Source organism: Enterobacter cloacae complex sp. Mu1197 (assembly GCF_040059225.1).
GTDB lineage: Bacteria > Pseudomonadota > Gammaproteobacteria > Enterobacterales > Enterobacteriaceae > Enterobacter > Enterobacter quasiroggenkampii.
Map to the genome: position 1 here is coordinate 514575 of NZ_CP157375.1, position 230686 is coordinate 745260.

The following is a 230686-nucleotide window of genomic DNA, read 5'->3' on the forward strand; positions in this document are numbered from 1 at the left end:
GTCGTTCAGGTCGCTGATGATTTTATCTTCCATCTCCGCGGTGAACGGCTTGCCGGAATTCAGGCGCCAGGTGCTTTTGTTGTAGCAGCCGGGGCATTCGTGGACGCAGCCTGAGACGAACAGGGTGCAGCGGGTGCCGGGGCCGTTGACGATGTCGACGGGGTAGTACTGGTGATAGTTCATCGCGAATAACCACGCCGGGTGGCGCTGCGCTTACCCGGCCTACAAAAGAGATCGGTCCGTAGGCCCGGTAAGCGCAGCGCCACCGGGCATTAACGTGGCAGCGGATTAACCGATCTGCCCATTCCCCAGATGCTTCACGCGGCGCTTCACCTCTTCCTGCTTGCCGGCGTTAAACGGACGGGCGTCCGGGCTACCGAGGTAGCCGCACACGCGACGAGTCACGGAGACGCGGGCCGCATCGTGGTTGCCGCATTTCGGGCAGGTAAAGCCTTTACTCGTACATTCAAACTCGCCGGTAAAGCCGCATTCGTAGCACTCGTCGATAGGCGTGTTGGTCCCGTAATACGGCACGTGCTGGTAGCTGTAATCCCACACGTCCTCCAGCGCCTTCAGGTTGTGCTGAATGTTCGGGTACTCGCCGTAGCAGATAAAGCCGCCGCTGGCGATTGGCGGATACGCCGCTTCGAAGTCGATCTTGTCGTACGGGTTCACCTTCTTCTCCACGTCGAGGTGGAAGCTGTTGGTGTAGTACCCTTTGTCGGTCACGCCTTCCACAATCCCGAACTCGGCGGTGTCCAGACGGCAGAAGCGGTCGCACAGGTTCTCGCTTGGGGTGCTGTACAGGCTGAACCCGTAGCCGGTTTCCTCTTTCCACTGGTCTACCGCGTCGCGCAGGCGCTGAACGATGGCGATGCCTTTCTCACGCAGGGCTTCGCTGTCGTACATGTGCGTATCGCCAAACAGCGCGTTGATGGTTTCGTGAATGCCGATATAGCCCAGCGAAATCGACGCGCGACCGTTTTTGAAGATCTCAGACACGTCATCGTCCGCCTTCAGGCGCACGCCACAGGCCCCTTCCATATAGAGGATCGGCGCGACGCGGGCTTTGACCCCTTCCAGACGGGCAATACGGGTCATCAGCGCCTTACGCGCCAGCTGCAGGCGCTCGTCCAGCAGCGCCCAGAAGGCGTCTTCATTGCCTTTCGCTTCCAGCGCGATGCGCGGCAGGTTCAGGCTGATCACGCCGAGGTTGTTGCGCCCGTCGTGGATCTGCTCGCCGTTTTCATCCTCGTACACGCCGAGGAAGCTGCGGCAGCCCATTGGCGTTTTAAACGAACCGGTGACCTTCACCACCTGATCGTAGTTCAGGATGTCCGGATACATGCGCTTGCTCGCGCACTCCAGCGCCAGCTGTTTGATGTCGTAGTTTGGATCGCCAAACTTGTGGTTCAGGCCGTCGCGAATCGCGAAAACCAGTTTCGGGAACACCGCAGTTTTACGGTTTTTGCCAAGGCCGGAAATACGGTTGCGCAGAATGGACTGCTGGATCAGACGCGATTCCCAGCTGGTGCCCAGGCCAAAGCCGAAGGTCACAAACGGCGTCTGGCCGTTGGCGGTGTGTAGCGTGTTTACCTCATATTCCAGCGACTGGAACGCGTCGTAGCACTCTTTTTCGGTGCGGGAGTGCGCGTAGCCGTCAGCGTCCGGAATGTGCCACTCGTCAGCCGTTTTACGGTGCTTGTTGAAGCTTGCCGTGACGAACGGAGCCAGCACTTCATCAATACGGTTAATGGTGGTGCCGCCGTAAATATGGCTGGCGACCTGGGCGATAATCTGCGCCGTGACCGCGGTGGCCGTGGAGATTGACTTAGGCGGTTCAATCTCGGCGTTGCCCATTTTAAAACCGTGGGTCAGCATGCCTTTCAGGTCGATCAGCATGCAGTTGAACATCGGGAAGAACGGCGAATAGTCGAGATCGTGGTAGTGAATTTCGCCGCGCTCGTGCGCCGAAACCACGTCGCGCGGCAGCAGATGCTGGCGGGCATAGTGTTTGGCGACGATACCGGCCAGTAGATCGCGCTGGGTGGGGATCACTTTACTGTCTTTGTTGGCGTTTTCATTGAGCAGGGCGGAGTTGGTCTGCTCCACCAGGCCACGGATCTCCTGGTTCAGACGACCGCGCTTCTCGCGCTGCACGTCACGATCGTGGCGGTACTCAATGTAGGCGCGCGCCAGCTGCTTGTAGGGCCCTGCCATCAGTTGGTTCTCAACCGCGGTCTGGATCTCGTTGATATCGACCTGGCTGCGTTCATTCATCTGGCTGCTAACGACTTCTGCGACGGTGGCGCAGTAATCTGCGTCATCGACTCCCGCTGCTTTAGCTGCACGCAGAATGGCTTCCTGGATGCGCTCTGATTTAAACGGCACTTTACAGCCATCACGTTTCATCACATGCGGTGTCATGATCACTCCATTTTTGAAAACAGGTTATCCACAGAGGTGGAGAAGTATTCACCGGACGCATTTCCCGCCAGGCCAAAGACTTCCCGCGTTCCCAGCTCGTGTTATCCACAATTCCGGCCAGCGTAAGCGCCGTCTTGTTGTTGGAATAGTAGACGATAAATACAAGATGTTGGGTCGGCGTGCATTTTAAGTGCTACATATAGTGATTTGCATCAAACATGTTTGCGATTTATTTGATTCAGAACAAAGTAAAAAGACGAGAGTACAAACGACGGGCGCTTCAGAGATTGTAAAGGTGGAAGAGAAAAATCTGATTAATTATTCAACAAAAACAGTAAAGTAAGCCGGGTGCAGGGCTGCACCCGGCAGGACGGTTACTGCTGCAACCACCAGACGGCTTCAAACGGACGCAGCGACGTCGTTTGCGGTGTCGGGTAGTTACTCATCAACACCTGCAACTTACCGCTGAGAAGGTCTGTCTGCCATTCCTGAGGCGTATTACTCAGGTTCGCCGCAACGATCAGGGTCTGTCCCTGCCACTGGCGACGGTAGCACCACAAAGAAGGGTGTTCCGGCAGGAGATCCTCATAATCCCCCCACGTCAGCACTGGCAGGGTTTTGCGCAGGCTAATCAGCGACTGATAGGTATAGAAGACGGAATCCGCATCGTCGAGCGCCGCGCGGGCGTTCACGGTTTCGTAGTTATCGCAGACGCCAATCCACGGTTCGCCCTCGCTAAAGCCCGCATTGTGTGACGCGTCCCACTGCATTGGCGTGCGGCCATTATCCCGGGATTTACTCGCCAGAATCGCCAGTAATTCATCCGGATCGCGGCCGTTGGCGCGCAGTTCGGCGAACATGTTCAGGCTTTCCACGTCGCGGTAATCGGTGATGCGGCTGAAGTGCGGGTTCGTCATCCCCAGCTCTTCGCCCTGATAGATATACGGCGTGCCCTGCATACCGTGCAGCACCATGCCGAGCATTTTCGCGGCGTGAACCCGGTATTCTCCTTCGTCACCGAAGCGCGACACGATGCGCGGCTGGTCGTGGTTACACCAGAACAGGGCGTTCCAGGCTTTGTTATGCATCCCCTGCTGCCAGTGGCGGAAGAGGGTTTTCAGCGCCACGAAGTCTGGCTTCGCCTTCGTCCACTTTTCGCCGCCGGGATAGTCCACCTTCAGGTGGTGGAAGTTAAAGGTCATCGACAGCTCGCGGCCATCGAGAGAAGCATACTGCTGGCAGTTCTCCAGCGAGGTCGAGGACATCTCGCCTACCGTTATCAGGTTGCGCGGGGTAAAGACGTCGCGACTCATCTCCTGCAGATATTCATGGATGCGCGGTCCGTCAGTGTAGAAGCGGCGACCGTCGCCCGTCTCGTCATTCGGGAAATCCTGATCTTTCGAAATCAGGTTAATGACATCGAGGCGCAAGCCGTCGACGCCGCGGTCGGCCCAGAACTCGCACACCTTTTTCAGCTCGGCGCGCACCGCCGGATTTTCCCAGTTGAGGTCCGCCTGCTCCGGCGCGAACAGGTGCAGGTAATACTGCTCGCTCTCCGCGTGCCAGCGCCAGGCGTTGCCGCCAAACTTGGAGCGCCAGTTGTTGGGCAACTGCTCAGGCGTGCCGTCGCGCCAGATGTAGAACTGGCGGTACGGGCTCGCTTTGTTCAGCGATTCCCGGAACCAGGGGTGCTGGGTTGAGGTGTGGTTGAACACCATATCCAGCACGATGCGAATACCGCGCTGGTGCGCCTCGGCGACCAGTTCGTCGAAATCATCCAGCGTGCCGTACGCCGGGTCGATGGCGGTGTAATTCGCCACGTCGTAGCCATTATCCACCTGCGGGGAGATATAAAACGGCGTCAGCCAGATGGCGTCGATGCCGAGGGTTTTCAGGTAGTCCAGACGCTGCGTCACGCCGCGTAAATCGCCGGTGCCGCTGCCGGTGGTGTCCTGGAAACTCTTGGGGTAAATCTGGTAGATAACGCCGTTTTGCCACCAGTGAGGAAGGGTATTCATAGTGTGTTCCTGCAAATGCGAAGGGGCGCAACTGCGCCCCGAAAGAGAGAGATTAAACAATCTGCAGCGAGCCCTGACGGAACTTACGCTGATAAACCACGGTAGTCAGCGCCATTGGGACGATAATCGCGATGGCCATTGCCAGGGCGAACACCTGCCAGTAAGCGGGCTGGATGGAGAGGATGCCCGGCAGGCCGCCGACGCCAATCCCGTTTGCCATTACGCCGTTCAGTCCGCACACCAGGCCCGCCAGACCGGAACCGATCATCGCGCAGAGCATCGGGAAGCGGTATTTCAGGTTGATACCGTACATCGCCGGTTCGGTGACGCCGAGGTAGGCGGAGATAGCCGCCGGAACGGAGATCTCGCGTTCATTGTGCTTGCGGCTGACGATGATGATGCCGGTCACCGCGGACGCCTGAGCAATGTTAGACAGGGCGATAATCGGCCAGACCGGTGTGCCGCCGAGGCTCTGGATCATCTGCATATCAATGGCCAGCGTGGTCTGGTGCACGCCGGTGATCACCAGCGGGGCGTACAGGAAGCCAAACAGCGCGGCGCCAATCGGGGCGAAGCTGCCGGTCATCAGGTGACGCACCGCGAAGGCCACGCCGTCGCCAATCATGCGGCCAAACGGACCGATAAAGGCATGCGCCAGGAAGACCGCCAGAATTAGCGAGCACACCGGCACCACCACCAGATAAAGGTAATCCGGCACGATGCGCTTCAGTCGGGTTTCAATAAAGCCCAGCGCCAGCCCCGCCAGCAGGGCCGGAATGACCTGCGCCTGATAGCCCACTTTGGCGATGGTAAACAGGCCGAAGTTCCACACCTCAGGCACCTGCTGACCAAGTAAGTAAGCGTTCATTAACTGCGGAGAGACCAGCGTGACGCCGAGTACGATACCGAGGATCGGCGTACCGCCCATCTTGCGCACCGCGGACCAGCAGATCCCGACCGGCAGATAGAAGAAGATCGCCTCGCCAATCAGCCACAGGAAGTCGTACACGGTTTTCAGCGCCGGGTACATCTGCGCCAGGGTTTTGCCGTCGCTCATCGGCACGTCGCCGATGACGTTACGGAAGCCTAAGATCAAGCCTCCGCTGATCAGCGCTGGCAGCAGCGGGAAGAAGATCTCCGCAAAGTGGGAAATCAACTGCTCGTGCCACTTCATGTTCTGGCGCGCGGCCTTCTTCGCCTGCTCTTTATCGGCGGAGGAGTGCCCTGTCGTTGCCAGCAGAGCCTGATAGTAATCGCCCACTTCGGTACCAATCACGACCTGGAACTGACCGGCGTTGGTAAAGCAGCCTTTAACCATGGAGAGTTCTTCAATGGCCTTCGGGTTGGCTTTGGCCGGATCGTTCAGCACGAAGCGCAGGCGGGTAATGCAATGGCTGACGGTAGCGATGTTTTCGCGGCCGCCGACCAGGACGATCAACTGATCGATATCTGCTTGTTTGACTTTACTCATCATGAAACCTCATGACAGATGGTGAGGGGGGTAATGACCTGAGCGCAAGCCTACTCCTTCAGCGTGACGGCGAAAATGGGAACGTTCCCGAAATCAGGCGAAGATCACAATAAACCGTTGAGCGGGGGTTAAGAAAGGTGGGCAGGAATAACGATCTGACGCGGCTCAGCGCGCCCGTTGATCTGCTCGATCAGCTGCGCGGCGGCCTGTCTGCCGGACTCGGCATAACCCGGGTCGACGGTAATAATTTCCGGGTGCAAAAACTTCATCAGCGGCGTGCTGCCGACGCTCGCCACCTGCAGGTTATCGATACGCTGCTCCTGAAGATATTTACTCGCGCCCAGCGCCAGCGTATCCGTGGCGCACACCAGCGCGGTGGTTTGCGGCGTCAGGACGCTGGCAACCTGCTCGTAGCCCTGCTTCATGCCAAGCCCCGGCAGGGAGGCCACGGCGGAGAGGTTGTGCTTTTTGCAAAAGGCCAGATAGGCCTCATGGCGGCGCTTGCCGGTGGTGACGTCCGCGTGCGGTACGCCGAGGAAGCTGATGTGGCGATGGCCTTCGTCAAACAGGCGCTGCATCAGGGTGATAATCGCACCCTCGTCGTCATAGCAGACGGAGGCAAAACCGTGGGCATCGCGCGCCAGCAGCACCAGCGACGGCTGCCAGGGTTTTAGCATCTCGTCTTTGATGCCGGTAAAGCCGAACAGCACCACGCCGTCAATGTTGCGCCGCTGGAGCATACCCAGATGCTCTTCCACCAGCTGTGGCGAGAACTGGCTCTCCATCATGATCGGGTCATATCCCTGCTCATAGAAGGCGGGCAGCATGGTCTGCACGGCAAGGTTTTCAGACAGAGAATCCAGGCGCGAGACAATGATGGCGACCACTTTGTCACTCTGTCCGCGCATGGCGCGCGCGGAGCGGGAAGGGGAAAAGCCGTGCTGATTCATGACCGCCTCAACGCGCTCGCGGGTGCGTTCGCTGACGCCGCTTTCGTTGTTCAGCACGCGTGAGACGGTCGATTTCCCCACGCCGCTTAAACGCGCGATGTCTTTAATCGTAAGGCGGTTCTGCATGCTGTATTCCCTGTAACAACGACAATGTAATGAATTGAGCCTAATGCTATAGCGCGATTTCGCTATGGGCTAAATCTGGTTTACGTTCGGTTTATTTGCAGGGGGGTATAATACCGCCCGAATCATCAAAAAGGGTACGCTTAAATCCTTATACTGCGCGGCGACACCCTACTTTTTACTTACCGGAGGCTTCATGGATCCCGATCCCACACCTCTCCTGAACGGGAGAATGCGTTCTTTCCGGTAAGCCAGCCTGTTGCTGACTCACCGGTGATGTGAGGCAGCAACGTCCCAAACGTTCCTGCTTGAAAAATTGAGTGCCTCTCAGGTACGGCCTTGCCACGCCTGAAGGAAATGCTGCGTCCGCGTTTGCGGATGCGGAGGAATGACTATGTTTAAAAATATCACCCGGCAGCTGCAGGCCCTGCTGAGCCGCCACCTGCCACACCGTCTTGTTCAGCGCGACCCGCTGCCCAATGCCAAAAACATGGCGGGGGCGGCGATCCCCGCGTCCCTGACTGAACGCTGCCTGAACGTGGCGGCGATGGATGAAAACGAAGTCTGGCGCGCTTTTGGTGGGCACCCGGAAGGGCTGAACGCGACAGAAGTGGAGAAAATCCGCGCCGTGCATGGCGATAACCTCATTCCGGCGCAAAAGCCGTCTCCGTGGTGGGTGCATCTGTGGCTCTGCTACCGCAACCCGTTCAACCTGCTGCTGACCGTGCTCGGCCTCATCTCCTATGCGACGGAAGATCTGTTTGCCGCAGGGGTGATTGCCCTGATGGTGGGCATTTCCACGCTGCTGAACTTTATTCAGGAGGCCCGCTCCACCAAAGCGGCGGACGCCCTGAAGGCGATGGTCAGCAACACCGCGACCGTCTCGCGCGTGATCAACGATCTCGGCGAAAACGCCTGGGTGGAATTGCCTATCGACCAGCTGGTGCCGGGGGATCTGGTGAAGCTGGCCGCGGGGGACATGATCCCGGCGGATTTACGCATCATCCAGGCGCGCGATCTGTTTGTGGCGCAGGCTTCCCTGACCGGCGAATCCCTGCCCGTTGAAAAGGTGGCGCGCAGCCGCGACCCGCAGCAGATGAACCCGCTCGAGTGCGACACCCTGTGCTTTATGGGCACCACGGTCGTCAGCGGCACCGCGCAGGCGATTGTCACCGCCACCGGGGGCAACACCTGGTTTGGTCAGCTTGCCGGGCGCGTCAGCGAGCAGGAGAGCGAGCCGAATGCCTTCCAGAAGGGAATTGGCCGCGTCAGCATGCTGCTGATCCGCTTTATGATGGTGATGACGCCTATCGTGCTGCTGATCAACGGCTACACCAAAGGCGACTGGTGGGAAGCGGCGCTGTTTGCGCTCTCCGTGGCCGTCGGCTTAACGCCGGAAATGCTGCCGATGATTGTCACCTCTACACTGGCGCGCGGGGCGGTGAAGCTCTCTAAACAGAAGGTGATCGTCAAACACCTCGACGCCATTCAGAACTTTGGCGCGATGGACATTCTCTGCACCGATAAAACCGGCACCCTGACGCAGGACAAAATCGTGCTGGAGAACCACACTGATATCTCCGGCAAAACCAGCGAGCGCGTGCTGCACAGCGCGTGGCTGAACAGCCATTACCAGACCGGGCTGAAAAACCTGCTCGACGTCGCGGTGCTGGAAGGGGTAGATGAAGAGTCAGCCCGCACGCTCTCCGGCCGCTGGCAGAAGGTGGATGAGATCCCGTTCGACTTCGAGCGCCGCCGCATGTCGGTGGTGGTGAGCGAGCAGACGGATGTGCATCAGTTGATCTGCAAAGGCGCGCTGCAGGAGATCCTCAACGTGTCGACGCAGGTACGCTATAACGGCGACATCGTGCCGCTGGACGATACCATGCTGCGCCGCATTAAGCGCGTCACCGACAACCTGAACCGTCAGGGGCTGCGCGTGGTGGCGGTGGCGAGCAAGTTCCTGCCGGCGCGCGAGGGGGACTATCAGCGTATCGACGAATCCGATCTGATCCTCGAGGGTTACATCGCCTTCCTCGATCCACCGAAAGAGACCACCGCACCGGCGCTCAAAGCGCTGAAGGCGAGCGGTATTACCGTGAAAATCCTCACCGGCGACAGCGAACTGGTTGCGGCGAAAGTGTGCCACGAGGTGGGGCTGGACGCGGGTGATGTGGTGGTCGGGAGCGAGATTGAACATCTCTCCGATGACGAACTGGCGAAGCTTGCCCAGCGCACCACGCTGTTTGCCCGCCTGACGCCGATGCACAAAGAGCGCATTGTCACCCTGCTTAAGCGCGAAGGGCACGTGGTGGGCTTTATGGGCGACGGCATCAACGATGCGCCCGCTCTGCGTGCGGCGGATATCGGTATCTCCGTAGACGGAGCGGTCGATATTGCCCGTGAAGCGGCGGACATCATTCTGCTGGAAAAAAGCCTGATGGTGCTGGAGGAGGGCGTCATCGAAGGGCGCCGTACCTTTGCCAATATGCTCAAGTACATCAAGATGACCGCCAGCTCCAACTTCGGTAACGTCTTCAGCGTGCTGGTGGCGAGCGCGTTTCTGCCGTTCCTGCCGATGCTGCCGCTGCACCTGCTGATCCAGAACCTGATGTACGATGTCTCTCAGGTGGCGATTCCGTTTGATAACGTGGACGACGAGCAGATCCAGAAGCCGCAGCACTGGAACCCGGCAGATCTCGGGCGTTTCATGCTGTTCTTTGGCCCGATCAGCTCCATCTTCGACATTCTGACCTTCTGCCTGATGTGGTTTGTGTTCCACGCCAACACCCCGGAACACCAGACGCTGTTCCAGTCCGGCTGGTTCGTGGTCGGGCTGCTGTCGCAGACGCTGATTGTGCACATGATCCGCACGCGCCGCATTCCGTTCATCCAGAGCCGTGCCGCGTGGCCGCTGATTGTGATGACGGGCATTGTGATGGCGCTCGGCATCGCGCTGCCGTTCTCACCGCTGGCGAGCTACCTGCAGCTGCAGGCGCTGCCGCTGAGCTACTTCCCGTGGCTGGTGGCGATCCTCGCGGGTTACATGGTGCTGACGCAGATGGTGAAAGGGTTCTATGCGCGTCGGTATGGCTGGCAGTAAGTTATGTTTGCCGGGTGGCGGCTTCGCCTTACCCGGCCTACTCCCGAAACGTAGGCCCGGTAAGCGCAGCGCCACCGGGCAATAGCTTTCCTCCCAAATTCAACAACCTGTGATCTCCGTCGGCGCATTCGCTTGACGACAAATTGAGCGCATGTTAACAGAATGTTTTGCCTTTATTTGGCCCGTCATATAAGGAACATTCATGTTACGGTACAGTCTCTTAACCGCCGGGCTGATGCTCGGCGCCTCTGCCTTTGCCGCCCCGGCAGGGGATCTCCCTTTAATGCCCTGGCCTGCGAAGGTCGAACGCCCGACGACACAGGGCGCGCTGGTGCTCAGCAACAACGTATCCATTAGCGTCAGCGGGGACGATCTCGGTGACGCCGTCAACCGCCTGCGCCAGCGCATCGCCCTGCAAACTGGCTGGACGCTGCAGCCGCAGGCTGAAAAGCCAGACAAACCGACCATCCGCATCGCGATTGCCAAAAAGGTGAAGCCGCAGCCTCTGCCGGACAGCGACGAAAGCTATAAGCTCACGGTGGATGCCAACGGCGTGAACATCTCTGCCAACACCCGTTTCGGTGCCTTGCGCGCCATGGAAACCCTGCTCCAGCTGATGCAGAACGGGGCGGAAAATACCTCTATGCCGTGGGTTACCATTGAAGATTCGCCGCGTTTCCCGTGGCGCGGGCTGCTGCTCGATTCGGCACGCCACTTTATCCCGCTGCCGGATATCAAACGCCAGATCGACGGCATGGCTGCGGCGAAGCTCAACGTGCTGCACTGGCATTTGACCGACGACCAGGGCTGGCGCTTCAGCTCGAAGCGCTACCCTAAGCTGACGCAGCTTGCCAGCGACGGGCTGTTCTACACGCCTGAACAGATGCGTGAGGTGGTGCGTTACGCCGCCGAGCGCGGCATTCGCGTGGTGCCGGAGATCGACATGCCGGGCCACGCCTCGGCGATTGCCGTGGCCTACCCGGAGCTGATGAGCGCCCCGGGGCCGTACGCCATGGAACGCCACTGGGGCGTGCTGAAGCCGGTTCTCGATCCCACCAAAGAGGCGACTTACGCCTTTGCTGACGCGATGGTCAGCGAACTGGTGGCGATCTTCCCCGATCCGTATCTGCACATCGGCGGCGACGAGGTGGACGACAGCCAGTGGAAAGCGAACCCGGCCATCCAGCAGTTTATGCGCGATAACAGGCTGGCGGACAGCCACGCGCTGCAGGCGTATTTCAACCGCAAGCTGGAAACGATCCTTGAGAAGCATCACCGCCAGATGGTCGGCTGGGATGAGATCTACCATCCTGACTTACCGAAAAGCATTCTGATCCAGTCCTGGCAGGGGCAGGACGCGCTGGGGCAGGTGGCGCAGAACGGCTACAAGGGCATTCTGTCGACCGGCTTTTATCTCGACCAGCCCCAGTCCACCGCCTATCACTACCGCAACGAGATCGTCCCGCAGGGGTTAAACGGCGTGGACGTGATAGCGGATACCGATAGCGCCCAGAGTTGGGCCTTCTCCATGCCGCGCCTGAAGGGCAAGCCGGTGGAGGGGAGCTTCACCCTGGTGAAAGGGGATGCCGGCTGGCGCGGGTTTATTGATTTTGCCGGGAAATCGCGCCGTGCGGTGCAGAACATCGAGTGGCGCGATGACAGCCAGGTCACGTTTACCGTCGATACGTGGATGGGCGAAACGCGCCCGGTCGTCACCGTCGATAACGACAAACTCTCCGGTTATTTCCTTGTCGGAAATACGCGCTACCCGATTAGCGGCACGCGTCTGGACGACGTGCCGAAAGGCGTTCCGCCCGTCGTGCCGGACGTGGCGAACCAGGCCAACCTGCTCGGCGGCGAAGCGGCGCTGTGGGCGGAAAACGTGGTGGCGCCGGTGCTGGATATCCGCCTGTGGCCGCGTACGTTTGCGGTGGCAGAGCGGCTGTGGTCCGCGCAGGACGTCAACGATGTCGACAACATGTACACCCGCCTGCAGGCGATGGACAGCTGGTCGACGGTGTCGGTCGGGCTGCAGCAGCATACCCAGCAGCAGGTGCAGTTCACGCGCCTCGCCGGTAATGCCGACACCCTGCCGCTGCAGATCCTCGCTCAGGCCATTGAACCGGCGCAGTATTACACCCGTCAGCACCTGAAGTTCCAGGCCGGAAACTATCATCAGTTCGAGCCCCTCAACCGCTTTGCGGATGCACTGAACGCTGAAAGCGCCACCGTGCGCCAGATGCACAAATGGGCGGACCGTCTGGTGAGCGATGCGGAAGACACGGAAAGCGCTGACGCCCTGCGCCACGTCTTTAACCGCTGGCAGAGCAACACCAGCGACGCGCTGGCCTTAAGCGAAAACAGCTATCAGCTGAAGGCAATGAAGCCGGTGATCCAGGAGGTGGATAAGCTGGCCTCCATTGGCCTGCGCCTGACGGATCTGGTGGCGCGCCAGGGCACGCTGGATGACAAAGAGATCGCCTCGATTCAGAGCGAGCTGGATAACGCGGCGAAGGTTCAGGACGAAGTGGTGATTGCGGCGGTTTATCCGCTGGAGACGCTACTTCGCGCCACGCGGAATCAGTAGCAAAACGCCCGGTGGCGCTACGTTTACCAGGCCTACGTGACGTGTAGGCCCGGCAAACGCAGTGCCGCCGGGCGTAAAGGCAACTCAGTTCTTCAACACCCACGCCTCTTTCCAGTGTGTGCCGACGCCCGGCTCATACTGGTTGGCATACGGGCTGTACTGCACGCAGTAGCCGCTGTACGGGAATGGCTTACATTCGTAGGTCTTACCGTCTTTAGGCTGCAGCACCACGGTACCGGCCTGGTAAGAGGCGATATTGTCCGGGAAGATAAAGTCGTGTTGCCCGGTGCTATCCGCAGCGGCATCGCTCTCCAGCATCAGGTTCAGGACGTCCTGGGCGAACAGCGTGCCGTCTTTATTGGTCGCGTAGTATTTCAGCATATGGTGGCCCGCGGTCACGTCATTCAGCGTCATGGTCACGTCCTGGCTGGCGTTGTTCATGTCCTGCTTCAGATACCCTTTTTCCGCACCGCTGTGGTTCATCACGTGCGCTTCAAAATTCACGTTACCGTGGGTATTCACGTGGAAGGTCACGGTCGCATTACCGTGTTCAATTTTGCTGTATTGCAGACCGGAAACGGCGATGGCCTCGCTCACCTGTGCCTTCTGTTCTTCATAAGAGATGGCAACTGACTGCAGCGTGCTGCCGTCTTTCACGAAGACGCTGTTCGCGCCGTGAACCGGACTGATTTCACCCGCTTCGTCTTTCACGCCGACGCGCACGTCGTGCTGCGCGGTGTTGATCTTCTGCGCCAGATCGTAAGACCACTGGTTAGCATCGCCTTGTTCAGCAGAGCTGATGGTCATCTCGGTACGCATGGAAGTCACTTCACCGTGGGCGTCGAAGAAGCGAGCAATCACCTTGTCGCCCGCGTTCAGATTGTTACCGGCTATCTGGCCGCTCAGGGTTTTGCTCCACTCAGAAACGACGGCAGGTGTTTCGTCCGGCGTGACGTTGCCGCCATTTCCGAAATCAACGTCAATTGCCTGATAGAAGCTATTTGAGGTATCCGCAATTTCCCACACGCCGTAAATAACCTGATAGCCCGTACGCTCGGGGACATTACAGGTCATGGATTTTGTCATGGCCGGTGCCTGACCATTTCCGTTAATGGTACAGAACGGCGTTAATTCAAACTGGTCGCGGGTCAGGGGTTTATTGGGATCCCAGTTTTGTTTGGTGATGTAATAGCGCCAGTTGGTTGTTTTATGCGGGGCGGTATGGTGCCAGACGAAGTCGTGTGGACCTGCCGTCATGGGATTTTTGGTCCATGCGTTGAGACTCTGCTTATCAAGCTGGGAGTAGCTGGCAATGCCTGCGCTGGCGAGCTGGCCGTCAGGAGGCATGGCGCCGGTCGGGAAACCGGAGGTTTTTTCTACGCTTTGTGGTTCGTACTGAACGGAGCCGCAGTCAATATTTTGACCCAGCTTACACATATAAGCGCGACTGGCGGGGGATTCTATATATCCGTGTGCAAGTGCTGAAGACGCAACCGTTAATGTGGCAACGGCCAGCGCAATTTTAGAGAGCTTCATTTTTCGTCCATTAATTAGAATATAACAAGGCAGCGTCAGTCTATTAATGGACAGCACAGGACGTCATTCAGTACCGGGAGTAAAAATGGTCGAAATAAAAAAGGCAGCCTCAGCTGCCCTCTAAATATTGAAATGCATTAACGACGAACGGCAATCGCTTCGATTTCAATTTTCACGTCTTTTGGCAGACGTGCCACTTCCACGCAGGAGCGCGCCGGGAAGGTGGCGTTATGCTCGGTGAAGAACGCTTCGTAAGTGGCGTTAACGGTCGCGAAATCGTTCAGATCTTTCACGAACACGGTGGTTTTCACGATATCACCCACTTTCAGGCCGGCAGATTCAACGATAGCCTGCACGTTTTCCAGCGACTGACGCGCCTGCGCCGCGACATCTTCCGGCACCGCACCGGTTTTTGGGTTTACGGGGATCTGACCTGAAGTGATGATCATGCTGCCCAGATCAACGCCCTGAACGTAAGGGCCGATAGCGGCTGGTGCATTTTCCGTCGCGAGTACTTTGCTCATGTTTTCTCCAGAATTACAGCGTTAAGAATGTTCCCGGCCATTATAACAGCCGGGATTTCATTACCAACCTCAATTAGTTGGCCAGCACCACATAATGAGAAAACTCTTTTTCGCAGTATTTGCATTTGAGCGCGATGTCATCGGCGCGTTTTTTCACTGCAAAGCTGGAGGAAACCGGCTCAGCATGACTGATGCAGTTGCTGTTCGGGCAGACCAGCACGTTTTCGATGCGATCCGGCAGGCTCGGGCGGGATTTGCCGACCACTTCATACTCGTCGATGCGGTTGACGGTGGCGTCTGGCGCGTACAGCGACAGCTGGTTAACCTGCTCGTCGGTCAGGAAGGTGTTCTCGATTTTAATCAGATCCTTGCGGCCCATCTCGCCCGACGGCAGGTTCAGGCCGATGGTGATGCGCTGGTCGGTTTCGGTCAGTTTGAACAGCGTCAGCAGCTTAAAGCCCACCTGCGCAGGGATGTGGTCAATCACGGTGCCACGCTTGATGGCTTCAACCTGGAGTTTGTTATCGTGTGTCATGGTCGTCTCCCCTTACAGAGCTAATTCGCGATTCAGAACCAGTGCCAGTAACGCCTGGCGGGCGAAGATGCCGTTTCCGGCCTGCTGGAAGTACCAGGCGTGCGGCGTTTTATCGACGTCTGTGGTGATCTCATCGATGCGCGGCAGCGGGTGCAGGACCTTCATGTTGTCGCGTGCGCCTTCCAGGTCGCTGGCGCGCAGCACGAACTGCGCCTTCACGTTGGCATATTCGGACGGATCCAGACGCTCTTTCTGCACGCGGGTCATGTACAGAATATCCACATGGCTCATCACCTCTTCGATGCTGGCATGCAGGCTCCACGCAATGCCTTTCTCGTCCAGCATGTCGAGGATGTACTGCGGCATCGCCAGCGCGTCCGGGGCGATGAAGTAGAAGCGGTTGCCGTTAAATTTTGCCAGCGCCTGGGTCAGGGAGTGTACGGTGCGGCCGTATTTCAGGTCGCCAACCATGGCGATGTTCAGGTTCTCAAGCTTGCCCTGGGTCTCCTGAATGGTGAACAGGTCCAGCAGCGTCTGTGTTGGGTGCTGGTTGGCACCGTCACCGGCGTTCAGTACCGGAATGCCGCCGGAAAACTCGGTCGCCAGGCGCGCCGCGCCCTCCTGCGGATGACGCATCACAATCGCGTCGACGTAGGTGCCGATCACTGAAATGGTATCCGCCAGGGTCTCGCCTTTTTTACCCAGCGACGTGTTGCTGCTGTCCGAGAAGCCCACCACGCTCGCGCCCAGGCGGTGCATGGAGGTCTCAAAGGAGAGGCGGGTGCGGGTTGAGGCTTCAAAGAAGCAGCTCGCAATCACCTTGTGCTTCAGCAGCTCCGGTTGCGGATTGGCCTTCAGTTTTGCCGCGGTATCCAGAACCAGTTCCAGCTCTTCGCGGCTGAGGTCGTTTATGGAAATGATGTGTTTTTGATAAAGCGGATTCATGTTTATCTCCTGACGCCGGGCAAAAAAAAGCCCCTCAAATGAGGGGCTCTGGGAATAGGTTTAGCAACGGGAAGAAAAACGGCAGGCCAGCGTCTGATTTCAGACGCGGTAAGACGTTATGTCGTACACGCTTGACCATGCTTCCTCCCGGCAAATTGTCGGGCATTATACGCAGCTCGCTTTTCGGATCAAGCGATTTAATGCACGCTTTACTCAATGCAAACGGTTCTTTATGAATATTAATTCGTTCTGAGTAAATAATTAATTTGCTTATGCACCAGCGCGGTGCGCTTCACCACCCGGGGGGCGACCCAGACAATACTGCTGCCGGCCACCACGCCTAATATTTCCGGAAGCTGGTGATAATCCAGAATACGCGCCACCGCGCGGCCATATCCGGCGACGGTATGGACAAGGATAAACTCGCTATTATGCTCGACGCTCACCACCATTTCCGAAACGGTACGTGCGGCGTCAGGGGCAGGGCGCAGTTGGGGATTCAACGAATAAATCTTTAGCCCTTTGGCATTTCGAATTTTTATGACTCCGAGCAACTTCAGCAATCGCGAAACGGTCGACTGGCTGATGCTGTCAAACCCTCTCTCCTGCAGGTCGCGGCGAATCTCTTCCTGCGAAAGATAACTCTTTTCGGCGATCAAACGCTGACACACCGTGAGCTGCAGTTGTTCTTTGGGAGAGTACTCTTCGTAATCCATCATGTTTCCCATATCAGTTCCCGAAATAACCGGTGACACCGCACCGATCCGTAGGCCGGATAAGCGCAGCGCCATCCGGCAAATTACAACAATGCCCCCAGACTTAACGCCACCATAATCACCACCGTCAGGATCGCCAGCAGCGGCGCCACCCATTTCAGATAGCGCACGTAGGGCACCCGGGCGATAGCCAGCCCGCCCATGACCACCGCTGAGGTCGGCGTGACGAGGTTTACGATGCCGGAGGCCGACTGGTAAGCCGTGACCACCAGGTCGCGGTTGACGTTAGCGAAATCGGCAAGCGGTGCCATGATCGGCATCGTCAGAACGGCCAGGCCGGATGAAGAAGGCACAAGAAACGACAGCACGACCTCCAGCCAGTACATCACGTTGATGAACGCCACCGTGGACAACCCGCTGACCAGCCCTTCCGCGCTGTGCAAAATGGTGTGGGTAATCATGCCCTTATCCATGATGACTACGATACCGCGCGCGATGCCGATAATCAGCGCGACGCCCAGCAAATCTCGCGCGCCGTTGATAAACGTCGACGTCAGCTCCTCTTCGCTCATGCGGGCAATCAGGCCGACGAGAATCGCGCTGGCGAGAAACACTGCGGAGATCTCCGCCATCCACCAGCCCAGCACCGCCACGCCGTAAATCATCACCGCGAAGGCGAGGGCAAAAATCACCAGGATGATTTTGCGCACCGGGGTGAATTCCAGCGACTGTTCGCCCTTGTTGCCGAGGAAATGGGCGAGGTTCTCTTCCTGCTTGTCTGCAACGATCGACTGCGAGGGATCCTTGCGCACCTTGCGGGCGTAGCGCATCACCCACGCCACGCAGATGATCCAGCCGATGACCAGCAGCGCCACGCGCAGGGCGATGCCGTTGGTAAAAGGGATCCCGGCGGCGTTGGCGGCGATCACCGTGGCAAACGGGTTAATGGTGGAACCCAGCGTGCCGATCCCCGCGCCGAGCAGCACGGTGGAGGCGGCGACAACCGGATCGAACCGGGCAGCCAGCATCACCGGCACCAGCAGGGTGTAGAACGGCAGCGACTCCTCGGCCATGCCGTAAATGGTGCCGCCCGCGGCAAACAGCGCCATCAGGATCGGGATCATCCACTCCTCGCGTCCGCGCAGCCGGGTGGTGACGCGCTCGATCCCGGCGTCAATCGCCCCGGTTTTGGTGACGATCCCGAGAAATCCCCCGATGATCAGGATAAACAGCGCCACGTCGATCGCCCCGGCCTGGCCGGAAACCGGATCGTACAGCCCGGCGATGGGCGCCATCAGGACGGAAACCAGCCCTTGCGGATGCGCCGCCACGTGCGCGTAGGTTCCGGCAATCGGGACTTCTTTACCGAGGGTCTCGTTCATCGCCATCTGGTACTGACCGGCGGGAACGACCCAGCTCAGCGCCGCCACAACGGCAATCAGAAAAAAGAGAATGGTGTAAGCGGAGGGAAACTTAAACTTGCCCATGATGTTCTCCTTAAACCCGGCGCACCCCGCGGCGCGCCGGGCGGTGATTAGTCGCCGAGTGTCGCCACCATGACCGCTTTAATGGTGTGCATGCGGTTCTCTGCCTCGTCGAAGACGATGGAGTTTGGTGATTCGAAGACCTCTTCCGTCACCTCCAGCCCCTTCAGCCCGTACGCCATCTCGATCTCGCGGCCCACTTTGGTGTGCTCGTTGTGGAACGCCGGCAGGCAGTGCATGAACTTGACGTTCGGGTTGCCGGTGGCCTTCATCACCTGGGCGTTAATCTGATACGGCTTCATCAGGCTGACGCGCTCGGCCCAGGCTTCCTTCGGCTCGCCCATGGAGACCCACACGTCGGTGTAGAGGAAGTCGGTCCCCTGCACGCCTTCTTCCACGTCGTCGGTGAGGGTGATGCGCGCGCCCGTCTCTTTGGCGATGGCGCGGCACTGCTCAACCAGCCCCGCTTCCGGCCAGAAGGATTTCGGCGCGACGAGGCGGATATCCATCCCCATCTTGGCCGCGCCCACCATCAGGGAGTTGCCCATGTTGTTGCGCGCGTCGCCGAGATAGGCAAAGCTCAGCTCCGGCAGGGTTTTGCCCGGGGAGTGCTCCAGCATGGTCATCAGGTCGGCAAGGATTTGCGTTGGGTGGAACTCGTCGGTCAGGCCGTTCCACACCGGCACGCCCGCATACTCGCCCAGCTCTTCGACGATGGCCTGACCATAGCCGCGGTATTCGATGCCGTCGTACATCCGGCCCAGCACGCGGGCGGTGTCTTTCATCGACTCTTTATGGCCAATCTGCGATCCGCTTGGGCCGAGATAGGTGACCTGCGCGCCCTGATCGAACGCGCCCACTTCGAAGGCGCAGCGGGTGCGGGTGGAGGTTTTTTCAAAGATCAGGGCGATGTTTTTCCCGACCAGGGTTTGCTTCTCGCGCCCGGCTTTTTTGGCGGCCTTGAGCTCAATGGCGAGGTCGATCAGGTACTGGATCTCCGCCGGGGTGTAGTCCAGCAGTTTCAGGAAGTTGCGGTTTTTCAGGTTGATGGTCATGGCTAAATCCTTTTTAAAATGAGTGTTCAGTTACGAATCAACGTGCCTTTCTCGCCCGCGAGGATCTCCGCGCCGTCGGCCAGCGCGCCGATCCCGGCAATGCCGTTGCAGGCTTCAACGAACTCGCGGCAGGCGGCCACTTTCGGCCCCATCGATCCGGCGTCGAACTGCATGCCCCTGAGCAGTTCCGGCGTCACCTGCGCCAGCGGACGCTGAGTCGGTTTGCCCCAATCGAGGTATACCGCGTCGGCATCGGTCAGGATCAGCAGGGCATCGGCCTCGATCTGCCTCGCCAGCAGGGCGGCGGAGAGGTCTTTGTCGATCACCGCCTCGATCCCGCGATAGCCGTTGGCGTGTTCCACCACCGGTACGCCGCCGCCGCCGTTGCAGATCACCAGGTGGTCGCGCTGGATCAGCGCCGTGATGGCGTCGCTCTCGACGATGCGCTTCGGCTGCGGTGACGGCACCACGCGGCGGACGTAGCTGCCGTCGGCCTTAAACACCCAGCCTTTCTCCGCCGCCAGCGTTTTTGCCTGGGCTTCGCTGTAGACCGGGCCGATGTACTTGGTCGGGTTGCTGAAGGCTGGGTCGGCGGCGTCCACTTCCACCTGGGTGAGCAGAACGCTCACCTCGCGCTGCGGCAGGCTGTTTTTCAGCGCCTGCTGGAGCATGTAGCCGATCATTCCCTGGCTTTCGGCGCCGAGAACGTCCAGCGGGTAGGGTGTGACTTTGTCGTAGGCGCTGTTCTGCAGCGCCAGCAGCCCGACCTGCGGCCCGTTGCCGTGTACCAGCACCACGCGCCACTGAGCCGTCAGCCCGGCGATGGTGCGGGCGGCCTGCTCGATGTTCTGGCGCTGGATCTCCGCTTCCAGCGGCTCGCCGCGCTTGAGCAGCGCGTTGCCGCCCAGGGCCACAACCAGAGTGGGTTTTCGTTCCATGATGGCTCCTTTAAATTCCGTCGCGTTCCAGCGGGCAGCTCATGCAGCGCGCGCCGCCGCGGCCGCGTCCGAGTTCGTCGCCCGGGATGGGCAGCACGGTGATACCCGCTTTGTCGTACTTCTCGTTGGTCCAGACGTTGCGCTCGTAGCCGATCACCACGCCGGGGCGGATGGTCAGCACGTTATTGGCGTCGTTCCACTGCTCGCGTTCGGCCTCAAAGGCGTCGCCGCCGGTGGTGATCAGACGTACCTGGTTAATGCCGAGCGCTTTCTCGATGGCGTGCAGCAGGTCGGTTTCCTGCGTGCGCAGCAGGCCGCCGCGTCCGTCCGGTGTGAGCGTCCAGCACTGGGCGTCTTTGCGCACCACTTCCGGGTAGACGGAGAAGGTATCCACGTCGATGTGGGTCATGACGGTGTCGAGGTGCATGCAGGAGCGGTGTTTTGGCAGCTCAACGGCAATCACGCGCTCGGCCTGACGGTGTTTGAACAGACTGTTGGCGAGGAACTCCACGCCCTGCGGCGTTGTGCGTTCGGACATGCCGATCAATACCGCGCCGCGGCCAATCACTAATACGTCACCGCCTTCTAAAGTGGCGTGGTCGTAATTAATATTCTCGTCGCCGAAATACTTAATAAAATCGCCGTCGGCGAACGCCGGGTGCCAGCGATATATTGCCCGCAGGTTATTGGTTTCACGCTGACGCGCCGGTTTGGCCATTGGGTTAATAGAGACGCCGTTATAGATCCAGCAGGAGGTATCGCGGGTAAATAAATGGTTTGGCAGCGGCTTCATAATAAAATCATTCGCCGTGTGGGTATCCACCACCATATTTTTAATGGCCGCCGGAATTTCACCGTAGGTTAATCCGCCGCTCAGCCTGCGCGCCAGTTCGCGGTGCGGCATATCCGCCAGCCAGCCGCGGACGTCGCCAGCAAAGGTAGGGCCGAGGCGATAGTCAGAGATTTGCGTCTCCAGCAGCCAGGCTTTCGCCTCTGCAATATCAAGGGTTTGTGTCAGAAGGTCGGTCAACAGCAGGACTTCCACACCCTGCTCGCGCAGCGTGTTTGCGAAGATGTCATGCTCCTCACCCGCCCGCTCAACCGAGAGCACGTCATCGAAAAGCAGCTCCTGGCAATTCGATGGCGTTAAGCGTTTCAGACTTAAATTTGGGCGGTGCAGCATAACGCTACGCAATTGACCAATTTCAGAACCGACGTAATGCTTTTCCATAATTATTCCTTTAACTGTTTTTCAGAATAAAAAGGGCATGCGCCATGTCATGTATTTAATTTCATGGCGGCTAAGCTCAATTGATTTCGTGATTCATACTAGGCAGTTAAATAATCCGTATTGTGATATTGCTCACGCGAAAATGGATATTATGCGGTTTGTTTTCATTAGCATGATTCGCATCAGATAATGATTAATTGTCTATTCTGGCGAGGTGAATAGCTAAGCATTATCCGTTGTCATTATTTGCAGTTGTTAGTGTTTTGTAGAATTTCATGCTTTGAAATATTTTGTTAAGCCATTGATTTTAGTTGTGTTTAAAGGTGGCGGGGAATGGCTATGCAATATTGCTAATTAACTATTTTTGGCTTAAGGAAAATCAATAAATATTTATTGAATTTAATAGCAAATTATCAAAGTGATAAAATGTGAAGCTGTAGCGAGTTTTGTTGTTAAGGCATGACGATCAGTAAGTTAGCGCAAGGCCGTGATAACGAAGAACTGAAGATATGCATAATGGCTGCATAAATGCCTGCGAGGGCTTAACAGCAAATTAACACCATTCCCGATAAACATGCGTTCGCGCAAAACCCGTCTAAAAAGCGCTGGTATGGCAGCCAGGATTCTCGTATAAAAGATAAAAATGAAACGTTGTTTTATATCGAGGGTTTTCTGATGATTATCGGCAACATCCACCATCTGCACTCCTGGCTACCTGACGAACTGCGACAGGCCATTGAGCACGTTAAAGCCCACGTCACCGACGCCACGCCGCTCGGCAAGCACGACATCAACGGCAACAGCCTGTTTTATCTGGTCTCTGAAGATACAACCCAGCCGTTCGCCGAGCGTCGCGCCGAGTACCACGCGCGCTATCTGGATATTCAGATTGTGATGAAGGGACAGGAAGGGATGACCTTCAGCACCCTGCCGCCCGGCACGCCGGACACTGACTGGCTGGCGGACAAAGACATCGCCTTCCTGCCGGAAGGCGGGCAGGAGAAAACCGTGGTGCTGAGCGAAGGGGATTTTGTGGTGTTCTGGCCGGGTGAGGTGCACAAGCCGCTGTGCGCGGTGGGTGCGCCTGCTAAGGTCAGGAAAGTTGTGGTGAAGATGCTTGTAGAGTAACCCTTACCCCTCACCCTAACCCTCTCCCCACAGGGGAGAGGGCCGGGGTGAGGGGGGGACAATATGTGATCCAGCTTAAATTTCCCGCACTCCCTCTGCATCTCTCATTTACCTGCGCTTTTCCTGCGTCATAGTATGATCGTTAATTTAACGAACGCTGTTCTATAATATAGAACAAAATGATTCAACAAGGAGATCTTATGCCGCAGTCCGCGTTGTTCACGGGAATCATTCCCCCTGTCTCCACCATCTTTACCGCCGATGGCCAGCTCGATAAGCAGGGCACCGCCGCGCTGATCGACGATCTGATCGCGGCAGGCGTTGACGGCCTGTTCTTCCTGGGCAGCGGCGGCGAGTTTTCCCAGCTTAGCGCCGAAGAGCGTAAAACCATTGCCCAATTTGCTATCGATCATGTCGATCGTCGCGTACCGGTCTTGATCGGCACCGGCGGCACCAACGCCCGGGAAACCATTGCGCTCAGCCAACACGCGCAGCAGGCGGGGGCAGACGGCATCGTGGTGATCAACCCTTACTACTGGAAAGTGTCGGAAGCGAACCTGATCCGCTATTTCGAGCAGGTGGCTGACAGCGTCACGCTACCGGTGATGCTTTATAACTTCCCGGCGCTGACCGGGCAGGATCTGACCCCGGCGCTGGTGAAAACCCTGGCCGATTCGCGCAGCAACATTATCGGCATCAAAGACACCATCGACTCCGTCGCCCACCTGCGCAGCATGATCCATACCGTCAAAGCCGCTCACCCGCACTTCACCGTGCTCTGCGGCTACGACGATCATCTGTTCAATACCCTGCTGCTCGGCGGCGACGGGGCGATTTCGGCGAGCGTCAACTTTGCTCCGCAGGTGTCGGTGAATCTTCTGAAAGCCTGGCGAGATAAAGACGTGGCGAAAGCGGCTGAGTATCATCAGACCCTGCTGCAAATCCCGCAGATGTATCAGCTGGATACGCCGTTTGTGAACGTGATTAAAGAGGCGATTGTGCTCTGCGGCCGCCCGATCTCCACGCACGTGCTGCCGCCCGCGTCACCCCTGGACGCGCCGCGCAAGGCGCAGCTGAAAACCCTGCTGCAACAGCTCAAGCTCTGCTGAGCCGGACGATAACCATGACCATCGAGAAGATTTTCACCCCGCAGGACGATGCGTTTTATGCGGTGATCACCCACGCGGCGGGGCCGCAGGGCGCGCTGCCGCTGACCCCGCAGATGCTGATGGAATCCCCCAGCGGCAACCTGTTCGGCATGACGCAGAACGCCGGGATGGGCTGGGATGCTAACAAGCTGACCGGCAAAGAGGTGCTGATTATCGGCACCCAGGGCGGCATTCGCGCCGGGGACGGACGCCCGGTCGCGCTGGGCTACCACACTGGGCACTGGGAGATCGGCATGCAGATGCAGGCGGCGGCGAAGGAGATCACCCGCAACGGCGGGATCCCGTTTGCGGCCTTCGTCAGCGATCCCTGCGACGGCCGTTCTCAGGGCACGCACGGCATGTTCGACTCCCTGCCGTACCGCAACGACGCGGCAATCGTGTTTCGCCGCCTGATCCGTTCTCTCCCGACGCGCCGGGCGGTGATTGGCGTCGCCACCTGTGATAAAGGGCTGCCCGCCACCATGATTGCCCTGGCCTCGATGCACGACCTGCCGACCATTCTGGTGCCGGGCGGGGCGACGCTGCCGCCAACCGTGGGGGAAGACGCGGGTAAGGTGCAGACTATCGGCGCGCGCTTTGCCAACCACGAACTCTCCCTGCAGGAGGCCGCTGAGCTGGGCTGTCGCGCCTGCGCCTCGCCGGGCGGCGGATGTCAGTTCCTCGGCACGGCGGGCACCTCGCAGGTGGTCGCGGAGGCGCTGGGTCTGGCGCTGCCGCACTCCGCGCTGGCCCCGTCCGGACAGGCGGTGTGGCTGGAGATCGCCCGCCAGTCGGCGCGGGCGGTCAGCGAGCTGGATAACCGGGGCATCACCACGCACGATATCCTCACCGACAAAGCCATCGAAAACGCCATGGTGATCCACGCGGCATTCGGCGGCTCCACCAATTTACTGCTGCACATTCCGGCCATCGCCCACGCGGCGGGGTGCACAATCCCGGACGTAGAGCACTGGACGCGCGTCAACCGTAAGGTGCCGCGCCTGGTCAGCGTGCTGCCCAACGGCCCGGACTATCACCCAACCGTGCGCGCCTTCCTCGCGGGCGGCGTGCCGGAGGTGATGCTTCACCTGCGCGATCTTGGCCTGCTGCATCTGGACGCCATGACCGTGACCGGCCAGACAGTCGGCGAAAACCTCGACTGGTGGCAGGCGTCCGAGCGCCGTGCGCGCTTCCGCCAGTGCCTGCGCGAGCAGGATGGCGTGGATCCGGATGACGTGATCCTGCCGCCGGAGAAGGCGAAAGCGAAAGGGCTGACCTCGACGGTTTGCTTCCCGACGGGCAACATCGCGCCGGAAGGATCGGTGATCAAGGCCACGGCGATCGACCCGTCGGTCGTCGGTGAAGATGGCGTTTACCGCCACACCGGCCGGACGCGGGTGTTTGTCTCGGAAGCGCAGGCGATCAAGGCCATCAAGCGGGAAGAAATTGCGCAGGGCGATATCATGGTGGTGATCGGCGGCGGGCCGTCCGGCACCGGCATGGAAGAGACCTACCAGCTCACCTCCGCGCTGAAGCATATCTCGTGGGGCAAGACGGTGTCGTTAATCACCGATGCGCGCTTCTCGGGCGTGTCGACAGGCGCCTGCTTCGGCCACGTGTCGCCGGAGGCGCTGGCGGGCGGGCCGATTGGCAAGCTGCGCGATAACGACATTATCGAGATAGCCGTCGACCGACTGACATTAACAGGCAGCGTGAATTTTATCGGCACCGCGGACATCCCACTGACGCCGGAGGAGGGCGCACGCGAGCTGGCTCGGCGGCAGACGCACCCGGACCTGCACGCCCACGACTTTTTGCCGGACGACACCCGCCTGTGGGCAGCATTACAGTCGGTCAGCGGCGGCACCTGGAAAGGCTGTATTTATGACACCGATAAAATTATCGAGGTAATTAACGCCGGTAAAAAAGCACTCGGACTTTAATTATTTTTCACGCGATTGTCGTCTACGGAATATATTCCGTGGACGGCTTTTGCTTGTCTTTATTTTATCAATTTAAACAATAAGTTGTGATATATCGTTGGCGTCACAAAAGCAAAATTACGTAATTCAGAAATAAGATATGACCATTGCTGGTTAATTGAACAGCTCATTACACTCCATTAACACGATGTTGTAATTCAGCACACTACATAAGGGTGTAATTCTGATGACGCAATTAACCATGAAAGACAAAATTGGCTACGGGCTGGGTGACACCGCCTGCGGCTTCGTCTGGCAGGCTACCATGTTCCTGCTGGCCTACTTCTACACCGACGTCTTTGGCCTGTCGGCGGGCATTATGGGAACGCTGTTTTTAATCTCCCGCGTGCTCGACGCCGTGACCGACCCGCTGATGGGGCTGCTGGTAGACCGCACCCGCACGCGGCACGGCCAGTTCCGCCCGTTCCTGCTGTGGGGCGCCATCCCGTTTGGCATTGTCTGCGTGCTGACCTTCTACACGCCGGACTTCTCCGCGCAGGGCAAAATCATCTACGCCTGCGTGACCTACATTCTTCTGACCCTGGTCTACACCTTCGTTAACGTGCCCTACTGCGCCATGCCCGGCGTCATCACCGCCGACCCGAAAGAGCGTCACGCCCTGCAGTCCTGGCGCTTCTTCCTGGCGGCGGCGGGATCGCTCGCCATCAGCGGCATTGCCCTGCCGCTGGTGAGCATCATCGGCAAGGGGGACGAGCAGGTGGGCTATTTCGGCGCCATGTGCGTGCTGGGCCTGACCGGCGTGGTGCTGCTCTACGTCTGCTTCTTCACCACCAAAGAGCGCTACACCTTTGAGGTGCAGCCGGGCTCGTCGGTGGCGAAAGATCTCAAGCTGCTGCTCGGCAACGGCCAGTGGCGGATCATGTGCGCGTTCAAGATGATGGCGACCTGTTCCAACGTGGTGCGCGGCGGGGCGACGCTCTACTTCGTCAAATACGTGATGGATCACCCGGAGATGGCGACCCAGTTCTTACTCTACGGCAGCCTCGCCACCATGTTTGGCTCGCTCTGCTCCTCCCGACTGCTGGGGCGCTTCGACCGCGTCACCGCCTTCAAGTGGATCATCGTCGCCTACTCGCTGATCAGCCTGCTGATTTTCGTCACTCCGGCGGAACATATCGCGCTGATTTTCGCCCTCAACATCCTGTTCCTGTTCGTCTTTAACACCACCACGCCGCTGCAGTGGCTGATGGCCTCTGACGTGGTGGATTACGAAGAGAGCCGCAGCGGGCGCCGCCTCGACGGCCTGGTGTTCTCCACCTACCTGTTCAGCCTGAAGATTGGCCTGGCGATTGGCGGGGCGGTGGTGGGCTGGATCCTGGCGTACGTGAACTACTCCGCCAGCAGCAGCGTGCAGCCGGTCGAGGTGCTGACCACCATCAAAATTCTGTTCTGCGTGGTGCCGGTCGTGCTCTACGCGGGCATGTTCATCATGCTGTCGTTCTACAAGCTCACCGACGCCCGCGTGGAGGCCATCAGCCAGCAGCTGATCAAGCACCGCGCAGCGCAGGGTGAAGCCGTTCCCGACGCCGCGACAGCCGCATCCCATTAACCGGAGGCAATATGGAAATCACTAACCCGATACTCACCGGCTTCAACCCGGACCCGTCCCTGTGCCGCCAGGGCGAGGACTACTACATCGCCACCTCGACCTTCGAGTGGTTCCCGGGCGTGCGCATCTACCACTCCCGCGATCTGAAAAACTGGTCGCTGGTCAGCACCCCGCTGGACCGCGTGTCGATGCTGGACATGAAGGGCAACCCGGACTCCGGCGGCATCTGGGCGCCGTGCCTGAGCTACGCCGACGGTAAATTCTGGCTGCTCTACACCGACGTGAAGATTGTTGACTCGCCGTGGAAAAACGGCCGCAACTTCCTCGTCACCGCGCCGTCCATCGAGGGGCCGTGGAGCGAGCCGATCCCGATGGGCAACGGCGGGTTTGACCCGTCTCTGTTCCACGACGACGATGGCCGCAAATACTACCTCTACCGACCGTGGGGGCCGCGCCATCACAGCAACCCGTACAACACCATCGTGATGCAGGAGTTTGACCCGCAGACCGGGACGCTCTCGCCCGAACGCAAAACGCTGTTTACCGGCACGCCGCTCTGCTACACCGAAGGGGCGCATCTTTATCGCCACGCGGGATGGTACTACCTGATGGTGGCCGAAGGCGGCACCAGCTACGAGCACGCCGTCGTGGTGCTGCGTTCCAAAAATATCGACGGGCCGTACGAGCTGCACCCGGACGTGACGATGATGACCAGCTGGCACCTGCCGGAGAACCCGCTGCAGAAGAGCGGCCACGGCTCGCTGCTGCAGACCCACACGGGGGAGTGGTACATGGCCTACCTCACCAGCCGCCCGCTGCGCCTGCCCGGCGTGCCGCTGCTGGCCTCCGGCGGGCGCGGCTACTGCCCGCTGGGGCGCGAGACCGGTATCGCCCGCATTGAATGGCGCGACGGCTGGCCGTACGTGGAAGGCGGCAAGCACGCGCAGCTGACCGTGAAAGGCCCGCAGGTGGCGGAGCAGCCTGCAGCCGTTCAGGGCATCTGGCGGGAGGATTTCGACGCCAGTTCGCTCGACCCGGAGCTGCAGACCCTGCGCATCCCGTTCGACGACACCCTCGGCTCGCTCACCTCGCGCCCGGGCTACTTACGGCTCTACGGCAACGACTCGCTCAACTCGACCTTTATCCAGTCGACCGTGGCGCGCCGCTGGCAGCACTTCGCCTTCCGGGCGGAGACGCGGATGCAGTTCTCGCCGGTCCACTTCCAGCAGAGCGCGGGGCTGACCTGCTACTACAACAGCAAAAACTGGAGCTACTGCTTTGTGGACTACGAGGAGGGGCAGGGCAGAACGATTAAGGTGATCCAGCTCGACCACAACGTGCCGTCGTGGCCGCTGCACGAGCAGCCCATTCCGGTGCCGGAACATGCGGAGAGCGTCTGGCTGCGCGTGGACGTGGATACGCTGGTCTACCGCTACAGTTACTCGTTCGACGGCGAGACGTGGCACACCGTGCCGGTAACGTATGAGGCGTGGAAACTGTCGGATGACTACATCGGCGGGCGCGGCTTCTTCACCGGCGCGTTTGTGGGGCTGCACTGCGAGGACATCAGCGGCGACGGCTGCCACGCGGACTTCGACTACTTCACCTACGAGCCGGTTTAACGGCTCAGGCCGGGTAGCCCAGCGCGCGTGACAGCGCGAGCCCGGCCTGCTGAAGCTGCTCGCGGAAATCAGCCAGCTCTGCGTCGTCCACGCGCGAGGTCAACGTCGACAGGCTCAGGGCGGCAATCACGCGGGACTCGTGGTTCCACACCGGCACCGCCACGCAGCGCACGCCCTGCTCGTTCTCTTCGCTGTCCAGGGCGTAGCCCTGCTCGCGGGTCTGCGCCAGGGCGCTCATTAAGGCTTCACGAGAGGCGAGGGTGGAAGGGGTATAGGTGGTGTACTGATAGCCCTCAAGCAGGGCGTTCAGCTCGGCCTCGCCCAGCCAGGCAATCAACACCTTGCCGATGGCGGTGGCGTGAACCGGCAGGCGGCGGCCGATGCGTGAATAGGCGATGGCGGCCAGCTTGCCTTCAATCTTCTCGATATAGACCCCTTCACGCCCGTCCAGGATACCCAGATGGGTGGTCTGCCCGGTCCGCTGAGACAGCTCCGTCAGCCAGCCTTTCGCCTTCTGACGAATATCGATGGAGCCCACGACAAAATGGCCGCGCTCGACCAGCTTCATGCCGAGGCGATATTTGCCGTTCTCCGGGTTCTGATCGATATAGCCATGAAGCTGCAGGGTTTTAAGCAGCGAGTGGAGGGTACTCTTGCTCAGCCCCATCAGTTTGCTGATGTCGGTGATCTTAAGCTCGGTGGCCTGCTCGTTGAACAGGTCGAGGATCTGCAACGCACGTTCAACAGACTGAATAATCGGCATAATGCTGGTATGTCCACGCTGGAATTGAGGCGAAAACGTACCTTTTTCGGGGTGAAAAATCAATGAAATGGAGCTGGCCTGATCCGCCCGGCGGCGCTACGCTTGCACGGGCCTACGGGTTTTGTAGGCCGGGTAAGCGCAGCGCCACCCGGCAAGAAGAGCGCACCGAATCAATAAAGTGGGAGAAAGGATCACTCCCCAAGCGTCGCCACCATCACCGCCTTAATCGTATGCATCCGGTTTTCAGCCTGGTCGAACACGATGCTCGCCGCCGATTCAAACACCTCGTCCGTCACTTCCATCCCGCCGTGCAGGTCGAACTCCTTCGCCATCTGCTTGCCGAGTGTGGTCTGGTCGTCATGGAACGCCGGCAGACAGTGCAGGAACTTCACGTCCGGGTTGCCGGTCAGTGCCATCATCTGCGCGTTCACCTGATACCCGCGCAGCAGCGCGATACGCTCCGCCCACTTCTCTTTGGCTTCGCCCATCGACACCCACACGTCGGTATAGATAAAGTCTGCGCCCTTCACGCCCGCCGCCACGTCTTCCGTCAGGGTGATTTTCCCGCCGTGCTTCTCCGCCAGCGCGCTGCACTCCGCCACCAGGCTCTCTTCCGGCCAGCAGGCTTTCGGGGCCACCAGGCGCAGATCCAGCCCGGTCAGCGCCGCCGCTTCCAGCATCGAGTTGCCCATGTTGTTGCGCGCGTCGCCCGCGTAGACCAGCGTCATCTCGTTAAACGCCTTGCCCGGCAGGTGCTCCTGCATGGTCAGCAGGTCCGCCAGCAGCTGGGTCGGGTGGAACTCGTTGGTCAGCCCGTTCCACACTGGCACGCCCGCATACTGCGCCAGCGTTTCGACGACTTCCTGGCCGTGCCCGCGATACTGAATGCCGTCGTACATCCGCCCGAGAACGCGCGCGGTGTCTTTAATTGACTCTTTATGCCCAATCTGGCTGCCGCTCGGCCCTAAATAGGTAACGCGCGCGCCCTGGTCAAATGCGGCAACTTCGAAAGAGCAACGGGTACGGGTCGAGTCTTTTTCGAAGATGAGCGCGATGTTTTTGCCAGTAAGCTTCTGTACTTCCTTGCCATTTTTTTTATCGGCTTTGAGCTGTGCGGCAAGGGTCAGCAGAGAAGTGAACTGTGCAGGGGTAAAGTCGAGCAATTTCAGAAAGTGTTTCTTGTACAGATCAGACATTTTATCCTCACATGGCGAACGCCACTTATTGAATTAAAATTCACTTTATATGTCTAATTATTCATTTGCAACCCCGTTTCACAAATCTTTCCAACAAAGGTGGAGGCAAACCCGTCCGTGTGTGAAAATAGAAGTATCTGCCGCACTTTAAAGAGGATTGAGCCATGGCAAACCCGGAATTACTGGAAGAGCAACGCGAAGAGACGCGTCTGATTATTGAAGAGCTGCTGGAAGACGGTAGCGATCCGGACGCGCTGTACACCATCGAGCACCATTTCTCTGCGGATGATTTCGACGCGCTGGAAAAAATGGCCGTGGAAGCCTTCAAGCTGGGTTACGAAGTGACCGAGCCGGAAGAGCTGGAAGTGGAAGAGGGCGACACCGTCATCTGCTGCGACATCCTGAGCGAAGGCGCGCTGAAGGCGGAGCTGATCGACGCGCAGGTCGAACAGCTGATGAACCTGGCCGAGAAGTTTGACGTGGAATACGACGGCTGGGGAACCTACTTCGAAGATCCGAACGGTGAAGACGGCGAAGAAGGTGACGACGAAGATTACATCGACGAAGACGACGACGGCGTGCGTCACTAAGTGATTCAGGCGGTGGCGCGCGCCACCGCTTTTTCAAGGCAGAACCATGGATTACCCGCAGATACTCGCCCCCGTACTCAACTTCCTCCAGTGCCCGACCCCGCAAGCATGGATTGATAAAGCCCGCGACCCGGCGAACCTGCCGCTGCTGCTCACCGACCACATGGTGTGCGAGCTCAAGGCCGCCCAGACCGCGCTGCTGCTGGTGCGTAAATACGTCGCCGATGAAAGCGGTGCCGACGCGCTGCTCGACTGGCTCAAACCCTACGAACAGTTCACCTTCCGCGACGGCCCGGAGCCGGACTTCATCGCCCTGCACAGGCAGATTGGCAAAAGCGTAATGCCCAAAACCGACGACCCGTGGGGCCAGGCGCTGATCGACAGCATGGTGCTGCTGATCAAAGAGGAGCTGCACCACTTCTGGCAGGTGCGCGAGGCGATGGTGGCCCGCGATATTCCGTACGTCAAAATCACCGCCAGCCGGTACGCCAAAGGGATGCTAAAAGAAGTGCGCACCCACGAACCGCTGACGCTGATCGACAAGCTCATCTGCGGCGCCTACATCGAAGCCCGCTCCTGCGAACGCTTCGCCGCGCTGGCACCGTTCCTCGACGACGACCTGCAGAAGTTCTATCTCTCGCTGCTGCGCTCGGAAGCGCGCCACTATCAGGACTACCTGACGCTTGCCCGGCAGGTGAGCGACGACGATATCTCACCGCGTATAAAGCTTTTTGGCGAAATTGAAGCCACACTTATCTCGACACCGGACAACGAGTTTCGCTTCCACAGCGGCGTGCCGGTGTAAACCGGCATAGCGAAAGGATAAGGATGCGAGATGAATAAAACGTGGACCCGTATTGTGATTGTCGTCGTCGCGGCCGCCGCCGTGGCGTTCTGGGTATTCTTCGATAAGCAGCGTGCCCCCGAACACCAGATTGATACCACCCTCAACGCGATGCCCGCCTGGCAGGTGATTAAGGAGCAGGAGCCCGCGCTGCATCAGCGCATCCTCGACCAGATGGCCGCCCTGCAAAAAGCGGGCGAGCCGGAGCAGCACATCATCGACACCATCCAGCCGCAGATCCTGCATTTGCAGATGTCGCGCCTGCAAAACGCCCCGGACGCCAACGTGGTGAACTACATGACCATCAATATGGAGCAGACCGCCGCCATCCAGAAGGTGAGCGACGACGCCTGCTTCCGCTTCCTCTACCCGATGGTAAAGGGCGGCGTGAACCCGATGCGCATGCTGGATAAAGACCTGATGACGCGGCGCATGCAGGCCGACGCCGACATGATGCGCGCGGCCTACGGCAAAAATCGCCACACCGTGACCCCCGCCGAACGCGAGGCGGCCGTCGAAGACGTGCGACCGATTATGAAGCAACTAGCCGATAAGTACGGCGAGGACATCCAGCTGCTGCAGATGCCGGAGAAGGCGGCGGGCAAAGAGAAGCTCTCCTGCGATATGGTGCAGGAGATGTGGGCGAAGGTGCTTGCGCTGCCGGAGCAGAAGGCGGCGAGGGTGATTCGGCTGGCGGTGTCTGAGCTGGAGTGACAAAGGGCGCTGGTTTTTTGGGCACTTAGCGCGGGTTTAGCGCGTCGTCGCTTGCATGGCGGCGCGCGACAGGTATAATCCACAACGTTTACGCATCCCCTTCAGTGCCGAAGTGGCGAAATCGGTAGACGCAGTTGATTCAAAATCAACCGTAGAAATACGTGCCGGTTCGAGTCCGGCCTTCGGCACCAAGTGATGCAATAATTAGCTGCCTAAGGGTGGCTTTTTTTGTATCTGAAATCCGCGCCATACAAGGCTTTACTCATTTTTTCACTCGACTAAAGTCAACCTGATTCAATCTACATCAACTTACTGAGGTGTGTACATCTGAGAGTATATCCCGGTTCGATAAAGTTTGTACCCACAAAGAACCCTAGAAAGGATACTCATCATGCTCTGAGGTGTCTGTTAAACCCGTGGCGATTCAATTGTAGAGGAGAATCAGCAGAAACGACATTAAAGATGGGGAGGAATTGCAATAAACTCAGTGTATTAGTGTGTCCGTTGTAAACGAAAGCGAGATGAGTATCAAGCCTGAAACAGATAAGCTAACGAGGTATAGGTAGACGAAGTTGGTTGAGTTATGGTGCCTAGTTGATCTAACTGGTAGTATTCACCAGTCCACAGATTGTTAGGCAATGATAATGCAAAGTACTTCAGAGAGTAATCGTAGAGTTCCTGCTCATTTCTCCGGACATGAGACCTTTCCCCTACGTCAAATGTGGTTAAAAAAGGTTGTAGATCAATCAACTAAAGATGGTCTATTGCCTAAATCGGTCTTTACTAATAAAGATGCCATAGCAACTTTTGGTGTAGGTAAAAATATGGTGAGCTCAATCCGTCATTGGGCTCTGGCTTGTGGGATCATTGAAGATGCAACAACAAAAGAATTTGTTATAACAAAGCTAGCATCATCGATCCTCAGCGATAACGGATTTGACCCTTATGCTGAACATTCATCAACAGCATGGTTAATCCATTGGCATCTTGCCGGTAAATGTTTACGTTCAACCACTTGGTATTGGCTCTTCAATCATGTGACGATGCCTGCTTTTACGCGTAAGGATTTAGAGGGTGTATTAGCTAATTATGCTCAAGAGATTGTTCCTGAACACCGTCTTTCTCCTGCAACATTAGAGCGTGATTTGGAAGTATGTCTCCGTAGCTATGCCCCACGCTCTTCGGGTGGTTCCCCTGAAGATTATGCTGAGCCCTTACTCGGTGAAATAGGTCTTTTACAGGAAATACACAAAGGGCAGTATGCTTTTCGCCGTGGGCCAAAAGCATCGTTACACAAAGGGATATTCGCTTTTGCATTAATGGACTTTTGGCAACAGAAGGCCGATGGTTTGAGTGCCTTAGCCTTTGAAAATATTATTTATACCGAGGGTTCTCCAGGGAGAGTATTTAAACTCGATGAAGAATCGGTTGCGCAATATTTGATCGAATTGTCTGAGTTTACAGAGGGCGTGTTGGCTTGGACTGACTCGGCAGGGTTAAGGCAAATACACAAAAAAGTGTTGACAGAAACAGAGCAAGAGAATTTTAAAGAAAAGATGATTAGGTGGGCATATGACGAATAATATATCACAAAAACTACTATCTGATGTGGTAAGCATATCCCCGCAATATCAAAGATCGATTCGGATCGATTCGGATATGGGGCTATCTGATGCCTTAAATGGCTACTTTTGCCATAATACTGCATCATCTGTTATCGAAAATATATGTAATCATATATTGAGTACAAATCAGCGTGGTTTTACCTTAACGGGACCATTTGGCGGAGGGAAATCTTCTCTTGCCGTTGTCCTGGGGAGCGCTGTGCATTCAAATGAAATAGTAAGAAATAAGGCTCGCAGCGTATTAAATACCGAGTCAATTAATGGTTTTGAACAGGCGTTTCCGGTAAAAAATGGTTGGAGTATTCTTCCTCTGGTTGGGAGGCGTGGGAGTGTTGTTTTAGATCTTTATGCAGCACTAAATAAATCTTTAGGAAGGAAAAGCAGTAAAAAAATTTCTCCTTCTGAACTAATAGATGAATTACTTCATCTTGCGTTACAACAAGTCGATGATGGTGTTATCATCTTAATTGATGAAATGGGTAAGTATCTCGAAGCGGCAGCGCTAAATATCGGTGATGATGTATTCTTTTTCCAAGAGTTGGCAGAAGCAGCTGCTCGTTCCGAGGGACGGTTAGTCATTATTGGAATACTACATCAGTCATTTTCTCAGTATGCTATGAGATTGGGAGTAAATACGAGAGATGATTGGTCTAAAGTACAAGGCCGATATATTGATCTGCCATTTATTGCAGCTAGTGATGAAATTGTTGAATTACTTAGTAAGGCAATACAAACTGAGGTATATCCAACATGGATATCTGATGCGGCAAATATCATAACAGATGTTGTTAGACATAAAAGAACAAATATTAGAGAGCAATTCTCTGCTTCATTAGAAAAATGTTGGCCATTGCATCCGGTTATGGCAATGTTGCTGGGACCAATTTCGAAAAGGCAGTTTGGGCAGAATGAACGAAGCATTTTTGGCTTTATCTCTTCAGTAGAACCATCTGGTTTTTCGCATTATCTGAAAACTACTAATTTTGATAATTATTCAAACTATGGGCCGAGTAATTATTGGGACTACATGCGAGCAAATCTTGAACCAAGCATTTTAGCATCCTCGGATGGACACCGCTGGGTACAAGCCATTGATGCAGTTGAAAGAACAGAATCCAAAACTTCCAATGTGTTTTTGGTAAATCTGATTAAATCAATTGCCATAATCGACCTGTTTAGAAATGGTTCTGGTTTAGTAGCAAATGCTAAATCTCTTGGTACATTATTCCCAGAAAAAAAGAACGATGAATTAACTGAAGCATTAGATGAGTTAGCTTCGTATAAGGTTATTTTATTCAAAAGTTATTTGGACACATGGTCTGTATTTGAAGGTAGTGACTTTGATATTGACAGTGCCATTTCTCAAGAAATGGCAAAGTTTCCTGGTATTAACTATCAAAAATTATCAAAGCTTATGGGATTACACCCTGTTGTTGCTAAGAGACACTATCATAAAACAGGTACTATGAGATGGATGGATGTTATTCTTTGCGATTTTGAACAAGTTGAAAAATACGCTAATAACTATTATCCGTTAAGAGGTGAATTTGGTTGTTTTATCCTTGCGATACCAAATCGTGGTGTTGGGGAAAATAAGGCAAGAGAAAAAGCAAAAGAGTTTTCTCGCTTCTCTCCTTTCCCTATCATTATTGGAATACCAGAAAACTCTAACAGCATTAATTCGTTAGCTGAAAAGCTTGTAGTTCTTGAAAACATTAAAAATTATACTTCATTAGAAGGTGACCGTATTGCTCGTCGAGAAGTTCATGCTTTATTGTCTGCAACAAGTGCAGATCTTGAACATCAACTTCAGTCTGCGTTGTTGCAAACCTATTGGTATGATGGATTAGATGATAAACCACTTGAAGTTAAAAAAATTGCGATACTAGCTTCTGATTTTGCAGATAGGCTGTATTACTCTTCACCTCGTATTTATAGTGAACTGGTTAATAGAGATAATCTGTCTAGCAGCAGTGTTAAGGCTCGACGTTTATTACTACATGCAATGATTCAGCATGAGAAAGAAGAATTCGTTGGATTCTCTGGATACCCTGCTGAGAGAGGGCTTTATGATACTCTCATAAACCAAACTGGCTTACACCGTAAAAATAAAGATGGAGAATTATCGTTTCTTTCTCCGGAAAAAGGCTCGGCTAGTAATTTGAATGATTTGTGGGATGCAACACAAGCATTATTCACCGATGTTGATAGTAAAATTTCGATAGATAAAATCTATGAGTTTTGGTCATTACCCCCTTTCGGCATTAAACAAGGACTATTACCAGTCATTTTAATTGCATTTGTATTAGCTCATAAATCTACGATTGCAATATATAAAGATAGTATGTTTATGCCATATCTTGAAGATGTTGATGTTGATGAGTGTTTACAAGCACCAGCTCGGTTCTCATTGCGATGGGTTGCTCTCGATAAGAACAAGAACGAGATTTTAGAAGGTATATCAAACCTATTGAGCGAAGTATGTGAAAATAGGACTAGCATCGACCCTCTTGATGCAGCAAGAGGCTTGGTTGGCATGGTTTATAACTTACCTGATTGGACTAGAAAAACTCAGAAAATTAGCTCTGTTGCAAAATCTGTTCGCGATATGCTTTTGAAAGCTAATGATCCACACAAGGTACTTTTTGTTGATTTGGTCACCTTACTCAAGGTTTCGGATGGAAAAAGTTATATAGAAGTTTTAAGACCAATAATTAAAGAATTATTGTATGCCTATGAAAAACAATTATCAAAAGTAAAAGAGAAGCTTTTCCTTGCATTAGATGTTAACCCTAATGATATCCAGTCTCTGAAGATTAGGGCTAGTGCTGTATCTGGTATTTTAGGGGATATAAGACTAGATGCCTTTGCTGGACGTTTAGCCAATTTTGAGAATGATATAGTATCTATCGAAGGTTTGGTAAGTTTTGCTGTTGAGACTCCACCAAAAGGGTGGGTTGATCGTCATATTGATGCTGCAATATTAGAGCTAAGTAAATTAGCTCGACGTTTTCGAGAGGCAGAAGCATTTGCATCTGTCCAAGGGAGAGAATCACATAGTGAAGCAATTGCATTGGTTTTGGGAACCGGCTCAGAAACTGTAACTGTTTCTCGTTCCTTCGCAATTTCGGAACACCATCAGGACACTATACAATCAAAATTTAAAGAGATTGTTTCAATATTACAAAACCAGAATCTAAACACTGAGGTAGCTTTGGCTATTATTGCCAAGGTAGGAATGGAGCTTGTTGTCAGTGAAAAGGGGGAGTAGATGGCTGAACGACATGTGTTAGGATTGTCAGGAGGTAAGGATAGCGCTGCGCTGGCTGTGTATATGCGTGATGCCTATCCCCATCTCGATATAGATTATTTTTTCACTGACACAGGTGAAGAGCTACCTGAGGTGTATGAATTCCTCGGGCGACTTGAGGGGTACTTAGGCAAGCCAATTATTCGTCTAAATCCGCGTCGAGATTTTAGATTCTGGCTAAAGCAATACAACCATTTTCTACCTAGTCCCCAAACTCGGTGGTGTACTAGGCAACTAAAACTATTGCCATTTGAAGAATGGATCAGGCCTTGGCTAGCTGCAGGGGATGATGTTACATCATATGTTGCGATACGAGCGGATGAAGATTACCGAGAAGGCTATACCTCTAAATCTTCTAACCTCCATGTAAAATTACCTTTCCGTGAGGTGGGTATAGATAAACCAGGGGTTATTGATATTTTGGAATCATCAGGACTCGGTTATCCAAAATATTATGAATGGCGTTCGCGAAGTGGATGTACTTTTTGCTTTTTCCAGCAAAAAATAGAATGGGTGAGGTTGAAGGAAAGACATCCAGAAGCATTTGAAGCAGCTAAGGATCTTGAAAAAGACTCTCTTGAGCATGGTTCACCTTTTACATGGTCTAAAGGTGAATCCTTAGCACAATTGGAGCAACCAGATAGAATGCAACAAATAAAAAAGGAATATGAAGTTCGTAGAGAGAGAATCAGGAGAAGTATTCCTGTCAACGTGCTAAGACCTATGAGTAAGGCTCCAGAGGATATTGATGATATCTATGGAGAGGATGAAGGTGGTAGTGCATGTTTAATTTGCCATAAATAATTTAAAATCATAATGATTGCCCTTGAACCATCATATCAATACTATTTGATAGTTCAAGGGCAGGATATCACACGGTTTCGATCATAAGTATATTAAGAATCTCTTGTTTTTCATTGTATAACTTTTTGGCTTTTTGAAGATTTGCAGCTAGAATTTTTGCAAATTTATTATTTATAACTAGGGTTATGTTATCATAGTCTTTTTCAAAAGAGCCTTCCTCATATTGTAGACCATAAATAAGGTCCAAACAAAGATCTCTCAATTTATCTTGTGGTTTTGCTATATTTCCCACCAACTCCGAGACTATCCTATTTTCAATCATCACAATATGATGTTCTTTTTTATGTGATTTCGCGCTTAGATCTTTATATCGTTTAACAGGAAAAGCTAAAGCATCTTTATCAAAAAGGGTTGTTGGATCTATTTTCCTATCGACATTAATACATTTTAAATTAAAGCAGTTATCTTGTGGATTGAAATAACAGTGGTATAAATTTAAATCTTCAAATCTTGGAACTCTAACTTCGGCTCCCCGACTTATTGCAGATGCGAATTTATTACTTATTATTTGAGCAATGTCGGACTTGAGTTGTCCAGCGATGGAATATTCTTTTATAGATTCGAAAAGTTCGTAAACGGTAAATGTCTTAGGATTTCGTAAGTTCCATTTTATTCCTTGGATATTTTTTCCTATTGTAACAAATGGAGTGATGTGTTTTTTATTTCCAAGTTGTTCTTCTTTATAAGAGTTAAATTGAACGCCAGGAATAAATAATAGACTCTCTTCTTTTGAACGTTCCTCTTTTAAATGGATATAATCGCAGGGTGGTGTTATATTTACAAAGTATTCATTATCTTTAAGTAATATTGTGCCAAATTTAATTACCCTTAAGAAGGAAGAAAATGAGATAATGGAATCAACATTATCATACCATTCAGAACGGTGCGAGTTAATATCAGCAAGCATTATTTTCAAATCTTCATATGGATCTTTTACTTCTAAAGATGAGTTAAGAATGAATGCTTTATTATCCACCTTAGCCATCTTTGATGACAATAAATCCATTTCATCCTTAGAGGCTCTGGAACTTTCAAAAACTGAAACTATATGCTTTGCCATGATCTCAGAAAAATAATCTGAAAAAGATAAATGATCGGCTTCAGCAGAAAGCCTCAATCTGTTTATATGTCTACTGTCCCATTCCCAGATTTTTTCTTTTAGATTTTTTGCTGCATCATCAACGCAAACACTCCATGAGTTTTGAAAGTTATCCTGCTCTCTCATAAACTCTTTTTCAATATCAAGCTGGATAAAAACATGTTTCCACTGAATCTCTGAACTTAAATCATTTACTATAGGCTTGTTTATTACTTTAAAACGTGAACTGCTAACTTTAAGTGATTTATGTAGAGTCCTAAAATTATCTAATATCTTATCTTTGTGATAGGACATTAGGATAAATTGACTATTTTTTCTGATCTTATCATTGTTGAATAATTCCTTAATTAATCCAGTGGATTCAGTTGAGTCATCAAGCATCAAATCTACAATGAATAAATCTGGATGATTGTTGTTAGAGTATTCTAGCGCATCGACATCATTATTGAAAAATTTAATGCAGTCATTATTTGATCCTAAATCTATTAACCATTTTTTAATAGAATCTAATTTTGGTTTTTGCTCATTGATCCTACAGTTGACAACTTCAATAAGATTTTTTTTATAATATTCAGGTGCTTTATCAGCAATGTCTCCCATTGAAAAGGCTATAAGTCTTTGTTCTAAATTCTCCGATGGCAAGCCTTTTTCCGTAAGTATTTTTAACCATGCCTTGGTATTTCGATCCGATTTATCCATTAATTTTCTGCTAACCTGATCGCTAACGCCATATTGAAGCAATCTCTCCGGTTTGTATATTGGAGAATAATCATCATCAATGATTATAATATTGGTGAAATTAATTTTTGATTTGTTCATAATGTTTTAGTCTTTATCTTTTGGTAATTCAAGAATGAAGTGTCTAAGTCTGCTATCTTCTTGGCTTTGCACATCAGATAAATATAAGTTCCCGCCGTGATACATTGTGACTTCTCTGGCTATAAATAATCCAAAGCCACGTCCATCCTTTTCGCTGTTTTTAGTGCTAAAGCCTGCTTCAAAAATGCGTTCACGATCGTTTGGGTCGATTCCAGGTCCTGTGTCGGAGAAGTGAATTACACGTGTATCTGACTCTACATCAATATAAATAGCTCGTTCTGTTGATTTTGACAAAGATGAGAATATCTTATCTTTCAAAAGCCAATAATATGAATTAGATATTAGATTTTCTAGTGCAATAGATAAAAATCCTCTAACCATTTTTATCTTAAAATCGTTTATTTCTGGTGAGTTATCTAAAGTAACATATACACGGATATCATTATCAGCAAATTTTTGGGCATAACCGCCTAGAATGACATTTATATCTTCAAATATGTTAAATTCAGTTGCTCTATTGCGAACTGCTTTTCCGATAGGATGAAACTGTCTTAGTCTAATATCAATTGTTTTTATCTCTGACTCAAGTTTCATCAATAGAGATGATATTTTTTCATTACTTGTTTCATTGGATAAATTAATCAGCAACTCTCTCGTTTGATTTGTTGAACGCATTAATTCATGAAGTACGCTATGTACCATAGTGCCCGCACCAGCTAGTTCTAGAATGTCCTCCCTTTGATCTTTTAATGATTTTGTTATTGATTCGAACTCACGTACTGTTGTGGAAACAAAGTGAAGATTTTCTTGTATATGTTTTAAGTGATCTTTTTGTTCTTTTGTAGCATTTTTATTAAGTGATGTAATAGTTTCTTTTACTTTATTGAGTTTGTCTATAGCATTTCCTACATCATTATCAATAATGTTCTGAGCTCTGTCACTGGCCTTAATATATTTATCTTTATTAATTGATTCCTTAAATGTTTGTATTGCTATCTCTTGAATAATCCTCTTAACTAAAGACACTTGCGTATTGTCGATTAAACCTTCTCTATTCGACTTATCTTGTAATTTATTATTGTATCTTTTTGTGATTTGAAGAGAACCAATTAATTGTATCCTATTTACAGTGTAACCTTGCCCCTTAAGTGCTAAACTATCTATCTCAAACCAATCCTTGTCTGATTGGGAACCAGAGTAGCCAATACGATATCCATCTCGATATATTGCAATACCACCACTCCAAAGATCTAGTTCTGTATGCAAATCTTTGCTCTTAGAACTTAGCGACTGGTTTAATATATCATTTTTTAATGCCTTCCGATTGTACCAACGGAGTTTAAAGGAAAATGGTCCAATTTCAGATAACTCTTTTTCAGTACAGTTGAATTTATGTGCTAAGGTCTTTAAATTCGTACTATATGGTGAAATACTATCTTTATTTTTAGGATCCAAAATGTTTAATATTATTTGTTTATCTTCATTAGGATTAAATATCAGTTCGACGACTTTTTGTGCTAAGTTCCATAACTCTGGGGACATAGCATCGATAGGTAACCTGTCATCATAATCTAATGAGTTAAAATAAACATTAATTGGAAACTCATCCTCATTTTCTGAAAAAGGATCCCGTAAACGGCGTAAGAAATTATTTATGATCTCTGTAACTATAAAGCTTTTTGTCCAATTATGAGTTAGATCATAAATGATTATTTCCGTTCCATGTTCATAGTTCTCACATGGGACATTTGTTTGTTCTAACTTAATTTCAATATCGGATAGAAGTACTTCTGGATCTTCAAATTTTCTCCAATTAAAATAGACTTTATTGCAGTTATCCTTGGAACGCCAGCTTGTTACCTCAGAATTTTTTCCTAATCGCATCATTGCGAGACGACCAATACCTTTATTACCGAGATAAACTTCATCAGAGTTATCATTTACTTCTTTAAAATTAGTTCCAACTTTTAAAAATACTTCGCTTAAAATTTCTTCAGACATGCCGATGCCTGAGTCTAAAAATCTAATATAGTTTATCTTCCTTAACTCAGAGATAACTTTTTCTTTGTCTTTTAGTTTAGATATTCTTTTAACTTTATTATGGAATTCTAAGCATACATCATCGCTCAGTTCTATTCTTTTTCTTTCTATTAATGATTCGGCTAGTGAATTATAATCAACTATTTGATTAGTCGAAACTAAATCAATAAAATTAGTTATGTCTTCTTGGGATATTGGCGATATGAAAAAAATATCAATCTCCTCAGATTTTGCGTCGATTGAGTTTTTTATCAATTCATTTACTGCAATAGCATCTGAAGTTATTAACTCTGAACCTAAATGAAGTAATGTTCTTGCTGCTACTTGGAAAATTGCCATGTCCACTCTCTATGTAATCATTTGATTGAGGTGATTAAAAATCACGGATTGTCATCGAATCTTTATTGCTGTGATAAAAAACAAATGCCACGCTACCGCCCCGAGGTTTATGGCTATCCCCAGACCTTTGGGAGGAATTATGAACAACACTTAGTCAATGTTCAATGATGTTTATCCATACAGATCACTAGCTTAGTGAATCATATGGTTGTAAATCAACCTACTTTAATTGAAACTAAAGAAAAATCACCAGATAGCCAAGCATGACTGTTTTTGGACGGTTTTGTGCTTTTAGGTATTGAATGTTGCCTATCCAATAAGGTGACATTTTATTTCATTTTTATGCCGCACAGTGCCGAGGCAGTAATCGCTCATCTCCCAATCATCCCCCTAGCTTTCCACACACTATCCTGTGCCACTTAACCCCACCCGCCAACGCGCCATTCACCGCCACACTGACCCTCACTCCAACCCATGTCATCACCCCCAGCCAGAATGTCGGCAGCGCTAGAAACATAGACCCAATCACCAGATTAATAATCACATTATTATGCGAGTTCTGGATCCCGGCCAGATTCCAGCTACTGTTAGTATCACTGCTGTAAAGCACTCCCAGCAGCCAGCTATCTAGCCACCGCGCCAGCTCCCACCAGAATGTTAGAAAAATCATCGCGAACTGCACAAACGTCAGTGTTATCACCGCCTTCACGTCCCACTCCGAACACAACGTTATCAGCGGAATACAAATTAACAACGCCATTTGCAGAAACGCCTGAACCATTGGCAGAGCCTGATGCACGCTGTTAAACGCTGGGAAGGCCACCGCACTACCAATGATGTTCCCAGCAGTGGAGGCTAACCGCGTGGCGGCGTTGGTGAGCGTACCATCGGCATTACCGCCGTAGCCGGGGTAAACACGTCCATCCTGTGATACCTGCATATTGCGTTCACTGACCAGCGAGCGCAGCACGATCTCTCTATATTGCCTGCGATTGGCCGATCTTTTTAAGCGCCGTCCAGATATCCGGGGCCGGGAGTAGCAGGAGTCAGGCCTTCAGCCCAACGGTGTCGTCGGCCCACCACTGTTTGCAGGTGAGGTAGCCGCCCGCGACTGTATTGGCCAGCCCGGCGTCTCGTGATGGAGTGTACGGCCAGGCACTGTGTTGAGAAAGTACGATGTCCCACCCAGGCCGCATCGTCACTTGTATCGTCGTCCAACTCTCCGGCGCGGAATATCTGACGTGCGCGGGAAGGGGCATAACATTCCTCAACGAAATCCCGCAATTCCTGAGCCAGAGATGGATCCTTAATCCGGGTGTGCTGCACCTCAAAGCGGGCCTGAAGCAGGTCATACTGGCAGGGTAGGGTGGCCCGTTGCGCTAGTGATGCCTTTGCTGATCATATGAATAAAGTACCACAAGACCGGGACGGCGGCGGTTTTACCGCCCAGCGAGTTTATAATCGGTTGATAGCCAGTATCGGCGGGCTGAGGTACCGACAAAAACATGACCTTACCCCCACAGAACTCTATTTCCTGAATCCCCCTCGCAAATTCCAAATTTACCCCACACCAAACAGCTGTATTTATATTCAGCCCTGTATAATGAGCATCAGAAATTACGCCGAACGGCAAAGGAAGTATCAAAGAAAATTTAACGAGCAATTCGCGATATGAAGGTGCTGCAACACCCCCATACCGCTAACCACAACCAACTTATAGGGAGTTGAAAATGGCTGCGACGAATTTTAAGCCAGAGTTTACTGTTTGCAAAACAGAATCAGACGCTTTCACCGGCATGATTGAAAACCGCGAGCTGGTACGCAAAAACAGCGCCCGCCGTTTACACGGCAACCAGACCAACGCGGCCCCCGTCCATCCCCGCGCGGAAACGCCGCAGGACTGTGCAGCCTGCTGTGAACTCTATGCGCGCATAGACATGAAATATCTTCTCCTGGGCGGCGACTGGTTAACTCGTGCAGGCTTTATCAACGGTATGCCGGTAAAAATCCGCGCCATGAAAGACTGCATTGTGATTACGCCACAGCATACAAGAGAATTATGGGGATGCCTGGAAGGGATGAGCGTGGTGAATATCAATAAACAGAAAGTCGCGCAGTGGTTAAAAACATTTCCAGGAGCGTTGAACGACACCGGCGATATTCCGGTGATTAAGCGCAACGCCTGATAATAATCCCGGCCCTGCGCCGGGATTATTCTTTATATCGCTCTCAAAACACCGGCACCCCCAACCCCACCTTCACCTCCCTCAACGTCCCTTGCGTCACCCCCTGCGCCCGTTCCGTCCCGCGCTTCAGCATCGCCATCAGTTCCCCCTTATCCCGCATATACATCGCCCTCCGCTCCCGCATCGGCGCAATCAGCTCCTGCAAACACCCCTCCAGCTCGTTCTTGCAAACCCGGTCACCCAGCCCACCCGCCTGATAGTGCGCCTTCATCGCCGCCACTTTGCCCTTGTCCGGATGAAACGCGTCGAGATACGTAAACACCACGTTTCCCTCAATCTGCCCCGGGTCGCTCACCTTCAGGTGGTTCGGGTCGGTGTACATGGCGCTGACCGCACGGTGAATGGTCTCTTCGCTGGCAGAAAGGTGCAGCGTGTTGCCGAGCGATTTCGACATCTTGGCGCTGCCGTCGATGCCGGGCAGGCGGCTGGTGTCGCTCAGCATCGCCTTGCAGTGGCGCAGCACCGGCGCGTGCAGCAGGCTGTTCATCTTGTGCACAATCTCGTTGGTCTGCTCAATCATCGGCAGCTGGTCGTCGCCGACGGGCACGCACTCGGCCTTAAACGCGGTGATGTCCGCCGCCTGGCTGATGGGGTAGGCCATAAACCCGACCGGCAGCGAGCGGGCGAAGCCCTTCTGCGCAATCTCGTTTTTCACCGTCGGGTTACGCTCCACGCGGGCGACGGTGACGATGTTCATGTACAGCATCGTCAGCTCGGCGAGGGCGGGCAGGGCGGACTGCAGGCAGATGGTGGTCAGGTTCGGGTCGATGCCCGCGGCGAGGTAGTCGGCCAGCACTTCGGGGATGTTGTCGCGGATCTTCTGCGGGTTGCTACCGTTGTCGGTCAACCCCTGCAGATCGGCAATCAGCACAAACTGGTTGTGCGTCTGCTGGAGCGCCACGCGCTGGCGCAGCGATCCGACGAAGTGGCCAAGGTGCAGCGGGCCGGTTGGGCGATCGCCGGTGAGGATAGTTGGTGCGTTCATAAAGACTCCTTAATGGGCAGTTGCCGAAAGGGGTCTTAGATGTGAGAAAGCCGCCTTTCGGCGGCTATCTGAAAATGGGGAAAACTACTCCGTGCCGCCTTTAAGAAGGCAGCCACCAGCGGTTTACGGTGAGGACGGCGTGGTTTATGTTCATGCTTTTACCGTACCACGTCCGGCGCGAAAAACAAAAGGGCACGTCATGCTGCAATCTCTCAACCATCTGACCCTCGCGGTCAGCGACCTGCAAAAAAGCGTCACCTTCTGGCACGAGCTGCTGGGGCTGACCCTGCACGCCCGCTGGAATACCGGGGCCTATCTCACCTGCGGCGATCTGTGGGTTTGCCTGTCGTACGACGAGGCGCGCCAGTACGTGCCGCCGCAGGAGAGCGACTATACCCACTACGCGTTTACCGTGGCGGAAGAAGATTTTGAACCGTTCTCGCACAGGCTGGAGCAGGTGGGCGTCACCGTCTGGAAGCAGAACAAAAGCGCGGGGGCGTCGTTCTATTTTCTCGACCCGGACGGGCACAAGCTGGAGCTGCACATGGGCAGCCTCGCCGCGCGCCTGGCGGCGTGCCGCGAGAAGCCCTACGCGGGGATGGTGTTTACCTCAGACGGGGCTTGAGGCGCGTACCTTCAGCCTGCCCGCCAGCGTCACGTGCGTGGCGGCATCTTCCTGATTGCACAGGTACTCCACCGCCAGCCGTCCCAGTTCGCTGTAGGGCAGCTGAATACTGGTCAGCGGCGGGGTGAGCTGCTCGGAGATCTTCTGGTCGTCGTAGCCCGCCAGCAGCATATCCTGCGGGATGCGCACGCCGTTCACCGCCAGCGCCTGATAGCAGCCGATCGCCAGCCAGTCGCTGGCGCAGAAGATGGCGTCCGGGCGCTCGGCCAGTTCCAGCAGAGAGCTCGTCGCGGTAAAGGACTCGCTGAACTGCCAGTTGGTCTGGCGCACCAGACTGTCGTCGCACGCGAGTCCGGCTTGCTGCAGCGCGGCCTGGTAGCCCGCCAGACGCTGGCGGGAGGCCTCCATCCAGCTCTCCCCGGTGATGTGGGCGATGCGCGTCGCCCCGCAGGCGATGAGGTGTTTAGTCACCTGGAAGGCGTTGGCGTAGTCGTCCGGGATAAACGACGGCAGCAGCGGCGAGCCGGGGTCGCGCTGGTTGAGCAGCACCAGCGGGATGCGGGTGCAGTCCTGGAACGCCGTCATGTCGACCAGCGTGGTGACCGGAGACGCGAGAATAATCCCGATGCAGTTGCGCTTCTCCAGCTGGCGGATGATGTTCAGCGCCAGCTCGATGTCGTCGCCGTAGTCGTAGACGGTGAGCAGGGTCTCGTTGCGCCACGCCGCTTCCCGTGCCTGGCTGATGGCGTCGATAAACGGGTCGAAGCTCTGCATGGAGCTGACCAGCAGGGCGATCTCTTCCTGGTTGCGCGGGGCGTGAACGGCGGGGAGGCGGTCGTAGCCGAGCTCGGTAGCCACGTTAATCACCCGCTGGCGGGTGTCGTCGCTGAGCTTGATGTTGCGGGACTGGTTAAGCACCAGCGATACCGTCGCCTGCGACACCCCGGCCGCCCGCGCAATATCGTTCATCGTCACTTTCGTTTTTCGCTTCATCCGTCCTCTCCCTCTCGCGACTTCGCATCATACCCTAACCGCACGCTTACGCGCCGTCGATCACGTTTCTCATTCATCGAAGCGTGAACTTTGTGAGGGGCATCGCTTTTCTTCGTGCGGGAAATTGCGCATTTATCCTGCAACTAATATTTATTAGCTAAATATTATCAGTAAGAGGACGCGTAATGAAAGATCAGTGGAGCAGGGAGCAGGCACAGGCGTGGTATCAGCAGAAGGGCTGGCTGTGCGGGTTTAACTATCTGCCGTCGACGGCGGTGAACTGGACCGATATCTGGCAGGCAGAGACCTTCGACGCCGTGACGATTGACCGCGAGCTGGGCTGGGCGGCGGAGGCGGGCTACAACACCCTGCGCATCAACCTGCCGTTTATCGTCTGGGAGCACGACCGCGACGGGCTGATGGCGCGCATCGACCGCTTTTTGACGATTGCCGACGGCCACGGGTTCAGCACCATGCTGACCCTGATGGATGACTGCGGCTTCTCTGGCGACGAGCCGTATCTCGGCCCGCAAAAGCCGCCGGTGCCGGGCAAGCACAACAGCCAGGCGGCGGCGAGCCCGGGGCGTGACAAGGTGTGCGATCCCGACTGCTGGGCAGACATTGAGCGCTATATCCGCGACGTTGTCCGCCAGTTCCGCGACGATAAGCGCGTGCTGCTGTGGGATCTCTATAACGAGCCGGGCAACCGCGGCATTTTCGCGACAGGCACGCAGGAGGTGCAGTACGACGCGAAGCTGGAGACCTGCGCCCACGCGCTGATGAAGCTGGCATTCCAGTGGGTGCGAGAAGAAGAACCAACCCAGCCGCTCACTGTCTGCGCGTGGCGCCTGCCGCCGGAAGAGGAGGGCGAGACGTTCTTCCAGCACCCGCTGGACCAGACCGCGCTGGCGCTCTCGGACGTGGTGAGCTTCCACGCCTACATCCACACCGGGCGCATGACGGCGATTATCCAGCAGCTGCAACAGCTCGGACGACCGATGTTCTGTACCGAATGGCTGGCGCGCCACGTGGGCAGCACCATCGAAGAGCAGCTCCCGCTGATGTACGCGGCGAAGGTCGCGCCATACCAGTGGGGGCTGGTGCGTGGCAAAACCCAGACGTGGCTGCCGTGGCCGGTGGTGATGAAGGAGTCCACGGACTACTGCCGCCTCTGGTTCCACGACGTGTTTGAGGAGAACGGTATTCCGTTCTCGCGCCGTGAAATCGCCCTGATGCAGCAGTTGCGCAAGATCGCCCCGCAGGCGCAGGACTAATAATATCGACCCGGCGGTCCACCGCCGGGCAACCAGGCAGGCATATAACAATGGCAACAACAATGAAAATACCGTCTCGCGAGCTGTGGTCTTATTTTGGTTATGGTTTAGGTCAGTGTTTTAGCTTTGGTTTAGTGGGTTCGTTTATTAACTATTTTTACACCGACGTGCTGGGGATCTCGGCGCTGGCGGCGAGCACCATCTTCCTGATTGCCCGCGCGTGGGACGCGGTTCACGATCCGCTGTTTGCCAGCATTATGGACACCATTAACAGCCGGTTCGGCAAGTTCCGCCACTTTTTGCTGATCGCCCCGCTGCTGATCACCGGCGTCACGCTGCTGTCGTTCTATAAAATCGAAGCGGACATGACCACCAAAATCCTCTACGCCGGGGTGACCTACATCCTGTGGGGGACGCTGTACGCCATCTCCGATATCCCGTTCTGGTCGATGTCGTCGGTGATGACCAACGACTCCGGGCAGCGCACCCGCGCGGTGACGGCGGCGATGCTCGGGGTGAACGCCGGGATTGCCTGCGCCAACATCTTCTTCCCGAAGCTGGCGGCCTATTTCGCCCAGTACAGCAATGACAAAGGCTACTTTATGGCGGCGCTGGTGATGATGCTGGTGGGCCTGCCGCTGATGCTTAACGGCTTCATGCAGATCAAAGAGCGCGTGCCGCCGAGCCCGGAAAAGGTGACCATCCGCGACACCTTCCACAACCTGCGCCAGAACAAGCCGCTGTTTATCGTCCTGCTGTCGTTCTTCTTCTGCGTGTTCCACAACGTGGCGGGCGGTCTCTATATCTACTTCTTTATCAACAACCTGGGCGACGGCAGCCTGCAGATGGCGATTGGTGTGATGGGAATAGTCGCGGCGGTGTTGTGCCTGGTCGCCCCGATGCTGACGCGCCGGATGCAGAAGCGGAAGCTGTTTATGATCCTCTGCGGGCTGGACGTGGCGGTGCGCGTGGTGATGTGGTTTGTGGGCTATCAGCAGGTGACGATGCTGTTTATTCTGCTCGGCCTGAGCACGCTGTTCGTGATGATGACCAACATCCTTACCTCGTCAATGATTGCCGACACCATTGAGTACGCGGAGTACCACACTCACAAGCGCTGCGCGGCGATCACCTTCTCGGGGCAGACCTTTACCGGCAAGATGTCGGTGGCAGTGGGCGGCGGGTTAATCGGCGTGTTTCTGACGATGATCGGCTACGTGCCGCAGGCGCAACTTCAGAGCGAAGGCGTGCTGTCGGGGCTGTTCTTCGGGATTTGTTTGTTACCGGCGATTGGCTCGTTGATCCGCATGGGCTTTATGTCGCGCTTTACCTTTACCGAGGAGAAGCATGCGGAGATTTGTCGGCTGCTGGCGGAGCGGAACGCGTCTGCGAAAGCGCCGGGTGGCAGCTGCGCCTTACCCGGCCTACAGGACCAGCCCTTGTAGGCCTGATAAGCGAAGCGCCATCAGGCTTCGCATTTAAAGCATTACAGCGACTTCACAAACGCCAGCAGATCTTCATTGAATAGGTCTCGATGAGATAAATTGCTATAAATTCCGTTAAGAGCGAAAGCATGATCTTGCCCAGTGAGCATGAATCTTCAACACATCATCTCAAATTCAATTTCTTGACTTTTCTTCACCTTTGACGCATAGATACGTCAATAACGCAATATTTTAAAAATGAGTTTAAAAATGGCGAGAACATTGGTTGAGAAAGCACCTCTCTTTGATATCAGTAAGTTAGACTTTGCTCAGATTTCCCCTTATCTGAGTTCATACAACATAACTGATGAAAAAGACAGATATTTGCACTGGGATCAGCTTAAGCGCAGAGTTCCACGAGACAAGGCTGTAAGTATATGGTATGCCATCAAATTTAAAAGAATGGTCCAACAGAAGTACATACCGCTTCAGGATCCTGCAGGGGGGCGGTTCTCATATTGTGTACCTCACTCTATGGAGGCTAAGTTACATCAAATTGTGAAACTAGCTGGCGCAACTGTAGGTAGTATTGCAGGCAGTGAGGCCTCAGAAACGATACAAAAAAAATATCTTGTTTCATCATTGATAATGGAAGAAGCAATAACGAGTGCTCAACTTGAAGGTGCATCAACCACTCGTGCAGTTGCAAAAAAGATGCTTGAAGATGAACGTGAGCCTATCGATGAAGATGAAAGGATGATTCTGAATAACTTCCTTCTTCTGAGGCATGCAGAAAAAATGTGTAAAGAAGAATTATCAATAGACATGATTCTTGAATTTCATGCTATTGCTATTTCTGGTACTGGTGAAAATAATGTTGTTCCTGGTGAATTTAGATCTAATGACGACATCTATGTTGATGATGGTCATGGCGATATTGCATATAAGCCGCCATCTCATGAACTTATTTTTGATAGAATAAATAAGTTATGCGAGTTTGCAAACATGGACCATTCCGGTACGAATGGTTGTGAGTTCATTCCTCCGGTCATTAAGGCAATAATACTTCATTTTATGATTGGTTATGAACATCCATTTAGAGATGGTAATGGAAGAACAGCAAGAGCGCTTTTTTACTGGTATATGTTAAAGCACGAGTATAACCTTTTTAGATATGTCTCAATAAGTAAGCATATCAAAGATAATGCAAAAGGTTATGGGTTGTCATATTTGTACAGTGAAAAGGATCAGAACGATCTGACTTATTTCATCGACTTTCAACTCGATATAATACTTGAGTCATTTGATGCTTTACAGCGGTACTTGAAAGATAAGACAAATGAATTTTATGAAGTGATTGAATTGCTTGAAAATAGCAAATTCAATTCAAGTTTGAATTTTGTTCAAAAGGATTTAATAAAAAAAGGAACGAAAGAACCCGGTCGTCTATTTACTGTGAAAGAAGTTTCGAATTCATATTCAATTTCGGCAAATACAGCACGTAATCACTTGAATGACTTAGTGGACAAAAAAATATTTATTTCTTCAAGAGATGGTAAGACATTATTATATTTAGTTCCCTCAGATATACGGAAGAGATTAAAGATTTAGATTTGTGTGTGTTTTTCACTCCCTCAAGTTCAAATGGGGGGGTTACACCCCCCGGAAAATTTACTTACAGCGACTTCACAAACGCCAGCAGGTCTTCGTTAAGCTGGTCCTGGTGGGTCAGCGCGAAGCCGTGCGGTGCGTTGTCGTACACCTTCAGCGTGGCGTTTTTGATCATCTCTGCCGCCAGCTTGCCGGTGCTTTCAAACGGCACGATCTGGTCGTTGCTGCCGTGGATCACCAGCGTCGGAACATCGATTTTCGCCATATCCGGGCGGAAGTCGGTTTCGCCGAAGGCGGTCACGCAGTCGATGGTACCCTTCAGGGAGGCCAGCAGGGCGATGTTCAGCGTCTGCGTCAGGGCACCGGCAGAAACGGTCTGTCCGGCGTTGGTGCCGTAGAACGGGGTGGCGAAGTCGCTGATGAACTGGGCGCGATCTTTACGCAGTCCGTCGCGAATGCCGTCGAACACGCTCTGATCCACACCCTGCGGGAAGGAGTCGGATTTGCCGAAGATCGGCGTCACCGCGCCCAGCAGCGCCAGACCGGCCACGCGCGCGCTGCCGTAGTTGTTGATATAGCGAGTCACGTCGCCGCCGCCCATGGAGAAGCCCACCAGCGTCACGTCCTGCAGGTCCAGGGTGGTGATCAGGTCGTTGATGTCGGACGCAAAGGTGTCGTAGTCGTAACCGTTCCACGGCTGATCCGAGCGGCCAAAGCCGCGACGGTCAAAGGCGATGGCGCGGAAGCCGCGCTCGGCCAGGTAGTTCAGCTGGCTGTCCCACATGTCGCCGTCCAGCGGCCAGCCGTGGCTGAAGAGAACCGGTTTGCCCGCGCCGCCTTCTTTGTAGTAAATCTGCGTGCCGTCTTTTGCCTTAAACGTTGCCATAGTGTGTTCCTGTGCAGGTGATGGTTATGGTTATACCGGCGCGACCAGATAACGAATTGCCGGTGATGTTGTGCCCTGATGAAAAGCCAGAACGCGGCTCTGCAGCAGGAGGTCATTCATGGTGTGGCGCTCCTGCTGGCGCAGATGCTCAATCCACGAGCCCATCAGGAAGGTCTCGATAAACAGGCCGGGGCGCTCAATATCCTCGTACACCGCCCAGCTCATCGCCCCGGCGCGGCGTCGCACCCGGCGCAGCTCGTGGACCGCCTCCAGGAAGGCTTTTGCGTTGTGCGGGTCGATGATGTACTCGTGCGAGACCAGCACCGGGCCGCGCTCGTTCGGCAGGTCGATCTCCACGCCGTCCAGCGGCTGGCCGCTCAGGTCGAGGTTTAATTCCGGGTCTTTCTCCAGCTTCCAGCGGAACACGGTGGCGCTTGCCAGCACCATCCCCAGCGTGGCGACAACCAGCGCGGTCGGGGTGCCGAACCGGGAGGCTATCTGCCCCCAGATGGCGCTGCCCGTGGTCATTGAGCCGAAGAACACCGTCAGGTAGACCGCCAGCGCCCGGGCCTTCACCCAGCGGGCAGCGCTGCGCTGGGCGCCGAGGTTCAGCGTCGAGAGCACCGCAATCCACGCGAAGCCGGTGAAGAACTCAAACAGGTTGAGCAGCCAGACGTGGCGCACAAACGCCAGAGCCAGCATGGTGAGGGCAAAGACCAGGCTCGCGGCCACCATCAGGCGGTCGGCGTTCAGCCGCTGGCGCAGGCGCGGCAGCAGGATGGCCCCGGCAATCGCCCCCAGGCCAATGCACGCCAGCATCACGCCGTAGCCCGCGGGGCCTAAGCCCAGCTCGCGGCGCGCCACCAGCGGCAGCAGGGCCCAGCCCGCGCTGCCGAAAACGAAGAACGCCACGGTACGCACCAGCACGTTGCGCAGCACCGGGGCGGCGTGCACGTAGCGGATGCCGGTGCGCACCGCAGAGAAGAAGTGCTCCGGCGGCAGACGCTGAATGGACGGTGCCGGACGCCAGCGCCACAGTACCCACGCCACGCCCACCACGGACAGCGCGTTCAGGGCAAACACCATCCACGGCCCGGCGAGCGAAAGCAGGAAACCGCCCAGCGCGGGGCCAATCGCCCGGCTGATGTTCACCCCGAGCGAGTTCAGCGCCACGGCGGCGCCCAGCTCCGGCTTGCTCACCAGATCGGGCACCACGGCCTGGAACGGCGGCGAGCTCATCGCCGCCCCCACGCTCAGCAGAAACGTCGCCACCAGCAGCACGGTGGGGGTGACGTGTCCGGTGAAGGAGAGCACCGTCAGCCCGGCGGCGGCGATGAACACCCACAGCTGGGAGAAAAGCAGGTATTTACGTCGGTCAACGATGTCCGCCATCACCCCGGACGGCAGGGCAAAGAGGAACATCGGCAGGCTGCTGGCCGCCTGCACCAGCGCGATATCCAGCGGGTCGGCGCTCAGGGTCAGCATGCTCCAGTTGATGCCGACGTCGCTCATCCATGAGCCGACGTTAGAGACCACCGTGGCGATCCACAGCATGCGGAACACCGGCTGGCTCAGCGGCTGCCAGGGTGAAACTGTCGGTGTGGGCGTCGTCTCGACGTGTGCGTCGCGAACGTCGTTAACCTGGGTCATGCGAATCTCTCCGTTGCCTTACGCTGCAGCCGCCACTGGCCCGGCCCGGTGAGAGCGAGAGTGGTGAAGATAATCAGCAGCAGCCAGCCAAACTGCCCTTCGGCAATCGACCAGTTCGGGTGGACCGCCAGCATCGCCACCAGCAGCACGGCGATAATCGGCAGGCACGCCAGGCGGGTGTAGACGCCCGCAACGATCAACAGCGGGCAGATCACCTCGGCGACAATCGCCGGGATCAGGCTGGCGTAAGGCCCGAAGCCGAACGGATCTTCAATGCGCGTCAGCTCTTCGCTGAAGTGCAGCACCTTCGGCAGGCCGTGCACGTAGAGCAGCAGCAGGCTGCCGGTCAGGCGCAGGAAGAACAGCCCCAGGTCGATCCGGGGCGGCATAGTGGTGTTTTTCATCAGAATGCAAAGCAGCTGCAGCCCAGCGCCCCCCAGAAAGCGTTATCGTCGGACACCGGCATCGCTGACGTGCGGGCGAAATCATGCTGGTGGCTGTGAACCCCGCACGGGCCGCTGCAGTGGTGGACGGCGCTCATACCCACGCGTGCGGCCTGCGGCGGCGCGCTGCGGTAGTGGCCCGGCACCTTGACCACCGGGGACCACTCGGGCAGAACCGGGATGGCCGGCGGCGCGAGCGGGCCAAAGCTGCCCGCGGCGTAGACGATATCGCCGTTGACCACCGTGAGAACGGACTCGATGCCCTTGATCTCCTCTTCCGGCACGCGGAAATAGTCTTTGCTCAGCACTGCCAGGTCGGCGAGCTGGCCGACTTTAATCTGCCCCTTCTGGTTCTGCTCGCTGGAGAACCACGCGCTGCCCTGGGTCCAGAGCATCAGGGCGGTATCGCGGTCCAGACGGGCGCTGTGATCGTACATCTGCATCCCGCCGACGGTGCGGCCGGAGACCAGCCAGTAGAGCGCGGTCCACGGGTTGTAGCTCGCCACGCGGGTAGCGTCCGTTCCCAGGCCCACCGGCACGCCGGTCTCGAGCATTTTCGCCACCGGCGGCGTGTGGCGGGTGGCTTCGATGCCGTAACGCTCGGCAAAGTATTCCCCCTGGAAGGCCATGCGGTGCTGCACGGCAATGCCGCCGCCGAGCGCTTTGATGCGGTCGATGTTGGCCTGTGACACGGTTTCCGCATGGTCGAAGAACCAGTGCAGGCCGTTGAACGGAATGTCGCGGTTTACCTTCTCGAACACGTCCAGCATGCGGCTGATGGATTCGTTATAGGTGGCGTGCAGGCGGAACGGCCAGCGGTGCTCCACCAGATGGCGTACCACGCGCTCCAGCTCGTCCTCCATGCCCGGCGCGAGATCCGGGCGCGGTTCGAGGAAATCTTCAAAATCGGCGGCAGAGAAGACCAGCATCTCGCCCGCGCCGTTGTGGCGGAAGAAGTCGCTGCCCTGGCCCGGCGTGAGCATGTCGGTCCATTTTTCAAAGTCTTCCAGCTCGTGGCCCGGACGCTGGGTAAAGAGGTTGTAGGCGATGCGGATGGTCATCTGCTTTTTCGCGTGCAGCTCGGCGATCACCTCGTAATCTTCCGGGTAGTTCTGGAAGCCGCCGCCCGCGTCGATGGCGCTGGTCAGCCCCAGACGGTTCAGCTCGCGCATGAACTGGCGCGTGGAGTTGACCTGCTGCTCCAGCGGCAGCTTCGGCCCTTTGGCCAGCGTGGCGTAGAGGATCATGGCGTTCGGACGGGCGATCAGCATCCCGGTCGGGTTGCCGTTGGCGTCGCGCTGGATCTCCCCGCCCGGCGGGTTTGGCGTGTCTTTGGTGTAGCCGACCACCTTCAGCGCGGCGCGGTTGAGCAGGGCGCGGTCGTACAGGTGCAGGATGAAGACCGGGGTATCCGGCGCGGCGTCGTTAATTTCGTCGAGGGTCGGCATGCGGCGCTCGGCAAACTGGAACTCGGTCCAGCCGCCGACTACGCGCACCCACTGCGGCGACGGGGTGCGCAGCGCCTGTTCTTTCAGCATCCGCAGGGCGTCGGCCAGGGAGGGCACGCCTTCCCAGCGCAGCTCGAGGTTGTAGTTCAGCCCGCCGCGGATCAGGTGCAGGTGCGAGTCGTTGAGGCCGGGGATGGCGGTGTGGCCTTTTAAGTCGACCACTTTGGTGGCGTCGCCGTGGTGCTGCATCACCTCGGCGACGGTACCCACTTCCAGAAATTTTCCGTCGCGCACGGCAACGGCTTCCGCGACAGGATTCTCGCGATCGACGGTGTGAAACTGGCCGTTAACCAGAATGAGATCGGCTTTACCTGGGGTAACCATAAACTGCTCCTGACTGAGAGGGGAATGGTCAGGATTATGGGAACCGGTTTCGGCAAAGATCCAGTTATACAATAGGATAGGTATACCAAAGTATAACTATACCTAAGGTTAACTATACGAAGAGATAATTACGCGCGAAGAAGGAAAACCGCAGGATGAGGGTGACTTTATCGTCGCGGCGCTCGCGGCGATTTCTACCCTTAACCACTGGAAAATGCTATGACCTCTTCAAAGCTCGAAGTGTTAACCCCTGCGAACTGTCAGATCATCTTTATCGATCATCAGCCACAGATGGCGTTTGGCGTGCAGTCGATTGACCGCCAGGTGCTGAAAAACAACACCGTGGCGCTGGCGAAAGCGGCTAAGGTGTTCAACATCCCGACCATCATCACCACCGTAGAGACCGAAAGCTTCTCCGGTAACACCTATCCGGAACTGCTGGACGTGTTCCCGGGCCAGGACATTCTGGAGCGTACCTCCATGAACTCCTGGGACGACCAGAAGGTGCGCGATGCGCTGAAGGCCAACGGCAAGAAGAAGGTCGTGGTGGCCGGTCTGTGGACCGAAGTGTGCAACAACAGCTTTGCCCTGTGCGCAATGCTGGAAGGCGACTACGAAATTTATATGGTGGCGGACGCGTCCGGCGGCACCTCCAAAGAAGCCCACGACTACGCGATGCAGCGCATGATCCAGGCGGGCGTGATCCCGGTGACCTGGCAGCAGGTAATGCTGGAGTGGCAGCGCGACTGGGCGCGTAAAGAGACCTACACCGCGGTGATGGACATCGTGCGCGAGCATTCCGGCGCGTACGGCATGGGCGTGGATTACGCCTACACCATGGTGCACAAAGCGCCGTCTCGCCAGAAGAGCGAGCACCGCACCTTAGCGCCGGTCCCGGCTCGCTAAGTCCCGTCGGCGGGCTGGTCCCTCATCCGGCTCGCCGCTGCCTCTTTCTCTGGAGTTCACGATGAGTACTGGGCTGATATCCCTTGCGGCAGGCGTGTTGATTGGCCTGATGTATGCCGTGCTGAAGGTGCGCTCCCCCGCGCCGCCCGCGCTGGCGCTGATTGGCCTGCTGGGGATGCTGGCGGGTGAACAGGCGACGCGCCATCTGTTATCCCGCGACGGCGCCCCACCTCCTCAGGTGACCGTTCCGCAGGCAGCATCGCAGACGGGAGCGTCATCATGAAAGCATGGATAATTTCGCTGGTGTGCGGCGTGGTTGCTGGGGTAATTTACGCTCTGCTCGACGTCCATTCCCCGGCACCGCCGGTTGTCGCCCTGCTTGGCCTGTTCGGCATGCTGGTGGGCGAACAGCTTATCCCGGTGGGACGACGTTTACTGAGTCGCGAACCGCTCACCCTCGCCTGGTTTCGTCACGAATGCGTACCGAAAATCAGCGGCACGGCGCCCCCTGCGCCCGCGAAGGACCCTCGCGACGTAAAATGACTGGTTAGAGGAATAACAGCATGACGCTGCCGTGGCGCATTGCCATCATTGATGACGAACGTTCCGTCCGCAGCGGGTTGAGTAATCTCCTGGAGTCGGAAGGCTATTCAACCGACACGTTTGATTCGGCAGAGGTATTTCTGAGCCATCCGCTTGCCCTGTCCGGCGCGGCGCTGGTGATCACCGATATCAAGCTCCGGGGCATGAGCGGCCTTGAGCTGTTTGACAAGCTGCGGCTGCTGGCCGTACCGCCTCCGCCCGTGCTTTTTATCTCCGGCCATGCTGATGAAAATATGCAGCGGTACGCTCTCGGTCTGGGCGCCGCTGCTTTTTTGCGTAAGCCGATTAACATCGATATTCTGCTGGATCATATTCAGCGGGAGCTGGCCCGCCGACAATAAGGATCGCGGATGAACGAACACGAGCAGCCTGCATTCTGGCCCGCCCAGGGAAATCTTCACCAGGGGCGGGTTTTTGTCCTTAAAGAGGATGTGATTTTTACCGTGCTGGCGCAGGAGGGCGGAATCGCCTGGATGCACGCGCGACATCCTCATTCCGGCGGCTCGTTCATTATCGCCACCGCGGTCAGCGACGAAGAGGAAGAGCGGGCCACCCGGCTGCTGAAAAACGAGTTTGCGCTGCGTGACGCGCTGCAGGACAGCTGGGCCATTCGCGCCGTCGCGTCCACCCAGTACCGGGGACGCTTCGCGCTGGTGTACGCCCCGTTTTCGTTTGAGCTGCTGGCGCGGCGCGCGGGCAGGGCGATCTCGGGGATCGCGCGCTTTATCGAGCTGGCGATCCAGATCTGCGTTCCTCTGCGCCAGATGCATCTGCAAAACCTGATCCACGGCGATATCAAGCCCGGCAATATTTTTGTTCATCACGATGCCACCTGCCGTCTGGGCAGCTTTGGCCTTTCATGCAGCCTCTCCGGCGCCTTCGCGCAGACCCGGCTTGCCGTTTCAGGCGGCACGCCAGCGTATATGTCCCCGGAGCATACCACCCGCACCCAGCGCCCCGTCGATGGCCGCAGCGATCTCTACAGCCTCGGCGTGGTGCTGTATGAACTCCTGACCGGACGCCTGCCGTTTGAACGGGGGGAGGACGATCGGACCAACTGGGCGCATTACCATATTGCCTCGGCGCCGCTGGCCCCGGATGCGATACGCCCGGACGTGCCGGGAATGCTGTCGACCATCATCCTGAAGCTACTGGAGAAGCACCCCGATAACCGCTACCAGACGGTTGACGGGCTGATTGCCGACCTCCGCCGCTGCCAGGCGACGTTGACCGGTGAGGGCGAGATCGTTGCCTTTACCCCCGGCCAGCAGGACCGCACCCCGGCTTTTCTTCTGGCGGACTCGCTGTTCGCGACGCATCCGCAGGCGAATGACGTCATTGCCGCGTTTGAGCGGGTGGGGCAGAACCGCGTGCCGGAGCTGGTGACCATCGGCGGGCCGTCGGGGATCGGCAAATCCTCCATCATTGCGACGGCGTTAAAAACGCTCCAGCAGCGCACGGTGCTGCTGGCGGTGGGCAAAGTGGATCAGTTTTCACCGTCATTGCCCTACGGCGTATTAAGCTCCGCGTTCCGCCCCCTGACCCTGCACCTGCTGGGCCTGCCGGCAGACGAGGTGGCGAAGTGGAAAATCCGTCTTTCTCGCGCCCTGGAAGGACACGAGGCGCTGGCCGTCAGCCTCGTGCCCGAGCTGGGCCTGCTGCTTGAGCGCAAACCGCGCTTCCCGGCGGATACGTTTTCCATTGATGCCCGGGCGCGCTTCAGCCATATGGTGCTGGCGCTGGTGAAAACCTTTGCCTCGCAGGGCTGCCCGCTGGTGCTGGTGCTCGACGATCTCCAGTGGAGCGACGCCGCCAGCCTGCATACGCTCAACTATCTGCTGGTGAACTGCGGCGCGATCCCGCTGCTGGTGGTTGTGGCTCACCGCGACATCGGTTCGTTGTCCGAACCCGCACTGCAACAGCAGCTGGCGAGCCTGCCGGAGGCGGCGCAGCACGCGAGCGAAATTGTCCCGCAGGCGCTGTCTGTCAAAGCCGTGTCCCGCTGGTTGGGGACGGTATTTCGCACCCGCAGCACGGCGACGACCGACCTCGCCACGCTGATCCATGAAAAGACCGGGGGCAACCCGCTCTTTGTACACGAATTTTTCCGCCGCATCGTCGATGACGGGCTGGTGGTGCACAATAAATATCAGGATAAGTGGCACTACGATCTGCAGGCGATCCGCGCCCGGCATTACACCGAAAACGTCGTCACCCTGGTGCTGGAGAAGCTGGAAGAGTTGCCCGACGAGACGCGTCGCCTGCTGGGCAGCCTTGCCTGCCTCGGCGGCACGGGCGAAATGGAGATGATCTGCCGCGTGGTTGGTATATCGATGGCGGAAATGCGCTACGCGCTGCATCCGGCGGTCATGGCGCAGCTGATCGTGCTGACGGAGAAAGCGTACTCCTTCACCCACGACCGGGTGCAGGAGGCCGCCTTTGCGCTGCTGGATCGGCATGAGAAAAGCCATCTTCATCTGACCACCGCCAGCCTGCTGGCCGACGCCGCGCGGCAGGCGGCGGGGAATGAGCTGCTGTTTCGCGCCGTACATCACGTCACGGCCGCGCTGGACAGCATCCAGCCCGCCCCGCAGCGCCAGATGTTCCGCGAGCTGAGCCTGCTGGCCGCGCGACGTGCGAAACGCTCGGGGGATTATCTTTCAGCGCTGAGCTATATCCAGACTGCCCGAGCGCTGGGCAACGCCGGGACGGTGTCAGACTTTATGCTCGATATCGAAGAGGCGGGCTGCGAGTTTGCGCTGGGGCACCTGGCGCGCACCCGCGAGCTGTGTGACGCCATTCTAGGCTGCCCCGGTGGGCTGACCGAAAAGGCGCTGGCGGCCAATCTGCTGGTGGAAGTGTACATTCGCCAGTCGGACAGCCGTCTGGCGCTGGAAGCGGCGCTCTGCTGGCTGGGGGTCTTTGGTATTCAGATCGGCCGCTATCCGGAAGATGCCGACTGCGACGAGGCCTGGGAACACTTCTGTAACCGCGCGGGCGACGCGCCGCAAACCCTGTTTGCCCCGCTCTCGCGGATGGATAACCCGGAAACCGAAGCGGTGATGAACCTGCTCTACAGCGCCAGCATTTGCGCCAGCTTCATCTGTCCGCGCCTGCACTTTTTACTGCTTTGCCGCATGATGCACCTGACGCTCGACCACGGTATTACCGGCGCCTCCACCACGGCGATGGCCTGGTTTGGCGTGCTGATGGGCCACCGCTACGCCGAGTATCGCCTCGGCTTTCAGTACGGCACCCTGGCCCGCGAACTGGTCAATCGCCACGGCTACGACGCATTCGAAGCTAAAACCCTGCTGCCGCTCGACCAGCTCAGCGTCTGGACCCAGCCTTTATCGTTTACCATCGAGTGCGCGAAAGCCTGCTTTACCTCGGCGGTGACCCACGGCGATATGACGATGGCCTGCTTTGCGGCCTGCCACCAGGTCATTAATTTCCTCTCCCGGGGCGATCACCTGGACGGGGTGCTGACCAGCATCGATCGCGGCCTGGCGTTCGTGCGTAAAACCCACTTCCAGGACGTGGAGACCATTTTGATGGTCCAGCGCGGCTACGTTGAGTTCCTGCGCACGCCGGTTATCGGCACCTGGACCGCATCGCAGGTGCTGCCGGAGGCGTTGCTGCCCGCGTCGCCGGAGCAGGCACCGGAGCAGACCTCCACCATGCTGTTCTGGTACTGGCTCTACCGCGGCATGGCGCACTTTACCTGCGGCGAGTATGCCGACGCGCAGGCGGATCTGGAGATGGCGGGGTGGTACGCGTGGTCTGCGCCGGGGCACATCCATCTGCTGGATTACCATCTTTACAGCGCGCTGGCGCTTTCGCGTCAGTTAACGCCGGAGACCTTCTCGGCGAACCAACGCCGCAGCATTCACGCTCACTATGACAAAATCGCCCTCTGGGCGCGCATTTATCCCGGCACGTTCGCGGATAAAGAGGCGCTGATCTACGCCGAAATCGTGCGTCTGGACGGGATGAACAGCATCGCGCTTGAGCAGTATGAGAAGGCGGTCCGGCTCTCCCGCGAGGGCGGGTTTAATCCGATTAATGCCCTGGCTCACGAGCTGGCGGGCCGCTTTGCGCTGGCCTGCGGCTATCCAACCGCCTCGGATGCACACTTCCGTGGCGCAATTGCCGCCTGGGGCCGGGCGGGCGCGCAGGCCAAGGTGCGCCAGCTGGAGCAGGATTTCCCGCATCTGCTGGCCTCCGGGCAGGCGAGCGCCTATGACACGGTGGCGTTCGCCCAGAACGAGACCATCCGCGATCTGCAGAGCGTCATCAAAGCCTCCCGCGCGCTGTCGGAAGAGATCAACCTCGAGCGCTTAATTGAAAACCTGATGACGATCCTCCTCGAACGCGCCGGGGCGCAGCGCGGCCTGCTGCTTCGCGTGAGCGATAACCTGATCCCGGAGATCGAGGCCAGCGCCTGGACCAGCACCGACGGCGTGCGGGTGCGGATCCTGAAAGACGTGCCGACGGCGACCGACATGCCCCTGTCGGTGCTGGCGGCGGTGATCCGCACCGGGCAGGAGATCCGCACCGGTAAGCCGGAGGAGTTTCACCCCTTCAGTCAGGATCCCTATCTGGTGACCTCGGGGGCGGCCGTCATGTGCGTCCCGATGTTCAAACAGGCGCGGCTGGTGGGCGTGCTCTACCTGGAAAACCGCCTGATGCCGGAAGTTTTCACCGCCGAGCATTCTCGCGTGGTGAGCCTGCTGGGGGCGCAGGCCGCAGTCTCCCTGGAAACGGCGCGGCTGTACGCCGAGCTGCTGGGGGAGAACATCCAGCGCCGTCGGGTGGAAAAAGAGCTGCGCGCCAGCCAGACCTCGCTGATGCTGGGCGAGCAGATCAGCCACACCGGCAGCTGGCGCTGGGAGCTGGAGCAGGATCTGATGTTTGTCTCGGAGGAGTACGCCCGCATCCTCGGCCTGCCCGAGCAGCAAAAGATGATCTCCATGGCGGAGTTTTTGACCTTCGTCCATGAAGACGACTATGCCCGCATCAGCACCATCGTCACGCAGAGCGTGCGCGAAGGGCTCTCCATGCGCGCGGAGTTTCGGGTGAAGCGTACCGACGGTTCAACGCGCTATATCCTCGGCATTGGCGATCCGGTGGGCGTGGGCAGCGAGGTGAACGAGTATTACGGCATCATCACCGATATCACCAGCCAGCGCGCCGCGGAGGATGCCATGCGGGTGGCGCAGGCGGATCTGGCGAGGGTGTCCCGCGCCACCACCGTCGGGCAGCTGACCTCCTCCATCGCCCATGAGATCAACCAGCCGCTGATGTCGATCGTCTCTAACGCCGGAGCGAGCCTGCGCTGGCTCAGCCGGGAGCCGGCCCGGCTGGATAAAGTGCGGGAAGGGCTGGAAGAGATCGCCGCGGAAGGCGCGCGGGCAGGGGAGATCATTCGCAGCATCCAGTCCCTGACGCGCAAGCAGGATCCCACCTTCTCGCGCATCGATCTGCACTATCTGATCCACCATATCATCGCGCTCTCCCGCAGCGAGCTGGAGCAGCGACACATTAGCGTTGATTACCTGTTGAAGGCGCAGGACAGCTTTATCACCGGCGATAGCGTGCAGATCCAGCAGGTGCTGCTTAACCTGGTGATGAACGCCGTTGAGGCGATGGCCGAGGTGAAGGATCGCGCCTGCACCATCACCTTCAGCACCAGCAACGCGGACGGGAAAGCGATCGTTGAGATCGCCGATACCGGGAGCGGCATTGAGCCCGAGCGGCTGGAGCAGATTTTTGACTCGTTCTACTCCACCAAGCCACAGGGGATGGGGATGGGGCTGACCATCAGCGCCAGCATCATTGAGCGCCACTGCGGGAAGCTGAGCGCGCGCCGCCGGGAGCCTTACGGCACGGTGTTTGCCTTTGCGCTGCCGCTGGCGGTACAGGAAGGGTAAACGTTACTCCGCAGGCTGGCTTTTGGTCAGGCGCTCAACGGCCCTGACCAGCTCTGCCACGGAGCGCACCTGCATTTTCTCCATTACGCGGCGGCGATGCACTTTCACCGTGATCTCGCTGACGCCCAGCTCGGCGGCAATTTGCTTATTCAGCATGCCGCTTATCGCCAGCGTGAGCACCTCGTGTTCGCGCGGCGTGAGGGAGAGATGGCGCTGCTTCAGGGCGTAGTGCTCTTTATTGCGCTCGGCGTTGTTTTCCGCCAGCTGCAGCGCGGACTCAATGGCGTCGATAAGCGCGGTGGATTCGACGGGCTTGGTGAGAAATTCGTAAGCGCCGCCTTTTATGGCGCGCACCGACATCGGAATGGTGCCGTGGCCGGTGAGAAAGATAATCGGGATTTCACGCCCGCTGTCCTTGAGGGCACCTGCCACCTCAAAACCCGAGATGGTGGGCATCTGCATATCGAGGACCACGCACGAGGGGAGCTCTTCAAAGCGGTGCTGAAGAAACGCTTCTGCCGATGAAAAGCCGATGGCGTTTAAGTCTGCGGATTCCAGCAGCCCAATTACGGACTGTCTGACTGCGTCATCGTCATCAACCACATACACAATGTGTTCCATTCACCGCCCCGGTGCTGATTTACATGTCGAGGATGCAAACAGCCCCCAGGAGTGACGTAAGGGACTGTTTATGCTGACTTTCATCTTAACACATTAATTATAATTATCATTTAACAATATGATAATCATATGAAGTATAGCGATCCGTGACCGGGCGAGTTCAGGAACGAAACGCTGATGTTATGCACCGACAAGCTCAATCCGGTTGCCGTCCGGGTCCGCGATCACCGCTTCATAGAAGCCGTCTCCGGTCATGCGCGGGGCGCTGAGCAACGTGCCGCTGGCCTGCGCCCGTTCGGCCATGTCGTCCACCTGCGCCTTGCTGCCGACGTTGATGGCAATATGCGCCCAGCCGATAAACTCCGGATGTGACGGGGCTGCGGGCAGGTCCGGCAGCGTCATCAGCTCGATGGTCGGTCCGTCATTCAGCGTAATAAAGTGTGATTCAAACCCGGGACGATTTTTACTGACGTAGCGTTCGTTGCTGCGGCCATTAAAAACCGTTTCCCAGAACTGAACCTGGGCGTTCAGGTTTCGGGTCCACAGTGCAACATGGGCAATATGCATAAGCTCCCTCGTTATTTGTCTGTGAGGACTTTGATCGGTAAAACAGGCTACACTCTGGTTTTGAGCGCGACAAGCTGAGGAAATAACAATGCACTACACACTGAAAGAAAGCGACAAGGAAAAAGCGGAAGGGTCAAACGGCGCGGGCGCTCTGCAGCAAAAACTGCTGGAGTCTCGTTCGATTGTGATCTCCGGTGAGATCAACCAGGAGCTGGCGCAGAAAGTGATCACCCAGATGATCCTGCTGCAAAGCGTCAGCAACGATCCGATCAAGCTGTACATCAACAGCCAGGGCGGCCACGTGGAAGCGGGCGACACCATCCACGACTTCATCAAATTCATTCGCCCGGAAGTGCACGTGATCGGCACCGGCTGGGTCGCGAGCGCCGGGATCACCATCTTCCTGGCTGCGAAAAAAGAGCACCGCTACTCGCTGCCAAATACCCGCTTCATGATCCACCAGCCGCTGGGCGGCGTGCGCGGTCAGGCGACGGATATTGAGATCGAAGCGCGCGAGATCATCCGCATGCTGGATCGCGTGAACAAGCTGATCGCCGACGCTACCGGCCAGCCGCTGGAAAAAGTGAAAAAAGACACCGACCGCAACTTCTGGATGTCCCCGGCGGAAGCGCTGGACTACGGCATCGTGGGTAAACTGATTACCCACTATGACGAGCTGAAGCTGGATTAAGTTTTCGCGGCGTGTTTGTGTCGGGTGGCGGCTTCGCCTTACCCGACCTACACGTGCTGGTTTGACCCATGACAAGTTCCCCCTCTGCCTTCTTGCCTATAATCGCGCCTGTTTCCCTTCTCACTGGTGCTACCCATGGCGTATCAACTGAACCTGAACTGGCCGGAATTTCTTGAGAAATACTGGCAAAAGCAACCCGTTGTGCTAAAAAATGCCTTCCCGAATTTTGTCGACCCGATTACTCCGGACGAGCTGGCGGGTCTGGCGATGGAGCCAGAAGTCGATAGCCGTCTGGTGAGCCATTTCAACGGTAAATGGCAGGCCAGCAATGGTCCGTTCGAGCACTTTGACGATCTGGGCGAAACCGGCTGGTCGCTGCTGGCGCAGGCGGTGAACCACTGGCATATGCCCGCGGCGGAGCTGGTGCGTCCGTTCCGCGTTCTGCCGGACTGGCGTCTGGACGATCTGATGATCTCTTTCTCCGTGCCAGGCGGCGGCGTGGGTCCGCATATCGATCAGTACGATGTGTTTATCATTCAGGGGATGGGCAGCCGCCGCTGGCGCGTGGGTGACAAGCTGCCGATGCGTCAGTTCTGCCCGCATCCGGCGCTGCTGCATGTGGATCCGTTCGAGCCGATCATCGACGAAGATCTGGCGCCGGGCGATATTCTCTATATTCCGCCTGGCTTCCCGCACGACGGTTTTACCCATGAAACGGCGCTTAACTACTCCGTCGGCTTCCGTGGGCCAAACGGCCGCGATCTGATCAGCAGCTTCGCCGATTATGCGCTGGAAAACGATCTGGGCGGCGAGCACTACAGCGATCCGGATCTGACCTGCCGCGAACACCCGGGCCGCGTGGAGCAGTACGAGCTCGATCGCATTCGTCAGATGATGATCGACATGATCGGCAAGCCCGATGATTTCACAAAATGGTTCGGCAGCTTTGTCTCCACGCCGCGCCACGAGCTGGATATTGCCGCCGCCGAGCCGCCGTACGCGCCGGAAGAGGTGCTGGACGCGCTGCAGGGCGGCGAAACGCTGTCTCGCCTGAGCGGCCTGCGCGTGTTGAACATCAACGGCAGCTTCTTCATCAACAGCGAACAGCTGGAGACGGTAGACGCGAAGGCGGCGGATGCGCTGTGCCGCTACACCGAACTCGGTCAGGCCGAGCTGGGCGATGCGCTGAAAAACCCGGCGTTTGTCGAAGAGCTCACCGGGCTGATTAACCAGGGATACTGGTACTTCGACGAGTAGTGACGTTTACCGCCAATACGGCCTTAGCTTTCGGGTTAAGGCCGTTTTTTTCTGCTTTCCGCTGACATGTTCTGTCATTACCTGCGGTTATTCTTGTACTACCTAAAAAGAGAAGGGTTTTCATTGCAGTTTTTTCTGCAAATGCCGTTAACACCTATCAGGCACCCTTAAAAATTACGTAATTTAAAATGAAAATAGCCTTCGGCTGGTAAGAGATAATGGGAAAATACAGAACAGATCAAGACCTTGAGCTACTTCGCTACTCAGACAACGAGATGCTGGAAGTATTGGTTAACTATCTCACCACGGATAAAGACGGGTCGACGCGTTACACTGAGTCCTTAACGGGTGAGAAAGCATTTCAGGATGCAGGTAAAAACTATAAGCAGGTCTGGCAACTCATCGGGGCGGAGCTACAACATTTCGGTGGCGATACCTTTGTTAACCTCTTCCGTGGTAACGGCGTGCTTTATAAAGAAATCCTGACGGACGTATGCAAGAAACTCTCCGTTAAAGCCGATTTCTCTGCGGATACTGTCGATATTGAGCAGGCCCTTCTCGCAAAATTATTCACTGACTCCTGGGATAAAATGAATGAGGAAGAGCGCCGCAACATCCGCCGCGAACTCAAAATTGACGGGAATCTTGCTAGTGGTGCGGCACTGACGGCAATCATCACCGCAATCCGTATGGGCGGATTTATGTCCTACCAGGTGGCGATGATCGTAGCGAATGCCGTTGCGAAAGCGGTGCTGGGCAGGGGACTGGCGCTGGCCGCCAATGCGGGACTGGTACGCGCGATTGGGATTTTTGCCGGTCCGATCGGCATGGCCATTACCGCGTTACTAACTATCCCGGCCATCAGCGGCCCGGCGTTTCGCGTTACGCTGCCTGCCGTGGTGCAAATTGCTGCCATGCGCCAGCAAATGCTAAACAAAGTTGGAGATTTCTTTTGATAAAGGAAACGTTGCTTACTATCGACTGGGTGAATGTGTACAAAGATGTTAAAAGCGCGCTGGAAACCGGGCACGTCATTATTCGTGATGGCGTAGCGTACTGGCACGCCATGTCCGGTAAAAGCGGGATCGCTCAACACCTTCCGCTAAAAGAGGTGGTGCTGGAAACGGCCTCCATTGGCGACATCAAACAACTTACACAAATGGCACAGACCGTTCAGCTGGCTGCAGTCGGCGTCTCCACGGGGATCATCGTGGGGGCAATGGTGGTACAAACCATGTATTTGTCGAAAAAAATTGATCAACTGCAGCAGAGCATGGATCTGATCTCCGAAGATGTGCACGCGCAGAATGTTATTTTCTACATGGATAAACTGTCTCGCTACTTTGGCGTCGTGGAGTCTGCTCGCGTTATGTTGCTGGATCGCACGCTGGTGGATGAGACGCATGACGTTGCGGCACACCTCATTGTCCGAATGGGCAATGAACGCAACGAGGTTCTCTCGTTTATTGATAACTTGCTCTCCTTTGCCGATAAACTCAGCGACAGGCATTTAGAACAGGTTCTGGATTTCATTACTCTCATGCTCGATCTGGTGCCAAAAGCGATCTACATCGAGAGTCAACTTTGCGATCGCTACGGGAAATTCAGGCTGGCAGAGCACCTGATGCGCGAAAACTCACGCCGCTATGCTGCCACGCTGGAACATTACCGCCAGTGGTGTAATAGCAAAGTTAAGGAGAGCATCAGCGGTCGCGTTGAGCCACAGTCACTTGCCTTTACCCGTAAGCAGGAAGATTTGCGTCTGTTATTTAAATCGGAAGATAACGCGCTACTGCTCCAGGAGCTGGTTTCCATCGCCCCCCTTCCTCTTAAAGCGTAATCATGGTGATGCCTGGAACCTTTTCCAGGTATTCTTCATATTTCTTGAACCATATTTTTTTCTGACACATTTTGTCAGTCCCATCCTCTATTTTCTTTTCACTGACCAATATTGGTAGGTCTGCTCGAAACGGTAGGAAATATCATTGGAGTTTTCGACGCTCTTGCCGTTAACCAATATTGCACCAGCAACTTAATTCAAATTTCCCACAGCCCATAATGAGGTAATACATGTCTCTGGGACGAATTCGACCGCAATTTACGCAGGGCTTGGAGAAAGCAGCCGGTGAAGAAAATAAGGCGTTTGCATCAGCGGTTATTCCCCGTTTTACGCTAGAAAACGATGTGGCGCTGACGACGCAGGTCATTGCCCAGCTTGATGAAGCCAGAGCCAAAATTGACCACTTCCATAAAATTTACGTGGAATGGGAATTCGCAGCGGTCGACCCTACGGGGAACGGGATCGTGCTGAATTTTTTTGGCCCACCAGGAACCGGCAAAACCCTGACGGCAGAGGCGCTGGCGGGTTCGCTTAAGCGCAAGATTATGGTTGTCAGTATTGCCGATCTCGAAAGCAAATTTATGGGGGAAACCGCGAAAAATATCGCTGCTCTTTTCCGTCAGGCCACGGAGGAAGAGGCCGTGTTGTTCTTTGATGAAGCAGACACCCTTTTGGGTAAACGTCTCTCATCTGTTACTCAGGGCATTGATAATGAAGTAAACGCGATGCGTTCCACCTTATTGATTGAGCTGGAAAAGCATACCGGTATCGTCATCTTTGCTACCAACTTCGTCAAAAACTACGACAGCGCATTCCTCAGCCGTATCTCTCACCATGTTGGTTTTACGTTACCCGGCAGCCAAGAGCGTTTTCGCATCTGGGAAAAATTGCTCGTGCGCGCTATTCCGCTTGCCGATGCACGGGAAACGATGCTGGAAAGCGCCGTGTCTCTCTCCGAAGGGCTCTCTGGCCGAGATATCCGGAATGCCATGCGCCTGGCTCTACCTAAAGCCGTATTGGAATCAGAACAAAAACTTACGCTTAAGCATCTTGAAAGTGCACTTGCGCAAATTCGTGATGCTTACGGCGCGATATCGAACGCGGCATCTTTCGTTCCACCACACATTAACACAGCAAAAAAAATGCTCGGTTTGAGCTAAGGGTTGAATCATGGGTTTATGGAGTCGTATTTGCTCTGCAGTCTCGTACGTACGTGATGTCGCTTCATCCGTCGTCAGCAAAGCAAAAGAAATGGCCGGAAAAGCGATCGGTTTCATGGCAGAAAAAGCGGAAGGTTTTGTTGGCAAAGTCAGCCAGATGTGGCAACGCATTAAGCCGCATATCGGCACGGGACGTAAAATTCTTCAGATGCTAGGCGGTTTTATCACATTGCCATGGGTAAAGAGCGCGCTGGCAGGGCTGGATCGCGCGCTGGCATGGCTGGAAAAACTTGATAAACAACCGCTGGTAAAAAAGCTGCAGAAAGCCCTGGAGTGGGTCATTAACTGGTGTAAAAACGCCCACCAGAAACAAATGGAGGAGCAGGAGCTTGAAGAGGCTCGCCATCATGCTCAGGCTATGGCTGAAGCGGAAGGTGAGTTGAGTGGTGAGGAGAAAGAGGCTGTGTCGGCTTTCGCACTGGTGAACAGCTATCTTATCGCAAAAGCAGAAGTGGATTTCGCCGTGAAGCGAGATACGCTGCAGGACTTCGAGTATTTCCTGCGCCTGCGTGCAGTGCAAAAGCTGCTCGCCTTCTATGAAACCCGTATGCAGGCCGTGAAGTCCATCAGCGATGTCGATGCGGATATGCACTTTATGGTTTATGCCGCGAACGCGCTGATCCAGCAGGAGGCAGAGTTTAGTGATGCCGATACTCTGCGTCTGGATAACCTCACTCAGAGACTATTCGGCAAGCCGATTATCCCGTTTGTCTTCGAAGAGATGATTATTGCATGGGAGAAAAGCCGTCAGCTTCTGGAAGAAGAGTGGGAGAAGAAAAACAGCGCGCTTTCGAAAGATCGTTTGCTGCATAACCGTCTGGTGCGCGCGCTAAAATACGAAGAACTTGAACCGGCTGAAGTGGGCGTGCTGAACGATCTTAAAATCACCCTGCCGCGTGATACGGCCGATCTCGAACAATTAGGCGACGATCTACTGGCGCGCCATAGCTACGTCAACGCGGCGGAAGGCTTTCTACAGATGCTCGAAAAAGAAGAACAGCAGCTGATTGCGGAAGGCAAAGCATATCTGCTCGATCAGGGGGCGATTGTGGGTGCACTGCTGATCGACTGCTCGCAAAACGATCGCGCCTGGTCTTCTCTTTCCAGGCAGGAACAGAGCTTAATTACCGATTTCGCCAACATATTTGCTGCCGATTGCCAGAAACGTACTGAAGCGGGTCTGCTCGTCGAGGTGGTTGCATGAATCTGCTAACTGAAATTGGCCACTTTTTGATCCCAGGCTTTGATGCGCTGCAGATGGGCTTTTTCGGCGTAATGCTGCTGGCAGTAATCTACACCTGGCTCTCCGTCAGGCGCAATGCACAGGAAGCGCGCTGGCAGCAGGCCTGGGAGCAAAGTGGATTACAGGCTGCTCAGCCGGGGGTGAGTGCAGAAATGGGATCGGCCGCTGAGCTGAGCCAATCACTGGCGACCAAAGCTGAGAAAATAGCCGCCATTATGCCGGGTATGCTGTTGATCCTTGGTCTGTTGGGAACCTTTCTTGGGCTGGGGCTGGCGCTCGATAAAGCTTCCGGCATTTTGCATAACGCGGGAAACAGCATTGGTGCAATGGACTCCTCCATGCGCGACCTGATGGAGATGATGCAGGGGCTGGGCACGAAATTCAAAACCTCAACCTGGGGGATTATTGCCTTTATCGCCCTCAAAATCTGGGAGTCGAAAAATGGCTATGAAGAGCGCCGTCTCAACTGGTGTATGGCCAAACTGCAGCACTCCCTGACCGAAGAATATACTCTGCAGGCGGAGGAAAACGCTTCCCGGCAGCAGCAGCGTGAAGCTGGACGTAACGCGGCTACCGAGCGTCTGGTGGAGGCGATGGCGCTGCAAACTGTCGCGTTGCGCGAGGAGTTCAGTCAGCAGGCAAAACGTAGTGAAGAGCAGGAAGCGCAGCGTCATCAATACCATCTGGCGGCGTTAAAAGAGATCGCAGATATTAATAATCAGTCGCGCAATCTGCTGGAAACTTACACCCGTAAAAGTGAAGAGAACCTGGTGGCACTGCAGCAGGCGGCGACTACTATGAGTGATGCTTCGCAGCAAGTCTCTGGCTCGGCGATGAGCCTGGAAAAAGTGGTTACCGCGCTGGGTGCCGAACTTAGTGAGCTCATGACCGGCATTAAGCAAGAGCTGTCGCAAGTAGTGAATGAGATGAATGCCGACTTCACTCGCAACGTGCAGCAGATGAGCGATAAGCTGGCGGAGTCTACTCATCAGCTCAGTACGACAATGGGCCAGATAGAAACCTCCCTTAACGGTGCTATCGCCAGCATGGATGCGTCTTTCCGCGGCAACATGACGCAGATGGCCAACCAGCTGGAATCCGCCACTTCGCAGATCAGCGAGTCGGTTAACAACATGTCTTCGAAGATCGATTCAACCATGACCACGGTGAAAGAGAGAACCGAAGCCGCGGCGAAAATTCAACGTCAGGCGATGGATGAATTCTCCGAAACCAGCATGACGCTGAATGAACAAGTCACCTCTATGACAAACTATATTCAGCGCGTCACGAAGGAGATCGCTCTCGGTCTGGCCGCCGTTTCCGAAGGCAACCGTAAGATGGAGCACTACATCACGCGCTTTAACGAGGCCTTCGATCTGCTGGGTACATTGCCGGAAACCGTTAAACAGATCACTACTCAGGTGTCTGTATTGTGCACCCGCATCGATAAGTTGCTCCCGGCTCAACAGCTTGTCGCCGAACGTGTTGAGGTTTGATATTGCCGATGAAAGATAAACCGAATGAGTGGATTTCTATTTCCGATCTAATGGCAGGGGTCATGGCCGTGGTGATGCTGATGCTGGTGTTATCGGTACTGCAAAACAAAGTGGCTGACGTAAAACGCGAACAGGAGAAAAACAGCGGCCAGGCAGCCGCGCAACAGAAACTGAATGCCATGATGCACAGCATGCAGCAGGAGATGGTGGATCAGGGGGATGCTGCGCTGGTGGGGTTTGATATAGCCAGCGGAAAAATTACGCTGCGCGATAAAATCTTCGCCCGCGGTAGTGCCTGTATCACCGTTCAGGCAAGAGATGCACTTGCTCGTCTGGCACCACGGATTCAGGCGTTCGTGAGCGGTTCGACGAACACTCAGGTTTTTGTTGAGGGGCACACGGATAACATCAGCGTGAATAACCCTGTGGTCGATTACACCAGGTTCTGTACCGTGTATGACGATAACTACACGCTCTCGGCTGCCAGAGCCCGTGAAGCACGTAAATTGTTAATTGCGAACCTCAACGATCAGCAATCGCATCGTGTGATTGTGGCCGGTTTTGGCGACTCTCAGCCGCTAAAAGGGATTTCACCCAGCGATGAGCGTAATCGCCGCGTTGAGGTGCAGTTCCTGACGCACGCGCCGTCACGTCAGGAGCAGGGCAGCGCTCTGTAACTCAGCGGCTGGTTGAGTAATGGCATTTAAACCAGCCCGCTATAGGGGCTTACTGAACCGTTGGAGAGGGCGGGGTGAGGGCATCAGGCCGCACTAGCCCTCCTCCATCGCAATCACAATCGCTTCACCCAGCTTCTTCAGCGCCTCGCGATGTTTCTCCGTCGGCGGCAGCGCCACGTTGATCCGCAGGCAGTTACGGTACTTCCCTGATGCGGAAAACAGCGACCCGGCCGCGGCCTGGATCTTCAGCCGGCACAGCTGCTTGCTGACGCACACCATATCGACCTTCTCCGGAAGCTCAATCCACAGCAGGAAGCTGCCCTGCGGGCGCGTGACGCAAATCTCTGCCGGAAAATACTGCCGCACCCAGCAGGTGTAGGTTTCCATATTCTGCTGATAAATCTGGCGCATACGGCGCACGTGGCGATGGTAATGACCGTCGCGAATAAACGCCGCCACCGCCATCTGCGTGCCCGGCACGTTAAATCCGCCGGCGGCGTATTTCATGTGCATTACCCGGTCGTAGTAGCGTCCCGGCACAATCCAGCCGACGCGCAGGCCCGGCGCCACAGTTTTGGTAAACGAGCTGCAGAGGATCACGCGGCCGTCGATATCCATCGAATGAATGGTCCGCGGGCGCGGGTACTCCGCCGCCAGCTCGCCGTAAATATCATCCTCGACAATCACGATATCGTGCCGCTGGGCGAGGGCCAGCACCTGCTTTTTCCGCGCCTCCGGCATGATAAACCCGAGCGGGTTATTGCAGTTGGGCACCAGGATCACCGCCTTGATTGGCCACTGCTCCATTGCCAGCTCTAGCGCTTCGATGCTGATCCCGGTTTCAGAGTCGGTGGGAATTTCAATCGCCTTGATGTCAAACCCGCGCAGCATCTGCATGGTGCCGTGAAACGACGGCGATTCCACCGCCACGATATCCCCCGGTTTGCATACCGACAGCAGGGCGATCGACAGCGCGCCGTGGCAGCCGTTGGTGATCACAATGTCGCTTGCCGAAACGGTGGAGCCGCCGTCCAGCATCAGGCGGGCGATCTGCTCGCGCAGCTCCAGACGCCCGTCAAGCACGTCATAGCTCAGCATCTCGCCAGGGTTATGCTGCGCGATGCGGCTCATCTCGCGCCACAGGGGCTTCAGGCTCGGCTGGTTAATGTCCGGCGAACCGCCGCCGAAGGAGATCATCTCTTTGTCGGCGCGGGCGTCCAGCAGCATCATCACCTCATCCCACTGGGTAACGTCCACCGGGCGCTGCACCGGGCGCGTCATCGCCGGGACGGGCGGCTGGGCTTTGCGCGGTGAGACAAAATAGCCGGAGCGCGGTTGAGGCGTGATCAGCTGGAGGTTTTCGAGGATCTGGTAGGCCTGCTGTATGGTGCTGATGCTCACGCCGTGCTCCTGACTCAGCGTGCGCACCGACGGCAGACGTTCGCCGCTGCGATACAGCCCTTGCTCAATGCGTTCAGCCAGAAGATTGGCCAGATGTTGGTAGCGTGTCATGCTGTATCCTTTGTTTTCACCATACAGATTATAAAACCAGTACAGATTGCTGCGAAAATTGCCATGCAGATACTGTTTTAGCGGATCTGTATGTTAAACAAAAGTTGTTTTTGCATCTGTATTGCACGGGTGGATTTCCGGGATGATAACCCCACTGACACAGTGAGGAGAGCATCATGGAATTCTACGAGAATCGTTCAAAACGTCCGTTTATTGTGTTTGTCTGGATCGCAAAAACGCTGCGTAACTGGTATCGCATCAACCGCACCCGCCGCATCCTGAGCCAGATGAGCGACGAGCAGCTCAAGGATGTTGGGTTATCGCGATATGATGTGTGATCCACGTCGTCGCCGGGTGGCGGCTGCGCCTTACCCGGCCTACTCGATCCCGTAGGCCCGGTAAGCGTAGCGCCACCGGGCGATTCTCAGCGCAACAGCGCAAACGTCTGCCGCTTCGGCTTTTCCAGTAAATCCAGCGCCTCCTGATACGACCGCACGTTGTTATAGCCCATCACCAGCCCGTAGCGTTTGCCCGACCCGCGATACCACTCTGAGAGCGCATTGACCTGCAGCTGCTGTTCCTGCCAGCAGCGCGCCACTTCCCGGTCACGGCTTCCTTTGGTCAGGAACGCCACGATATGCATCCCACCGTCGTTTTGCTCGGTGAAAAACAGATCGCCATACACCTCCTGCAGGGCGGCAATCATCCAGTCGCGGCGGGTCTGATACAGCGCGCGCATCTTTTTCAGATGACGGAAAAAATGCCCTTCGTTGAGAAATGCGGTGAGGATCTTTTGCGTCAGCACCGGCTGGCCGCTGGTGGTGATGTCCGCGCAGTCGGTAAAGGCTCCGACGGTGCTGGCGGGCATCACCACGTAGCCCATGCGCAGCGACGGCATGATGGTTTTACTGAAGGTGCCCATAAAAATCACCCGGTCGTGCTGGTCGAGGCTTTTCAGCGACGGTAGCACCTTGCGGGTGTAGTGAAACTCCCCGTCGTAATCGTCTTCGATAATCCACGCCTCGTTCTGGCTGGCCCAGTCGAGCAACTGCTGCTTACGCGGCAGGGAGAGCGTGACCGCCAGTGGGCTCTGGTGCGACGGGGTGACGATGGCAAATCGGGCGTCGCGATGGTGGTGCAGCAGGTAGTCCGTGTCGATGCCGCAGCGATCGACCGGCACGGTGTGCAGGCGCGGCACGATCCGCTTGAGCAACTGCTGGCCCATAAAATAGCCCGGATCTTCAAACACCACCTTGTCGCTGCGGCTGGCGAGGGTGTCGAGGATCAGCCGCAGGCTGCCGCTGTAGCCACTGGTGATCAGCACCTGTTCAGCGGTGCAGGATAAACCGCGTGAAATATTGAGGTATCTGGCGATGGCCTGGCGCAGCGGATACCAGCCCAGAACGGGCGGGTTGAGCATCTCCTCCTGACGCATGGCGCGCGTCGCCTGGCCTGCCAGCAGCAGCCATTTTTTATACGGAAAACTGTCGAGGGCAGGGATGCCGGGGCGCAGAAACCCCGCCCGCTCGCGCTGGCTGATGAGCGAGGCCGGAAGCGCTCCGGTAGGCTGCTCCGCAGGGGCAGTCTTATCCGGCAGCAGTAAGTCCGGGTTAACCCGCGTGCCGCGCGCGCCCTGGCTCACCAGATACCCTTCACCCGTCAGAATGGCGTACGCCGTTTCGACGGTTTTACGCGCCACCTTCAGCTCTTCCGCCAGCACGCGGATGGCAGGCACCCTGTCGCCCGGCTTCAGCACGCCGCGCATGATGTTGTCGCGGTAGCGGGAATAAATCTCGTGATAGCCCGGCTTCATGTCCTACCTCATTTCACGCTTTTTGTATCTTTTTACTATGTCATGAACGGCGTAGATTTGCCTCATCGCACGGCACATGCCGCACAAAAAGAGGAAAGACCATGAGCACTCGCGTTAACCACCATAAAGTTACACCTGCCCTCGCCAACGCGCTGTCTGCCCTGAGCATGGAGGTAGCAAAAACCTCCATCGACCCGGCGCTGAAGCACCTTATCGACATTCGCGTGTCGCAGCTGAACGGCTGTACGTTCTGTCTGGATATGCACTCAAAAGAGGCGAAAATCGCCGGCGAGCGCGAACTGCGCCTGTACCATCTGGCGGCCTGGCGCGAGTCCCCGCTGTTCAGCGCCCGTGAGAAAGCCGCGCTGGCGTTCACCGAAGCGCTGACCCAGATTGGCGTTCACGGGGTGAGTGACGCGCTGTACCGCAGCGTGGCGGAGCACTTCTCGGACGTGGAGATTTCAGAGCTGAACTTCGCTATCGTGGCGATCAACGCCTGGAACCGTCTGGGGATAACCTCCCGCATGGCGCCCGGTTCGCTGGATGCGGCGTACGGGCTGAATAAAGCTAACCTGGAATAATTCCGCGCTCGCGGATCATCGCCACCAGCGCCCGCAGCCCTGGCGGGACGTGGCGATGGCCGGGATAGTACAGGCGCAGCCCGGCAAACGGCTGCGTCCAGTCGTTTAAGACGCTCACCAGCTCCCCACTTTTCAGCTCGTCCTGAATATAGAGTTCCGGTAAAAATCCCACCCCTAACCCCGCTTTCACGGCGCGGATCGAGGCAAAAAGATCGGACGTCGCAAAGCGCGGCGGCACGGCAAGCGCGTACGTTTCCCCTCGACGGGCCAGCTCCCAGCGGTAGATCCCACCGTGCGCCATACGCATGCCGATCCCCTGATGTGAAAGCAGATCGTCCGGCGTCTCGGGTATGCCGTGACGGGCGAAATAGTCCGGCGTGGCGGTGACGAGCTGGCGGATCTCTCCGGTCAGCGGCACGGCGATCATGTCCTGCGGAACGGACTCTTCGAGGCGGATCCCTGCGTCATAGCCTTCGGCAACGATGTCGATCATCCTTGCTTCACTCACCGTTTCCACGCGCATTTTCGGGTAGCGGATCATGTAGTCGATCAGCAGCTGGTCCAGAAACAGGGGGCCGATATTATTCGGCACGTTCAGCCGTAGCGTACCGGCGGGTTCCCCGGTTTCGCTGTGGATTGCCTCCCCGGCGAGACGGATCTCCTGCAGGGCGGGGCCGATACGCGCCACGTAGCGCTGTCCGGCGTCGGTGAGCGCCACGCTGCGGGTGGTGCGGTTGAAAAGTCGCGTCTCAAGGCGGCTCTCCAGCCCGGCGATGGCGTTGCTGACCGCCGTGGCGGACATCCCCAGCTCCTGCGCTGCGCCGCGAAAGCTGCCGCGTCGCACCACCGCCATCACCACTTCCAGCTCTGTCAGACCTGAACGATGCATAGATTATCCTGAAAATCGAAACAACCCTTGCAGCATAGCGTGGATTATCGCAACGGAGAAGCCGTGACAGACTGGTCTCATACAGCCTGAGGAGGGTGATATGCACACTATCGAACAGATCTTTATTAACGGCGAGTTTGTTACCCCGCACGGGACCGAACGTTTTGATTTGTACAATCCGGCGACGGCGCAGGTCATCGGCCAGGTTCGTCTGGCGGATGAGGTTGACGCTGAACGCGCTATCGCGGCGGCGAAAGCGGCGTTTCCGGCGTGGTCGCAGACCACAAAGCAGGAACGCATCGCCGCGCTGAAGCGCATGCACGCCGCCGTGGCCGCCCGTCACGATGCGCTGCTGGACGCCATTGTCGAGGAGTACGGCGCGCCCGCCTCGCGCTCGGCATGGATGGCAAGCTATCCGGCAGAGGTGATTGCTCAGGCCATCGAGGCGCTGGAGGCGTTTGAGTTTGTCACCCCCGCAGGTGCCGCAACGGTGCAGATGACGCCGCTTGGCGTGGCCGGGCTGATTACGCCGTGGAACAGCGATGCCGGGTTTATCTGCGGCAAACTGGCGGCCGCGCTCGCCGCGGGCTGCACGGCGGTGATCAAGCCGAGCGAAATGAGCGCCCTGCAAACGCAGATTGTCACCGAAGCGCTGCGCGACGCCGCGCTGCCGCCGGGCGTGTTTAACATCGTCACCGGACGCGGCGAGACGGTGGGCGAGACCATCAGCCGTCATCCGGACGTGGCAAAAATCTCGTTCACCGGTTCCACGAATACCGGCAAGGCGATCCTTCGCAACGCGGCGGAAAGCTTTAAGCGCGTAACACTGGAGTTGGGCGGTAAATCACCGACGATCCTGTTGGATGATGTGGATCTGGCGCAGGCGATCCCGCTGGTGATTCAGGCCGGGTTTATGAACAGCGGGCAGGCGTGTGTGGCCGGGACGCGCATTCTTGTGCCTTACTCGCGTAAGGCGGAGATCGAAACCGCGCTGGCGCAAGCCGTGGCGGCGGTGAAATCCGGCGACCCGCGCAACAGCACGACAGAAGTCGGCCCGATGGTCAGCGAGAAGCAGTGGCTGCGGGTGCAGGGCTATATCCGTAAAGGCCTCGAAGAGGGGGCACGCCTGCTGGCGGGCGGTGAAGGACGACCGGACGGCACGCAGGACGGCTGGTTTGTGCGTCCGACGCTGTTTGCCGACGTGAACAACCGGATGACGATTGCCCGTGACGAGATTTTCGGTCCGGTGCTGTGCGTGATCCCCTATCGTGACGAGGCGGAGGCGATCGCCATTGCCAACGACACCGACTACGGCCTGAGCGCGATGGTGCTGGGCGGCGATGTGGACCGCGCACGACGCGTGGCGCAGCAGATTGTTTCCGGTCGCGTGCTGGTGAACACCCTGGCCCATGAACCGAAAGCGCCGTTCGGCGGGTTTAAGCACTCCGGTTTGGGGCGCGAGATGGGCGAGTGGGGAATTCGGGCGTTTATGGAGCCGAGGTCGATTGTGGGATAAAACCCGCCCGGTGGCGCTGCGCTTACCGGGCCTACATGAGCCCGTAGGCCGGATAAGCGCAGCGCCATCCGGCGCAACACTTCGCTCCTTGCCGAAGCATTGTGCTTTTCCCTCCTGCATTCTCTCCTCAACATCACAACGGAGAGAAAACCATGATCGCAGTCCTTTTCGAAGCCAAAGCCGCGCCTGCCCATCAGGCGCGCTATCTTCAGCTTGCCGCAGAGCTTAAGCCGCTGCTGGCGGACATCGACGGCTTTATTGATATCGAACGGTTCCAGAGCCTGACGACCGACGGCAAAATCCTCTCCCTTTCCTGGTGGCGGGATGAAGAAGCTGTCCGCCGCTGGAAGCAGAACGTCTTCCATCAGGCGGCGCAGGCCGAAGGACGGGAGTCAATTTTTGCGTACTACCGCATTCGGGTGGCGCAGGTCGTGCGGGAATATACCTCTGAAACCGGAGGGCATGCCGATGTATGACGTTCATGTCATTTTTCGCGATATCCCGGGTGAACTGGCGCGCTTTGGGCAGCTGCTGGGCCGCAACGGCGTGGGGCTGGAGGGCGGTGGCGTATTTGGTACACATGCCCATTTCCTGGTGGAAGACGGGGAAAAAGCGCGACGCGTGCTGCTCGACGACGGGTTTACCGTGCAGGCGGTGCGAAAGCCGGTGATCAGAAAGCTTAAGCAGGAACGCCCTGGCGAGCTGGGCGAGATCGCGGCGGCGCTGGCGGCACGCGGTGTGTCTATCCTGACCCAGTACAGCGACCATGCGAATCACCTTATTCTGCTGACGGATAATGATAAGCTGGCCGCTGAGATCACCGAACCCTGGGCGGCCCATGCTTAAGACGAGTTTACCCCCTGATAACAGCGCGATACTGGAAAAGGCGATTGCCGCGGTGGCGGCAGCAATGGCCGATCCGTCGCGCGTGAAGATGCTTTGTGCGCTAATGGACGGGCGGGCGTGGACGGCCACCGAACTGAGCGCGGCGGCAGATGTCGCACCGTCGACCGCCAGCGGGCATCTCGCCCGACTGCTTGAAGGGCAACTGATAACCTGCCTGTCGCAAGGGCGGCATCGCTATTATCGTCTTGCCGGGCACGACGTGGCGGCGCTGGTGGAGCAGATGATGGGGCTTTCGTGGAGCCGCATTACCCCGCCGGAAACCACCGCGCCGAAAGCCATGCGTGAAGCCCGGACCTGCTATGACCATCTCGCAGGCGCGGTGGCGGTGCAGATCTATGATTTCATGCAGACGGAAGGCTGGCTGGAGGCTGACGGTTCAGCGTTGACACTCTATGGCCGGGAGCAGTTCCTGACGCTCGGCATTTCGTTAAGTGCGCATCCGCGCCGGAAGGCCTGCTGCGCCTGCCTGGACTGGAGCGAGCGGCGGTTTCACCTGGGCGGAGAAGCCGGCGCGTTGCTGCTCGATCATCTGGAAAATAAAGGCTGGATCCTGCGGGTGGCGGGGTATCGGGAGGTGGTTGTGACGGCGTCGGGGAAGGCCGCTGTAAAGAGGCTTTTTAGCCGCTAAAAACGCCCGGTGGCGCTGCGCTTACCGGGCCTACGCGTACATCGCCTCCAGTACCACCTTTCGCAATTCCTGCGCTTTCGCCTCTCGTTTCTTGATAGTTACCCTGATAACTATTATCTTGGCCGTGTGTGACGAGAGGTTTCCCCATGAGTGAAGAAGAACTGTTCTGCCGTAGACCGATGGGCATGCGGATGGCGATGATCGTGCGCCAGTGGCGTGCCGTCATCGACGAGGCCATTCTCGATACCGGGTTAACCCAGTCGAGCTGGACGGTGATGATGCAGCTTCATCAGCTCGGGGATAACGTCTCAATGAGTGAGCTGGCGGAGGTGCAGGGCATTGAACTGCCGCCGCTGATGCGCACCCTGACACAGCTGGAAAAGCAGGGATACCTGCTGCGCGCCGTATCGCCTTATGACAAGCGCATCCGGCTTCTGACGCTGACGCCTGAGGGAAAAGCCCTGTTACAAAGGCTCACTCAGGTGATTGAGACGTATCAGGCGCGCGTATCGCAAAACATCGCGCCGGAACATCTCGACATTTTCAGCGCCACGTTGAATCAAATCGCCTGCAATTTGCGGACAATCCGCGAAGAAGATAACAAGACCGAAAAATAATGACCCCTGAACAAAAGTTTGCCCGCTGGGTAAGGGTGAGTATTGCCTCTTTCCTGCTGATGTTTGTCTACTTTATCGTCGCGGATATCTGGATCCCGCTGACGCCGGACTCCACCGTGATGCGCGTGGTGACGCCGGTGTCTCCGCGCGTCTCCGGTTACGTGGCGGCGGTACACGTCCACAACAACAGCCAGGTGAAGAGAGGCGATCTGCTGTTTGAGCTCGATGACACGCCGTTTCGCAATAAGGTGGAAGCGGCGCAAATTGCGCTCGAGCAGGCACGCCTGTCCAACGAACAGCTGGATGCGCAGATCGCCGCCGCGCAGGCCAGCCTGAAAACCGCCGTGCTGACCGCGCGTAACGACAAAGTGACCTTTGATCGCTACCAGAAGCTGAGCACGCTGCAGAACGTCTCGCAGGCGGATCTGGATAAAGTCCGCACGACCTGGCAGAGCAGCGAACAGTCCGTCAGCTCAATTCAGGCCAACATTCAGAACCTGCGTATCCAGCGAGGCGAGCGGGACGAGCACCGCAACGTGACGCTGCAAAAATACCGTAACGCGCTGGATGAAGCAGAGCTGAACCTCGGCTGGACGAAGGTCTACGCCCAGGCGGACGGCACGGTCAGTAACCTGCAGTTGAGCCCCGGCTTCTACGCTTCATCCGGTTCCGCCGCGCTGGCGCTGGTGAACAACCAGACCGATATCGTGGCCGATTTCCGTGAGAAGAGCCTGCGCCATACCCATCAGGGCACCGATGCGGCCGTGGTGTTTGACGCCTTCCCGGGACACGTTTTCCGCGCCCACGTCACCAGCAGCGACGCGGGGATCCTGGCAGGGCAGGAGGCCGTTAACGGCCAACTCTCCGAGCCGGAAACCTCTAACCGCTGGGTGCGCGACGCTCAGCGCATGCGCATTCACGTGACGCTGGACGAGGCGCTGCCGAAGCATCTGCCGACCGGCGCCCGCGCGACCGTGCAGCTTTACAACAGCGAGGGGCCGTTTGCGCGCTTCTTCTCCGGGATGCAGATCCACCTGGTAAGCCTGCTTCACTATGTCTATTAGTACCCTGGCGCGGGTTTTTACCCCGCACGGCAACATCGTCTACACGGCAAACGACTTTCGCCAGACCCTGCGCATCGTCTTTGCCGGGATGATTGCGCTGAGCATCTCCAGTTTCTACAACACCAGCTACGGCGTCTTTTTCGTGGTCTATCCGATCATGCTGCTCTCGCTGGTGCCAGTGTTTAACCGCCACGTGGCGAAGCAGTTTATCTTCAGCGCATCGCTCAACTGCGTTGAAATGGTGATTATCATCGGCTATCTGTCGCAATGGCCGATCATCATGACGCTGGTGGTGTTTGCCCTGTACGTGATGCGCTTTCGCTTTATGAGTAAAGGCCCGCTGTTTCTGTTCGGTTCGATGGGTGTGGTGTGCCAGAGCGTGATGCTCAACTTTATGAGCTACCCCACCACCAACTGGCACACGCTGCTGTTTTCCAACATCGAAGCGAGCGTGATGGCGGTGTGCCTGAGCGCGCTGATGAACTATCTCCTGCCGGACGTGGAGCCCCGCAAGCCGCCGCCGCTGATTGAGAAAGACGACGCCCGCGTGCGCCACGAGTCGCTGCTCTCCGGTACCGTCGCGACGCTGATATTCGTCGTTTTTCAGATCAGCGATTTAAGCGATTCGCTTTCGGCGCTGATGGCAGGGATTTTGATCCTGTTCCCGATGCACTATCGCGGCGCGGTGATGAGCTCCATCTGGCGCGTGGTCGGCGTGGTGCTGGGCTGTCTCTATATTCTGGTGGTGCAGCTGATCCTCTACGATCACAGCAGCCATATGCTGCTGATGATGCCGCTGATCGGCCTTGGGCTGGCGTTTGGTGCCCGACTCCACGTGATGGAGAAGGTGGGGGCGGGCGTGGGCTTCTCCAGCATCACCACCATCGGGATAATGTTCGGGCAGAACATGCACCCGGACACTGACCTGGTGTTCAGCGATCTGTACCGCATCACCTCCGTTACCTTTTCGCTGGTGGCGACGCTGACGATGGTCTTTCTGGTGCACCTGATCCTGAACCGCTTCGAGGCGACGCGCTACGTCATCGCGCCGCCCAAAGCGGATTAATGTCCCAGCACGGCAGGCAGCTGCGAGAGTAAAAACAGGATCAGGCCAATCGTCCCGCCCACCAGGGTGCCGTTGACGCGGATAAACTGCAGATCCTTGCCAATGTTCAGCTCAATCTGGCGGGACATGTCTTTGGCATCCCAGCTTTTCACCGTGTCGCTGATATGGCGTGTCAGGAACGCAGCAAAATCCGGCGCGAGGCGGTGCGCGGCCTGCTCCAGATGCTCGTTCAGCGAGGCCTGCAGGTTCGCGTCGTTCGTCAGCGTTTCACCGAACCACAGCCCGGCGTTGGCGATGCGCTGCTTCACGCGCGAGTCCTCACTCTGCATATCCGCCTTTAGCCACTGGCGCAGATCGGCCCACATCTCCCCCAGATAGCGGTTAAACGCCTCATCGTTTTTCAGGTAATGCTTGATGTTGTCGGCTTTGGCCGCCATGTCCGGATCGTTTTTCAGGTTGTCGATAAGCTTCAGCGTGGCGCGGTCAAACGCCTGGCGGATCTGGTGCGTGCGGTCGTGGCTGATATCGTCCAGCAGCGTGTTGACCGCGTTCGATACCATCTCCGCACTCTGATCGCCCAGCCACTCCGTGGGCAGCACCATCGCCTTGCGGGGATGCTCGGTTTTGAGCCAGTGGACGATCTGGTCGGCGATAAAGTCCCGCGTGCTTTCCCGCTGAATCAGGGTAATCAGTCGGTTGATGATGGTGTCCAGCAGCACCTGATGACGGTTGTTTTTGGTCATGCTCTCCAGCATCACGGCGCTGGTTTCGGTGAAATCGACCTTGTCGATGGCCTTATGCACCGCGCGTTTGAGCAGGCGCTGAATGCGCCCGTCGTCGGTCAGCTCGAGAAAGCCGCTCATCACCTGCATCAGATGCAGCCCGACGCGCTGGGCGTTGTCGGGCTTGCTGAACCAGGCGCCAATCATCTGTGCGGGCTCATAGCGGCGGATCAACGCCACCAGCGACTGGGTATCCAGAAACTTCTCCTGCACGAACTGGCCGAGATTGTCGCCGATCCGGTCTTTATTGCGCGGGATGATCGCCGTATGGCGGGAGATAAAGGGAATCGGCACCCGGCGGAACAGCGCGACGACCGCAAACCAGTCAGCCAGCGCGCCGACCATTGCCGCCTCGGCAATGGCCTTGACGCCGCGCACCCAGAAGGTCTGCGGCAGGAACAGGGTGGTGATAAAGGCCGCGGCGGCAACCAGCAGCAGCGACAGCGCCAGCAGCTTGGCGCGTTTGAGTTCAGCTATTTTTTCCATGGGTTAAGGATAGAGGGATACGGGGGGAATGTGCAAAGCAGGGAACGTTATGTCATTCCCGCTTCTGGAATCTACCTTCCGGAATTAAACACCTTTTTACATATTTGGTTTAATCATTGTGCAATTTGTATATGCTTTTTTGTATATACAATCAGGGAAGGGTACACTATGCCAATGGAGTATGAGTGGGATAGCAATAAGGCGAAAAGTAACCTGCAAAAACATGGCATACGTTTTGAGGATGCGGTTATGGTTTTCGACGATCCTTATCATTTGTCTGTTCAGGATCGCTATGAAAACGGTGAATTTCGCTGGCAAACCATCGGCCTTGTGCAAGGCCTTCTTGTTATTTTGGTCGCACATACGGTACGTTTTGAAAGCGGAGGAGAAATCATCCGTATCATTAGCGCACGAAAGGCGGACCGTAAAGAGAGGAGCCGTTATGAGCATCGTTAAACATAAACGAGGTAGTGCGCCTGAGGTAAGCGCTCGTCGTGTGGCTGAGCTCAAAGCATTAGCTGAAAAACCAGATGCGGAGATTGATTACAGCGATATTCCTGCCACGGACGATGAACAGTGGTCAGGGGCGGTGCGAGGGAAGTTCTATCGACCACTCAAAACTCAGGCATCTGTACGCATTGACGCCGATGTCATGGAGTGGCTTAAACGGCCTGGGAAAGGTTATCAGACGCGGCTCAATGCCATTTTGCGTGAAGCAATGCTGCGCGATCAAAACAAAAAATAAATAGCGGGCAGCGTTTGGCTGCCCGCTATCTCAGCGTATATTTTCCAGCAGCCGCCACAGCACCCACCCGCCAAACCCCATCAGCACCACCCCTGCCGTGCGCTCTATCAGCCACAGCGCATGGCTGAGCTTCTGTTGCACCGCCGATAGCCCCATCAGCGATACCAGTGCCAGATCCCACGCCAGCACCACCGTCACCATCCAGACGCCGCACGTTGCCTGCTGAAGCAGCGTCACGTCCGGCCCCAGTAGCGCCGTCATCAGCGCCAGATAGAACAACGCGTTCTTCGGATTAAGCAGCGCCGAGCCGAGCCCCAGCAGGATCTGCTTGCGCAGCGAAGGGCAGCCCTGATGGGTTTCATTCAGCCTCATCGCCTGCGGTTGGCTGCGCACCAGATGCGAGCCGATCCACAGCAGGTACAGTGCGCCGGATAACTCGATGAGCGTAAACAGCCACGCAAACTGGCGCAGCGCACTCCAGCCGATAATCACCAGTAAGATATACAGCCCGTTGCCCGCAGCGATGCCGACGCACAATCCAGCGCTGCCGCGCAGTCGGTAGCGCGCCGCGTAGCCCAGCAGCAGGAAAAAGTCCGGACCCGGGCTTAACAGGGCGACAAAATGCGCCAGCGCCAGGGCGAGAAAAGCAGAAGGGAAGAACAGTTCCATAGCGACCTCGGTTAACAATCTGAGGTCAGGCTACGGTGATGCCAACGTTATTTATTGTCAGATATTGATCGGCCCGTGGCGTACTGGCGAGGCGTGGCGGCGGTATAGCTGACGAAGGTCTTATGAAAATGGCTCTGGTCGGCAAACCCGCTCTGGTAGCCAACGTCGGCGATGTCGTCCCCGGCATGTAGCCGCGCTTTGGCGAACTCCACGCGGGAGATGTTGAGGAAGCTGCCCGGCGTCAGGCCGGTATCCTGCCGGAAGGTGCGGATCAGCGTCTCCTTGCGCAGCGAGAATCGTTGGGCAAGTTCGTCAAGCGAAGGCGGTGCGGCCAGGTCGGCAAGAAACGCCTGCCGCACGTGCTGACTGGTTGAGCGAAGCGCATCTGCGTTTTCCACGCAGCGGGGCAGGGCTGAAAGCAGCGTGTCCACGGATACAGGCGACATCATCTCAACAATATCCAGGTAGCGCTTAAACAGTGTAGGGTCGCGAATCACCTGTAACGCCAGAGGAATATCGGTGTCGATATAGAGCATATGGTAGCTGCGCGGTTGCCCGGCGACGGGGTTGCAGCTGTGCGGCGCAGAAGCCGGGATCACAATGAGGTCCCCGGGGTTAAGAATGTATTCTTTGTCATGACAAATGCAGCAGGTCTGGCCTTCCATAATCGCGCCGATAGAGAGCTGAGGGTGAGTGTGGCGTTTGTACGCCTGCGTGCTCTGCCACGTGCTGCGCAGTTCAAGGCCTGAGGCGCGGTGAAAAGTCTGCCGGATGTGTCGGGTGTCGGTCATAAGCCCTCCTTCTGGACGTTTTTTATACCACGTCAGCGAACCGTCTGGCAGCGCTTCATTAAGAACCTTCCGGATATACCCAACTTTACGTCCACGGCCAGTCATGTTGACTACCCTTAATACCCTAAGCGGTAAAACAAGGAGATTCGACATGGCTTATCAGACAGTAAATCCTGCCACTAACCAGCTCATCAAAGAATACCCCTCACATACCGACGCGGATATCGAAGCGGCACTGAAGGCGGCCGATGCGCTTTACCATTCGGACTGGGCGAAAGGCGATATCAGCCAGCGCCTGCCGGTGCTGCATAAGCTTGCCGATCTGATCGACGAGCGCACCGAGGATCTGGCGAAAATCGCCAGCCAGGAGATGGGCAAGCTCATCGAACAGAGCCGCGGCGAGGTGAAGCTGTGCGCGCAGATCGCCCGCTATTATGCCGACAACGCGAAGCAGTTCCTGGCTCCGGTGAAGTATCAATCCGAACTCGGGGAAGCGTGGGTGGAGCATCATCCCATCGGCGTGCTGATGGCCGTTGAGCCGTGGAACTTCCCGTATTACCAGCTGATGCGCGTCCTGGCGCCAAACCTGGCGGCGGGCAACCCGGTGATCGCCAAGCATGCCAGCATCGTGCCGCACTGCGCCGAGACCTTTGCCCACCTGGTGCGCGAGGCGGGGGCGCCGGAAGGCGCATGGACTAACCTGTTTATCTCGTCCGAGCAGGTGGCGAACATCATTGCCGACGATCGCGTGCAGGGTGCCGCATTAACCGGCTCTGAAAAAGCCGGCAGCGTGGTGGCCGCGCAGGCGGCGAAGCACATTAAGAAATCCACGCTGGAGCTGGGCGGTAACGACGTCTTCGTAGTGCTGGACGACGCGGACCTGGACAAAGCCGTCAAGACTGGCGTGAATGCGCGCCTCAACAACGCCGGGCAGGTCTGCACCGCGGCGAAGCGCTTTATCCTGCATGAAAAGATCGCCGACGCCTTCCTGAGCAAATTCACCGAGGCGTTTAAGCAGGTGAAGATTGGCGATCCGCTGGACGAAAGCACCACGCTGGGGCCGCTGTCGTCGAAAGATGCGCTTGAAACGTTGACCAAACAGGTTAACGAGGCGGTGAAAAACGGCGCGACGCTGCACCATGGCGGCAAGCCGGTGCAGCGCGACGGGAGCTTTTTTGAACCGACGATCCTGACGAACATCTCGCGCGACAACCCGGCGTACTTTGAAGAGTTCTTCGGCCCGGTAGCACAGATGTACGTGGTGAAAAACGACGACGAGGCGGTCGCGCTGGCGAACGACTCCCACTACGGCCTGGGCGGCGCGGTATTCAGCCAGGATATCGAGCGCGCGAAGAAAATGGCGTCGCGGATCGAGACCGGGATGGTGTACATCAACTGGCTTACCGATACCGCGCCAGAGCTGCCGTTCGGCGGCGTGAAGCGCTCCGGTTACGGACGCGAGCTGTCGGATCTGGGGGTCAAAGAGTTTGTGAACCAGAAGCTGGTGGTGGTGCGTCAGTAAGAGGTCATAAAAAAACCTGCCAGCCGGCAGGTTTACTATGAACAATATCATCGCCTTTCTTGCCGGGTGGCGCTGCGCTTACCCGGCCTACAATGTGCAACAATTTTAATATATTGCCCCTTTGATTGTAGGCCCGCGCAAGCGTAGCGCCGCCGGGCGAAACGCACACACAGGCTTAGAAGGACACTCCACCGCCTACATATGCGCCGTCAATCAGCGTGTGGTTCGGACGACCGTCTTTACCATCAACGCTCACGTGGCGGTAGCCCACTTTCAGGGTCACCGGCGCGATCGGCGTCCAGCTTACGCCACCGTTGGCTTCCACGTAGTTTTTCACGCTGTTGTTCAGCCCTTCTGGCGCAACGTAGCCTTCACCGTACACGTGGATGCTGTCGGTCAGGGCAACGTTTACGCCGCCGCCGATCGGGAACGCCACGCCGTTATCGCCTTTTTTCGGGCCGATGTAGATGGCTTTGGCACCCGCATTCAGCATTACCGGGCCTACTTCCAGGTTGTAGCCTGCGCCCACGCCGCCGGTCTGGGTACCGTCATCGGTGTTTTTAAGCCAGTTGCTTTCGGCATACAGGCCGGATGAGGATTTCCCCATTTCGAGGTTGAGGTTGGTAAAGTTTTTACCCTGCTCAATGCTGCCGCCCATTGCCAGAGCGGAACCCGAGAGGGCGGTCAGAGCAGAAAGAAGAAGGATATTCAGTTTTTTCATGTTTTATGCCTCGTCATTAAATTCATCTGGAGGCACCTTAACAAGCGATGTTTATGACTGCAAATGTGATGAAGGTCGCTGTTTTATACTGATATTGTTAACTTTTTTATTTGAAATGTTGCATCGATGTTTGATTGTCGAGGTGTCAATGCGTGATGTTTGGACGTTTAGGCACCGTTTAATTTTTTGACTAAACATAAACTGAACGAGGAAGGGATAGTGATTAGAGGCGAATTAATTGAGTTTCTAATAATTTCCAAAAGTATTTCAGATGACACACAATACAACATAACATTACATTTCCGGGCAATGAATATACGTTCACTCGCCCATGCCGATTGCCTTTCCATGTCATTTTTCTGACACGTTTATTCTTTACGTTGTTGGCTTCACTTACTGGATGCTAACAATATGAAAAGAAAAATTATTCCTGTGCTTATCGGTTGTGCGCTCTCTTTCTCTGGCCTGGCGGCACAGCCTACCGCTGAGCGCTATGTCGTCAGCTTCCCCGAGGGCTCCCATGTGAAATACAGCGGCGCGTTTGCCGATGCGTTTCCGAACGGGCTCCCGGTGGGGATTGGCTCTGGCCTGCTGTTTACAGGCAAACAGGGCGATGCCCTGACGTTTGCGACCGTGACCGATCGCGGTCCCAACGCCGATGCGCCAAAAATGGGTAAAAACGAAGCCAAAATATTTGTCACGCCAGATTTCGCGCCGCTGCTGATGACCATCCGCGTCCAGAACGGCAAAGCGGAGGCGGTTGATGCCCGCCCGCTGCATGACGATAAAGGCGAGATTAACGGTCTGCCGCTGCAAAGCGGCGTGATTGGTTCCACCAATGAAGTGGCGTTCAGCGATACCTTAAAGACGCTCAAGGGTGACAACCGCGGACTGGATACGGAAGGCATCACGCCGGACGGCAAAGGCGGTTACTGGCTGTGCGACGAGTACGGCCCGTTCCTGATTAACGTCGACAGCAAAGGCAAGATCCTCGCGATCCATGGGCCGCAGGCCGCGGAAGGGGAAAAATCCATCGCGGGCGGTCTGCCAAACATCATCAAATGGCGCCAGCCCAACCGGGGCTTTGAAGGCCTGACCCGGATGCCGGACGGACGGATTATCGCCGCGGTGCAAAGCACGCTGGACATCGACGGTAAGAGCAAAAAGCAGGCGCTGTTCACCCGTCTGGTGAGCTTTGACCCGGCGACCGGCAAAACCGCGATGTACGGTTACCCTATTGACAGCGCTGCCTACGACAAAAACAGCGACGCCAAAATCGGCGACATCGTGGCGCTCGATAATCAGCACATCCTGCTGATTGAGCAGGGAAGCGATAAAAACGACGGAATGCGTAACCTGATTTACAAGGTGGATCTCAGCAAGGCGAGCGATCTTTCCGCCTTTGACAAGCCGGGCGAGTACCCGGAATTTGATGATGAGAAAACCCTGGCGCAGCGCGGCATTACGCTTGCAGCAAAAACGCAGGTGGTCGACCTCCGCGCGCTGGGCTGGCAGCAGGAGAAGGCTGAAGGACTGGCGCTGATCGACAGCAAAACGCTTGCGGTGGCGAACGATAACGATTTTGGCGTGAAGGTCGCGATGCAAAACCCGGTCGAGGGCAAGAAGCTCAAGGATTACCGGGTAAACGCGGAAGGCAAGCTGACGCTGGATGATAAACCGGTGGAAACCACGCTCAGCGTGAAGCCGCTGAAGAAGCCGGAGTCCGACAGCGAGCTGTGGATTGTGACGCTACCGGAGGCGGTGAAATAAGTTTACCGCTCACCCCTCTCCCCACAGGGGAGAGGGGATTGTTCGGAGCGCATAGTTAAGCGGGGAGGCTATTTCTTCAGACCCGCAAACGCCGCCCGAATCTCCTCTTCCGGCAGTTGGATGCCAATAAACACCATCACGCTGTGCGGCGGTTCATCGCCCCACGGTCGGTCCCAGTCGGCGCTGTACAGGCGCTGCACGCCCTGGAACAGCAGGCGGTTGGGCTCGCCGTCAATCCACAGCATCCCTTTGTAGCGCAGCAGCTTGTCGGCAAACGACAGCAGCAGGTTCTCCATTACGCGGGAGACTTCGCTGATATCCACCGGATAATCCAGCTCCACCACAATTGACGCCACGTCGTTTTGCTTGTCTCCCATAAAGTGGAAGCGCGGTTTCGCGGTGACATTCTCCTCCAGCATAAAGCCGTTGGTATTGAACAGCTGGGACAGGTCGATATCGCCGTGCGTCACCGTGTAAATTGGCGCGCGGGAGTTGATGCGCGTCAGGCGCTCGCGAAGCTTTACGCTTTCGCCCGCCACGTCGGTTTTGGTCAGCAGGATGCGGTCGGCGTAGCCCACCTGAGACTGGGCGATGGTGAACTGGTTCATCTGCTCGTCCGCGTGGACCGCATCGACCAGGGCAATGACGCCGTCCAGCAGGTAGCGCTGGCAGAGGATTTCGTGAGAGAAAAAGGTCTGAATAATCGGGCCGGGGTCGGCCATGCCGGTGCACTCGATCACCAGACGGTCAAAGTCGATTTCACCGCGATCGCGGCTGTCGAGCAGGTCCAGCAGGGCGTCTTCCAGCTCGTTAGAGCGGGTGCAGCAGATGCAGCCGTTGGTCAGGGTTTTGATCTGCGTGGCGCGATCGCCAATCAGCTGGTCGTCTACGGAGACTTCGCCAAATTCGTTTTCGATGACGGCGATTTTGAAGCCGTGCTGCTCGTTGAGAATGTGGCGCAGCAGGGTGGTTTTACCGGCGCCGAGGAAACCGGTCAGCAGGGTAACGGCAATCGGGGTCATGGTCTCTCCTTTAGCAGCAGCGGACGCCGCCTTCTCCACTTCCGCCGTAGCGCGCTTCCTGACGCTCGCGGAAGAATTCGGTGTAGGTCATGTATGGCTTATCCGGATGGTTGGTCTTCATATGCTCAACGTAGTTGTCATAGTCCGGAATGCCAATCAGCATTTTCGCCGCCTGACCGAGGTATTTTTTTGCTTCGCCTAAGTTACCAAACATAACGTGTCCTGATAAGAAAAAGCCCGGTGGCGCGCAGCGATCCGGGCCTACAGTACCGTTGTAGGGCGGGTCAGCGCAGCGCCACCCGCCATTGTTTTAGTGGTGTGAAGAGGTCTTCACGCCGCCTTCCGGCACCGGTACGTACGGGGTTTCTTTATCCGTACGGCCTTCAGCGTTACGCACTTTCAACCAGGTTTTGATGCCGTAGAAGATAATGCTGTACACCACCACCAGGAACAGAATGCTCAGACCCGCGTTGGTGTAGTTGTTCACCACGATATGGTTCATGTTGGCAATCTGCTGGGCAGTCAGGTCTGCGCCGCCTGCGGCAATCTTCTCTTTGTACTGGTTAGCCATGAAGAAGAAGCCTTCCAGCTGCGGGTTGGCGCTGAACAGCTTCAGGCCAAGCGCCCAGGTGGTGCAGAGCAGCAGCCACAGCGCAGGCACCACGGTGACCCAGATGTATTTGGTGCGCTTCATCTTCACCAGTACCACGGTGCCGAGCACCAGCGCCACGGCAGCCAGCATCTGGTTAGAGATACCGAACAGCGGCCACAGGCTCTTCACGCCGCCGAGCGGGTCGACAACGCCCTGATACAGCAGGTAGCCCCACAGGCCGACGCAGCCCGCCGTACCCAGAATGCCCGCCACCAGAGAGTCGGTTTTCTTCAGGAACGGCACGAAGTTACCGAGCAGGTCCTGCAGCATGAAGCGGCCCGCACGGGTACCGGCGTCCAGCGCGGTCAGGATGAACAGCGCTTCGAACAGAATACCGAAGTGGTACCAGAAGCCCATGTCCGCCCACGGCAGCACTTTGTGGAACACGTGGGCGATACCGACAGCCAGCGTCGGTGCGCCACCGGCGCGGTTCAGCACGGACGGTTCGCCGATGTCTTTCGCGGTCTGCATGATCTGCTCAGGCGAAATCACGAAGCCCCAGGAGCTGACGGTCGCTGCCGCGTGTGCGCTGGCGTCTTTCAACTGCGCCATAATCAGCGCCGCGTTGTCGCCGCCCATCTCGTGCAGGTTAGGCATAGTAATGCCAAGACCCGCCGGTGGGGTGTTCATCGCAAAGTACAGACCCGGTTCGATGATGGACGCGGCAACCAGTGCCATGATCGCCACGAAGGACTCCATCAGCATCGCGCCGTAGCCGATCAAGCGTGCGTCTTTCTCGTTCGCCAGCAGCTTAGGCGTGGTACCGGAGGAGATCAGGGCGTGGAAGCCGGAGACCGCACCGCAGGCAATGGTGATGAACAGGAACGGGAACAGGGCGCCTTTCCACAGCGGACCGGTACCGTCAATGTACTGGGTTACCGCCGGCATTTTCAGCTCAGGGTTGATGATCACAATCCCGATTGCCAGACCGACGATAACGCCGATTTTAAGGAAGGTCGCCAGGTAGTCGCGCGGGGCCAGAATCAGCCACACCGGCAGCAGGGCAGAAACGAATGCGTAACCGATCAGCGCGAAGGTGATGGTGGTGTCTTTAAAGGTCAGCGCCGGGCCCCAGTACGGGTCGTGCGCAATCACGCCGCCGAAGTAGATGGAGGCGACCAGCAGCACGATACCAATCACCGACACTTCGCCCACGCGTCCCGGACGCAGGAATCGCATGTAGATCCCCATGAACAGCGCAATCGGTACGGTAGAGCAGACGGTGAAGACCCCCCACGGGCTTTCGGCCAGCGCTTTCACCACGATCAGGGCCAACACCGCAAGGATGATGATCATGATCAGGAAGCAGCCGAACAGGGCGATAGTCCCTGGCACGCGGCCCATCTCCTCTTTGACCATCTCACCCAGAGAGGCGCCGTTACGGCGAGAAGAGATAAACAGCACCATAAAGTCCTGCACCGCACCCGCCAGCACCACGCCCGCCAGCAGCCAGAGCGTACCCGGCAGGTAGCCCATCTGCGCGGCCAGTACCGGGCCGACCAGCGGGCCTGCACCGGCGATGGCGGCAAAGTGGTGACCAAACAGCACGTAGCGGTTGGTTGGCACGTAGTTCAGGCCGTCATTGTTAATGACCGCCGGGGTGGCACGCGTCGGGTCGAGCTTCATAACCTTCTGCGCGATGTATAAGCTGTAGTAGCGATAAGCCACAAGATAGACGGAAACCGACGCGACCACGATCCACAGGGCGCTTACGTGTTCGCCCCGGCGTAATGCGACAACCGCCAGACAAAAAGCGCCGAGGATCCCGAGTAAGGCCCAGGGCACGTGCTTCAGTAGTTTTTTAGTATCCATAGTAAGACCTGGTTTTTTATGTAAAGAAAAAAGGGTCAGGGTTCGTTGTGAGGAGGTATTGATTAATGCTGGAGCGATCGTGCCAGATCAACGCGCGCGTAAAGGACGGTAAATGAATGAGTGGTTGAAAGTGCCGGGTGAGCGGTCAAAGGCGGCGACGAGCGGTTTCGGCTCGCCGCCAGTGGGCGAAATTATGTGATTGAGATCACTTGATTATTCGGGGTACGCTCCACGGCCAGATAGCTTTCCAGCGTCCTGATGAGCTTCTCCTTCAGCCAGCTTGGTTCCAGTATCTGAATATGGGGGAGCCAGTAGAACAGCAGCGGCAGGATCTGGTTCTCGTGGGCCGCCTGGCAGCGCAGCGTGACGCCGCCCTGTTGCTCCTCCAGCAGCTCCTGTTCCGGCAGAAGATCGCGGCGCAGGAAGTAATGTGAAATATTATCTTTAATGAATATTTTCACCGCGAAAGTATCTTCGGACACCCAAGGATCAAGGCTTTTTTCCAGCAGCTCAAGGACATTTTCTTCGGGAGTGAAGGTCGTTTTCTGAATATCAAACCAGCTAATCTGGCTCAATGAGAAGGATTTCAGCCGCCTATTTTCGGTGGCTTGTAAATACCATATATTTTTTTTGTTAATGAGTTTATAGGGATTAATCAGGCGGGTTTTGCCCTTATAAACGATCTGGCAAACATTATGGTTTTTAATCGATTTCTCGACTTTCGTTAAATGACGGCGAATATCGCGTTCTAATGTGTGTTCCGCTTCATTACCAAGAATAAGAATATGGTTTTCATCTACGCGCGTTTCAAGCTTTTGCCAGAATTCCGTATTTCTTTCAGGGAAAAAGCTGTCGGCATTCAGAAAGTTAGCCAGAGTGTGGTGCAATCCTTGTCCGCCGGGCGATTGTGCAGAATGAATCAGACGATATAGCCCGTTACCGGTATGTTCAACAATGGGAGAGAGTGCATTTAAATCCCGATAGACGGTGCGCTCGGTAATTTTAAATTTCTCCATTAGCGCACTGCGGTTTACCACACCGTTTAAATGTAGCTCAAGGAGAATATCGACCAGACGTTCAGCCGAGCGGCTCCGCGTCGTTTTAGCCATAAGGTCATCCTGTATATATAGGCATGCGCTGAATGATGCGGGTGCACTGACACAACCTGTCAGTATTCAGGCACAGAAAATTTCTCTTATGGGTATATAACGGCGTGATTTAGCGGAAACCTTAGGAGTTTTTGCAGAAAGCGGCGCTGGCCGGAAAAAAGGCCAGCGCGAGGGAGATCACACGGCGACTTCCGTCTCCAGCATGACCGGGTGGAAACGGCGCCTGAAGTAGATCAGGCCGTGGCCCGCATCACTCAGGATGATGTTTTTAATTTCAACAAGATAAACCAGATGCGTGCCGATGGTTTGCACCTGGCTTATTTCGCCTTCAAGGCTGGCCAGCGCGCCCTTGAGCACCGGCTGCGCCAGCGGGCCTTTCTGCCAGCAGGAGAGGGCAAAGCGATCCTCCATCGTCATACCGGTCATCCCGGCGAAATGGCGCGCCATGATCTCCTGCTCGTGGTTCAGCACGTTAACGCACAGCCTGCCGTTGCCCTGGAATACCGGGTTCATGGCGCTGTTGGCGTTGATGCATACCATCACCGACGGCGGGGTGTCCGTGACCGAGCAGACGGCGGTGGCGGTGATGCCGCAGCGTCCGGCCTCACCCTCGGTGGTGACAACATTGACCGCGGCCGACAGGCTGGCCATCGCGTCGCGAAAACGCAGGCGTTGTTCTGATTGCATGAAAACCTCCCGCTGCGCTATTTCAGCAGCTTATCCAGCATGTTGATATCGCTGTTATTGTGCAGATGCGGCACCGTCCAGCCGTGTTGGTCGTATTCGGACATGCAGCGGTCGACCATCGCCATCATCTTGTCCATATTGCCGGAGCTCTGCGCCTGGCGCAGACACTGCAGGCGAATCTCATCCTGGCTGCCGGAGTAGTTAATTTCGTACAGCTCGTGACGGCCGCCAAACTCGCTGCCGATGGCATCCCACATCAGTTTCAAAATCTTGATGCGTTCGACGTGATCCATGCCGTTGGAGCCGCGCACGTATTTCGCCAGATACTGGTCGATCTGCGGGTTGTTCAGGTCCCGGGCGCTGGACGGCAGGTAGATCAGCCCGGAGGTGACGTTACGCTCGATGATGTTCTTGATCTTCGCGTAGGCCATTGGGGCCATCACGCGGTAGGTCTGCAGCGCGGCATGATCCGGCAGATACGCGCCGTTGACCCATGGCGTGGCTTCGGAACACATGGAGTCGCTCAGCGCCCAGAACATGTTGCGCCAGGCCACCACTTCGCCGAGATCCGCCTGCACGCCGCGGAACTCCAGGGTGCCGGTGCACTCCAGGGATTTCTTCAGCAGGGCGGTGATGAAGTCGAGCTTCACCGCCAGGCGCACACAGGCCTGTAGCGGGTACATGCGGGCGAAACCGCCTTCCATCGTCCAGCGACGGCAGCGGTCGAAATCGCGGTAGATCAGCACGTTTTCCCACGGGATCAGCACGTGATCCATCACCAGGATGGCATCGTTCTCGTCAAAGCGGCTGGAGAGCGGATAGTCGTACGGGGATCCGGTTGCGCCTGCCACCATCTCGTAGGAGGCGCGGGAGATCAGCTTCACGCCCTCGGCATCCATCGGCGCGACGAACATCAGCGCGAAGTCCGGGTTTTCGCCCATCACCTGCGCGGATCCAAAGCCGATCATGTTGTAGTGGGTCAGGGCAGAGTTGGTCGCCACCACTTTCGCGCCGCTGACGATAATCCCGGCGTCGGTCTCTTTCTCCAGCTTGATGTAGACGTCTTTTACCTCGTCCGCTGGCTTGTGGCGGTCGATCGGCGGGTTAACGATGGCGTGGTTGAAGTACAGGCCGGTTTCCTGAATGCGGGTGTACCAGTTCCGGGCGTTCTGCTCGAACTGGCCGTAGAAGGCCGGGTTGGCGCCCAGCGCACAACCGAACGCGGCTTTATAGTCCGGCGTGCGGCCCATCCAGCCGTAGCTCAGGCGCGACCACTCGGCGATGGCATCGCGCTGCTGGCGCAGGTCGTCGGCGCTTTTCGCCACGCGGAAGAACTTGTGGGTGTAGCCGCCGCTGCCGGTGTCGGTGCCCCAGCACAGCGTGTCCTGCATGTCCGGCTTGTGCAGCGCGTCGTACATCTGCGCGATGGAGGCCGCCGCATTGCGAAATGCCGGATGGGTGGTGACGTCTTTGACGCGCTCGCCGTAGATATAAATCTCACGACCGTCCTGCAGGCTTTTTAAATACTCTTCACCGGTTAACGGACGTTTGGCATCAGCGCGGAAATCTTCAGGCTTCATAGGGACCTCGTATCGGAATAGTGTTGTTAAATTTATGTTTTGTTTTTGTTGTTTAATTGAAGCCTGAGAGGGACGTAACGTGAAGGGACGTTTGGGACAACGACGGGTACTTTTCGGGTGGGATGTGGTTTTGTGATCTGTGCGGCTTTTCGGCGGGTGGCGCTGCGCTTACCCGCCCTACGAACCGTGATGCGTTCAGGAAACCGGTACTTTCTGCGCCCGATACGCGCTGGGCGAGCACCCCACTAAGCGGTTAAAAAAGCGGGCGAAATAGGCCGGATCTTTGAACCCCAGCTGCCAGGCGATCTCGCTGACGGTGCTGTCGGAGAAGAGCAGCAGGCGCCTGGCCTCCCGCAGCTGGCGGTCGAAGATCAGGCGTTTTGGCGGGCGGTTGGCGAAGCGGCGGCAGATATCGGTCAGGCGGGATTCGGTCAGGTGTAGCTCGCTGGCGTATTCCGGCACCGTCCAGTGCTGGTGGTAGTGGGTGTCGATCAGCTGGGTAAACCGCTGGAACAGCTTCAGCTCGCCGCGCATGCCGCCTGAGGCGTGGTCGTCGAGCTTCGCGTTGCGCAGCAGCAGGGTAAACACCGCCTGCGCCAGCAGGACCAGGGTATGCTCGCGCCCGGGCAGCTGCTCCGTGGATTCCCGGGCAATCAGCTGCCAGTAGTGCTTCAGCGCCGCCAGCTCGTCCGGCCTGTCGGCAAGCGAGAGGCAGATCCCCGGCAGGCCAAACGCCTCCCGCGTGCCGGGGTAGAGCACCTCCAGCAGCGGCCAGATCAGATCCTCGCGCACCGTCAGCACGTGGCCGTCGCTGTCGGATTCGGTGATAAACGCGTGCGGCACCGACGGCGGGGTAAGGACAAACAGCGGCGCCTGCACCGAATAGCGGTGATCGTCGAGCTGGAGCTCAATTTGCCCGGTATCGAGAAAGTGCATCTGAAAGTACTGGTCGTGACGATGCGCCTGCATGTCGCGGCCAAAAAAGGCCGCCATGCGGGCGAACGACTGGTAGTGCACATCGTCGGTGCCCAGACTTTCGTCGTACTCCTTGCTGATATCAATGTTGGCGATAGGGTTCTGGCACATGATCGTTCCTCTGTTGATCCCGCTGCGTCATCGGGATACGCGTCAGCACCAGCGCGCCGACCACCAGCAGCCCGGCCACAAACCACAGCCCCGAGCTGAAGCTGCCGGTCGCGTCGCGCAGGATCCCAATCAGCAGCGGGCTGACGGCGGAGCCGACGTTGCCGATGGCGTTGATCACCGCCAGCGCCACCGCGCGGGACTGCAGGCTAATAACCCGATCCGGCGTGGTCCAGAATATCGCCATGGCGGTAAACGATCCGGTTGAGGCCATGATGATGCCAAGCAGCTGGATCAGGCTGTGATCCGTCGCGGAGGCCAGCATCCATCCCGCCGCGGCGAACAGGTACGGCAGGATGGTGTGCTTTTTTCGCTCTTTCAGCCTGTCGGAACGGCGGCTCCACCAGATCATCCCGAGGATAGTGCAGAACTGCGGGATCGCCGCCAGCAGGCCGATGACGATGTTGCTGCTGCCCGTGTTGAAGCTTTGTAGGATCTGCGGCGTCCAGATGTTGATCGCACTCAGCGTATTGGTCAGGCAGAAGTAGGCCAGCGTGTAGAGCAGCACCGCCGGGGTCAGCACCTCGCGCAGCGTGGAACGCGGCGTGACGGATTGGGCAATCGCGACCTCCTGCTCGCGGGCGATCATCGTTTTGAGCGCCTGCTTTTCGTCCTCATCCAGCCAGGTGGCCTGGTCCGGCGTGTCGTTGAGGTAAAACCAGGTCACCACGCCGAGCACCACTGACGGCAGCCCTTCCAGCAGGAACAGCCACTGCCAACCCTTGAGGTTCCACAGTCCGTCCATCGCCAGAATGTAGCCGGAGAGGATCGAGCCGAGCATCATGGTGACCGGCATAGCAATCATAAACAGCGCGTTGGCGCGGGCGCGGTGATAGGCCGGGAACCACCAGGTGAGATAGACCAGAATACCCGGCAGAAAACCGGCTTCGGCAATGCCCACCAGCATGCGCAGGACGTAGAGAGTCTCGGGGCTGGTGGCGAACATGGTGCAGGTAGAGGCAATACCCCATACCACCATGATCCCGGCGATCCAGCGGCGTGCGCCGATCTTCGCCAGCATGATGTTGCTCGGGATGCCGCACAGTACGTAGGTGACGTAAAACAGCGTCGCGGCCAGGCCAAACATGGTTGACGTGAGGCCCAGATCTTTACCCATTGTCAGCCCGGCGAAGCCGATGTTGATGCGATCGAGGAACGAGAAGACAAACAGGATAAAGAGAAAGACGATCAGGCGTCGGAACAGCTTGTGAATGACGCGGTGTTCAACAGCTTTATTATCATGGGTTTGCAGGGTAGAGGTCGTCATGGTGCGCTCCAGATCTTACGTTTAGTAGACGGATTTATTGTTATGAACTGACGTAACCGGTGTTTCGATAAAGCGTGCCGCCAGCGCTTCCGCGCCGCGGGCAAGCAGGGTAGTGTCGACCCCGACGGCAACAAACAGCGCGCCGAGCTCAAGATAGCGTTTTGCCAGCGGTTCATTCGCCATCAGGATGCCGGGAGCTTTACCGGCAGCGCGTATCTGCGCGATCGCCTGCTCAATGGCGGCCTGCACCTCCGGGTGCTGAGGATTGCCGGCAAAGCCCATGTCGGCGCTCAGATCCGCCGGGCCGATAAACACGCCGTCGACGCCTTCCACGTCCAGGATCTGCGGCAGGTTTTTCAGCGCCTCGCGGGTTTCAATCTGCACCAGCACGCACATGGCGTCGTTGGCCTGCTGCAGGTAATCGGGAATGCGGTTCCAGCGCGACGCGCGCGCCAGGGCGCTGCCCACCCCGCGAATGCCCGCAGGCGGGTAGCGGGTGGCTCGTACCGCCAGCCGCGCTTCGTCGGCGTTTTGCACCATCGGCACCAGCAGGGTTTGCGCACCCACGTCCAGCAGCTGTTTGATCTGCACAGGGTCGTTCCACGACGGGCGGACCACCGGCTGGCTCGGATAAGGGGCGATAGCCTGCAGCTGGGTTAAAACGGTCTGGACGCTGTTCGGCGCGTGCTCGCCGTCGATCAGCAGCCAGTCGAAGCCTGCTCCGGCCAGCAGCTCGGCGCTGTAGCTGCTGGTCAGCCCCAGCCATAATCCAATTTGCGGACGGCCTGCTTTTAGCGCCGCTTTAAATGCGTTTTGCATCGTGCTCTCCTAGACAAAGCGGCAGCTGATGGAGCCCATGTTGCCGTAATCGACGTGGAAGGTGTCGCCTCTGCTGGCGGGCACCGGGCGGGTAAACGAGCCGCCGAGAATGATTTGGCCAGGCTCAAGCTGCACGTCGTACGGCGCAAGCTTGTTGGCCAGCCACGCCACGCCGTTGGCCGGGTGGTTCAGGACGCCTGCGGCCACGCCGGTCTCTTCGATCACGCCGTTGCGGTAGAGCAGGGCGGAGATCCAGCGCAGGTCCAGCTCGTCGGGCTTAATCGGACGGCCGCCGAGGATCACGCCCGCGTTGGCGGCGTTATCGGAGATGGTGTCGAAGACCTTGCGCGGACGCTGGGTCTCCGGGTCGACGTTGTGGCAGCGGGCGTCGATCAGCTCCAGCGCGGGGATGACGTAATCCGTGGCGTTATAGACGTCGAAGATCGTGCAGTTCGGGCCGCGCAGCGGTTTTGCCAGCACGAACGCCAGCTCCACTTCAATGCGCGGGACGATAAAGCGATCGACGGGAATGTCGCTGCCGTCATGGAAGAACATGTCGTCCAGCAGCGCGCCGTAGTCCGGCTCGCTGATCTGCGAGCTGGCCTGCATCGCTTTGGAGGTGAGGCCGATCTTGTGGCCCTTCAGCACGCGGCCTTCGGCGATCTTCAGGCTCACCCATTCGCGCTGGACGGCGTAGGCATCTTCAATCGTAATCTCCGGATAGTCCAGCGAGATCGCGCGGATCTGCTCCCGGGACTGTTCCGCCTGATGCAGACGATGGGCGATCAGGGCATGGGTGTGTTTATCGAGCATGGCGTATCCTTTATGCGGCTGTTGCCGGGTGGCGCTGCGCTTACCCGGCCTACGTTCGAGCCGTTGTAGGCCCGGTAAGCGAAGCGTCACCGGGCGGAAAAGATGTCTACTTAAACAACGCGTGCACGTTGTTCTGTTTGTAATTAAGCGTCGGGTGCAGCTCGTCGAGCTCAAACGACAGCGCCAGGTAGCGGCTCGCCATCAGCTCCGCGAAGTGCGCTTTGATAAGCCCAAACAGCATCTCCCCCACGGCTTCCCGGCTCTCCAGACTGCGCCCCGCGCCAATCTTCAGCGTCATATGGACAAAGGCGTAATCGTGCTTGCCGTCGGCCATCTGCCAGGTGTCCAGCCAGTGGGCGCGGCTGCGGATACCGCCGATAGGGAAGATGCCCGTGGCGGCGAGCGCCTCGTTCACTTTGGCGAACAGCCCCGGCAGGTCGGCCTGCTCGCGGATGCTGTCGGTACATTCAGCAATAAAGTGCGGCATGGTGGCTCCTTAGGCGGGCAGGGGGAAAACGGCGTTGACCTGGCCGGTGCCGGAGCTGGCGAACAGCTCGGTGAGAAACTCCACCTTGCCGTCGTATTTGTCCCAGCCGAGCATGCCCAGCAGCATCACCGTGTCGTGCATATTGCCTTCGCCGTAGCAGTAGTCGGCGTACTCCGGCAGCATGCTGCAGAATTCTTTGAACTGACCCTCTCGCCACAGCTTCACCACGCGCTCGTCCATCTGGCGGTCGAACTCGCGGGTGTAGCTGTTCATCCCTTCTTCCGCGCGCTGGTCGTCGATAAAGCGGTGCGACAGCGAGCCGCTGGCGAGCACCGCCACGGTGCCGTCGTATTTTTCAATGGCGCTGACGATGGCCTCGCCCAGCCTGCGGCTGTCGGCGAAGTCGTGAACCGTGCAGAACGCCGAGATGGAGACCACTTTGAAGTGCTTATCCGCGTTCATGTAGCGCATTGGCACCAGCGTGCCGTACTCGAGCTTCAGGCTCGGAATGTTGTGCGCTTTGGCGCGCACGCCAAGCTTCACCGCCTCGTCGGCAATCAACTGGCCGAGTTCCGGGTTGCCGTCGTAGTCGTAAGTCATGTCGCGGATAAAGTGCGGCAGCTCGTTGCTGGTGTAGACGCCCGAAAAATGGTCCGCACAGTTGATGTGGTAGGCGCTATTCACCAGCCAGTGGGTGTCGAAGACGATAATGGTATCGACGCCCAGCTCCCGGCAGCGCTTGCTGATCTCTTTATGTCCGTCGATAGCGCCCTGGCGGCAGCCGTGGTTTTTACCCGGCAGCTCGGAGAGATACATCGACGGCACGTGGGTGATTTTTGCCGCTAACGCTAATTTACCCATTTTCAGATCCCCCACTTTGGAATCGGATGGTCGCCCATGGAGATGCAGACGTTCTTCATCTCCGCGAACACCTCGAAGCTGTACTCGCCGCCCTCGCGGCCGGTGCCGGAGGCCTTCACGCCGCCAAACGGCTGGCGCAGGTCGCGCACGTTCTGGGTGTTGACGAACACCATGCCCGCTTCGATATTGCGTGCCAGACGGAGTACCTTGCTGACGTCCTGGGTCCAGATGTACGACGCCAGGCCGTACTCCACGTCGTTGGCCAGGCGCAGCCCTTCCGCTTCGTCCTTGAACGGCAGCAGGCAGGCTACCGGCCCGAAGATCTCCTCCTGCGCCACGCGCATGCGGTTATCAACATCCGCCAGCACGGTCGGGCGCAGGAAGTTGCCGCCTTTCAGGTGTGCAGGCAGATCGACCGGTTTGTCCGGGCCGCCCGCCAGCAGGGTTGCGCCTTCCTCGATGCCGAGGCGGATATAGCCGGAGACTTTTTCCCAGTGCTGCTGGCTAATCAGCGCGCCAATCTGGGTATTCGGATCGGTCGGGTCGCCCACGCGCAGGCGGTTGGCGCGCTCGGCAAAGCGCTTGACGAATTCCGGGTAGATGCTCTGCTGGATGAAGATGCGCGAGCCCGCGGTGCAGCGCTCGCCGTTGATGGAGAAGATGGTGAACAGGGCGGCGTCCAGCGCGCGCTCGATATCCGCGTCTTCAAAAATCAGTACCGGGGATTTGCCGCCCAGCTCCATGGAGTACTTCTTCAGCCCGGCGTTTTTCATGATGTTGCGCCCGGTGGCGGTGCCGCCGGTGAAAGAGACGGCGCGCACGTCGTGATGCCGCACCAGCGCATCGCCTGCCGTCGCGCCGTAGCCCTGAACGACGTTCAGCACGCCCGCCGGAATACCCGCTTCGAGGGCCAGTTCGCCCAGACGGTCGGCGGTCAGCGGGGAGAGCTCGGACATCTTCAGCACCGCTGTATTACCTAAGGCCAGACAGGGCGCGACCTTCCAGGTGGCGGTCATAAACGGCACGTTCCACGGCGACACCAGCGCGCAGACGCCCACCGGCTGCACCAGGGTGTAGTTGAGCATCTTGTCGTCAACCGGGTAGGTCTTGCCGTTCATTTGCTGGCACACCTCGGCGAAAAATTCGAAGTTGTGCGAGGCACGCGGGATCAGCACGTTTTTGGTCTGGTGGATCGGCAGCCCGGTATCGGCGGTTTCCATGGCGGCGATCTCCGGGACGTTCTGGTCGATCAGATCGCCCAGACGACGCATCAGGCGCGCGCGCTCCTTCATCGGCAGGTTGGCCCACTTCGGAAACGCCTCTTTGGCGGCGGCAACGGCCTGATGGATTTCGGCTTCACCGCCGGAGGCCACTTCAGCCAGGACCTCGCCGGAGGCCGGGTTAGTGGTGTGGAAGTAGTCGCTGCCCGCGACGTTTTTACCGTTGATCCAATGGTTAATCTTTTTCATTTTGCCGTCTCCTCACTCACAATTCGGTTCACCAGGCGTCCCACGCCTTCCACTTCCACCACCACCTCATCGCCCGGCACCACGTCGGAGAGCCCCTTCGGCGTGCCGGTGGCAATCATGTCGCCCGGCTGCAGGGTCATAAAGTCGCTCAGGTACGCAATCAGGTACGGGATGCTGAAGATCAGATCCGCCGTGGTGCCTTCCTGACGCAGCTCGCCGTTCACGAAGGTGCGCAGGGCTAGGTTGTGCGGGTCGGGAATGGCCTCTTTTGGCACGATGTTTGGGGAGATGGGGGTCAGCCCGTCGCGGCTTTTCACCCGCAGGTTCGGGCGGTAGTAGTTTTCGAGATAGTCACGAATGGCGTAGTCGTTGCAGACCGTATAGCCCGCAACATAGTCCATCGCCTCGGCTTCGCTCACCTTACGCGCCGTTTTGCCGATGACCACCACCAGCTCCGCTTCATAGTGCATGTACTCGACGTTGTTCGGGCGCACCGAGGTCTGGTTGTCGCCGTTGAAGGTGTTCGGCGCTTTGATAAAGACCAGCGGCTCGGTGGGCGGCTTGAAGTCCAGCTCGCTGGCGTGATCGGCATAGTTCAGACCGAGGGCAAACAGCGTGGCGTGCGGCGGCGTGCGGTGTGTGTTAGCGACGTCGCGTTCATCCACCACCGGGTTTTCCAGCGGCGGAAACCCCTCCGCCAGAATACGCACGCGATCGCCCGGGCGGATCTCAACGCGGCTGTGCGGGGTACCGAGCAGGATCGCATCGCCGGGATTAAGGGTGGCGAACTCGCTCAGGGCGCTCAGCAGTTCGGCAGCGTTACGCTGCAGATCGGCGGTGTTCCAGTGGTCCGCTTCGCGGCCGTTGATCTCGGTGATGATGGTCAGGTTGTCCACGTGATCAACGGCGACCGGTTCGCCAAGCGGGCAGAATCCGTCCCGGCATTTGGCCTTGATGGCCGGGCGGTAGAAGCTCTCTTCCGGCAGGCTCACCTCGTTGGCGAGCGCGTATCCCGCAATATATTCCGCGGCGTCCTCCACGCGCACCTTGCTGGCGGTTTTGCCCACGACCAGCGCCACCGTGGCGCCGCTCAGCACCGTTTCCCCCTGCGGGAACGGAATGGGCTCGCCCGCGCGAATCACGGTGTTATGCGGTTTGATAAACCACACCGCCGTTTTCGGCGGCGTGTTGTAGGGGGCTTTTTCAAACGCCTCACGCCAGGCTTCGCGCTGGCTTTGATGGTTGAGGGCGACAGCAAAAACGGTACCTTTCATTCACATACTCCTCAGGCCGGAGGTCCGGTTTGGATTTCATTAATATGTTAATGATCTGGTTTTATGCTTTTGCTGTTTATTTCGCAATCAGAAGTGAAAAATTTGTGATATGAATAACAATAAATTTACATATCCTTTTTTATGTATAGTAAAATCAGGTGGTTAATAAAATTAATGGGTTTCTGTTAGACTTTTTGGCAGAAAACGTGTTGTTTATAAAAACATCTTTTAGTGTTTGTTTACTTGTTAATGATGTGAAGGGAACAGGCTATGCATGATTCATTAACCATCGCGCTGCTGCAGGCGCGGGAAGCGGCGATGTCCTACTTCCGCCCGATTGTGAAGCGCCATAATCTGACCGAGCAGCAGTGGCGTATTGTGCGCGTGCTGGCTGAACATCCGTCGATGGATTTTCACGATCTGGCGTTTCGCACCTGCATTTTGCGCCCGAGCCTGACCGGCATTCTGACGCGCATGGAGCGCGACGGCCTGGTGCTGCGCTTAAAGCCGGTGAACGACCAGCGCAAGCTGTACGTCTCGCTGACCAAAGAGGGCAATGCGCTGTATGAGCACGCCCAGGCGCAGGTGGAAGAGGCGTATCAGCAGATTGAGGCGGAATATACGCCGGAGAAGATGAAGCAGCTGACGGCGCTGCTGGAAGAGTTTATTGAACTCGGAAACCGTCATAACGCAGCGCGGGATGAAGAGTAAAAACCACAAATTCCAGGATGAATTTCGTAAAGTTTTCCCTTTCCAGGCCGAAAATTCTGTATCTGTCTGAGGAAAGAGAAAACATGTTAAACCGTATCAAGATTGTCACCAGCTTAATGCTGGTTTTAGCGATATTTGGCCTTTTACAACTCACATCCGGTGGTCTTTTCTTTAATGCTCTGAAGAATGACAAAGAGAATTTCACCGTCCTGCAAACCATTCGCCAGCAACAGTCCACGCTGAATGCCAGCTGGGTAGCGTTGCTGCAAACCCGTAATACCCTGAACCGCGCGGGCATCCGCTACATGATGGATCAGAGCAATATCGGCAGCGGCGCGACCGTGAACGATTTGATGCAAATCGCGTCTGCGTCTCTGAAACAGGCGGAAAAAAACTGGGCTGCCTACGAAGCCCTGCCGCGCGATCCGCGTCAAAGCGATGCGGATGCCATGGAGATCAAGCGTAACTATGATATTTACCACGGCGCGCTGGCGGAGCTGATCCAGCTGCTGGGCGCGGGCAAAATCAACGCCTTCTTCGACCAGCCGACCCAGAGTTACCAGGACGGTTTTGAGAAGCAGTACGTGAGCTACCTGCAGCAGAACGACAAGCTGTACCAGATGGCGGTCGAAGACAGCAACAGCTCCTACAGCCAGGCTATCTGGGTGCTGATCAGCGTCCTGATTGCCGTGCTGGTGGTGATCGTGGCCGTCTGGCTGAACATCAAGCAGACGCTGATCTCCCCGCTGAATCGTCTGATCGACAACATTCGCCATATCGCCAGCGGCGACCTGGTGAAGCGTATTGAAGTTCAGGGCACCAACGAGATGGGTGAACTGGCCGACTCGCTGCGCCATATGCAGGGCGAGCTGGTGCGTACCGTTGGCGACGTGCGTAACGGCGCGAATGCGATCTACAGCGGCGCGAGTGAAATCGCGATGGGCAACAACGACCTCTCCTCCCGTACTGAACAGCAGGCCGCTTCCCTGGAAGAGACCGCTGCCAGCATGGAGCAACTGACGGCGACCGTTAAGCAGAACGCCGAGAACGCCCGTCAGGCGAGCCATCTTGCCCTGAGCGCCTCCGAAACCGCGCAGAAAGGCGGCAAAGTGGTGGATAACGTGGTGCAGACCATGCGCGATATCGCGGGCAGTTCGCAGAAAATTGCCGACATTATCAGCGTGATCGACGGCATTGCTTTCCAGACCAACATCCTGGCACTGAACGCGGCGGTAGAAGCGGCGCGTGCGGGCGAGCAGGGCCGCGGTTTTGCGGTGGTAGCAGGTGAAGTGCGTAACCTGGCCCAGCGCAGCGCCCAGGCGGCACGCGAGATCAAGAGCCTGATTGAAGACTCTGTGGGTCGTGTGGAAGTGGGGTCAACGCTGGTCGAAAGCGCCGGTGAAACCATGGGTGAGATCGTGAATGCGGTCACCCGCGTCACGGACATCATGGGCGAAATCGCCTCTGCGTCTGACGAGCAGAGCCGCGGTATCGACCAGGTCGGTCTGGCGGTGGCAGAGATGGATCGCGTGACCCAGCAGAACGCCTCGCTGGTGGAAGAGTCTGCCGCAGCGGCAGCCGCACTGGAAGAGCAGGCAAGCCGTCTGACGCAGGCCGTGGCGGTGTTCCGCATTCAGCAGGAGCAGATGAAAGCGCGCGAATTCGCTGCTGCGAAATCCGTTGCAGCACCGGCGATGGCGCGTAAAACGGTTACCGCTGATGCAGGTGATAACTGGGAAACGTTCTAACGCCGTATGTTGTGCCGGGTGGCGGCTGCGCCTTACCCGGCCTACGGTTCGTGGTTTTGCCGGGTGGCGGCTGCGCCTTACCCGGCCTGCGGTTCGTGGTTTTGCCGGGTGGCGGCTACGCCTTACCCGGCCTACGGTTCAGGGTTTTGTAGGCCCGCTAAGCGCAGCGCCGCCGGGCGATATTACAGAGGCAGGCGCATGGCGCAGCGCGTTTCATACGCGAAACCGTGCGCTGTCTCTTCTTCCCTTTTCTGACGCAGTTCAGGCGTCAGGGTCGTCATTTTTTCAAACCCCAGCCGCGCATAGAACGGCGCATTCCACGGGACGTCCCTGAACGTCGTCAGCGTCAGCGCTGTCAGCCCCCTGTTACGGGCATGGTCTGCCACGCAGGCGATGAGCTGCCTGCCGATCCCTTTTCCCTGCCAGTCCAGATCAACCGAGAGTTCGACAATAAACAGTGATGACGGATGGGCTTCGGCAAGGATAAATCCGACGGGGTAGTCGTTTGCCAGCGCCAGCCAGCTTAGCCCGCGTTCGACATAGCCGAGGTGTTGCTCAGCGGAAATGACCTCGCCGTCGGCAAGCCAGGCGAGTGCCGGGAAGTCACGGAAGCGCCCGGCCGCCGCGCGTTCAATGGCGGACAGGGCAGCAACGTCGTTGCGGGTGGTGGGGCGAATGCGAATAGTCATGGCGGCAAGTATAACCTGACCCGTCGACATTATTCCGAGCAGATCAGCACCGGCGAATAGAAATTGCTGATCACCAGCGCGTCTTCCGGCGTGCGCTCGATCGTCAGAAGCCTTTTATTGCCCAGCGTCAGGCCGGCAACGTATTTTTCAAAGACCCCGGGCGGCATGGCGTCATGGCTAAAACGCTCCACTTTTTGAATAGCGATCTCATACAGTTCGCCCTCCACGTGACGCCATTTAAACATCTCCTGGCGGGAAACCTCCCAGCTGCGCGGGGCATTCACCACGCTGCCGTTAACCGTGATGTACCCCGTTTTGTCGGGATGAAAACGCATAATGATCTCACCGTCAAAGGTGAAATCGTGACTGTCGCGCCGGTCGGAGAAGGTCAGGTTTCCGTCACAGGCCACCGACAGCGGGGGCGTGTGAAAGTACCACGCCAGCACGGTGCCCAGCAGCAGCAGGTTGAGGATCAGGATTAGCCAAACTTTTTTGTGTCTCATATCACCACTCGTAATAGTAAAGCGTACGACAGGCGCTGGCTTTACCCTGCGTGAGGGAACATTGGGAGAGCACCAGCCGCCCTTCGTGGCCGTAGAAAAGCGTTCTCTGAATGTGCATGTAGAAAATTGAATTTTTCAGGCACGGAAGATGGCCGTCCTTCTGTAGCGTTTGCGCCAGCGCAATCGCCTTCCCGTGAAACACGTCCGCCAGCGGCGTAAAGGTGTAGACCGGACAGGTGCCAATGTGCGTCAGCAGATGGATCTCCCGCTGTGAATTTTCCGGCTTGATGAGCGCGATCCAGAGGCATAGCGCAACGACGACCAGCGTGAGCGCGCCGCAGAACAGCCCTTCCGGGCGAACGCGCCATGCAGGTTTCGCCGTTTCGGCGGTCGGCGGAGCCTCCTCCAGCGGAGTGACCGTGACGTCTGCGTTGAGCATAAAGCCCGTTTTCGGTACGGTAACGATAAACAGCGCGTCGGGAAGCAGGGTCGCCAGCATCTTGCGAAGAATGCTGATGTACTGGTTTAAGGAGTTGTTAGACCCCTGGAGCCCTCGCCGATCCCAGACTTCCTGGAGAAAGGTTTCCCGTTCAACCACGTTCCCATGATGCTGAACCAGCAGCTTCATGATGGTATTGGCCGTACAGGTGAGGAACTGCGCATCATCGTCCGGCGCATTGATAAGAGAAACAGAACCGTCCTCGTCGTTGTAGACGATGGCGTCAGCAAGCAGGTATTTCATAAGTTCTTGTAATAAAAACAGAGATAAAAAATAAAAAGAGAAGGCCTACGCCTTCCGGGCTGCATTGCTGGCTATTTTAACGCCACTGTTACCGATAACATTGATCCAGGCAGGATTTTGGGTGGTTTAATAAGTCAGCGTGATAATCACGTCATCAATAAATTCCCCGGTGCCGGTTAGCGGCTGCGCCGGGACCTCGCCGTAAACGGTGTAGTTCTGGGTGCCGCCTGCGGGATTGGTGACCTGCAGCGCATCGCCGCTGCTTTGATCTCCCCAGCGTTGCGTGGCCGCCTCATCCTGCCAGAGCCCGTAGCGCAGGCACTGGCCCTCGCTGTTGCAGAGCTGCCGCTGGTTACCGCTGGCATGGTTGCCTTTGCCCATGGCAAGGGTGAACGCGGTTCCGGCCGGACAGCGCGTGGTGAGGGTGGCGGTGGAACGCGTCGGACGCAGGGTCGCGGTGCTGGTCAGGGTGCCGAAGTTAAGGGGCGTCACGCGCTCGATGTAGCATCCCTGGCTGATTTCGGCCTGCGCGCTGGTGCCGCCCTGCACCTGCTCCCCCTCTGCGGAACCGTCCGAGCAGTTTTGCAGGGCATCCTGACGCAGAGCGCTGTGCCAGGCGATACGCAGATTCATGTTGTAGTTGTAATAGTGGTAGGCCGGAAGCTGGCTTTGCCCTGCCGGAATGGTAGCGATAAGCGGAAAGGTACCGCTAACATTGGCATTGCTCTCCGCGGCCAGAGTCTGCTGAATCAGGTTCCCGCTGCTGGCAGGCCCCAGCTCCTGAGAGCGCGCTGCACCGTTCAGCAGGCGGAAGAGGAGGGTGTACTGTTTCCCCTCCTGATCCCCCGGCGAGATCATCTCAAAGGGCGGGGCGTCTACGCTGCTCAGGCAGACGTTGAGATATTCCGTCCTGCCCTCGTTGTCGGCCTGGCAGCTAAACTTGACCTCGGTGTTGACGGAGGTGGTATTGCCCGCCACGACGTTGCCAAAGTTAATGGCGGGCATGGACGTAATCCAGCAGGCTGCCGCCATCGCCTTCACGGACAGGGCGAGCAGCAATAATAACGGCGCTCTTAGTGACACAGTTGTTCTCCGATATTCTGTATAGATGATCCGGAACGCGGCGCCGGAAGCGTGACCCGGCACTCCCCCTCACCGGTCTTCACCACCAGCTCACCCGGCAGGGGCGGATCTTCAAGCCAGATAAAGCCGTCGCGTCCCACGATGGTGGCACCCTGCGGCGTTGACACGACGCTGCCCAGCGGGAGCGGCCTGCGGCGGCCGTCGACCAGCCGGGCCTGAACCGTGACGGCGTGATGGACATTGAAATCGACTTTCACCGCGCTGCTGTTGCCCGGTCTGGCATGCATGTCGGTGACGGGGGCGATCACATCGGCGGGCAGATCGAGCGGGTTAATGCTGACTTTGCTGTTGTGGTAGCGCGGCAGGTCGGTCAGCAGGAGATAACCGTCCTCATCCGTTACACCGGCCGGGCGGTTTTCCAGCATCACCGGTACGTGCCCAATACCGTGCGTGGACACCAGCGCCATGCCCTGCTGGATGTAGCGCAGCGCGTGCAGGCTGCCGTCCAGCAGCGTCAGGCTACCTTCGGCGGAGGCGTACTGGTTGCCCTGGCTGGCACCTTGCTGCAGCCCAACGTGCCATTCGCCCGCGCGGCCCAGATAGCCTACGTCCGCATATCTTTCACGTCGTTCGCCAAAGCCCTGGCCCAACTCCCATGACCAGCCGCCGGCCTCATCGTCCGGCTGGTGGCGGTAATCCATGCGCGGCGTATCCCGGCTGGCCTGAGCGGAGAGCGTGTCCTCGCGACCCAATGGGACGGAAAACAGCAGCTGAACGTGACTCGACGCATCCGTAAACGAGCGGGTATAGCTCAGCGTGGTGGAGATGTGTGCCGGCAGCGACACCGACCAGGAGGCGTTGAGGTAGCGCTCTGTGCTGCCCTGAATGTTCTGCTGTACCCAGCCCGCGCCCACGGTACCGAAGTGGGGGATGGACTGGCTTACCCACACGCTGTCGCTGCGCCTGACGGGCGCGGCACCGCTCATGCGGGCGTTGTCGGCGAAATCCGCCTCGGTACGGACGGTGCTGGCAGAAATGCCCGTTCCTCTGCCGTTCCACTGCCAGCCGAGGCCCCACTGAACGCCTTGACCGTAAGGGCTGTCGCTCACGGCAACGTGCTGGCTGACCACCCCTACGGCGGGAGAGACCAGCCAGTCAGCGCCCGTGCCCACGTTGTGCAGCCTGCGCTGCTGCTCCGTATGCAGCGCCAGCGTCAGGTGATTATTCACCCCATAGCGCCAGCCTGCGTCCAGCAGCGGCGAGGCGGCATAGTCGTCGGAGTGCAGGGCGTAGTTTTCGCGCATCCAGCCGATGTCCAGCGAACCGCTGCTGAGCCCTTCCGCCAGCATGCCCGGCGCGCCGTAGAGATCGAGCTGTACGGCGCGACGCTGGCCGTTGATATCGGTAATGACCACCTCCGCCTGCCCGCTTCCGGTGAAGGAGGGCAGGGTATCCAGCAGAAAGTCTCCCGGCGTGACGCGCTGGCTGCTCTGCTTAAGGCCGTCGATATACAAATCGACCGTGGAAGGCAGTACGGCCGTGTCGCTGTAGCGGCTGCGCGGTTCGGTATTGAGCTGGGGATTGAGCTCAAAGTTACGTGCCCAGTGCAGCCCGCCAAAGCGCACCTGTCGGCTCCAGCGGGTACCGGTGGTGACGCTGTCGCCCAGCGCCAGCGTGGTCAGCGAGTCGGTGTTATCCCACTGCCAGCGGGTTTCGAGACGCGTGTGGGTCGGTCGACCGGCGCTGTTTTCCTCCCCGGCATGGCTTGAAAAACTGCTGCTGAACGTTCCGGGCAGCCCGCCGGACGCGGTCAGCATGGTCTGGGCGTTGAGCTGGCGCTTCCCCTGCACGTCGCTGGCGTAGAGCGCGTATCCGAGCGTATAGGCGCTGACGGGCTGCGCATCAGGATAGCGGTACATCGGCGTGGGCTTCGAGACGGTCAGATGCTGTTGGCCCTCGAGCGCGTCGGCCTCTGCGGTAATTGACACCTGCTGGGACAGCACGTCGAGATTGACCTTCAGGCCCGGCAGGGAGGTCAGCTCAACCCACCCGGCGCGATCCTCCGGGGCGTGAAGCCCCAGCTTTTTCATGTCGCTGCGGCTTATCCATAGCGCATTATCCACCACCCGGCAGGCCCAAAGTTCGCCTCGCGGGGCGTGGTTCACGGTAATGGCCAGCCATTGCACGGTGTCGGCGGGGTCAGTCCGGGCTGACAGCATGAGCGGTAGCCAAAACAGGAGCGCGAGAAGCGAGCGGGCGCAGAGGTATCTGGCTGGCATGATGGTCATCATTGAGATAGACGCGCAGCGTGCTGAGCGCGTGACGTGTGGGCTGCTTGAGCGATAAAAGGGCGGTTTGTCCCGGAAGCACATAGCCCGCCAGGCCTTTAATCGACCCTACAACTTTCCCATCGGCCGTCAGGGCCTCAAGGTGGCTCAGGCGGATGTGGCGGTTTCCGGCATTAAAGCAGCGGAGAGTGGCCGGTATGTCTGCCTGCTCACAGCTCAGGGCATCGTGGCTGACGGGCGCGCTCTGGCTCCCGGCAATAAACACCGGAATCGAGTAGCGCAGCAGGAAGTGTACCGCGGAGGGGTTGGCGGCACGGGACGCGGCGTCCGGCAGTTCGTCGATGACCAGCCGGTAACTTTGCTCCTGCGCACGGTTGCCGGGCTGCATGACGATAATGCGCACCAGCTGCTGCTGGCCCGGCGCCAGTGATGTCATCGCCGGGCTGCTGACCACCTCCCCGGTGGCCACCAGCACATCTTTACCGTTTTTTTGCGTCCATTCGTATACCCGAATCTGCGCATGGATAGCCGCTTTCCCACTGTTAGTGAGATAGACCGCCGCTGCCCGCTGGTCGCTCTGCAGATCGAGCGTTACCGGGGCCACCTGAAGCGTGGCGGCCAGCGCGTAGCGCGACAGCAGCGCCAGCATCATGAGCCACAAAATGAAGCAGGGAAGGTAGCGACGCACGATCAGTACTCCAGTTTTAACGTGATATCGTCGCTGTAGTTCCCTGCCTGGGCGGTTGTCAGCGCCCCGGCGTCAATGACGCCATACAGCGTTTCCTCCTGTTCCGCACCGTTGCCGGTATCGTCCAGGCCATTCGTACCGGTGATTTGCGTCTGTTTGCCTTCGTCAGCAAAGAGCTTCCACGCAATCTTCTGCGCGCCCGTTTCGCCATTTTCCGGCTTCAGCCAGAAGGTACCGTTTTCGCCGTCGTTGCTGGTGGCGGTGAGGGTGAACGGCGTGCCGTTGGTACAGACGATATCGACCTGCGTTTTGGTCTGGATTTCACTCGACTCATCGGAGCCGTGACGCGAGAAGTTGAGGTCGTTGGCTTTGAGGGTGCACGACTTCACAACCTCAAGTGAGACGTGCATCGTCGCGCTTGCGGTACTGTCTGCGGCGATCGCAGCAGCAGGAAGCAGGAGAGCGGAACAACATACAACGGTGGGAATAATTTTCATGATCTTATTTCCTGACGTGAGTAACAGTGCAATTACAAAGCGAATGACTGAGCGTCCAGCAGGCAGCGTTTTTGATGGCATTCCGCCAGGTTGTGGCAGCAAAAAGTGGGGCAAGGCCATAAGCAGGCGTTGCCGCGCAGAACGATGACCCGATCGCCAGCATTCGGAATGAAAGGGGTCATTTTCTCCCCCACAGATAGCCCTGGCCGTAATCGGCCTCGCTGGCGCGGGCCAGCGCGAAATCACCCGCGGTTTCGATGCCTTCGATCAGTACCTTGCTGGCGACGCGCTTGCACTCGCGGGTGAGATGCAGAAACTTCGCCTGCTCGGTCCGTCCGTTCCAGAAGGTATGTTTGTCAATTTTGATGCCGCAGAAGCGGATCTGGCTGGTCAGCAGGTCGGGAAGAAGGTCTTCGCAGACATCGTCTGCCCACACTTCTGTCCCCCACTGATGGAGCGTCGCTATGCATTTTTGCAGCCCCCGGCTTTGCGTATCGTCGAGTTGGACCATCGTATGGAGATCGGTGATCTCTATAGCAAGTCTCTCCGGGCACGGGGTTTCTTCTTTTAGCCTGTCGAGGAAGTCCGTTTCCAGCAGTAAATCCGATGTCGCATTGAGATAATACTTGTCGCCATCCTTGCAAAACATGGCGTGACGAAGCTGCGCAAAGAAGTGCGCTTTACGCTGCGTCGCCGACATCGAGCCAAAGTAATCTTCAAGATTGACGTTGGGCTTTGCCGTGGACAATACCTCCCAGGCAATCACATTTTCACTGCGCAGTGCCCGGATGGATTCGAACTTATAGCCGGTTAGCATGATAAACGTGCGTAACGCTCCGTGGTGATTTCAGGAGCTGCACATTTTATGGATTTGGTTTTTGGCGGGATATTTATAGATAAAAATGGCTTATATAAAGTGTTTTTATCTAATTTATAAGAATTATATAGGATTATTTATTTTCATAAGCGCCCGGCAGAACGCCGGGCGCGACGCGCATTAACCCGCTTTGCTGATGATTTTGATTTCGACCATGCCGATCCCGAGCTCACGCGGTGAGTGACCAAGGATATTCCCCTCGTTCGTGGACTGCGGGTCCGGCGGCACGATGACCAGGGTATTGCTGCGTGAAGGATTCTCAAAATGCAGCGTGTGCGTGCTCACGTCGTTTCCAAGCGTTAACGTCTGCTCCCGATCGCCCACGCGCACGGGGACGGGCTTGTTAGCATTCGGCCCATAGGCCCTGGCGGTGATCACCAGGTCGAACTGTTCCGGCAGGGGATGGGTGTACTCAATTTTCACCTCATTGCCCAGCTGCGCGTTGGACCAGCGTCCCCAGGACTCCGGCCGCGATATGCCGCTAAACTGCTTCACTTCTTCCGGCGCGCCGGCCACGTTAAAGATAAAGCTGTCCGCTTTGTAGCGAATATCGTTGTCGACGATTTTCAGCATGTCGACGTTACGCTGATAGCGCGCGGTATCAATCACCGTATCGTTGAAGGCGGTTTTGCCTTTCCAGTTTGCCTTATCCACGTGCTGCACGGTTTGCTCGCCGCCGAGCTGGCCCTGAGAAACGCACCAGTCGGTAGAGAGCGCCAGCGGCTGCGACCAGAGCTGGCCCATTTTGTAGCACCGGTCGACCCAGACGAAGTTATCGCGTGGCGCAAAATCGGCCAGCTGATAGCGCAGCGGCGCGGAATACTCGCTTTCTGGCAGCGGCTCAACGCGACCCTCCGACACGCGTACCAGCAGCGGCAGGCGGAAGTTGCTGGCCGAGAAGGCAATGGTGTTTTTATCCCGATCGACGGTGAAGTCCTTCATCTCTTTCGGGAAGTTCCACAGGCGGATGATGTCTGGCTTCCAGGCGAGGATTTTTTCCTTCATGTTGAGGAACACTTCCGACAGGGATTGCCCCGACAGCGTGCTGCGGCCCAGGCCAATAAAGTTGTCGCCGCCCAGGATGTCCAGCACGGTGGCGCCGTTATCCATAGAGTTGCGTTTGGTGGCGATCTCCTCCTGCTGCGGCTGGTCGCCGCGCAGGACGAAGAACAGATTGCTGCGATCCTGCTTGTTGAGCTGGTCCCACGCGCTGTTTTTCATCGCCAGGTGATCGGACGAGACGACGATGACGGTGTTTTTAAACCAGGGCGAGGCTTTGATTTTCTCGACCAGCGCGGCAATGTGCTCCTGACTGCAGGTGACGGCGCTGAACGATTTGTTGTTTTTACCATCAATGTCATAGCTTTTGCGCTTGCAGGTGCGCGAGACAAACCCGTCCGGATGGTGAGTGTCCACCGTCAGCGCAAAGATAGAGAAACGCTTGCCCGCGCGGGACAGCTCCTCGAATTTCTTCCAGGTTTCGTCGAGTACCGTATCGTCATAGAAGCCCCAGTCGTTGCGGTAGCTCGGATCGGCAACCGTCGTTTTTAACTCTTCTGAGCCGTACAGGTGGTCAAAACCGTGGGATTTCAGGAACACATCTTTTCCGGCGAAGCGCAGGTTTGCTCCCTGCACAAAATAGTTTTCGTAGCCGGAGTTTTTCAGGATATCGCCGAGGCAAATATTCTGCGGGAAGAAGGTCGACATGGAGGCTGAGGCGTTACCTTCAAAAGGCGCGAACAGCGGGATACCACACTGGGAGGCAACCATACCGGCAATCGTGTAATCCGTACCGGGCAGCTGCATGGTGTGGCTGAAATCGAGACCTTCATTTTTCAGCGCACCCAGATCTGGCGTCAGGTCCGGGAAGGCATCGTTATCAAAGTACGTACGCTCCAGACTTTCACCGTAGATATAGACCAGATTGAGCGTCGGGTTAGCGATCGTTTTCGACGGCTCTTTGTAGTAAGCCGCGAAATCCGGATCGCCGTCGCGTGACTGGGATTTCACCAGTTCGGTGATCTGATGGAACGCCGGGCTGGCGTCGACGGAGGCCAGCGCCAGGAATAACGCCAGCAGGCTGTAGCCATGATGGTGCGGATGATGGCGACGTCGACGCAGCACCCAGGCCAGCGCGCCAAAAATGGTGACCAGCGCAACGACAAGGCCGAGCCCCGGCAGAATGTACTTGCTTACACCCGCGCCCGTCAGGCTGTTTGTCAGCGTGTAGAGCACCGCATCGTTAATGCCGTCACCGGTAAAGTAATCGCTGGCGTATAAGGTAATGTTTAAAATAATAAAAATGCCGAGCACCACCAGCGTGGCGATAAACCACCAGGTGTGACGGCCGGCTTTCCAGGCGTAAACGCCGACAGAAGCCAGAAAAAGGATAAGAGACATGAATTCAGACAACAGCATATCCTCGTGACGCCAGATGCTTCGCTGGCTAACTGTTTATTTTTTGGGTCATACAATGTAATTGCGATGTCGTTAAGCTGCAATTTTAGTGTCACGAAAGTGTGCTGTTGTTAGGATTTGGTTTAGAAAATCGTTTTTATGAAGACGTGCACATCCTGACAAACGGACGCTGAGACGGTGGCAGGCAGGAAAAACGCTCATTTAGCGCCGCGTTGCAAGACTATCGCATTAAACGCGGCGTGTTGTGGCAGAAAATGGGGTGGATCAGGAGATGAAATTAACGCCTTGTTTCAGCACCAGATCGCAGGCTTTGGTTTTCACCTGTTTGGCCAGAGAAGAGTTGCCGAGGGTGCTCAGGTTAAGCTGCTGACCGTTCTGCGCGTTAAGCAGGCCCTGAATGCCGTCCATATAGTTGGTGTCCGCTTTTTGCTCCTGGGTATCCAGACCCAGTTTACCCAGCACCTGGTTTTTCACGTTTTGCGCGTCGGTCACGGAGGCCAGCTTTTGCTTGGCGCAATATTCCAGAATCCCCGCCGCGTTGTTCATCGTGCCCGCGCTCAGGCTCTGACCGCTGTTGCCCAGCAGGCTGGTGAGGGAAGAGGCGGAGAGTCCGCCCTGCGTGCTGCTGCTCTCTTTGGTCAGCTCGTTTGCTGCGCTTGACAGGGACTCCTGCCAGGTCGCCGCCTGCGCTGCACCGGTTACCAGCAGCGCGCCTAAAAAGGTGCTGATTAGAATCTGTTTTTTCATCATGGCTCTCTCAAAAAGGTCCGTTTTGGGCCGAAGGGGTTCCAGTATATACCTGCGACCTGTCGGCGATTCCTGGAACTGTCTTAATACTCTTTCCCGGTGACGCGGCTGCGGTAACTGTCCCAGTCGAAGATGACATACAGGCTGTTACCCAGCTTCATGCGGTCCATGACGCGTTCCCCCAGCAAGCGGGTCATCTCGTCGATGTTGTGGTTTGTCAGCATGCCGGTGGGGCGTTTGGATGAGGAGCGGCGATCGACAATCTGGTTAATGATCACCTTTTCATAGCGGGATTCCGTCTGAACGCCAATCTCGTCGATGACCAGCAGGTCGACATTACTCAGATCGTTAAGCAGCTGTTCTTCGCTGGTTTCGCGGTTGCTGAAGGTGTCTTTCATCGCGGACATGATATCGGCCACGGTGATGATCAGGACCGATTTACCGCGCAGAAGCAGCTCGTTGCAGATGGCGGCCGCCAGGTGGTTTTTGCCGGTGCCCGGCTTGCCGCTAAAGATGAAGCTGGCGATATTGCCGTCGAATTCATCCACGTACTGCCGCGCGGCGGCCAGCGCGTTCATCTGCCCGGTGGTTTCAATTTTATAGTTATCGAACGAGCAGTTCTGGTGCAGGGGACGAATACCGGAACGGTTAAAGGTGCGCTGCATTTTCATCGCCCGATTTTCGCGGGCGAGCGCGGCGGCGCGGATCTTACCTTGCTCTTTTTGCCACGCCAGCAGCTCTTCACCGGTGGTGAAAGCAGGCTTCACGTTGGCAGGCATCATTTTTTGCAGACGTTTCATCAGGTCGCCGACGTTCTTCATTTCGCACCTCGGAATCCGCTGGGGATCTGTTTATCCGGTTCTGAAAACGCATTGATATCGCGTTTTGGCTGGCCGTTGTTGCCGGCGCGGGTAATCTGGAGATGACGCGCGAGCTTTTGCTGCCACTGAATGTGGGTGAACACTTTCCCTTCTGCCTGCCACCAGGCGGTAAACGCGGCAAGCTCTTCCGCGGTGGCTGGTTGGGTTAACGCAATGCCCCACAGCGCGGCCTGCCGCTGAAAATCCGCATCCGGTTGCCAGCCCGCATAGAGGGCAAATTTGCCCATCGGAACGGTAACGGGAACGTTAACCGGTTCATCAAAGAACTGATTATCCAGCGTGACATCGCTTGCCGGGCGTGACAATTGCGCTTCGATCTCCAGAAGCTGTGCCAGACGTTCCGGTGTGATTGCGTAAAACGCCGGCGCGTTGTCGGCAAAAACCGCAACCGTGCCGCCTTCGGCGTGGGTCAACACACCGCGAGGGTCGCGCATAAAGGCATCAATACCAGCAATGCTGGTGGTCAGAATTCTGGAGGACATAACGCTTACTCTACTGATGACTACGGGCGTGATATGGGCTTATGGTAGCACAGAGAGGGGAAAGGGAAGGAGGGGATTTCCCCGGCGGCGCTGCGCTTCCCGGGGCTACAGTTGTAGGCCTGATAAGCGCAGCGCCGTCAGGCCGTTATCACGCGATGATGTTCAGCGTGACGTCGATGTTGCCGCGGGTTGCATTAGAGTACGGGCAAACAATGTGCGCCGCATCGACCAGCTTTTTAGCTTCCGCAGGATCCATACCTTCAACATGGATGTTCAGTTTTGCTTCAATACCAAAACCGGTAGGCAGCGGGCCAATACCCACTTCGCCTTCAATAAAAGCATCTTTAGGCAGGGTAAATTTGTCGCGAGCGGCCACGAATTTCATCGCGCCCAGGAAGCAGGCAGAGTAGCCCGCGGCAAACAGCTGCTCAGGGTTGGTCACGTCTCCCCCCATGCCGCCCATCTCTTTTGGCACACCCAGTTTGACGTCCAGTACGCCATCGGAGGAGGTGGCTCGGCCGTCACGGCCACCGGTGGCTTTTGCTTTGGCGGTATAAACAACTTTTTCTAAAGACATGGCAGGTTCCTCATCTTGTTTTAACGTGTGCTATTAAATAGCGTGCGATATATATGGGTAAATAATAACGCGTAAAGTATAGCGTTACGCGCGGTGTAGCTGTTGTCGCAAAAGTTCGAGCTGCTGTTTGAGCGCCAGCAGGGTGTCAGTATCACACTGCGCTGCGCACCCCACCGCATGGGGGATACCCAAAGCCTGCTGCTGGAGCTCACGTCCCGCTTCACTCAGGGTGACGGCGACCTGACGTTCGTCTTTGCGTGAACGGTGGCGGTTGATGAGCCCGGCGCTTTCCAGACGCTTCAACAGCGGCGTCAGGGTCGCAGAGTCAAGGAACAACCGTTCACCGATGTCCGACACCGTCATATCATCCTGCTCCCACAGCACCAGCATCACCAGATATTGTGGATAGGTCAGGTTCAGCGGTGCCAGCAACTGCCGGTACAGCTTGTTTAGCGCCAGATTTGCCGAATAGAGGGCAAAGCAGAGCTGGTTATCCAGCTTGAGCGCAGCGGTTGCATCGTTCGTTTTCGCGTTCATGAGATGAATATAGATAGTGCGCGATTTAATTGCAAGCAATTTTATGGGCAGGTGTAACGGAGCGCCACCTGAACGGCCATTTTGCGGTAGTGCTGGCGCTGCACCTGCTCGTCTGCGCCTTCTTCAAACAGCAGCGTAAAGGTGTAGCTGTTGGCAACGTAGTGAAAGCTGAAGCTGCTTATCAGACGATGAAGATCGCGGGGGTCAACCGTCTCACTGAAGAGCTGTTTTTCTTTCCCCCGGCGCAGGATCTCCTCCAGCAGGTCGAGCGCGCTGCGATTGACCTGGCGGAGATAGCTCGACTGCTGCATAAAGCGGCCGCGCTGCATGTTTTCCATGCAGATAATCCGGATGTAGTCAGGGTGGTCGGCATGATAGTCAAAAGTGGCTTCAACCAGATTGACCAGCGCTTCGACCGGGGGCATTCCCGTCAGGCTTAGCGCTTTTTCACTGGCGCGAATCTGGGTGTAAACATGTTCCAATACCAGGAGATAGAGGTTCTCTTTATTCTTGAAATGGTAAACCACCATGCGTTTGGTGGTGCCCGCTTTCTCTGCGATCTGCTCCATCCGTGCACCGTTCAATCCGTACTCGGCAAAAAGCGCGATGGCGCTCTGAAAGATTTTCTCTTTCAGGCTGGATTCTTCACTGTGATCGGGGTGTTCGCTGCCAGGGTTAGCCACATCCTTTCCTTATTTTCACCAAACGGACCAGACGGATTATCTCCACGGCAGCGAAATAACACAAATATCAAACGCGTGGGCGTTTGCGGTACAGCCACAGGCCGGGGATCGACAGCCCGATGGAGAGCGCGCCGACGATGGAGGACGCCTTAAGAAAGTTGCTCAGGAGGAGGATCATCTGAGGCTCGGTATAGCCGAAATGGCTGATTTTCACCGCGGAAATCATTGCGGTATAGGCCGATATGCCCGGGAACATCGGGATCACCGCGGCAACGGTGAACACTTTGGGATGTGCCAGGTACCAGCGCGACCACTGAATGCCGATACTGCCGACCAGCATGGAGGCCATAAATGTCGACCATTCGATGTTAAAACCCGCCGTCATCATCACCATGCGTGAACCATGGCCAATCGCGCCCAGCAGGGCACACCACGGCAGAGCGCGTTGCGGGACGTTAAATACCATCGCGAAGCCGATGGCCGGAATCGCGGCCAGAAGCATGTCCTGCGCCAGTGCCAGCAGAAAATCGATCACGCCCATCCGCGTAACCCCCAGAGTGTCATGGCCATGACCACGCCGATGCAGGTCGCCAGCGTCAGCAGGCTGGCGATCGCCCAGCGTGCCAGACCGGTATTGATGTGCCCTTTAAACATGTCGGCGACGGCGTTGATCAACGGAAAGCCTGGAACCAGCAGAAGCACGCTGGCGGCCATGGCAACGGTCGGGGTGTTGGCAAACTGCGGCAGACGCAGCAGCAGGCCAGAAACCGTGGTGGCGACAAATGCGGTAATGCAAAAGTTAATTTGCGGGTGCAGCTGCCGATGCGTCAGCAGCTGGCGAACATACATGGCGATACTGCTGGCGAAAAAGGTGATGATTGCTCCGTCCCATCCGCCTTTGTTGAGCTTACAAAAGCAGGCGCACGAGAGCCCTACCATCAACACGACGAGCCAGCGCGGATAACGTAATGGCTTGATCTGGTTGAACCGTTTTTCAATCTCCCTGAGATCGAGAAGCTTATGTTCAGCGAGGATGACAATGTGCTGCACTTCGGTCACGACGTGCATGTTTATGCCGCGGTCATGGTTTTTGCGCGTGGAGGTCAGGCACTGACCGTCTTTGATCGTGGTCAGCACGATGGCATTGGATGAGATGGCACTTTCGACGCTGTCCATCCCTAGCGCCAGCCCCAGCCGGGTGGAAAGCTCCTCAACCAGCGCGCTTTCCGCGCCGTGCTGGAGCAGAAAAAGACCGCACTGAATACATAGCCGCGTGATAGCACGCTGCGTTGACCGCTCTGCCTGCATGTCGTGTCCTGAAAAAGATGGAGAGGTTGCCGGTTAGCCCATAATGAGTACTTTTAGCACAAAGTGCAGTCCCTCTTGCTGTGGGCCAGATCAAGGTTTGTGCAAACAGTGGCAGCCGGTGTCGTGAAAGGGGGCGGGATTAATTTATTAATGCCGTGAATTATTAATATCAAAATATAAAATATTTGTATTTAGTTATTCTAATTTTAAATTGTCGTTATTTTAATGACTCCACAATTAAATTTTATTTCGCTTTGTGAGATATTACTGCTGTTTAGGCATTTCTTAAACTAAGCATACATCTCATCTTCTGCTTGTATTAACCAGTCTTACACTCAGGGACGAAATAGTCATACGTTGATGTGTTTTAACGTTACTCATCAAATGAAAAATGGACACGGAGGGTCTATGTTGTCATTGCATGGTAAGCATGGCGTTGTCATTAGCCGGATGCCCGTGATGCAAAACGGGTTAGGGGGCGTGATGGCACGTCATTTCCCCGATTTTGAATTGAGCTATTGCCGCTCATTGCAGGAATTAACGCTGCTCCAGTTACGCCGCGCGGACGTCATTATTGCCGATATTTCAGGCGAATACAGGAATCCTCGGGGTGCGCTTGAAGAATATTACAGTTTATTGAATCAATACCGGGACATTCACTGGATCTTTTTAGTCTCGCGTCCGCTTTACCCTATTGCGGTTGAGTTACTTATGCGCCCGGAAAGTACGTTGCTTTCTGATATGGAACCCATTGAAGGCGTGGTTAACGCGATTCGGGCAGGGAGTGAGCGGGCAGAGCGGATAAGCCAGACGTTATTAACCCCGGAGCCTCAGGGCACGGAGGATGAAAACGAACATGTTATCGCGCTCACGCACTCCGAACGTAAGGTCCTGCGTCTGTTAGGGAAAGGATGGGGGATTAACCAAATCGCCACATTGCTTAAGAAGAGCAATAAAACCATCAGTGCGCAGAAAAACAGTGCGATGCGACGGCTTTCATTACGCAGCAATGCGGATATGTACGCCTGGATCAACAGTACACAGGGAATGAGAGAGCTGAGTTTGTTGTCAGCCTATGGAGAGTTCGAGGAATGGAAAAAACCGATTCAACAAGACATATCGCCATCATCGAAAGTTGCACGATGACGGCTGTCGGGCTACAGCATCTTTTTGCGATGCCCGGCCTGAGCCATTATCAGCTACACCTGTTTAGTGAATTTGACAGCTTTAAGAATGCACTTCGTCACGTTAATTTTTTCTCGCTGCTCTATTCCCTTTCCGATGCGCGAGAGGAGCGCCGTAACTGCCTGGCGCACCTGCGGGACCTTGCGTTTACGCACGGCCATATCCAGCGCATCATTTTGGTTTCTGACGAGATGGAAGCACGGCTAATTAGTCATCTTTCACCATCACGCCTGCACGGTGTCGTCAGTAAATCGGTGACGCTTGAGCATCTGCAGAAGGAACTCGTGGAGTTGCTGAGCGAAACGCTGCGTATCAATGACAATATGCTGAATCACTGGTACCGGAGCCAAAACAGGATGCTGAGCCCCACAGAACGGGCAATATTGCGTTATATGTCCTGCGGGTATTCCATCCCTGAAATCGCGGCACATCTTGAACGGAATATTAAGACCATCCGGGCACATAAGTTTAATGCGATGGTGAAACTGGGCGTGAATTCAGACGTAGGGTTACTCGATGCGGCAGATATTATTACGCATCTTCCTGCAAGAGAGCCGCAATGTTTGACTCTCCTCACGCCCACCTTTTTATAAACCGTTTTTTGCGCGCCAGATACGCTCTGGCGCGTCAATCAGATACAGACATCCACCCATTTTGCGGAAGTCAGCTCTGCCATTCTGTCAGGTGAAATGCGCACAGCGCTGTGAATTGCACCTGCGGCAGGCAGCACTTCGGCGTACTGCTTTAAAGAGATATCGCAATATACCGCGAGCGGGTTTTCCAGCCCGAACGGGCACACGCCGCCAACGGGATGACCGGTGATGGTCACCACTTCATCACTGCTGAGCATGCGCGCTTTCGCACCAAACGTGTCTTTCAGCTTTTTGTTATCCAGACGCGCATCGCCTTTCGCCACGACCAGAATCACCTCATTTTTAACCTTGAGTGACAGGGTTTTGGCGATTTGTCCCGGCTCGACACGATGGGCGGCAGCAGCCAACGCAACGGTAGCAGTACTTTGACTAAGCTCAATAACGTCTATATCCGGCGCGTTGTCGGCAAAAAACTGCTGTACAGACTGCAAACTCATTGTTTCCTCCTGACAAATATCCTGCGTAATCTGTCATAAGAAATTATGCTCTGTAAATATCTCTTAAGTAACAAATATCCCAAACGGCTGATTTCTGGATCCTCTTCACAATCACAGAAACCGGTTACAGTAACCGGTTGCAGAGCGGGAAGCGTAGATTAATACTGAGTACGTAACGTCCCCTGTATCCAATAATAAGAGCCAAATATGAAACCATATCGTCTGAGCAGTACCGCTGGTTGGCAAGCCAGCAAGGTTGTGAAGCTGATGTATGGAACAACGTGCGGCGCGTATGTGCCCGTAACAAACGTCTGACAGGAGATCTGCCATGTCTGCCAACCATGCTGCGTTTAACCTGATATTCCGTTTCGTCGAAAATTACGTCAGCCCGATAGCCGGGCGGATCTCGTCCCAGCGTCATGTTATGGCTATTCGTGACGGGTTCATCTCCGCGATGCCATTTATGATTGTGGGTTCGTTTTTGTTAGTGTTCGCTTACCCACCTTTTTCGCCTGATACCACCTGGGGTTTCGCCCGCGCCTGGCTGGATATGGCGAAGCAGTTTGAGGGCCAAATCCTGACGCCGTTTGATATGACAATGGGCATTATGTCCATTTATATCTGTGCGGCGATTGCCTATAACCTTGGCAAACACTACGTCAAATCTCATCAGCTGGACCCGTTTATGTGCGCCATGCTGTCGCTGATGGCGTTTCTGCTGGTCGCAGCACCCAAAACCAAAGGCACGCTCCCTGTCGACAGTCTGGGGGGAACGGGCATTTTTACCGCGATTCTGGTGGCGATTTACTGCGTTGAAATGATGCGTTTCCTCAAAGCGCATAACATCGGCATTCGCCTGCCGGACCAGGTCCCGCCGATGATCAAAAACTCTTTTGATCTGCTGATCCCGGTGCTGGTGGTGGTGGTGACCCTCTATCCTCTGAGCCTGGTGATTCAGTCTCAGTTCGGCATGCTGATCCCGCAGGCCATTATGTCGGTCTTTAAACCTCTGGTTTCCGCGGCGGATTCTTTGCCTGCGATCCTGCTGGCCGTGTTGATTGGTCATCTGCTGTGGTTCGCCGGGATCCACGGCGCCGCCATCGTCTCCGGAATGTTGCAGATGTTCTGGCTGACTAACCTGGGCGCTAACCAGACCGCACTGGCCGCCAGCCAGCCTCTGCCGCATATCTTCATGGAGGCGTTCTGGACGTTCTTTATCGTGATTGGCGGGTCGGGCGCCACGATGGGGCTGGTGATTTGCTATCTGCGTAGTCGTTCAGCGCATTTACGCTCTATTGGCCGTTTGAGCGTGGTTCCCAGCTTCTTTAACATCAACGAGCCGGTCATTTTCGGTACGCCAATCGTGATGAACCCGGTGTTCTTTATTCCGTTCCTGCTGGCACCGATGGTCAACGCCGTGCTGGCGTGGGCGGCGATGACGTTTGATTTGATTGGGCGCGTCATCTCGGTCGTTCCCTGGACGGCACCGGCGCCGATAGGCGCAGCGTGGGCCCTGGGCTGGGACTTCCGCGCGGCTATTCTGGTTGTGGTTCTGGCCTGCGTATCGGCGATCATCTACTTCCCGTTCTTCAAAGTGTATGAGAAGCAGCTGCTGGAGCAGGAAGCGGAAGAAGCGCAGCGTAGCGCGGAAGAGGACAATCAACAGGTGGCATAGGTAAAAACAAAACGGCAACGCAGGTTGCCGTTTTTTGTTTTTGTAGGCCAGGTAAGCGAAGCGCCACCGGGCAATTCACTGCTCTACTTCAGCGTGCAATCCCCACACTGCTTAACGTCCGGCAGGCGATAACGCTGGCAGCAGGTGCGGCGAACCAGAAGCCCGTCACGGAGTACAACGGTGCGGAATAGCGGGTTGTCACGGCCATCGGAAAGCTGCCTGGCAAAGAAACAGGACTGACGCAGGGCCTCAACGTTCTCATCACCGAGCAGCGGCTTCATTTCTGTTAAATACCAGTGGATTAAATAGCCCGTATTGCTCCAGATAAGCTTCCCGTTAATCTCTCCCGTCGCTTCCAGCGCTTCCACCACCGGGATCAGAGTCTGGGTGATGAGCTGCTCCATACGTTCCTGAGCCGTCAGGGGTTCAGCGCTGTGGTTTTCGTGGAGATCAATCCAGAAGCAGGCAGCACGTCCGGTTTCGTGAAACTCAACATGGAAATTATCCGGCGAGAGTTCCAGCATGCTCTTCTGTGTTAACAGCGCCAGCATGAGCGGCGGCACCATCAACCCGATATACCACTGCGCCCAGAGAGAGAGCAGGGGTTTATTTTCCCGCGTAAGGGTGGGTTGATTGCGATAGATATGGTCGGAATAGGTGGCCAGCAGCGATTGCAGCTTTGACGGCTGTCGCCACTCTGAGAGCGTCATCGCGTGGGACGGGGGCGCTTCGTCAAGCCGGATAAAATCCAGCAGGTGGGCGCGCGTTTCCGCAATTTTGTCCCGTATCGCATCTGCAAGCGAAGCATTCCCGCTGGTGAGCGGCGCTCGCCAGAGGAGAGGTTCGACGATGTGTGCAGTATGCGTGGCCATAGTATAGATAGAAATCTAAATGATAATGATTGCCAATCCTAACTATTGCTCATACCAATGGCAAGACTTTTGTCCGGGTGACATCGTCGTTATGTCTACACCGTCTGAATCTCTTCACTTAACAGAATGTTATTGCGTCCCATATGCTTTGCTTCATAGAGGGCTTTGTCCGCTTTTTCCAGCGCGCCTTCCACGTCTTCATCCTCGAAAATGGCGATACCAATGCTGATGGTGACGTTTGTCGCGACGCTTTCGTTAAACAGATGCGGGATTTTCAAATCATAGACTTTCTGACGGATCCGCTCGGCCGTCTGGCGGGCGTGTTCGAGTGAAATGTTGGTCAGCAGCACCATAAACTCTTCCCCACCAAAACGCGCCACAATATCGCGAGAACGCACGGCATCGCGGATTGCTGCAGAGACGCGCTTCAGCGCCTGGTCGCCCATCATATGGCCGTAATGGTCGTTATAGGCTTTGAAGTGGTCGATATCCATCAGCAGAACAAAGTGCTCGCCATTTTCTACCGTGGGCAGATTCTCCAGACGGCTTTGCAGACCGCGACGATTATAGAGCCCGGTAAGCGGGTCCATCATGCTGAGATCGGTAAGGGTTTCTCGTTCTTCCAGAAGGCGAGAGAGCAGCTCCTGAGCGAAACGGTCGTTGCGTCTTTGCAAAATGTTATGAATAGCAATTGCCACCACAGGAAGTGCGAAAGAATAGGTCATTCTCAGCCATATATCGTGATCGCTTAACCACAGGCAGACAATAAAGGTGGGCAGTGAATGCAGCGTAAAGGCTTTGATATTACTGGCGAACGCCAGCGTGCCGATAAAAAGCACCGTTAAAAGGGCGATTAACAAATACGTCGCATGATCGTGGGTAATTAAGGCGAATTTGGAGACAATTTGCCATGCCCACAAAATACCGAAGATCCCTGAAACGACAGGAATATTTATCTTCCGCGCGCGCTTTCTCCAGTGCCAGATGAACAGGCCGGTACTGATGGAGAAAATAGCAATCAGAGGGGCGGAAAACAGTCGTACAGAATTGAGCGGGTTTGTTACCGAGAACACTGCCGAGGTTGCGTTCAGAAATAAAAATAAACGTAACGATAATTGATATTTTCTGTGAACCAAAGACCGCCAGGATTGTGATGTCATAGTCGTGTGTTTTTATTAAAATTTAATTAAAACAAATAAATAGATGTCGTTTCGCAATAAAATATGCAAAAAGCGCAAAGAGTAATTATCAGAAAATCTTTAGACGTTGTTAACAGGTGCGCAATTTATCACCTTAGGCAATTCCTGTCATTACGGGAAAGGTAAAGGTCGATGGATTTTGATTCATTCAGCTGACAAATGATAATCTCTGTCATATGATATTGGTTATCATTATCGTTGAAGGAGGGCAAATCATGTTGAACAGGGCGCTGGGCAGCGGTTGGGGGGTATTGCTACCGGGAGCCATTCTCGGCGGTTTGACGTTTGCCGATCTCTCTCTTGATACCTGGAAAGCCATCATTGTGTCAGGACTGTTAGTCACGTCAGGCATGATCTGGCATAAGCAACTGCGTCACTTTGTTTTACTGCCATCGTGTGTCGCGCTGGTCAGCGGAATTCTGGTGATACTGATGAGTTTGAAATAACAGGGAAAAGAAGATATTCAGAGGGGTTGTAAGATAATTGGTGCGAGGGGGGGGACTCGAACCCCCACATCCTAAGGACACTAACACCTGAAGCTAGCGCGTCTACCAATTCCGCCACCTTCGCACAGTCATCTTACTTTTTATTGCTATGTTGATATCGCCTCGTTGGTGCGAGGGGGGGGACTCGAACCCCCACATCCGTAAGGACACTAACACCTGAAGCTAGCGCGTCTACCAATTCCGCCACCTTCGCCCAGTGCGAGCAATATCATCGTGATTTATGGTGCGAGGGGGGGGACTCGAACCCCCACATCCGTAAGGACACTAACACCTGAAGCTAGCGCGTCTACCAATTCCGCCACCTTCGCATACCATCGATACTGTAAAAGTATCGTAACCACGGAGGCGCATTCTAGATGTTTTCAGCTTTACGTCAACAGAAAAGTGCGCGTGATGCCTTGATTGATGGAAAAATGGCCGATGGACGCGCCCTGTATAGCCGGATGGCGCTGTCGCGTATCCGGCCTACAAGGGAGGCGATTACTTTTTGGCCTGACGCGTCATTACGGTGCGGTAGACCTTAAAGCGGCCGGTCTGGGCGATAACTTCGTGGAAGCCAAAGGTTTCATCCAGCACTTTCGGGTACGCCAGGAAGGCGTTCGCGACGATACGCAGCTCACCGCCGCTGTTGAGGTGACGGGTTGCGCCACGGATCAGCGTTTGTGCCGCTTCCAGGCTGGTCTCCATACCGTCGTGGAACGGCGGGTTAGAGATGATCATGTCGAAGCGACCGGTGATATCGGAGAAGACGTTGCTGGCAATCACCTCGCCTTCAATGCCGTTTGCGGCAAGCGTTGCGCGGCTGGCTTCAACCGCCGGGGCGCTCACGTCACACAGGGTTAAACGCACCTTTGGCGAATGGCTGGCGAGCACGGTAGAAAGCACGCCCGCGCCGCAGCCCACGTCCAGCACTTTGCCTTTGGTGTGCGGCGTCAGAGTGGAAAGCAGCAGCTTGCTGCCCGTATCCAGCGCATCACGGCTGAACACGCCCGGCAGCGTTTTGATGGTCAGGCCGTCAAGCTGGTACTCATCCCAGTATGCCTGCGCATCAAACGTTGTCTGTTTTTCCAGACGGCCATGGTACAGACCACAGCGGCGAGCGCTGTCGACTTTGTTCAGCGGCGCATAGCCTTCCAGCAGCTGTTCCGCGCTACGCACGCCGCTGCGGTTTTCACCGACCACGAAAATATCGCAGCCGACCGGCAGCAGGGAGAGCAGGTTCATCAGCTGGAACTGGGCTTCCGGTTTATTCTTCGGCCAGTAGTAGATCAGCGTATCGCAGTCGGCGATGTCGCTCTGCTCTGCCACCAGGCTAAAGCGCGCGCGCTCGCCCATCTGGCGGCTCAGCACCTGCCAGTGGTGGTAGTATTGGGTGTGGGCACGGCTTTCAGCACAGTCGAAACGCGCGGGCAGGTCATCCTGCATATCTCCGGCAAACAGAATACGGCTTTCTTCGAAATCATCACTGTGACGCAGCAAGACTTCACTTGCCGGGGTAAATGCAGACATGAATTGTTCCTCAATAAACTCAGGCGGGGATTATAGTAGGTAGATGGCGCACTTTCGACACATTTGCTATATTTGCGCGCCTGAGAGACAGGAGTTTTCCCTATGACATCCCGACGAGACTGGCAGTTGCAGCAGCTGGGCATCACCCAGTGGGCTTTGCGTCGCCCGACGGCGTTGCAGGGCGAAATCGCCATCTCCATCCCGGCGCACGTTCGTCTGGTGATGGTGGCGGAAGAACTGCCTGCCCTGAATGACCCCCTGATCGATGATGTCCTTCGCAGCCTGAAGCTGACGGTCGACCAGGTTTTACCGCTGACGCCAGAGCGTGTCGCGATGCTGCCTCCTGATAGCCGCTGTAACAGCTGGCGTATCGGAGAGGCGAATGAGATCTCTCTTCAGGGGAGCCAGATCTGCTCGCCAGCGCTGGACGAACTGAAAGCCAACCCAAAAGCGCGCAGCGCGCTATGGCAACAAATCTGCGAATATGAACACGATTTCTTCCCTCACGACGCCTGACCTGTCCACAGCGTTCGCGATTGAAACACGCGCCCACGCGTTTCCGTGGAGCGAAAAAACCTTCGCCAGCAATCAGGGCGAACGGTATCTGAACTACCGCCTGGACGTTGACGGCACCATGGCCGCTTTCGCGATCACGCAGGTTGTTCTTGATGAGGCGACGCTGTTTAATATCGCGGTTGATCCCGCGTTTCAGCGCCGTGGGCTGGGAAGAGAACTGCTTGAGCATCTCATCCGTGAGCTCGAAACCCGTGACGTTTTCACCCTGTGGCTGGAGGTGCGCGCGTCGAATGTCGCCGCCATCGCGCTCTATGAAAGCTTAGGCTTTAACGAGGCGACAATCCGCCGTAACTACTACCCCACCGCAGAGGGACGTGAAGACGCCATCATAATGGCTCTGCCGATTGGATAATAAAAAATAAGGTTGTAACGATGAAATGGGACTGGATTTTCTTTGATGCCGACGAAACGCTGTTTACGTTCGACTCGTTCGGCGGCCTGCAGCGGATGTTTCTCGACTATAGCGTAACCTTCACCGCTGAAGATTTTCAGGACTATCAGGCGGTCAACAAACCGCTGTGGGTGGATTACCAGAACGGTGCCATCACCGCGTTACAGCTTCAGCACCAGCGCTTTGACGTCTGGGCGGAACGCTTAAAGGTCAGTCCGGGGACGCTGAACGAGGCTTTCCTTAACGCCATGGCCGATATCTGTGCGCCGCTGCCGGGCGCGGTTTCCCTGCTGAATGCGTTGAAAGGTAAGGTGAAACTGGGGATCATCACCAACGGTTTTACCGCCCTGCAGCAGATCCGCCTTGAGCGCACCGGCCTGCGCGATCATTTTGACGCGCTGGTGATCTCGGAAGAGGTTGGCGTGCCGAAGCCAGATCCGCGAATTTTCGACTACGCGCTGGCGCAGGCCGGCAATCCCGACCGCGATCGTGTCCTGATGGTGGGGGATACGGCAGAGTCAGATATTCTGGGCGGCATGAAGGCCGGTCTGTCGACTGTGTGGCTCAATGCGCATGGCCGTGAGAAGCCTGACGGCATCGAGCCGACCTGGACCGTGACGTCGTTGAACGAACTGGAGCAACTCCTGTGTAAACAATGATTGCCTGCCCCCCGTTGATGGGTAAAATAGCCGCAATTTTGTATTCCATGATGCGTGGCGTGCTGCCGCGCTTATAAAAGAAGATTTAATTATGACGTTGTCTCCTTATCTGCAAGAGGTGGCCAAGCGCCGCACTTTTGCCATTATCTCGCACCCCGATGCCGGTAAAACGACCATCACTGAGAAGGTATTGCTGTTCGGACAGGCGATCCAGACTGCGGGTACCGTTAAAGGCCGTGGCTCCAGCCAGCATGCAAAATCCGACTGGATGGAGATGGAAAAACAGCGTGGTATTTCGATTACCACCTCCGTGATGCAGTTCCCGTATCACGACTGCCTGGTGAACCTGCTGGACACCCCGGGCCACGAAGACTTCTCCGAAGATACCTACCGTACCCTGACGGCGGTGGACTGCTGTCTGATGGTGATCGACGCCGCGAAAGGTGTAGAAGATCGTACCCGTAAGCTGATGGAAGTGACCCGTCTGCGCGATACGCCGATCCTCACCTTTATGAACAAACTCGACCGTGACATCCGCGATCCGATGGAGCTGATGGATGAAGTGGAAAACGAGCTGAAGATCGCCTGTGCGCCAATCACCTGGCCGATTGGCTGCGGTAAGCTGTTCAAAGGCGTTTATCACCTCTATAAAGACGAAACCTACCTGTATCAGACCGGTAAAGGCCACACCATTCAGGAAGTGCGCATTGTTAAAGGTCTGGACAACCCGGATCTGGACGCGGCGGTCGGGGAAGAGCTGGCCGCGCAGCTGCGCGACGAGCTGGAGCTGGTCAAGGGCGCGTCTCACGAATTCGACAAAGAGCTGTTCCTGAGCGGCGAAATTACCCCGGTCTTCTTCGGTACCGCACTGGGTAACTTCGGCGTTGACCACATGCTCGACGGTCTGGTGGAGTGGGCGCCGCAGCCGATGCCGCGCAAAACCGACACCCGTGAAGTGGAAGCAAAAGAAGAGAAGTTCACCGGCTTCGTATTTAAGATTCAGGCCAACATGGATCCGAAACACCGTGACCGCGTGGCCTTTATGCGCGTGGTGTCCGGTAAATATGAAAAGGGCATGAAGCTGCGCCAGGTGCGTATCGGGAAAGACGTTGTCATCTCTGACGCGCTGACCTTTATGGCGGGTGACCGTTCGCACGTTGAAGAAGCCTATCCGGGCGACATCATCGGTCTGCACAACCACGGCACCATCCAGATCGGCGACACCTTCACGCAGGGTGAAATGATGAAGTTCACCGGTATTCCGAACTTCGCGCCGGAACTGTTCCGTCGCATTCGTCTGCGCGATCCGCTTAAGCAGAAACAGCTGCTGAAAGGCCTGGTTCAGCTCTCCGAAGAGGGCGCCGTGCAGGTCTTCCGCCCGATTGCGAACAACGATCTGATCGTTGGTGCGGTCGGCGTGCTGCAGTTTGACGTGGTCGTTGCGCGCCTGAAGAGCGAATACAACGTAGAAGCGATTTACGAATCGGTGAACGTCGCGACCGCGCGCTGGGTTGAGTGTTCTGACGTGAAGAAATTCGAAGAATTTAAGCGTAAGAATGAAGTTCAGCTGGCGCTGGATGGCGGCGATAACCTGACCTATATCGCGCCAACGATGGTCAACCTGAATCTGACGCAGGAACGTTATCCGGACGTTCAGTTCCGTAAAACCCGCGAGCACTAATCCCCTCTCAGAGCACGGCAGCAGCCGTGCTCTTCTTTTATTCCTGTCTTATTAATCCCTTGCGGAATGTTCTTAATTCAACGCAATTTCACGCTATTCGCGCGTTTTTTACCCAATTCTGAAAGCGGCTCTGTGAGAGTGATCTATATTTAACTCAGTGTTTAACACCGGGCGTGGATAAATTAACTGTTCAATGCATGGCTTTAGGTTATCCATTTTGCCCGCGTGTTTATTCGCAATATATATCACTACTAAGGAAGTACGTAGCCCGAATAACGGGTCAACACAGGAATAGATCGATGAATATGACAAGACTGAAGATTTCTAAAACTCTGCTGGCTGTAACACTGGGTAGCGTTCTGGTGAGCGGCTCCGCCCTGGCGGAAAGCAGCACCATGGATAAAGCACAATCCACGGCTGACAGCGCAGGGCAAAAAATCGATAGCTCTATGAATAAAGTCGGCAATTTCATGGATGACAGCTCTATCACAGCAAAAGTGAAAGCCGCACTGGTGGATGATGAAGCCATCAAGAGCACCGATATTTCCGTTAAGACCGACAAAAAAGTGGTCACGCTGAGCGGCTTTGTTGAAAGCCAGGCTCAGGCAGAACAGGCGGTGAAAGTGGCGAAAGGCGTCGAAGGCGTTGCCTCCGTCAGCGATAAGCTGCACGTCCGTGACGGCAAAAACGCGTCGGTGAAAGGTTATGCCGGTGATGCAGCCACCACCAGCGAAATCAAAGCTAAACTTTTAGCAGATGACATCGTGCCGTCCCGTAAGGTGAAAGTGGAAACCACCGATGGTGTGGTTCAGCTTTCCGGTACGGTAGATTCGCAGGCGCAAAGTGAACGTGCCGAGTCCATTGCGAAAGCGATTGATGGTGTGAAAAGCGTTAAAAACGATCTGAAAACGAAGTAAATCTGGACCATTCGCCCGTCTGGCTAAAACCTGCGGGCGATATAAGAACGAATCTGGAAAAACGCCGGTGAGTGACCTGAGCGCTCACGTTTAGCGGCCGACATTAACTATGGTAAAGGAGAAGCTTATGTTTCGTTGGGGCATTATATTTCTGGTTATCGCGTTAATTGCCGCCGCATTGGGCTTTGGTGGACTGGCAGGTACAGCGGCATGGGCAGCTAAAATTGTCTTCGTTGTCGGTATTATTCTGTTCCTGGTCAGCCTGTTTACGGGGCGTCGACGTCCGTAGCAAACGCAATATTCCGTCAACAAAATAAAGCCAGTCACTGCGACTGGCTTTTTCTTATTTGCGTAACAGGTCGGGTGCGTTACTGTGGTGTTATAAAATAATCAAAACAGGAAAGCAGAGGTGGGGCAACGAATTCCCGTTACGCTCGGCAATATTGCGCCGCTGACGTTAAAACCGTTTCGCGCAGGTCAACTCGCGCTGGTCTGCGAGGGTGGCGGACAGCGCGGCATTTTTACCGCTGGCGTGCTGGACGAATTTATGCGCGCGCAGTTCAACCCGTTTGACCTGTACTTCGGCACGTCTGCCGGGGCGCAGAACCTCTCTGCCTATGTCTGTAACCAGCCCGGCTACGCGCGAAAGGTCATCATGCGCTACACCACGGCGAAAGAATTTTTTAATCCGGTGCGGTTTGTGCGCGGCGGTAACCTGATCGACCTCGACTGGCTGCTGGAATCAACCTCCAGCCAGATGCCGCTGGCCATGGATACCGCGGCCCGCCTGTTTGATAGCGGTAAAGAATTCTGGATGTGCGCCAGCCGAGGGGATGACTATTCGCCGGGCTATTTTTCTCCGCAGAAGGAGAACTGGCTGGACATCATCCGCGCCTCCAGCGCCATTCCCGGTTTTTATCGTACCGGTGCGCTGCTGGACGGCATTAGCTATCTGGACGGCGGGATCAGTGACGCCGTGCCGGTGCAGGAAGCCGCCCGTCGCGGGGCGAAAACCATTGTGGTGATCCGTACCGTACCGTCGCAAATGTATTACACCCCGCAGTGGTTTAAGCGGATGGAGCGCTGGCTGGGCGACAGCAGCCTGCAGCCGCTGGTGAACATCGCGAAGCAGCATGAAACCACCTACGGCGCGATGCAGCGTTTCATTGAAAAGCCGCCGGGTAAGCTGCGTATTTTTGAAATTTATCCGCCTAAGCCGCTGCTGAGCATGGCGCTGGGCAGCCGCGTCCCTGCGCTGCGCATGGATTACAAAACGGGGCGGCTGTGTGGACGCTACTTCCTGGCGACGGTGGGGAAAATGCTGGCGGAGCAACCGCCGCTTCATCGCCATAAATGCATTATTACGCCGCCTGCGATTGTCGCCAACGACGCTCTGACGGTGCCCCTGGTGGACATTCCGCAGGCGAATGACGCTTTACTGGATAACGAGGATCTGGCGTGATGCACCGCTTTGTCGATACCCATTGCCACTTTGATTTCCCACCGTTTACGGGAGATGAAGAACACAGTATTGCGAAAGCGGCTGACGTAGGCGTTCAGGCCATTATTGTGCCTTCAGTGGAAGCGGCTTACTTTTCCCGCGTGCTGAATCTTTCCACGCGTCACCCTGCGCTCTATGCGGCGCTCGGCCTGCATCCGATCGTGATTGAGCGGCATCGTGATGAGCACATTGATGGACTTGATGAGATCCTGCGGACCGCAGGCGACAAGCTTGTCGCCATCGGTGAGATCGGCCTCGATCTTTATCGCGAGGACCCGCAGTTTGAGCGCCAGCAGACGATCCTCGACGCGCAGCTCAGGCTGGCGAAGCGTCACGATCTGCCGGTGATCCTTCATTCAAGACGCACGCACGATAAGCTGGCAATGCACCTGAAGCGTCACGATCTGCCGCGCAGGGGCGTCGTACACGGTTTCTCCGGCAGCCTGCAGCAGGCGCAGCGTTTCATTGAACTGGGCTACAAAATTGGTGTGGGTGGCACCATCACCTATCCGCGCGCCAGTAAAACCCGTGACGTGATGGCACAGCTGCCGCTGTCGGCGCTTCTGCTGGAAACTGACGCGCCGGATATGCCGCTGAATGGTTTTCAGGGACAGCCGAATCGCCCGGAACAGGCGGCGCGCGTGTTCACCGCCCTGTGTGAACTGCGACAGGAGCCAGAAGAGGTAATTGCCGATGCGCTGCTGGAAAATACGCGTTCGGTATTTGGCATCACGCTATAGATAAAGCGCCGGGCGGATCACCGTTATTTTCTGTTTTTCCAGCGCCCGCGCCAGCGGTTCAACGTCTTCCGGCGTGGCGCTGCGCCATGACGCTGCCTCACCGTATACGCCGTGCGCATGAAACGCGTTAAGGCGGACCGGCACGTTTCCCAGCCCGTGGATAAACGCCGTCAACGGCTTGAGGTGTTCCAGATAATCACACTGCCCCGGAATCACCAGCAGGCGGAGCTCCGTCAAACGGTGGCGTTCTGCCAGCCAGCGGATACTCTGCTTGATCTGCTGATTGTCGCGTCCGGTCAGGAAGCGGTGGTGTTCGTTCCCCCATGCTTTCAGGTCCAGCATCGCGCCATCCAGTACCGGCAGCAGCTTTTGCCAGCCGGTTTCGCTTAACAAACCGTTGCTGTCGACCAGGCAGGTCAGATGATTCAGGGCGGGATCGGCTTTGATCGCGGCGAACAGCGTCACTAAAAACGGCAATTGCGTTGTGGCTTCACCGCCGCTTACGGTGATCCCCTCGATAAACGGTGCGGATTTGCGGACCTGGGTGAGGATCTCCTCCACGCTCAGGCGGTGCGCCATGGGCGTCGCCTGTTGCTGGCACAGGTGCAGGCAGGTGTCGCACTGCTGGCAGTCGCTCTCCTGCCACCAGACGCGCCCGGCCTGAATGGTCAGCGCGTCGTGCGGGCAGTGGGGCACGCAGTCCCCGCAGTCGTTGCAGCGGCCGATCGTCCACGGGTTGTGGCAGGTTTTACAGCGCAGGTTGCAGCCCTGCAGAAACAGGGCCAGGCGGCTGCCCGGCCCGTCCACGCAGGAAAAAGGAATGACCTGACTAACTAAAGCGCATCTGCTGTTCATGGCTAATCACGCGCGGCTGACGTTCCAGAATGCGGGTATTGCGTGCGGCTTCTTCCCCCAGCCACGTGGTGTTCGTTCTCGACCCTGCTTCCCGGTATTTCTCCAGATCCGATAGCCGCACCATATACCCGGTGACGCGCACCAGATCGTTACCCGCTACGTTGGCGGTAAACTCGCGCATACCCGCCCTGAACGCGCCCAGGCACAGCTGGACCACCGCCTGCGGGTTGCGTTTTACCGTTTCATCCAGCGTCAGGATATCGCTTATCCCGGAAGAGTAGTGCTTGTGATGGGGAGCCACCGCCAGCAGGTGGCTGATGGGATCCGGCTCGTCACCGTAGGGCAGGCGCGCGCCCGGCGTGGTGCCCGAATCGGAGCTGATCCCCGACTGCGCATGAAGCATCGCGCGCTGCTTCCAGCCGTATTTCACCGGCGTGTTTTCGACAAACGCTGCAAGCTGTTCGCTGATGCGATAGCCCAGCGCGTTGGCCTGTTCATCCTTTCCGTAACGTCCCGCGATGCCTGCTTTCTCACAGAGCACGTTTACCGCTTCTGCCAGACCGTACATGCCAAACATCGGTACAAACCGATCGGCATCAATCAGCCCCTCTTTCACCAGGAAGCTATTCTCAAAGAAGCCGGATTGTTGATACAGGAAATCGCAGCGGGCATTAATGATGGCCATTTGCTGCTGGCAGTAGTGCGGAAGGGCGCGCCTGAAGAAGTCTTCACTTGACGTGCTGTGTTCGGCGATGGCCTTGAGGTTGAGACGCACCAGGGTGCTGCCACCGCCAGCCAGAGGCAGGGAGTTGTAACAGCTCACCACGCCATAACGGCCTTTTGTGAAAATTTTATCATTCACCGGGCCATTAGAAATATGCGGTTTGCTGCATTCACATATGTTTTTCGCCACCTCAAGCAGTAAATCATCCGGGGTGATCTCTGGATCATAAATAAAGGTCAGGTTCGGCGCGACCTGCTTCAGCTCTGCATCGGCACGCAGAATGGCACGGGTGATGGGCGTATCTTCCGGCCCGATATTGGCATGCATAAAGGCATCCGGCAGCGTACGGTCAAGATAGCGCCAGAAACGTTTTATTCGGCTATTGATTTCTTCTTGTGTTAGAATTCTAACATACGGTTGCAGCAGCGCATCAAGCTGGCCGAGATAGACCGGCATCGATGTGACGGACGGAACATGATGGTAGAGGATGGTTAACAGCGAGAGGGCATCGTCGAGATCTTTTGCCCCTTCCAGCTCCAGCCATTCTGAACCGTTAGCCAGAAATTTTGCGTAATCCGGCAGAACGTAACGGGGTTTGTAAGGCGCATGGCCTTCGAACATGTCACAGATAAACCCCTCGACCAGCGCGGCGCGCGCAGCTTCAGGAAGTGCCGGATACGGCAGGTTGTTTTCCGCTTCCAGCGCCAGAAAATGACGTTTTTGTTCCGGGGTTAACACCGGGCTTGTCACAATCTGCTGGCAACGTTGCTGCAGGGCGTCGGGGCTGGAGTGGGGCATATTCGCTTCCTTGAATGTTCTGCGGATGATGAACGGATTGTAGAAAGCCTGCCTGTTGGCGCTTTTGATCCCACAGGGGGTATTGCTGCTTTAGTCGGCAATCTGCGCACTAAAGTTTGAAGAAGATCTCATTACAGTAATGCAAATTTGTACGCAGTTTTCATTAACTGTGATGAATGTCGAAGTGTGGATGCGGGTGGATGTTAGAATACTCACAGACCCGCAAGGTAAAATTTATACGGCACTGCCGTTGGAGATTGTTATGACCGATTTAACTGCAAGCAGCCTGCGCGCGTTGAAACTGATGGACCTGACTACCCTGAACGATGACGACACCAATGAGAAGGTCATCGCCCTGTGCCATCAGGCGAAAACGCCAGTGGGTAATACCGCAGCCGTTTGTATCTACCCGCGCTTTATCCCGATTGCCCGTAAGACGCTGAAAGAGCAGGGCACCCCGGACGTGCGCATTGCAACCGTGACTAACTTCCCGCACGGCAACGACGATATCGAGATTGCGCTGGCAGAAACCCGCGCGGCGATTGCCTACGGTGCAGACGAAGTTGACGTGGTGTTCCCTTACCGCGCGCTGATCGCCGGTAACGAGCAGGTCGGTTTTGACCTGGTGAAGGCCTGTAAAGACGCGTGTGCGGCGGCAAACGTGCTGCTTAAAGTGATCATCGAAACCGGCGAGCTGAAAGAAGAGGCGCTGATTCGTAAAGCGTCTGAAATCTCCATCAAAGCCGGTGCGGATTTCATTAAAACCTCTACCGGTAAAGTGCCGGTAAATGCGACCCCGGAAAGCGCGCGCATCATGATGGAAGTGATCCGCGACATGGGCGTGTCCAAAACCGTAGGCTTCAAACCTGCGGGCGGCGTGCGTACCGCCGAAGACGCGCAGCAGTTCCTGGCGATTGCCGACGAACTGTTCGGCGCCGACTGGGCCGATTCCCGTCACTACCGCTTCGGTGCGTCCAGCCTGCTGGCCAGCCTGCTGAAGGCGCTGGGTCACGGCGACGGTAAGAGCGCAAGCAGCTACTAAGTTTGAATTGCCGGGTGGCGCTACGCTTACCCGGCCTACCCGGATCGTGGTCGGGTAAACCGTACCCGCCACCATTCACCCGATTCCTCATGGGGGTTACCGTGTTTCTCGCACAAGAAATTATTCGTAAAAAACGTGATGGTCATGCATTAAGCGACGAAGAGATCCGCTTCTTCATCAACGGCATTCGTGATAACACCGTCTCAGAAGGGCAGATTGCGGCTCTGGCGATGACCATTTTCTTCCACGATATGTCGATGCCTGAGCGCGTGTCGCTGACCATGGCGATGCGAGATTCAGGAACCGTTCTGGACTGGAAAAGCCTCAACCTTAACGGCCCGATTGTGGATAAACACTCCACCGGCGGCGTGGGTGACGTGACCTCCCTGATGCTCGGCCCAATGGTGGCAGCCTGTGGCGGTTACATCCCGATGATCTCCGGACGCGGTCTGGGCCACACCGGCGGTACGCTCGACAAACTGGAAGCCATTCCGGGCTTCGATATCTTCCCGGATGACAACCGCTTCCGCGACATTATTAAAGACGTTGGTGTGGCGATTATCGGCCAGACCAGCTCTCTTGCTCCGGCAGACAAGCGTTTCTACGCGACCCGCGACATCACCGCGACCGTTGACTCTATCCCGCTGATCACCGCCTCTATCCTGGCGAAGAAGCTGGCAGAAGGGCTGGACGCGCTGGTGATGGACGTGAAGGTAGGCAGCGGCGCGTTTATGCCAACCTATGAACTCTCTGAGGCGCTGGCCGAAGCGATCGTTGGCGTCTCCAACGGCGCAGGCGTGCGCACTACCGCACTGCTCACCGATATGAACCAGGTGCTGGCTTCCAGCGCCGGTAACGCCGTCGAAGTGCGTGAAGCCGTCCAGTTCCTGACGGGGGAATACCGTAACCCGCGCCTGTTCGACGTCACCATGGCGCTGTGCGTTGAGATGTTAATCTCCGGCAAGCTCGCCAAAGACGACGCCGACGCCCGCGCGAAGCTGCAGGCGGTGCTGGACAACGGCAAAGCGGCGGAGATCTTCGGCCGCATGGTCGCGGCGCAAAAAGGCCCGACCGATTTCGTCGAAAATTACGCGAAGTACCTGCCAACCGCGACGCTCAGCAAAGCGGTGTATGCCGATAGCGAAGGGTTTGTCTCCGCCATGGACACCCGTGCCCTCGGCATGGCGGTGGTCTCAATGGGCGGCGGCCGTCGTCAGGCCTCAGACACCATTGATTACAGCGTCGGCTTTACCGATATGGCCCGTCTGGGCGACAGCGTTGACGGCCAACGTCCGCTGGCGGTGATCCACGCCAAAGACGAAGCCAGCTGGCAGGAAGCGGCGAAAGCGGTGAAAGCGGCCATCACGCTTGACGATAAAGCACCGGAAACCACACCGACTGTCTATCGCCGTATCACCGAATAGCGGTATACTGATCTGATCGATAATTTTTGAAGCACTACGTACGGAGAACAATTATGAAACGTGCATTTATTATGGTGCTGGACTCATTCGGCATCGGCGCAACCGAAGATGCAGAACGTTTTGGTGACGTGGGTTCCGATACCATGGGTCACATCGCGGAAGCCTGTGCGAAAGGCGAAGCGGACAACGGTCGTAAAGGCCCTCTGACTCTACCCAACCTGACCCGCCTTGGGCTGGTGAAAGCGCATGAAGGCTCTACCGGTAAAATCGCAGCCGGTATGGACGGCAACGCGGAAGTCGTGGGCGCCTATGCCTGGGCGCACGAGCTCTCCTCCGGTAAAGACACCCCGTCTGGCCACTGGGAAATCGCAGGTGTGCCGGTGCTGTTCGACTGGGGTTATTTCTCCGATCACGAGAACAGCTTCCCGCAGGAGCTGCTCGATAAGCTGGTGAAGCGTGCCAACCTGCCGGGTTACCTCGGCAACTGCCACTCTTCCGGTACCGTGATTCTGGACCAGCTCGGCGAAGAGCACATGAAAACCGGCAAGCCGATTTTCTACACTTCTGCTGACTCCGTGTTCCAGATTGCCTGCCACGAAGAGACGTTTGGCCTGGATAAACTCTACGAGCTGTGTGAAATCGCCCGCGAAGAGCTGACCGAAGGCGGCTACAACATTGGCCGCGTGATCGCGCGTCCGTTTATTGGTGACAAAGCGGGTAACTTCCAGCGTACCGGTAACCGTCACGATCTGGCCGTTGAGCCGCCGGCGCCAACCGTGCTGCAGAAGCTGGTCGATGAGAAAGACGGTCACGTGGTGTCCGTGGGTAAAATCGCGGATATCTACGCTAACTGCGGTATTACCAAAAAGGTCAAAGCGACCGGTCTCGATGCGCTGTTCGATGCCACCATCAAAGAGATGAAAGAAGCGGGCGACAAGACCATTGTCTTCACCAACTTCGTGGACTTCGACTCCTCCTGGGGTCACCGTCGTGACGTCGCGGGTTATGCTGCGGGTCTTGAGCTGTTCGACCGCCGTCTGCCGGAGCTGATGGAGCTGGTGGGTGAAGATGACATTCTGATCCTGACCGCGGACCACGGCTGTGACCCAACCTGGACCGGTACCGACCACACCCGCGAGCACATTCCGGTGCTGGTGTACGGCCCGAAAGTGAAGCCGGGCTCGCTGGGTCACCGTGAAACCTTCGCGGACATCGGCCAGACCCTGGCGAAATATTTTGGTACGTCTGACATGGAATATGGCAAGGCCATGTTCTGATGTCATTGCCCGGTGGCGCTTCGCTTACCGGGCCTACGGTTTTGTAGGCCGGGTAAGGCATAGCCGCCACCCGGCAAAAACAACAATGTAAAAGGAACTGAAGATGGCAACTCCTCACATTAATGCAGAAATGGGTGATTTCGCTGACGTTGTGTTGATGCCGGGCGACCCGCTGCGCGCGAAGCACATTGCAGAAACCTTCCTCGAAGACGTGCGTGAAGTGAATAACGTACGCGGCATGCTGGGCTTCACCGGTACCTATAAAGGCCGCAAAATCTCCGTCATGGGTCACGGTATGGGTATCCCATCCTGCTCTATCTACACCAAAGAGCTGATCACCGACTTCGGCGTGAAGAAAATCATCCGCGTGGGCTCCTGTGGCGCGGTGCGTATGGACGTTAAGCTGCGCGACGTGGTTATCGGCATGGGTGCCTGCACCGATTCCAAAGTAAACCGCATGCGTTTCAAAGACCATGACTTCGCGGCAATCGCTGACTTCGGCATGGTGCGTGACGCGGTTGACGCGGCAAAAGCGCTGGGCGTTGACGCGCGCGTGGGTAACCTCTTCTCTGCCGATCTGTTCTATGCACCAGACGGCGGCGAGATGTTCGACGTGATGGAAAAATACGGCATTCTGGGCGTGGAAATGGAAGCGGCGGGCATCTACGGCGTTGCGGCTGAGTTTGGTGCGAAAGCGCTGACCATCTGCACCGTGTCCGACCATATCCGTACTCATGAGCAGACCACTGCCGCTGAGCGTCAGACCACCTTCAACGACATGATCAAAATCGCGCTGGAATCCGTTCTGCTGGGCGATAAAGCGTAATGTTGTCTGCCGGGCGGCATTCGCTGCCCGGCATTTTCACTTCTTACAGATACACGACGCTGATCGTCGCCTGACCATCAAACTCGGTGTCTTCCGTCAGAGACAGCTTCTTCAGGTTTTCCACTGCCAGCGAGACGTTCAACGGGAAAGAGACGCTGGTCACCGCCATCGGGTCGGTTTTACCGGCAGATGCCACGCTCATCAGACCCAGGTCTTTGTTCGCAATGGTGCCACCATTGGCTTTCTGCCAGCGGCCCATGCCTGTACCGGCAGACAGCGCAGTACGGATTGGCTCAACCGTTGCGCCGTTCGCCGTGACGTCACCGGTGCTGGTATACACTGAGTATGCGCCGATGTTCTTACCGTCATGCGTTTTACCCAGACCAAAGGTCGAGATGCTGCCGCGCAGCTCGCCACCGTTAGACGTCGCGTTCATCACCTTCAGATTGGAACTGCTGCCGGTGCTGGCGTTGGTGTCCACGCGGTTATCCGCGATGCTCCAGCCCACTTTAGTCGGCGTTGGGCAGTTGATCGTGAGCGTCAGACCCTTTTCACCCAGCTGGGTTGCCTGGGTTTGAGAGAGATCGCCGACCTGGACGGTACCGAAATCGATCACGCCATTGTTGCTGAGTTCAGGCGTACAGGAATTGCCGGTCAGCGACGCTTTGACTTTCAGTACCGCTGTGTCACCCGCATGGGCACAGGTCGCTGCCAGTGCCAGTGCGGCGGCAAGGAGACTCTTTTTCATGGTTAATCCTTAACATAGATGTAATGAATATTAAATTGAATGGACGGATCCATAATTTAAAAGGTTTATTTTTCTTCTTACTCTTCACCCAAAAAATGAATATGGAGGTGAATTCTTTTACTCGCTTGTTAATAATTCCCAGGCGAGGGTGCTTTCCAGGTCGGTATTATCGGAAATTCTGCGCAGCTGGTTATTATTAATGATGGGTATAAGTTTTATGGTTACGCTCATTTGCTTGCCCTGAACCGGTGTCGCGTTTTGGCGAGCAATGATGCCGTCGTTGTTTTTCAGGAAAACATGTTCTTTGGGGCTGTCTGAAGAGGTAAATTTTACCCGGTCGGTGGTTTTGACGAGATCGTAGTGGCGTCCGTCTACCGTCATGTTGTTCGCGACCAGCGCCAGCCGTCCCTCCTGCCCAAACAGCACGCCGCCGTTGGCGCCAGACGCGGACTGCATGAACAGGGCCATGACCTGAGGCTGAGGGCAAAACACGTTGATCATCACCTCTTTTGCGGGCATGCGATTCCAGTTTTTCAGAGAGGCAGCAATATCGTCCTGTTTGAATCGGCCAAACGAGACGGTCGGCTGAGAAAGGGTCATCTGGCACTCCTCGCTGAATACCTGAGAGGCGAAAAATAATGTCAGACCGCTCAGCATCACGTTAACTATTTTCACTGGCATGTTCCTTCTGCTTTTTCGTAATAGGCGTCTTTATCTTTCTCTTCATTCAGCGTGTAGTGGATCTGGCATAAACGCGTCATATTGTCGTCCACGACATATAGCTCCGGCGTCGTCGAAGCATCGGAAATAAACACGCTGCCGTTATCCATCACGCTGACAATATAGTTGCTGTCTTTGTCCACGATACTTAGCCCTTTTTCGAGCCAGCCGCCATTGACATGTTTTACCTTCAGCATCACGCGACGGGTATTCAGCACCTGGAAATCGACCTGTGCAAATGAGCCGTAGGCCGCGGACACGGTCTGGATACCATTTGATAAATCCATCCCCTGTGGCAGCGAGCTGGTATTGATCACAATTTGTGATTTCTGCCACTCTCTGAGCCCGGGAACGACGGCTTGCCCCCAGTAATCTGTCCAGACGGTGCCATCGGGTGTGGTGATTTCTATCCCGCTTTCCGGCTCACTTAGCCTTGCAATGCCAAAGGTCTCTTTCACCGGGAAGGGGGCAAAGGTGAGGCCATGGCGGTGCATGACAATGCCACCCCCTAACGATGCGCTGTAGTTATGCTGGTTTCCGTCATTCAGACCGGCAGACAGCCCAAGTTGGGTATAGTGCAGGTTGGTCGTGATATTGCCGTTAAAGGACTGACTTTTGTCCTGATTATCGCGATCGGCAGAAATGTTGTAGTTGAGGTTTCGGCCGATAGAACCGCTGTCCTGGACGCCATAGTTTTGCTTTTCACCCTGAGTGCGCATGTAGGTACTGACGCGATCGTCGCCCAGAGGGACGATCAGGCTGACATAGAAGAGATCGTCATTGTTGCTGGTGCTGTTTTCTGTTTCGCTATTGCTCATGGCGTGTTGCCAGTTTACGGACAGCGAGGTACGCCCCAGGCTTTTGCTCCACGAGGCCATCAGATAGCGTGAGTCACCGCTGCTCTCATCGCCAGAGTTCGCGCTGTATTGTAAAGAGAGGGAGCCGATGTATTCGTTGTTCCAGCTGAGGCTGGTATTCCATGCGTTTTCATAGCTTTGCGATTCTTCGTCCATGGCTTCGGTGAGCTCACGAAAGTCGCTGTTATACTGAGATGCACTGACCCCGAGCGTCAGCTGCGCGGGGAGTAAAATATTGCTGCTGAGCTCAAACTTGCTGCCCCGCTGCGTATCATAAAAGCGGGACTGACTCAGCAACACGCTGGGTGAAATGAGCCAGTTTTCATTGACGGACCAGTCGAGCTTTGCACCGGTAGACTGGTATTTCTCGGCCAGCACGCTTGCCGCAACGGCAGTCAGGCGTGTGGTCAGGCTCGTACCGTCAGACACGGTGAACACCCAGGGGGAATTCTTTTCATCGCCACTGTCGCGAACCTGACCAAGTGCCAGATTTAACCCCTCGGCACGGTTGCTCCCGATGACGTTGAGGGCTGATGAGGGCACGGTGAAATGGGTTGTTGAGCCATCGGTTTCGATGACACTGACATCCAGGTCGACATTGCTGCGCAAAACCGGTACGTCCGGCAGCGTGAAGGGACCGGCATTGATCAGCGAAGAATAGATAACCTGACCGGACTGACGAACTTCAACGCGAGCCTGGTTTGTACGGGCAATACCGGAGACTTCCGTGACCTGAATATTGGGCTGAAGACCGGTTTCAGGCATGAGCTGGACCCCGGTAATTTGCGCGCCGCTAAACAGGGCGGAGTTGATATTGATTTGACCAACCTGCGCACGCATTTTTTTCTCTTCAAAAACGTGCTCAGCGTAGGTGTAAAGATTTTCGGCGCTGCGGGTGCCGTTATCGTCCGTCAGGATGTAGTTACTGCGCAGCGTCCAGTTTGCAATGTTAATGCCGGTGCCGATATTTCCCTGTGAAAACGTGCTGTTGCCACCGCTGCCATATTCGTTGTAGTTGGTGAAAGCGTTGTAGTTAATGAGGCCCGCAACGCCGCCGTGAGAGTAAAACCTGGCGGCATAGAACCCGTTATCCATGGCTTCTGCCGGAACGAATATCTCCAGTGACTCGGTGTTGGGCATGAGCTTAATCGTGGCTGAAGGGTAGTCTTTGAGCAGGTCATGACACGTCTCTTTTTCGCTGATATTTAGCGGTAAAAGCCCCACGGCGCTGATGAAATCATCATCAACGCAGAGCTGCCCTTCGTCCCCAATCTTGACGGCGAGGCTGCCCTTTTCAATGCCGTTTATTTTTACCTGCACGGCATGCTTGCCAGGCAGATAGCGTTGAGCTTCAGAGAAATAGTGGGCGAGGTTGGTACTGATGCCACGTGTCGCCAGAATATCCGTATTAAAGTCCACATCGGACGCATGCAGCGCGGAAGACGGCAGTAATGCTGCCACTACTGCCGCTCGGCGCATCCTGTTGCGCAATGATAGCTCAGTCACCAAAGCATCCCTGTCGTTTTAGCGTTTAAGGGGGGCTGTGTAGTTATCCACTTCAATCCCGTAGCGGCTCGCGGGGCTGAACTCTACTGCGTTATCGGCGCTACCCATCGGCTTGTCCATCTGCACTTTCATGGTTTCACCCGGCAGGATAAAGGTCTTGTTGACCAGCCCGGTTGCTCGCGATGGAAGTAGGGTAATGGCGGTTGAGAAGCGCACGACGTAAGGGGAGGTATTGCGCACCACAACCTCTTTTCCTTCCAGCGACCAGGTCAGTAACTTCCACGCGTCGGTGACGACAGGCAGACTTTTCGGATGGATCAGTACCGGCAGATCCTGGCGAAGGTTAATCCCCACCTTCACGTTTTTATCTTTGCTCTTCGGCGGAATGCCTTCGAAGATCACGCGCTTATAGTGTTCGACCGTGAGAGGTTTATCGGTTTCAAGAATAAAACGCACCTGCTGTTCCTGGCCAGGCTCCAGACGAACAACGGGCTGGGTGACGTTGAGCTTTACGCCATTTTCCCCTTCGATATCGTTGATAGAGGTGTAGAGCAGAGTCGGTATGGTGTCGGTATTTTTGACGCTCATTACGCCGCCGTGGTTGGCTTCATCAATCATCAGCAGCGTGGTTTCAGGTACCATGCCTGCGGCGAACAGCGTGGTGGGAAGCGCGAATAAAAGGACGGAAAACAGGGATGACGTTTTCATTATTCTGGTCATGATTTTTTCGTGGTTAACGGTATTAAAAAACTCCCCATCGAAATGGAGAGTTTTGCGGCAACAGGCTGAATTACAGATAAACCAGCGTAATAGTGGATTGTCCGTCGAGATCGGTTTTGTCGGTCAGGGTTAGATCTTTGCTTGGCGCGATAGCCAGCGCGATTTTCAGTGGGAAAGCCGCAGTGGTGAAGGCCATTGGCGCACGCTCACCCGTTTTGGCGACGGTCATCACGTCGGTACCGTCGTTCATGATGATGCCGCTGCTCCACATGTTGATCCAGCTTCTGCTGCTGATAGTGCCACCGGTGTACATAGACGCGGCAATAGGCTGAGCCGTTGCGCCGTCTGCGGTGACGGAAGTTAGATAGGTCGCAACGGAATAGGCACCGATGTTTTCCCCTGCGCTGGTTTTACCCACGCCGTTCAGCTGGTAGTTACCGGATGCCTGAGCGCCGTTCGCCGTGCCGTTATCCACGTGGAACTCGCTTGATGTTTTATTCTTACCGGCGTTTGAATCTGCGCGGTCATCTTTGATCGTCCAGCCTACGCGGGTAGCGGACTGGCATTTGATGGTGAAAGTCACATCTTTATGACCGGCCTGGTAAGCCACGCCGGAGGAAAGCGAATCCAGACCCACTTCGCCGAAATCTGCCAGACCGCCGTTGCTGATTTCAGGCACGCAACCTGCACTGGTCAGCGTTCCCTGAACTTTCAGCATTGCAGTCGGTTCAGCATAGACCGCAGTCGCTGCCATTGATAAAACGGTAGCGAGAAGGAGCTTTTTCATTGTTATTCCTTAACCATAGAAAGAGTTAATAACTCAGATATTTTTAATTAAAAAATGACTTGCAAATCGATACGTATCGGCATGACAAGCAGCGCCGATTTTAGTAATGATTTAAGTAATTCAATAATTAGTTTTACTTACACGTGCTTTGAGATTTAATAAGGCTAATTTAAACATTTATGAATGTATTTATTTAAATGAGAACGGCGGAATACTCCGCCGTGATATTGACTTATATTCAAGAGTTACAGGTAAACCAGCGTGATGGTGGTTTCACCGCTCAGTTGTGCTTCATCCGTGGTAGACAGGCGGTTAGTGTTAACAATCGCCAGAGACACTTTGAACGGATATACCACGTTGGTGATGGCCAGTGGTGCAATGTAACCTGGTTTGGTCGCGGTCATAATTTCCGCGTTGCCATTAGCAATAACGCCAGTGGCGAGGTTGCGCCACATGTATTCGCCTTTGCTGTTCACGTAGGCTGGTGCCCAGATAGCCTGGGCAGGCATACCGTTAGCGGTAATTTCATTGACGCGGGTGCTGATCGCATACGCACCAATTTTGTCGCCAGCGGCAGTGGTCCCTACGCCATAGGTGGTGCCTGAACCATACACGTCTCCGCCATTGTCTTTAGCATCACGAATATAAAATTCGCTGGAGCTCAGATCGTTTGCCGCATTGGAGTCTTCTTTGTTATCGGCAATACTCCAGGCCACTTTGGTTGCAGACGGGCAGTTGATGGTCAGAGACATATCTTTATGACCCATCTGGTTGGTCTGGGTTGGAGAGAGCTGATCCAGTTTGATAGTTCCGAAGTCAATAGAACCGCCGTTGCTTAATTCAGGGGTGCAAGAAGCATTGTTCATTTTGCCCTGAACCTTCATCACGATGCTGCCGTCTGCCAGCGCTGCCGTGGACGTCATTGCAATCAGTGTTGCAAGAAGAACTTTTTTCATTGTTATTCCTTAACCAATAATTGAATAATTGTATTAATTATCATGAAGTCATTAACTTGCAGTGTTGCAAGCGCGAAGATTCTATTAATGGTTAATGTTAATTCTATAATGATTAATTCTAATTTTTGTTTTGAGAAATATTAATGCGGGTAAATACATTTGTGTATGTATTTACATTTTTGAGGGGCGAGTAATAAAAAAGCGGTGCATTTATTCACCGCTTTTTATTCGGGTTATTTTATAGCCTGGGCGATCCAGGCCGATAATTCCCGCAATTCTCTTTCTTGTTGCGGAAAATCGCCGATCAGCGCATCACACTCCTGCTGCAACATATCCGCCCGATACAAACAGCCCTGCAGACGCGCGGCGAGCGCCTCTAACGGTGCCGGATTGAGACTATCCGTAAAGACCTGCGTGCGGGTAATGTGGCCCTTCTCAACGTCAAAGTGCAATTCCACGCCGCCCCAGGTAAAACGTTCGTCCAGCAGATGGGAAAAGGCAGGGGCCTGACCGAAGTTCCACTCCCAGCTGCTCTGGCGGGCGAAGGTGTTGGCGAAGTTGGGCAGGTCCGGCGTTTTGTCCGGGGAGATCACTTCGGCTTCTACCTGTTCACCGTAATGTTCAAAGAAAGCGTCACGGATCGCATCGCAAATCTGCTCGTGAGTAATCCCGGGCAGCAGTTCCACCAGATTCGCCACGCGCCCGCGTACGGACGTAATGCCCTTAGCCTGTAGCTTTTTCTTGTCAGGATTCAGGTAGTTCGCCAGACGGCTCAGATCGGCATTCAGCAGCAGGGTGCCGTGGTGGAAGCCGCGATCCATCGTTTCACGATAGGCAGAGCCGGAGACCTTGCGGTCACCGTCGGGCGTTTTGACCACCAGATCGTTGCGTCCCGAGGCTTCAGCCGTCACGCCGAGCGCATTGAGCGCATTGAGCGCGTTGAGGACGATGGATGTTGAGATGGTTTTGTCGTATTCCGGTTTTCCCGCCATAAAGGTAAAGCAGGTATTGCCCAGATCGTGGAACACCGCACCGCCGCCGCTGCTCCGGCGCGCCAGGCGGACGTTGTCTTCTTCCATGCGCCGGGTGTTGCACTCTTTCCACGGATTTTGCGCACGACCAATGACCACCGTATCGGCGTTACGCCAGAGAAAGAGGACGCGCTGGGTGGCAGGCATCTGGCGGAAGATGCACTCTTCCACCGCGAGATTAAACCAGGGATCGTAAGAGTCAGAGATAAGCAGGCGTAACGTCGTCATGGCAAAGTTCCTTTTCTGAATCGTTCGCCTACTTTATCACTATTCTTTCTTCTCGCTCTCTTCGTCTTCGGGGACCGACCGGCTGGCGGTCAGCAGGAACGGGGATTGCTGCCAGCGCGTGCGTTTGCCGCGAAGCAGGGTGCGCGCCAGCACAACGCCAATGGCGAGCGAAAGCAGCAGCATCAGGCGCAGAATGTTGGTGGTATTATCGACCTGCTTGGCTTCAGTCGGAAGAGTATGGGTGTCGAGCGTCAGGCGCAGATACCCCAGAGGGCCATTCTTGCCCTGAATAGGTTCAACAAGCTGTTGGTTGAAGTAGCCGCCGGCTTTTTTGCCGTCCAGCGCCAGCCTGTCGCGCACGTCGACATGTTCGCCCGCGCGGGCAATCAGGTTGCCTTGCTCATCATAGACGCCTGCATCAAGAATGCGGCTGTTCTCCGTCAGCAGGCGTAAAACCTGACCTATTCGCTTATCGTCCGGCGTTTCGGTTCGCATGGACGGCGCGACGTTGAGCGTCACCTGGCGTGCCAGCGTGCGGGCCAGCTCTTCAAACTGCGGGTTGCGTTGCCGTTGATGATTCTGGCTAAACCACGATGCCCCTTGCATCAGCACCACTAAGAGTGCGAGACAGGAAAGGACAATCACGGCGCGATGGAGCCGGAATTTCAGTTTTGCGCGAGCCATATTCCACCTGCTGAAAATTTACGGCTTAATGTTGCCAGAAGTGATGGTTACAGGGTAGCCTCATGCGTTATTTTCCCTCTGCAACCTTCCGGCGCGAACGAAATTACAGGAGCTTTAATGCCGAACATTACCTGGTGTGACCTGCCAACGGATGTCTCTTTATGGCCAGGATTGCCGCTCTCTTTAAGTGGCGATGAGGTGATGCCTCTGGATTACCACGCCGGTCGTAGCGGCTGGCTGCTGTACGGACGCGGTCTGGATAAGCAACGCCTGACCCAGTATCAAACCAAACTGGGGGCCGCGATGGTCATCGTCGCCGCCTGGTGCGTGGAAGACTATCAGGTCATTCGCCTGGCGGGCTCTCTGACGCAGCGCGCCACGCGCCTGGCGCATGACGCCGGGCTGGACGTTGCGCCACTGGGTAAAATTCCGCACCTGAAAACGCCGGGCCTGCTGGTCATGGACATGGACTCTACCGCCATTCAGATCGAGTGTATTGACGAAATTGCGAAGCTGGCGGGCAGCGGTGAGCTGGTGGCGGAAGTCACCGAGCGTGCGATGCGCGGCGAGCTGGATTTCACCGCCAGCCTGAGACAGCGCGTGGCGACCCTGAAAGGGGCCGATGCCAACATTCTGCGCCAGGTGCGCGATGTGCTGCCGCTGATGCCCGGGCTGACGCAGCTGGTGCTGAAGCTGCAGTCCCTTGGCTGGAAGGTGGCGATCGCCTCCGGTGGCTTCACCTTCTTCGCGGATTATCTGCGGGAAAAACTGCATCTGACCACCGTGGTGGCCAATGAGCTGGAGATCATGGACGGCAAGCTGACCGGCCAGGTGATCGGCGATATTGTGGATGCCCAGTACAAAGCCAATACGCTGACGCGTCTGGCGGAAAAATATGAAATTCCGGTTGTCCAGACCGTCGCCATCGGGGACGGCGCGAACGACCTGCCGATGATCAAAGCGGCCGGCCTGGGCATTGCCTACCATGCCAAGCCAAAAGTGAATGAAAAGACGGAAGTGACTATCCGTCACGCTGACCTAATGGGGGTGTTCTGCATTCTCTCCGGCAGCCTTAATCAGAAATAACGGTCTGCTTTGTAGGCCGGGTAAGCGTAAGCGCCACCCGGCTCGCAGGCCGCAGAGAAATAACGAGGTAAACCGTGGCGAAAGCTCCAAAACGCGCATTTGTCTGTAATGAATGTGGTGCGGATTATCCGCGCTGGCAGGGGCAATGCAGCGCCTGTCATGCCTGGAACACCATCACCGAAGTGCGTGGTGTGGCGGCTTCGCCGAGCGTGGCGCGCAATGAACGCCTGAGCGGCTACGCGGGCAATGCGGGCGTAGCGAAAGTCCAGAAGCTCTCGGACATCAGCCTCGAAGAGCTGCCGCGCTTCTCCACCGGGTTTAAAGAGTTCGATCGCGTGCTCGGCGGCGGCGTGGTGCCGGGCAGCGCGATTCTTATCGGCGGTAACCCGGGCGCGGGTAAATCGACCCTGCTGCTGCAAACGCTCTGCAAGCTTGCCGAACAGATGAAAACCCTGTACGTCACAGGGGAAGAGTCCCTGCAGCAGGTGGCGATGCGCGCGCACCGTCTGGGCCTGCCGACCGGCAACCTGAACATGCTGTCCGAAACCAGCATTGAGCAGATCTGCATGATCGCCGAAGAAGAGCAGCCGAAGCTGATGGTGATCGACTCCATCCAGGTGATGCACATGGCGGACATCCAGTCCTCGCCGGGCAGCGTCGCGCAGGTCCGTGAAACCGCGGCCTACCTGACGCGCTTTGCTAAAACACGCGGCGTGGCGATTGTGATGGTGGGCCATGTGACCAAAGACGGCTCGCTGGCGGGGCCGAAAGTGCTCGAACACTGTATCGACTGCTCCGTGATGCTCGACGGCGACGCGGATTCCCGCTTCCGCACCCTGCGCAGTCATAAAAACCGCTTTGGTGCGGTGAACGAGTTAGGCGTGTTTGCCATGACCGAGCAGGGGCTGCGTGAAGTCAGCAACCCGTCGGCCATCTTCCTGAGCCGGGGAGATGAAATCACCTCCGGCAGCTCGGTGATGGTGCTGTGGGAAGGGACGCGCCCGCTGCTCGTCGAAATTCAGGCGCTGGTCGATCACTCGATGATGGGCAACCCGCGGCGCGTAGCGGTTGGTCTGGAACAGAACCGTCTGGCGATCCTGCTGGCGGTGCTGCACCGTCACGGCGGGCTGCAGATGGCGGATCAGGACGTCTTCGTGAACGTGGTCGGCGGCGTCAAAGTCACCGAGACCAGCGCAGACCTGGCGCTGCTGCTGGCGATGGTCTCCAGCCTGCGCGACAGACCGCTGCCGCAGGATCTGGTCGTCTTCGGCGAAGTGGGCCTTGCCGGGGAAATCCGTCCGGTGCCGAGCGGGCAGGAGCGAATCTCCGAGGCGGCAAAACACGGTTTCCGTCGCGCGATCGTTCCGGCTGCCAACGTGCCGAAAAAAATCCCGGAAGGGATGCAGGTTTTTGGCGTGAAGAAACTCGCAGATGCGTTAAATGTCTTTGACGACTTATAATTACGTATTCGATTTTGCAGGAGGCACCGTAATTTATGTCATCATTTGACTACATCAAGACCGCTATCCGCCAGAAGGGCTGCACGCTGCAGCAGGTGGCAGACGCCAGCGGCATGACCAAAGGCTACCTGAGCCAACTGCTGAACGCCAAAATCAAAAGCCCCAGCGCGCAGAAGCTGGAAGCGCTGCACCGCTTTCTGGGGCTGGAATTCCCGCGTATGCAAAAGAACATCGGCGTGGTGTTCGGCAAGTTTTACCCACTGCATACCGGGCATATCTATCTGATCCAGCGCGCCTGTAGCCAGGTGGACGAGCTGCACATCATCATGGGGTACGACGAAACCCGCGATCGCCAGCTGTTTGAAGACAGCGCCATGTCGCAGCAGCCGACCGTGCCGGACCGCCTGCGCTGGCTGCTCCAGACCTTCAAGTACCAGAAAAACATTCGCATTCATGCCTTCAACGAAGAGGGCATGGAGCCGTACCCGCACGGCTGGGACGTGTGGAGCAACGGCATCAAAGCGTTTATGGAAGAGAAGGGCATTGCGCCTAACTGGATCTACACCTCTGAAGAGTCCGACGCGCCGCAGTTCCGCGAGCATCTGGGCATTGAGACGGTGCTGATCGACCCGAAACGCACCTTCATGAACATCAGTGGGGCGCAGATCCGCGAAAACCCGTTCCGCTACTGGGATTACATCCCGACCGAGGTGAAGCCGTTCTTTGTGCGCACCGTCGCCATCCTGGGCGGCGAGTCGAGCGGTAAGTCAACGCTGGTCAACAAGCTGGCGAATATCTTCAATACCACCAGCGCGTGGGAGTACGGGCGCGACTATGTCTTTTCCCATCTGGGCGGTGATGAGATGGCGCTGCAGTATTCCGACTACGACAAAATCGCGCTCGGTCATGCCCAGTACATTGATTTCGCGGTGAAATACGCCAACAAGGTGGCGTTTATCGATACCGATTTTGTCACCACCCAGGCGTTCTGCAAAAAGTACGAAGGGCGTGAACATCCGTTCGTGCAGGCGCTGATTGACGAATACCGCTTTGACCTGGTGATCCTGCTGGAAAACAACACCCCGTGGGTGGCCGACGGCATGCGCAGCCTCGGCAGCTCCGTCGACAGGCGTGAATTCCAGACCATGCTGGTGGATATGCTCAACGAAAACAACGTTGAGTTTGTGCACGTGGAAGAGTCGGACTACGACTCCCGTTTCCTGCGCTGCGTCGAGCTGGTGAAGGAGATGATGGGGGAGCAGGGTTAAAGATATCCCCTCTCCCCTATGGGGGGAGGGTTAGGGTGAGGGGGAACAACCCACTCAATACTCAACCACCACTTTCCCACGCATATGCCCGTCCAGCACTTTACGGTGCGCCTCCGTAATGCTTTCCACGCTCAGCCCGTGCAGCGTTTCACTCAGTGAGCTTTCCACCACGCCGTTATCCACCAGCTTCGCCACCTCATTGAGGATCTCACCCTGACGCGCCATATCAGCGGTCTGGTACATGCTGCGGGTGTACATAAATTCCCAGTGCAGCGCGGCGGATTTCGACTTCAGCTTGTCCTGGTTCAGCGGGTGTTCATTCTCCACGATAGAACAGATATGCCCCTGAGGCGCAATCAGTTCGCTGACCGCCTCCCAGTGTCCGTCGGTATCGTTGAGGATGAAAATGTAATCCACAAAGTTCAGCCCGTGCTTCGCCAGTTCGCCTTTCAGATCGCGGTAGTTCACCACCACATCTGCACCGCGATCGCGGCACCACTGGGCGGAATCTTCACGGGACGCCGTTGCGATAACCTTTACCTTGCTGTTGTGCTTCGCAAACGGGATCGCCAGCGATCCCACGCCGCCCGCACCACCGATGATCAGCAGGGTTTTGTCCGTACCGGCATCCTGAATATTCAGCCGTTCAAACAGTCCCTCCCACGCGGTGAGCGCGGTCAACGGTAGCGCAGCGGCAGCCGCCCAGCCGAGGCTTGTCGGTTTGTGCCCGACAATGCGCGCGTCGATCAGCTGGTGTGTGGTGTTGCTGCCCGGGCGGGTGATGTCCCCTGCATACCACACCTCATCTCCCGGTTTGAATCCGGTGACGCCAGCGCCAGCGGCTTTGACGATCCCGCTGGCATCCCAGCCCAGCACGCGCGGCTCTTTCAGCCCGTTTTTGGCAATGCCCGCGTGGACTTTGGTATCGACCGGGTTAACGGAGACGGCTTTGACCTCCACCAGCAGATCGTGCTCGCCGGGCTGTGGCATCGGTGGGGTGATTTCAATGAAGGTGGACGGATTTTCCGGGTTCACGGCAATGGCTTTAACTGACATGGTGTGCTCCTCAATGGCATGCGTTTTGTTGAGGCTAGTCTATTAAGTGGCCAGCTGCATGATAAGATGGACAATCAAGAACTCAGCGTTCGTACAGGATGAACAATCATGTTTAAACAGCTGCAGGATATGGCGCTTTTCGCGCTGGTGGCGGAGATGGGCAGCTTTACCGCGGCAGCCCAGAAAGCCGAACTGCCGAAATCCAGCGTCAGCCAGCGAATTAGCCAGCTGGAGCAGCAGGTGGGTATCCGCCTGCTGAACCGCACCACGCGCAGGCTGAACCTGACGTTTGCGGGCGAGCACTATCTGGTGCATTGCCGCGAAATGCTGGCGGCCAGCGAGCGGGCGGAGTATGCCATTCAGCGCCTGCGCGAAAACCCGAGCGGGCGGCTGCGCATCACCTGCCCGGCAGGGATAGGAGCAACGCTGCTGGCGCATATGAATGCCGAGTTCCAGCTTCGCTATCCTGAGGTTTCGCTGGACGTGTCGATCTCTGATGATGTGGTGGATCTGGTCGAGTCCGGCTTTGATGTGGCGCTGCGTACCGGCAAGCCGCAGGACTCCTCCCTGATTGGCCGAATGATCGGGCATTGTCCGCGCTACATGCTGGCCTCGCCGGACTATCTGGCGCGTCGGGCGCCGCTAACGCATCCCCGTCAGCTGGTGGAGCACCGCAGCATTACGCACAGAGCCTGGTCGGAGTGGCTTCTGCGAAGCGAGAATGAGGATTACCGCTACCTGCCGGATAACGCGCACATGACCGATAATCTGGTATACGCCCGTGAGTGCGCGATGGCTGGGGCGGGGATCACGCTGCTTCCTGCATTTTTGCTGGAAGATAAGGTTGAAAAGGGCGCGCTGGTGCAGGTGCTGCCGGAGTGGAACGTTGAAGGCAACGACCTCTGGCTGGCCTACCCGAGCCGCAAGCTGAATTCGCCCGCGCTGATGAGCTATATCGAGTTTGCGATGCAGTTTGACGAGGTGAAGCGGTATTACGTGGGCAAATAAAAAAGCCGGGTGGCGGCTTCGCCTTACCCGGCCTACACACTGTGCGGCCTGATGCCCTCACCTTGGCCCTCTCCCACGGGGAGAGGGAACAACCATAAAAAACGGCAACCGAAGTTGCCGTTTTGCTTTTATTTCGCAATACGCTTGTACTTAATACGCTTCGGCTCCAGCGCGTCGGCGCCCAGCGTGCGTTTCTTGTACTCTTCGTATTCGGTGAAGTTACCTTCGAAGAACTCCACTTTACCTTCGTCCTGGTAGTCCAGGATGTGGGTCGCGATACGGTCCAGGAACCAGCGGTCGTGCGAGATAACCATCGCGCAGCCCGGGAACTCCAGCAGGGCGTTTTCCAGCGCGCGCAGGGTTTCGATATCCAGGTCGTTTGTTGGTTCATCGAGCAGCAGAACGTTACCGCCCACCTGCAGCAGCTTCGCCAGGTGCAGACGACCGCGCTCACCGCCGGACAGCTCGCCCACGCGTTTGCCCTGGTCGGTGCCTTTAAAGTTAAAGCGACCAACGTAGGCGCGGCTTGGCATCTCGGTGTTGCCGATACGCATGATATCCAGACCGCCGGAGACTTCTTCCCACACGGTTTTGCTGTTATCCATCGCGTCGCGGAACTGGTCAACGGAGGCCAGCTTCACGGTCTCACCCAGGGTGATAGAGCCGCTGTCTGGCTGTTCCTGACCGGACATCATGCGGAACAGGGTCGATTTACCCGCGCCGTTCGGACCGATGATGCCGACGATAGCGCCTTTCGGTACGGAGAAGGTCAGGTCGTCGATCAGCACACGGTCGCCGTAAGACTTACGCAGGTTGGTCACTTCAACCACTTTATCCCCCAGACGTGCTCCAGGTGGAATAAACAGTTCGTTGGTTTCGTTACGTTTCTGGTATTCGGTGTTGTTCAGCTCTTCGAAGCGTGCCAGACGGGCTTTGCCCTTAGACTGACGGCCTTTCGCGCCCTGACGCACCCACTCCAGCTCTTTCTCGATAGACTTACGACGGGCCGCTTCCTGAGACGCTTCCTGAGCCAGACGCTGATCTTTCTGCTCCAGCCAGGAGGAGTAGTTGCCTTCCCACGGAATACCTTCACCGCGGTCCAGCTCCAGGATCCAGCCGGCGACGTTGTCGAGGAAGTAACGGTCGTGGGTAATCGCCACAACGGTGCCTTCGAAGTCGTGCAGGAAGCGCTCCAGCCACGCCACGGATTCCGCATCCAGGTGGTTAGTTGGTTCGTCGAGCAGCAGCATATCTGGTTTTTCCAGCAGCAGGCGGCACAGCGCCACGCGGCGGCGTTCACCCCCGGAGAGGTTCGCGATTTTTGCATCCCAGTCCGGCAGACGCAGGGCATCCGCCGCGCGCTCCAGCTGCACGTTCAGGTTGTGACCGTCGTGCGCCTGGATGATCTCTTCATACTTGCCCTGCTGTGCGGCCAGCTTGTCGAAGTCCGCATCCGGTTCGGCATATTTGGCATACACTTCATCCAGACCTTTCAGGGCATTAACCACTTCGGATACCGCTTCTTCAACGGATTCGCGAACGGTGTGTTCCGGGTTCAGCTGAGGTTCCTGCGGCAGGTAGCCAATCTTGATGCCAGGCTGCGGACGGGCTTCACCTTCGATGTCTGTATCAATGCCGGCCATGATGCGCAGCAGGGTGGACTTACCGGCACCGTTGAGACCCAGAACACCGATTTTTGCGCCCGGGAAGAAGCTCAGCGAGATATTTTTAAGAATATGACGTTTCGGCGGGACAACTTTGCCGACACGATGCATGGTATAAACGAATTGAGCCACGTTGGACTTCGCCTCTTTTATCGTAATGAGAAGGAATTTCAGCCTCGAAGTGTAGCCTTTTTCCCGCCCTAATCCCAGCCAGGAACGTCGGGAGTGTTAAAACGCGCAAGAAAGGTAAAAAAGTGTCCATGACGTGGCGCGTTGAAGGATGCCTGGTTAGCATAAGTTAATTAGACTTTGACGTGGCAAGACGCTGCAATTGACGAAAAAACAATGAGGAAGAGCTTGTGGAAAAAGCCAAACAGGTGGTCTGGCGTCTGCTGGCTGCCAGCGTATGCGTAATGGCGGTAAGCCAGGCAGTGCATGCCGATTCACTGGATGAACAACGTAGTCGCTACGCTCAGATTAAACAGGCGTGGGACAACAAGCAGATGGATACCGTTCAGGCGCTGATGCCGACGCTAAAGGATTATCCGTTGTATCCGTATCTCGAGTATCGCCAGATCACGGACGATCTCATGAACCAGCCCACCGTCACCGTGAATAACTTCATTCAGGCGAACCCGACCCTGCCGCCAGCCCGAAATCTCCAGTCTCGTTTTGTGAATGAGCTGGCGCGTCGCGAAGACTGGCGCGGGCTGCTGGCGTTTAGCCCTGAAAAGCCGAATACCACCGAAGCGCAGTGTAACTACTACTACGCAAAATGGGCGACCGGCCAGCAGGAAGAGGCCTGGGCCGGGGCGAAAGAGCTCTGGCTGACCGGGAAAAACCAGCCGAACGCCTGTGATTCTCTGTTTGGCGCGTGGCGTGCTTCCGGCAAGCAGGACCCGCTGTCCTACCTTGAGCGCATCCGCCTGGCGATGAAGGCAGGCAACACGCGGCTGGTGACCACGCTGGCGGGGCAGATGCCGTCCGATTACCAGACGATCTCCACGGCGGTTATCTCGCTGGCAAACGATCCCAACAGCGTCCTGACCTTTGCCCGCAGTACGGGCGCGACCGATTTTACCCGCCAGATGGCGGCGGTGGCTTTTGCCAGCGTGGCGCGTGACGATGTGGAAAACGCACGGCTGATGATCCCACAGCTGGTGCAAGCGCAGCAGCTTAATGAGGAGCAAACCCAGGAGCTGCGCGATATCGTGGCGTGGCGACTGATGGGCACCGATGTGACCGACGAGCAGGCGCGCTGGCGAGACGATGCCATTATGCGTTCGAACTCCACGTCGCTGGTGGAGCGCCGCGTGCGCATGGCGTTGGGTACGGGCGATCGTCGCGGGCTCAATACCTGGCTCGCGCGGTTGCCAATGGAGGCCAAAGAGAAAGACGAATGGCGCTACTGGCAGGCCGATCTGCTGATGGAGCGCGGTCGTGATGATGAAGCCAAAGAGATTCTCCATACGCTGATGCAGCAGCGCGGGTTCTACCCGATGGCGGCCGCGCAGCGCCTGGGCGAGGAGTACACCTTCCGCATTGATAAGGCGCCCGCTAACGCGAACCCGGCGCTGACGCAGGGGCCAGAAATGGCGCGCGTTCGCGAGCTGATGTACTGGAATATGGATAACACCGCGCGCAGCGAATGGGCGAATCTGGTGACCAGCCGCACCACCGACGAAAAAGCCCAGCTTGCCCGCTATGCCTTTGATAACCACTGGTGGGATCTGAGCGTGCAGGCGACGATCGCCGGTAAGCTGTGGGATCATCTGGAAGAGCGTTTCCCGCTGGCGTACAACGATCTGTTCGAGCGCTATACCCGCGGCAAAGATATTCCGCAAAGCTACGCGATGGCGATTGCCCGTCAGGAGAGTGCCTGGAACCCGAAAGTCCGTTCCCCGGTGGGCGCCAGCGGCCTGATGCAGATCATGCCGGGCACGGCGACGCACACGGTGAAGATGTTTAACATCCCTGGATACAGCAGCCCGTCACAGCTTCTCGATCCGGATACCAACATCAATATCGGTACCAGCTATCTCCAGTATGTGTATCAGCAGTTCGGCAACAACCGCATCTTCTCATCGGCGGCCTATAACGCGGGACCGGGTCGCGTGCGCACCTGGCTCGGCAACAGCGCCGGACGCATCGACGCCGTGGCGTTTGTCGAGAGCATCCCGTTCTCGGAAACGCGCGGCTACGTGAAGAACGTGCTGGCCTACGACGCCTACTATCGCTACTTCATGGGGCAGAAAGATACCCTGATGAGCGATGCCGAGTGGCAGAGACGTTACTGATCGGCGTGGGTTGTGTTATGCTGTACTCGCTAAAGAGTACAAGAGGCAGCATAACATGACCCAGCATTCCCCGTATTCCTCGGCAATGGCCGAACAACGTCATCAGGAGTGGCTTCGTTTTGTGGAGTTGCTTCGCCAGTCTTACGAGCAGGATTTGCATTTACCCCTGATGCAGCTGATGCTTACGCCAGACGAGCGTGAGGCGCTGGGCACGCGTGTGCGCATCATTGAAGAGCTGCTGCGCGGCGAGATGAGCCAGCGCGAGCTGAAAAATGAGCTCGGCGCGGGCATCGCAACGATTACCCGCGGATCGAACAGCCTGAAGTCGGCGCCCGTTGAGCTGCGCCAGTGGCTGGAAGCGGTGTTGTTGAAAAACGCTTAACGATAGATCGCGTTATGGAACGGGCTTAACGCCAGGATCACCGCCTGGTGATAAACGCCTGAACGCGTCAACGCACCGGCGGTAAAGACGCCAATCGCCCCTTCTTTACGGCCAATCTCATCAATGCCGGTGTACTGCGACATCACCGGCCCGAGCGCTTCACCCGCACGCACTTTTTCCAGAATGATCTCCGGCAGGGGCAGGGTGGCCGAACGCGCTTCGCCGCGCTGTTCACGGCTTTCGATCACCACCCAGCTAAAGGTTGCACCTTCGTCGATACCGGCTTCAATCGCCACCCAAAAGTCCGCATCCGGTGCCGCAACCCTGGCATTTGCCACGCGATTTCGTGCGCCAGCGCGCGTTTCCTCGCTGCCAAACGGCTGTTCAGGAACGCCACTCTCGACGCCGATGGCCTCAATATGGCAGGATCCTGCGCCGAAGATCTCGTCAAATGCCCTTAGAATTGCCTGAATTTTGGCAGGATTAGTGGTAGCAGAGACAACATGGTGCATAATTAAGCTCGATTCAAAAAAAACTCATCGCAGTATAACGGAAAAAAAGCATGTTACAGGTATACCTTGTTCGCCACGGTGAAACGCAGTGGAACGCCGAGCGACGTATTCAAGGCCAGTCAGACAGTCCTCTCACTGAGAAGGGTGTGCAGCAAGCGTGGCAGGTGGCAGAGCGTGCCAGAACGCTGGGCATTACCCACGTCATTACCAGCGATTTAGGTCGCACACAGCAGACGGCGCGCATCATCGCAGACGCCTGCGGCTGTGACGTCATGCTTGAGCCGCGCCTGCGCGAGCTGGATATGGGCGTGCTGGAAAAACGCCATATCGATACGCTGACGGAAACGGAAGAGGGCTGGCGCCGCACGCTGGTGAACGGTACCGAAGATGGCCGTATTCCTGAGGGCGAATCCATGCAAGAGCTCAGCGTACGTATGCATGCCGCCCTGGCGGAATGCCTGAAGCTTCCGGCGGGAAGCCGTCCGCTGCTGGTGAGTCATGGGATTGCGTTGGGTTGCCTGGTGAGCACCATTCTGGGGTTACCGGCTTACGCTGAGCGCCGTCTGCGTCTGCGTAACTGCTCCATTTCCCGAATTGATTATCAGGAAAGCGCGTGGCTGGCGTCAGGTTGGGTCGTGGAGATGGCAGGGGACATTTCGCATCTCGATGCCCCTGCGCTTGACGAACTGCAGCGTTAACGACGTATTGGAATCAAGAATTCCATACGCAGATTGATAGGGCCTTCTTCCGGTTTCGCATCCTGAGCCGGGTAGTAGAGCTCAATGTCCTGACCTTTACGGCGATTCAGATTCAGCATCGGCATGCAGGTTCCGTAAACGGTCAGGATAAACTCCTGCACCCCCGTTCCCAGCCCTTCATAGGCGAACATCACGTATTCGCCACCTTCCAGCACGACAGGCTTCGAACCCTGAATGTAGCCATTGGCCATCTCTGGCGTCAGCGCGGTGGTGTAGAACACCTCCTGCTCGTCGTCTTTTTCCTGGCTTGGGTGCGTTTCGTTGAGACCATACAGGATCGGCGGGATCGCCGGTGCGTGGCTCAGGAAGTCGCGCCAGAACTGAACGCGCATCTGATGACGGAACTCGGAAATCTGCTCCAGTGAACAGGAGTAGCTCTGCGTTGTGCCGATCAGATGGGTTTCCGGCAGGGTAATAATTTCATACTTCGGCATCGCGAACTCGCCCAGACGCAGCGGCGGACGCATGCCAAACGAGCTCCAGTCAGGCGAGCGACGATACAGCGCTGGCGTCAACGAGAACTGTTTTTTAAAGGCGCGGGTGAAGGTCTGCTGCGAATCGAAACGATATTGCAGGGCAATATCCAGAATCGGGCGCGCGGTCAGGCGCAGAGCCACAGCAGATTTCGATAAACGACGTGCGCGAATATAGGCCCCGATAGCATGACCGGTGACATCCTTGAACATCCTTTGCAGATGCCACTTGGAATAGCCTGCTTTAGCCGCCACATTATCCAGTGACAAAGGCTGGTCGAGATGACCTTCCAGCCAGGTGAGCAGGTCGCGAATAATTCCAGCCTGATCCATATACTATCCTCATCCTTAAAACAGCAGGTGCCTGATAACAGGTTAGCGGATAATAGCATTTTTTGATGTTTTAGCATTCAGTGTTTTTTTTGCGCATTCATGCTTTTTGCAGGGCATTATGGGCAAATATATTCTAATCCTGTGATCTTGCTACATTTTTGTCTAAAGTGTTGAATAATCGCTCAGTGTAATTTTAAAGAATGGTAACAATATGAAATACAAGACTTTGCTCTTCACCGCGCTGATGTTGATGGCCGGACGCGCTGCACAGGCGGAACAGATTGGTTCCGTCGATACCGTGTTCAAAATGTTTGGCCCGGACCACAAAATTGTCGTTGAGGCGTTTGACGATCCAGACGTGAAAAACGTCACCTGCTATGTCAGCCGTGCGAAAACGGGCGGTATCAAAGGCGGCCTGGGGCTGGCGGAGGACACCTCCGATGCGGCGATCTCCTGTCAGCAGGTGGGACCGGTTGAATTGAGCGATAAAATTAAAAACGGCAAAGCGCAGGGCGACGTGGTATTCCAGAAACGGACCTCGCTGGTGTTCAAAAAGCTGCAGGTTGTGCGTTTCTACGATGCCAAACGCAACACGCTGGCCTACCTTGCCTATTCTGACAAAGTGGTGGAAGGCTCGCCGAAAAACGCGATCAGCGCGGTGCCGATTATGCCGTGGCATTAATTCAGGGATGAATCATGCAACAACCTGTGGTCTGGCTGGTTGAAGACGAAACCAGTATCGCCGATACGCTGATCTACATGCTTCAGCAGGAAGGATTCGCGGTAAAGGCGTTTGAACGCGGTTTACCCGTGCTGGAGGAGGCGCGGCGGCAGGTTCCAGCGCTCGCCATTCTGGATGTCGGATTGCCGGACATCAGCGGGTTTGAGCTTTGCCGTCGGCTGCTGGCGCAGCATCCCTCGCTGCCTGTACTGTTTCTGACGGCGCGCAGTGATGAGGTCGACAAGCTGCTTGGCCTGGAAATGGGCGCCGATGACTACGTTGCGAAACCTTTCTCCCCTCGCGAAGTCTGCGCGCGGGTGCGGACTGTTTTACGGCGCATGCAAAGATCCGCCGCACCCTCAGAAACGTTGCGTATCGGGCAGTTTGAACTGAACGAGCCTGCCGCGAGAATCAGCTGGTGCGGGGAAACATTGCCCCTGACCCGCTACGAATTCTTGCTGCTCAAAACCTTGTTACAGGCACCCGGTCGGGTCTTTTCGCGTCAGCAGCTCATGGACAAGGTGTGGGGTGAAGACGGCGACAGTTTCGATCGTACCGTGGACACCCACATCAAAACCCTGCGCGCCAAGCTGCGGGCGGTGAACGAGGAACTGTCCCCCATCAGCACCCATCGCGGTATGGGCTACAGTCTGGGCCTTTACTGATGCGCATTGGGATGCGGTTGCTGCTGGGGTATTTCCTGATCGTCGCCATCGCCGCGTGGTTCGTGCTGTCGATCTTTGTTCAGGAGGTGAAGCCCGGCGTGCGCAGGGCAACCGAGGGCACATTAATCGATACCGCGACCCTGTTGGCCGAAATCGGACGTGATGATTTGCTTTCGGGTCACGCGCAGCAGGGCAAGCTTGCACAGGCCTTTTCTCAGCTTCATCAGCGCCCATTTCGCGCCAATATTGGCGGTATTCATAAAGTGCGTAACGAGTATCACGTCTACATGACCGATGCGCAGGGCAGGGTCGTGTTTGATTCCGCTGGTCTGGCCGTGGGAAAAGATTACTCGCGCTGGAATGATGTCTGGCTGACGCTTCGCGGCGAATACGGCGCGCGCAGTACCCAGAGCCATCCCGACGATCCGGAAAGCACGGTGATGTATGTTGCCGCGCCGGTTGTGGATCAGGGCAAGATAATCGGCGTGCTGTCGGTGGGGAAACCGAACAGCGCGATGGCGCCGGTGATTCACCGCAGCGAGCGACGGATACTGTGGGCAGGCGGTGCGTTGCTCGGCATTGCCCTGCTGATTGGCTTGGCGGTGGCGTGGTGGATCAATCGATCTATCGGTACGTTATCGCGCTATGCCGACTCGGTAACCACCGATACGCCTCTCCCATTGCCTAATCCAGGCAGTAGCGAGCTGCAAAAGCTGGCACAGGCGCTGGAAAATATGCGTATTCGCCTTGAAGGGAAAAACTACATTGAACACTATGTCCATGCGCTGACCCACGAGCTGAAAAGCCCTATTGCCGCCATACGCGGCGCGGCAGAAATTCTCTCCGAGCAGCCGCCGCCGCAGGTCGCCGCGCGGTTTATCGATAATATTCTGGTGCAAAATGCGCGCATGCAGTCGCTGGTTGAAAAGCTGCTCACTCAGGCGCGGCTTGAAAATCGTGTCGAGATTACGCCTGAAGCTGTCAGCGTTGACTCGCTCTTCACTCGGCTTGCAGACGCGCGAGCGACGCTGTTGGCAGCGAAAGAAATTGTGCTGACCCGTCAGCCGACATCGCTTTACGTGGCGGGCGATCCCGACCTTCTCGAACAGGCGCTCGGCAATTTGCTGGATAACGCTATTGATTTCACCCCGCAGGGTGGCGCCATTGCGCTGGCGGCCCGGGAAGATCGCAGGCAGGTAGAGCTGATCGTCACCGACAGCGGAAGCGGGATCCCGGATTACGCGCTGGAGCGTATTTTTGAGCGCTTTTATTCCCTTCCGCGCGAGAACGGGTTAAAGAGCAGCGGGCTCGGGCTGGCGTTTGTTCAGGAGGTGGCGCGTCTCCATCAGGGAGAGATTACATTGCGTAATCGTGATGAAGGTGGCGTGATGGCCACGCTGAGACTTCACCGTCCCTTCACATAACTTCAAACTGGCCCCACATAGCCTGGTTACGCTCTCCTCATCACAAAGGAGACGTAATGATGAAATCCCCCCTGTTCTGGAAAGTTAGCACCCTGCTGGGGTGCATCCTGCTGCTGTTAGTCCCGCTTTTTATGGTCAGTAACCTGATATCAGAGCGAGAGAGCTACCGCAATGATGTTGAAAATACGCTGCGTCAGAGTACCAGCGGGCCGCAAAAACTGGTCGGGCCGCTGATTGCTATCCCGGTAACGGAGATTTTTTACAAGGTAGAGGATGAGAAGAAAGTCGAGTACAAGAAAAGCTATATGCATTTTATTCTGCCGCAGTCACTGGTTGTTGAAGGTAGCCAGCACGTTGAGTCCCGAAATATCGGGATCTATGACGGACAAATCTGGAACACTGATCTCAGGATAAAAGTGCGGTTCAGCACCGAGAAAATGGCGCAGCTTAAAGGGGAAACGATGACCCTTGGGCAACCGTTTATCGTTGTCGGCGTGGGGGATGCGCGCGGCATTGGCACGGTGAAAGTCTCCAGCATCAATGGCGAGGCGTTGAGCGTCGAGCCGGGGTCGGGTGTGTATGGTGCGCTTTCCGGTATTCATATTCCGCTGACTGACAAAACGCTGGAGTCAAAAACGTTTGCCCTGGAGATGTCCCTGAATCTGGCCGGAACGGGGAGTTTTGCCGTGGTTCCTGTGGGACGCAACAGTGAAATGACGCTCAACAGCAACTGGCCACATCCGGGCTTTATGGGTAACTATCTGCCGGTAAAGCATAAAATTGGTGATTCTGGCTTTCAGGCGAACTGGCAGAGCAGCTGGTTTGCGAACAATCTTGAGAGCTGGTTTAACGGCAGTGAATCGCCAGAGTGGGAATCAATCCCTGCTTTTAGCGTTACGGTAGCCACGCCTGCCGATCAGTATCAACTGACTGACCGTGCGATCAAGTACGCCATTTTGCTGATTGCGCTGACGTTTATGGCCTTCTTTGTCTTCGAAACCTTAACCGGATTACGCCTTCACCCGATGCAGTATCTGCTGGTGGGGCTGTCGCTGGTCCTGTTCTATCTGGTGCTGCTGGCGCTGTCTGAACACGTCGGGTTTACCCCCGCCTGGGTTGTTGCAAGTCTGGTTGGTGCAGCGATGAACGTAATGTACCTGCAGGCCGTGATGAAAAGCTGGAAGCGCAGCGGGCTGTTTGTGCTGGCGCTACTCGGGCTGGATGTCGTGATGTGGTTCCTGCTGCGCTCGGAGGACAGCGCGCTGCTGTTGGGGTCAGCGGTTCTCGCGCTGGCGCTGTTCGCCGTGATGTACCTGACCCGGCATTTCGACTGGTACTCGCTCTCTCAGCCAAAGCGGCCTGAACCTCCGGCAGAGCCTGATAACGACACGATGCGGATCTGGAAATAAAAAAAACGGCGCAAATGCGCCGTTTTTTAATGCGTTAACTGCGGGATTACTCCTGCAGGTCACCGCAGAAACGGTACCCTTCGCCGTGGATCGTGGCGATGATTTCCGGCGTATCTGGCGTAGATTCGAAGTGCTTACGAATACGACGGATGGTGACGTCTACGGTACGGTCGTGCGGCTTCAGCTCACGGCCGGTCATTTTCTTCAGCAGCTCTGCACGGGACTGGATCTTGCCCGGGTTTTCGCAGAAGTGCAGCATCGCGCGGAATTCACTGCGCGGCAGTTTATACTGCTCGCCGTTCGGGCTAATCAGCGAACGGCTATTGATATCAAGTTCCCAGCCGTTGAATTTGTAGCTATCGACGCTACGACGCTCTTCGCTGACCGTGCCCAGATTCATGGTACGGGACAGCAGGTTGCGTGCACGAATGGTTAACTCGCGAGGGTTGAACGGCTTGGTGATGTAATCATCCGCACCGATTTCCAGGCCAAGAATTTTATCAACTTCGTTATCACGGCCCGTCAGGAACATTAACGCGACGTTCGCCTGCTCGCGCAGTTCGCGCGCCAGAAGAAGACCGTTTTTGCCCGGCAGGTTAATGTCCATGATCACCAGGTTGATATCATTTTCAGAAAGGATCTGATGCATCTCTGCGCCATCGGTCGCTTCAAAGACATCGTAGCCTTCTGCTTCGAAAATGCTCTTTAACGTGTTGCGTGTTACCAACTCGTCTTCAACGATAAGAATGTGCGGGGTCTGCATGTTTGCTACCTAAATTGCCAACTAAATCGAAACAGGAAGTACAAAAGTCCCTGACCTGCCTGATGCATGTCGCAAATTAACATGATCGGCTTAACGTGACTAAAGTACGTAATTGCGTTCTTGATGCACTTTCCATCAACGTCAACAACATCATTAGCTTGGTCTTGGGTACTTTCCCTTTGGACCCGACAGTGTCAAAAACGGCTGTCATCCTAACCATTTTAACAGCAACATAACAGGCTAAGTGACACCAGACACCCAATAAAACTACGCTTCGTTGACATATATCAAGTTCAATTGTAGCACGTTAACAGTTTGATGAAATCATCGTAGCCGAATGCTAGCCTTTGTCACAATTTTTCAATAAACCAACTAGTTGCGGACATTGATTTATAAACGAAGCGAATCCAATCAGAATAGGGTATTCATGTCGCTATTATCATTATAAAACATAAGGATAATAGGGTTCTGTTAACATTCTAACTGATTGTTCAGACACAGAATAGTTTAGCGTTTTTAATTTGTTATGAAACGCTATTTCGGTGATTTGTGTTGCAATTTTGTAAATTCGCGCTGCGTAATATGTTGAAGTGCATCACATTTTTACCGGCTAACTGATTAAAAAGAGAGCATAAATGCATCTGTCGATTGTACTGGTTGCCCCAGCCAGAGCAGAAAATATAGGCGCAGCGGCGCGTGCCATGAAGACCATGGGTTTTACCGATTTGCGTATTGTGGACAGCATGGCCCATCTGGAACCCGCCGCCCGTTGGGTGGCGCACGGATCGGGAGATATTCTCGATAATATAACCACTTACGCTACGCTTGCCGATGCGCTGCACGATATTTCATTTACCGTTGCAACCACGGCGCGCAGCCGGGCGAAGTTCCACTACTATGCCACGCCAGCGGAGCTGGTGCCGATGCTCAGCGAGAAAAGCCAGTGGCTGGAGAAAGCGGCGCTGGTGTTTGGGCGTGAAGATTCTGGATTAACCAATGAAGAGCTGGAACTGGCGGACGTGCTGACGGGGGCACCGATGGTCGCGGATTATCCGTCCCTCAATTTAGGCCAGGCGGTCATGGTTTATTGCTATCAATTAGCATCCTTAATACAAATTCCCCCGTCGCAAAATACAGGAACCGATGAAAATCAGCTTGCCGCACTTCGCGCGCGCGTAGAAAACCTGCTCGTGCATCTGGGGGTGGCGGATGATCAAAAAATGGCTGACTGGCTGCAGCAGCGTTTGGGGCGTCTTGAACAGCGGGACACCGCCATGCTGCACCGTTTGCTGCACGATATTGAAAAAAAATTGGCCGAGTAAAACACTGCCATAAGTTTTTACTATGGCGAATAAGTCTGTCTGGATGGGTTGCACATGGGGGAATCGGATGAAAATAAATCTGCACGCAGCGGGACGTGAGAGTCTCCCGAATTGTGATCAAATTAAAAATTCGTTGACTTAAGGTGCCCGATCCTTTAACCCTAAAAGAATACAGCACAGACAGATAATAATGACAGAGTACACAACATCCATGAAACGCATCAGCATCACCACCATTACCACAACCATCATCATTACCACAGGTAACGATGCGGGCTGACGCGTACAGGAAAAACAAAAAAAAGCCCGCACCTAGACAGTGCGGGCTTTTTTTTCGGCTAAAGGAAACGAGGTAGAACCATGCGAGTGTTGAAGTTCGGCGGTACATCAGTGGCAAATGCAGAACGTTTTCTGCGTGTTGCCGATATCCTGGAAAGCAACGCCAGGCAGGGGCAGGTTGCGACCGTGCTCTCTGCCCCGGCAAAAATCACGAACCATCTGGTGGCGATGATTGAAAAGACCATCGGTGGTCAGGATGCACTTCCGAACATTAGCGACGCAGAGCGTATCTTCGCTGACTTACTGCAAGGGCTGGCAGAGGCGCTGCCTGGCTTCCCGCATGCGCAGCTGAAGTCCTTCGTTGAGCAGGAATTCGCGCAAATTAAACATGTCCTGCACGGCATCAGCCTCCTCGGCCAGTGCCCGGACAGCATCAACGCGGCGCTGATTTGTCGCGGTGAAAAACTCTCTATCGCCATCATGGCGGGCGTGCTGGAAGCGCGCGGCCATAGCGTGACCGTGATCGATCCCGTTGAAAAACTGCTGGCGGTGGGCCACTACCTCGAATCCACCGTTGATATTGCCGAATCAACCCGCCGTATCGCCGCCAGCAAAATTCCGTCTGACCACATGATCCTGATGGCGGGCTTTACTGCCGGTAACGAGAAGGGCGAGCTGGTGGTGCTGGGTCGTAACGGCTCCGACTACTCCGCCGCCGTGCTGGCTGCCTGTTTACGCGCGGACTGTTGTGAGATCTGGACTGACGTCGACGGCGTCTATACCTGCGACCCGCGCCAGGTACCGGACGCCAGGCTGCTGAAGTCGATGTCGTACCAGGAAGCGATGGAGCTTTCCTACTTCGGCGCCAAAGTGCTTCACCCGCGTACCATCTCCCCGATTGCCCAGTTCCAGATCCCTTGCCTGATTAAAAATACCGGTAACCCGCAGGCGCCGGGTACGCTGATTGGCGCGAGCACCGATGAGGACGGTCTGCCGGTGAAAGGCATCTCCAACCTCAACAATATGGCGATGTTCAGCGTCTCCGGCCCGGGAATGAAAGGAATGGTCGGCATGGCGGCACGCGTGTTTGCGGCCATGTCCCGCAACGGTATTTCGGTGGTGCTGATCACCCAGTCCTCTTCCGAATACAGCATCAGCTTCTGCGTGCCGCAGGCTGACTGCCTGCGCGCCCGCCGCGCGCTGGAGGAAGAGTTCTATCTGGAACTGAAAGAAGAGCTGCTGGAGCCGCTCGCGATTCAGGAGCGTCTGGCGATCATCTCCGTGGTGGGCGACGGTATGCGCACCCTGCGCGGTATCTCCGCCAAATTCTTTGCCGCGCTGGCGCGCGCCAATATCAATATCGTGGCGATTGCCCAGGGCTCGTCAGAGCGTTCAATTTCTGTTGTCGTCGATAACGACGATGCCACCACCGGCGTTCGCGTGGTTCACCAGATGCTGTTCAACACCGATCAGGTCATCGAGCTGTTCCTGATTGGCGTGGGTGGCGTGGGCGGCGCGCTCCTGGAACAGGTGAAGCGCCAGCAGGCGTGGCTGAAGAAGAAACACATCGACCTGCGCGTCTGCGGGATCGCGAATTCCAAAGCGCTGCTGACCAACGTCCACGGCCTGAACCTGGAAAACTGGCAGGCCGAGATGGAGGAGGCAAAAGAGCCGTTCAACCTGGGCCGCCTGATCCGTCTGGTAAAAGAGTATCACCTGCTTAACCCGGTCATCGTCGACTGCACTTCGAACCAGGCGGTGGCCGACCAGTACGCGGACTTCCTGCGCGAAGGTTTCCACGTGGTGACGCCGAATAAAAAGGCCAACACCTCGTCGATGGATTACTATCACCAGCTGCGTCTGGCGGCGAGCAAGTCGCGCCGCAAGTTCCTGTACGACACCAACGTGGGGGCGGGCCTACCGGTTATCGAGAACCTGCAGAACCTGCTTAACGCGGGCGACGAACTGCAGCGTTTCTCCGGCATTCTCTCCGGCTCGCTGTCGTTTATCTTCGGCAAGCTGGATGAGGGGATGAGCCTCTCGGAAGCCACCCGCGCCGCGCGCGAGCTGGGCTATACCGAGCCGGATCCGCGTGACGACCTTTCCGGTATGGACGTGGCGCGCAAGCTGCTGATCCTCGCCCGCGAAACGGGCCGTGAGCTTGAGCTTTCCGATATCGTGATTGAACCGGTCCTGCCGGCAGAATTTGACAGCAGCGGTGATGTTGGCGCCTTTATGGCCAGGTTGCCGCAGCTTGACGACGCGTTTGCCGCTCGCGTTGCAAAAGCCCGTGATGAAGGTAAGGTATTGCGCTATGTTGGCAACATTGAAGAAGATGGCGTGTGCCGGGTGAAGATTGCCGAAGTGGATGGCAACGACCCGCTGTACAAAGTCAAAAACGGCGAAAACGCCCTCGCGTTTTACAGCCACTATTATCAGCCACTGCCGCTGGTGCTTCGCGGCTATGGCGCAGGGAACGATGTTACGGCGGCGGGTGTGTTTGCCGATCTGCTGCGTACCCTGTCATGGAAGTTAGGAGTTTAACATGGTCAAAGTTTATGCCCCGGCTTCCAGCGCGAATATGAGCGTCGGATTTGACGTGCTGGGTGCGGCGGTGACGCCGGTGGATGGTTCGCTGCTGGGCGATACGGTGACGGTGGAAGCGGCAGACAGCTTCAGCCTGAATAACGTGGGCCGCTTCGCCAGTAAACTGCCGTCTGAGCCGCGCGAAAATATCGTTTATCAGTGCTGGGAACGCTTCTGTCAGGAGATCGGCAAAAACGTGCCGGTCGCCATGACGCTGGAAAAAAGTATGCCGATCGGCTCGGGTCTGGGGTCCAGTGCCTGCTCGGTGGTCGCCGCGCTGGTAGCCATGAACGAGCATTGCGGCAAACCGCTGAACAACAACCGCCTGCTGGGCTTAATGGGCGAGCTGGAAGGGCGTATCTCCGGCAGCATTCACTATGACAACGTGGCGCCGTGCTTCCTCGGCGGCATGCAATTGATGATCGAAGAAAATGGCATCATCAGCCAGCAGGTGCCAGGGTTTGATGAGTGGCTGTGGGTGCTGGCCTATCCGGGTATCAAGGTTTCAACCGCGGAAGCGCGTGCGATCCTGCCCGCGCAGTATCGTCGTCAGGACTGTATTGCCCACGGGCGTCATCTGGCGGGCTTTATCCACGCCTGCTACACCCGCCAGCCGCAGCTGGCGGCCAAACTGATGAAGGACGTCATTGCCGAACCGTACCGCACGAAGCTGCTGCCCGGCTTTAACGAGGCGCGACAGGCATCAATGGATATCGGCGCGCAGGCGTGCGGCATCTCCGGCTCCGGCCCGACGCTGTTCGCCCTGTGCGACAAGGCAGACACTGCGCAGCGCGTGGCGGACTGGCTCTCTAAACACTACCTGCAAAATCAGGAAGGCTTTGTTCATATTTGCCGTCTGGACACGGCTGGCGCACGAGTACTGGGATAATTAATGAAACTCTACAACCTTAAAGATCATAACGAGCAGGTCAGCTTCGCGCAGGCGGTGACTCAGGGACTGGGCAAAAATCAGGGGCTGTTTTTCCCTCATGACCTGCCAGAATTCCAGCTGACCGAGATTGATGACCTGCTTAAGCAGGATTTTGTCACCCGCAGCACCAAAATTCTGTCCGCGTTTATCGGCGATGAAATTCCGCAGGAGCTGCTGGAAGAGCGCGTACGCGCGGCATTCGCGTTCCCGGCGCCGGTTCAGCAGGTTGAGCCTGACGTCGGCTGTCTGGAGCTGTTCCACGGCCCGACCCTGGCGTTCAAAGACTTCGGCGGCCGCTTTATGGCGCAGATGCTGACCCACATCAGCGGCGACAAGCCGGTGACCATCCTGACCGCAACCTCCGGCGATACCGGCGCGGCGGTAGCCCACGCGTTCTACGGCCTGAAAAACGTCCGCGTGGTGATCCTCTATCCGAAAGGTAAAATCAGCCCGCTGCAGGAGAAACTGTTCTGCACCCTCGGCGGCAACATTGAAACCGTGGCAATTGACGGTGATTTCGATGCCTGCCAGGCGCTGGTCAAGCAGGCCTTCGACGACGAAGAGCTGAAGGTGGCGCTGGGTCTGAACTCCGCCAACTCCATCAACATCAGCCGTCTGCTGGCGCAGATCTGCTACTACTTCGAAGCGGTGGCGCAATTGCCGCAGGAAGCGCGCAACCAACTGGTGATCTCCGTGCCGAGCGGTAACTTCGGTGACCTGACGGCGGGCCTGCTGGCAAAATCCCTGGGTCTGCCGGTGAAACGCTTTATCGCCGCCACCAACGCCAACGACACCGTGCCGCGCTTCCTGAAAGACGGGAAGTGGGCGCCGAACGCCACGCAGGCGACCCTCTCCAATGCGATGGATGTGTCACAGCCAAACAACTGGCCGCGCGTGGAAGAGCTGTTCCGCCGTAAGATCTGGCGTCTGGGCGACCTGGGCTATGCCGCGGTGACGGATGAGACCACCAAATCCACCATGCGCGAGCTGAAGGCGGTGGGGTATACCTCTGAACCGCACGCGGCGATTGCCTACCGCGCGCTGCGCGATCAGCTTAATCCGGGTGAATACGGCCTGTTCCTGGGAACCGCACATCCGGCGAAGTTCAAAGAGAGCGTGGAGGCGATTCTGGGCGAAACGCTGCCGCTGCCAAAAGAGCTGGCCGAGCGTGCCGACCTGCCGCTGCTGTCTCATGAGTTGCCGGCAGACTTTGCCGCGCTGCGTAAGCTGATGATGACTCGTGCGTGATTGTGTTGCCCGGTGGCGGCTACGCCTTACCGGGCCTACAACGACGACAACGGCTCAGAACGTAGGCCGGGTAAGGCGTAGCCGCCACCCGGCTTTTTTTGTGAAGAAATTAAGGAGAAAAATAGCAGGGAAAAAGTAGAAATTCCCAATAAATGCGGTCACTTAGCGTTTAGGATTGCAGAGAATAACATCCCCCGTTCCCCTCGCGTACTCTCCTTACATCGGCCCACGTTGGGCAAAGATAATAAGGAGTCACCGATGTCTACACTGAAACCTGTGCTGATTGCGCTTTCACTGATGCTGGTCGCTCCCATGGCGGTACAGGCATCCGAAATTACCCTCGTTCCTGCGGTCAAACTGCAGATTGGCGACCGGGATAATAACGGGCATTACTGGGATGGCGGCCGCTGGCGCGACCACGACTGGTGGAAAGCGCATTATGACTGGCGCGATAACCACTGGCGCCCACATGATGAGCATCGTAAACATGACGATCGTCACGATGACCATCACCACGATGACCGCCGCGACGATCGCGGCCCGGACTGGAAACACCACTAATGCAAAACCCCGCCAGCTGGCGGGGTTTGTTTTTACTGCTCGTGGCGCTTAAACACCAGTTCGCCTTTCCCTGACGACGCCTCGTCAAAGAAATAGCCTTCGCTGTTGAAGGCGGTTAGCTGCTCCGGCTTCGTCAGGCGGTTCTGAATAATGTAGCGGCTCATCAGGCCACGCGCTTTCTTGGCGTAGAAGCTGATCACTTTGAACTTGCCGTTCTTCTCGTCAAGGAATACCGGCTTGATGATGTCGGCATCCAGTTTTTTCGGCTTCACCGACTTGTAATATTCATCGGACGCCAGGTTAATCACTACGTTATCGCCCTGTGCACGCAGCGCCGCATTCAGCTTATCGGTGATGATATCGCCCCAGAAATGGTACAGGTCTTTGCCTTTGGCATTCTCCAGACGAATCCCCATCTCCAGACGGTACGGCTGCATCAGATCCAGCGGGCGCAGTACGCCGTACAGACCCGACAGCATGCGCAGATGCTGCTGGGCAAAATCGAAATCGGCTTCGCTAAAATCTTCCGCCTGCAGACCGGTATACACGTCGCCTTTAAATGCCAGAATCGCCTGACGAGCGTTGGCAGGGGTGAAATCCGGATGCCATTCATGGAAGCGGGTCGCGTTAAGGTCTGCCAGCTTGTCGCTGATGCTCATCAGCGAGGCGATTTGCGGGGCAGAGAGCTTACGCGCTTCGCGGATCAGCTGTTGCGAATAGTCCAGCAGTTCAGGCTGGGTATAGCGTTCGGTGGCGAGCGGGCTCTGGTAGTCGAGCGTTTTTGCAGGTGAAATCAGAATCAGCATATCCAGTCCTTGCAGGAAATTTAGAGCGACTTTAGCAAAAAATCGCCCCGAATTGATCGATAGCTGTTATTGCCGCGGCAAATCATCCCACGTGCCGGGGGCAATCTGCGCCTTGATATCGGGATAGCGGGCGGGATCAAATACCGGCGGAACGCCGAGTTTGCGCTGACGCAGATAGTCTCTGGCAATCAGGGTCACCACGGGCGAGAGCAGCAGGATTGCCGTGAGGTTAGTGATCGCCATCAGCGCCATAATGATATCGGCCAGCTGCCAGACCAGCGGCATACTGAGCAGGGAGCCTGCAATCACCATCAGGATAACCCCCAGGCGCAGGGTTCCGATTGCGGCGCGGGAGTCGAGTTTCAGGAAAATAAGATTATTTTCGGCGTAAAGGTAATTCACCACTATCGAGCTGAAGGCAAACAAGATCAGGATGAGCGAGACAAATCCGGCTCCCCAGCCGCCGGTCAGGTTGACTAGCGCCTGCTGGAGAAGCTGTATCCCGACGGTGCCCGACGCGTGCGGTACGGGGCCTGCCAGCAGCAAAATCATGGCGCTGGCGGAACAGATAATAATGGTATCGGTAAAGACGCCAATCATCTGCACAATGCCTTGTGCGGCCGGGTGCGGCGGCCAGGAAGAGGCGGCAGCGGCCGCGTTGGGGGTTGACCCCATACCGGCTTCATTGGAGAACATGCCCCGTTGAAAACCCGCCATCAGCGCCTGGCTGAAGGTGTAGCCCAGCGCCCCGGAGGCCACTTCGCGCCAGCCAAAGGCGCTTTTGACGATGGTGGCAATCACGCCCGGCACCTGGTCGAGATGCAGTGCGGCAACGAACAGGCTCGCGGCAACCCAGAGCAGCGCCATAATGGGCACCAGCCACTGCATCAGGCGAGCGATGCCCTTGAGACCGACCGAGATGGTAAGCAGAACGACGAGGGCTAAAGCGAGACCCGCGATCCACTCGGGGCAGGAGAAGGCATAGCGCAGGGCGTTGGCAACCGAGTTCGCCTGGACGGTATTAAAAATAAGACCGTACGCGAGCAGTAAAAAAACCGAGAACAGGACGCCCATCCAGCGCATCCCTAAGCCACGCGCCATGTACCAGGCGGGACCACCGCGAAACTGGCCGTGTTTATCTTTCTCTTTGTAGAGTTGTGCAAGCGAACTTTCGGCAAAGGAGGTGGCCATCCCGAGTAGCGCCGTCACCCACATCCAGAAGACCGCGCCCGGCCCACCGGCGCTGATGGCCAGCGCAACGCCCGCCAGATTGCCGCTGCCGAGGCGAGCCGCGAGGCTGGTACAGAGCGCCTGGAATGACGTTAATCCGCCCGGCTGAGGCGTGACGCTGTTTTTCAGACTTCTGCCAAACTTGCGAATATAGCGAAACTGGATAAACCCACTGCGTAGCGTAAACCAAATACCTGCTCCCAGAAGCAGGTATATCATTATCGAACCCCAGAGGACTTCGTTAATAAAGAAAAAGAAATCAGGCATTAACGTCCCTCTTGTTGATGCCAATGTGAATATGTAAGCGCTACCACTGATTGGGCATGCTGTTGCTTAGCAGCCTGTTAATATTTCCAGTTTATCATACTCTGCCTAAGCGCACTGTCTGCGGTTGCGCTACCCCTCCGTCGTGTTATCATCAGGGCAGACCGGTTACATCCCCCTAACAAGTAAACCTGTCATTTTTCCGCTGCAGGCATGCTGTCGGTAGCGTGAATTATCCAGGGCACGTTAAAAGAGAAACACTATCATGACGGATAAATTGACCTCCCTTCGTCAGTTCACCACTGTCGTAGCTGACACCGGAGATATCGCGGCAATGAAGCTGTACCAGCCGCAGGATGCCACAACCAACCCTTCTCTGATCCTTAACGCCGCACAGATCCCTGAGTATCGCAAACTGATTGACGACGCAGTGACCTGGGCGAAAGCGCAGAGCAATGACCGCGCGCAGCAGGTTGTGGATGCCACTGACAAACTGGCAGTGAACATCGGTCTGGAGATCCTGAAACTGGTTCCTGGCCGTATCTCTACCGAAGTGGATGCGCGTCTCTCCTACGACACCGAAGCGTCTATCGCCAAAGCGAAACGTCTGATCAAAATGTACAACGACGCGGGCATCAGCAATGACCGTATCCTGATCAAACTGGCTTCTACCTGGCAGGGTATTCGCGCGGCAGAGCAGCTGGAAAAAGACGGTATCAACTGTAACCTGACCCTGCTGTTCTCCTTCGCACAGGCGCGTGCTTGTGCAGAAGCGGGCGTATACCTGATTTCTCCGTTCGTGGGCCGTATTCTGGACTGGTACAAAGCCAACACCGATAAGAAAGAGTACGCACCGGCTGAAGATCCAGGCGTGATTTCTGTGACTGAAATCTACGAATACTACAAACAGCATGGCTATGAGACTGTGGTTATGGGCGCAAGCTTCCGTAACGTCGGTGAAATCATCGAGCTGGCTGGCTGTGACCGCCTGACCATCGCGCCTGCGCTGCTGAAAGAGCTGGCAGAGAGCGAAGGTACCCTGGAGCGTAAACTGTCCTATACCGGTGAAGTGAAAGCGCGCCCAGAGCGCATCACTGAATCCGAGTTCCTGTGGCAGCACAACCAGGATCCAATGGCGGTAGACAAGCTGGCGGACGGTATCCGTAAGTTTGCTGTTGACCAGGGCAAACTGGAAAAAATGATCGGCGACCTGCTGTAATCATTCTGCGTGACCGGGCTCCCGGTCACGCGACTTCTTTCGTCCCCTGTCTGAATCCCCTCTCTGCGTGTATCATTCCCTTTAATCAGTACTCTTTGAATGGAATGGATATGAATACCTTACGCATCGGCTTAGTGTCGATTTCTGACCGCGCCTCCAGCGGTGTTTACCAGGATAAAGGCATCCCCGCTCTGGAAGCGTGGCTGGCCAGTGCACTGACTACCCCGTTTGAGATCCAGACTCGCCTGATTCCCGACGAACAGCCGATTATCGAGCAGACCCTGTGTGAGCTGGTGGATGAGATGAGCTGTCACCTGGTGTTAACCACCGGCGGAACTGGGCCCGCGCGCCGCGACGTGACGCCGGACGCGACGCTGGCGATTGCCGATCGTGAAATGCCTGGCTTCGGCGAACAGATGCGCCAGATCAGTCTACACTTTGTTCCGACGGCCATTCTTTCCCGCCAGGTGGGGGTGATCCGCAAGCAGGCGTTGATCCTGAACCTGCCGGGCCAGCCGAAATCGATCAAAGAGACCCTGGAAGGGCTTAAAGCGGAAGACGGCAGCGTCATCGTTCACGGCATCTTTGCAAGTGTACCGTATTGTATACAGTTGCTTGACGGCCCGTATGTCGAAACCGATGAGAAAGTGGTAGCAGCTTTTCGTCCTAAAAACGCGCGTCGCGAAACAATCTCCTGAAATTAATCAATATGTGACATAAGCTGAAGCGGCGATAGCGTGGTAACGGTTTTACGGTATAGTAATTTTTTCTTTACGTTTGCTGTAAAAATAAATCCACAATACACGCATAATGGTTCGCTATGTCACATAACACCCGACCTCTGAATCGACAGGATTACAAAACCCTCACGCTCGCGGCCTTAGGTGGCGCGCTGGAGTTTTACGATTTCATTATCTTCGTCTTCTTCGCCGCCGTGGTGGGGGAGCTCTTCTTCCCGGCAGATATCCCGGAGTGGCTGCGTCAGGTGCAAACCTTCGGCATATTTGCTGCCGGGTATCTGGCGCGTCCGCTAGGCGGCATCATCATGGCTCACTTTGGCGATCTGGTCGGCCGTAAGAAGATGTTTACCCTTAGCATCCTGCTGATGGCGGTACCCACGCTGGCCATTGGTTTGTTGCCTACCTATGCCTCGATGGGCATTCTCGCGCCGTTGCTGCTGTTGCTGATGCGCATCCTGCAGGGGGCGGCGATTGGCGGTGAAGTGCCGGGCGCGTGGGTGTTTGTCGCGGAGCATGTTCCGGCGCGCCGCATTGGTATCGCCTGCGGAACCTTAACGGCGGGGCTGACGGTCGGGATCCTGCTCGGCTCGGTGGTCGCCACCATTGTGAATACCAGCATGACGCAGCAGACCGTACACGACTGGGGCTGGCGTATTCCGTTCCTGCTGGGCGGGGCGTTTGGTCTGGTCGCGATGTACCTGCGCCGCTGGCTGCAGGAGACCCCCATTTTCCTCGAAATGCAGCAGCGCAAAGCGCTGGCGCAGGAGCTGCCGGTGAAGGCGGTCGTGGTACGCCATAAAAAAGCGGTGGTGGTATCGATGCTGCTCACCTGGCTGCTCTCGGCGGGCATTGTGGTAGTGATATTGATGTCCCCAGTCTGGCTGCAAAAGCAGTACGGTTTCGCCCCTGCCGTGACGCTACAGGCAAACAGTATCGCGACAATCATGCTCTGCTTTGGCTGTCTGGCCGCCGGGCTGGCGGCGGATCGTTTCGGCGCCAGCGTCACCTTTATTGTCGGCAGCCTGTTACTGGCCGCATCAAGCTGGGCGTTTTACCATCTGGCTGGCAGCCATCCTGAACAGTTGTTCCTGCTGTACGGCGTGGTAGGGCTGTGCGTGGGCGTTGTCGGGGCGGTACCGTACGTGATGGTGCGCGCGTTCCCGCCAGAGGTTCGCTTCACCGGGATTTCGTTTTCCTACAACGTGTCGTATGCCATTTTCGGCGGGCTGACGCCGATTGCGGTGACGGTCCTGATGGGCGTGTCTCCCATGGCTCCGGCCTGGTACGTGCTGGCGCTGTCGGTGATGGGGCTGGGATTAGGGATTTGGCTGGGGCAGAAGAAGGGATGTCGTGCCCGCGAGGCGGACACGACAGAAGGATCAGTGTTTTTCACCAATCGGTAGCACGGTGCGGTCAAACTGCTCGTTCAGCACTTCACCCATTGCCAGGTAGATAGCGCTTGCGCCGCAAACCAGACCAATCCAGCCTGCAACATGAACGATACCTTCGTTATCCACGAGGTGACCAATCGCCAGCAGGGCGAACAGGACGGTCAGGCTCAGGAAGACGAACTGCAGCATGCGGTTGCCTTTCAGGGTACCGAAGAACATGAACAGGGTGAAGATGCCCCACAGGCCCAGATAAACGCCCAGGAAGTGGGCGTTTGCCGCGTATGCCATGCCCATTTTAGGCAGCAGCAAAATGGCAACCAGGGTCAGCCAGAAAGAACCGTAAGAGGTGAAGGCGGTTAAGCCGAAGGTATTGCCTTTTTTATATTCCAGCAGGCCCGCGAAAATTTGCGCGATACCGCCGTAAAAAATGCCCATCGCCAGGATGATGCCATCCATCGGGAACATCCCGATATTGTGCAGGTTCAGCAGAATAGTGGTCATGCCAAAACCCATCAGGCCCAGCGGAGCCGGATTAGCCAACTTAGTGTTGCCCATAAGTCCTCAAAAAAATCATCATTAATATGGTGAAATGGTTAAACCCGCGTCAGTTCTCCCTGACGGGGCGCGGCATCATAATGGGCGCAATCGATGGCGTCTATGATCTCATCAGGGTGAAATTAAAATTTTTTTTATCATTCCCCCTTGATGGATGCCGTCGCGACCCCATCTTGTAGTCAACCGCAGTGTGTGGACCTGAAAAAAATCAAATCTGGGCAGTTGAAAAAGCACGTTCTGCCCTTATTACAGGTACACAACCACATGTTGACTGAATTTTTAGTGGAGACGTTTAGATGGGTAAAATTATTGGTATCGACCTGGGTACAACCAACTCTTGTGTAGCGATTATGGATGGCACTACTGCACGCGTGCTGGAGAACGCCGAGGGCGATCGCACCACGCCTTCTATCATTGCTTATACCCAGGATGGTGAAACTCTGGTTGGTCAGCCGGCTAAACGTCAGGCAGTGACAAACCCGCAAAACACCCTGTTTGCGATTAAACGCCTGATCGGCCGCCGCTTCCAGGACGAAGAAGTTCAGCGTGACGTTTCCATCATGCCTTACAAAATCATCGCGGCAGATAACGGCGATGCATGGCTTGATGTGAAAGGCACCAAAACGGCACCACCGCAGATCTCTGCTGAAGTGCTGAAAAAAATGAAGAAAACCGCTGAAGATTACCTGGGTGAGCCGGTAACTGAAGCTGTTATCACCGTTCCTGCCTACTTCAACGATGCTCAGCGTCAGGCAACCAAAGATGCTGGCCGTATCGCAGGTCTGGAAGTAAAACGTATCATCAACGAACCAACCGCGGCTGCTCTGGCTTACGGTCTGGATAAAGAAGTCGGCAACCGTACTATCGCGGTTTACGACCTGGGTGGTGGTACCTTCGATATCTCAATTATCGAAATCGACGAAGTTGACGGCGAAAAAACCTTCGAAGTTCTGGCAACCAACGGTGATACCCACCTGGGTGGTGAAGACTTCGATACCCGTCTGATCAACTACCTCGTTGACGAGTTCAAGAAAGATCAGGGCATTGACCTGCGTAACGACCCGCTGGCTATGCAGCGCCTGAAAGAAGCCGCTGAGAAAGCGAAGATCGAACTGTCTTCCGCTCAGCAGACCGACGTGAACCTGCCGTACATCACCGCAGACGCGACCGGTCCTAAACACATGAACATCAAAGTGACCCGTGCGAAACTGGAAAGCCTGGTAGAAGACCTGGTGAACCGTTCTATCGAACCACTGAAAGTTGCTCTGCAGGACGCTGGCCTGTCCGTGTCTGATATCAACGACGTTATCCTCGTTGGTGGCCAGACCCGTATGCCAATGGTGCAGAAGAAAGTGGCTGAGTTCTTTGGTAAAGAGCCACGTAAAGACGTTAACCCGGACGAAGCGGTGGCAATTGGTGCAGCGGTTCAGGGTGGCGTACTGACCGGTGAAGTGAAAGACGTACTGCTGCTGGACGTTACCCCGCTGTCTCTGGGTATCGAAACCATGGGCGGTGTGATGACTGCGCTCATCAACAAAAACACCACCATCCCAACCAAGCACAGCCAGGTGTTCTCTACTGCTGAAGACAACCAGTCTGCGGTAACCATCCATGTGCTGCAGGGTGAGCGTAAGCGTGCGGCGGATAACAAATCTCTGGGTCAGTTCAACCTGGACGGTATTAACCCGGCACCGCGCGGCATGCCGCAGATCGAAGTCACCTTCGACATCGATGCTGACGGTATCCTGCACGTGTCTGCGAAAGACAAAAACAGCGGTAAAGAGCAGAAGATCACCATCAAGGCATCTTCTGGCCTGAACGAAGCAGAAATCGAAAAAATGGTTCGCGATGCCGAAGCTAACGCTGAATCCGACCGTAAGTTCGAAGAGCTGGTTCAGACCCGTAACCAGGGTGACCATCTGCTGCACAGCACCCGTAAGCAGGTTGAAGAAGCCGGCGATAAGCTGCCAGCGGAAGACAAAACTGCTATCGAAACTGCACTGAGCGCGCTGGAAACGTCTCTGAAAGGCGAAGACAAAGCGAACATCGAAGCGAAGATGCAGGAGCTGGCACAGGCTTCCCAGAAGCTGATGGAAATCGCTCAGCAGCAGCACGCTCAACAGCAGGCGGGCGCTGACGCTTCTGCGAACAACGCGAAAGACGACGACGTTGTCGACGCTGAGTTCGAAGAAGTTAAAGACAAAAAATAATCGCCCTGATGCAGGGTAATTAATCGGCACGGGCGTAGGAGAACTCTCCACGCCCGTGCTCGCATGTTAAGGGGCTTAAAAAAACCAATGGCAAAGCAAGACTATTACGAGATTTTAGGCGTTCCGAAAACTGCGGAAGAGCGTGAAATCAAAAAGGCGTATAAGCGCCTGGCCATGAAATTCCACCCGGACCGTAATCAGGGTGACAAAGAGGCTGAAGCCAAATTTAAAGAGATCAAAGAAGCCTATGAAGTCCTGACCGATGCACAAAAACGTGCGGCCTATGACCAGTACGGTCACGCAGCCTTTGAACAGGGCGGCATGGGCGGCGGTGGATTCGGTGGCGGCGGCTTTGGCGGCGGCGCTGACTTCAGCGATATCTTTGGCGATGTGTTTGGCGACATCTTCGGCGGCGGTCGTGGTCGTCAGCGCGCGGCGCGCGGCGCGGATCTGCGCTACAACATGGATCTGACGCTGGAAGAGGCCGTTCGCGGCGTCACCAAAGAGATCCGTATTCCGACGCTGGAAGAGTGTGACGTCTGCCACGGCAGCGGCGCGAAAGCGGGTACGCAGCCGCAGACCTGTCCAACCTGTCACGGCTCCGGCCAGGTGCAGATGCGTCAGGGCTTCTTCGCGGTACAGCAGGCCTGTCCGCACTGTCATGGTCGCGGTACGCTGATTAAAGATCCGTGCACCAAGTGCCACGGCCACGGTCGCGTTGAGAAAACCAAGACCCTGTCCGTTAAGATCCCAGCTGGCGTCGATACGGGCGACCGCATCCGTCTGGCGGGCGAAGGTGAAGCAGGCGAACACGGCGCACCGGCAGGCGATCTGTACGTACAGGTGCAGGTGAAACAGCACGCGATTTTCGAGCGTGAAGGGAATAACCTGTACTGTGAAGTGCCGATCAACTTCGCGATGGCGGCACTCGGTGGCGAAATTGAAGTACCGACGCTGGATGGTCGCGTCAATCTGAAGATCCCGGGCGAGACCCAGACCGGCAAGCTGTTCCGCATGCGCGGTAAAGGCGTTAAATCCGTTCGTGGTGGTGCGCAGGGCGACCTGCTTTGCCGCGTCGTCGTGGAAACGCCGGTTGGCCTGAACGACAAGCAGAAACAGCTGCTGAAAGAGTTGCAGGAGAGCTTCGGTGGCCCGACGGGTGAGAAAAACAGCCCGCGTTCCAAAAGCTTCTTCGATGGCGTCAAAAAATTCTTCGATGATTTGACCCGCTAATCGATCAGCTGGTTTTCATCCGCAAAAGCCCGGAAGCGATTCCGGGCTTTTTCTTTTTATCGGTATTGCTCGGTTAAACTGAATCTATACTCAATATTAATCTGTTTTTGCCGAGTTATCTGGCTTGGTATTATGGTTTTATCGAGGTATTGTTGTAAAAGAGAGAACTAAAGTGAAATTACTACACCGTTTCTTTAGCAGTGAGGCATCCGGCGGCGTGATCCTGATTATGGCTGCTGCGGCCGCGATGGTACTGGCCAACGTCGGAATGACCCGCGATCTGTATCATGCTTTTCTGGAAACGCCCGTTGAGCTGAAGGTCGGGGCGCTGGAAATCAACAAGAACATGCTGCTGTGGATCAACGATGCGCTGATGGCGGTGTTCTTCCTGCTTGTGGGGCTTGAGGTTAAGCGTGAGCTGGTGCTGGGTTCGCTTGCCAGCCGCCAGCGTGCGGCGTTCCCGGTCATTGCTGCGCTCGGCGGGATGGTGGTGCCGGCGCTGCTCTTTCTGGCGTTCACCTGGCAGGATCCGATCGCACGTCACGGCTGGGCGATCCCGGCTGCGACGGATATCGCTTTTGCGCTCGGGGTGCTGGCCTTGCTGGGAAGCCGCGTGCCGGTAGCCCTGAAAATCTTCCTGATGGCGCTGGCGATTATTGATGACCTTGGCGCCATTGTGATTATCGCGCTGTTCTACACCAGCGATCTGTCGATCCTGTCCCTGAGCGTGGCTGCCGGGGCGATTGCGGTGCTGGCGCTGCTGAACATCTTTAATGTGCGCCGCATCGGTATCTACATCCTCGTGGGGATGGTGCTGTGGACGGCGGTGCTGAAATCAGGCGTGCATGCCACGCTGGCTGGGGTGATCGTCGGCTTCTTCGTACCGCTGAAGCCGCAGGACGGCAAGTCGCCTGCGAAACAGCTGGAGCATGTGTTGCACCCGTGGGTCGCCTTTATGATCCTGCCGCTGTTTGCGTTTGCCAACGCGGGCGTTTCCCTCGGCGGGGTGACGCTGGACGGGCTAACGTCCGTGCTGCCGCTGGGCATTATTGCCGGGCTGTTTATCGGTAAGCCGCTGGGTATTAGTCTCTTCTGTTGGCTGGCGACGAAACTGAAGCTGGCGTCATTGCCGCACGGCACCACGTTTAAGCAGATTATGGCCGTCGGCGTGCTGTGTGGTATCGGGTTTACGATGTCGATCTTTATCTCGACGCTGGCGTTTGGCGCGCATGCGCCTGAGCTGATCGTCTGGGCGAAACTCGGCATTCTTATCGGGTCATTACTGGCCGCGGTAATCGGTTATACCTTGCTGAAGGTAAAATTGTCCGGACAGGCCGTCCAGGCATAACGGAACACCGGGAGGAGGCGAGCCTTCTCCCGATACACACTCAGGGAGAGAAGACGCGATGTCTCATTTGAATTACAACCATCTTTACTACTTCTGGCACGTCTATAAACAGGGATCGGTGGTCGGGGCAGCAGAGGCGCTCTACCTGACGCCGCAAACCATCACCGGGCAAATTAAGGCGCTGGAAGAGCGTTTGCAGGGCAAGCTGTTCAAGCGTAAGGGGCGCGGGATTGAACCCAGCGAACTGGGTGAACTGGTTTTCCGCTACGCGGACAAGATGTTCACCCTGAGCCAGGAGATGCTGGATATCGTTAACTATCGCAAAGAGTCGAACCTGCTCTTTGATGTTGGCGTGGCGGATGCGCTGTCCAAACGGCTGGTGAGCGGCGTGCTGGACGCAGCGGTGGTTGAAGATGAACAAATTCATCTTCGCTGCTTTGAATCCACTCACGAGATGCTGCTGGAACAGCTAAGCCAGCACAAGCTGGACATGATTATCTCGGACTGCCCGATTGACTCCACGCAGCAGGAAGGCTTGTTCTCGGTGAAGATTGGTGAATGCGGCGTGAGCTTCTGGTGCATTAATCCGCCGCCGGAGAAACCCTTCCCGGCCTGCCTGGAAGAGCGTCGCCTGCTGGTGCCGGGAAGACGTTCCATGCTCGGACGCAAGCTGCTGAACTGGTTTAATTCCCAGGGGCTGAAGGTGGAAATCCTCGGTGAGTTCGACGATGCGGCGCTGATGAAAGCCTTTGGTGAAGCGCATAACGCCATCTTTGTTGCGCCGACGCTCTACGCGCACGATCTCTATTCGGATGACAAGATTACGGAGATAGGCAGAGTGGATAACGTGATGGAGGAGTATCACGCCATATTTGCCGAAAGAATGATTCAGCACCCCGCGGTACAGCGAATCTGTAACCGTGACTACTCGGCGCTGTTTACGCCACCGGCAATCTGAAGACATAAAAAAACCCGCGTTAAGCGGGTTCTTTTAAAACAAGCAACAACAAGCGGCGATTAAGCCAGTTTGTTGATCTGCGCGGTCAGGTTTGCTTTATGACGCGCTGCTTTGTTTTTGTGGATCAGACCTTTAGCAGCCTGACGATCCACGATTGGTTGCATTTCGTTAAATGCGTTCTGCGCAGCAGCTTTGTCGCCAGCTTCGATAGCTGCGTATACTTTCTTGATGAAGGTACGCATCATAGAGCGACGGCTTGCGTTGTGCTTACGAGCCTTCTCAGACTGTACGGCACGTTTCTTAGCTGATTTGATATTAGCCAAGGTCCAACTCCCAAATATGATCTATGTGGACAATTCAAAGGCCGAGGAATATGCCCTCTATACCTTCTTTTGTCAATGGATTTGTGCAAATAAGCGCCGTTAATGTGGCGACGCTACGTTACGTAGTGATGGCGCAGGATTCTACCAGCTTGTTGTTCGTGAATACAGCTTTTCGGCATAAAAATCGCAGTTCGCGAGCAGATTTTTTCGCTGCGAAAGGTCAGCCTGATGAAATCATTACGGCTTTCTGTTTTGCACGAACAATCGCCGGTTAACCTTAACCGCTGTACAAGGTATACTTTGGCGATTTTCACTGTTTTGAGCCAGACATGAAGCTGATACGCGGCATACATAATCTCAGCAGAGCCCCGCACGGGTGCGTGCTGACCATTGGTAATTTCGACGGCGTGCATCGTGGTCATCAGGCGCTGTTGCAGGGATTGCGTAAAGAAGGGGAGGCCCGTGGTCTGCCCGTTGTAGTGATGATTTTCGAACCGCAGCCGCTGGAGCTGTTCGCGGGCGATAAATCTCCCGCCCGTCTTACACGCCTGCGCGAGAAGTTGCGCTATCTGGCTGAGTCCGGTGTGGACTACGTATTGTGCGTACGTTTCGATCGCCGCTTTGCCGCGCTGACAGCACAAAATTTCGTCAGCGACCTGCTGGTTAAGCGTCTTGGCGTGCAGTTTCTTGCCGTGGGCGATGATTTCCGCTTTGGCGCTGGTCGTCAGGGCGATTTCTTGCTATTACAGAAGGCTGGTCTGGAGTACGGTTTTGACGTCACCAGCGCGATGACCTTCTGTGAAGGCGGCGTTCGCGTCAGCAGCACGGCGGTACGCCGGGCACTGGCCGATGATGAACTGGATACGGCAGAAACCCTGCTGGGGCATCCGTTCACCATCTCTGGCCGCGTGGTCCATGGCGATGCGCTGGGCCGCACGATAGGTTTCCCGACGGCGAATATACCGCTGCGTCGTCAGGTTTCCCCGGTTAAAGGGGTGTATGCGGTGGAAGTGGCAGGACTGGGCGATAAGCCGTTTTACGGCGTCGCCAATATTGGCACGCGTCCGACCGTCGCCGGTGTGCGTCAACAGCTGGAAGTGCACCTGCTGGACGTTGTAATGGACCTGTATGGTCGCCATATAGATGTAATACTGCGTAAAAAAATACGCAATGAGCAGCGATTTGGTTCGCTGGATGAACTCAAAGCGCAAATTGCGCGAGATGAATTGACGGCCCGCGAGTTTTTTGGGCTTTAGAACCGGCTTAACTGCCTACGTGATAAATACGGAACCGAGAATCTGATGAGTGACTATAAATCAACCCTGAATTTGCCGGAAACAGGGTTCCCGATGCGCGGCGATCTCGCCAAGCGCGAACCGGGAATGCTGGCGCGTTGGACCGATGATGACCTGTACGGCATCATTCGTGCAGCCAAAAAAGGCAAAAAAACCTTCATTCTGCATGATGGCCCTCCCTATGCGAATGGCAGCATTCATATTGGTCACTCGGTTAACAAGATTCTGAAAGACATTATCGTGAAGTCCAAAGGACTCGCGGGCTATGACTCGCCTTACGTTCCGGGCTGGGACTGCCACGGTCTGCCCATCGAGCTGAAAGTCGAGCAAGAGTTCGGCAAGCCAGGTGAGAAGTTCACCGCCGCCGAGTTCCGTGCGAAGTGCCGCGAATACGCCGCCACGCAGGTTGACGGTCAGCGTGCTGACTTCATCCGTCTGGGCGTACTGGGCGACTGGTCGCACCCGTACCTGACCATGGACTTCAAAACGGAAGCCAACATTATCCGTGCGCTGGGCAAAATCATCGGTAACGGCCACCTGCACAAAGGCGCTAAGCCGGTGCACTGGTGCGTGGACTGCCGTTCTGCGCTGGCAGAAGCGGAAGTGGAGTATTACGACAAAACCTCTCCGTCTATCGACGTGGCCTTCCACGCGGTGGATCAGGATGCGGTAAAAGCCAAATTTGGCGTCGCCTCGGTAAACGGCCCGATCTCTCTGGTGATTTGGACCACCACCCCGTGGACCCTGCCAGCCAACCGTGCGATCTCCCTGTCCGGTGAGTTCGAATACGCGCTGGTGCAGATTGACGGTCAGGCGGTTATCCTGGCGAAAGATCTGGTTGAGAGCGTGCTGAAGCGCGCGCATATCACTGACTACACCGTGCTGGGCACCGTGAAAGGTTACGCCCTGGAGCTGATGCGCTTCAAACACCCGTTCCTGGACTTCGACGTTCCGGCGATCCTCGGCGACCACGTGACGCTGGAAGCGGGTACCGGTGCGGTACATACCGCCGGTGGCCACGGTCCTGACGACTACAACATCAGCCTGAAGTACGGTCTGGAAATCGCTAACCCGGTTGGCCCGGATGGTTCTTACCTACCTGGCACCTACCCGGCGCTGGACGGTATCAACGTCTTCAAAGCGAACGACATTATCGTCGACATGCTGCGTACCAGCGGCGCGCTGCTGCACGTTGAAAAAATGCAGCACAGCTATCCGTGCTGCTGGCGTCACAAGACCCCGATCATCTTCCGAGCGACCCCGCAGTGGTTCGTCAGCATGGATCAGAAGGGCCTGCGCGAGCAGTCTCTGAAAGAGATCAAAGGCGTGCAGTGGATCCCGGACTGGGGCCAGGCGCGTATCGAATCCATGGTGGCTAACCGTCCTGACTGGTGTATCTCCCGTCAGCGTACCTGGGGTGTGCCGATGTCGCTGTTCGTGCATAAAGAGACGCATGAGCTGCACCCGAACACCCTGGAACTGATGGAAGAAGTGGCGAAGCGCGTCGAAGTTGACGGCATTCAGGCGTGGTGGGATCTCGACGCCCGCGACATCCTGGGCGCTGATGCGGATAACTACGAGAAAGTGCCGGATACCCTGGACGTGTGGTTCGATTCCGGGTCTACCCACTCCTCCGTGGTTGACGTGCGTCCGGAGTTTGCCGGTCACGCTGCCGATATGTATCTGGAAGGGTCTGACCAACACCGCGGCTGGTTCATGTCATCTCTGATGATCTCTACCGCCATGAAGGGTAAAGCGCCTTACCGTCAGGTACTGACCCACGGCTTCACCGTGGATGGTCAGGGCCGTAAGATGTCCAAATCTATCGGTAACACTGTTTCTCCGCAGGATGTGATGAACAAACTGGGCGCAGACATTCTGCGTCTGTGGGTGGCCTCTACCGACTACACCGGCGAAATGGCGGTGTCTGACGAGATCCTGAAACGCGCTGCCGACAGCTATCGTCGTATCCGTAACACCGCGCGCTTCCTGCTGGCGAACCTGAACGGGTTCGATCCGGCAAAAGACATGGTGAAACCGGAAGAGATGGTCGTGCTGGACCGCTGGGCGGTAGGCTGCGCGAAAGCGGCGCAGGAAGATATCCTGAAGGCCTACGAGTCTTATGACTTCCACGAAGTGGTGCAGCGCCTGATGCGCTTCTGCTCCATTGAGATGGGCTCGTTCTACCTCGACATCATCAAAGACCGTCAGTACACCGCGAAAGCGGACAGCGTGGCGCGTCGTAGCTGCCAGACCGCGCTGTTCCATATCGCAGAAGCGCTGGTACGCTGGATGGCGCCGATCATGTCCTTCACCGCGGATGAAATCTGGGGTTACCTGCCGGGCGATCGTGCGAAGTATGTCTTCACCGGCGAGTGGTACGAAGGTCTGTTCGATCTCTCCAGCACCGAAGCGATGAACGATGCCTTCTGGGACGAGCTGCTGAAAGTGCGTGGCGAAGTGAACAAGGTTATCGAGCAGGCGCGTGCTGATAAGAAAGTCGGCGGCTCTCTGGAAGCGGCAGTAACCCTGTACGCGGAGCCAGAACTGGCGGCGAAGCTGACGGCGCTGGGCGATGAATTACGATTTGTCCTGTTGACCTCCGGTGCGAAAGTTGCGGATTATGCCGAGGCTTCTGCTGATGCTCAGCAGAGCGAACTGCTCAAAGGACTGAAGGTCGCGCTGAGCAAAGCCGACGGTGAGAAATGCCCGCGTTGCTGGCATTACACCACCGATGTCGGTCAGGTGGCGGAACACGCAGACATCTGCGGACGCTGTGTAAGCAACGTCGCCGGTGACGGCGAAAAACGTAAGTTTGCCTGATGAGTAAAACTCTCTGTTCAACAGGACTGCGCTGGCTGTGGCTGGTTGTGGTGGTGCTGATTATTGATCTGGGCAGCAAGTTCCTGATCCTCCAGAATTTTGCTCTGGGGGAGACGGTCCCGCTGTTCCCGTCGCTTAACCTGCACTACGCGCGCAACTACGGTGCGGCGTTCAGTTTCCTTGCTGACAGCGGTGGCTGGCAGCGCTGGTTCTTTGCGGGTATCGCTCTCGGTATCTGCGTGATCCTGGCGGTGCTGATGTACCGCTCGAAGGCAACGCAAAAGCTGAATAACATCGCTTACGCGCTGATCATTGGCGGCGCGCTGGGCAACCTGTTTGATCGCCTGTGGCACGGCTTTGTGGTCGATATGATCGACTTCTACGTCGGCGACTGGCACTTCGCGACCTTTAACCTCGCTGATAGCGCCATTTGCATCGGTGCGGCGTTAATCGTGCTGGAAGGCTTCTTGCCTAAACCCGCTGCGAAAGAGCAGGCGTAAGCATCAATGCCGGGTGGCGCTACGCTTACCCGGCCTACAGAATTTGTGGCTTCCCGTAGGCCCGGTAAGCGTAGCGCCACCGGGCAACAGGTGACCCAAAACAAGCGAGCAATTTGCATGTCTAAATCCGTACAGAGCAACAGCGCGGTTCTCGTTCACTTCACGCTGAAGCTGGATGATGGTTCAACGGCTGAGTCCACCCGCAATAACGGCAAACCGGCCCTGTTTCGTCTTGGCGATACCTCCCTGTCTGAAGGTCTTGAGCAGCAGCTTCTGGGCCTGAAAGAGGGTGAGAAAAAAGCCTTTTCGCTGGAGCCGGATGCGGCATTTGGCGTGCCAAGCCCGGACCTGATCCAGTATTTCTCGCGCCGCGAGTTTATGGACGCAGGTGAACCGGAAATCGGCGCGATTATGCTCTTTACCGCTATGGACGGCAGCGAAATGCCTGGCGTGATCCGCGAAATCAACGGCGACTCGATTACCGTTGACTTCAACCATCCGCTTGCCGGGCGTACCGTTCATTTTGATGTTGAAGTGCTGGAAATCGATCCGGCACTGGAGGCCTGAAATGCAGATCCTGTTGGCTAACCCGCGCGGCTTCTGCGCCGGTGTAGACCGCGCTATCAGCATTGTTGAAAACGCGCTGGAGATTTACGGCGCGCCGATTTATGTACGTCACGAAGTGGTGCATAACCGCTACGTGGTCGACAGCCTGCGCGAACGCGGTGCCATCTTTATCGAGCAGATCAGCGAAGTGCCTGACGGTGCGATCCTGATTTTCTCCGCGCACGGCGTCTCTCAGGCGGTCCGTAACGAAGCGAAAAGTCGCGATCTGACCGTCTTCGATGCCACCTGCCCATTGGTGACCAAGGTGCATATGGAAGTGGCGCGCGCCAGCCGCCGTGGTGAAGAGTCGATCCTGATTGGCCATGCCGGCCACCCGGAAGTCGAGGGCACCATGGGCCAGTACAGCAACCCTGAAGGGGGAATGTATCTGGTTGAGTCGCCTGAAGATGTCTTTACGCTGAACGTGAAAAACGAAGCGCGTCTGTCGTTTATGACCCAGACGACGCTCTCCGTCGACGATACCTCAGACGTGATTGATGCCCTGCGTCAGCGCTTCCCGAAAATCGTCGGGCCGCGCAAGGACGACATCTGCTACGCCACCACCAATCGTCAGGAAGCGGTGCGCGCGCTGGCTGAACAGGCGGACGTGGTGCTGGTGGTCGGCTCTAAGAACTCCTCCAACTCTAACCGTCTGGCTGAACTGGCACAGAGAATGGGGAAGGCGGCGTTCCTGATCGATGATGCCACGGATATTCAGGAAGCGTGGGTTAAAGACGCGGCCTGCGTAGGCGTGACGGCCGGGGCATCCGCGCCCGATATTCTGGTACAAAACGTCATCTCGCGTCTGCAGGAGCTGGGTGGCGGCGAAGCGGTGCCGCTGGAAGGACGCGAAGAGAATATTGTTTTCGAAGTGCCGAAAGAGCTGAGAATCGACGCCCGCGAAGTCGAATAGTCCCTTTTCTGATGAAAGGCCAGCACCTCCTGTGCTGGCCTTTTTTTTACCCGTTACTTTATCGTGACGACAAAATCATGTCTTTTACTGATATTTAAGTCGGTTTCACGTTAAATTCTAATTATTGGTGTTTTCAGTTGGCAGTGCTCAGAAAGGCTGGTTAATCTGAAAACGGTTTACATCATTTTAACGTAAGAGAATAACTATGCATGATGCACAGATCCGTGTCGCCATTGCGGGCGCGGGTGGACGTATGGGCCGTCAGCTGATTCAGGCGGCACTTCAGATGGATGGCGTAGCACTTGGCGCGGCGCTGGAGCGTGACGGTTCATCGCTTCTGGGGACCGATGCTGGTGAGCTGGCGGGCGCGGGAAAGACCGGCGTCACCGTACAAAGCAGCCTGGAGGCGGTTAAAGAGGACTTCGATGTCTTCATCGATTTTACCCGCCCGGAAGGGACGCTCATGCATCTGGCATTTTGCCGCCAGCACGGCAAGGGGATGGTGATCGGCACCACCGGTTTTGACGATGCGGGCAAGCAGGCTATCCAGGATGCATCCAAAGAGATTGCGGTTGTCTTCGCCGCAAACTTTAGCGTGGGGGTTAACGTCATGCTGAAGCTGCTGGAGAAGGCCGCGAAGGTGATGGGTAACTACACCGATATTGAGATTGTTGAAGCTCACCACCGCTATAAGGTTGATGCGCCATCAGGCACGGCGCTGGCAATGGGCGAAGCGATTGCTCATGCACTTGATAAAGATTTAAAAGACTGCGCGGTCTATGCCCGCGAAGGCCACACCGGGGAGCGCGTGCCGGGCACCATTGGTTTCGCAACCGTCCGGGCGGGTGACATCGTCGGCGAACATACCGCGATGTTCGCCGATATCGGCGAGCGCGTCGAGATTACGCATAAAGCGTCCAGCCGAATGACGTTTGCCAATGGTGCCGTTCGATCCGCCTTGTGGCTGAAAGAGAAGAAAAATGGTCTTTTTGATATGAGAGATGTGCTTGATCTCAACAATCTGTAAGCATTATTACCCATCGTGATGTGGTTATTGCAGTCGTAATCCTTTGATTGCATAGGGCAATAAATTATTGCCCTTTTATTTTATCTATTTCGTGCCCATTTTGTTCCTTTAGCCTTGAAAGTATAGCTATTCCCCTTAATTCCCGTTACTGAAATGTAAATTTTGACCATTTGGTCCACTTTTTGATGCTGCGTCGACTCATTTTTCATTAAACCCGGCGCGCAAGCGTTTTCCGCAGTGATTTACCTGATCTTTTTGTCGCTTAAGCTCCACTCACCTCGTCAGATACGCAAAAGACTAAACAAAATATCGGTTTTAAGTTGACTTTTACCCACCAAATCTCCAGAATGCCGCCGTTTGCCAAAAATCCGCTGGCAACACATTTGCATTGATCCATGACATGGTTATGAATTAATATGCAAATAAAGTGAGTGAATATTCTCTGGAGGGTGTTTTGATTAAGTCAGCGCTATTGGTTCTGGAAGACGGAACCCAGTTTATCGGTCGGGCCATAGGGGCAACGGGTTCGGCGGTTGGGGAAGTCGTTTTCAATACTTCAATGACCGGTTATCAAGAAATCCTCACTGATCCTTCCTATTCTCGCCAAATCGTTACTCTTACTTATCCTCATATCGGCAATGTCGGCACCAATGCGGCTGACGAAGAATCCTCTCAGGTACATGCGCAAGGCCTTGTCATTCGTGACCTGCCGCTGATTGCCAGCAACTTCCGCAATACCGAAGACCTCTCTTCTTACCTGAAGCGCCATAACATCGTGGCGATTGCCGATATCGATACCCGTAAGTTAACGCGTCTGCTGCGCGAGAAGGGTGCACAGAACGGCTGCATCATCGCGGGTGATAACCTCGATGCGACGCTGGCGCTGGAAAAAGCGAAAGCCTTCCCGGGCCTGAACGGCATGGACCTGGCGAAAGAAGTCACTACCGCAGAAGCCTACAGCTGGACTCAGGGTAGCTGGACGCTGGAAGGCGACCTGCCGGAAGCGAAAAAAGAGAGCGAGCTGCCGTTCCACGTGGTGGCCTACGATTTCGGCGCCAAGCGCAACATCCTGCGCATGCTGGTTGACCGCGGCTGCCGCCTGACGGTGGTGCCAGCAAAAACGTCTGCTGAAGACGTACTGAAGATGAATCCGGACGGTATTTTCCTGTCCAACGGGCCTGGCGACCCGGCGCCGTGCGATTACGCCATCGCTGCCATCAAGTCCTTCCTGGAAACCGACATCCCGGTATTCGGCATCTGCCTCGGCCATCAGCTGCTGGCGCTGGCGAGCGGTGCGAACACCGTCAAGATGAAGTTCGGCCACCACGGTGGTAACCACCCGGTGAAAGATATCGATAACAACACGGTGATGATCACCGCGCAGAACCATGGCTTTGCCGTCGATGAGGCCTCAATGCCAGCTAACCTGCGCGTGACCCATAAGTCGCTGTTCGATGGCACCCTGCAGGGGATTCATCGCACCGATAAGCCAGCGTTCAGCTTCCAGGGGCATCCGGAAGCCAGCCCGGGCCCACACGACGCCGCGCCGCTGTTCGATCACTTCATCGAACTTATCGAGCAATACCGTAAGACCGCTAAATAATCAGGAGCCGAGAAGACAATGCCAAAACGTACAGACATAAAAAGCATCCTGATCCTTGGCGCTGGCCCGATCGTCATCGGCCAGGCCTGCGAATTCGACTACTCCGGCGCGCAGGCGTGTAAAGCCCTGCGTGAAGAGGGTTACCGCGTCATCCTGGTTAACTCTAACCCGGCTACCATCATGACCGACCCGGAAATGGCAGATGCGACCTACATCGAGCCGATTCACTGGGAAGTGGTGCGTAAAATCATCGAGAAAGAGCGTCCGGACGCGGTGCTGCCAACCATGGGCGGCCAGACGGCGCTGAACTGCGCGCTCGAGCTGGAGCGTCAGGGCGTGCTGGCCGAATTCGGCGTCACCATGATTGGTGCGACCGCCGACGCGATTGATAAAGCCGAAGACCGTCGCCGCTTCGACGTGGCGATGAAGAAAATCGGCCTCGACACCGCGCGCTCCGGTATCGCACACAACATGGAAGAAGCGCTGGCCGTTGCGGCTGACGTGGGCTATCCGTGCATCATCCGTCCATCGTTCACCATGGGCGGCACCGGCGGCGGTATCGCTTACAACCGTGAAGAGTTCGAAGAAATTTGCGAACGCGGTCTGGATCTCTCTCCAACCAAAGAGCTGCTGATTGATGAATCGCTGATTGGCTGGAAAGAGTACGAGATGGAAGTGGTGCGTGATAAAAACGACAACTGCATCATCGTCTGCTCCATCGAAAACTTCGATGCGATGGGTATCCACACCGGCGACTCCATCACCGTTGCGCCAGCCCAGACGCTGACTGACAAAGAGTACCAAATCATGCGTAACGCCTCGATGGCGGTACTGCGTGAAATCGGCGTGGAAACCGGTGGTTCAAACGTGCAGTTCTCCGTGAACCCGAAAACCGGCCGCCTGATTGTTATCGAAATGAACCCGCGCGTGTCCCGCTCCTCCGCGCTGGCCTCTAAAGCGACCGGCTTCCCGATTGCGAAAGTGGCGGCGAAACTGGCGGTGGGTTATACCCTCGACGAGCTGATGAACGACATCACCGGTGGCCGCACCCCTGCGTCCTTCGAGCCGTCCATCGACTACGTTGTGACCAAAATTCCACGCTTTAACTTCGAGAAATTTGCAGGCGCGAACGACCGTCTGACCACCCAGATGAAATCTGTCGGGGAAGTGATGGCGATTGGCCGCACGCAGCAGGAATCCCTGCAGAAAGCGCTGCGCGGTCTGGAAGTGGGGGCGACCGGTTTCGACCCGAAAGTGAGCCTGGACGACCCGGAAGCGCTGACCAAAATCCGCCGCGAGCTGAAAGACGCGGGTGCAGAGCGTATCTGGTACATCGCCGATGCCTTCCGTGCCGGTCTGTCCGTCGACGGCGTGTTCAACCTGACTAACATCGACCGCTGGTTCCTGGTGCAGATTGAAGAGCTGGTGCGTCTGGAAGAGAAAGTGGCCGAGCTGGGCATCAACGGCCTGGACGCTGACTTCCTGCGCGTGCTGAAGCGTAAAGGCTTCGCCGATGCGCGTCTGGCTAAGCTGGCGGGCGTGCGCGAAGCGGAAATCCGCAAGCTGCGTGACCAGTATGACCTGCACCCGGTCTACAAGCGCGTGGACACCTGTGCGGCTGAATTCTCGACCGACACCGCGTACATGTACTCCACCTATGAAGACGAGTGTGAAGCGAACCCGTCCGTCGACCGCGACAAGATTATGGTGCTGGGCGGTGGTCCAAACCGTATCGGCCAGGGCATCGAGTTCGACTACTGCTGCGTACACGCCTCGCTGGCGCTGCGCGAAGACGGTTACGAGACCATCATGGTCAACTGTAACCCGGAAACCGTCTCCACAGACTACGACACCTCCGACCGCCTCTACTTCGAGCCGGTTACCCTTGAAGACGTGCTGGAAATCGTGCGCATCGAGAAGCCAAAAGGCGTTATCGTGCAGTACGGTGGCCAGACGCCACTGAAGCTGGCGCGCGCGCTGGAAGCGGCAGGCGTACCGGTTATCGGTACCAGCCCGGATGCGATTGACCGTGCGGAAGACCGCGAGCGTTTCCAGCAGGCGGTTGACCGTCTGAAGCTGAAACAGCCGGCGAACGCCACGGTGACGGCCATCGAACAGGCCGTAGAGAAGGCGAAAGAGATTGGCTACCCGCTGGTGGTGCGTCCTTCCTACGTGCTGGGCGGCCGCGCGATGGAAATCGTCTACGACGAAGCCGACCTGCGTCGCTACTTCCAGACGGCGGTGAGCGTCTCCAACGATGCGCCAGTGCTGCTCGACCGCTTCCTCGACGATGCGGTAGAAGTGGACGTTGATGCCATCTGCGACGGCGAAATGGTGCTGATTGGCGGCATCATGGAGCATATCGAGCAGGCGGGCGTGCACTCCGGTGACTCTGCCTGTTCTCTGCCTGCGTACACCCTGAGCCAGGAAATTCAGGATGTGATGCGCCAGCAGGTGCAGAAGCTGGCCTTCGAGCTGCAGGTTCGCGGCCTGATGAACGTCCAGTTCGCGGTGAAAGATAACGAAGTCTACCTGATTGAAGTCAACCCGCGTGCGGCACGTACCGTACCGTTCGTCTCCAAAGCCACCGGTATTCCGCTGGCGAAAGTGGCGGCGCGCGTGATGGCAGGCCAGACGCTGGCACAGCAGGGCGTGACCAAAGAGATCATTCCACCGTACTACTCGGTGAAAGAAGTGGTGCTGCCGTTCAACAAATTCCCGGGCGTTGACCCGCTGTTAGGGCCAGAAATGCGCTCAACCGGGGAAGTGATGGGCGTAGGCCGCACCTTCGCAGAAGCGTTCGCGAAGGCGCAGCTGGGCAGTAGCTCAACCATGAGAAAATCGGGCCGTGCGCTGCTCTCCGTTCGCGAAGGCGATAAAGAGCGCGTGGTTGACCTGGCCGCCAAACTGCTGAAGCAGGGCTTTGAGCTGGACGCGACCCACGGTACGGCGATTGTGCTGGGCGAAGCGGGCATCAACCCGCGTCTGGTGAACAAGGTGCATGAAGGTCGTCCGCACATTCAGGATCGTATCAAGAATGGCGAATATACCTACATCATCAACACCACCGCAGGCCGCCAGGCGATTGAAGACTCCAAGCTGATTCGCCGCAGCGCGCTGCAGTACAAAGTGCACTACGACACCACCCTGAACGGCGGTTTCGCAACAGCCATGGCGCTGAACGCGGATGCCACCGAGAAGGTGATTTCGGTTCAGGAAATGCACGCGCAGATTAGCAAGTAATCTGCGTAGGCCCGGCAAGCGGTAGCGCCGCCGGGCAAATGGCGGGTGGCGCTTCGCTTACCCGCCCTACTTTTTCTTTATCCATCTTCAGAACCTTCTGGTTTTTCATCCGCATTCAGTGAGTTAGCCTAAAATCATTAGGTCGATAACGAAATTCAACTGAGAGCAGGGGAAAACACCATGCAAAATAAATTACTGATCGCCACCCTTCTTGCCGCCACTGCAACGTTTACCGTCGCGGGCTGTTCCTCTAACCAGGCAGTGAAAACCACCGATGGCAAAACCATTGTCACCGACGGAAAACCACAGGTCGATGATGATACCGGTCTGGTGTCGTATAAAAATGCGGAAACGGGTCAGACCGAGCAGATCAACCGCGATCAGGTTAAATCAATGGGCGAGCTGGATAACTAATAAAAAAGCCGTGGCGTTTGCCACGGCTTTTAGTCTTTCAGGAACGATTACCAGCGGTGGTTCAGCAGGATATGACCGCCATAAGCAGCATAGCTGTTTTCACCCCACTCGCCACTGGCGCGCAGGGAGAGCGTGGTGGTGTCGTTCAGGTTACCGGTGACGCCCAGTTCCAGTTGCCCACGATCTTCCGGCGTATCGTTGCTGACAGTCTCGCCGTTAAACGCCAGATCGTTTTGACCCGCACCTTTCAGCCAGTTCACGGCAACGTACGGCTGCCAGGCTTTCACATCTTTCTGCTGGAAGTAGCTTGATTTGACGCCCAGACGACCAAACAGACCGTCGTTGTCCAGCGTTGTCACCCGCACGCCGTCGCGATCGGTATGATTTTCCTGATCCAGATAGCTGTAGACGATCTGAGCCTGCGGTTCGATTTTCCAGGTGCGCTCATTCTCTGAATCAACCACCCACGCATGGCCCACTTCGACGGAAGCGGCAAAACCGGTGCTGTCGTAGTCTTCATCGTTGCGATTGCTGGTCACTTTATTGTTGTACCAGCTGTAGGCGGCCCAGGTATCAACGTAGCTGCCCAGGCGCAGCTTCTGATCTTCCTGCCAGGTTGCATACAGGCCGACGTTAAAGCCGTCCACTTTGCCCTGCGCATCACGCACGTTGTGTTTTGCATCAGAGTGGGTTTTCGCCTGACCGGCCCCGAACATGCCGCCCGCACGCAGAATACCGTTGTCCATAGGCTTGCTCATAAAGTCGCTGCCTACCTGAAGCACGGTGGTGGTGGTGTCATAGCTGACTTTGTCGCCGCCTGCATTGTTTTCATGGTAGCGACCTTTGACGTACATCCAAGTGTTGAGGTCTTCTTCATTACGGAAGGTGATCTGATCGCGATCGTCACGCTTGTGCAGGAACATGCTCTGCGCGGCAAGGTAGTTGCCTAAGTAAGCGCCAACCTCTGGAGCCATGACCTCAGGACCGCTGTTGCTGCCGTTGTCGGTGTTACCGCCGTTGTCGGTATTACCGCCGTTGTCAGTGTTACCGCCGTTGTCGGTGTTACCGCCGTTGTTGGTGTTATCACCGTTGTCGGTGTTACCGCCGTTGTCGGTGTTACCGCCGTTGTTGGTGTTATCACCGTTGTCGGTGTTACCGCCGTTGTCGGAGTTATCACCGTTGTCGGTGTTATCGCCATCATCGGTATTATCAGACGGTTCATCGGAAGGCGTGGCCTTTGACTCCAGGTACCAGTTGCCGTTGCTGTGCTGATAGAGATTATATTCCCACGCACCGGCAATCACCGGTTTGGCAAGTGTCAACTGGGCTTCGGAGCTGCCGCCAACGCTGACAATTTCCATGCCGTTAACGGTTTGCGCGCCCAGGCCGCCAATGTTGTTAACGCTGACGTCGGACTGGCCAAAGCTGCTGCCGGTAATGGTGAGATGATCGGTTGGCGAGTTGTCTTCACCCAGGGTACTGTTCATCACGATCTGACTGCCCGCAGAGCCGGTATAGTCGCCGTTAATGGTGAAATTATTGCCAACGCTGTGATTGGCGGCACTGAGTAACAGTGTGCCACCGTTGGTGACGTTGCCGTTGACCGTATCGATACCTGAAACGCTCAGCGTATCGTTACCCTGAACCGCATTCCATGCTGCCAGCGTACCACCCGTGAGGATGTTGATATTGTCGTTTACTTCACCAGCAGTGGCAAACTGAGCGCCATTTTCGACAGTAATCGTCGCGTTGCTACTCTTTGTACCAAGCGTTGAACCAAAAGCGACCAGCGTGGTGCCGCTATGCAGAACGGTATCACCCGTGTAGGTGTTTTTGCCGGTTAGCGTCAGGGTGTTGGAATCCACTTTTTCAACATTGCCGCTACCGGTAATGCCGGTGGCGAACGCCGTATTACTGCCCTGATTAAAAATAAGGGTGCCGTTGTTGGTCAGTCCACCGCTCAGCGTCGCGGTTTTCGTGCCATCACCCAGCAGGAGAGAAGCCTCTTTGGCAACGAGAGTCGTACCTGCATTAGACACATTACCCGACAGGATTAAATCACCGCTGTTAACCAGCAGCGAATTGCCAGAACCGATGATGTCGATATTCCCTGAGAACGCCCAGCTTTCACCGTCCATTTCTAAAGAAGCAAAGCCATCGCCTTCCGATAAGCCAACAAAATTGCTTTCTTCTGTGCCGGTTCCTGCCAGGGTTATCGTATTTCCTTTAGAGACGCTAGAAATGACGTCGCCTTTCAGTGACGAGCCTGTATCAAGTACCAACGTATTGTTTTTGCTGCTGGCAAACGTAATCGCCGTACCGCCACCGCCAATCGAGCCCTTGTTAGTGATATCAACTTTCGCCGTATCCGTTACGTTGATGCCGTTCTGCGCGCCCTGAACGGTTCCGGTATTGGTGATTTTGGTATTACCGTCGCTCAGGTGTATACCATCATTTTCCGTGCCGGTAAGCGTGCCTTCGTTATTTATAGCCACACCGACGTGTGCACTAAGACCTGTTTTACCTTTAATAACCCCGGTAGCGCCATTCGATATATTTACAGCTGAGGAGTTCTGACTGACATAAATACCATTGTCGAAAGCGGTAATGCTTCCGTTATTGATAATATCCCCCTGCATGGATTCAATGTTAACGGCAGAGGCACCGGTTGAGGAAATCGTCGCACCTTCCTCATTATTTAAGGTAACACGCTGCGCGGAGGTATTAATGTCCAGACCTTTACCTGCGCCAGAAATATTCCCCTTGTTAGTCACGGTTGTTACGTTGAATCCTGAAACAGAAACCGCGCTCTCACTTCCCGAGGACGAGATGGTGACGTCTTTATTGATGGTGTATTCTGCTTCGGAGGAAAACTCTTGTGGGACAGAGGTGGATTGATCAATGGTTCCGGCAAGGGCCACTATCGGTGTGAATATAAACAAGGCAGGAAATATCTTTCCGAGAGTGCTTGTGGTTTTGTTTAATTTGAATTTTTTGTTGCGCATGTACACATCCATTTGAGAAGAAGTGACGCTAATTAATGATATGGAGTAACCCTTTTAGGCTGCTTACAAGAGTGGGCTTACAACTAAGAGCATAAAATTATTATTTTTTCAATGCGTTATGTATAGGTTGATTTATTAAATAATGATTTTAGAACCTCTTAATTGATCGTTAATTAATATATTTCATCCTTAACCATTCATTTAATATATTTTCTTTAACTATCGTTTTACGCCTGCGATACCCGTCCGGGACAATCATTGCCCATTGTTGCGTTTTACCTTTGCAAGGCTTTTCGCCCCTTTCACCGGGCGGGTTAACTGTCTACACTCACTGCTACAAGAAGAGAAGAAGACAGGTCATTTGATGATACTCATTATTTATGCGCACCCTTATCCGCAGCACTCGCATGCGAATAAGCGGATGCTTGAGCAGGTAAGGACGCTTGATAACGTAGAGATACGTTCTCTCTATCAACTTTATCCCGATTTCAACATCGATATCGCCGCTGAACAGGAGGCGCTTTCCCGTGCCGATCTAATCGTCTGGCAGCATCCCATGCAGTGGTACAGCACGCCTCCGCTGCTGAAGCTGTGGATTGATAAAGTCTTCTCCCACGGCTGGGCGTATGGCCACAATGGTCATGCGCTAAAAGGGAAAAGCCTGATGTGGGCGGTTACCACGGGCGGAGGAGAAAGCCACTTTGATATTGGTTCCTTCCCGGGTTTTGAGGTCCTGGCACAGCCGCTGCAGGCGACCGCGCTCTACTGCGGCCTGAACTGGCTCCCGCCTTTTGCGATGCACTGCACTTTTGTCTGCGATGACGAAACGCTGCAGGCGCAGGCTCGCCATTATAAACAACGCTTACTTGAGTGGCAGGAGGCGCACCATGGATAGCCATACGCTGATACAGGCGCTGATATACCTTGGCGCAGCGGCGCTGATTGTGCCCGTGGCGGTACGCCTGGGGCTGGGCTCTGTTCTCGGCTACCTGATTGCGGGCTGCGTTATTGGACCGTGGGGCTTTCGACTGGTGACGGATGCAGAGGCGATCCTTCATTTCGCTGAAATTGGCGTTGTGCTGATGCTCTTTGTGATTGGTCTGGAACTCGACCCGCAGCGCCTGTGGAAGCTTCGCGCCTCGGTATTTGGCGGCGGGGCGCTGCAGATGGTGGCCTGTGGCCTGCTGCTGGGTGGGTTCTGCATCCTGCTGGGCATGGACTGGAAAGTGGCAGAGCTTATCGGCATGACGCTGGCGCTCTCCTCGACCGCCATTGCCATGCAGGCCATGAACGAGCGCAATCTGACGGTCTCGCAGATGGGACGCAGCGCGTTCTCGGTGCTGCTGTTCCAGGACATTGCCGCTATCCCGCTGGTGGCGATGATCCCGCTGCTGGCGGCCAGCGGTTCCTCCACGACGCTGGGGGCGTTCGCGCTGTCGGCATTAAAAGTCGTGGGGGCGCTGGCGCTGGTGGTGCTGCTTGGTCGCTACGTCACCCGTCCGCTGCTGCGGTTCGTTGCCCGCTCAGGCCTTCGCGAAGTGTTCAGCGCCGTGGCGCTCTTCCTGGTGTTTGGCTTCGGTCTGCTGCTGGAGGAAGCCGGCCTGTCGATGGCGATGGGGGCCTTCCTGGCCGGCGTTCTGCTGGCGAGTTCCGAATACCGTCACGCGCTGGAAAGCGATATCGAGCCGTTCAAAGGCTTGCTGCTGGGGCTGTTTTTCATCGGCGTAGGGATGTCCGTCGACTTCGGCACGCTGGTGACGCACCCGCTGCGGATCGTCGTCCTGCTGGTCGGCTTCCTGATCATTAAAATGGCGATGCTGTGGCTGATTGCGCGTCCGCTGAAGGTGCCGAATAAGCAGCGCAGCTGGTTTGCGGTTCTGCTGGGGCAGGGGAGTGAATTTGCGTTCGTGGTCTTTGGCGCGGCGCAGATGGCAAACGTCCTCGATCCCGAGTGGGCAAAAGCGCTGACGCTGGCGGTCGCACTGTCGATGGCCGCGACGCCCGTTCTGCTGGTGGTGCTGACGCGTCTGGAAAAATCGGGTAGCGATCAGGAGCGCGAAGCCGATGAGATCGACGAGGAGCAGCCTCGCGTCATCATTGCCGGATTTGGCCGCTACGGGCAGATCGTTGGTCGTCTGTTGCTGTCCAGCGGGGTGAAAATGGTTATCCTCGATCACGACCCCGACCATGTCGATACCCTGCGTAAATTTGATATGAAGGTGTTTTACGGCGATGCAACCCGCGTCGATCTATTGGAATCCGCCGGGGCGGCGAAAGCGGAGGTATTGATTAACGCGATTGACGATCCGGAGACCAGCATGCAGATGGTGGAAATGGCGAAAGAGCATTTTCCGGATCTGACCATCATTTCCCGCGCACGCGATGTTGATCATTATATCCGCCTCAGGCAGGCGGGCGTCGCAGCCCCCGAGCGTGAAACCTTTGAAGGCGCGCTGAAGTCTGGCCGCATGGCGCTGGAAAACCTGGGGCTCGGCGCGTATGAAGCCCGCGAACGGGCGGATCTGTTCCGTCGCTTTAATACCGAAATGGTGGAAGAGATGGCGGCGATGGCGGGCAGTACGGCCACGGAGCGTGCGGCAGTGTTTAAACGCACCAGCGCCATGCTGACGGAAATCATCAATGAGGATCGCAATCACCTGTCGCTGATCCAGCGTCACGGCTGGCAGGGCACAGAAGAGGGCAAGCATACCGGGGATCCGTCTGACGAACCGGAGAGTAAACCTTCCGCGTGAAGTGGAGTTGCCAGCAATATTAAAAAATTTCTGTATCTTTACTCTGCCGCCAGTCGACGAAAGATTAAGCTTTCCGTATAGTGGCGGCAATTTTTTGCATCCGGGAAATTTTCAATGATCAGTCTGATTGCAGCGCTGGCGGTGGACCGCGTTATCGGTATGGAAAATGCCATGCCGTGGAACCTGCCTGCCGATCTTGCATGGTTTAAACGTACTACGTTAAACAAGCCGGTAGTGATGGGCCGCCTGACCTGGGAGTCGATTGGTCGTCCATTGCCGGGCCGTAAAAATATCGTTATCAGTAGCCAGCCGGGTACTGACGATCGTGTCGAATGGGTAAAATCCGTCGACGAGGCGATTGCTGCATGCGGCAATGCCGAAGAGATCATGGTAATTGGCGGCGGGCGCGTGTACGAGCAGTTCCTGCCTAAAGCGCAGAAGCTGTATCTGACCCATATTGATGCGGAAGTGGAAGGGGATACCCATTTCCCGGACTACGATCCGGACGAGTGGGAATCGGTATTTAGCGAATTCCACGATGCGGATGCACAGAACTCTCACAGCTACTGCTTCGAGATCCTGGAACGTCGTTAAGTGCTTTGCCCTCTCCCGCCCGGGAGAGGGCATGATTCAGGAGGCGACGGCCTCACTTTCCCCTAAGTCCAGCTGTCGGTTGGACGGCTGAACAAAGTAAGCTTTATCTTCCCAGCGTAAGCAGGTTAACTCTCCGCCCCAGCAGCATCCGGTATCCAGACCGTAAATCCCTTCCGGCGTCCCTTTTCCTTCCAGTGCAGCCCAGTGACCAAATACCACGCTGTACTCGCTGGTCACCGGTCCCGGAATGGCAAACCACGGTTTGAGCGGGGCCGGTGCGCTTTCCGGCGTCTCTTTGGAATACATGTCCAGCTGTCCGTTCGGGAAGCAGAAACGCATGCGGGTGAAGGCGTTCGTGATAAAGCGCAGACGGGCGAGACCGCTGAGATCCTCGCTCCAGTGGTTCGGCATGTCGCCGTACATGGCATCGAGGAAGAAAGGATACGAGTCGCTTGCCAGCACCGCCTCAACGTCACGCGCACAGGTTTTCGCTGTTTCAAGATCCCATTGTGGCGTGATCCCAGCATGCGCCATGACCAGCTTTTTCTCTTCGTCGACCTGCAGCAGGGGCTGACGGCGCAGCCAGTTAATCAGATCGTCCGCGTCCGGCGCTTCCAGCAGCGGGGTGAGGCGATCTTTTGGTTTATTGCGGCTGATCCCGGCGAACACTGCCAGCAGATGCAGATCGTGATTGCCCAACACCATGCGCACCCTGTCGCCCAGCGATTTGACGAAACGTAATACCTCAAGCGAGCCGGGGCCACGTGCGACTAAATCGCCCGTCAGCCAGAGCGTGTCCTGTTCTGGCGTAAAGTCGACCTGTTTTAATAATGCGATCAGTTCATCGTAGCAACCGTGAACGTCGCCAATCAGATATGTAGACATTAGATTAATGAATAAGTGTGGTTACGGCGAGACGGAACACGGGAATGGCAACGCGGAAGCCATTGCCATCGACATCGACCATTTCATAATGGCCTTGCATGGTACCCATCGGCGTTTCAATCACCGCGCCGCTGGTGTACTGGTACTCTTCGCCAGGGGCGATGTGGGGCTGTTCACCGACCACACCTTCCCCCTGAACTTCGATTTCGCGGCCATTGCCGTTGGTGATAAGCCAGTAGCGTCCGCGCAGCTGCACGGGCGTCCGCCCCAGGTTGCGAATGGTCACGGTGTAAGCAAAGACAAAGCGTTCTTCGTCCGGCGAGGACTGTGATTCAACATAGACGCTTTGTACATGGACACATACGCGGGGCGAATCAATCATGGCTTAACTCTCCTTCGGCGGCGCATTTTCGCTGATGTAATTAGCCAGCTTGCAGTACTGCTCTACGGAAATGTTCTCCGCACGCATTGCCGGGTCGATCCCCAGTTCAGCTAATACCTCAACGGTGAATGAATTGCTGAGGCTGTTACGGATCGTTTTACGACGCTGGTTAAAGGCTTCAGTGGTAATGCGGCTCAGTACACGCAGATCTTTAACCGGGTACGGTTTCGTTTTGTGCGGCACAAGGCGCACAACCGCTGAATCCACTTTCGGTGGTGGTGTGAACGCTGACGGCGGTACTTCGAGTACCGGGATCACGTTGCAGTAATATTGTGCCATCACGCTTAAACGACCATACGCTTTACTGTTCGGGCCTGCAACCAGACGGTTAACCACTTCTTTTTGCAACATGAAGTGCATATCGGCAATGGCATCAGTATAGCTAAAGAGGTGGAACATGAGCGGCGTGGAGATGTTATACGGCAGGTTGCCGAATACGCGCAGCGGCTGGCCCATTTTTTCCGACAGCTCGCCGAAGTTCATGGTCATGGCGTCCTGCTGATAAATGGTCAGCTTCGGCCCGAGGAACGGGTGCGTTTGCAGGCGTGCGGCCAGATCGCGGTCCAGTTCGATGACGGTCAGTTCGTCGAGGCGTTCGCCTACCGGCTCGGTCAGTGCGGCAAGGCCCGGGCCGATTTCGACCATCGCCTGGCCTTTTTGTGGATTAATAGCCGAGACAATGCTTTCGATCACGAACTGATCGTTAAGGAAGTTTTGCCCGAAACGTTTACGGGCTAAGTGGCCCTGATGGACTCGATTAGTCATTGAGTATTAACAATCATTTTGATGGCGAGATTAAGCGCCGTAATAAAACTGCCGACATCCGCTTTCCCCTGGCCTGCCAGATCCAGCGCAGTACCGTGGTCAACGGACGTTCGAATAAAGGGTAAACCGAGGGTGATATTCACCCCGCGGCCAAAGCCCTGGTATTTTAGCACGGGCAGGCCCTGATCGTGGTACATCGCGAGCACGGCGTCGGCATTATCCAGGTATTTCGGCTGGAAAAGGGTATCAGCAGGCAGCGGACCGCTGAGGTTCATTCCCTTCGCCCGCATTTCGTTGAGTACCGGAATGATGGTGTCGATCTCTTCGGTGCCCATGTGCCCGCCTTCGCCCGCGTGCGGATTCAGGCCACAAACCAGCACATGCGGCTGCGGGATCCCAAATTTTGTCTGCAGATCGTGATGCAAAATCCCGATGATCTCGCGCAGGAGATCGGGGGTGATCGCATCCGGAATCGCTTTGATCGGCAGATGGGTGGTCACCAGGGCAACGCGCATCGCTTCGGTCGCCAGCATCATCACCACTTTCGGACTGTGCGATCGCTCTTCGAAGAACTCCGTATGCCCGGTAAACGGTATGCCCGCTTCGTTGATCACGCCTTTGTGGACGGGGCCGGTAATCAGGGCGGCAAATTCGCCCTTCAGGCAACCGTCGCAGGCGCGCGCAAGGGTTTCAACCACATAGTGGCCGTTTTCCGTGCTGAGCTGGCCAGGAATGACCGGCGTACGAAGGGGAACAGAAAGAAGGGTGAGGGTACCGGCTTGCTGCGGTGCAGGCTGTTGGCCTTCAACGTAAGGGATGAGCGTTAAAGGCAGACCGAGCAGCGTTGCCCGGTCCTGTAACAGTGTTGCATCCGCGCAGACAACCAGTTCTACTGGCCAGCTGCGCTGGGCGAGCTGGACAACGAGGTCAGGCCCAATCCCGGCGGGTTCGCCGGGCGTGATAACAACACGATGCTGTTTCATTAGTTGCTCAGCACTTTCACGTAAGCACTGGCGCGTTGTTCCTGCATCCAGGTGGCTGCTTCTTCAGAGAACTTACGGTTAAACAGCATACGGTAGGCTCTGTCTTTCTGCGCCGCATCCGTTTTATCAACGTTACGGGTGTCCATCAGCTCGATCAGATGCCAGCCAAACGAAGAGTGGACCGGTGCGCTGATCTGGCCCTTGTTCAGCTTCATCAACGCATCGCGGAAGGCGGGATCGTAAATATCCGCTGCCGCCCAGCCCAGATCGCCGCCCTGGTTAGCAGAGCCTGGATCCTGAGAGAACTCTTTTGCTGCATTGGCAAACGAGGTTTTACCGCTCTTAATGTCTGCTGCAATCTGTTCCAGCTTCGCACGCGCCTGATCGTCAGTCATGATCGGTGACGGTTTCAGCAGAATATGGCGAGCGTGAACTTCGGTAACGGAGATATTTTGGCTCTGGCCGCGCAGATCGTTCACTTTCAGAATGTGGAAGCCCACGCCTGAACGAATTGGACCGACGATATCCCCTTTCTTCGCCGTGCTCAGGGCCTGGGCAAAGATGGATGGCAGCTCCTGAATACGTCCCCAGCCCATCTGGCCGCCTTTCAGCGCCTGCTGGTCTGCGGAGTAGGTGATGGCCAGCTTGCCAAAGTCACCGCCGTTACGCGCCTGTTCGACAATTGAACGCGCCTGACTTTCTGCTTCCGCAGCCTGATCGGACGTTGGATTCTCTGGCAGTGGGATCAGAATGTGGCTCAGATTCAGCTCCGTGCTCGCATCGTTCTGGTTACCCACCTGTTTTGCCAGCGCGTCCACTTCCTGAGGCAGGATAGTGACGCGGCGACGCACTTCGTTGTTACGCACTTCCGAAATCAGCATCTCTTTACGGATCTGATTACGGTAGGTGGCGTAGCTGATGCCGTCATAGGCCAGACGGCTGCGCATCTGGTCTAAAGACATGTTGTTTTGTTTCGCGATGTTAGCGATCGCCTGATCGAGCTGCTCGTCAGTGACCTTCACACCCATTTTCTGCCCCATCTGCAGAACGATCTGATCCATGATCAGACGCTCCAGGATCTGATGGCGCAGCGTGGCGTCATCCGGAAGCTGCTGACCTGCTTCGCCCGAATTGAGCTTCACCGATTTCATCAGACCGTCAACGTCACTTTCAAGCACGACGCCGTTGTTAACCACCGCGGCGACTTTATCAACAACCTGGGGGGCCGCGAAGCTGGTATTCGCAACCATAGCGACACCGAGCAGCAGCGTTTTCCAGTTCTTCATACTTTTTCCATTTCAATTAACCGCAAAGCGGATTACGTTGCAAATCAAGCACATTACAAGGAACTGCGGTAAGGCAGAATATTCGAGCGCAGCATTTTCTGCGTACCCAGACCGTAGTTGGAACTCAGGCCGCGTAACTCGAAGTTAAAGCCAATCACGTTATCGTATTTGCTTTGATTGTTTTCCCAGCCGTTAAGCTTACGTTCGTAACCGACACGCAGCGCGTAGCAGCAGGAGTTATATTGCAGCCCCACCATCTGGTCAGCAGCTTTATTCGCGTTAGTGTCAAAGTAGTAAGCGCCTACGATTGACCAACGGTCGGCGATGGGCCAACTCGCTGCCGCACCGACCTGAGAAATACCATCCGAATATTGTGGCGATTTCCAGTAGTTGATGCTGTTCTGATCATTGCTTTTCGGTAGCGTTGCCTGAATATATTCTGGGCTAGCGTAACGATAGCTTACCTGAATCATACGATCTTCATCGCGACGATACTCTATGGCTGCACTACTGTTAGCAACGTTGTCGAGACGCGTGTCATACTGCACACCGCCACGCAGGCCCCAACGGTCAGTCATACGCCAGTAGGTATCTCCCGCCCACACTATCGATCCCGTTTTGTTGTCTTTCTCCCACTGAATATTGTCATCGCCCGTGCGAGACTCTGTGAAGTAGTAGATTTGACCCACAGAAACGTTAAAACGTTCAACGGCGGCATCATCATAAACACGTGTTGTGACGCCGGTCGTTAACTGGTTCGCTGAGGCGATGCGGTCCAGACCGCCGTAAGTACGGTCGCGGAACAGCCCACTGTAGTCAGACTGCAGTAAAGAGGAGTCGTAGTTTTGAATGTTGCTCTGATCGCGGTATGGCACGTACAAATACTGCATACGCGGTTCAAGCGTCTGGGTATACCCATCCGCCAGCAGGGCCATATCACGCTCGAAGATCAGCTTACCGTCCATTTTAAACTGCGGGAGCGTTCGGTTAACCGACTCTTCCAGATGTGCACTGTTCGTTGCGTTGTAATTATCGAGATTTTTTTGCTGATAGTGCGTTGCCATCAGCTTGGCTTCGGTATTCAGGCTTGCCCAGTCGTTAGACCACGGCAGATTGATCGTCGGCTCCAGGTGAACACGCGTGGCTTCAGGCATGTCCGAATCCGTGTTCACGAAATGCACCGCCTGAGCGTAAACCCGGGTGTCGAAGGGACCTACATCATTCTGGTACCAGTTGACGTCCAGCTGTGGCTCAGCGCCATAGGTAGGCGTGGACTGGTCAGAAAACACCTGGAATTTCTTGGTCGAGACGGTTGCATCAAAGTTCTGCACCGCATAGCCTACGCTGAATTTCTGCGTGGCATAGCCATCGGTACTCGAGCCGTATTTGGACGAGAAGTCATTAAAATAAGCCGAATCGCTGACTTTGGTGTAGTCAACATTAAAGCGCCACACCTGATCCATCACCCCGGAATGCTGCCAGTAGTACAGCCAACGGTGACGGTTATCACCCGAGACGTTTCTGGCGTCGTCCTTGTAAACGTTATCCGACGGCAGATAATCCAGCTCCATCAGACCCGCACCGGCGTGGGTCAGATAGCGGAATTCGTTCTCCCACATGACGTTGCCGCGCTTGTGGATATAGTGCGGCGTGATCGTCGCATCCATGTTGGGCGCGATATTCCAGTAATACGGCAGGTAGAACTCAAAGTAGTTCGTGGTGCTGTATTTGGCATTCGGGATCAGGAAACCGGAGCGACGTTTGTCACCCACGGGAAGCTGCAAATAAGGGCTGTAGAATATGGGTACCGGACCCACTTTGAAGCGGGCATTCCAGATCTCAGCGACCTGCTCTTCGCGGTCATGGATAACCTCGCTCCCGACCACGCTCCAGGTATTTGAACCCGGCAGACACGACGTGAACGTGCCATTTTCCAGGATGGTATAGCGGTTTTCTCCGCGCTGTTTCATCAGGTCTGCGTCACCGCGCCCCTGGCGACCCACCATCTGGTAATCACCTTTCCAGACGTTAGTGTCTTTCGTATTCAGGTTTGACCAGGCTTTCGGACCTTTCAGGATGACCTGATTGTCGTCATAGTGCACATTACCCAGCGCATCCACCGTGCGTACCGGCTCGGCCGCGCCTTCCGGCTGCTTCTGGTGCAACTGCACTTCATCTGCCTGCAGGCGGCTATTGCCCTGATTAATATCGACATTGCCTGTAAACGTGGCATTGTCAGGGTAAGTCCCTTTTGAACTGTCGGCAGTAATGGTTACCGGCAAGCTATTGGTATCGCCACTCACCAGTGGGCGATTATAACTTGGGACGCCAAGCATACACTGCGAGGCGAGATCGGCCGCCAGCCCCTGTTGACTGTACAGGGCGGTGCCAATCATTGTGGCCAGGAGGGTGGGGATACGTTTTTTCATACGTTGTATTTTATTGTTCCGTCATCAGTGGCTACGGCTTACAAACGCTCAGAGACTATCTTACTCATCTGCGCAGTACCAGCGTTAATCCTGCCCGTTTGCGTGCCAGAGTGTTAGGCTCGCTATCGAATGACGAGTATGATAAAGCAAATTATAGGCGATGTCCTTCAATTGACCGTGACTTGAACACAGTGATGATGACGTTGCGTCGGCCAGGAATATGACTATCCGGGGAGTATATGCAGTATTGGGGTAAAATAATCGGCGTTGCGTTCGCCATCATCATGGGTGCCGGGTTCTGGGGAATAGTGCTGGGGCTTATTATTGGCCATATGTTTGATAAGGCGCGCAGCCGCAAAATGGCCTGGTTTGCCAATCAGCGCGAGCGTCAGTCACTCTTTTTCTCCACCACTTTTGAGGTGATGGGGCATTTAACCAAATCCAAAGGCCGCGTTACGGAAGCCGATATTCAGATTGCCAGCGTCTTTATGGACCGCATGAATCTGCACGGTGACTCCCGCCTGGAGGCGCAAAATGCGTTTCGCATCGGGAAATCCGATAACTATCCGCTTCGCGAAAAAATGCGTCAGTTCCGCAGCATCTGCTTCGGCCGTTTTGATTTAATTCGGATGTTTCTGGAAATTCAGATTCAGGCGGCCTTCGCCGACGGCTCGCTTCACCCTAACGAGCGCGATGTTTTATACGTGATTGCGGAAGAGCTGGGCATCTCCCGTATGCAGTTCGACCAGTTCCTGCGCATGATGCAGGGCGGGGCGCAGTTTGGCGGCGGCTATCACCAGCAGTCATCTGGCGGTGCCTGGCAGCAGGCGCAGCGTGGTCCGACGCTGGAAGATGCCTGTAACGTACTTGGCGTAAAGCCTTCTGACGATCAGACCACGATCAAACGTGCCTATCGTAAGCTGATGAGCGAGCACCATCCGGACAAGCTGGTCGCGAAAGGCTTACCGCCGGAAATGATGGAGATGGCGAAGCAAAAGGCGCAGGAAATTCAGAAAGCGTACGAACTGATTAAAGAGAAGAAAGGCTTTAAATAAGAAAAAGCCCGACGGTGTCGGGTTTTTTTTTAGAAATCCACCGGTGCTTTAAACGTCATCGCGTTACCGAAGGCCGGATGGGTGATGGTAAGCGTCTGCGCGTGCAGCTGCAGACGTGGCGCTAAGGCCAGCGCTTCAGGCGGCGCGTAAAACCGGTCGCCCAGAATTGGATGACCCAGGGCAAGCATATGCACACGCAGCTGGTGTGAGCGTCCGGTAATCGGCTTAAGCAGGACGCGCGCGGTATTATCCGGCGCGTATTCCAGCACTTCATACTCGGTCTGCGCGGCCTTGCCGGTTTCGTAGCACACCTTCTGCTTTGGCCGGTTTGGCCAGTCGCAGATCAGCGGTAAATCCACCAGCCCTTCCGCCTGCGCGGGGTGACCCCAGACGCGGGCGACATACTGCTTTTTCGGCTCGCGCTCGCGGAACTGGCGCTTCAGCTCGCGTTCCGCCGCCTTATTCAGCGCCACCACAATCACGCCGCTGGTCGCCATGTCCAAGCGATGGACAGACTCCGCCTGAGGATGATCGCGCTGAATGCGCGTCATCACGCTGTCTTTGTGCTCATCCAGACGCCCCGGCACGGACAACAGCCCGCTGGGCTTGTTAACCACCATAATGTGTTCATCCTGATACAGAATGACCAGCCAGGGATCCTGCGGCGGATTGTACGGCTCCATCACCATCTTGCGCTCCGGTTACTGATGCGTCACAACGATAAGACGCAGGGCATCCAGACGCCAGCTAGCCTGGTTGAGGCTTTCCAGCACCTGCTGACGGTTGCTTTCAATCGCTGCCAGCTCGTCGTCACGGATGTTAGGGTTCACGGCCTTCAACGCGTCCAGACGCGACAGCTCCGCAGACAGTTTCTCGTCGGCTTCCGCGCGTGCGGCATCAATCAGCGCTCTGGCCGCTTTCTCAATCTGGGTTTCGCCCTGCTGCAGAATAGCGTGCACGTCCTGCTGGACCGCGTTAACCAGCTTGCTGCCGGTATGGCGGTTCACCGCGCTCAGCTGTCGGTTGAAGCTTTCGAACTCGACTTGTCCGGCCAGGTTCGTGCCGTTTTTATCCAGCAGCAGACGGACCGGCGTCGGCGGCAGGAAGCGGTTGAGCTGCAGTTGCTTCGGCGCCTGTGCTTCCACAACGTAAATCAGCTCCAGCAGCAGCGTCCCCACCGGCAGCGCCTTGTTTTTTAACAGGGAGATCGTGCTGCTGCCGGTATCACCGGAGAGGATCAGGTCCAGCCCGTTGCGGATCAGCGGGTGTTCCCAGGTGATGAACTGGGCATCTTCACGGGACAGCGCCACGTCACGCTCGAAGGTGATGGTACAGCCATCTTCCGGCAGGCCAGGGAAATCCGGTACCAGCATGTGATCGGACGGGGTCAGGACTATCAGGTTCTCACCACGATCGTCCTGGTTGATGCCGACGATATCGAACAGGTTCATCGAGAAGCTTATCAGGCTGGTGTCGTCATCCTGCTCTTCGATGCTCTCTGCCAGCGCCTGCGCTTTCTCGCCACCGTTGGAATGAATCTCCAGCAGGCGATCGCGACCCTGTTCCAGCTGCGCTTTCAGCGCGTCGTGCTTCTCACGACAGGACTTAATCAGATCGTCAAAGCCGTCGGTGTTTTCCGGCGCGGCCAGGTAGCCGATCAGATCGCCATGCACCTGATCGTAAATGGTGCGGCCCGTCGGGCAGGTATGTTCAAACGCATCCAGACCTTCGTGGAACCAGCGCACCAGCACGGACTGGGCCGTTTTTTCCAGATATGGCACGTGGATCTGAATATCATGGGCCTGACCGATACGGTCCAGACGGCCGATACGCTGCTCCAGCAGATCGGGGTTAAACGGCAGATCGAACATCACCAGGTTGCTGGCGAACTGGAAGTTACGGCCTTCGGAGCCGATTTCCGAGCACAGCAGAACCTGCGCGCCGCTGTCCTCTTCGCCAAACCACGCCGCGGCACGGTCGCGTTCAACGATGGACATGCCTTCGTGGAACACGGCGGCGCGAATACCTTCACGCTCGCGCAGAACCTGCTCCAGCTGCAGGGCGGTAGCCGCCTTGGCGCAGATCACCAGCACTTTCTGGGAGCGGTGTGCGGTCAGGTAGCCCATCAGCCACTCCACGCGCGGATCGAAGTTCCACCAGGTGCCGGTATCGCCTTCGAACTCCTGGTAGATTTGCTCCGGATAAAGCATGTCGCGGGCACGCTCTTCCTGCGTTTTGCGCGCGCCCATAATGCCGGAGACTTTAATCGCCGTCTGATACTGCGTCGGCAGCGGCAGTTTAATGGTGTGCAGCTCGCGTTTCGGGAACCCTTTCACGCCGTTACGGGTGTTACGGAACAGCACGCGGCTGGTGCCGTGGCGATCCATCAGCATGTCGATCAGCTCTTTGCGCGCGGATTCCGCGTTGTCGCTCTCGCTGTTCGCAGCCTGCAAAAGCGGCTCGATATCCTGCTCGCCGATCAGATCGCTCAGGGTGTTGAGTTCGTCATTAGAAAGACGCTTGCCCGCCAGCAGCAGTGCGACGGCATCCGCCACCGGACGGTAGTTATTCTGTTCTTCCACAAACTGCTCAAAATCGTGGAAACGGTTGGGATCAAGCAGGCGCAGACGGGCGAAGTGGCTTTCGAGACCCAGCTGTTCCGGCGTTGCGGTCAGCAGCAGGACGCCAGGCACGCGTTCGGCAAGCTGCTCGATAGCCATATATTCGCGGCTCGGCGCATCTTCGCTCCAGACCAGGTGGTGCGCTTCGTCGACCACCATCAGGTCCCACTCGGCATCGCACAGATGCTCAAGACGCTGCTTGCTGCGGCGCACGAAGTCCAGGGAGCAAATCACAAGCTGTTCGGTTTCAAACGGGTTGTCCGCATCGTGCTGCGCTTCGGCGTAGCGTTCGTCGTCGAACAGAGAGAAACGCAGGTTGAAGCGGCGCAGCATCTCAACCAGCCACTGGTGCTGTAAGGTTTCTGGCACCACGATCAGCACGCGCTCGGCGGCGCCGGAAAGCAGCTGTTGATGCAAGATCATACCCGCTTCAATGGTTTTACCCAGGCCCACTTCATCTGCCAGCAGCACGCGTGGCGCGTGGCGACGACCCACGTCATGGGCGATGTTCAGCTGGTGGGGGATCAGGCTGGTGCGCTGGCCGCGCAGGCCGCTCCACGGCATGCGGTACTGTTCACTCTGGAACTTACGCGCGCGATAGCGCAGCGAGAAGCGATCCATACGGTCGATTTGCCCGGCAAACAGGCGGTCCTGCGGCTTGCTGAACACCAGCTTGCTGTCGAGCAGCACTTCGCGCAGGATGACATTGGCCTCGTCGGTGTCCAGGCGAGTGCCGATGTAGGCGAGCAGTCCATTCTCTTCTTTTACGTCTTCAATCTTGAGCTGCCAGCCGTCATGGCTGGTCACGGTGTCACCCGGATTAAACATCACGCGGGTTACAGGGGAGTCATTGCGAGCGTACAGGCGGTTTTCACCAGTGGCAGGGAAGAGGAGGGTAACCATGCGCGCATCAACGGCAACGACGGTTCCTAATCCAAGTTCGCTTTCTGTATCGCTGATCCAGCGTTGACCAAGTGTAAAAGGCATAGTTGTTCGGCTCTAATCTTTAATTGCAGGCAATAGTTCGACCACCGTCAAAAAAGACGGTCATCGAAAAATGGGTCCGGGAATGGAAAGGGCGCTATGGTACTGGATGGCAGCCATTTCGTCACGTGTCAAAATAGGCCAAGTTGCCCTGTAACCAGTGTAGCAAAGTCGTCGTCGATGAAGGGCAAAATTCCGTCGGCAACCGGCTGAAGCTGACGCGTCAGATAGTGTTCGTAATCCAGAGGCGAATGCTGATAATCCACCGGTTCCGGACCGTTTATCGTCCAGACGTATTTGATGGTACCCCGGTTCTGATACTGCGGCGCGCGGCCGCGGCGGACATTTTCGTCGTCCGCAAGGCGCGCGGCGCGCACGTGCGGAGGAACGTTGCGCTGGTACTCCGCGAGCGGGCGGCGCAGGCGTTTGCGGTACACCAGCTGCGCGTCAAGCTCGCCCGCCATCAGGCTGGCTATCGTCTCGCGCACGTAGTCCTGATACGGTTCATTGCGAAACACCCGCAGATAGAGCGTTTGCTGGAACTGCTGCGCCAGCGGCGTCCAGTCGGTACGTACCGTCTCGAGCCCTTTAAAAACCATCCGCTGCGCGTCGCCGTCCTGAATCAGCCCGGCGTAGCGTTTCTTGCTGCCCTGATCGGTACCGCGAATGGTGGGCATTAAAAAGCGGGCGAAATGGGTTTCAAATTCCAGCTCCAGCGCGCTGGTTAACCGCGCTTTCTGCAGATGTTCCTGCCACCAGTCGTTCACGAAGGCGACCAGCGCTTTGCCGATTTGCGCGGCGTCTTCTTCTGAATGCGCGCCCTTAAGCCACACAAAGGTGGAGTCGGTGTCACCGTAGATGACGTCATAGCCCCGGGACTCAATCAGCGCTTTGGTCTGACGCATGATCTCGTGCCCACGCATGGTGATCGACGACGCCAGACGCGGGTCGAAGAAGCGGCAGGCGCTGGTACCCAGCACGCCGTAGAAGGCGTTCATGATGATTTTCAGCGCCTGAGAAAGGGGCTTGTTGCCGTGGCGCTTGGCCTCATCGCGGCCGTGCCAGATGTTTCCCACGATGTCGGGCAGGCAGTGTTTTTCCCGCGAGAAGCGTGCGCCGAGGAAGCCTTCGGTGCTGTGTTCATCATCCGGCTGGGCCAGGCCCTCAACCAGCCCGACGGGATCGATCAGGAAGGTGCGAATTATCGACGGGTAGAGGCTTTTGTAGTCCAGCACCAGAACGGAATCATACAATCCTGGCCGGGAATCCATGACGTAGCCGCCGGGGCTGGCCTGCGGCGGCACCTCCCCGAGGTTAGGGGCGACATATCCTGCCCGGTGCATTCGGGGAAAGTAGAGATGGCTAAAGGCGGCAACCGATCCACCATGCCTGTCGACCGCAAGGCCGTTCACCGTCGCGCGCTCCAGCAGGAAGGGCATAATTTCGGTTTTGTGGAAAATCTGCGTGACCAGCTCGCAATCTTTCAGGTTATAGGTGGCGAGCGCGGGCTTGTCTTCGTTAAAGCGCCGGTCGATCTCGTCCATTCTGTCCCAGGGGTTGTCGATGGATTTGCCTTCGCCAAGCAGCTCCTGCGCCACCGCTTCGAGGGCGAATGATGAGAAGTTCCAGAAGGCGGACTTGAGCGCCTCAATGCCGTCGATAATCAGGCGACCGTTCGCCTGGGCGAAGAAAACGCCGTTCTTAAAACCGTGCTCGCGCCATTCCAGCTCGCTGTTGCCGCGCCCGAGCATCAGCGGGATGCGGTAACGCTCGGCGTGTTTTTGCAGCACGCGCAGGTCGAACTGCACCACGTTCCAGCCGATCAGGACGTCGGGATCGTAGTCGGCAAACCACTGGTTAAGCTTCTCGAGCAGCTGCGGGCGGCTGTTGACGTACTCAAGCCGGAAATCCAGCGCGGAGGCATCACCATTCGGCGGTCCGAGCATATAGACAACCCGATCGCCGCAGCCTTCCAGGCCTATGCAGTACAGTTCGCCGTGGCGGGTGGTTTCGATATCCAGGGAGACCCACTTCAGCGGAGGGCGGTAGTGCGGGTTCGGCTTCAGCCGCGCGTTAACGAGGCTGCCGTTGTGCGCGGTGCCGTCGACCCAGACGGGCGCGGTAATAAACCGCTCCATCAGAAAGCGCTCCGGTGGGCGGATGTCGGCTTCATAGAGCGTCACGCCCGCTTCGCGAAGCAGTTTTTCATAGCGCATCAGCTGACGATGGGCGCGACAGTAGAGGCCATAAACCGGTTGACGGTGGAAATCTTTCAGCTCAAGCGGGGTAATGCGCCAGCCGTTTTCACCGCGCAGCAGCTGTTTCACTTTTTCGACGTGCGCTTCTGAAATAAACGCCACGGACTCCTGCGGCGGCAGCATCACCTGCAGCGGGCCGTTGTCCGTTGCCAGCCAGAATTCAACCTCGGTGCCCTGAGGCGTATCCCGCCAGTGTCGGGTCAGTAAAAAGCCTTCTTGCGCCTGCGCCACGCCGTTATCCCAGAAAACAAAACCAGGCCTGATTATAGCCTGGTTGAGGTAGGTTTGCTGGGGTTTTATACAGTGCCTGTTTCGCCGGATGGCGCTGCGCTTATCCGGCCTGCAGGTTCCGTAGGCCCGGTAAGCGCAGCGCCACCGGGCAAGGGTTTACTGCCCGTAGTAGGCCTTCGCGCCGTGCTTACGCAGGTAATGCTTATCCAGCAGGGTTTGCTGCATATCCGGCAGCTGCGGCGCCAGCTGGCGACAGAAGATCCCCATATAGGCGATCTCTTCGAGCACGATGGCATTATGCACCGCGTCCTCCGCGTTTTTCCCCCAGGCAAACGGGCCGTGGGAGTGCACCAGCACGCCGGGCATTTGCGCCGCGTCGATTCCCTGTTTTTCGAAGGTCTCAACGATCACGTTACCGGTTTCCCACTCATACTCGCCGTTAATCTCCGCATCGGTCATCAAACGCGTGCAGGGAATGGTGCCGTAAAAGTAGTCCGCGTGGGTGGTGCCGGTCGCCGGGATGGACTGGCCCGCCTGCGCCCAGATGGTGGCATGGCGCGAATGGGTATGCACGATACCGCCGATGGTCGGGAATGATCGATAGAGCAGGCGGTGAGTGGGCGTATCGGATGACGGCTTTTTGTTGCCTTCCACCACTTCACCTGTGTCGATGCTGACAACGACCATATCGTCCGCCGTCATCACCGCGTAATCGACGCCGGAAGGCTTGATCACGAACACGCCTTTATCGCGGTCAACGGCGCTCACGTTGCCCCAGGTCAGGGTGACCAGATTATGTTTCGGCAGCGCCAGGTTGGCTTCAAGTACCTGCCGTTTGAGCTCTTCTAACATTGTTGTCTCCAGTGCCGGATGGCGCTTCGCTTATCCGGCCTACAGGAGCGTAGGCCCGGTAAACGCGGCGCCACCGGGCATTCCGTGCTTTAGCGTTTTGAACCGTAATAGACTTCGTTCCAGCGCAGCGCGTCCTTGAAGGCGGGCAGGCGGGTATCGTTATCAATGACGGTCAATTCGATATCGTGCAGCTCGGCGAACTGACGCATGTCGTTCAGATCCAGCGCGTGGCTGAAGACGGTATGGTGCGCGCCACCGGCCAGGATCCAGGCTTCTGACGCGGTCGGCAGGTCCGGCTGTGCTTTCCACAGGGCGTTGGCGACCGGCAGTTTCGGCAGAGAATGTGGCGTTTCAACCGCATCGACGCAGTTCACCAGCAGGCGGAAACGATCGCCCAGATCGATCAGGCTGGCGTTGATGGCCGGGCCCGTGCGGGTGTTGAAGATCAGACGCGCCGGATCGGCTTTACCGCCGATGCCGAGGTACTGCACGTCGAGAATCGGTTTTTCCTCTACCGCGATGGAAGGACACACTTCCAGCATGTGCGAGCCGAGCACCAGGTCATTGCCGTTCTCGAAGTGGTAGGTGTAGTCCTCCATAAAGGAGGTGCCGCCCTGCAGACCGGTCGACATCACCTTCATGATGCGAAGCAGAGCGGCAGTTTTCCAGTCGCCTTCGCCGGCAAAGCCGTAGCCTTGCTGCATCAGACGTTGTACTGCCAGACCCGGCAGCTGTTTCAGACCGTGGAGATCTTCAAAAGTGGTGGTAAAGGCGTGGAAACCGCCCTGTTGCAGGAAGCGCTTCATGCCCAGTTCGATGCGCGCCGCATCCAGCACGTTCTGACGTTTCTCGCCGTTGATCTGTGCCGCAGGCGTCAGGCGGTAGCTGCTTTCGTACTCGTCCACCAGCGCGCTTACGTCGCCATCGCTGATTTCATTCACCACCTGCACCAGGTCGCCCACGGCCCAGGTATTCACGGAGAAGCCGAACTTGATCTGCGCGGCCACTTTGTCACCGTCGGTGACCGCCACTTCACGCATGTTGTCGCCGAAACGCACCACTTTCAGGTGGCGGGTATCCTGCTTCGAAACCGCCTGGCGCATCCAGGATCCGATACGCTGTTGCGCCTTACCATCCTGCCAGTGGCCGGTGACTACCGCGTGCTGCTGACGCATACGCGCGCCGATGAAGCCGAACTCGCGGCCGCCGTGTGCGGTCTGGTTCAGGTTCATAAAGTCCATGTCGATGCTGTCCCACGGCAGGGAGGCGTTGAACTGGGTATGGAACTGCAGCAGCGGTTTGTTGAGGATAGACAGGCCGTTGATCCACATTTTTGCCGGTGAGAAGGTGTGCAGCCACACCACCAGACCGGCGCATTTATCGTCGTAGTTCGCGTCGCGGCAGATATGGGTAATCTCATCCGGCGTGGTGCCCAGCGGTTTCAGCACCAGCTTGCACGGCAGTTTGGCTTCCGCGTTCAGCGCGTTAACGACGTGCTCCGCGTGTTTCGTTACCTGCTGCAGCGCTTCCGGTCCGTAAAGATGCTGGCTGCCAATCACAAACCACACTTCATAGTTATTAAAAATGGTCATCATCGTGTCCTTAATGGGTCAGGGTTGCCGTAGTGTCCGCGGTGCTTTTGGCCGGGGCGGCGACAGGGAGATAGTGAAGTTCGGCGCTTTTTGCCCACTGCTGGTAGCGCTGATAAAGCTGTTCAAAGCGTTGTGCCTGCTGAGCACGCGGCTGAAGGGTGTTTTCGACGGCGCTCGCCATGTGCTGCTGCGCGGTGGGGATATCCGCATGGACGCCCGCGGCGACGGCGGCGAAAATCGCCGCGCCCAGCGCGCAGCACTGATCGGACGCCACAATCTGCAGCGGACGGTTCAGCACGTCGCAGCAGGCCTGCATGATCACCGGGTTTTTACGGGCGATGCCGCCCAGCGCCATCACGTTATTCACGTCGATGCCCTGCTCGGTGAAGCACTCCATAATGGCGCGGGCACCGAAGGCCGTTGCGGCAATCAGGCCGCCGAACAGCGCGGGCGCGTCGGTCGCGAGGTTGAGATCGGTAATCACCCCTTTCAGGCGCTGGTTGGCAAACGGTGTGCGACGACCGTTAAACCAGTCCAGCACCACCGGGAGGTGATCGAGAGAGGGATTTTTGGCCCAGGCTTCGGTAAGCTGCGGCAGAAGCTGCTTTTTGCTCTCGGCGATCTGGGTTTTCAGTTCAGGATGCGCCGCCGCCAGTCGATCCAGCGGCCAGCCCAGCACGCGGCCAAACCAGGCGTAGATATCGCCAAACGCGGACTGACCGGCCTCCAGACCGATGAAGTCCGGCACCACGCTGCCGTCAACCTGGCCGCAGATGCCTTTTACCGCGCGGTCGCCGACGGTGGCTTTATCCGCCGTCAGGATGTCGCAGGTGGAGGTGCCGATGACTTTGACCAGCGTGTTTGGCTGTGCGCCCGCGCCCACGGCGCCCATATGGCAGTCAAACGCGCCGCCGGAGATCGCCACGTTTTGCGGCAGGCCGAGGCGCGTCGCCCACTCCTCACAGAGGGTGCCGACGGGAATATCGGCGGTAAAGGTGTCGGTAAACAGCGGGTATGTCAGGCTCTTGTTGATGATCGGGTCGAGTTCATCGAAGAAGGCTGCCGGAGGCAGGCCGCCCCAGCTTTCATGCCACAGGGATTTATGCCCGGCGCTGCAGCGACCGCGGCGGATATCCTGTGGGCGCGTGGTGCCGGAGAGCAGAGCAGGCACCCAGTCGCACAACTCAACCCATGACGCTGCAGCCTGCGCAACGGTTGCGTCGGCACGGGTGACGTGCAGGATCTTGGCCCAGAACCATTCGCTGGAATAAATCCCGCCGATGTAGCGCGAGTAGTCCGTTTTGCCCGGCTGATGGCACAGTCGGGTGATGGCTTCGGCCTCTTCCACGGCGGTATGGTCTTTCCACAGCACGAACATGGCGTTCGGGTTGTCGGCAAACTCAGGACGCAGCGCCAGCACGCGGCCATCGGCATCCACAGGGGCAGGCGTGGAGCCGGTACTGTCGACGCCAATCCCAACAATATCCGCCCGCTGGGCGTCGGTCAGTTCGGCCAGAACGGTTTTAATGGCCGCTTCCATCGACTCAATGTAGTCACGCGGGTGATGCCGAAACTGGTTGTTCGGCGCATCGCAGTAGCGCCCCTCTTGCCAGCGCGGGTACCACTCAACGCTGGTTGCTATCTCCTGGCCGGACGTACAGTCCACTGCCAGCGCGCGAACCGAATCGCTGCCAAAATCGAGGCCAATCGCAATTGCCATGGTGTTGCTCCATCGAAAAAAGAGGTATGGAAGAACATTAGAGACTGGGGACAAAAGTCGTCAGGCAGGATCCGCTAATCTTATGGACTAAATTGCTGTTACAACGGAAAGTGTGACGCCGTGCAAATATTCAATGTGGACATTTCTGCCGCAGTTATAGACACTTTTGTTACTGCTTATCTGCCTGCTCAGGCGGAGAAATCAGGGGGAAAGGCTGAAACATGGCGGACGTAAAAGCGGCGTGATGCTTTTTGGATCTTTTCGCGGGCCATTTTTAAGCTGCTTTTAGTGATATGGACAATTGGTTTCCTTGAGGACCCTTGGGAGAACTGAATCTATGGCCGAAACGCAAAACGATCCTCTGCTGCCGGGATACTCGTTTAACGCGCACCTTGTGGCGGGACTGACTCCTATCGAGGCTGAAGGATATCTCGACTTTTACGTCGACCGACCGCTTGGGATGAAAGGATATATCCTTAACCTGACCGTGCGGGGGGAAGGGATCATCAAAAACGGCGACCAGCAGTTTGTCTGCCGCCCGGGGGATATCCTGCTGTTCCCGCCGGGGGAGATCCACCACTACGGCCGTCATCCGGATGCCAAAGAGTGGTATCACCAGTGGGTCTATTTCCGTCCGCGCGCCTACTGGCAGGAGTGGCTTTCCTGGCCGGCGATTTTTGCGCACACCGGTTTTTATCGCCCGGATGAGGTGCATCTGGCGCAGTTTCGCGAACTTTTTGCGCAGATTATCGAGGCGGGACAGGCCGGTGGGCGCTACGCTGAACTGCTGGCGATTAACCTGCTTGAGCAGCTGCTGCTGCGACGGATGGAGGCGATTAACGCGTCGCTTAACCCGCCGCTGGATAACCGCGTGCGCGACGCCTGCCAGTACATCAGCGACCACCTGGCCGATAGCCAGTTTGATATCGCCAGCGTTGCCCAGCACGTCTGCCTGTCACCGTCGCGTCTGTCGCATCTGTTCCGCCAGCAGCTGGGCGTCAGCGTGTTGAGCTGGCGCGAGGATCAGCGGATCAGCCAGGCGAAGCTGCTGCTCAGCACCACCCGGATGCCCATCGCCACCGTGGGGCGCAACGTGGGCTTTGAGGATCAGCTCTATTTCTCCCGGGTATTTAAAAAATGTACCGGTGCCAGCCCCAGTGAATTCCGCGCGGGATGTGAATAAACGGTAAAAAAAGATAAACAAACAGGTGAATGCGGGAAGCAACCTGTAAACTATTCAGACAATTGTTGCCTTGACGCGGTGCGGGGCGCTAAGCAGAATCGCTGATTCGTTTTCTGACCGGAATAGTTATGCAGGCATTGCTGGAACACTTTATTACCCAGTCCGTTATGTACTCGCTCATCGCCGTGGCGCTGGTGGCGTTTCTGGAGTCGCTGGCGCTTGTCGGGTTAATCCTGCCCGGCACCGTGATGATGGCGGGGCTTGGCGCGCTGATCGGCAGCGGTGAGGTCAATTTCTGGCAGGCGTGGCTGGCGGGAATTATCGGCTGCCTGCTCGGCGACTGGATCTCCTTCTGGCTGGGCTGGCGCTTTAAGAAGCCGCTGCACCGCTGGTCGTTCATGAAAAAGAACAAAGCCTTGCTGGATAAGACCGAGCATGCGCTGCACCAGCACAGCATGTTTACCATCCTCGTCGGCCGCTTCGTAGGGCCAACGCGTCCGCTGGTGCCGATGGTGGCCGGGATGCTGGATCTGCCCGTTGCGAAATTCGTGGTGCCAAACATTATCGGCTGCGTCTTCTGGCCGCCGTTCTACTTCCTGCCGGGGATCCTCGCGGGGGCCGCCATCGATATTCCTGACGGTATGCAAAGCGGCGGTGAGTTTAAGTGGCTGCTGCTGGGCACGGCACTGCTGCTGTGGCTGGCGGCATGGCTCTGCTGGCGGCTGTGGCGCAGCGCGAAGGCGAATATCGATCGCCTGACGCGCTACCTCCCGCGTACTCGCCTGCTCTGGCTGGCCCCGCTGACGCTGGGTGTGGCTGTGGTGGCGCTGGTGGCGCTGATTCGTCACCCGCTGATGCCGGTGTATGGTGAGATCCTGTTGAAAGTTGTGAGCCGTTAAGCGCCGGGCGGCACTGCGTTTGCCCGGCCTACGGTTTTATACCCAATAATCCAGAAGCGCTTTCTTTTCCGCTCATTAATGCTTCTGTTGCTCCATCCCACAAAATGCGTCCCTCCGCGATCACCACCGATCGCGGCGCAATCCGTGCGGCATCCTCGATGCTGTGCGACACCATCAGCATCGTCAGTTGCTGGCGCTGACAGACCTCCTGCACCAGGGCCAGCATCTCCTGACGCAGCGCGGGATCGAGCGCCGAGAACGGCTCATCCAGCAGCAGTATCGGCTGCTCGCGCACCAGACAACGTGCCAGCGCCACGCGCTGACGCTGCCCGCCGGAAAGCTCGCCCGGCAGCCTGTCGATAAACCCGGCGATCCCCATCTGCGCGGCAATGACCTCCAGCTTATGGCGCTGATCATCGTTCAGCCTGAGTCCCGGGTGCATTCCCAGCGCGATGTTTTGCCGCACCGTCAGGTGGGTAAACAGGTTGTTTTCCTGAAACAGCATTGAGACAGGACGTTTAGCCGGAGGGGCGTTTGTGAAATCACGATTATCGATGGCTATCGACCCGCTGGCAGGTTGCAGAAAACCGGCGATCAAATTGAGCAAGGTGCTTTTCCCGGCACCGCTTGGACCAAGCACGGCGATCATCTCTCCCTGGCGCACGGAGAGCGTGAAGCGCATCGGCAGATGCTGATAAAGCCAGGTT

The 230686-nt window shown here is 56.3% G+C and carries 205 protein-coding genes, 4 tRNA genes, 3 pseudogenes and 1 other annotated feature (2 of these 213 only partly in view); of the genes and pseudogenes, 105 read left to right on the forward strand and 107 right to left on the reverse strand.

Annotated elements, in window-relative coordinates; genetic code table 11:
- The 5 genes from nrdG to treR all read right to left on the reverse strand — a co-directional run.
- Window positions 1-183: the start of an anaerobic ribonucleoside-triphosphate reductase-activating protein gene (nrdG, locus tag ABFV38_RS02430; protein ID WP_348958365.1), read on the reverse strand. Its footprint begins 282 nt before the window's first position; 183 of the gene's 465 nt are visible here — the first part of the coding sequence; the start codon lies at window positions 181-183; its stop codon lies off the left edge, out of view.
- A 105-nt stretch (window positions 184-288) separates the two neighbouring features.
- Entirely contained in the window at window positions 289-2427 is a 2139-nt protein-coding gene (nrdD, locus tag ABFV38_RS02435) for an anaerobic ribonucleoside-triphosphate reductase (protein ID WP_063622677.1), read from the reverse strand.
- Between the two features lie 374 nt (window positions 2428-2801).
- The gene (gene treC / locus ABFV38_RS02440) at window positions 2802-4445 is read right to left on the reverse strand and encodes an alpha,alpha-phosphotrehalase (protein ID WP_348958367.1); all 1644 of its coding nucleotides are present in this window, start codon (window positions 4443-4445) and stop codon (window positions 2802-2804) included.
- Window positions 4446-4497: 52 nt separating this feature from the next.
- Complete coding sequence (gene treB / locus ABFV38_RS02445) at window positions 4498-5916, reverse strand: PTS trehalose transporter subunit IIBC (protein ID WP_023310193.1); 1419 nt, start codon at window positions 5914-5916, stop codon at window positions 4498-4500.
- A gap of 128 nt (window positions 5917-6044) precedes the next feature.
- Window positions 6045-6992, reverse strand: a complete 948-nt coding sequence (gene treR, locus ABFV38_RS02450) for a trehalose operon repressor TreR (protein ID WP_032651468.1) — start codon at window positions 6990-6992, stop codon at window positions 6045-6047.
- 391 nt (window positions 6993-7383) lie between these two features.
- On the opposite strand from treR, the gene mgtA reads away from it, so the two are divergent.
- Together mgtA and ABFV38_RS02460 are read left to right on the forward strand one after the other, a co-directional pair.
- Window positions 7384-10092 (forward strand): magnesium-translocating P-type ATPase, encoded by a 2709-nt coding sequence (gene mgtA / locus ABFV38_RS02455; protein ID WP_348958369.1) that lies wholly within the window; start codon window positions 7384-7386, stop codon window positions 10090-10092.
- A gap of 202 nt (window positions 10093-10294) precedes the next feature.
- Complete coding sequence (locus ABFV38_RS02460; RefSeq protein WP_348958371.1) at window positions 10295-12679, forward strand: family 20 glycosylhydrolase; 2385 nt, start codon at window positions 10295-10297, stop codon at window positions 12677-12679.
- A gap of 84 nt (window positions 12680-12763) precedes the next feature.
- Here ABFV38_RS02460 and gbpA read toward each other — a convergent pair whose 3' ends face one another.
- From gbpA to ABFV38_RS02485, 5 genes are all read right to left on the reverse strand, one after another.
- Window positions 12764-14215, reverse strand: a complete 1452-nt coding sequence (gbpA, locus tag ABFV38_RS02465; RefSeq protein WP_348958373.1) for an N-acetylglucosamine-binding protein GbpA — start codon at window positions 14213-14215, stop codon at window positions 12764-12766.
- 137 nt (window positions 14216-14352) lie between these two features.
- Complete coding sequence (gene ridA, locus ABFV38_RS02470; RefSeq protein ID WP_008501391.1) at window positions 14353-14739, reverse strand: 2-iminobutanoate/2-iminopropanoate deaminase; 387 nt, start codon at window positions 14737-14739, stop codon at window positions 14353-14355.
- Window positions 14740-14812: 73 nt separating this feature from the next.
- Entirely contained in the window at window positions 14813-15274 is a 462-nt protein-coding gene (gene pyrI / locus ABFV38_RS02475; RefSeq protein WP_045908062.1) for an aspartate carbamoyltransferase regulatory subunit, read from the reverse strand.
- 12 nt (window positions 15275-15286) lie between these two features.
- Window positions 15287-16219, reverse strand: a complete 933-nt coding sequence (gene pyrB / locus ABFV38_RS02480) for an aspartate carbamoyltransferase (RefSeq protein WP_348958375.1) — start codon at window positions 16217-16219, stop codon at window positions 15287-15289.
- Window positions 16220-16253: 34 nt separating this feature from the next.
- The gene (locus ABFV38_RS02485; protein ID WP_022646880.1) at window positions 16254-16358 is read right to left on the reverse strand and encodes a pyrBI operon leader peptide; all 105 of its coding nucleotides are present in this window, start codon (window positions 16356-16358) and stop codon (window positions 16254-16256) included.
- Here ABFV38_RS02485 and ABFV38_RS02490 point away from each other — a divergent pair.
- Window positions 16338-16462: pseudogene (locus tag ABFV38_RS02490) on the forward strand (hypothetical protein). The gene ABFV38_RS02485 and the pseudogene ABFV38_RS02490 overlap by 21 nt on opposite strands.
- Here the strand turns inward: ABFV38_RS02490 and ABFV38_RS02495 are convergent.
- From ABFV38_RS02495 to arcA (ABFV38_RS02515), 5 genes are all read right to left on the reverse strand, one after another.
- Window positions 16459-16938: an ArgR family transcriptional regulator gene (locus ABFV38_RS02495; RefSeq protein WP_039024059.1), complete on the reverse strand. Its 480-nt coding sequence runs from the start codon at window positions 16936-16938 to the stop codon at window positions 16459-16461. The pseudogene ABFV38_RS02490 and the gene ABFV38_RS02495 sit on opposite strands and share 4 nt — an antisense overlap.
- 80 nt (window positions 16939-17018) lie before the next feature.
- Window positions 17019-18422, reverse strand: coding sequence for a YfcC family protein (locus ABFV38_RS02500; RefSeq protein WP_111967130.1), 1404 nt, complete (start codon window positions 18420-18422; stop codon window positions 17019-17021).
- A 47-nt stretch (window positions 18423-18469) separates the two neighbouring features.
- Window positions 18470-19474: an ornithine carbamoyltransferase gene (argF, locus tag ABFV38_RS02505; protein ID WP_008501386.1), complete on the reverse strand. Its 1005-nt coding sequence runs from the start codon at window positions 19472-19474 to the stop codon at window positions 18470-18472.
- A gap of 26 nt (window positions 19475-19500) precedes the next feature.
- A complete protein-coding gene (arcC, locus tag ABFV38_RS02510) occupies window positions 19501-20412 on the reverse strand; it encodes a carbamate kinase (protein WP_032661347.1) in 912 nt (303 codons plus the stop codon).
- A gap of 10 nt (window positions 20413-20422) precedes the next feature.
- Complete coding sequence (gene arcA / locus ABFV38_RS02515; protein WP_008501384.1) at window positions 20423-21643, reverse strand: arginine deiminase; 1221 nt, start codon at window positions 21641-21643, stop codon at window positions 20423-20425.
- A 675-nt stretch (window positions 21644-22318) separates the two neighbouring features.
- Between arcA (ABFV38_RS02515) and ABFV38_RS02520 the strand changes: the two genes are divergently transcribed.
- The 5 genes from ABFV38_RS02520 to ABFV38_RS02540 all read left to right on the forward strand — a co-directional run bounded on the left by ABFV38_RS02520 (window position 22319) and on the right by ABFV38_RS02540 (window position 29093).
- The gene (locus ABFV38_RS02520) at window positions 22319-22771 is read left to right on the forward strand and encodes a YhcH/YjgK/YiaL family protein (protein ID WP_048225711.1); all 453 of its coding nucleotides are present in this window, start codon (window positions 22319-22321) and stop codon (window positions 22769-22771) included.
- A 200-nt stretch (window positions 22772-22971) separates the two neighbouring features.
- On the forward strand, window positions 22972-23880 hold the full coding sequence (gene yagE / locus ABFV38_RS02525; protein ID WP_348958379.1) for a 2-keto-3-deoxygluconate aldolase: 909 nt from the start codon (window positions 22972-22974) through the stop codon (window positions 23878-23880).
- A gap of 14 nt (window positions 23881-23894) precedes the next feature.
- On the forward strand, window positions 23895-25862 hold the full coding sequence (yagF, locus tag ABFV38_RS02530; RefSeq protein ID WP_348958381.1) for a xylonate dehydratase YagF: 1968 nt from the start codon (window positions 23895-23897) through the stop codon (window positions 25860-25862).
- Window positions 25863-26088: 226 nt separating this feature from the next.
- Window positions 26089-27471: an MFS transporter gene (locus ABFV38_RS02535; protein ID WP_023293405.1), complete on the forward strand. Its 1383-nt coding sequence runs from the start codon at window positions 26089-26091 to the stop codon at window positions 27469-27471.
- A gap of 11 nt (window positions 27472-27482) precedes the next feature.
- Complete coding sequence (locus ABFV38_RS02540; RefSeq protein ID WP_348958383.1) at window positions 27483-29093, forward strand: glycoside hydrolase family 43 protein; 1611 nt, start codon at window positions 27483-27485, stop codon at window positions 29091-29093.
- Window positions 29094-29097: 4 nt separating this feature from the next.
- Here ABFV38_RS02540 and xynR read toward each other — a convergent pair whose 3' ends face one another.
- The 3 genes from xynR to ABFV38_RS02555 all read right to left on the reverse strand — a co-directional run bounded on the left by xynR (window position 29098) and on the right by ABFV38_RS02555 (window position 31096).
- Window positions 29098-29856, reverse strand: a complete 759-nt coding sequence (gene xynR / locus ABFV38_RS02545) for a DNA-binding transcriptional repressor XynR (protein ID WP_348958385.1) — start codon at window positions 29854-29856, stop codon at window positions 29098-29100.
- A 191-nt stretch (window positions 29857-30047) separates the two neighbouring features.
- Window positions 30048-31052 (reverse strand): ornithine carbamoyltransferase, encoded by a 1005-nt coding sequence (gene argF / locus ABFV38_RS02550; protein WP_010427327.1) that lies wholly within the window; start codon window positions 31050-31052, stop codon window positions 30048-30050.
- On the reverse strand, window positions 31022-31096 hold the full coding sequence (locus tag ABFV38_RS02555) for a hypothetical protein (protein ID WP_231103407.1): 75 nt from the start codon (window positions 31094-31096) through the stop codon (window positions 31022-31024). Before ABFV38_RS02555 ends, argF (ABFV38_RS02550) begins: the two co-directional genes overlap by 31 nt.
- A 120-nt stretch (window positions 31097-31216) precedes the next feature.
- On the opposite strand from ABFV38_RS02555, the gene rraB reads away from it, so the two are divergent.
- The 7 genes from rraB (at window position 31217) to ABFV38_RS02590 (ending at window position 38939) form a co-directional block, all read left to right on the forward strand.
- On the forward strand, window positions 31217-31642 hold the full coding sequence (rraB, locus tag ABFV38_RS02560; RefSeq protein ID WP_023324077.1) for a ribonuclease E inhibitor RraB: 426 nt from the start codon (window positions 31217-31219) through the stop codon (window positions 31640-31642).
- A gap of 46 nt (window positions 31643-31688) precedes the next feature.
- Window positions 31689-32447: a tRNA isopentenyl-2-thiomethyl-A-37 hydroxylase MiaE gene (gene miaE / locus ABFV38_RS02565; RefSeq protein ID WP_325848679.1), complete on the forward strand. Its 759-nt coding sequence runs from the start codon at window positions 31689-31691 to the stop codon at window positions 32445-32447.
- Between the two features lie 30 nt (window positions 32448-32477).
- Window positions 32478-33200 (forward strand): topoisomerase II, encoded by a 723-nt coding sequence (locus ABFV38_RS02570; RefSeq protein WP_181367894.1) that lies wholly within the window; start codon window positions 32478-32480, stop codon window positions 33198-33200.
- Window positions 33201-33306: 106 nt separating this feature from the next.
- Window positions 33307-33391 (forward strand) — tRNA-Leu (locus ABFV38_RS02575).
- Between the two features lie 453 nt (window positions 33392-33844).
- Window positions 33845-34783: a DUF4007 family protein gene (locus ABFV38_RS02580; protein WP_333119050.1), complete on the forward strand. Its 939-nt coding sequence runs from the start codon at window positions 33845-33847 to the stop codon at window positions 34781-34783.
- Window positions 34773-38096 (forward strand): ATP-binding protein, encoded by a 3324-nt coding sequence (locus ABFV38_RS02585; protein ID WP_348958388.1) that lies wholly within the window; start codon window positions 34773-34775, stop codon window positions 38094-38096. Before ABFV38_RS02580 ends, ABFV38_RS02585 begins: the two co-directional genes overlap by 11 nt.
- On the forward strand, window positions 38097-38939 hold the full coding sequence (locus ABFV38_RS02590; RefSeq protein ID WP_348958389.1) for a phosphoadenosine phosphosulfate reductase family protein: 843 nt from the start codon (window positions 38097-38099) through the stop codon (window positions 38937-38939). It abuts the gene before it with no gap.
- A gap of 67 nt (window positions 38940-39006) precedes the next feature.
- Here the strand turns inward: ABFV38_RS02590 and ABFV38_RS02595 are convergent, their stop codons facing one another.
- From ABFV38_RS02595 to ABFV38_RS02605, 3 genes and pseudogenes are all read right to left on the reverse strand, one after another.
- Window positions 39007-40917: a hypothetical protein gene (locus ABFV38_RS02595; protein WP_348958390.1), complete on the reverse strand. Its 1911-nt coding sequence runs from the start codon at window positions 40915-40917 to the stop codon at window positions 39007-39009.
- A 6-nt stretch (window positions 40918-40923) separates the two neighbouring features.
- Window positions 40924-43296 (reverse strand): sensor histidine kinase, encoded by a 2373-nt coding sequence (locus ABFV38_RS02600; RefSeq protein WP_348958391.1) that lies wholly within the window; start codon window positions 43294-43296, stop codon window positions 40924-40926.
- A 371-nt stretch (window positions 43297-43667) separates the two neighbouring features.
- Window positions 43668-44797: pseudogene (locus tag ABFV38_RS02605) on the reverse strand (conjugal transfer protein TraG N-terminal domain-containing protein); the annotation flags it as partial.
- Between the two features lie 229 nt (window positions 44798-45026).
- On the opposite strand from ABFV38_RS02605, the gene ABFV38_RS02610 reads away from it, so the two are divergent.
- Window positions 45027-45482, forward strand: a complete 456-nt coding sequence (locus ABFV38_RS02610) for a SymE family type I addiction module toxin (protein ID WP_082142150.1) — start codon at window positions 45027-45029, stop codon at window positions 45480-45482.
- Between the two features lie 43 nt (window positions 45483-45525).
- On the opposite strand, the gene trpS is transcribed toward ABFV38_RS02610, so the two are convergent.
- Window positions 45526-46527: a tryptophan--tRNA ligase gene (gene trpS, locus ABFV38_RS02615; RefSeq protein ID WP_348958392.1), complete on the reverse strand. Its 1002-nt coding sequence runs from the start codon at window positions 46525-46527 to the stop codon at window positions 45526-45528.
- A 199-nt stretch (window positions 46528-46726) separates the two neighbouring features.
- Between trpS and fosA the strand changes: the two genes are divergently transcribed.
- A complete protein-coding gene (gene fosA, locus ABFV38_RS02620) occupies window positions 46727-47152 on the forward strand; it encodes a FosA/FosA2 family fosfomycin resistance glutathione transferase (RefSeq protein WP_348958393.1) in 426 nt (141 codons plus the stop codon).
- On the opposite strand, the gene ABFV38_RS02625 is transcribed toward fosA, so the two are convergent.
- Entirely contained in the window at window positions 47138-48145 is a 1008-nt protein-coding gene (locus ABFV38_RS02625; protein ID WP_348958394.1) for a LacI family DNA-binding transcriptional regulator, read from the reverse strand. The genes fosA and ABFV38_RS02625 overlap by 15 nt on opposite strands.
- A gap of 185 nt (window positions 48146-48330) precedes the next feature.
- Between ABFV38_RS02625 and ABFV38_RS02630 the strand changes: the two genes are divergently transcribed.
- From ABFV38_RS02630 to ABFV38_RS02640, 3 genes are all read left to right on the forward strand, one after another.
- The gene (locus tag ABFV38_RS02630; protein WP_348958396.1) at window positions 48331-49419 is read left to right on the forward strand and encodes a cellulase family glycosylhydrolase; all 1089 of its coding nucleotides are present in this window, start codon (window positions 48331-48333) and stop codon (window positions 49417-49419) included.
- Between the two features lie 50 nt (window positions 49420-49469).
- Window positions 49470-50864: an MFS transporter gene (locus ABFV38_RS02635; RefSeq protein ID WP_235402553.1), complete on the forward strand. Its 1395-nt coding sequence runs from the start codon at window positions 49470-49472 to the stop codon at window positions 50862-50864.
- Between the two features lie 249 nt (window positions 50865-51113).
- The gene (locus tag ABFV38_RS02640; protein ID WP_205919434.1) at window positions 51114-52454 is read left to right on the forward strand and encodes a Fic family protein; all 1341 of its coding nucleotides are present in this window, start codon (window positions 51114-51116) and stop codon (window positions 52452-52454) included.
- A 64-nt stretch (window positions 52455-52518) separates the two neighbouring features.
- Here ABFV38_RS02640 and ABFV38_RS02645 read toward each other — a convergent pair whose 3' ends face one another.
- Genes ABFV38_RS02645 through ABFV38_RS02660 form a run of 4 tightly spaced genes read right to left on the reverse strand, consistent with a single transcriptional unit; the run spans window position 52519 to window position 57265 of the window.
- Entirely contained in the window at window positions 52519-53340 is an 822-nt protein-coding gene (locus ABFV38_RS02645; RefSeq protein WP_032675870.1) for an alpha/beta hydrolase, read from the reverse strand.
- Between the two features lie 30 nt (window positions 53341-53370).
- Window positions 53371-54990, reverse strand: a complete 1620-nt coding sequence (locus ABFV38_RS02650; protein WP_348958399.1) for an MFS transporter — start codon at window positions 54988-54990, stop codon at window positions 53371-53373.
- Window positions 54987-55394, reverse strand: a complete 408-nt coding sequence (locus ABFV38_RS02655; RefSeq protein WP_348958401.1) for a DoxX family protein — start codon at window positions 55392-55394, stop codon at window positions 54987-54989. Before ABFV38_RS02655 ends, ABFV38_RS02650 begins: the two co-directional genes overlap by 4 nt.
- Complete coding sequence (locus ABFV38_RS02660; RefSeq protein ID WP_348958403.1) at window positions 55394-57265, reverse strand: amidohydrolase; 1872 nt, start codon at window positions 57263-57265, stop codon at window positions 55394-55396. Before ABFV38_RS02660 ends, ABFV38_RS02655 begins: the two co-directional genes overlap by 1 nt.
- A 219-nt stretch (window positions 57266-57484) precedes the next feature.
- Here ABFV38_RS02660 and ABFV38_RS02665 point away from each other — a divergent pair, with 219 nt between their 5' ends.
- The 5 genes from ABFV38_RS02665 to ABFV38_RS02685 all read left to right on the forward strand — a co-directional run bounded on the left by ABFV38_RS02665 (window position 57485) and on the right by ABFV38_RS02685 (window position 64707).
- Window positions 57485-58171: a hydrolase gene (locus tag ABFV38_RS02665; RefSeq protein WP_008501349.1), complete on the forward strand. Its 687-nt coding sequence runs from the start codon at window positions 57485-57487 to the stop codon at window positions 58169-58171.
- A gap of 61 nt (window positions 58172-58232) precedes the next feature.
- Window positions 58233-58454, forward strand: coding sequence for a DUF1427 family protein (locus tag ABFV38_RS02670; RefSeq protein ID WP_024909508.1), 222 nt, complete (start codon window positions 58233-58235; stop codon window positions 58452-58454).
- Window positions 58451-58714, forward strand: coding sequence for a XapX domain-containing protein (locus tag ABFV38_RS02675; protein ID WP_024909507.1), 264 nt, complete (start codon window positions 58451-58453; stop codon window positions 58712-58714). Before ABFV38_RS02670 ends, ABFV38_RS02675 begins: the two co-directional genes overlap by 4 nt.
- A gap of 20 nt (window positions 58715-58734) precedes the next feature.
- Entirely contained in the window at window positions 58735-59115 is a 381-nt protein-coding gene (locus ABFV38_RS02680) for a response regulator (protein WP_008501346.1), read from the forward strand.
- A gap of 9 nt (window positions 59116-59124) precedes the next feature.
- Entirely contained in the window at window positions 59125-64707 is a 5583-nt protein-coding gene (locus tag ABFV38_RS02685) for an AAA family ATPase (protein ID WP_348958406.1), read from the forward strand.
- A gap of 3 nt (window positions 64708-64710) precedes the next feature.
- On the opposite strand, the gene ABFV38_RS02690 is transcribed toward ABFV38_RS02685, so the two are convergent.
- Together ABFV38_RS02690 and ABFV38_RS02695 are read right to left on the reverse strand one after the other, a co-directional pair.
- Window positions 64711-65328, reverse strand: a complete 618-nt coding sequence (locus ABFV38_RS02690) for a response regulator (protein WP_348958408.1) — start codon at window positions 65326-65328, stop codon at window positions 64711-64713.
- 180 nt (window positions 65329-65508) lie between these two features.
- Complete coding sequence (locus ABFV38_RS02695; protein ID WP_045908085.1) at window positions 65509-65895, reverse strand: VOC family protein; 387 nt, start codon at window positions 65893-65895, stop codon at window positions 65509-65511.
- Between the two features lie 88 nt (window positions 65896-65983).
- Between ABFV38_RS02695 and ABFV38_RS02700 the strand changes: the two genes are divergently transcribed.
- The 8 genes from ABFV38_RS02700 (at window position 65984) to ABFV38_RS02735 (ending at window position 74319) form a co-directional block, all read left to right on the forward strand.
- Window positions 65984-66586 carry an ATP-dependent Clp protease proteolytic subunit gene (locus ABFV38_RS02700; RefSeq protein WP_024909504.1) on the forward strand — a complete coding sequence of 201 codons (603 nt, stop codon included), beginning with the start codon at window positions 65984-65986 and terminating at the stop codon, window positions 66584-66586.
- A gap of 135 nt (window positions 66587-66721) precedes the next feature.
- The gene (locus tag ABFV38_RS02705; protein WP_023326636.1) at window positions 66722-67843 is read left to right on the forward strand and encodes a cupin domain-containing protein; all 1122 of its coding nucleotides are present in this window, start codon (window positions 66722-66724) and stop codon (window positions 67841-67843) included.
- 218 nt (window positions 67844-68061) lie between these two features.
- Window positions 68062-68799, forward strand: a complete 738-nt coding sequence (locus ABFV38_RS02710) for a DUF3944 domain-containing protein (protein WP_045908088.1) — start codon at window positions 68062-68064, stop codon at window positions 68797-68799.
- A complete protein-coding gene (locus ABFV38_RS02715; RefSeq protein ID WP_348958411.1) occupies window positions 68796-69683 on the forward strand; it encodes a hypothetical protein in 888 nt (295 codons plus the stop codon). Before ABFV38_RS02710 ends, ABFV38_RS02715 begins: the two co-directional genes overlap by 4 nt.
- Before the next feature lie 230 nt (window positions 69684-69913).
- The gene (locus ABFV38_RS02720) at window positions 69914-70843 is read left to right on the forward strand and encodes an ATP-binding protein (RefSeq protein WP_045908090.1); all 930 of its coding nucleotides are present in this window, start codon (window positions 69914-69916) and stop codon (window positions 70841-70843) included.
- A 10-nt stretch (window positions 70844-70853) separates the two neighbouring features.
- Entirely contained in the window at window positions 70854-72107 is a 1254-nt protein-coding gene (locus ABFV38_RS02725) for a hypothetical protein (protein ID WP_045908091.1), read from the forward strand.
- Window positions 72104-73642, forward strand: coding sequence for a hypothetical protein (locus tag ABFV38_RS02730; RefSeq protein ID WP_045908092.1), 1539 nt, complete (start codon window positions 72104-72106; stop codon window positions 73640-73642). Before ABFV38_RS02725 ends, ABFV38_RS02730 begins: the two co-directional genes overlap by 4 nt.
- Window positions 73643-73650: 8 nt before the next feature.
- The gene (locus ABFV38_RS02735; RefSeq protein WP_045908093.1) at window positions 73651-74319 is read left to right on the forward strand and encodes an OmpA family protein; all 669 of its coding nucleotides are present in this window, start codon (window positions 73651-73653) and stop codon (window positions 74317-74319) included.
- Between the two features lie 93 nt (window positions 74320-74412).
- On the opposite strand, the gene ABFV38_RS02740 is transcribed toward ABFV38_RS02735, so the two are convergent.
- The gene (locus ABFV38_RS02740; RefSeq protein ID WP_235402567.1) at window positions 74413-75831 is read right to left on the reverse strand and encodes a PLP-dependent aminotransferase family protein; all 1419 of its coding nucleotides are present in this window, start codon (window positions 75829-75831) and stop codon (window positions 74413-74415) included.
- A 176-nt stretch (window positions 75832-76007) separates the two neighbouring features.
- Here ABFV38_RS02740 and ABFV38_RS02745 point away from each other — a divergent pair, with 176 nt between their 5' ends.
- Window positions 76008-76169: a DUF1127 domain-containing protein gene (locus ABFV38_RS02745; RefSeq protein WP_022650337.1), complete on the forward strand. Its 162-nt coding sequence runs from the start codon at window positions 76008-76010 to the stop codon at window positions 76167-76169.
- Window positions 76170-76255: 86 nt separating this feature from the next.
- On the opposite strand, the gene ABFV38_RS02750 is transcribed toward ABFV38_RS02745, so the two are convergent.
- Window positions 76256-77644 (reverse strand): PLP-dependent aminotransferase family protein, encoded by a 1389-nt coding sequence (locus ABFV38_RS02750; protein WP_348958415.1) that lies wholly within the window; start codon window positions 77642-77644, stop codon window positions 76256-76258.
- 101 nt (window positions 77645-77745) lie between these two features.
- Between ABFV38_RS02750 and ABFV38_RS02755 the strand changes: the two genes are divergently transcribed.
- Entirely contained in the window at window positions 77746-78225 is a 480-nt protein-coding gene (locus ABFV38_RS02755) for a carboxymuconolactone decarboxylase family protein (RefSeq protein WP_014882392.1), read from the forward strand.
- Here the strand turns inward: ABFV38_RS02755 and ABFV38_RS02760 are convergent.
- The gene (locus tag ABFV38_RS02760) at window positions 78212-79114 is read right to left on the reverse strand and encodes a LysR family transcriptional regulator (RefSeq protein ID WP_348958418.1); all 903 of its coding nucleotides are present in this window, start codon (window positions 79112-79114) and stop codon (window positions 78212-78214) included. The genes ABFV38_RS02755 and ABFV38_RS02760 overlap by 14 nt on opposite strands.
- A gap of 100 nt (window positions 79115-79214) precedes the next feature.
- On the opposite strand from ABFV38_RS02760, the gene ABFV38_RS02765 reads away from it, so the two are divergent.
- The 7 genes from ABFV38_RS02765 to ABFV38_RS02795 all read left to right on the forward strand — a co-directional run bounded on the left by ABFV38_RS02765 (window position 79215) and on the right by ABFV38_RS02795 (window position 84911).
- Complete coding sequence (locus ABFV38_RS02765) at window positions 79215-80630, forward strand: aldehyde dehydrogenase family protein (protein ID WP_348958420.1); 1416 nt, start codon at window positions 79215-79217, stop codon at window positions 80628-80630.
- Window positions 80631-80782: 152 nt separating this feature from the next.
- On the forward strand, window positions 80783-81106 hold the full coding sequence (locus ABFV38_RS02770) for an antibiotic biosynthesis monooxygenase (protein WP_023618387.1): 324 nt from the start codon (window positions 80783-80785) through the stop codon (window positions 81104-81106).
- A complete protein-coding gene (locus ABFV38_RS02775) occupies window positions 81099-81476 on the forward strand; it encodes an amino acid-binding protein (RefSeq protein ID WP_348958422.1) in 378 nt (125 codons plus the stop codon). Before ABFV38_RS02770 ends, ABFV38_RS02775 begins: the two co-directional genes overlap by 8 nt.
- Window positions 81469-82164, forward strand: coding sequence for a winged helix-turn-helix domain-containing protein (locus ABFV38_RS02780; protein ID WP_348958424.1), 696 nt, complete (start codon window positions 81469-81471; stop codon window positions 82162-82164). Before ABFV38_RS02775 ends, ABFV38_RS02780 begins: the two co-directional genes overlap by 8 nt.
- 146 nt (window positions 82165-82310) lie before the next feature.
- Window positions 82311-82781: a MarR family transcriptional regulator gene (locus ABFV38_RS02785; protein WP_024908312.1), complete on the forward strand. Its 471-nt coding sequence runs from the start codon at window positions 82311-82313 to the stop codon at window positions 82779-82781.
- Window positions 82778-83845, forward strand: a complete 1068-nt coding sequence (locus ABFV38_RS02790) for an HlyD family secretion protein (protein ID WP_090393039.1) — start codon at window positions 82778-82780, stop codon at window positions 83843-83845. The genes ABFV38_RS02785 and ABFV38_RS02790 overlap by 4 nt, the downstream gene beginning before the upstream one ends.
- A complete protein-coding gene (locus ABFV38_RS02795) occupies window positions 83835-84911 on the forward strand; it encodes a DUF2955 domain-containing protein (RefSeq protein ID WP_048028649.1) in 1077 nt (358 codons plus the stop codon). Before ABFV38_RS02790 ends, ABFV38_RS02795 begins: the two co-directional genes overlap by 11 nt.
- Here ABFV38_RS02795 and ABFV38_RS02800 read toward each other — a convergent pair.
- Window positions 84908-86179 carry a DUF445 domain-containing protein gene (locus ABFV38_RS02800; protein WP_348958426.1) on the reverse strand — a complete coding sequence of 424 codons (1272 nt, stop codon included), beginning with the start codon at window positions 86177-86179 and terminating at the stop codon, window positions 84908-84910. The genes ABFV38_RS02795 and ABFV38_RS02800 overlap by 4 nt on opposite strands.
- A gap of 168 nt (window positions 86180-86347) precedes the next feature.
- Between ABFV38_RS02800 and ABFV38_RS02805 the strand changes: the two genes are divergently transcribed.
- Both ABFV38_RS02805 and ABFV38_RS02810 read left to right on the forward strand, forming a co-directional pair.
- Entirely contained in the window at window positions 86348-86635 is a 288-nt protein-coding gene (locus ABFV38_RS02805) for a BrnT family toxin (RefSeq protein ID WP_048377779.1), read from the forward strand.
- Window positions 86622-86924: a BrnA antitoxin family protein gene (locus tag ABFV38_RS02810; RefSeq protein WP_023293359.1), complete on the forward strand. Its 303-nt coding sequence runs from the start codon at window positions 86622-86624 to the stop codon at window positions 86922-86924. The genes ABFV38_RS02805 and ABFV38_RS02810 overlap by 14 nt, the downstream gene beginning before the upstream one ends.
- A gap of 30 nt (window positions 86925-86954) precedes the next feature.
- Here ABFV38_RS02810 and ABFV38_RS02815 read toward each other — a convergent pair whose 3' ends face one another.
- The gene (locus ABFV38_RS02815; RefSeq protein ID WP_348958429.1) at window positions 86955-87593 is read right to left on the reverse strand and encodes a LysE family translocator; all 639 of its coding nucleotides are present in this window, start codon (window positions 87591-87593) and stop codon (window positions 86955-86957) included.
- Between the two features lie 47 nt (window positions 87594-87640).
- Entirely contained in the window at window positions 87641-88384 is a 744-nt protein-coding gene (locus ABFV38_RS02820; RefSeq protein WP_348958431.1) for an AraC family transcriptional regulator, read from the reverse strand.
- Between the two features lie 151 nt (window positions 88385-88535).
- On the opposite strand from ABFV38_RS02820, the gene ABFV38_RS02825 reads away from it, so the two are divergent.
- A complete protein-coding gene (locus ABFV38_RS02825) occupies window positions 88536-89906 on the forward strand; it encodes an NAD-dependent succinate-semialdehyde dehydrogenase (protein WP_348958433.1) in 1371 nt (456 codons plus the stop codon).
- Window positions 89907-90081: 175 nt separating this feature from the next.
- Here the strand turns inward: ABFV38_RS02825 and ABFV38_RS02830 are convergent, their stop codons facing one another.
- Window positions 90082-90627 (reverse strand): YfaZ family outer membrane protein, encoded by a 546-nt coding sequence (locus ABFV38_RS02830; RefSeq protein ID WP_024908300.1) that lies wholly within the window; start codon window positions 90625-90627, stop codon window positions 90082-90084.
- 411 nt (window positions 90628-91038) lie between these two features.
- Between ABFV38_RS02830 and ABFV38_RS02835 the strand changes: the two genes are divergently transcribed.
- Window positions 91039-92397 (forward strand): esterase-like activity of phytase family protein, encoded by a 1359-nt coding sequence (locus ABFV38_RS02835; RefSeq protein WP_262778562.1) that lies wholly within the window; start codon window positions 91039-91041, stop codon window positions 92395-92397.
- A gap of 68 nt (window positions 92398-92465) precedes the next feature.
- On the opposite strand, the gene yjiA is transcribed toward ABFV38_RS02835, so the two are convergent.
- The 14 genes from yjiA to hpaG all read right to left on the reverse strand — a co-directional run bounded on the left by yjiA (window position 92466) and on the right by hpaG (window position 107392).
- A complete protein-coding gene (gene yjiA / locus ABFV38_RS02840) occupies window positions 92466-93419 on the reverse strand; it encodes a GTPase (protein ID WP_063622614.1) in 954 nt (317 codons plus the stop codon).
- A gap of 10 nt (window positions 93420-93429) precedes the next feature.
- Window positions 93430-93633 carry a YbdD/YjiX family protein gene (locus ABFV38_RS02845; protein ID WP_003856610.1) on the reverse strand — a complete coding sequence of 68 codons (204 nt, stop codon included), beginning with the start codon at window positions 93631-93633 and terminating at the stop codon, window positions 93430-93432.
- A gap of 96 nt (window positions 93634-93729) precedes the next feature.
- A complete protein-coding gene (locus ABFV38_RS02850; RefSeq protein ID WP_262808556.1) occupies window positions 93730-95883 on the reverse strand; it encodes a carbon starvation CstA family protein in 2154 nt (717 codons plus the stop codon).
- Window positions 95884-96074: 191 nt separating this feature from the next.
- A complete protein-coding gene (locus tag ABFV38_RS02855; protein WP_348958437.1) occupies window positions 96075-96992 on the reverse strand; it encodes a WYL domain-containing protein in 918 nt (305 codons plus the stop codon).
- 177 nt (window positions 96993-97169) lie between these two features.
- The gene (locus ABFV38_RS02860; protein WP_196365465.1) at window positions 97170-97679 is read right to left on the reverse strand and encodes a 4-hydroxyphenylacetate 3-monooxygenase reductase subunit; all 510 of its coding nucleotides are present in this window, start codon (window positions 97677-97679) and stop codon (window positions 97170-97172) included.
- Between the two features lie 17 nt (window positions 97680-97696).
- A complete protein-coding gene (gene hpaB, locus ABFV38_RS02865) occupies window positions 97697-99259 on the reverse strand; it encodes a 4-hydroxyphenylacetate 3-monooxygenase, oxygenase component (RefSeq protein WP_014168483.1) in 1563 nt (520 codons plus the stop codon).
- Between the two features lie 195 nt (window positions 99260-99454).
- Window positions 99455-100345 carry a 4-hydroxyphenylacetate catabolism regulatory protein HpaA gene (gene hpaA / locus ABFV38_RS02870; protein ID WP_044597194.1) on the reverse strand — a complete coding sequence of 297 codons (891 nt, stop codon included), beginning with the start codon at window positions 100343-100345 and terminating at the stop codon, window positions 99455-99457.
- Window positions 100317-101669: a 4-hydroxyphenylacetate permease gene (gene hpaX / locus ABFV38_RS02875; protein ID WP_063622611.1), complete on the reverse strand. Its 1353-nt coding sequence runs from the start codon at window positions 101667-101669 to the stop codon at window positions 100317-100319. Before hpaX ends, hpaA begins: the two co-directional genes overlap by 29 nt.
- Window positions 101670-101690: 21 nt before the next feature.
- A complete protein-coding gene (gene hpaI, locus ABFV38_RS02880; RefSeq protein ID WP_045907712.1) occupies window positions 101691-102488 on the reverse strand; it encodes a 4-hydroxy-2-oxoheptanedioate aldolase in 798 nt (265 codons plus the stop codon).
- Window positions 102489-102497: 9 nt separating this feature from the next.
- A complete protein-coding gene (hpaH, locus tag ABFV38_RS02885; RefSeq protein ID WP_348958441.1) occupies window positions 102498-103301 on the reverse strand; it encodes a 2-oxo-hept-4-ene-1,7-dioate hydratase in 804 nt (267 codons plus the stop codon).
- Window positions 103302-103407: 106 nt separating this feature from the next.
- Entirely contained in the window at window positions 103408-103788 is a 381-nt protein-coding gene (locus tag ABFV38_RS02890) for a 5-carboxymethyl-2-hydroxymuconate Delta-isomerase (protein WP_348958443.1), read from the reverse strand.
- Window positions 103789-103797: 9 nt separating this feature from the next.
- Window positions 103798-104649: a 3,4-dihydroxyphenylacetate 2,3-dioxygenase gene (hpaD, locus tag ABFV38_RS02895; protein WP_014830538.1), complete on the reverse strand. Its 852-nt coding sequence runs from the start codon at window positions 104647-104649 to the stop codon at window positions 103798-103800.
- A gap of 2 nt (window positions 104650-104651) precedes the next feature.
- On the reverse strand, window positions 104652-106118 hold the full coding sequence (gene hpaE / locus ABFV38_RS02900) for a 5-carboxymethyl-2-hydroxymuconate semialdehyde dehydrogenase (RefSeq protein ID WP_048225537.1): 1467 nt from the start codon (window positions 106116-106118) through the stop codon (window positions 104652-104654).
- On the reverse strand, window positions 106115-107392 hold the full coding sequence (gene hpaG / locus ABFV38_RS02905) for a 4-hydroxyphenylacetate degradation bifunctional isomerase/decarboxylase (RefSeq protein ID WP_248222529.1): 1278 nt from the start codon (window positions 107390-107392) through the stop codon (window positions 106115-106117). The genes hpaE and hpaG overlap by 4 nt, the downstream gene beginning before the upstream one ends.
- Before the next feature lie 270 nt (window positions 107393-107662).
- Between hpaG and hpaR the strand changes: the two genes are divergently transcribed.
- Entirely contained in the window at window positions 107663-108103 is a 441-nt protein-coding gene (hpaR, locus tag ABFV38_RS02910) for a homoprotocatechuate degradation operon regulator HpaR (RefSeq protein ID WP_045907716.1), read from the forward strand.
- Between the two features lie 83 nt (window positions 108104-108186).
- On the forward strand, window positions 108187-109851 hold the full coding sequence (gene tsr, locus ABFV38_RS02915; RefSeq protein WP_348958447.1) for a methyl-accepting chemotaxis protein: 1665 nt from the start codon (window positions 108187-108189) through the stop codon (window positions 109849-109851).
- A gap of 182 nt (window positions 109852-110033) precedes the next feature.
- Here the strand turns inward: tsr and ABFV38_RS02920 are convergent, their stop codons facing one another.
- The 17 genes from ABFV38_RS02920 to ABFV38_RS03000 form a co-directional block, all read right to left on the reverse strand.
- Window positions 110034-110540, reverse strand: a complete 507-nt coding sequence (locus tag ABFV38_RS02920) for a GNAT family N-acetyltransferase (RefSeq protein WP_235402630.1) — start codon at window positions 110538-110540, stop codon at window positions 110034-110036.
- Window positions 110541-110569: 29 nt separating this feature from the next.
- The gene (locus tag ABFV38_RS02925) at window positions 110570-111043 is read right to left on the reverse strand and encodes a hypothetical protein (RefSeq protein ID WP_045907717.1); all 474 of its coding nucleotides are present in this window, start codon (window positions 111041-111043) and stop codon (window positions 110570-110572) included.
- Window position 111044: 1 nt separating this feature from the next.
- Window positions 111045-111785, reverse strand: coding sequence for a winged helix-turn-helix domain-containing protein (locus tag ABFV38_RS02930; protein WP_348958450.1), 741 nt, complete (start codon window positions 111783-111785; stop codon window positions 111045-111047).
- Window positions 111786-111911: 126 nt separating this feature from the next.
- A complete protein-coding gene (locus ABFV38_RS02935) occupies window positions 111912-112868 on the reverse strand; it encodes a spore coat protein U domain-containing protein (protein WP_262790838.1) in 957 nt (318 codons plus the stop codon).
- The gene (locus ABFV38_RS02940) at window positions 112859-115147 is read right to left on the reverse strand and encodes a fimbria/pilus outer membrane usher protein (RefSeq protein ID WP_348958453.1); all 2289 of its coding nucleotides are present in this window, start codon (window positions 115145-115147) and stop codon (window positions 112859-112861) included. Before ABFV38_RS02940 ends, ABFV38_RS02935 begins: the two co-directional genes overlap by 10 nt.
- Window positions 115068-115844 carry a molecular chaperone gene (locus ABFV38_RS02945; protein WP_235402638.1) on the reverse strand — a complete coding sequence of 259 codons (777 nt, stop codon included), beginning with the start codon at window positions 115842-115844 and terminating at the stop codon, window positions 115068-115070. Before ABFV38_RS02945 ends, ABFV38_RS02940 begins: the two co-directional genes overlap by 80 nt.
- A gap of 2 nt (window positions 115845-115846) precedes the next feature.
- Window positions 115847-116341, reverse strand: a complete 495-nt coding sequence (locus ABFV38_RS02950; protein ID WP_348958455.1) for a spore coat protein U domain-containing protein — start codon at window positions 116339-116341, stop codon at window positions 115847-115849.
- A gap of 178 nt (window positions 116342-116519) precedes the next feature.
- A complete protein-coding gene (locus ABFV38_RS02955; RefSeq protein ID WP_348958457.1) occupies window positions 116520-117158 on the reverse strand; it encodes an EAL domain-containing protein in 639 nt (212 codons plus the stop codon).
- A 180-nt stretch (window positions 117159-117338) separates the two neighbouring features.
- The gene (opgB, locus tag ABFV38_RS02960) at window positions 117339-119630 is read right to left on the reverse strand and encodes a phosphatidylglycerol--membrane-oligosaccharide glycerophosphotransferase (RefSeq protein ID WP_348958459.1); all 2292 of its coding nucleotides are present in this window, start codon (window positions 119628-119630) and stop codon (window positions 117339-117341) included.
- Between the two features lie 270 nt (window positions 119631-119900).
- Complete coding sequence (locus tag ABFV38_RS02965; RefSeq protein WP_196346956.1) at window positions 119901-120383, reverse strand: DUF2501 domain-containing protein; 483 nt, start codon at window positions 120381-120383, stop codon at window positions 119901-119903.
- Between the two features lie 83 nt (window positions 120384-120466).
- Window positions 120467-121204 carry a DNA replication protein DnaC gene (dnaC, locus tag ABFV38_RS02970; RefSeq protein ID WP_008502094.1) on the reverse strand — a complete coding sequence of 246 codons (738 nt, stop codon included), beginning with the start codon at window positions 121202-121204 and terminating at the stop codon, window positions 120467-120469.
- The gene (gene dnaT, locus ABFV38_RS02975; RefSeq protein WP_048225551.1) at window positions 121201-121746 is read right to left on the reverse strand and encodes a primosomal protein DnaT; all 546 of its coding nucleotides are present in this window, start codon (window positions 121744-121746) and stop codon (window positions 121201-121203) included. Before dnaT ends, dnaC begins: the two co-directional genes overlap by 4 nt.
- A 148-nt stretch (window positions 121747-121894) precedes the next feature.
- Complete coding sequence (locus ABFV38_RS02980; protein WP_008502092.1) at window positions 121895-122323, reverse strand: organic hydroperoxide resistance protein; 429 nt, start codon at window positions 122321-122323, stop codon at window positions 121895-121897.
- An 84-nt stretch (window positions 122324-122407) separates the two neighbouring features.
- Window positions 122408-122860 (reverse strand): MarR family transcriptional regulator, encoded by a 453-nt coding sequence (locus ABFV38_RS02985; protein ID WP_023293337.1) that lies wholly within the window; start codon window positions 122858-122860, stop codon window positions 122408-122410.
- Between the two features lie 41 nt (window positions 122861-122901).
- Entirely contained in the window at window positions 122902-123543 is a 642-nt protein-coding gene (locus tag ABFV38_RS02990; RefSeq protein WP_348958463.1) for a TetR family transcriptional regulator, read from the reverse strand.
- Window positions 123544-123610: 67 nt separating this feature from the next.
- Window positions 123611-124084, reverse strand: coding sequence for a threonine/serine exporter (locus tag ABFV38_RS02995; RefSeq protein WP_045907727.1), 474 nt, complete (start codon window positions 124082-124084; stop codon window positions 123611-123613).
- Window positions 124075-124851, reverse strand: a complete 777-nt coding sequence (locus ABFV38_RS03000) for a threonine/serine exporter ThrE family protein (RefSeq protein ID WP_048028601.1) — start codon at window positions 124849-124851, stop codon at window positions 124075-124077. Before ABFV38_RS03000 ends, ABFV38_RS02995 begins: the two co-directional genes overlap by 10 nt.
- 408 nt (window positions 124852-125259) lie before the next feature.
- Here ABFV38_RS03000 and ABFV38_RS03005 point away from each other — a divergent pair, with 408 nt between their 5' ends.
- Together ABFV38_RS03005 and bglJ are read left to right on the forward strand one after the other, a co-directional pair.
- Window positions 125260-125997 carry a LuxR C-terminal-related transcriptional regulator gene (locus tag ABFV38_RS03005; protein ID WP_048028599.1) on the forward strand — a complete coding sequence of 246 codons (738 nt, stop codon included), beginning with the start codon at window positions 125260-125262 and terminating at the stop codon, window positions 125995-125997.
- Window positions 125994-126629 carry a DNA-binding transcriptional activator BglJ gene (gene bglJ / locus ABFV38_RS03010; protein ID WP_235404389.1) on the forward strand — a complete coding sequence of 212 codons (636 nt, stop codon included), beginning with the start codon at window positions 125994-125996 and terminating at the stop codon, window positions 126627-126629. Before ABFV38_RS03005 ends, bglJ begins: the two co-directional genes overlap by 4 nt.
- Before the next feature lie 38 nt (window positions 126630-126667).
- Here bglJ and ABFV38_RS03015 read toward each other — a convergent pair whose 3' ends face one another.
- The gene (locus tag ABFV38_RS03015; RefSeq protein WP_008502085.1) at window positions 126668-127126 is read right to left on the reverse strand and encodes a YbaK/EbsC family protein; all 459 of its coding nucleotides are present in this window, start codon (window positions 127124-127126) and stop codon (window positions 126668-126670) included.
- 328 nt (window positions 127127-127454) lie between these two features.
- Here ABFV38_RS03015 and ABFV38_RS03020 point away from each other — a divergent pair, with 328 nt between their 5' ends.
- Window positions 127455-128801: a PTS sugar transporter subunit IIC gene (locus ABFV38_RS03020; protein WP_045907731.1), complete on the forward strand. Its 1347-nt coding sequence runs from the start codon at window positions 127455-127457 to the stop codon at window positions 128799-128801.
- Window positions 128802-128884: 83 nt separating this feature from the next.
- Here ABFV38_RS03020 and fhuF read toward each other — a convergent pair whose 3' ends face one another.
- Window positions 128885-129673, reverse strand: a complete 789-nt coding sequence (fhuF, locus tag ABFV38_RS03025) for a siderophore-iron reductase FhuF (protein WP_048028595.1) — start codon at window positions 129671-129673, stop codon at window positions 128885-128887.
- Between the two features lie 95 nt (window positions 129674-129768).
- The gene (locus ABFV38_RS03030; RefSeq protein ID WP_348958466.1) at window positions 129769-130833 is read right to left on the reverse strand and encodes a GGDEF domain-containing protein; all 1065 of its coding nucleotides are present in this window, start codon (window positions 130831-130833) and stop codon (window positions 129769-129771) included.
- Between the two features lie 215 nt (window positions 130834-131048).
- Between ABFV38_RS03030 and ABFV38_RS03035 the strand changes: the two genes are divergently transcribed.
- A complete protein-coding gene (locus ABFV38_RS03035) occupies window positions 131049-131318 on the forward strand; it encodes a DUF1435 domain-containing protein (RefSeq protein WP_348958468.1) in 270 nt (89 codons plus the stop codon).
- A 38-nt stretch (window positions 131319-131356) separates the two neighbouring features.
- Here ABFV38_RS03035 and ABFV38_RS03040 read toward each other — a convergent pair.
- From ABFV38_RS03040 to rsmC, 4 genes are all read right to left on the reverse strand, one after another.
- Window positions 131357-131442 (reverse strand) — tRNA-Leu (locus ABFV38_RS03040).
- A 42-nt stretch (window positions 131443-131484) separates the two neighbouring features.
- Window positions 131485-131571: transfer RNA gene (locus tag ABFV38_RS03045), tRNA-Leu, on the reverse strand.
- A 28-nt stretch (window positions 131572-131599) separates the two neighbouring features.
- Window positions 131600-131686: transfer RNA gene (locus tag ABFV38_RS03050), tRNA-Leu, on the reverse strand.
- 172 nt (window positions 131687-131858) lie between these two features.
- Window positions 131859-132887, reverse strand: coding sequence for a 16S rRNA (guanine(1207)-N(2))-methyltransferase RsmC (rsmC, locus tag ABFV38_RS03055; RefSeq protein WP_262765767.1), 1029 nt, complete (start codon window positions 132885-132887; stop codon window positions 131859-131861).
- Between the two features lie 102 nt (window positions 132888-132989).
- On the opposite strand from rsmC, the gene ABFV38_RS03060 reads away from it, so the two are divergent.
- The 8 genes from ABFV38_RS03060 to ABFV38_RS03095 all read left to right on the forward strand — a co-directional run bounded on the left by ABFV38_RS03060 (window position 132990) and on the right by ABFV38_RS03095 (window position 139352).
- A complete protein-coding gene (locus ABFV38_RS03060) occupies window positions 132990-133403 on the forward strand; it encodes a DNA polymerase III subunit psi (protein WP_348958469.1) in 414 nt (137 codons plus the stop codon).
- A complete protein-coding gene (gene rimI / locus ABFV38_RS03065; protein WP_008502078.1) occupies window positions 133372-133815 on the forward strand; it encodes a ribosomal protein S18-alanine N-acetyltransferase in 444 nt (147 codons plus the stop codon). The genes ABFV38_RS03060 and rimI overlap by 32 nt, the downstream gene beginning before the upstream one ends.
- 20 nt (window positions 133816-133835) lie before the next feature.
- Window positions 133836-134513 carry a pyrimidine 5'-nucleotidase gene (gene yjjG, locus ABFV38_RS03070; RefSeq protein ID WP_045907737.1) on the forward strand — a complete coding sequence of 226 codons (678 nt, stop codon included), beginning with the start codon at window positions 133836-133838 and terminating at the stop codon, window positions 134511-134513.
- Window positions 134514-134604: 91 nt separating this feature from the next.
- On the forward strand, window positions 134605-136194 hold the full coding sequence (prfC, locus tag ABFV38_RS03075; protein WP_008502076.1) for a peptide chain release factor 3: 1590 nt from the start codon (window positions 134605-134607) through the stop codon (window positions 136192-136194).
- Between the two features lie 299 nt (window positions 136195-136493).
- On the forward strand, window positions 136494-137111 hold the full coding sequence (gene osmY / locus ABFV38_RS03080; RefSeq protein WP_008502075.1) for a molecular chaperone OsmY: 618 nt from the start codon (window positions 136494-136496) through the stop codon (window positions 137109-137111).
- A 127-nt stretch (window positions 137112-137238) separates the two neighbouring features.
- Window positions 137239-137400, forward strand: coding sequence for a DUF1328 domain-containing protein (locus ABFV38_RS03085; RefSeq protein WP_003856556.1), 162 nt, complete (start codon window positions 137239-137241; stop codon window positions 137398-137400).
- A gap of 120 nt (window positions 137401-137520) precedes the next feature.
- On the forward strand, window positions 137521-138573 hold the full coding sequence (locus tag ABFV38_RS03090; protein WP_348958470.1) for a patatin family protein: 1053 nt from the start codon (window positions 137521-137523) through the stop codon (window positions 138571-138573).
- Window positions 138570-139352 (forward strand): TatD family hydrolase, encoded by a 783-nt coding sequence (locus ABFV38_RS03095; RefSeq protein WP_348958471.1) that lies wholly within the window; start codon window positions 138570-138572, stop codon window positions 139350-139352. Before ABFV38_RS03090 ends, ABFV38_RS03095 begins: the two co-directional genes overlap by 4 nt.
- Here ABFV38_RS03095 and ABFV38_RS03100 read toward each other — a convergent pair.
- Both ABFV38_RS03100 and ABFV38_RS03105 read right to left on the reverse strand, forming a co-directional pair.
- Window positions 139347-140207: a YjjW family glycine radical enzyme activase gene (locus ABFV38_RS03100; RefSeq protein WP_348958472.1), complete on the reverse strand. Its 861-nt coding sequence runs from the start codon at window positions 140205-140207 to the stop codon at window positions 139347-139349. The two genes, ABFV38_RS03095 and ABFV38_RS03100, sit on opposite strands and share 6 nt — an antisense overlap.
- The gene (locus tag ABFV38_RS03105; protein WP_348958474.1) at window positions 140182-141729 is read right to left on the reverse strand and encodes a YjjI family glycine radical enzyme; all 1548 of its coding nucleotides are present in this window, start codon (window positions 141727-141729) and stop codon (window positions 140182-140184) included. The genes ABFV38_RS03100 and ABFV38_RS03105 overlap by 26 nt, the downstream gene beginning before the upstream one ends.
- Window positions 141730-141991: 262 nt before the next feature.
- Here ABFV38_RS03105 and deoC point away from each other — a divergent pair, with 262 nt between their 5' ends.
- The 4 genes from deoC (at window position 141992) to deoD (ending at window position 146298) form a co-directional block, all read left to right on the forward strand.
- On the forward strand, window positions 141992-142771 hold the full coding sequence (gene deoC / locus ABFV38_RS03110) for a deoxyribose-phosphate aldolase (protein WP_003856543.1): 780 nt from the start codon (window positions 141992-141994) through the stop codon (window positions 142769-142771).
- Between the two features lie 101 nt (window positions 142772-142872).
- Window positions 142873-144195: a thymidine phosphorylase gene (gene deoA / locus ABFV38_RS03115; RefSeq protein ID WP_024908263.1), complete on the forward strand. Its 1323-nt coding sequence runs from the start codon at window positions 142873-142875 to the stop codon at window positions 144193-144195.
- 53 nt (window positions 144196-144248) lie between these two features.
- Window positions 144249-145472, forward strand: a complete 1224-nt coding sequence (deoB, locus tag ABFV38_RS03120; RefSeq protein ID WP_014882457.1) for a phosphopentomutase — start codon at window positions 144249-144251, stop codon at window positions 145470-145472.
- Window positions 145473-145575: 103 nt separating this feature from the next.
- A complete protein-coding gene (deoD, locus tag ABFV38_RS03125; RefSeq protein ID WP_045907741.1) occupies window positions 145576-146298 on the forward strand; it encodes a purine-nucleoside phosphorylase in 723 nt (240 codons plus the stop codon).
- A gap of 43 nt (window positions 146299-146341) precedes the next feature.
- On the opposite strand, the gene ABFV38_RS03130 is transcribed toward deoD, so the two are convergent.
- The 8 genes from ABFV38_RS03130 to ABFV38_RS03165 all read right to left on the reverse strand — a co-directional run bounded on the left by ABFV38_RS03130 (window position 146342) and on the right by ABFV38_RS03165 (window position 154535).
- A complete protein-coding gene (locus tag ABFV38_RS03130; RefSeq protein ID WP_348958476.1) occupies window positions 146342-147046 on the reverse strand; it encodes a DUF1120 domain-containing protein in 705 nt (234 codons plus the stop codon).
- A 117-nt stretch (window positions 147047-147163) separates the two neighbouring features.
- Window positions 147164-147727, reverse strand: a complete 564-nt coding sequence (locus ABFV38_RS03135; protein ID WP_164712094.1) for a hypothetical protein — start codon at window positions 147725-147727, stop codon at window positions 147164-147166.
- Entirely contained in the window at window positions 147718-150084 is a 2367-nt protein-coding gene (locus ABFV38_RS03140) for a fimbrial biogenesis usher protein (RefSeq protein ID WP_348958477.1), read from the reverse strand. The genes ABFV38_RS03135 and ABFV38_RS03140 overlap by 10 nt, the downstream gene beginning before the upstream one ends.
- Before the next feature lie 63 nt (window positions 150085-150147).
- Complete coding sequence (locus tag ABFV38_RS03145; RefSeq protein WP_048028575.1) at window positions 150148-150837, reverse strand: fimbria/pilus chaperone family protein; 690 nt, start codon at window positions 150835-150837, stop codon at window positions 150148-150150.
- Between the two features lie 82 nt (window positions 150838-150919).
- Window positions 150920-151636: a DUF1120 domain-containing protein gene (locus ABFV38_RS03150; RefSeq protein ID WP_348958478.1), complete on the reverse strand. Its 717-nt coding sequence runs from the start codon at window positions 151634-151636 to the stop codon at window positions 150920-150922.
- Between the two features lie 245 nt (window positions 151637-151881).
- Entirely contained in the window at window positions 151882-152592 is a 711-nt protein-coding gene (locus tag ABFV38_RS03155; protein WP_235402782.1) for a DUF1120 domain-containing protein, read from the reverse strand.
- A 233-nt stretch (window positions 152593-152825) separates the two neighbouring features.
- Window positions 152826-153851: a lipoate--protein ligase LplA gene (gene lplA, locus ABFV38_RS03160; RefSeq protein WP_348958479.1), complete on the reverse strand. Its 1026-nt coding sequence runs from the start codon at window positions 153849-153851 to the stop codon at window positions 152826-152828.
- 39 nt (window positions 153852-153890) lie between these two features.
- The gene (locus ABFV38_RS03165; protein ID WP_045907748.1) at window positions 153891-154535 is read right to left on the reverse strand and encodes a YtjB family periplasmic protein; all 645 of its coding nucleotides are present in this window, start codon (window positions 154533-154535) and stop codon (window positions 153891-153893) included.
- Window positions 154536-154652: 117 nt separating this feature from the next.
- On the opposite strand from ABFV38_RS03165, the gene serB reads away from it, so the two are divergent.
- The 3 genes from serB (at window position 154653) to nadR (ending at window position 158349) form a co-directional block, all read left to right on the forward strand.
- Entirely contained in the window at window positions 154653-155621 is a 969-nt protein-coding gene (serB, locus tag ABFV38_RS03170) for a phosphoserine phosphatase (RefSeq protein ID WP_008502066.1), read from the forward strand.
- Between the two features lie 74 nt (window positions 155622-155695).
- Complete coding sequence (gene radA, locus ABFV38_RS03175; RefSeq protein WP_023293325.1) at window positions 155696-157081, forward strand: DNA repair protein RadA; 1386 nt, start codon at window positions 155696-155698, stop codon at window positions 157079-157081.
- Between the two features lie 35 nt (window positions 157082-157116).
- Window positions 157117-158349: a multifunctional transcriptional regulator/nicotinamide-nucleotide adenylyltransferase/ribosylnicotinamide kinase NadR gene (nadR, locus tag ABFV38_RS03180; protein WP_032643997.1), complete on the forward strand. Its 1233-nt coding sequence runs from the start codon at window positions 157117-157119 to the stop codon at window positions 158347-158349.
- Window positions 158350-158403: 54 nt separating this feature from the next.
- Here the strand turns inward: nadR and ABFV38_RS03185 are convergent, their stop codons facing one another.
- The gene (locus ABFV38_RS03185) at window positions 158404-159405 is read right to left on the reverse strand and encodes a zinc-binding alcohol dehydrogenase family protein (protein WP_044597175.1); all 1002 of its coding nucleotides are present in this window, start codon (window positions 159403-159405) and stop codon (window positions 158404-158406) included.
- Between the two features lie 108 nt (window positions 159406-159513).
- On the opposite strand from ABFV38_RS03185, the gene ABFV38_RS03190 reads away from it, so the two are divergent.
- Complete coding sequence (locus tag ABFV38_RS03190; protein WP_111964085.1) at window positions 159514-160413, forward strand: LysR family transcriptional regulator; 900 nt, start codon at window positions 159514-159516, stop codon at window positions 160411-160413.
- Window positions 160414-160541: 128 nt separating this feature from the next.
- On the opposite strand, the gene ettA is transcribed toward ABFV38_RS03190, so the two are convergent.
- A complete protein-coding gene (gene ettA / locus ABFV38_RS03195; RefSeq protein ID WP_003856515.1) occupies window positions 160542-162209 on the reverse strand; it encodes an energy-dependent translational throttle protein EttA in 1668 nt (555 codons plus the stop codon).
- Window positions 162210-162436: 227 nt separating this feature from the next.
- Here ettA and sltY point away from each other — a divergent pair, with 227 nt between their 5' ends.
- Entirely contained in the window at window positions 162437-164374 is a 1938-nt protein-coding gene (gene sltY / locus ABFV38_RS03200; RefSeq protein WP_048028566.1) for a murein transglycosylase, read from the forward strand.
- 55 nt (window positions 164375-164429) lie between these two features.
- On the forward strand, window positions 164430-164756 hold the full coding sequence (trpR, locus tag ABFV38_RS03205) for a trp operon repressor (RefSeq protein ID WP_021240574.1): 327 nt from the start codon (window positions 164430-164432) through the stop codon (window positions 164754-164756).
- Here trpR and yjjX read toward each other — a convergent pair.
- Complete coding sequence (gene yjjX, locus ABFV38_RS03210) at window positions 164753-165268, reverse strand: inosine/xanthosine triphosphatase (RefSeq protein ID WP_045907751.1); 516 nt, start codon at window positions 165266-165268, stop codon at window positions 164753-164755. The genes trpR and yjjX overlap by 4 nt on opposite strands.
- Window positions 165269-165318: 50 nt before the next feature.
- Between yjjX and gpmB the strand changes: the two genes are divergently transcribed.
- On the forward strand, window positions 165319-165966 hold the full coding sequence (gene gpmB / locus ABFV38_RS03215) for a 2,3-diphosphoglycerate-dependent phosphoglycerate mutase GpmB (protein ID WP_008502057.1): 648 nt from the start codon (window positions 165319-165321) through the stop codon (window positions 165964-165966).
- On the opposite strand, the gene robA is transcribed toward gpmB, so the two are convergent.
- The gene (gene robA, locus ABFV38_RS03220) at window positions 165963-166832 is read right to left on the reverse strand and encodes an MDR efflux pump AcrAB transcriptional activator RobA (protein ID WP_045907752.1); all 870 of its coding nucleotides are present in this window, start codon (window positions 166830-166832) and stop codon (window positions 165963-165965) included. The two genes, gpmB and robA, sit on opposite strands and share 4 nt — an antisense overlap.
- A gap of 211 nt (window positions 166833-167043) precedes the next feature.
- On the opposite strand from robA, the gene creA reads away from it, so the two are divergent.
- From creA to creD, 4 genes are read left to right on the forward strand one after another with little or no spacing between them, the layout of a single operon-like run.
- Window positions 167044-167514, forward strand: coding sequence for a protein CreA (gene creA, locus ABFV38_RS03225; RefSeq protein ID WP_048225583.1), 471 nt, complete (start codon window positions 167044-167046; stop codon window positions 167512-167514).
- Between the two features lie 14 nt (window positions 167515-167528).
- Window positions 167529-168218: a two-component system response regulator CreB gene (creB, locus tag ABFV38_RS03230; protein WP_235402796.1), complete on the forward strand. Its 690-nt coding sequence runs from the start codon at window positions 167529-167531 to the stop codon at window positions 168216-168218.
- Window positions 168218-169642, forward strand: coding sequence for a two-component system sensor histidine kinase CreC (creC, locus tag ABFV38_RS03235; RefSeq protein WP_348958483.1), 1425 nt, complete (start codon window positions 168218-168220; stop codon window positions 169640-169642). The genes creB and creC overlap by 1 nt, the downstream gene beginning before the upstream one ends.
- Window positions 169643-169698: 56 nt before the next feature.
- On the forward strand, window positions 169699-171051 hold the full coding sequence (gene creD, locus ABFV38_RS03240; protein ID WP_348958485.1) for a cell envelope integrity protein CreD: 1353 nt from the start codon (window positions 169699-169701) through the stop codon (window positions 171049-171051).
- Window positions 171052-171097: 46 nt separating this feature from the next.
- On the opposite strand, the gene arcA (ABFV38_RS03245) is transcribed toward creD, so the two are convergent.
- A complete protein-coding gene (gene arcA, locus ABFV38_RS03245) occupies window positions 171098-171814 on the reverse strand; it encodes a two-component system response regulator ArcA (RefSeq protein WP_003856501.1) in 717 nt (238 codons plus the stop codon).
- Between the two features lie 95 nt (window positions 171815-171909).
- Here arcA (ABFV38_RS03245) and yjjY point away from each other — a divergent pair, with 95 nt between their 5' ends.
- The 7 genes from yjjY to ABFV38_RS03280 all read left to right on the forward strand — a co-directional run bounded on the left by yjjY (window position 171910) and on the right by ABFV38_RS03280 (window position 178741).
- Entirely contained in the window at window positions 171910-172050 is a 141-nt protein-coding gene (gene yjjY / locus ABFV38_RS03250; protein ID WP_085928893.1) for a protein YjjY, read from the forward strand.
- Window positions 172051-172449: 399 nt separating this feature from the next.
- Entirely contained in the window at window positions 172450-173136 is a 687-nt protein-coding gene (locus tag ABFV38_RS03255) for a tRNA/rRNA methyltransferase (protein WP_048028561.1), read from the forward strand.
- Window positions 173137-173347: 211 nt separating this feature from the next.
- On the forward strand, window positions 173348-173416 hold the full coding sequence (thrL, locus tag ABFV38_RS03260; protein ID WP_015572623.1) for a thr operon leader peptide: 69 nt from the start codon (window positions 173348-173350) through the stop codon (window positions 173414-173416).
- Window positions 173355-173472 (forward strand) — a sequence feature (Thr leader region). Its footprint overlaps the gene before it by 62 nt.
- Before the next feature lie 24 nt (window positions 173473-173496).
- Window positions 173497-175959, forward strand: coding sequence for a bifunctional aspartate kinase/homoserine dehydrogenase I (thrA, locus tag ABFV38_RS03265; protein WP_111967206.1), 2463 nt, complete (start codon window positions 173497-173499; stop codon window positions 175957-175959).
- 1 nt (window position 175960) lies between these two features.
- Window positions 175961-176890 carry a homoserine kinase gene (gene thrB, locus ABFV38_RS03270; RefSeq protein ID WP_045907756.1) on the forward strand — a complete coding sequence of 310 codons (930 nt, stop codon included), beginning with the start codon at window positions 175961-175963 and terminating at the stop codon, window positions 176888-176890.
- A gap of 3 nt (window positions 176891-176893) precedes the next feature.
- Window positions 176894-178180: a threonine synthase gene (thrC, locus tag ABFV38_RS03275; RefSeq protein ID WP_023326668.1), complete on the forward strand. Its 1287-nt coding sequence runs from the start codon at window positions 176894-176896 to the stop codon at window positions 178178-178180.
- Window positions 178181-178438: 258 nt separating this feature from the next.
- Window positions 178439-178741, forward strand: coding sequence for a DUF2502 domain-containing protein (locus ABFV38_RS03280; protein WP_045907758.1), 303 nt, complete (start codon window positions 178439-178441; stop codon window positions 178739-178741).
- Window positions 178742-178773: 32 nt separating this feature from the next.
- Here ABFV38_RS03280 and yaaA read toward each other — a convergent pair whose 3' ends face one another.
- A complete protein-coding gene (gene yaaA / locus ABFV38_RS03285) occupies window positions 178774-179547 on the reverse strand; it encodes a peroxide stress protein YaaA (RefSeq protein WP_008502047.1) in 774 nt (257 codons plus the stop codon).
- A gap of 66 nt (window positions 179548-179613) precedes the next feature.
- Entirely contained in the window at window positions 179614-181044 is a 1431-nt protein-coding gene (locus tag ABFV38_RS03290; protein WP_348958488.1) for a sodium:alanine symporter family protein, read from the reverse strand.
- Window positions 181045-181306: 262 nt separating this feature from the next.
- Between ABFV38_RS03290 and tal the strand changes: the two genes are divergently transcribed.
- The 3 genes from tal (at window position 181307) to ABFV38_RS03305 (ending at window position 184403) form a co-directional block, all read left to right on the forward strand.
- The gene (tal, locus tag ABFV38_RS03295; protein WP_024907418.1) at window positions 181307-182260 is read left to right on the forward strand and encodes a transaldolase; all 954 of its coding nucleotides are present in this window, start codon (window positions 181307-181309) and stop codon (window positions 182258-182260) included.
- Window positions 182261-182370: 110 nt separating this feature from the next.
- On the forward strand, window positions 182371-182958 hold the full coding sequence (gene mog, locus ABFV38_RS03300) for a molybdopterin adenylyltransferase (protein ID WP_008502044.1): 588 nt from the start codon (window positions 182371-182373) through the stop codon (window positions 182956-182958).
- Window positions 182959-183080: 122 nt separating this feature from the next.
- Window positions 183081-184403 (forward strand): MFS transporter, encoded by a 1323-nt coding sequence (locus tag ABFV38_RS03305; RefSeq protein WP_348958490.1) that lies wholly within the window; start codon window positions 183081-183083, stop codon window positions 184401-184403.
- Here the strand turns inward: ABFV38_RS03305 and satP are convergent.
- Window positions 184380-184946, reverse strand: coding sequence for an acetate uptake transporter (satP, locus tag ABFV38_RS03310; RefSeq protein ID WP_348958492.1), 567 nt, complete (start codon window positions 184944-184946; stop codon window positions 184380-184382). The two genes, ABFV38_RS03305 and satP, sit on opposite strands and share 24 nt — an antisense overlap.
- A gap of 296 nt (window positions 184947-185242) precedes the next feature.
- Here satP and dnaK point away from each other — a divergent pair, with 296 nt between their 5' ends.
- The 4 genes from dnaK (at window position 185243) to nhaR (ending at window position 190695) form a co-directional block, all read left to right on the forward strand.
- A complete protein-coding gene (gene dnaK / locus ABFV38_RS03315; RefSeq protein WP_235402804.1) occupies window positions 185243-187156 on the forward strand; it encodes a molecular chaperone DnaK in 1914 nt (637 codons plus the stop codon).
- An 87-nt stretch (window positions 187157-187243) separates the two neighbouring features.
- A complete protein-coding gene (gene dnaJ / locus ABFV38_RS03320) occupies window positions 187244-188389 on the forward strand; it encodes a molecular chaperone DnaJ (RefSeq protein ID WP_008502040.1) in 1146 nt (381 codons plus the stop codon).
- Between the two features lie 172 nt (window positions 188390-188561).
- A complete protein-coding gene (nhaA, locus tag ABFV38_RS03325; protein ID WP_047746184.1) occupies window positions 188562-189737 on the forward strand; it encodes a Na+/H+ antiporter NhaA in 1176 nt (391 codons plus the stop codon).
- Between the two features lie 58 nt (window positions 189738-189795).
- Window positions 189796-190695, forward strand: a complete 900-nt coding sequence (gene nhaR, locus ABFV38_RS03330) for a transcriptional activator NhaR (RefSeq protein WP_032660752.1) — start codon at window positions 189796-189798, stop codon at window positions 190693-190695.
- A gap of 59 nt (window positions 190696-190754) precedes the next feature.
- Here nhaR and rpsT read toward each other — a convergent pair whose 3' ends face one another.
- Window positions 190755-191018, reverse strand: a complete 264-nt coding sequence (gene rpsT, locus ABFV38_RS03335) for a 30S ribosomal protein S20 (RefSeq protein WP_003856458.1) — start codon at window positions 191016-191018, stop codon at window positions 190755-190757.
- 115 nt (window positions 191019-191133) lie between these two features.
- Here rpsT and ABFV38_RS03340 point away from each other — a divergent pair.
- From ABFV38_RS03340 to ABFV38_RS03385, 10 genes and pseudogenes are all read left to right on the forward strand, one after another.
- Window positions 191134-191340, forward strand: a pseudogene (locus ABFV38_RS03340) (DUF2575 domain-containing protein); the annotation flags it as partial.
- A 7-nt stretch (window positions 191341-191347) separates the two neighbouring features.
- Window positions 191348-192274 (forward strand): bifunctional riboflavin kinase/FAD synthetase, encoded by a 927-nt coding sequence (gene ribF / locus ABFV38_RS03345; protein WP_045907763.1) that lies wholly within the window; start codon window positions 191348-191350, stop codon window positions 192272-192274.
- Between the two features lie 45 nt (window positions 192275-192319).
- Window positions 192320-195136, forward strand: coding sequence for an isoleucine--tRNA ligase (gene ileS, locus ABFV38_RS03350; protein ID WP_348958496.1), 2817 nt, complete (start codon window positions 192320-192322; stop codon window positions 195134-195136).
- The gene (gene lspA / locus ABFV38_RS03355; RefSeq protein ID WP_008502034.1) at window positions 195136-195636 is read left to right on the forward strand and encodes a signal peptidase II; all 501 of its coding nucleotides are present in this window, start codon (window positions 195136-195138) and stop codon (window positions 195634-195636) included. Before ileS ends, lspA begins: the two co-directional genes overlap by 1 nt.
- A gap of 117 nt (window positions 195637-195753) precedes the next feature.
- The gene (fkpB, locus tag ABFV38_RS03360; protein ID WP_003856450.1) at window positions 195754-196203 is read left to right on the forward strand and encodes an FKBP-type peptidyl-prolyl cis-trans isomerase; all 450 of its coding nucleotides are present in this window, start codon (window positions 195754-195756) and stop codon (window positions 196201-196203) included.
- Window position 196204: 1 nt separating this feature from the next.
- On the forward strand, window positions 196205-197155 hold the full coding sequence (gene ispH / locus ABFV38_RS03365; RefSeq protein WP_045415580.1) for a 4-hydroxy-3-methylbut-2-enyl diphosphate reductase: 951 nt from the start codon (window positions 196205-196207) through the stop codon (window positions 197153-197155).
- Between the two features lie 205 nt (window positions 197156-197360).
- Entirely contained in the window at window positions 197361-198182 is an 822-nt protein-coding gene (gene dapB, locus ABFV38_RS03370) for a 4-hydroxy-tetrahydrodipicolinate reductase (RefSeq protein ID WP_348958498.1), read from the forward strand.
- A gap of 454 nt (window positions 198183-198636) precedes the next feature.
- A complete protein-coding gene (carA, locus tag ABFV38_RS03375) occupies window positions 198637-199785 on the forward strand; it encodes a glutamine-hydrolyzing carbamoyl-phosphate synthase small subunit (protein ID WP_045907767.1) in 1149 nt (382 codons plus the stop codon).
- Window positions 199786-199803: 18 nt separating this feature from the next.
- The gene (carB, locus tag ABFV38_RS03380; protein ID WP_047072642.1) at window positions 199804-203028 is read left to right on the forward strand and encodes a carbamoyl-phosphate synthase large subunit; all 3225 of its coding nucleotides are present in this window, start codon (window positions 199804-199806) and stop codon (window positions 203026-203028) included.
- Between the two features lie 180 nt (window positions 203029-203208).
- Window positions 203209-203442 carry a YgdI/YgdR family lipoprotein gene (locus tag ABFV38_RS03385; RefSeq protein ID WP_021240552.1) on the forward strand — a complete coding sequence of 78 codons (234 nt, stop codon included), beginning with the start codon at window positions 203209-203211 and terminating at the stop codon, window positions 203440-203442.
- Between the two features lie 47 nt (window positions 203443-203489).
- Here the strand turns inward: ABFV38_RS03385 and ABFV38_RS03390 are convergent, their stop codons facing one another.
- Window positions 203490-206447, reverse strand: coding sequence for an autotransporter outer membrane beta-barrel domain-containing protein (locus ABFV38_RS03390; protein WP_348958501.1), 2958 nt, complete (start codon window positions 206445-206447; stop codon window positions 203490-203492).
- A gap of 364 nt (window positions 206448-206811) precedes the next feature.
- Here ABFV38_RS03390 and kefF point away from each other — a divergent pair, with 364 nt between their 5' ends.
- From kefF to folA, 3 genes are all read left to right on the forward strand, one after another.
- Window positions 206812-207342, forward strand: coding sequence for a glutathione-regulated potassium-efflux system oxidoreductase KefF (gene kefF, locus ABFV38_RS03395; RefSeq protein WP_045907770.1), 531 nt, complete (start codon window positions 206812-206814; stop codon window positions 207340-207342).
- Entirely contained in the window at window positions 207335-209200 is a 1866-nt protein-coding gene (gene kefC / locus ABFV38_RS03400) for a glutathione-regulated potassium-efflux system protein KefC (RefSeq protein ID WP_048225611.1), read from the forward strand. The genes kefF and kefC overlap by 8 nt, the downstream gene beginning before the upstream one ends.
- 114 nt (window positions 209201-209314) lie before the next feature.
- Window positions 209315-209794 carry a type 3 dihydrofolate reductase gene (gene folA / locus ABFV38_RS03405; RefSeq protein ID WP_008502023.1) on the forward strand — a complete coding sequence of 160 codons (480 nt, stop codon included), beginning with the start codon at window positions 209315-209317 and terminating at the stop codon, window positions 209792-209794.
- Between the two features lie 36 nt (window positions 209795-209830).
- Here the strand turns inward: folA and apaH are convergent, their stop codons facing one another.
- The 6 genes from apaH to lptD are packed head-to-tail and all read right to left on the reverse strand — an operon-like array spanning window position 209831 to window position 216584.
- Window positions 209831-210679, reverse strand: coding sequence for a bis(5'-nucleosyl)-tetraphosphatase (symmetrical) ApaH (apaH, locus tag ABFV38_RS03410; protein WP_348958503.1), 849 nt, complete (start codon window positions 210677-210679; stop codon window positions 209831-209833).
- A 4-nt stretch (window positions 210680-210683) separates the two neighbouring features.
- A complete protein-coding gene (gene apaG, locus ABFV38_RS03415; RefSeq protein ID WP_032644031.1) occupies window positions 210684-211061 on the reverse strand; it encodes a Co2+/Mg2+ efflux protein ApaG in 378 nt (125 codons plus the stop codon).
- 3 nt (window positions 211062-211064) lie between these two features.
- On the reverse strand, window positions 211065-211886 hold the full coding sequence (gene rsmA, locus ABFV38_RS03420) for a 16S rRNA (adenine(1518)-N(6)/adenine(1519)-N(6))-dimethyltransferase RsmA (protein ID WP_008502020.1): 822 nt from the start codon (window positions 211884-211886) through the stop codon (window positions 211065-211067).
- Window positions 211883-212869, reverse strand: a complete 987-nt coding sequence (gene pdxA / locus ABFV38_RS03425; RefSeq protein ID WP_045907774.1) for a 4-hydroxythreonine-4-phosphate dehydrogenase PdxA — start codon at window positions 212867-212869, stop codon at window positions 211883-211885. Before pdxA ends, rsmA begins: the two co-directional genes overlap by 4 nt.
- The gene (surA, locus tag ABFV38_RS03430) at window positions 212869-214155 is read right to left on the reverse strand and encodes a peptidylprolyl isomerase SurA (protein WP_014882507.1); all 1287 of its coding nucleotides are present in this window, start codon (window positions 214153-214155) and stop codon (window positions 212869-212871) included. The genes pdxA and surA overlap by 1 nt, the downstream gene beginning before the upstream one ends.
- Window positions 214156-214208: 53 nt before the next feature.
- Window positions 214209-216584 (reverse strand): LPS assembly protein LptD, encoded by a 2376-nt coding sequence (gene lptD / locus ABFV38_RS03435; RefSeq protein WP_045907776.1) that lies wholly within the window; start codon window positions 216582-216584, stop codon window positions 214209-214211.
- A gap of 239 nt (window positions 216585-216823) precedes the next feature.
- Between lptD and djlA the strand changes: the two genes are divergently transcribed.
- Window positions 216824-217639: a co-chaperone DjlA gene (djlA, locus tag ABFV38_RS03440; protein ID WP_008502016.1), complete on the forward strand. Its 816-nt coding sequence runs from the start codon at window positions 216824-216826 to the stop codon at window positions 217637-217639.
- Between the two features lie 29 nt (window positions 217640-217668).
- Here djlA and rluA read toward each other — a convergent pair whose 3' ends face one another.
- The 6 genes from rluA to araB all read right to left on the reverse strand — a co-directional run bounded on the left by rluA (window position 217669) and on the right by araB (window position 227897).
- Entirely contained in the window at window positions 217669-218328 is a 660-nt protein-coding gene (gene rluA / locus ABFV38_RS03445; protein ID WP_202773936.1) for a bifunctional tRNA pseudouridine(32) synthase/23S rRNA pseudouridine(746) synthase RluA, read from the reverse strand.
- Window positions 218329-218340: 12 nt separating this feature from the next.
- Window positions 218341-221247, reverse strand: a complete 2907-nt coding sequence (rapA, locus tag ABFV38_RS03450; RefSeq protein ID WP_348958508.1) for an RNA polymerase-associated protein RapA — start codon at window positions 221245-221247, stop codon at window positions 218341-218343.
- Between the two features lie 128 nt (window positions 221248-221375).
- Window positions 221376-223733, reverse strand: coding sequence for a DNA polymerase II (gene polB, locus ABFV38_RS03455; protein WP_348958510.1), 2358 nt, complete (start codon window positions 223731-223733; stop codon window positions 221376-221378).
- A 156-nt stretch (window positions 223734-223889) separates the two neighbouring features.
- On the reverse strand, window positions 223890-224585 hold the full coding sequence (gene araD, locus ABFV38_RS03460; protein ID WP_262778525.1) for an L-ribulose-5-phosphate 4-epimerase: 696 nt from the start codon (window positions 224583-224585) through the stop codon (window positions 223890-223892).
- Between the two features lie 89 nt (window positions 224586-224674).
- Window positions 224675-226177, reverse strand: a complete 1503-nt coding sequence (gene araA / locus ABFV38_RS03465) for an L-arabinose isomerase (protein WP_048028527.1) — start codon at window positions 226175-226177, stop codon at window positions 224675-224677.
- A gap of 10 nt (window positions 226178-226187) precedes the next feature.
- Window positions 226188-227897, reverse strand: coding sequence for a ribulokinase (araB, locus tag ABFV38_RS03470; protein ID WP_262810384.1), 1710 nt, complete (start codon window positions 227895-227897; stop codon window positions 226188-226190).
- Window positions 227898-228234: 337 nt separating this feature from the next.
- Between araB and araC the strand changes: the two genes are divergently transcribed.
- Window positions 228235-229080: an arabinose operon transcriptional regulator AraC gene (araC, locus tag ABFV38_RS03475; RefSeq protein ID WP_023293301.1), complete on the forward strand. Its 846-nt coding sequence runs from the start codon at window positions 228235-228237 to the stop codon at window positions 229078-229080.
- A gap of 128 nt (window positions 229081-229208) precedes the next feature.
- The gene (locus ABFV38_RS03480) at window positions 229209-229979 is read left to right on the forward strand and encodes a DedA family protein (protein WP_348958513.1); all 771 of its coding nucleotides are present in this window, start codon (window positions 229209-229211) and stop codon (window positions 229977-229979) included.
- A 28-nt stretch (window positions 229980-230007) separates the two neighbouring features.
- On the opposite strand, the gene thiQ is transcribed toward ABFV38_RS03480, so the two are convergent.
- Window positions 230008-230686, reverse strand: partial view of a thiamine ABC transporter ATP-binding protein ThiQ gene (thiQ, locus tag ABFV38_RS03485; RefSeq protein WP_126534270.1) — the 3' portion only. The gene runs 20 nt beyond the window's last position; only the last 679 of its 699 coding nucleotides appear in the window; its start codon lies off the right edge, out of view — the gene reads right to left on this strand; the stop codon is at window positions 230008-230010.

Coding starts and splice junctions, on each gene's coding strand:
- ABFV38_RS03165 (WP_045907748.1), bottom strand. CDS start 154,535: ATGGCTCGCGCAAAACTGAAATTCCGGCTCCATCGCGCCGTGATTGTC.
- ABFV38_RS02460 (WP_348958371.1), top strand. CDS start 10,295: ATGTTACGGTACAGTCTCTTAACCGCCGGGCTGATGCTCGGCGCCTCT.
- rimI (WP_008502078.1), top strand. CDS start 133,372: ATGAACACGATTTCTTCCCTCACGACGCCTGACCTGTCCACAGCGTTC.
- ABFV38_RS02760 (WP_348958418.1), bottom strand. CDS start 79,114: ATGCATCGTTCAGGTCTGACAGAGCTGGAAGTGGTGATGGCGGTGGTG.
- apaH (WP_348958503.1), bottom strand. CDS start 210,679: ATGTCTACATATCTGATTGGCGACGTTCACGGTTGCTACGATGAACTG.
- hpaA (WP_044597194.1), bottom strand. CDS start 100,345: ATGTGCCAGAACCCTATCGCCAACATTGATATCAGCAAGGAGTACGAC.
- serB (WP_008502066.1), top strand. CDS start 154,653: ATGCCGAACATTACCTGGTGTGACCTGCCAACGGATGTCTCTTTATGG.
- dnaC (WP_008502094.1), bottom strand. CDS start 121,204: ATGAAGAACGTCGGCGACCTGATGAAACGTCTGCAAAAAATGATGCCT.
- deoD (WP_045907741.1), top strand. CDS start 145,576: ATGGCAACTCCTCACATTAATGCAGAAATGGGTGATTTCGCTGACGTT.
- ABFV38_RS02485 (WP_022646880.1), bottom strand. CDS start 16,358: ATGGTCAAGCGTGTACGACATAACGTCTTACCGCGTCTGAAATCAGAC.
- creB (WP_235402796.1), top strand. CDS start 167,529: ATGCAACAACCTGTGGTCTGGCTGGTTGAAGACGAAACCAGTATCGCC.
- ABFV38_RS02940 (WP_348958453.1), bottom strand. CDS start 115,147: ATGCCAGCCAGATACCTCTGCGCCCGCTCGCTTCTCGCGCTCCTGTTT.
- ABFV38_RS02855 (WP_348958437.1), bottom strand. CDS start 96,992: ATGGCTAAAACGACGCGGAGCCGCTCGGCTGAACGTCTGGTCGATATT.
- fhuF (WP_048028595.1), bottom strand. CDS start 129,673: ATGGCCACGCATACTGCACACATCGTCGAACCTCTCCTCTGGCGAGCG.
- ABFV38_RS02585 (WP_348958388.1), top strand. CDS start 34,773: ATGACGAATAATATATCACAAAAACTACTATCTGATGTGGTAAGCATA.
- ABFV38_RS02775 (WP_348958422.1), top strand. CDS start 81,099: ATGTATGACGTTCATGTCATTTTTCGCGATATCCCGGGTGAACTGGCG.
- ABFV38_RS02780 (WP_348958424.1), top strand. CDS start 81,469: ATGCTTAAGACGAGTTTACCCCCTGATAACAGCGCGATACTGGAAAAG.
- ABFV38_RS02710 (WP_045908088.1), top strand. CDS start 68,062: ATGGGAAAATACAGAACAGATCAAGACCTTGAGCTACTTCGCTACTCA.
- osmY (WP_008502075.1), top strand. CDS start 136,494: ATGAATATGACAAGACTGAAGATTTCTAAAACTCTGCTGGCTGTAACA.
- deoC (WP_003856543.1), top strand. CDS start 141,992: ATGACCGATTTAACTGCAAGCAGCCTGCGCGCGTTGAAACTGATGGAC.
- ABFV38_RS02570 (WP_181367894.1), top strand. CDS start 32,478: ATGAATAAAACGTGGACCCGTATTGTGATTGTCGTCGTCGCGGCCGCC.
- ABFV38_RS02850 (WP_262808556.1), bottom strand. CDS start 95,883: ATGGATACTAAAAAACTACTGAAGCACGTGCCCTGGGCCTTACTCGGG.
- ABFV38_RS02630 (WP_348958396.1), top strand. CDS start 48,331: ATGAAAGATCAGTGGAGCAGGGAGCAGGCACAGGCGTGGTATCAGCAG.
- trpS (WP_348958392.1), bottom strand. CDS start 46,527: ATGAACGCACCAACTATCCTCACCGGCGATCGCCCAACCGGCCCGCTG.
- creA (WP_048225583.1), top strand. CDS start 167,044: ATGAAATACAAGACTTTGCTCTTCACCGCGCTGATGTTGATGGCCGGA.
- kefF (WP_045907770.1), top strand. CDS start 206,812: ATGATACTCATTATTTATGCGCACCCTTATCCGCAGCACTCGCATGCG.
- ABFV38_RS02725 (WP_045908091.1), top strand. CDS start 70,854: ATGGGTTTATGGAGTCGTATTTGCTCTGCAGTCTCGTACGTACGTGAT.
- ABFV38_RS02995 (WP_045907727.1), bottom strand. CDS start 124,084: ATGGGCGTGATCGATTTTCTGCTGGCACTGGCGCAGGACATGCTTCTG.
- hpaD (WP_014830538.1), bottom strand. CDS start 104,649: ATGGGTAAATTAGCGTTAGCGGCAAAAATCACCCACGTGCCGTCGATG.
- ABFV38_RS02660 (WP_348958403.1), bottom strand. CDS start 57,265: ATGGTTACCCCAGGTAAAGCCGATCTCATTCTGGTTAACGGCCAGTTT.
- ABFV38_RS02795 (WP_048028649.1), top strand. CDS start 83,835: ATGTCTATTAGTACCCTGGCGCGGGTTTTTACCCCGCACGGCAACATC.
- hpaG (WP_248222529.1), bottom strand. CDS start 107,392: ATGAAAGGTACCGTTTTTGCTGTCGCCCTCAACCATCAAAGCCAGCGC.
- arcA (WP_003856501.1), bottom strand. CDS start 171,814: ATGCAGACCCCGCACATTCTTATCGTTGAAGACGAGTTGGTAACACGC.
- ABFV38_RS02745 (WP_022650337.1), top strand. CDS start 76,008: ATGGAATTCTACGAGAATCGTTCAAAACGTCCGTTTATTGTGTTTGTC.
- ABFV38_RS03150 (WP_348958478.1), bottom strand. CDS start 151,636: ATGAAAAAGCTCCTTCTCGCTACCGTTTTATCAATGGCAGCGACTGCG.
- treR (WP_032651468.1), bottom strand. CDS start 6,992: ATGCAGAACCGCCTTACGATTAAAGACATCGCGCGTTTAAGCGGCGTG.
- ABFV38_RS02535 (WP_023293405.1), top strand. CDS start 26,089: ATGACGCAATTAACCATGAAAGACAAAATTGGCTACGGGCTGGGTGAC.
- argF (WP_010427327.1), bottom strand. CDS start 31,052: ATGTCTGATCTGTACAAGAAACACTTTCTGAAATTGCTCGACTTTACC.
- ABFV38_RS02640 (WP_205919434.1), top strand. CDS start 51,114: ATGGCGAGAACATTGGTTGAGAAAGCACCTCTCTTTGATATCAGTAAG.
- ABFV38_RS02755 (WP_014882392.1), top strand. CDS start 77,746: ATGAGCACTCGCGTTAACCACCATAAAGTTACACCTGCCCTCGCCAAC.
- araC (WP_023293301.1), top strand. CDS start 228,235: ATGGCCGAAACGCAAAACGATCCTCTGCTGCCGGGATACTCGTTTAAC.
- ABFV38_RS02650 (WP_348958399.1), bottom strand. CDS start 54,990: ATGACCCAGGTTAACGACGTTCGCGACGCACACGTCGAGACGACGCCC.
- treC (WP_348958367.1), bottom strand. CDS start 4,445: ATGAATACCCTTCCTCACTGGTGGCAAAACGGCGTTATCTACCAGATT.
- apaG (WP_032644031.1), bottom strand. CDS start 211,061: ATGATTGATTCGCCCCGCGTATGTGTCCATGTACAAAGCGTCTATGTT.
- ABFV38_RS03130 (WP_348958476.1), bottom strand. CDS start 147,046: ATGAAAAAGAGTCTCCTTGCCGCCGCACTGGCACTGGCAGCGACCTGT.
- fkpB (WP_003856450.1), top strand. CDS start 195,754: ATGTCTAAATCCGTACAGAGCAACAGCGCGGTTCTCGTTCACTTCACG.
- ispH (WP_045415580.1), top strand. CDS start 196,205: ATGCAGATCCTGTTGGCTAACCCGCGCGGCTTCTGCGCCGGTGTAGAC.
- rraB (WP_023324077.1), top strand. CDS start 31,217: ATGGCAAACCCGGAATTACTGGAAGAGCAACGCGAAGAGACGCGTCTG.
- ABFV38_RS02740 (WP_235402567.1), bottom strand. CDS start 75,831: ATGACACGCTACCAACATCTGGCCAATCTTCTGGCTGAACGCATTGAG.
- ABFV38_RS02785 (WP_024908312.1), top strand. CDS start 82,311: ATGAGTGAAGAAGAACTGTTCTGCCGTAGACCGATGGGCATGCGGATG.
- folA (WP_008502023.1), top strand. CDS start 209,315: ATGATCAGTCTGATTGCAGCGCTGGCGGTGGACCGCGTTATCGGTATG.
- ABFV38_RS03185 (WP_044597175.1), bottom strand. CDS start 159,405: ATGTCAGTTAAAGCCATTGCCGTGAACCCGGAAAATCCGTCCACCTTC.
- yjiA (WP_063622614.1), bottom strand. CDS start 93,419: ATGACCCCGATTGCCGTTACCCTGCTGACCGGTTTCCTCGGCGCCGGT.
- ABFV38_RS02670 (WP_024909508.1), top strand. CDS start 58,233: ATGAGTACTGGGCTGATATCCCTTGCGGCAGGCGTGTTGATTGGCCTG.
- ABFV38_RS03030 (WP_348958466.1), bottom strand. CDS start 130,833: ATGACATCACAATCCTGGCGGTCTTTGGTTCACAGAAAATATCAATTA.
- ABFV38_RS02830 (WP_024908300.1), bottom strand. CDS start 90,627: ATGAAAAAACTGAATATCCTTCTTCTTTCTGCTCTGACCGCCCTCTCG.
- ABFV38_RS02820 (WP_348958431.1), bottom strand. CDS start 88,384: ATGACCGACACCCGACACATCCGGCAGACTTTTCACCGCGCCTCAGGC.
- ABFV38_RS02825 (WP_348958433.1), top strand. CDS start 88,536: ATGGCTTATCAGACAGTAAATCCTGCCACTAACCAGCTCATCAAAGAA.
- ABFV38_RS02860 (WP_196365465.1), bottom strand. CDS start 97,679: ATGCAATCAGAACAACGCCTGCGTTTTCGCGACGCGATGGCCAGCCTG.
- thrA (WP_111967206.1), top strand. CDS start 173,497: ATGCGAGTGTTGAAGTTCGGCGGTACATCAGTGGCAAATGCAGAACGT.
- hpaR (WP_045907716.1), top strand. CDS start 107,663: ATGCATGATTCATTAACCATCGCGCTGCTGCAGGCGCGGGAAGCGGCG.
- ABFV38_RS02815 (WP_348958429.1), bottom strand. CDS start 87,593: ATGGAACTGTTCTTCCCTTCTGCTTTTCTCGCCCTGGCGCTGGCGCAT.
- surA (WP_014882507.1), bottom strand. CDS start 214,155: ATGAAGAACTGGAAAACGCTGCTGCTCGGTGTCGCTATGGTTGCGAAT.
- ABFV38_RS03015 (WP_008502085.1), bottom strand. CDS start 127,126: ATGAGTTTGCAGTCTGTACAGCAGTTTTTTGCCGACAACGCGCCGGAT.
- ABFV38_RS03020 (WP_045907731.1), top strand. CDS start 127,455: ATGTCTGCCAACCATGCTGCGTTTAACCTGATATTCCGTTTCGTCGAA.
- ABFV38_RS03280 (WP_045907758.1), top strand. CDS start 178,439: ATGTCTACACTGAAACCTGTGCTGATTGCGCTTTCACTGATGCTGGTC.
- nrdD (WP_063622677.1), bottom strand. CDS start 2,427: ATGACACCGCATGTGATGAAACGTGATGGCTGTAAAGTGCCGTTTAAA.
- ABFV38_RS03385 (WP_021240552.1), top strand. CDS start 203,209: ATGCAAAATAAATTACTGATCGCCACCCTTCTTGCCGCCACTGCAACG.
- ABFV38_RS02680 (WP_008501346.1), top strand. CDS start 58,735: ATGACGCTGCCGTGGCGCATTGCCATCATTGATGACGAACGTTCCGTC.
- dnaK (WP_235402804.1), top strand. CDS start 185,243: ATGGGTAAAATTATTGGTATCGACCTGGGTACAACCAACTCTTGTGTA.
- ABFV38_RS03390 (WP_348958501.1), bottom strand. CDS start 206,447: ATGCGCAACAAAAAATTCAAATTAAACAAAACCACAAGCACTCTCGGA.
- ABFV38_RS03305 (WP_348958490.1), top strand. CDS start 183,081: ATGTCACATAACACCCGACCTCTGAATCGACAGGATTACAAAACCCTC.
- nhaR (WP_032660752.1), top strand. CDS start 189,796: ATGTCTCATTTGAATTACAACCATCTTTACTACTTCTGGCACGTCTAT.
- thrB (WP_045907756.1), top strand. CDS start 175,961: ATGGTCAAAGTTTATGCCCCGGCTTCCAGCGCGAATATGAGCGTCGGA.
- ABFV38_RS03005 (WP_048028599.1), top strand. CDS start 125,260: ATGTTGTCATTGCATGGTAAGCATGGCGTTGTCATTAGCCGGATGCCC.
- ABFV38_RS02590 (WP_348958389.1), top strand. CDS start 38,097: ATGGCTGAACGACATGTGTTAGGATTGTCAGGAGGTAAGGATAGCGCT.
- xynR (WP_348958385.1), bottom strand. CDS start 29,856: ATGCCGATTATTCAGTCTGTTGAACGTGCGTTGCAGATCCTCGACCTG.
- satP (WP_348958492.1), bottom strand. CDS start 184,946: ATGGGCAACACTAAGTTGGCTAATCCGGCTCCGCTGGGCCTGATGGGT.
- ABFV38_RS03190 (WP_111964085.1), top strand. CDS start 159,514: ATGTTTAAACAGCTGCAGGATATGGCGCTTTTCGCGCTGGTGGCGGAG.
- dnaT (WP_048225551.1), bottom strand. CDS start 121,746: ATGTCCTCCAGAATTCTGACCACCAGCATTGCTGGTATTGATGCCTTT.
- ABFV38_RS03135 (WP_164712094.1), bottom strand. CDS start 147,727: ATGCCAGTGAAAATAGTTAACGTGATGCTGAGCGGTCTGACATTATTT.
- ABFV38_RS02495 (WP_039024059.1), bottom strand. CDS start 16,938: ATGATGGATTACGAAGAGTACTCTCCCAAAGAACAACTGCAGCTCACG.
- mgtA (WP_348958369.1), top strand. CDS start 7,384: ATGTTTAAAAATATCACCCGGCAGCTGCAGGCCCTGCTGAGCCGCCAC.
- rsmA (WP_008502020.1), bottom strand. CDS start 211,886: ATGACTAATCGAGTCCATCAGGGCCACTTAGCCCGTAAACGTTTCGGG.
- ridA (WP_008501391.1), bottom strand. CDS start 14,739: ATGAGCAAAGTACTCGCGACGGAAAATGCACCAGCCGCTATCGGCCCT.
- creC (WP_348958483.1), top strand. CDS start 168,218: ATGCGCATTGGGATGCGGTTGCTGCTGGGGTATTTCCTGATCGTCGCC.
- araA (WP_048028527.1), bottom strand. CDS start 226,177: ATGACCATTTTTAATAACTATGAAGTGTGGTTTGTGATTGGCAGCCAG.
- thrC (WP_023326668.1), top strand. CDS start 176,894: ATGAAACTCTACAACCTTAAAGATCATAACGAGCAGGTCAGCTTCGCG.
- djlA (WP_008502016.1), top strand. CDS start 216,824: ATGCAGTATTGGGGTAAAATAATCGGCGTTGCGTTCGCCATCATCATG.
- ABFV38_RS02920 (WP_235402630.1), bottom strand. CDS start 110,540: ATGACTATTCGCATTCGCCCCACCACCCGCAACGACGTTGCTGCCCTG.
- ABFV38_RS02705 (WP_023326636.1), top strand. CDS start 66,722: ATGGCGTATCAACTGAACCTGAACTGGCCGGAATTTCTTGAGAAATAC.
- yaaA (WP_008502047.1), bottom strand. CDS start 179,547: ATGCTGATTCTGATTTCACCTGCAAAAACGCTCGACTACCAGAGCCCG.
- ABFV38_RS03155 (WP_235402782.1), bottom strand. CDS start 152,592: ATGAAAAAAGTTCTTCTTGCAACACTGATTGCAATGACGTCCACGGCA.
- arcC (WP_032661347.1), bottom strand. CDS start 20,412: ATGGAACGAAAACCCACTCTGGTTGTGGCCCTGGGCGGCAACGCGCTG.
- ABFV38_RS02610 (WP_082142150.1), top strand. CDS start 45,027: ATGGCTGCGACGAATTTTAAGCCAGAGTTTACTGTTTGCAAAACAGAA.
- ABFV38_RS02625 (WP_348958394.1), bottom strand. CDS start 48,145: ATGAAGCGAAAAACGAAAGTGACGATGAACGATATTGCGCGGGCGGCC.
- ABFV38_RS03100 (WP_348958472.1), bottom strand. CDS start 140,207: ATGAACAGCAGATGCGCTTTAGTTAGTCAGGTCATTCCTTTTTCCTGC.
- ABFV38_RS02685 (WP_348958406.1), top strand. CDS start 59,125: ATGAACGAACACGAGCAGCCTGCATTCTGGCCCGCCCAGGGAAATCTT.
- ABFV38_RS02770 (WP_023618387.1), top strand. CDS start 80,783: ATGATCGCAGTCCTTTTCGAAGCCAAAGCCGCGCCTGCCCATCAGGCG.
- ABFV38_RS03290 (WP_348958488.1), bottom strand. CDS start 181,044: ATGCCTGATTTCTTTTTCTTTATTAACGAAGTCCTCTGGGGTTCGATA.
- ABFV38_RS02930 (WP_348958450.1), bottom strand. CDS start 111,785: ATGAAATACCTGCTTGCTGACGCCATCGTCTACAACGACGAGGACGGT.
- ABFV38_RS02980 (WP_008502092.1), bottom strand. CDS start 122,323: ATGTCTTTAGAAAAAGTTGTTTATACCGCCAAAGCAAAAGCCACCGGT.
- lspA (WP_008502034.1), top strand. CDS start 195,136: ATGAGTAAAACTCTCTGTTCAACAGGACTGCGCTGGCTGTGGCTGGTT.
- araD (WP_262778525.1), bottom strand. CDS start 224,585: ATGTTAGAAGAGCTCAAACGGCAGGTACTTGAAGCCAACCTGGCGCTG.
- trpR (WP_021240574.1), top strand. CDS start 164,430: ATGACCCAGCATTCCCCGTATTCCTCGGCAATGGCCGAACAACGTCAT.
- ABFV38_RS02965 (WP_196346956.1), bottom strand. CDS start 120,383: ATGAAAAAACAGATTCTAATCAGCACCTTTTTAGGCGCGCTGCTGGTA.
- dapB (WP_348958498.1), top strand. CDS start 197,361: ATGCATGATGCACAGATCCGTGTCGCCATTGCGGGCGCGGGTGGACGT.
- robA (WP_045907752.1), bottom strand. CDS start 166,832: ATGGATCAGGCTGGAATTATTCGCGACCTGCTCACCTGGCTGGAAGGT.
- ABFV38_RS02500 (WP_111967130.1), bottom strand. CDS start 18,422: ATGGGCAAGTTTAAGTTTCCCTCCGCTTACACCATTCTCTTTTTTCTG.
- ABFV38_RS02800 (WP_348958426.1), bottom strand. CDS start 86,179: ATGGAAAAAATAGCTGAACTCAAACGCGCCAAGCTGCTGGCGCTGTCG.
- ABFV38_RS02735 (WP_045908093.1), top strand. CDS start 73,651: ATGAAAGATAAACCGAATGAGTGGATTTCTATTTCCGATCTAATGGCA.
- rsmC (WP_262765767.1), bottom strand. CDS start 132,887: ATGTCTGCATTTACCCCGGCAAGTGAAGTCTTGCTGCGTCACAGTGAT.
- treB (WP_023310193.1), bottom strand. CDS start 5,916: ATGAGTAAAGTCAAACAAGCAGATATCGATCAGTTGATCGTCCTGGTC.
- hpaH (WP_348958441.1), bottom strand. CDS start 103,301: ATGCTCGATAAACACACCCATGCCCTGATCGCCCATCGTCTGCATCAG.
- hpaB (WP_014168483.1), bottom strand. CDS start 99,259: ATGAAGCCTGAAGATTTCCGCGCTGATGCCAAACGTCCGTTAACCGGT.
- argF (WP_008501386.1), bottom strand. CDS start 19,474: ATGACCATCAACCTGAAAAACCGCAACTTCCTGAAACTGCTGGACTAC.
- ABFV38_RS02645 (WP_032675870.1), bottom strand. CDS start 53,340: ATGGCAACGTTTAAGGCAAAAGACGGCACGCAGATTTACTACAAAGAA.
- miaE (WP_325848679.1), top strand. CDS start 31,689: ATGGATTACCCGCAGATACTCGCCCCCGTACTCAACTTCCTCCAGTGC.
- lptD (WP_045907776.1), bottom strand. CDS start 216,584: ATGAAAAAACGTATCCCCACCCTCCTGGCCACAATGATTGGCACCGCC.
- ABFV38_RS02695 (WP_045908085.1), bottom strand. CDS start 65,895: ATGCATATTGCCCATGTTGCACTGTGGACCCGAAACCTGAACGCCCAG.
- ABFV38_RS02810 (WP_023293359.1), top strand. CDS start 86,622: ATGAGCATCGTTAAACATAAACGAGGTAGTGCGCCTGAGGTAAGCGCT.
- ABFV38_RS03085 (WP_003856556.1), top strand. CDS start 137,239: ATGTTTCGTTGGGGCATTATATTTCTGGTTATCGCGTTAATTGCCGCC.
- ABFV38_RS02520 (WP_048225711.1), top strand. CDS start 22,319: ATGATTATCGGCAACATCCACCATCTGCACTCCTGGCTACCTGACGAA.
- mog (WP_008502044.1), top strand. CDS start 182,371: ATGAATACCTTACGCATCGGCTTAGTGTCGATTTCTGACCGCGCCTCC.
- deoB (WP_014882457.1), top strand. CDS start 144,249: ATGAAACGTGCATTTATTATGGTGCTGGACTCATTCGGCATCGGCGCA.
- lplA (WP_348958479.1), bottom strand. CDS start 153,851: ATGACGACGTTACGCCTGCTTATCTCTGACTCTTACGATCCCTGGTTT.
- ABFV38_RS02665 (WP_008501349.1), top strand. CDS start 57,485: ATGACCTCTTCAAAGCTCGAAGTGTTAACCCCTGCGAACTGTCAGATC.
- yjjX (WP_045907751.1), bottom strand. CDS start 165,268: ATGCACCATGTTGTCTCTGCTACCACTAATCCTGCCAAAATTCAGGCA.
- yjjG (WP_045907737.1), top strand. CDS start 133,836: ATGAAATGGGACTGGATTTTCTTTGATGCCGACGAAACGCTGTTTACG.
- araB (WP_262810384.1), bottom strand. CDS start 227,897: ATGGCAATTGCGATTGGCCTCGATTTTGGCAGCGATTCGGTTCGCGCG.
- ABFV38_RS03035 (WP_348958468.1), top strand. CDS start 131,049: ATGATATTGGTTATCATTATCGTTGAAGGAGGGCAAATCATGTTGAAC.
- ABFV38_RS02925 (WP_045907717.1), bottom strand. CDS start 111,043: ATGAGACACAAAAAAGTTTGGCTAATCCTGATCCTCAACCTGCTGCTG.
- rluA (WP_202773936.1), bottom strand. CDS start 218,328: ATGGTGATGGAGCCGTACAATCCGCCGCAGGATCCCTGGCTGGTCATT.
- ABFV38_RS02845 (WP_003856610.1), bottom strand. CDS start 93,633: ATGTTTGGTAACTTAGGCGAAGCAAAAAAATACCTCGGTCAGGCGGCG.
- yagE (WP_348958379.1), top strand. CDS start 22,972: ATGCCGCAGTCCGCGTTGTTCACGGGAATCATTCCCCCTGTCTCCACC.
- ABFV38_RS02580 (WP_333119050.1), top strand. CDS start 33,845: ATGCAAAGTACTTCAGAGAGTAATCGTAGAGTTCCTGCTCATTTCTCC.
- ABFV38_RS02720 (WP_045908090.1), top strand. CDS start 69,914: ATGTCTCTGGGACGAATTCGACCGCAATTTACGCAGGGCTTGGAGAAA.
- ABFV38_RS02890 (WP_348958443.1), bottom strand. CDS start 103,788: ATGCCGCACTTTATTGCTGAATGTACCGACAGCATCCGCGAGCAGGCC.
- ABFV38_RS02635 (WP_235402553.1), top strand. CDS start 49,470: ATGGCAACAACAATGAAAATACCGTCTCGCGAGCTGTGGTCTTATTTT.
- ABFV38_RS02805 (WP_048377779.1), top strand. CDS start 86,348: ATGCCAATGGAGTATGAGTGGGATAGCAATAAGGCGAAAAGTAACCTG.
- ABFV38_RS02700 (WP_024909504.1), top strand. CDS start 65,984: ATGCACTACACACTGAAAGAAAGCGACAAGGAAAAAGCGGAAGGGTCA.
- ABFV38_RS02675 (WP_024909507.1), top strand. CDS start 58,451: ATGAAAGCATGGATAATTTCGCTGGTGTGCGGCGTGGTTGCTGGGGTA.
- ileS (WP_348958496.1), top strand. CDS start 192,320: ATGAGTGACTATAAATCAACCCTGAATTTGCCGGAAACAGGGTTCCCG.
- hpaE (WP_048225537.1), bottom strand. CDS start 106,118: ATGAAAAAGATTAACCATTGGATCAACGGTAAAAACGTCGCGGGCAGC.
- ABFV38_RS03255 (WP_048028561.1), top strand. CDS start 172,450: ATGCATCTGTCGATTGTACTGGTTGCCCCAGCCAGAGCAGAAAATATA.
- ABFV38_RS03060 (WP_348958469.1), top strand. CDS start 132,990: ATGACATCCCGACGAGACTGGCAGTTGCAGCAGCTGGGCATCACCCAG.
- nadR (WP_032643997.1), top strand. CDS start 157,117: ATGTCATCATTTGACTACATCAAGACCGCTATCCGCCAGAAGGGCTGC.
- hpaX (WP_063622611.1), bottom strand. CDS start 101,669: ATGACGACCTCTACCCTGCAAACCCATGATAATAAAGCTGTTGAACAC.
- ABFV38_RS02540 (WP_348958383.1), top strand. CDS start 27,483: ATGGAAATCACTAACCCGATACTCACCGGCTTCAACCCGGACCCGTCC.
- kefC (WP_048225611.1), top strand. CDS start 207,335: ATGGATAGCCATACGCTGATACAGGCGCTGATATACCTTGGCGCAGCG.
- ABFV38_RS02600 (WP_348958391.1), bottom strand. CDS start 43,296: ATGGCAATTTTCCAAGTAGCAGCAAGAACATTACTTCATTTAGGTTCA.
- ABFV38_RS02985 (WP_023293337.1), bottom strand. CDS start 122,860: ATGAACGCGAAAACGAACGATGCAACCGCTGCGCTCAAGCTGGATAAC.
- ABFV38_RS02655 (WP_348958401.1), bottom strand. CDS start 55,394: ATGAAAAACACCACTATGCCGCCCCGGATCGACCTGGGGCTGTTCTTC.
- arcA (WP_008501384.1), bottom strand. CDS start 21,643: ATGGAAAAGCATTACGTCGGTTCTGAAATTGGTCAATTGCGTAGCGTT.
- ABFV38_RS03105 (WP_348958474.1), bottom strand. CDS start 141,729: ATGCCCCACTCCAGCCCCGACGCCCTGCAGCAACGTTGCCAGCAGATT.
- tal (WP_024907418.1), top strand. CDS start 181,307: ATGACGGATAAATTGACCTCCCTTCGTCAGTTCACCACTGTCGTAGCT.
- ABFV38_RS03145 (WP_048028575.1), bottom strand. CDS start 150,837: ATGAAAACGTCATCCCTGTTTTCCGTCCTTTTATTCGCGCTTCCCACC.
- tsr (WP_348958447.1), top strand. CDS start 108,187: ATGTTAAACCGTATCAAGATTGTCACCAGCTTAATGCTGGTTTTAGCG.
- gbpA (WP_348958373.1), bottom strand. CDS start 14,215: ATGAAGCTCTCTAAAATTGCGCTGGCCGTTGCCACATTAACGGTTGCG.
- ABFV38_RS02730 (WP_045908092.1), top strand. CDS start 72,104: ATGAATCTGCTAACTGAAATTGGCCACTTTTTGATCCCAGGCTTTGAT.
- creD (WP_348958485.1), top strand. CDS start 169,699: ATGATGAAATCCCCCCTGTTCTGGAAAGTTAGCACCCTGCTGGGGTGC.
- ABFV38_RS02950 (WP_348958455.1), bottom strand. CDS start 116,341: ATGAAAATTATTCCCACCGTTGTATGTTGTTCCGCTCTCCTGCTTCCT.
- ABFV38_RS02765 (WP_348958420.1), top strand. CDS start 79,215: ATGCACACTATCGAACAGATCTTTATTAACGGCGAGTTTGTTACCCCG.
- ABFV38_RS02595 (WP_348958390.1), bottom strand. CDS start 40,917: ATGAACAAATCAAAAATTAATTTCACCAATATTATAATCATTGATGAT.
- carB (WP_047072642.1), top strand. CDS start 199,804: ATGCCAAAACGTACAGACATAAAAAGCATCCTGATCCTTGGCGCTGGC.
- ABFV38_RS02750 (WP_348958415.1), bottom strand. CDS start 77,644: ATGAAGCCGGGCTATCACGAGATTTATTCCCGCTACCGCGACAACATC.
- ABFV38_RS03000 (WP_048028601.1), bottom strand. CDS start 124,851: ATGCAGGCAGAGCGGTCAACGCAGCGTGCTATCACGCGGCTATGTATT.
- pyrB (WP_348958375.1), bottom strand. CDS start 16,219: ATGAATCCGCTTTATCAAAAACACATCATTTCCATAAACGACCTCAGC.
- ABFV38_RS02690 (WP_348958408.1), bottom strand. CDS start 65,328: ATGGAACACATTGTGTATGTGGTTGATGACGATGACGCAGTCAGACAG.
- fosA (WP_348958393.1), top strand. CDS start 46,727: ATGCTGCAATCTCTCAACCATCTGACCCTCGCGGTCAGCGACCTGCAA.
- gpmB (WP_008502057.1), top strand. CDS start 165,319: ATGTTACAGGTATACCTTGTTCGCCACGGTGAAACGCAGTGGAACGCC.
- rapA (WP_348958508.1), bottom strand. CDS start 221,247: ATGCCTTTTACACTTGGTCAACGCTGGATCAGCGATACAGAAAGCGAA.
- yagF (WP_348958381.1), top strand. CDS start 23,895: ATGACCATCGAGAAGATTTTCACCCCGCAGGACGATGCGTTTTATGCG.
- ribF (WP_045907763.1), top strand. CDS start 191,348: ATGAAGCTGATACGCGGCATACATAATCTCAGCAGAGCCCCGCACGGG.
- dnaJ (WP_008502040.1), top strand. CDS start 187,244: ATGGCAAAGCAAGACTATTACGAGATTTTAGGCGTTCCGAAAACTGCG.
- pdxA (WP_045907774.1), bottom strand. CDS start 212,869: ATGAAACAGCATCGTGTTGTTATCACGCCCGGCGAACCCGCCGGGATT.
- hpaI (WP_045907712.1), bottom strand. CDS start 102,488: ATGCAAAACGCATTTAAAGCGGCGCTAAAAGCAGGCCGTCCGCAAATT.
- ABFV38_RS02955 (WP_348958457.1), bottom strand. CDS start 117,158: ATGCTAACCGGCTATAAGTTCGAATCCATCCGGGCACTGCGCAGTGAA.
- ABFV38_RS03480 (WP_348958513.1), top strand. CDS start 229,209: ATGCAGGCATTGCTGGAACACTTTATTACCCAGTCCGTTATGTACTCG.
- prfC (WP_008502076.1), top strand. CDS start 134,605: ATGACGTTGTCTCCTTATCTGCAAGAGGTGGCCAAGCGCCGCACTTTT.
- bglJ (WP_235404389.1), top strand. CDS start 125,994: ATGACGGCTGTCGGGCTACAGCATCTTTTTGCGATGCCCGGCCTGAGC.
- ABFV38_RS02835 (WP_262778562.1), top strand. CDS start 91,039: ATGAAAAGAAAAATTATTCCTGTGCTTATCGGTTGTGCGCTCTCTTTC.
- pyrI (WP_045908062.1), bottom strand. CDS start 15,274: ATGACACACGATAACAAACTCCAGGTTGAAGCCATCAAGCGTGGCACC.